The 230686-nt window shown below is 35.2% G+C and carries 239 protein-coding genes, 5 tRNA genes, 2 rRNA genes and 30 pseudogenes; 168 read left to right on the forward strand and 108 right to left on the reverse strand.

Going from position 1 to position 230686, the window contains the following annotated elements; genetic code table 11:
* The first annotated feature begins 65 nt into the window (after positions 1-65).
* Positions 66-1310, forward strand: a complete 1245-nt coding sequence (locus tag ACWHVF_RS00865) for an ankyrin repeat domain-containing protein (RefSeq protein ID WP_447933295.1) — start codon at positions 66-68, stop codon at positions 1308-1310.
* Positions 1311-1383: 73 nt separating this feature from the next.
* Here ACWHVF_RS00865 and ACWHVF_RS00870 read toward each other — a convergent pair whose 3' ends face one another.
* The 6 genes from ACWHVF_RS00870 to ACWHVF_RS00895 form a co-directional block, all read right to left on the reverse strand.
* The gene (locus tag ACWHVF_RS00870) at positions 1384-1698 is read right to left on the reverse strand and encodes a GIY-YIG nuclease family protein (RefSeq protein ID WP_064085789.1); all 315 of its coding nucleotides are present in this window, start codon (positions 1696-1698) and stop codon (positions 1384-1386) included.
* A gap of 121 nt (positions 1699-1819) precedes the next feature.
* A protein-coding gene (locus tag ACWHVF_RS00875) for an IS630 family transposase (protein WP_447933063.1) occupies positions 1820-2831 on the reverse strand; the annotation gives its coding sequence in 2 pieces (ribosomal slippage) (positions 1820-2380 and positions 2382-2831; 1011 coding nt in all).
* 337 nt (positions 2832-3168) lie between these two features.
* Positions 3169-5778: a hypothetical protein gene (locus tag ACWHVF_RS00880; RefSeq protein ID WP_447933064.1), complete on the reverse strand. Its 2610-nt coding sequence runs from the start codon at positions 5776-5778 to the stop codon at positions 3169-3171.
* A 30-nt stretch (positions 5779-5808) separates the two neighbouring features.
* Positions 5809-6033 carry a hypothetical protein gene (locus ACWHVF_RS00885; protein ID WP_064125536.1) on the reverse strand — a complete coding sequence of 75 codons (225 nt, stop codon included), beginning with the start codon at positions 6031-6033 and terminating at the stop codon, positions 5809-5811.
* Positions 6034-6202: 169 nt separating this feature from the next.
* Positions 6203-7639 carry a hypothetical protein gene (locus ACWHVF_RS00890; protein ID WP_447933065.1) on the reverse strand — a complete coding sequence of 479 codons (1437 nt, stop codon included), beginning with the start codon at positions 7637-7639 and terminating at the stop codon, positions 6203-6205.
* Positions 7640-8296: 657 nt separating this feature from the next.
* Positions 8297-8626, reverse strand: a complete 330-nt coding sequence (locus ACWHVF_RS00895; protein ID WP_447933066.1) for a hypothetical protein — start codon at positions 8624-8626, stop codon at positions 8297-8299.
* Positions 8627-8725: 99 nt separating this feature from the next.
* Between ACWHVF_RS00895 and ACWHVF_RS00900 the strand changes: the two are divergent.
* Positions 8726-9700 (forward strand): annotated as a pseudogene (locus ACWHVF_RS00900) (IS481 family transposase).
* On the opposite strand, the pseudogene ACWHVF_RS00905 reads toward ACWHVF_RS00900, so the two are convergent.
* Both ACWHVF_RS00905 and ACWHVF_RS00910 read right to left on the reverse strand, forming a co-directional pair.
* Positions 9686-9847: pseudogene (locus ACWHVF_RS00905) on the reverse strand (ankyrin repeat domain-containing protein); the annotation flags it as partial. The pseudogenes ACWHVF_RS00900 and ACWHVF_RS00905 sit on opposite strands and share 15 nt — an antisense overlap.
* Positions 9848-9995: 148 nt before the next feature.
* Complete coding sequence (locus ACWHVF_RS00910) at positions 9996-10928, reverse strand: Rpn family recombination-promoting nuclease/putative transposase (protein ID WP_447933067.1); 933 nt, start codon at positions 10926-10928, stop codon at positions 9996-9998.
* 397 nt (positions 10929-11325) lie between these two features.
* On the opposite strand from ACWHVF_RS00910, the gene ACWHVF_RS00915 reads away from it, so the two are divergent.
* From ACWHVF_RS00915 to wmk (ACWHVF_RS00930), 4 genes are all read left to right on the forward strand, one after another.
* Complete coding sequence (locus ACWHVF_RS00915) at positions 11326-11514, forward strand: hypothetical protein (RefSeq protein WP_082860892.1); 189 nt, start codon at positions 11326-11328, stop codon at positions 11512-11514.
* Entirely contained in the window at positions 11462-11734 is a 273-nt protein-coding gene (locus ACWHVF_RS00920; protein ID WP_447933068.1) for a hypothetical protein, read from the forward strand. The genes ACWHVF_RS00915 and ACWHVF_RS00920 overlap by 53 nt, the downstream gene beginning before the upstream one ends.
* A gap of 82 nt (positions 11735-11816) precedes the next feature.
* Entirely contained in the window at positions 11817-12092 is a 276-nt protein-coding gene (locus tag ACWHVF_RS00925; RefSeq protein ID WP_082860890.1) for a hypothetical protein, read from the forward strand.
* 9 nt (positions 12093-12101) lie between these two features.
* Positions 12102-13100 carry a WO male-killing family protein Wmk gene (gene wmk / locus ACWHVF_RS00930; RefSeq protein ID WP_447933069.1) on the forward strand — a complete coding sequence of 333 codons (999 nt, stop codon included), beginning with the start codon at positions 12102-12104 and terminating at the stop codon, positions 13098-13100.
* Positions 13101-13180: 80 nt separating this feature from the next.
* On the opposite strand, the gene ACWHVF_RS00935 is transcribed toward wmk (ACWHVF_RS00930), so the two are convergent.
* Entirely contained in the window at positions 13181-13630 is a 450-nt protein-coding gene (locus tag ACWHVF_RS00935) for a hypothetical protein (protein WP_128081717.1), read from the reverse strand.
* 243 nt (positions 13631-13873) lie between these two features.
* Between ACWHVF_RS00935 and ACWHVF_RS00940 the strand changes: the two genes are divergently transcribed.
* The gene (locus ACWHVF_RS00940) at positions 13874-13996 is read left to right on the forward strand and encodes a hypothetical protein (RefSeq protein ID WP_447933308.1); all 123 of its coding nucleotides are present in this window, start codon (positions 13874-13876) and stop codon (positions 13994-13996) included.
* Here ACWHVF_RS00940 and ACWHVF_RS00945 read toward each other — a convergent pair.
* The 16 genes and pseudogenes from ACWHVF_RS00945 to ACWHVF_RS01020 form a co-directional block, all read right to left on the reverse strand.
* Positions 13953-14964 (reverse strand): IS630 family transposase gene (locus tag ACWHVF_RS00945; protein WP_447933070.1). Its coding sequence is split into 2 segments (ribosomal slippage): positions 13953-14513 and positions 14515-14964, totalling 1011 coding nucleotides; the frame shifts between segments, so codons are not numbered across the junction. The genes ACWHVF_RS00940 and ACWHVF_RS00945 overlap by 44 nt on opposite strands.
* A gap of 20 nt (positions 14965-14984) precedes the next feature.
* The gene (locus tag ACWHVF_RS00950; protein ID WP_447933071.1) at positions 14985-16103 is read right to left on the reverse strand and encodes a phage tail protein; all 1119 of its coding nucleotides are present in this window, start codon (positions 16101-16103) and stop codon (positions 14985-14987) included.
* Positions 16103-16885 carry a baseplate assembly protein gene (locus ACWHVF_RS00955; protein WP_447933072.1) on the reverse strand — a complete coding sequence of 261 codons (783 nt, stop codon included), beginning with the start codon at positions 16883-16885 and terminating at the stop codon, positions 16103-16105. Before ACWHVF_RS00955 ends, ACWHVF_RS00950 begins: the two co-directional genes overlap by 1 nt.
* Before the next feature lie 2 nt (positions 16886-16887).
* Positions 16888-17223, reverse strand: coding sequence for a GPW/gp25 family protein (locus tag ACWHVF_RS00960; protein WP_447933073.1), 336 nt, complete (start codon positions 17221-17223; stop codon positions 16888-16890).
* Complete coding sequence (locus ACWHVF_RS00965) at positions 17220-17474, reverse strand: PAAR domain-containing protein (protein ID WP_447933074.1); 255 nt, start codon at positions 17472-17474, stop codon at positions 17220-17222. The genes ACWHVF_RS00960 and ACWHVF_RS00965 overlap by 4 nt, the downstream gene beginning before the upstream one ends.
* A 5-nt stretch (positions 17475-17479) precedes the next feature.
* Positions 17480-17943 (reverse strand): annotated as a pseudogene (locus ACWHVF_RS00970) (phage baseplate assembly protein V).
* Entirely contained in the window at positions 17930-18400 is a 471-nt protein-coding gene (locus ACWHVF_RS00975) for a hypothetical protein (RefSeq protein ID WP_447933075.1), read from the reverse strand. The pseudogene ACWHVF_RS00970 and the gene ACWHVF_RS00975 overlap by 14 nt, the downstream one beginning before the upstream one ends.
* On the reverse strand, positions 18400-18891 hold the full coding sequence (locus ACWHVF_RS00980) for a phage tail protein (RefSeq protein WP_447933076.1): 492 nt from the start codon (positions 18889-18891) through the stop codon (positions 18400-18402). Before ACWHVF_RS00980 ends, ACWHVF_RS00975 begins: the two co-directional genes overlap by 1 nt.
* Complete coding sequence (locus ACWHVF_RS00985) at positions 18881-19189, reverse strand: head-tail joining protein (protein ID WP_447933077.1); 309 nt, start codon at positions 19187-19189, stop codon at positions 18881-18883. The genes ACWHVF_RS00980 and ACWHVF_RS00985 overlap by 11 nt, the downstream gene beginning before the upstream one ends.
* A 93-nt stretch (positions 19190-19282) precedes the next feature.
* Entirely contained in the window at positions 19283-20287 is a 1005-nt protein-coding gene (locus tag ACWHVF_RS00990; protein ID WP_447933078.1) for a major capsid protein, read from the reverse strand.
* A 29-nt stretch (positions 20288-20316) separates the two neighbouring features.
* On the reverse strand, positions 20317-20688 hold the full coding sequence (locus ACWHVF_RS00995; protein ID WP_447933079.1) for a head decoration protein: 372 nt from the start codon (positions 20686-20688) through the stop codon (positions 20317-20319).
* A 30-nt stretch (positions 20689-20718) separates the two neighbouring features.
* Positions 20719-21792, reverse strand: coding sequence for a S49 family peptidase (locus tag ACWHVF_RS01000; RefSeq protein ID WP_447933080.1), 1074 nt, complete (start codon positions 21790-21792; stop codon positions 20719-20721).
* A gap of 72 nt (positions 21793-21864) precedes the next feature.
* A complete protein-coding gene (locus tag ACWHVF_RS01005; RefSeq protein WP_064124816.1) occupies positions 21865-22617 on the reverse strand; it encodes an IS5 family transposase in 753 nt (250 codons plus the stop codon).
* 37 nt (positions 22618-22654) lie between these two features.
* Positions 22655-23962, reverse strand: coding sequence for an alpha/beta hydrolase family protein (locus ACWHVF_RS01010; protein ID WP_447933081.1), 1308 nt, complete (start codon positions 23960-23962; stop codon positions 22655-22657).
* An 89-nt stretch (positions 23963-24051) separates the two neighbouring features.
* On the reverse strand, positions 24052-24642 hold the full coding sequence (locus ACWHVF_RS01015) for a COQ9 family protein (RefSeq protein ID WP_064125504.1): 591 nt from the start codon (positions 24640-24642) through the stop codon (positions 24052-24054).
* A 6-nt stretch (positions 24643-24648) separates the two neighbouring features.
* Positions 24649-26202 (reverse strand): Mur ligase family protein, encoded by a 1554-nt coding sequence (locus tag ACWHVF_RS01020; RefSeq protein WP_447933082.1) that lies wholly within the window; start codon positions 26200-26202, stop codon positions 24649-24651.
* Between the two features lie 548 nt (positions 26203-26750).
* Here ACWHVF_RS01020 and ACWHVF_RS01025 point away from each other — a divergent pair.
* Positions 26751-27014, forward strand: a complete 264-nt coding sequence (locus ACWHVF_RS01025) for a hypothetical protein (RefSeq protein WP_156488229.1) — start codon at positions 26751-26753, stop codon at positions 27012-27014.
* Positions 26996-27130, forward strand: a complete 135-nt coding sequence (locus ACWHVF_RS01030) for a hypothetical protein (protein WP_447933083.1) — start codon at positions 26996-26998, stop codon at positions 27128-27130. The genes ACWHVF_RS01025 and ACWHVF_RS01030 overlap by 19 nt, the downstream gene beginning before the upstream one ends.
* A gap of 374 nt (positions 27131-27504) precedes the next feature.
* Here ACWHVF_RS01030 and ACWHVF_RS01035 read toward each other — a convergent pair whose 3' ends face one another.
* The gene (locus ACWHVF_RS01035) at positions 27505-28866 is read right to left on the reverse strand and encodes an ankyrin repeat domain-containing protein (RefSeq protein ID WP_064125466.1); all 1362 of its coding nucleotides are present in this window, start codon (positions 28864-28866) and stop codon (positions 27505-27507) included.
* A 123-nt stretch (positions 28867-28989) separates the two neighbouring features.
* On the opposite strand from ACWHVF_RS01035, the gene glpX reads away from it, so the two are divergent.
* The gene (gene glpX / locus ACWHVF_RS01040; RefSeq protein ID WP_064125467.1) at positions 28990-29907 is read left to right on the forward strand and encodes a class II fructose-bisphosphatase; all 918 of its coding nucleotides are present in this window, start codon (positions 28990-28992) and stop codon (positions 29905-29907) included.
* Between the two features lie 181 nt (positions 29908-30088).
* Here glpX and ACWHVF_RS01045 read toward each other — a convergent pair whose 3' ends face one another.
* The gene (locus ACWHVF_RS01045) at positions 30089-30559 is read right to left on the reverse strand and encodes a hypothetical protein (RefSeq protein WP_064125468.1); all 471 of its coding nucleotides are present in this window, start codon (positions 30557-30559) and stop codon (positions 30089-30091) included.
* A 144-nt stretch (positions 30560-30703) separates the two neighbouring features.
* On the opposite strand from ACWHVF_RS01045, the pseudogene ACWHVF_RS01050 reads away from it, so the two are divergent.
* Together ACWHVF_RS01050 and ACWHVF_RS01055 are read left to right on the forward strand one after the other, a co-directional pair.
* Positions 30704-30847 (forward strand): annotated as a pseudogene (locus ACWHVF_RS01050) (MFS transporter); the annotation flags it as partial.
* Positions 30848-30930: 83 nt separating this feature from the next.
* Positions 30931-31942, forward strand: a protein-coding gene (locus tag ACWHVF_RS01055; RefSeq protein WP_447933038.1) for an IS630 family transposase whose coding sequence is annotated in 2 segments (ribosomal slippage) — positions 30931-31392 and positions 31394-31942 — 1011 coding nt in all. Because the reading frame shifts where the segments join, the coding sequence is not laid out codon by codon here.
* On the opposite strand, the gene ACWHVF_RS01060 is transcribed toward ACWHVF_RS01055, so the two are convergent.
* On the reverse strand, positions 31899-32021 hold the full coding sequence (locus ACWHVF_RS01060) for a hypothetical protein (protein ID WP_447933308.1): 123 nt from the start codon (positions 32019-32021) through the stop codon (positions 31899-31901). The two genes, ACWHVF_RS01055 and ACWHVF_RS01060, sit on opposite strands and share 44 nt — an antisense overlap.
* 77 nt (positions 32022-32098) lie before the next feature.
* Between ACWHVF_RS01060 and ACWHVF_RS01065 the strand changes: the two genes are divergently transcribed.
* From ACWHVF_RS01065 to ACWHVF_RS01095, 7 genes are all read left to right on the forward strand, one after another.
* A complete protein-coding gene (locus ACWHVF_RS01065; protein ID WP_156488222.1) occupies positions 32099-33145 on the forward strand; it encodes an MFS transporter in 1047 nt (348 codons plus the stop codon).
* A gap of 60 nt (positions 33146-33205) precedes the next feature.
* On the forward strand, positions 33206-33511 hold the full coding sequence (locus tag ACWHVF_RS01070) for an integration host factor subunit alpha (protein WP_064125414.1): 306 nt from the start codon (positions 33206-33208) through the stop codon (positions 33509-33511).
* Positions 33511-33837, forward strand: coding sequence for a MerR family transcriptional regulator (locus ACWHVF_RS01075; RefSeq protein WP_064125415.1), 327 nt, complete (start codon positions 33511-33513; stop codon positions 33835-33837). Before ACWHVF_RS01070 ends, ACWHVF_RS01075 begins: the two co-directional genes overlap by 1 nt.
* Before the next feature lie 53 nt (positions 33838-33890).
* The gene (locus tag ACWHVF_RS01080) at positions 33891-34487 is read left to right on the forward strand and encodes a murein hydrolase activator EnvC family protein (RefSeq protein ID WP_064125418.1); all 597 of its coding nucleotides are present in this window, start codon (positions 33891-33893) and stop codon (positions 34485-34487) included.
* Between the two features lie 12 nt (positions 34488-34499).
* A complete protein-coding gene (gene leuS / locus ACWHVF_RS01085; RefSeq protein ID WP_064125416.1) occupies positions 34500-36968 on the forward strand; it encodes a leucine--tRNA ligase in 2469 nt (822 codons plus the stop codon).
* 375 nt (positions 36969-37343) lie between these two features.
* Positions 37344-37475, forward strand: coding sequence for a transposase (locus ACWHVF_RS01090; RefSeq protein WP_179945594.1), 132 nt, complete (start codon positions 37344-37346; stop codon positions 37473-37475).
* A 33-nt stretch (positions 37476-37508) separates the two neighbouring features.
* Positions 37509-38966 carry an IS4 family transposase gene (locus ACWHVF_RS01095; RefSeq protein WP_064125417.1) on the forward strand — a complete coding sequence of 486 codons (1458 nt, stop codon included), beginning with the start codon at positions 37509-37511 and terminating at the stop codon, positions 38964-38966.
* Positions 38967-39189: 223 nt separating this feature from the next.
* Here the strand turns inward: ACWHVF_RS01095 and ACWHVF_RS01100 are convergent.
* The 5 genes and pseudogenes from ACWHVF_RS01100 to ACWHVF_RS01120 all read right to left on the reverse strand — a co-directional run bounded on the left by ACWHVF_RS01100 (position 39190) and on the right by ACWHVF_RS01120 (position 43167).
* Positions 39190-40201, reverse strand: a protein-coding gene (locus ACWHVF_RS01100; RefSeq protein WP_447933084.1) for an IS630 family transposase whose coding sequence is annotated in 2 segments (ribosomal slippage) — positions 39190-39738 and positions 39740-40201 — 1011 coding nt in all. Because the reading frame shifts where the segments join, the coding sequence is not laid out codon by codon here.
* A 316-nt stretch (positions 40202-40517) separates the two neighbouring features.
* Positions 40518-41597, reverse strand: a complete 1080-nt coding sequence (gene recF, locus ACWHVF_RS01105; RefSeq protein WP_064124693.1) for a DNA replication/repair protein RecF — start codon at positions 41595-41597, stop codon at positions 40518-40520.
* A gap of 16 nt (positions 41598-41613) precedes the next feature.
* A complete protein-coding gene (gene bcp / locus ACWHVF_RS01110) occupies positions 41614-42081 on the reverse strand; it encodes a thioredoxin-dependent thiol peroxidase (RefSeq protein WP_064124694.1) in 468 nt (155 codons plus the stop codon).
* A 490-nt stretch (positions 42082-42571) separates the two neighbouring features.
* Positions 42572-42816, reverse strand: a pseudogene (locus ACWHVF_RS01115) (IS481 family transposase); the annotation flags it as partial.
* Between the two features lie 84 nt (positions 42817-42900).
* The gene (locus tag ACWHVF_RS01120) at positions 42901-43167 is read right to left on the reverse strand and encodes a hypothetical protein (protein WP_447933085.1); all 267 of its coding nucleotides are present in this window, start codon (positions 43165-43167) and stop codon (positions 42901-42903) included.
* 139 nt (positions 43168-43306) lie between these two features.
* Between ACWHVF_RS01120 and ACWHVF_RS01125 the strand changes: the two genes are divergently transcribed.
* On the forward strand, positions 43307-43906 hold the full coding sequence (locus ACWHVF_RS01125; RefSeq protein WP_064124732.1) for a peroxiredoxin: 600 nt from the start codon (positions 43307-43309) through the stop codon (positions 43904-43906).
* Entirely contained in the window at positions 43893-44831 is a 939-nt protein-coding gene (gene trxB, locus ACWHVF_RS01130; protein ID WP_064124731.1) for a thioredoxin-disulfide reductase, read from the forward strand. The genes ACWHVF_RS01125 and trxB overlap by 14 nt, the downstream gene beginning before the upstream one ends.
* A 378-nt stretch (positions 44832-45209) precedes the next feature.
* Here the strand turns inward: trxB and ACWHVF_RS01135 are convergent.
* Positions 45210-45764: pseudogene (locus tag ACWHVF_RS01135) on the reverse strand (IS66 family transposase); the annotation flags it as partial.
* Positions 45765-45820: 56 nt separating this feature from the next.
* Between ACWHVF_RS01135 and ACWHVF_RS01140 the strand changes: the two are divergent.
* From ACWHVF_RS01140 to ACWHVF_RS01160, 5 genes and pseudogenes are all read left to right on the forward strand, one after another.
* Positions 45821-46051: pseudogene (locus ACWHVF_RS01140) on the forward strand (IS256 family transposase); the annotation flags it as partial.
* The gene (locus tag ACWHVF_RS01145; RefSeq protein WP_064124705.1) at positions 46024-46326 is read left to right on the forward strand and encodes a hypothetical protein; all 303 of its coding nucleotides are present in this window, start codon (positions 46024-46026) and stop codon (positions 46324-46326) included. The pseudogene ACWHVF_RS01140 and the gene ACWHVF_RS01145, both read left to right, overlap by 28 nt.
* Before the next feature lie 109 nt (positions 46327-46435).
* A complete protein-coding gene (locus tag ACWHVF_RS01150) occupies positions 46436-46594 on the forward strand; it encodes a hypothetical protein (RefSeq protein ID WP_156488140.1) in 159 nt (52 codons plus the stop codon).
* A 122-nt stretch (positions 46595-46716) separates the two neighbouring features.
* The gene (locus tag ACWHVF_RS01155; protein WP_064124704.1) at positions 46717-46929 is read left to right on the forward strand and encodes a hypothetical protein; all 213 of its coding nucleotides are present in this window, start codon (positions 46717-46719) and stop codon (positions 46927-46929) included.
* A gap of 25 nt (positions 46930-46954) precedes the next feature.
* Positions 46955-48355, forward strand: a complete 1401-nt coding sequence (locus ACWHVF_RS01160) for a hypothetical protein (protein ID WP_064124703.1) — start codon at positions 46955-46957, stop codon at positions 48353-48355.
* 231 nt (positions 48356-48586) lie between these two features.
* On the opposite strand, the gene ACWHVF_RS01165 is transcribed toward ACWHVF_RS01160, so the two are convergent.
* A protein-coding gene (locus tag ACWHVF_RS01165; protein WP_447933057.1) for an IS630 family transposase occupies positions 48587-49598 on the reverse strand; the annotation gives its coding sequence in 2 pieces (ribosomal slippage) (positions 48587-49135 and positions 49137-49598; 1011 coding nt in all).
* A gap of 70 nt (positions 49599-49668) precedes the next feature.
* On the opposite strand from ACWHVF_RS01165, the gene ACWHVF_RS01170 reads away from it, so the two are divergent.
* On the forward strand, positions 49669-49863 hold the full coding sequence (locus tag ACWHVF_RS01170; protein ID WP_064125281.1) for a hypothetical protein: 195 nt from the start codon (positions 49669-49671) through the stop codon (positions 49861-49863).
* A gap of 4 nt (positions 49864-49867) precedes the next feature.
* Here the strand turns inward: ACWHVF_RS01170 and terL are convergent.
* A pseudogene (terL, locus tag ACWHVF_RS01175) lies at positions 49868-51079 on the reverse strand (phage terminase large subunit); the annotation flags it as partial.
* Positions 51080-51160: 81 nt separating this feature from the next.
* Here terL and ACWHVF_RS01180 point away from each other — a divergent pair.
* Positions 51161-51913, forward strand: a complete 753-nt coding sequence (locus ACWHVF_RS01180) for an IS5 family transposase (protein WP_064124816.1) — start codon at positions 51161-51163, stop codon at positions 51911-51913.
* A gap of 18 nt (positions 51914-51931) precedes the next feature.
* Here the strand turns inward: ACWHVF_RS01180 and ACWHVF_RS01185 are convergent.
* From ACWHVF_RS01185 to ACWHVF_RS01205, 5 genes and pseudogenes are all read right to left on the reverse strand, one after another.
* Positions 51932-52255 (reverse strand): annotated as a pseudogene (locus ACWHVF_RS01185) (hypothetical protein); the annotation flags it as partial.
* Between the two features lie 214 nt (positions 52256-52469).
* On the reverse strand, positions 52470-53948 hold the full coding sequence (locus ACWHVF_RS01190; protein WP_064125283.1) for a DegQ family serine endoprotease: 1479 nt from the start codon (positions 53946-53948) through the stop codon (positions 52470-52472).
* A 3-nt stretch (positions 53949-53951) separates the two neighbouring features.
* Positions 53952-54824 (reverse strand): protease modulator HflC, encoded by an 873-nt coding sequence (hflC, locus tag ACWHVF_RS01195; RefSeq protein ID WP_010962867.1) that lies wholly within the window; start codon positions 54822-54824, stop codon positions 53952-53954.
* 2 nt (positions 54825-54826) lie between these two features.
* Positions 54827-55861 (reverse strand): FtsH protease activity modulator HflK, encoded by a 1035-nt coding sequence (gene hflK, locus ACWHVF_RS01200; RefSeq protein WP_064125284.1) that lies wholly within the window; start codon positions 55859-55861, stop codon positions 54827-54829.
* Positions 55862-55944: 83 nt separating this feature from the next.
* On the reverse strand, positions 55945-56154 hold the full coding sequence (locus tag ACWHVF_RS01205; RefSeq protein WP_064125285.1) for a hypothetical protein: 210 nt from the start codon (positions 56152-56154) through the stop codon (positions 55945-55947).
* 100 nt (positions 56155-56254) lie between these two features.
* Here ACWHVF_RS01205 and ACWHVF_RS01210 point away from each other — a divergent pair.
* The 5 genes and pseudogenes from ACWHVF_RS01210 to ACWHVF_RS01230 form a co-directional block, all read left to right on the forward strand.
* Positions 56255-56372, forward strand: a pseudogene (locus ACWHVF_RS01210) (WPE palindromic element domain-containing protein); the annotation flags it as partial.
* Between the two features lie 214 nt (positions 56373-56586).
* Entirely contained in the window at positions 56587-58020 is a 1434-nt protein-coding gene (locus ACWHVF_RS01215; protein ID WP_064125286.1) for an actin-bundling T4SS effector WalE1 family protein, read from the forward strand.
* 450 nt (positions 58021-58470) lie between these two features.
* Positions 58471-58785, forward strand: a pseudogene (gene cutA, locus ACWHVF_RS01220) (divalent-cation tolerance protein CutA); the annotation flags it as partial.
* Positions 58776-58850: transfer RNA gene (locus ACWHVF_RS01225), tRNA-Gln, on the forward strand. The pseudogene cutA and the gene ACWHVF_RS01225, both read left to right, overlap by 10 nt.
* A 135-nt stretch (positions 58851-58985) precedes the next feature.
* Positions 58986-59444, forward strand: coding sequence for a hypothetical protein (locus ACWHVF_RS01230; RefSeq protein WP_447933086.1), 459 nt, complete (start codon positions 58986-58988; stop codon positions 59442-59444).
* Between the two features lie 7 nt (positions 59445-59451).
* Here the strand turns inward: ACWHVF_RS01230 and ACWHVF_RS01235 are convergent, their stop codons facing one another.
* Positions 59452-59739 (reverse strand): hypothetical protein, encoded by a 288-nt coding sequence (locus tag ACWHVF_RS01235; protein WP_064125289.1) that lies wholly within the window; start codon positions 59737-59739, stop codon positions 59452-59454.
* 694 nt (positions 59740-60433) lie between these two features.
* A complete protein-coding gene (locus ACWHVF_RS01240) occupies positions 60434-61081 on the reverse strand; it encodes a heme exporter protein CcmB (protein ID WP_064124829.1) in 648 nt (215 codons plus the stop codon).
* Between the two features lie 106 nt (positions 61082-61187).
* Here ACWHVF_RS01240 and ACWHVF_RS01245 point away from each other — a divergent pair, with 106 nt between their 5' ends.
* Complete coding sequence (locus ACWHVF_RS01245) at positions 61188-61580, forward strand: TraR/DksA family transcriptional regulator (RefSeq protein ID WP_064124828.1); 393 nt, start codon at positions 61188-61190, stop codon at positions 61578-61580.
* Positions 61581-61759: 179 nt separating this feature from the next.
* Here ACWHVF_RS01245 and ubiB read toward each other — a convergent pair whose 3' ends face one another.
* Positions 61760-63190 (reverse strand): 2-polyprenylphenol 6-hydroxylase, encoded by a 1431-nt coding sequence (ubiB, locus tag ACWHVF_RS01250; RefSeq protein ID WP_064124827.1) that lies wholly within the window; start codon positions 63188-63190, stop codon positions 61760-61762.
* Entirely contained in the window at positions 63187-63927 is a 741-nt protein-coding gene (locus ACWHVF_RS01255; protein WP_064124826.1) for a metal ABC transporter ATP-binding protein, read from the reverse strand. Before ACWHVF_RS01255 ends, ubiB begins: the two co-directional genes overlap by 4 nt.
* Between ACWHVF_RS01255 and ACWHVF_RS01260 the strand changes: the two genes are divergently transcribed.
* Both ACWHVF_RS01260 and ACWHVF_RS01265 read left to right on the forward strand, forming a co-directional pair.
* Positions 63919-64800: a zinc ABC transporter substrate-binding protein gene (locus tag ACWHVF_RS01260; RefSeq protein WP_064124825.1), complete on the forward strand. Its 882-nt coding sequence runs from the start codon at positions 63919-63921 to the stop codon at positions 64798-64800. The genes ACWHVF_RS01255 and ACWHVF_RS01260 overlap by 9 nt on opposite strands.
* Positions 64801-65043: 243 nt before the next feature.
* The gene (locus ACWHVF_RS01265; protein ID WP_156488164.1) at positions 65044-65187 is read left to right on the forward strand and encodes a hypothetical protein; all 144 of its coding nucleotides are present in this window, start codon (positions 65044-65046) and stop codon (positions 65185-65187) included.
* A 12-nt stretch (positions 65188-65199) separates the two neighbouring features.
* On the opposite strand, the gene ACWHVF_RS01270 is transcribed toward ACWHVF_RS01265, so the two are convergent.
* Both ACWHVF_RS01270 and rpmG read right to left on the reverse strand, forming a co-directional pair.
* Positions 65200-65475 (reverse strand): helix-turn-helix domain-containing protein, encoded by a 276-nt coding sequence (locus ACWHVF_RS01270; protein ID WP_064124824.1) that lies wholly within the window; start codon positions 65473-65475, stop codon positions 65200-65202.
* A 25-nt stretch (positions 65476-65500) separates the two neighbouring features.
* A complete protein-coding gene (rpmG, locus tag ACWHVF_RS01275; RefSeq protein ID WP_064124823.1) occupies positions 65501-65701 on the reverse strand; it encodes a 50S ribosomal protein L33 in 201 nt (66 codons plus the stop codon).
* A gap of 149 nt (positions 65702-65850) precedes the next feature.
* On the opposite strand from rpmG, the gene ACWHVF_RS01280 reads away from it, so the two are divergent.
* Together ACWHVF_RS01280 and dnaK are read left to right on the forward strand one after the other, a co-directional pair.
* Positions 65851-67614 (forward strand): Rne/Rng family ribonuclease, encoded by a 1764-nt coding sequence (locus tag ACWHVF_RS01280; RefSeq protein ID WP_064124822.1) that lies wholly within the window; start codon positions 65851-65853, stop codon positions 67612-67614.
* A gap of 87 nt (positions 67615-67701) precedes the next feature.
* Entirely contained in the window at positions 67702-69618 is a 1917-nt protein-coding gene (dnaK, locus tag ACWHVF_RS01285) for a molecular chaperone DnaK (RefSeq protein ID WP_064124821.1), read from the forward strand.
* A 122-nt stretch (positions 69619-69740) separates the two neighbouring features.
* Here dnaK and ACWHVF_RS01290 read toward each other — a convergent pair whose 3' ends face one another.
* Positions 69741-69866 (reverse strand): hypothetical protein, encoded by a 126-nt coding sequence (locus tag ACWHVF_RS01290; protein ID WP_447933087.1) that lies wholly within the window; start codon positions 69864-69866, stop codon positions 69741-69743.
* 86 nt (positions 69867-69952) lie between these two features.
* On the opposite strand from ACWHVF_RS01290, the gene ACWHVF_RS01295 reads away from it, so the two are divergent.
* From ACWHVF_RS01295 to ACWHVF_RS01305, 3 genes are read left to right on the forward strand one after another with little or no spacing between them, the layout of a single operon-like run.
* Positions 69953-70237, forward strand: a complete 285-nt coding sequence (locus ACWHVF_RS01295; RefSeq protein ID WP_064124820.1) for a BolA family protein — start codon at positions 69953-69955, stop codon at positions 70235-70237.
* A 7-nt stretch (positions 70238-70244) separates the two neighbouring features.
* Positions 70245-71486, forward strand: coding sequence for a cystathionine beta-lyase (gene metC / locus ACWHVF_RS01300; RefSeq protein WP_064124819.1), 1242 nt, complete (start codon positions 70245-70247; stop codon positions 71484-71486).
* A complete protein-coding gene (locus ACWHVF_RS01305) occupies positions 71461-73017 on the forward strand; it encodes a Mur ligase family protein (RefSeq protein ID WP_064124818.1) in 1557 nt (518 codons plus the stop codon). Before metC ends, ACWHVF_RS01305 begins: the two co-directional genes overlap by 26 nt.
* Here ACWHVF_RS01305 and ACWHVF_RS01310 read toward each other — a convergent pair.
* Together ACWHVF_RS01310 and ACWHVF_RS01315 are read right to left on the reverse strand one after the other, a co-directional pair.
* Complete coding sequence (locus ACWHVF_RS01310; RefSeq protein WP_447933088.1) at positions 72999-73733, reverse strand: ComF family protein; 735 nt, start codon at positions 73731-73733, stop codon at positions 72999-73001. The genes ACWHVF_RS01305 and ACWHVF_RS01310 overlap by 19 nt on opposite strands.
* Positions 73734-73888: 155 nt before the next feature.
* Positions 73889-74014: a hypothetical protein gene (locus ACWHVF_RS01315; protein WP_447933089.1), complete on the reverse strand. Its 126-nt coding sequence runs from the start codon at positions 74012-74014 to the stop codon at positions 73889-73891.
* A 20-nt stretch (positions 74015-74034) separates the two neighbouring features.
* Here ACWHVF_RS01315 and ACWHVF_RS01320 point away from each other — a divergent pair.
* The 7 genes and pseudogenes from ACWHVF_RS01320 (at position 74035) to ACWHVF_RS01350 (ending at position 84146) form a co-directional block, all read left to right on the forward strand.
* Positions 74035-74787: pseudogene (locus ACWHVF_RS01320) on the forward strand (IS5 family transposase).
* A 7-nt stretch (positions 74788-74794) separates the two neighbouring features.
* Positions 74795-75175: pseudogene (locus ACWHVF_RS01325) on the forward strand (IS630 family transposase); the annotation flags it as partial.
* A complete protein-coding gene (locus ACWHVF_RS01330) occupies positions 75162-75854 on the forward strand; it encodes a hypothetical protein (RefSeq protein WP_156488196.1) in 693 nt (230 codons plus the stop codon). The pseudogene ACWHVF_RS01325 and the gene ACWHVF_RS01330, both read left to right, overlap by 14 nt.
* A gap of 47 nt (positions 75855-75901) precedes the next feature.
* Positions 75902-77623 carry an MBL fold metallo-hydrolase gene (locus tag ACWHVF_RS01335; RefSeq protein ID WP_064125089.1) on the forward strand — a complete coding sequence of 574 codons (1722 nt, stop codon included), beginning with the start codon at positions 75902-75904 and terminating at the stop codon, positions 77621-77623.
* Positions 77624-78073: 450 nt separating this feature from the next.
* Entirely contained in the window at positions 78074-79054 is a 981-nt protein-coding gene (locus tag ACWHVF_RS01340; protein WP_447933090.1) for a hypothetical protein, read from the forward strand.
* 173 nt (positions 79055-79227) lie between these two features.
* On the forward strand, positions 79228-81681 hold the full coding sequence (locus ACWHVF_RS01345) for an ankyrin repeat domain-containing protein (protein WP_447933091.1): 2454 nt from the start codon (positions 79228-79230) through the stop codon (positions 81679-81681).
* 317 nt (positions 81682-81998) lie between these two features.
* On the forward strand, positions 81999-84146 hold the full coding sequence (locus tag ACWHVF_RS01350) for a hypothetical protein (RefSeq protein WP_447933092.1): 2148 nt from the start codon (positions 81999-82001) through the stop codon (positions 84144-84146).
* On the opposite strand, the gene pheT is transcribed toward ACWHVF_RS01350, so the two are convergent.
* The gene (pheT, locus tag ACWHVF_RS01355) at positions 84143-86482 is read right to left on the reverse strand and encodes a phenylalanine--tRNA ligase subunit beta (RefSeq protein WP_064125093.1); all 2340 of its coding nucleotides are present in this window, start codon (positions 86480-86482) and stop codon (positions 84143-84145) included. The two genes, ACWHVF_RS01350 and pheT, sit on opposite strands and share 4 nt — an antisense overlap.
* Positions 86483-86891: 409 nt before the next feature.
* Between pheT and ACWHVF_RS01360 the strand changes: the two genes are divergently transcribed.
* The 6 genes from ACWHVF_RS01360 to ACWHVF_RS01385 are packed head-to-tail and all read left to right on the forward strand — an operon-like array spanning position 86892 to position 91466.
* Positions 86892-87617 carry a F0F1 ATP synthase subunit A gene (locus ACWHVF_RS01360; RefSeq protein WP_064125094.1) on the forward strand — a complete coding sequence of 242 codons (726 nt, stop codon included), beginning with the start codon at positions 86892-86894 and terminating at the stop codon, positions 87615-87617.
* A gap of 60 nt (positions 87618-87677) precedes the next feature.
* On the forward strand, positions 87678-87905 hold the full coding sequence (locus tag ACWHVF_RS01365; RefSeq protein WP_064125095.1) for a F0F1 ATP synthase subunit C: 228 nt from the start codon (positions 87678-87680) through the stop codon (positions 87903-87905).
* 3 nt (positions 87906-87908) lie between these two features.
* Positions 87909-88388 carry a F0F1 ATP synthase subunit B family protein gene (locus ACWHVF_RS01370; RefSeq protein ID WP_064125096.1) on the forward strand — a complete coding sequence of 160 codons (480 nt, stop codon included), beginning with the start codon at positions 87909-87911 and terminating at the stop codon, positions 88386-88388.
* A gap of 8 nt (positions 88389-88396) precedes the next feature.
* Positions 88397-88873 carry a F0F1 ATP synthase subunit B family protein gene (locus ACWHVF_RS01375; RefSeq protein WP_064125097.1) on the forward strand — a complete coding sequence of 159 codons (477 nt, stop codon included), beginning with the start codon at positions 88397-88399 and terminating at the stop codon, positions 88871-88873.
* 5 nt (positions 88874-88878) lie between these two features.
* Positions 88879-90486: a glycosyltransferase family 2 protein gene (locus tag ACWHVF_RS01380; RefSeq protein ID WP_064125098.1), complete on the forward strand. Its 1608-nt coding sequence runs from the start codon at positions 88879-88881 to the stop codon at positions 90484-90486.
* Positions 90435-91466: a COX15/CtaA family protein gene (locus ACWHVF_RS01385; protein WP_064125099.1), complete on the forward strand. Its 1032-nt coding sequence runs from the start codon at positions 90435-90437 to the stop codon at positions 91464-91466. Before ACWHVF_RS01380 ends, ACWHVF_RS01385 begins: the two co-directional genes overlap by 52 nt.
* Here ACWHVF_RS01385 and ACWHVF_RS01390 read toward each other — a convergent pair.
* The 3 genes and pseudogenes from ACWHVF_RS01390 to ACWHVF_RS01400 all read right to left on the reverse strand — a co-directional run.
* Entirely contained in the window at positions 91449-93527 is a 2079-nt protein-coding gene (locus ACWHVF_RS01390; RefSeq protein ID WP_064125100.1) for an acetyl-CoA carboxylase biotin carboxylase subunit, read from the reverse strand. The genes ACWHVF_RS01385 and ACWHVF_RS01390 overlap by 18 nt on opposite strands.
* A gap of 69 nt (positions 93528-93596) precedes the next feature.
* The gene (locus tag ACWHVF_RS01395; RefSeq protein ID WP_447933093.1) at positions 93597-94040 is read right to left on the reverse strand and encodes a hypothetical protein; all 444 of its coding nucleotides are present in this window, start codon (positions 94038-94040) and stop codon (positions 93597-93599) included.
* Positions 94041-94160: 120 nt separating this feature from the next.
* Positions 94161-94361, reverse strand: a pseudogene (locus tag ACWHVF_RS01400) (ankyrin repeat domain-containing protein); the annotation flags it as partial.
* Positions 94362-94606: 245 nt separating this feature from the next.
* Here ACWHVF_RS01400 and gltX point away from each other — a divergent pair.
* Positions 94607-96058, forward strand: coding sequence for a glutamate--tRNA ligase (gene gltX, locus ACWHVF_RS01405; protein WP_447933094.1), 1452 nt, complete (start codon positions 94607-94609; stop codon positions 96056-96058).
* Positions 96059-96919: 861 nt separating this feature from the next.
* Here the strand turns inward: gltX and purH are convergent.
* Positions 96920-98440 carry a bifunctional phosphoribosylaminoimidazolecarboxamide formyltransferase/IMP cyclohydrolase gene (gene purH / locus ACWHVF_RS01410; RefSeq protein ID WP_064125371.1) on the reverse strand — a complete coding sequence of 507 codons (1521 nt, stop codon included), beginning with the start codon at positions 98438-98440 and terminating at the stop codon, positions 96920-96922.
* Positions 98441-98573: 133 nt separating this feature from the next.
* On the opposite strand from purH, the pseudogene ACWHVF_RS01415 reads away from it, so the two are divergent.
* Positions 98574-98729: pseudogene (locus ACWHVF_RS01415) on the forward strand (WPE palindromic element domain-containing protein); the annotation flags it as partial.
* 87 nt (positions 98730-98816) lie between these two features.
* Here ACWHVF_RS01415 and fmt read toward each other — a convergent pair.
* From fmt to ACWHVF_RS01435, 4 genes are all read right to left on the reverse strand, one after another.
* Positions 98817-99716, reverse strand: a complete 900-nt coding sequence (fmt, locus tag ACWHVF_RS01420; RefSeq protein WP_064125370.1) for a methionyl-tRNA formyltransferase — start codon at positions 99714-99716, stop codon at positions 98817-98819.
* 12 nt (positions 99717-99728) lie between these two features.
* Positions 99729-100094 (reverse strand): 50S ribosomal protein L20, encoded by a 366-nt coding sequence (gene rplT, locus ACWHVF_RS01425; RefSeq protein ID WP_064125369.1) that lies wholly within the window; start codon positions 100092-100094, stop codon positions 99729-99731.
* Between the two features lie 20 nt (positions 100095-100114).
* The gene (gene rpmI / locus ACWHVF_RS01430) at positions 100115-100321 is read right to left on the reverse strand and encodes a 50S ribosomal protein L35 (protein WP_064125368.1); all 207 of its coding nucleotides are present in this window, start codon (positions 100319-100321) and stop codon (positions 100115-100117) included.
* A 99-nt stretch (positions 100322-100420) separates the two neighbouring features.
* Entirely contained in the window at positions 100421-100864 is a 444-nt protein-coding gene (locus ACWHVF_RS01435; RefSeq protein ID WP_064125367.1) for a PAS domain-containing protein, read from the reverse strand.
* A 305-nt stretch (positions 100865-101169) separates the two neighbouring features.
* Between ACWHVF_RS01435 and alaS the strand changes: the two genes are divergently transcribed.
* Entirely contained in the window at positions 101170-103779 is a 2610-nt protein-coding gene (gene alaS / locus ACWHVF_RS01440; RefSeq protein WP_064125366.1) for an alanine--tRNA ligase, read from the forward strand.
* A gap of 873 nt (positions 103780-104652) precedes the next feature.
* Here the strand turns inward: alaS and ACWHVF_RS01445 are convergent.
* The gene (locus tag ACWHVF_RS01445) at positions 104653-106437 is read right to left on the reverse strand and encodes a ribonucleoside-diphosphate reductase subunit alpha (protein WP_447933095.1); all 1785 of its coding nucleotides are present in this window, start codon (positions 106435-106437) and stop codon (positions 104653-104655) included.
* A gap of 58 nt (positions 106438-106495) precedes the next feature.
* Positions 106496-107572 (reverse strand): methyltransferase domain-containing protein, encoded by a 1077-nt coding sequence (locus ACWHVF_RS01450; protein ID WP_064125557.1) that lies wholly within the window; start codon positions 107570-107572, stop codon positions 106496-106498.
* A gap of 335 nt (positions 107573-107907) precedes the next feature.
* Between ACWHVF_RS01450 and ACWHVF_RS01455 the strand changes: the two genes are divergently transcribed.
* A 23S ribosomal RNA gene (locus tag ACWHVF_RS01455) occupies positions 107908-110672 on the forward strand.
* Between the two features lie 66 nt (positions 110673-110738).
* Positions 110739-110845, forward strand: a 5S ribosomal RNA gene (rrf, locus tag ACWHVF_RS01460).
* A 16-nt stretch (positions 110846-110861) separates the two neighbouring features.
* On the opposite strand, the gene ACWHVF_RS01465 is transcribed toward rrf, so the two are convergent.
* From ACWHVF_RS01465 to rpmH, 3 genes and pseudogenes are all read right to left on the reverse strand, one after another.
* On the reverse strand, positions 110862-111086 hold the full coding sequence (locus ACWHVF_RS01465) for a hypothetical protein (protein WP_064125319.1): 225 nt from the start codon (positions 111084-111086) through the stop codon (positions 110862-110864).
* Between the two features lie 90 nt (positions 111087-111176).
* A pseudogene (gene rnpA / locus ACWHVF_RS01470) lies at positions 111177-111452 on the reverse strand (ribonuclease P protein component); the annotation flags it as partial.
* A 67-nt stretch (positions 111453-111519) separates the two neighbouring features.
* Positions 111520-111654, reverse strand: a complete 135-nt coding sequence (rpmH, locus tag ACWHVF_RS01475; RefSeq protein WP_011256888.1) for a 50S ribosomal protein L34 — start codon at positions 111652-111654, stop codon at positions 111520-111522.
* 107 nt (positions 111655-111761) lie between these two features.
* On the opposite strand from rpmH, the gene pstC reads away from it, so the two are divergent.
* The 5 genes from pstC to fsa all read left to right on the forward strand — a co-directional run bounded on the left by pstC (position 111762) and on the right by fsa (position 115773).
* Positions 111762-112850, forward strand: a complete 1089-nt coding sequence (gene pstC / locus ACWHVF_RS01480; RefSeq protein ID WP_064125326.1) for a phosphate ABC transporter permease subunit PstC — start codon at positions 111762-111764, stop codon at positions 112848-112850.
* A 101-nt stretch (positions 112851-112951) separates the two neighbouring features.
* On the forward strand, positions 112952-114379 hold the full coding sequence (gene atpD / locus ACWHVF_RS01485; RefSeq protein ID WP_064125327.1) for a F0F1 ATP synthase subunit beta: 1428 nt from the start codon (positions 112952-112954) through the stop codon (positions 114377-114379).
* Positions 114380-114391: 12 nt separating this feature from the next.
* Positions 114392-114736, forward strand: a complete 345-nt coding sequence (locus ACWHVF_RS01490) for a F0F1 ATP synthase subunit epsilon (protein WP_064125321.1) — start codon at positions 114392-114394, stop codon at positions 114734-114736.
* Positions 114717-115130 carry a hypothetical protein gene (locus ACWHVF_RS01495; protein WP_064125322.1) on the forward strand — a complete coding sequence of 138 codons (414 nt, stop codon included), beginning with the start codon at positions 114717-114719 and terminating at the stop codon, positions 115128-115130. Before ACWHVF_RS01490 ends, ACWHVF_RS01495 begins: the two co-directional genes overlap by 20 nt.
* 1 nt (position 115131) lies before the next feature.
* Entirely contained in the window at positions 115132-115773 is a 642-nt protein-coding gene (gene fsa / locus ACWHVF_RS01500; protein ID WP_064125323.1) for a fructose-6-phosphate aldolase, read from the forward strand.
* Positions 115774-115783: 10 nt separating this feature from the next.
* On the opposite strand, the gene guaB is transcribed toward fsa, so the two are convergent.
* The gene (guaB, locus tag ACWHVF_RS01505; RefSeq protein ID WP_064125324.1) at positions 115784-117277 is read right to left on the reverse strand and encodes an IMP dehydrogenase; all 1494 of its coding nucleotides are present in this window, start codon (positions 117275-117277) and stop codon (positions 115784-115786) included.
* Positions 117278-117427: 150 nt separating this feature from the next.
* Between guaB and ACWHVF_RS01510 the strand changes: the two genes are divergently transcribed.
* Positions 117428-117550: a hypothetical protein gene (locus ACWHVF_RS01510; protein ID WP_447933096.1), complete on the forward strand. Its 123-nt coding sequence runs from the start codon at positions 117428-117430 to the stop codon at positions 117548-117550.
* A 226-nt stretch (positions 117551-117776) separates the two neighbouring features.
* On the opposite strand, the gene rsmA is transcribed toward ACWHVF_RS01510, so the two are convergent.
* A complete protein-coding gene (gene rsmA / locus ACWHVF_RS01515; protein ID WP_064125328.1) occupies positions 117777-118589 on the reverse strand; it encodes a 16S rRNA (adenine(1518)-N(6)/adenine(1519)-N(6))-dimethyltransferase RsmA in 813 nt (270 codons plus the stop codon).
* 78 nt (positions 118590-118667) lie between these two features.
* Between rsmA and ACWHVF_RS01520 the strand changes: the two genes are divergently transcribed.
* Positions 118668-118740, forward strand: a tRNA-Thr gene (locus ACWHVF_RS01520).
* A 24-nt stretch (positions 118741-118764) separates the two neighbouring features.
* Entirely contained in the window at positions 118765-119490 is a 726-nt protein-coding gene (locus tag ACWHVF_RS01525; protein WP_447933097.1) for a triosephosphate isomerase, read from the forward strand.
* Between the two features lie 169 nt (positions 119491-119659).
* Here ACWHVF_RS01525 and ACWHVF_RS01530 read toward each other — a convergent pair.
* From ACWHVF_RS01530 to dprA, 3 genes are all read right to left on the reverse strand, one after another.
* Positions 119660-120671 (reverse strand): IS630 family transposase gene (locus tag ACWHVF_RS01530; protein ID WP_447933057.1). Its coding sequence is split into 2 segments (ribosomal slippage): positions 119660-120208 and positions 120210-120671, totalling 1011 coding nucleotides; the frame shifts between segments, so codons are not numbered across the junction.
* Positions 120672-120716: 45 nt separating this feature from the next.
* Positions 120717-120899: a hypothetical protein gene (locus ACWHVF_RS01535; protein ID WP_156488214.1), complete on the reverse strand. Its 183-nt coding sequence runs from the start codon at positions 120897-120899 to the stop codon at positions 120717-120719.
* A gap of 33 nt (positions 120900-120932) precedes the next feature.
* On the reverse strand, positions 120933-122021 hold the full coding sequence (dprA, locus tag ACWHVF_RS01540; protein WP_064125309.1) for a DNA-processing protein DprA: 1089 nt from the start codon (positions 122019-122021) through the stop codon (positions 120933-120935).
* A gap of 61 nt (positions 122022-122082) precedes the next feature.
* Between dprA and ACWHVF_RS01545 the strand changes: the two genes are divergently transcribed.
* Positions 122083-122457 (forward strand): ferredoxin family protein, encoded by a 375-nt coding sequence (locus ACWHVF_RS01545; RefSeq protein ID WP_064125308.1) that lies wholly within the window; start codon positions 122083-122085, stop codon positions 122455-122457.
* A 534-nt stretch (positions 122458-122991) separates the two neighbouring features.
* On the opposite strand, the gene ACWHVF_RS01550 is transcribed toward ACWHVF_RS01545, so the two are convergent.
* A complete protein-coding gene (locus ACWHVF_RS01550) occupies positions 122992-123486 on the reverse strand; it encodes a Smr/MutS family protein (protein ID WP_064125307.1) in 495 nt (164 codons plus the stop codon).
* Positions 123487-123578: 92 nt separating this feature from the next.
* Between ACWHVF_RS01550 and rlmB the strand changes: the two genes are divergently transcribed.
* From rlmB to ACWHVF_RS01565, 3 genes are all read left to right on the forward strand, one after another.
* Positions 123579-124343 (forward strand): 23S rRNA (guanosine(2251)-2'-O)-methyltransferase RlmB, encoded by a 765-nt coding sequence (rlmB, locus tag ACWHVF_RS01555; RefSeq protein WP_064125306.1) that lies wholly within the window; start codon positions 123579-123581, stop codon positions 124341-124343.
* A gap of 79 nt (positions 124344-124422) precedes the next feature.
* The gene (locus tag ACWHVF_RS01560; protein WP_010962942.1) at positions 124423-125145 is read left to right on the forward strand and encodes a Bax inhibitor-1/YccA family protein; all 723 of its coding nucleotides are present in this window, start codon (positions 124423-124425) and stop codon (positions 125143-125145) included.
* On the forward strand, positions 125146-125682 hold the full coding sequence (locus ACWHVF_RS01565; protein WP_064125305.1) for a cytochrome c oxidase assembly protein: 537 nt from the start codon (positions 125146-125148) through the stop codon (positions 125680-125682). It abuts the gene before it with no gap.
* Positions 125683-125955: 273 nt separating this feature from the next.
* Here ACWHVF_RS01565 and ACWHVF_RS01570 read toward each other — a convergent pair whose 3' ends face one another.
* From ACWHVF_RS01570 to rsfS, 6 genes are all read right to left on the reverse strand, one after another.
* On the reverse strand, positions 125956-126144 hold the full coding sequence (locus ACWHVF_RS01570; RefSeq protein ID WP_064125304.1) for a hypothetical protein: 189 nt from the start codon (positions 126142-126144) through the stop codon (positions 125956-125958).
* Positions 126145-126150: 6 nt separating this feature from the next.
* Entirely contained in the window at positions 126151-126432 is a 282-nt protein-coding gene (locus ACWHVF_RS01575) for an SWIM zinc finger family protein (protein WP_064125303.1), read from the reverse strand.
* A gap of 270 nt (positions 126433-126702) precedes the next feature.
* Positions 126703-127278 carry a hypothetical protein gene (locus ACWHVF_RS01580; RefSeq protein WP_082860931.1) on the reverse strand — a complete coding sequence of 192 codons (576 nt, stop codon included), beginning with the start codon at positions 127276-127278 and terminating at the stop codon, positions 126703-126705.
* Positions 127279-127310: 32 nt separating this feature from the next.
* The gene (gene tyrS / locus ACWHVF_RS01585; protein WP_064125302.1) at positions 127311-128561 is read right to left on the reverse strand and encodes a tyrosine--tRNA ligase; all 1251 of its coding nucleotides are present in this window, start codon (positions 128559-128561) and stop codon (positions 127311-127313) included.
* Between the two features lie 7 nt (positions 128562-128568).
* On the reverse strand, positions 128569-128790 hold the full coding sequence (locus ACWHVF_RS01590; RefSeq protein ID WP_156488213.1) for a hypothetical protein: 222 nt from the start codon (positions 128788-128790) through the stop codon (positions 128569-128571).
* Positions 128781-129098 (reverse strand): ribosome silencing factor, encoded by a 318-nt coding sequence (gene rsfS, locus ACWHVF_RS01595; RefSeq protein WP_064125301.1) that lies wholly within the window; start codon positions 129096-129098, stop codon positions 128781-128783. Before rsfS ends, ACWHVF_RS01590 begins: the two co-directional genes overlap by 10 nt.
* 179 nt (positions 129099-129277) lie before the next feature.
* Here rsfS and ACWHVF_RS01600 point away from each other — a divergent pair, with 179 nt between their 5' ends.
* The 3 genes from ACWHVF_RS01600 to ACWHVF_RS01610 are packed head-to-tail and all read left to right on the forward strand — an operon-like array spanning position 129278 to position 131182.
* Positions 129278-129895 carry an AAA family ATPase gene (locus ACWHVF_RS01600; RefSeq protein ID WP_064125300.1) on the forward strand — a complete coding sequence of 206 codons (618 nt, stop codon included), beginning with the start codon at positions 129278-129280 and terminating at the stop codon, positions 129893-129895.
* Complete coding sequence (locus tag ACWHVF_RS01605) at positions 129888-130376, forward strand: RNA pyrophosphohydrolase (protein WP_064125299.1); 489 nt, start codon at positions 129888-129890, stop codon at positions 130374-130376. Before ACWHVF_RS01600 ends, ACWHVF_RS01605 begins: the two co-directional genes overlap by 8 nt.
* Positions 130373-131182: a TatD family hydrolase gene (locus ACWHVF_RS01610; protein ID WP_064125298.1), complete on the forward strand. Its 810-nt coding sequence runs from the start codon at positions 130373-130375 to the stop codon at positions 131180-131182. Before ACWHVF_RS01605 ends, ACWHVF_RS01610 begins: the two co-directional genes overlap by 4 nt.
* Here the strand turns inward: ACWHVF_RS01610 and mdh are convergent.
* The 6 genes from mdh to ACWHVF_RS01640 are packed head-to-tail and all read right to left on the reverse strand — an operon-like array spanning position 131177 to position 134909.
* A complete protein-coding gene (gene mdh, locus ACWHVF_RS01615) occupies positions 131177-132127 on the reverse strand; it encodes a malate dehydrogenase (protein ID WP_064125297.1) in 951 nt (316 codons plus the stop codon). The two genes, ACWHVF_RS01610 and mdh, sit on opposite strands and share 6 nt — an antisense overlap.
* Before the next feature lie 3 nt (positions 132128-132130).
* The gene (locus tag ACWHVF_RS01620; protein WP_064125296.1) at positions 132131-132703 is read right to left on the reverse strand and encodes an NADH-quinone oxidoreductase subunit C; all 573 of its coding nucleotides are present in this window, start codon (positions 132701-132703) and stop codon (positions 132131-132133) included.
* On the reverse strand, positions 132696-133202 hold the full coding sequence (locus ACWHVF_RS01625) for a NuoB/complex I 20 kDa subunit family protein (RefSeq protein ID WP_006279574.1): 507 nt from the start codon (positions 133200-133202) through the stop codon (positions 132696-132698). Before ACWHVF_RS01625 ends, ACWHVF_RS01620 begins: the two co-directional genes overlap by 8 nt.
* Positions 133203-133205: 3 nt before the next feature.
* A complete protein-coding gene (locus tag ACWHVF_RS01630) occupies positions 133206-133559 on the reverse strand; it encodes an NADH-quinone oxidoreductase subunit A (protein WP_006279576.1) in 354 nt (117 codons plus the stop codon).
* Positions 133560-133577: 18 nt separating this feature from the next.
* Positions 133578-133946, reverse strand: coding sequence for an HIT domain-containing protein (locus ACWHVF_RS01635; protein ID WP_064125295.1), 369 nt, complete (start codon positions 133944-133946; stop codon positions 133578-133580).
* 3 nt (positions 133947-133949) lie between these two features.
* A complete protein-coding gene (locus tag ACWHVF_RS01640; RefSeq protein ID WP_447933098.1) occupies positions 133950-134909 on the reverse strand; it encodes a hypothetical protein in 960 nt (319 codons plus the stop codon).
* Between the two features lie 183 nt (positions 134910-135092).
* Here ACWHVF_RS01640 and ACWHVF_RS01645 point away from each other — a divergent pair, with 183 nt between their 5' ends.
* Together ACWHVF_RS01645 and ACWHVF_RS01650 are read left to right on the forward strand one after the other, a co-directional pair.
* Positions 135093-136622: a UDP-N-acetylmuramoyl-tripeptide--D-alanyl-D-alanine ligase gene (locus ACWHVF_RS01645; RefSeq protein ID WP_064125294.1), complete on the forward strand. Its 1530-nt coding sequence runs from the start codon at positions 135093-135095 to the stop codon at positions 136620-136622.
* A gap of 50 nt (positions 136623-136672) precedes the next feature.
* Positions 136673-137623 (forward strand): complex I NDUFA9 subunit family protein, encoded by a 951-nt coding sequence (locus ACWHVF_RS01650; protein ID WP_064125293.1) that lies wholly within the window; start codon positions 136673-136675, stop codon positions 137621-137623.
* Positions 137624-137631: 8 nt separating this feature from the next.
* Here ACWHVF_RS01650 and ACWHVF_RS01655 read toward each other — a convergent pair.
* Positions 137632-137705, reverse strand: a tRNA-Arg gene (locus tag ACWHVF_RS01655).
* Positions 137706-138436: 731 nt separating this feature from the next.
* Positions 138437-139519 (reverse strand): WD_0033/WD_0034 family tandem repeat-containing protein, encoded by a 1083-nt coding sequence (locus tag ACWHVF_RS01660; RefSeq protein WP_447933296.1) that lies wholly within the window; start codon positions 139517-139519, stop codon positions 138437-138439.
* 99 nt (positions 139520-139618) lie between these two features.
* On the opposite strand from ACWHVF_RS01660, the gene ACWHVF_RS01665 reads away from it, so the two are divergent.
* The 11 genes and pseudogenes from ACWHVF_RS01665 to ACWHVF_RS01715 all read left to right on the forward strand — a co-directional run.
* Positions 139619-140371: an IS5 family transposase gene (locus ACWHVF_RS01665; protein WP_064124816.1), complete on the forward strand. Its 753-nt coding sequence runs from the start codon at positions 139619-139621 to the stop codon at positions 140369-140371.
* Positions 140372-140898: 527 nt separating this feature from the next.
* Positions 140899-141582 (forward strand): hypothetical protein, encoded by a 684-nt coding sequence (locus ACWHVF_RS01670; protein WP_064124959.1) that lies wholly within the window; start codon positions 140899-140901, stop codon positions 141580-141582.
* Between the two features lie 13 nt (positions 141583-141595).
* Entirely contained in the window at positions 141596-143530 is a 1935-nt protein-coding gene (locus ACWHVF_RS01675) for a DUF4815 domain-containing protein (protein WP_064124958.1), read from the forward strand.
* Positions 143531-143541: 11 nt separating this feature from the next.
* On the forward strand, positions 143542-144723 hold the full coding sequence (locus ACWHVF_RS01680) for a hypothetical protein (protein ID WP_447933024.1): 1182 nt from the start codon (positions 143542-143544) through the stop codon (positions 144721-144723).
* Between the two features lie 4 nt (positions 144724-144727).
* The gene (locus tag ACWHVF_RS01685) at positions 144728-144922 is read left to right on the forward strand and encodes a hypothetical protein (RefSeq protein WP_007301885.1); all 195 of its coding nucleotides are present in this window, start codon (positions 144728-144730) and stop codon (positions 144920-144922) included.
* On the forward strand, positions 144919-146385 hold the full coding sequence (locus ACWHVF_RS01690; RefSeq protein WP_447933023.1) for a hypothetical protein: 1467 nt from the start codon (positions 144919-144921) through the stop codon (positions 146383-146385). Before ACWHVF_RS01685 ends, ACWHVF_RS01690 begins: the two co-directional genes overlap by 4 nt.
* Positions 146386-146395: 10 nt before the next feature.
* The gene (locus tag ACWHVF_RS01695) at positions 146396-146953 is read left to right on the forward strand and encodes a hypothetical protein (protein ID WP_064124955.1); all 558 of its coding nucleotides are present in this window, start codon (positions 146396-146398) and stop codon (positions 146951-146953) included.
* Positions 146954-146962: 9 nt separating this feature from the next.
* Positions 146963-148144, forward strand: a complete 1182-nt coding sequence (locus tag ACWHVF_RS01700; protein ID WP_064124954.1) for a phage tail sheath subtilisin-like domain-containing protein — start codon at positions 146963-146965, stop codon at positions 148142-148144.
* 15 nt (positions 148145-148159) lie between these two features.
* Entirely contained in the window at positions 148160-148672 is a 513-nt protein-coding gene (locus tag ACWHVF_RS01705; RefSeq protein ID WP_064124953.1) for a phage major tail tube protein, read from the forward strand.
* A 34-nt stretch (positions 148673-148706) separates the two neighbouring features.
* A complete protein-coding gene (locus ACWHVF_RS01710; RefSeq protein WP_064124952.1) occupies positions 148707-148964 on the forward strand; it encodes a phage tail assembly protein in 258 nt (85 codons plus the stop codon).
* 109 nt (positions 148965-149073) lie between these two features.
* A pseudogene (locus ACWHVF_RS01715) lies at positions 149074-151107 on the forward strand (phage tail tape measure protein); the annotation flags it as partial.
* Here ACWHVF_RS01715 and ACWHVF_RS01720 read toward each other — a convergent pair.
* Positions 151085-152096 (reverse strand): IS630 family transposase gene (locus tag ACWHVF_RS01720; protein ID WP_447933022.1). Its coding sequence is split into 2 segments (ribosomal slippage): positions 151085-151645 and positions 151647-152096, totalling 1011 coding nucleotides; the frame shifts between segments, so codons are not numbered across the junction. The pseudogene ACWHVF_RS01715 and the gene ACWHVF_RS01720 overlap by 23 nt on opposite strands.
* A 76-nt stretch (positions 152097-152172) precedes the next feature.
* On the opposite strand from ACWHVF_RS01720, the pseudogene ACWHVF_RS01725 reads away from it, so the two are divergent.
* From ACWHVF_RS01725 to ACWHVF_RS01775, 11 genes and pseudogenes are all read left to right on the forward strand, one after another.
* Positions 152173-152604: pseudogene (locus ACWHVF_RS01725) on the forward strand (terminase gpA endonuclease subunit); the annotation flags it as partial.
* 3 nt (positions 152605-152607) lie between these two features.
* A complete protein-coding gene (locus tag ACWHVF_RS01730; RefSeq protein WP_064124769.1) occupies positions 152608-152832 on the forward strand; it encodes a gpW family head-tail joining protein in 225 nt (74 codons plus the stop codon).
* Between the two features lie 19 nt (positions 152833-152851).
* Entirely contained in the window at positions 152852-153883 is a 1032-nt protein-coding gene (locus ACWHVF_RS01735; protein WP_447933099.1) for a PDDEXK nuclease domain-containing protein, read from the forward strand.
* A complete protein-coding gene (locus ACWHVF_RS01740; RefSeq protein ID WP_447933100.1) occupies positions 153883-155286 on the forward strand; it encodes a phage portal protein in 1404 nt (467 codons plus the stop codon). The genes ACWHVF_RS01735 and ACWHVF_RS01740 overlap by 1 nt, the downstream gene beginning before the upstream one ends.
* A gap of 13 nt (positions 155287-155299) precedes the next feature.
* A pseudogene (locus ACWHVF_RS01745) lies at positions 155300-156058 on the forward strand (S49 family peptidase); the annotation flags it as partial.
* Between the two features lie 93 nt (positions 156059-156151).
* Positions 156152-157163, forward strand: a protein-coding gene (locus ACWHVF_RS01750) for an IS630 family transposase (protein ID WP_447933063.1) whose coding sequence is annotated in 2 segments (ribosomal slippage) — positions 156152-156601 and positions 156603-157163 — 1011 coding nt in all. Because the reading frame shifts where the segments join, the coding sequence is not laid out codon by codon here.
* Positions 157164-157210: 47 nt separating this feature from the next.
* Positions 157211-157429, forward strand: a pseudogene (locus ACWHVF_RS01755) (S49 family peptidase); the annotation flags it as partial.
* Positions 157430-157491: 62 nt separating this feature from the next.
* Entirely contained in the window at positions 157492-157866 is a 375-nt protein-coding gene (locus tag ACWHVF_RS01760; protein WP_447933101.1) for a head decoration protein, read from the forward strand.
* 16 nt (positions 157867-157882) lie between these two features.
* Positions 157883-158887, forward strand: coding sequence for a major capsid protein (locus ACWHVF_RS01765; RefSeq protein WP_447933102.1), 1005 nt, complete (start codon positions 157883-157885; stop codon positions 158885-158887).
* A gap of 97 nt (positions 158888-158984) precedes the next feature.
* Positions 158985-159278, forward strand: coding sequence for a head-tail joining protein (locus ACWHVF_RS01770; protein WP_064124688.1), 294 nt, complete (start codon positions 158985-158987; stop codon positions 159276-159278).
* Positions 159275-159601: a head-tail joining protein gene (locus tag ACWHVF_RS01775; RefSeq protein WP_064124689.1), complete on the forward strand. Its 327-nt coding sequence runs from the start codon at positions 159275-159277 to the stop codon at positions 159599-159601. Before ACWHVF_RS01770 ends, ACWHVF_RS01775 begins: the two co-directional genes overlap by 4 nt.
* Before the next feature lie 218 nt (positions 159602-159819).
* Here ACWHVF_RS01775 and ACWHVF_RS01780 read toward each other — a convergent pair whose 3' ends face one another.
* Complete coding sequence (locus tag ACWHVF_RS01780; RefSeq protein ID WP_064124690.1) at positions 159820-160842, reverse strand: IS110 family transposase; 1023 nt, start codon at positions 160840-160842, stop codon at positions 159820-159822.
* 203 nt (positions 160843-161045) lie between these two features.
* On the opposite strand from ACWHVF_RS01780, the gene ACWHVF_RS01785 reads away from it, so the two are divergent.
* From ACWHVF_RS01785 to ACWHVF_RS01815, 7 genes are read left to right on the forward strand one after another with little or no spacing between them, the layout of a single operon-like run.
* On the forward strand, positions 161046-161192 hold the full coding sequence (locus ACWHVF_RS01785; protein ID WP_156488139.1) for a head-tail joining protein: 147 nt from the start codon (positions 161046-161048) through the stop codon (positions 161190-161192).
* Positions 161185-161697: a phage tail protein gene (locus ACWHVF_RS01790; protein ID WP_447933103.1), complete on the forward strand. Its 513-nt coding sequence runs from the start codon at positions 161185-161187 to the stop codon at positions 161695-161697. Before ACWHVF_RS01785 ends, ACWHVF_RS01790 begins: the two co-directional genes overlap by 8 nt.
* Positions 161694-162170 (forward strand): hypothetical protein, encoded by a 477-nt coding sequence (locus ACWHVF_RS01795; protein ID WP_064124758.1) that lies wholly within the window; start codon positions 161694-161696, stop codon positions 162168-162170. The genes ACWHVF_RS01790 and ACWHVF_RS01795 overlap by 4 nt, the downstream gene beginning before the upstream one ends.
* The gene (locus tag ACWHVF_RS01800; RefSeq protein ID WP_064124757.1) at positions 162157-162621 is read left to right on the forward strand and encodes a phage baseplate assembly protein V; all 465 of its coding nucleotides are present in this window, start codon (positions 162157-162159) and stop codon (positions 162619-162621) included. The genes ACWHVF_RS01795 and ACWHVF_RS01800 overlap by 14 nt, the downstream gene beginning before the upstream one ends.
* Positions 162622-162876 (forward strand): PAAR domain-containing protein, encoded by a 255-nt coding sequence (locus ACWHVF_RS01805; protein ID WP_064124756.1) that lies wholly within the window; start codon positions 162622-162624, stop codon positions 162874-162876.
* Positions 162877-162878: 2 nt separating this feature from the next.
* Positions 162879-163214 (forward strand): GPW/gp25 family protein, encoded by a 336-nt coding sequence (locus ACWHVF_RS01810; RefSeq protein ID WP_064124755.1) that lies wholly within the window; start codon positions 162879-162881, stop codon positions 163212-163214.
* A 2-nt stretch (positions 163215-163216) separates the two neighbouring features.
* The gene (locus tag ACWHVF_RS01815; RefSeq protein ID WP_447933104.1) at positions 163217-164017 is read left to right on the forward strand and encodes a baseplate assembly protein; all 801 of its coding nucleotides are present in this window, start codon (positions 163217-163219) and stop codon (positions 164015-164017) included.
* Here ACWHVF_RS01815 and ACWHVF_RS01820 read toward each other — a convergent pair.
* A complete protein-coding gene (locus ACWHVF_RS01820) occupies positions 163998-164177 on the reverse strand; it encodes an HU family DNA-binding protein (RefSeq protein ID WP_064085971.1) in 180 nt (59 codons plus the stop codon). The two genes, ACWHVF_RS01815 and ACWHVF_RS01820, sit on opposite strands and share 20 nt — an antisense overlap.
* A 118-nt stretch (positions 164178-164295) precedes the next feature.
* Between ACWHVF_RS01820 and ACWHVF_RS01825 the strand changes: the two genes are divergently transcribed.
* The 7 genes from ACWHVF_RS01825 (at position 164296) to ACWHVF_RS01855 (ending at position 172917) form a co-directional block, all read left to right on the forward strand.
* Complete coding sequence (locus ACWHVF_RS01825) at positions 164296-165465, forward strand: phage tail protein (RefSeq protein ID WP_064085970.1); 1170 nt, start codon at positions 164296-164298, stop codon at positions 165463-165465.
* 168 nt (positions 165466-165633) lie between these two features.
* Positions 165634-166353 carry an ankyrin repeat domain-containing protein gene (locus ACWHVF_RS01830; protein WP_447933105.1) on the forward strand — a complete coding sequence of 240 codons (720 nt, stop codon included), beginning with the start codon at positions 165634-165636 and terminating at the stop codon, positions 166351-166353.
* A gap of 38 nt (positions 166354-166391) precedes the next feature.
* On the forward strand, positions 166392-166865 hold the full coding sequence (locus tag ACWHVF_RS01835; protein ID WP_064085972.1) for an ankyrin repeat domain-containing protein: 474 nt from the start codon (positions 166392-166394) through the stop codon (positions 166863-166865).
* Between the two features lie 4 nt (positions 166866-166869).
* Positions 166870-167301: a DUF2924 domain-containing protein gene (locus tag ACWHVF_RS01840; RefSeq protein ID WP_064085968.1), complete on the forward strand. Its 432-nt coding sequence runs from the start codon at positions 166870-166872 to the stop codon at positions 167299-167301.
* 9 nt (positions 167302-167310) lie between these two features.
* On the forward strand, positions 167311-168801 hold the full coding sequence (locus tag ACWHVF_RS01845) for a recombinase family protein (RefSeq protein WP_064085967.1): 1491 nt from the start codon (positions 167311-167313) through the stop codon (positions 168799-168801).
* Positions 168802-169045: 244 nt separating this feature from the next.
* A complete protein-coding gene (locus ACWHVF_RS01850) occupies positions 169046-170836 on the forward strand; it encodes a hypothetical protein (RefSeq protein ID WP_064085966.1) in 1791 nt (596 codons plus the stop codon).
* A complete protein-coding gene (locus tag ACWHVF_RS01855) occupies positions 170836-172917 on the forward strand; it encodes a hypothetical protein (protein ID WP_064085965.1) in 2082 nt (693 codons plus the stop codon). Before ACWHVF_RS01850 ends, ACWHVF_RS01855 begins: the two co-directional genes overlap by 1 nt.
* 61 nt (positions 172918-172978) lie before the next feature.
* On the opposite strand, the pseudogene ACWHVF_RS01860 reads toward ACWHVF_RS01855, so the two are convergent.
* A pseudogene (locus tag ACWHVF_RS01860) lies at positions 172979-173731 on the reverse strand (IS5 family transposase).
* 657 nt (positions 173732-174388) lie between these two features.
* On the opposite strand from ACWHVF_RS01860, the gene ACWHVF_RS01865 reads away from it, so the two are divergent.
* Positions 174389-176326: a DUF1601 domain-containing protein gene (locus ACWHVF_RS01865; RefSeq protein WP_064085796.1), complete on the forward strand. Its 1938-nt coding sequence runs from the start codon at positions 174389-174391 to the stop codon at positions 176324-176326.
* Here ACWHVF_RS01865 and ACWHVF_RS01870 read toward each other — a convergent pair.
* Complete coding sequence (locus ACWHVF_RS01870; RefSeq protein WP_447933106.1) at positions 176234-177178, reverse strand: Rpn family recombination-promoting nuclease/putative transposase; 945 nt, start codon at positions 177176-177178, stop codon at positions 176234-176236. The two genes, ACWHVF_RS01865 and ACWHVF_RS01870, sit on opposite strands and share 93 nt — an antisense overlap.
* Positions 177179-177580: 402 nt before the next feature.
* On the opposite strand from ACWHVF_RS01870, the gene ACWHVF_RS01875 reads away from it, so the two are divergent.
* The 5 genes from ACWHVF_RS01875 to ACWHVF_RS01895 all read left to right on the forward strand — a co-directional run bounded on the left by ACWHVF_RS01875 (position 177581) and on the right by ACWHVF_RS01895 (position 180098).
* Entirely contained in the window at positions 177581-177769 is a 189-nt protein-coding gene (locus tag ACWHVF_RS01875) for a hypothetical protein (RefSeq protein ID WP_082860892.1), read from the forward strand.
* A complete protein-coding gene (locus ACWHVF_RS01880) occupies positions 177717-177989 on the forward strand; it encodes a hypothetical protein (protein ID WP_447933068.1) in 273 nt (90 codons plus the stop codon). The genes ACWHVF_RS01875 and ACWHVF_RS01880 overlap by 53 nt, the downstream gene beginning before the upstream one ends.
* 82 nt (positions 177990-178071) lie before the next feature.
* Positions 178072-178347, forward strand: a complete 276-nt coding sequence (locus ACWHVF_RS01885; protein ID WP_082860890.1) for a hypothetical protein — start codon at positions 178072-178074, stop codon at positions 178345-178347.
* A gap of 9 nt (positions 178348-178356) precedes the next feature.
* Complete coding sequence (gene wmk, locus ACWHVF_RS01890; RefSeq protein ID WP_447933107.1) at positions 178357-179259, forward strand: WO male-killing family protein Wmk; 903 nt, start codon at positions 178357-178359, stop codon at positions 179257-179259.
* Between the two features lie 170 nt (positions 179260-179429).
* Positions 179430-180098, forward strand: coding sequence for a JAB domain-containing protein (locus ACWHVF_RS01895; protein ID WP_447933108.1), 669 nt, complete (start codon positions 179430-179432; stop codon positions 180096-180098).
* On the opposite strand, the pseudogene ACWHVF_RS01900 reads toward ACWHVF_RS01895, so the two are convergent.
* Positions 180061-180821 (reverse strand): annotated as a pseudogene (locus ACWHVF_RS01900) (IS5 family transposase). The gene ACWHVF_RS01895 and the pseudogene ACWHVF_RS01900 overlap by 38 nt on opposite strands.
* 243 nt (positions 180822-181064) lie before the next feature.
* Between ACWHVF_RS01900 and ACWHVF_RS01905 the strand changes: the two are divergent.
* Together ACWHVF_RS01905 and ACWHVF_RS01910 are read left to right on the forward strand one after the other, a co-directional pair.
* Positions 181065-182025 (forward strand): annotated as a pseudogene (locus ACWHVF_RS01905) (IS110 family transposase).
* Between the two features lie 382 nt (positions 182026-182407).
* The gene (locus ACWHVF_RS01910; RefSeq protein ID WP_128081721.1) at positions 182408-182632 is read left to right on the forward strand and encodes a hypothetical protein; all 225 of its coding nucleotides are present in this window, start codon (positions 182408-182410) and stop codon (positions 182630-182632) included.
* Here the strand turns inward: ACWHVF_RS01910 and ACWHVF_RS01915 are convergent.
* The 5 genes and pseudogenes from ACWHVF_RS01915 to ACWHVF_RS01935 all read right to left on the reverse strand — a co-directional run bounded on the left by ACWHVF_RS01915 (position 182614) and on the right by ACWHVF_RS01935 (position 185972).
* Complete coding sequence (locus ACWHVF_RS01915) at positions 182614-183534, reverse strand: Rpn family recombination-promoting nuclease/putative transposase (protein ID WP_447933109.1); 921 nt, start codon at positions 183532-183534, stop codon at positions 182614-182616. The genes ACWHVF_RS01910 and ACWHVF_RS01915 overlap by 19 nt on opposite strands.
* A 201-nt stretch (positions 183535-183735) precedes the next feature.
* Positions 183736-183837, reverse strand: a pseudogene (locus tag ACWHVF_RS01920) (IS982 family transposase); the annotation flags it as partial.
* Positions 183816-184250: an OTU domain-containing protein gene (locus tag ACWHVF_RS01925; RefSeq protein WP_064124734.1), complete on the reverse strand. Its 435-nt coding sequence runs from the start codon at positions 184248-184250 to the stop codon at positions 183816-183818. The gene ACWHVF_RS01925 and the pseudogene ACWHVF_RS01920, both read right to left, overlap by 22 nt.
* 24 nt (positions 184251-184274) lie before the next feature.
* Positions 184275-185297 (reverse strand): hypothetical protein, encoded by a 1023-nt coding sequence (locus ACWHVF_RS01930; protein WP_447933110.1) that lies wholly within the window; start codon positions 185295-185297, stop codon positions 184275-184277.
* 345 nt (positions 185298-185642) lie between these two features.
* Entirely contained in the window at positions 185643-185972 is a 330-nt protein-coding gene (locus ACWHVF_RS01935; protein ID WP_447933066.1) for a hypothetical protein, read from the reverse strand.
* Positions 185973-186071: 99 nt separating this feature from the next.
* Between ACWHVF_RS01935 and ACWHVF_RS01940 the strand changes: the two are divergent.
* Positions 186072-186524, forward strand: a pseudogene (locus tag ACWHVF_RS01940) (IS481 family transposase); the annotation flags it as partial.
* A 10-nt stretch (positions 186525-186534) separates the two neighbouring features.
* On the opposite strand, the pseudogene ACWHVF_RS01945 reads toward ACWHVF_RS01940, so the two are convergent.
* Positions 186535-187538: pseudogene (locus tag ACWHVF_RS01945) on the reverse strand (IS630 family transposase).
* A gap of 82 nt (positions 187539-187620) precedes the next feature.
* Here ACWHVF_RS01945 and ACWHVF_RS01950 point away from each other — a divergent pair.
* Positions 187621-188145, forward strand: a pseudogene (locus ACWHVF_RS01950) (integrase core domain-containing protein); the annotation flags it as partial.
* Here the strand turns inward: ACWHVF_RS01950 and ACWHVF_RS01955 are convergent.
* A pseudogene (locus ACWHVF_RS01955) lies at positions 188131-188292 on the reverse strand (ankyrin repeat domain-containing protein); the annotation flags it as partial. The pseudogenes ACWHVF_RS01950 and ACWHVF_RS01955 overlap by 15 nt on opposite strands.
* A 275-nt stretch (positions 188293-188567) precedes the next feature.
* On the opposite strand from ACWHVF_RS01955, the pseudogene ACWHVF_RS01960 reads away from it, so the two are divergent.
* Positions 188568-188799 (forward strand): annotated as a pseudogene (locus ACWHVF_RS01960) (winged helix-turn-helix domain-containing protein); the annotation flags it as partial.
* A 23-nt stretch (positions 188800-188822) separates the two neighbouring features.
* On the opposite strand, the pseudogene ACWHVF_RS01965 reads toward ACWHVF_RS01960, so the two are convergent.
* Positions 188823-189008, reverse strand: a pseudogene (locus ACWHVF_RS01965) (hypothetical protein); the annotation flags it as partial.
* A 207-nt stretch (positions 189009-189215) separates the two neighbouring features.
* Between ACWHVF_RS01965 and carA the strand changes: the two are divergent.
* From carA to ACWHVF_RS02145, 36 genes are all read left to right on the forward strand, one after another.
* Entirely contained in the window at positions 189216-190307 is a 1092-nt protein-coding gene (carA, locus tag ACWHVF_RS01970; RefSeq protein ID WP_064085567.1) for a glutamine-hydrolyzing carbamoyl-phosphate synthase small subunit, read from the forward strand.
* Between the two features lie 114 nt (positions 190308-190421).
* A tRNA-Tyr gene (locus tag ACWHVF_RS01975) sits at positions 190422-190504 on the forward strand.
* A 4-nt stretch (positions 190505-190508) separates the two neighbouring features.
* Positions 190509-190579: transfer RNA gene (locus ACWHVF_RS01980), tRNA-Gly, on the forward strand.
* 78 nt (positions 190580-190657) lie between these two features.
* Positions 190658-191830 carry an elongation factor Tu gene (gene tuf, locus ACWHVF_RS01985; protein WP_447933111.1) on the forward strand — a complete coding sequence of 391 codons (1173 nt, stop codon included), beginning with the start codon at positions 190658-190660 and terminating at the stop codon, positions 191828-191830.
* Positions 191831-191844: 14 nt separating this feature from the next.
* Positions 191845-192165 carry a 30S ribosomal protein S10 gene (rpsJ, locus tag ACWHVF_RS01990; RefSeq protein WP_012673184.1) on the forward strand — a complete coding sequence of 107 codons (321 nt, stop codon included), beginning with the start codon at positions 191845-191847 and terminating at the stop codon, positions 192163-192165.
* A gap of 9 nt (positions 192166-192174) precedes the next feature.
* Complete coding sequence (gene rplC, locus ACWHVF_RS01995; protein WP_064124640.1) at positions 192175-192897, forward strand: 50S ribosomal protein L3; 723 nt, start codon at positions 192175-192177, stop codon at positions 192895-192897.
* Positions 192898-192899: 2 nt separating this feature from the next.
* The gene (rplD, locus tag ACWHVF_RS02000; RefSeq protein WP_064124641.1) at positions 192900-193514 is read left to right on the forward strand and encodes a 50S ribosomal protein L4; all 615 of its coding nucleotides are present in this window, start codon (positions 192900-192902) and stop codon (positions 193512-193514) included.
* Entirely contained in the window at positions 193511-193798 is a 288-nt protein-coding gene (locus ACWHVF_RS02005; protein WP_064124642.1) for a 50S ribosomal protein L23, read from the forward strand. Before rplD ends, ACWHVF_RS02005 begins: the two co-directional genes overlap by 4 nt.
* A 1-nt stretch (position 193799) precedes the next feature.
* Positions 193800-194624 carry a 50S ribosomal protein L2 gene (rplB, locus tag ACWHVF_RS02010; RefSeq protein ID WP_064124643.1) on the forward strand — a complete coding sequence of 275 codons (825 nt, stop codon included), beginning with the start codon at positions 193800-193802 and terminating at the stop codon, positions 194622-194624.
* A 3-nt stretch (positions 194625-194627) separates the two neighbouring features.
* Complete coding sequence (gene rpsS, locus ACWHVF_RS02015) at positions 194628-194912, forward strand: 30S ribosomal protein S19 (RefSeq protein ID WP_064124644.1); 285 nt, start codon at positions 194628-194630, stop codon at positions 194910-194912.
* Between the two features lie 5 nt (positions 194913-194917).
* The gene (rplV, locus tag ACWHVF_RS02020; protein ID WP_064124645.1) at positions 194918-195268 is read left to right on the forward strand and encodes a 50S ribosomal protein L22; all 351 of its coding nucleotides are present in this window, start codon (positions 194918-194920) and stop codon (positions 195266-195268) included.
* Positions 195269-195307: 39 nt separating this feature from the next.
* Positions 195308-195922, forward strand: a complete 615-nt coding sequence (gene rpsC, locus ACWHVF_RS02025; protein ID WP_064124646.1) for a 30S ribosomal protein S3 — start codon at positions 195308-195310, stop codon at positions 195920-195922.
* 11 nt (positions 195923-195933) lie between these two features.
* On the forward strand, positions 195934-196347 hold the full coding sequence (gene rplP / locus ACWHVF_RS02030) for a 50S ribosomal protein L16 (RefSeq protein ID WP_064124647.1): 414 nt from the start codon (positions 195934-195936) through the stop codon (positions 196345-196347).
* Positions 196348-196358: 11 nt separating this feature from the next.
* Positions 196359-196562, forward strand: a complete 204-nt coding sequence (gene rpmC / locus ACWHVF_RS02035) for a 50S ribosomal protein L29 (RefSeq protein WP_064124648.1) — start codon at positions 196359-196361, stop codon at positions 196560-196562.
* The gene (gene rpsQ, locus ACWHVF_RS02040; protein WP_064124649.1) at positions 196555-196791 is read left to right on the forward strand and encodes a 30S ribosomal protein S17; all 237 of its coding nucleotides are present in this window, start codon (positions 196555-196557) and stop codon (positions 196789-196791) included. Before rpmC ends, rpsQ begins: the two co-directional genes overlap by 8 nt.
* A 13-nt stretch (positions 196792-196804) precedes the next feature.
* Entirely contained in the window at positions 196805-197164 is a 360-nt protein-coding gene (rplN, locus tag ACWHVF_RS02045; protein ID WP_064124650.1) for a 50S ribosomal protein L14, read from the forward strand.
* Positions 197164-197481, forward strand: a complete 318-nt coding sequence (rplX, locus tag ACWHVF_RS02050; RefSeq protein WP_064124651.1) for a 50S ribosomal protein L24 — start codon at positions 197164-197166, stop codon at positions 197479-197481. The genes rplN and rplX overlap by 1 nt, the downstream gene beginning before the upstream one ends.
* Before the next feature lie 6 nt (positions 197482-197487).
* Positions 197488-198021 (forward strand): 50S ribosomal protein L5, encoded by a 534-nt coding sequence (gene rplE / locus ACWHVF_RS02055; RefSeq protein ID WP_064124652.1) that lies wholly within the window; start codon positions 197488-197490, stop codon positions 198019-198021.
* 16 nt (positions 198022-198037) lie between these two features.
* Positions 198038-198346 carry a 30S ribosomal protein S14 gene (gene rpsN, locus ACWHVF_RS02060; RefSeq protein WP_064124653.1) on the forward strand — a complete coding sequence of 103 codons (309 nt, stop codon included), beginning with the start codon at positions 198038-198040 and terminating at the stop codon, positions 198344-198346.
* Between the two features lie 21 nt (positions 198347-198367).
* A complete protein-coding gene (rpsH, locus tag ACWHVF_RS02065; RefSeq protein WP_064124654.1) occupies positions 198368-198763 on the forward strand; it encodes a 30S ribosomal protein S8 in 396 nt (131 codons plus the stop codon).
* 16 nt (positions 198764-198779) lie between these two features.
* Positions 198780-199325, forward strand: a complete 546-nt coding sequence (gene rplF, locus ACWHVF_RS02070) for a 50S ribosomal protein L6 (RefSeq protein ID WP_064124655.1) — start codon at positions 198780-198782, stop codon at positions 199323-199325.
* Positions 199326-199330: 5 nt separating this feature from the next.
* On the forward strand, positions 199331-199702 hold the full coding sequence (rplR, locus tag ACWHVF_RS02075; RefSeq protein WP_064124656.1) for a 50S ribosomal protein L18: 372 nt from the start codon (positions 199331-199333) through the stop codon (positions 199700-199702).
* Positions 199703-199714: 12 nt separating this feature from the next.
* Positions 199715-200227 (forward strand): 30S ribosomal protein S5, encoded by a 513-nt coding sequence (gene rpsE, locus ACWHVF_RS02080; RefSeq protein WP_064124657.1) that lies wholly within the window; start codon positions 199715-199717, stop codon positions 200225-200227.
* A 3-nt stretch (positions 200228-200230) separates the two neighbouring features.
* Positions 200231-200701 carry a 50S ribosomal protein L15 gene (rplO, locus tag ACWHVF_RS02085; RefSeq protein WP_064124658.1) on the forward strand — a complete coding sequence of 157 codons (471 nt, stop codon included), beginning with the start codon at positions 200231-200233 and terminating at the stop codon, positions 200699-200701.
* Positions 200702-200704: 3 nt separating this feature from the next.
* Positions 200705-202033 carry a preprotein translocase subunit SecY gene (secY, locus tag ACWHVF_RS02090; RefSeq protein ID WP_064124659.1) on the forward strand — a complete coding sequence of 443 codons (1329 nt, stop codon included), beginning with the start codon at positions 200705-200707 and terminating at the stop codon, positions 202031-202033.
* Positions 202030-202671 (forward strand): adenylate kinase family protein, encoded by a 642-nt coding sequence (locus ACWHVF_RS02095; protein ID WP_064124660.1) that lies wholly within the window; start codon positions 202030-202032, stop codon positions 202669-202671. The genes secY and ACWHVF_RS02095 overlap by 4 nt, the downstream gene beginning before the upstream one ends.
* 59 nt (positions 202672-202730) lie before the next feature.
* A complete protein-coding gene (gene rpsM, locus ACWHVF_RS02100) occupies positions 202731-203099 on the forward strand; it encodes a 30S ribosomal protein S13 (RefSeq protein WP_007550179.1) in 369 nt (122 codons plus the stop codon).
* A 24-nt stretch (positions 203100-203123) separates the two neighbouring features.
* Complete coding sequence (gene rpsK, locus ACWHVF_RS02105) at positions 203124-203510, forward strand: 30S ribosomal protein S11 (RefSeq protein ID WP_064124661.1); 387 nt, start codon at positions 203124-203126, stop codon at positions 203508-203510.
* A gap of 21 nt (positions 203511-203531) precedes the next feature.
* Complete coding sequence (locus ACWHVF_RS02110; RefSeq protein ID WP_064124662.1) at positions 203532-204599, forward strand: DNA-directed RNA polymerase subunit alpha; 1068 nt, start codon at positions 203532-203534, stop codon at positions 204597-204599.
* 7 nt (positions 204600-204606) lie between these two features.
* Positions 204607-205035, forward strand: a complete 429-nt coding sequence (gene rplQ, locus ACWHVF_RS02115) for a 50S ribosomal protein L17 (protein ID WP_007550873.1) — start codon at positions 204607-204609, stop codon at positions 205033-205035.
* 23 nt (positions 205036-205058) lie between these two features.
* Positions 205059-205409 carry a YraN family protein gene (locus ACWHVF_RS02120; RefSeq protein WP_064124663.1) on the forward strand — a complete coding sequence of 117 codons (351 nt, stop codon included), beginning with the start codon at positions 205059-205061 and terminating at the stop codon, positions 205407-205409.
* Between the two features lie 41 nt (positions 205410-205450).
* Entirely contained in the window at positions 205451-206011 is a 561-nt protein-coding gene (gene atpH, locus ACWHVF_RS02125; protein WP_064124664.1) for an ATP synthase F1 subunit delta, read from the forward strand.
* Positions 206008-207549 carry a F0F1 ATP synthase subunit alpha gene (atpA, locus tag ACWHVF_RS02130; protein ID WP_064124665.1) on the forward strand — a complete coding sequence of 514 codons (1542 nt, stop codon included), beginning with the start codon at positions 206008-206010 and terminating at the stop codon, positions 207547-207549. Before atpH ends, atpA begins: the two co-directional genes overlap by 4 nt.
* 9 nt (positions 207550-207558) lie before the next feature.
* Positions 207559-208053: a transcription elongation factor GreA gene (gene greA, locus ACWHVF_RS02135; protein WP_064124666.1), complete on the forward strand. Its 495-nt coding sequence runs from the start codon at positions 207559-207561 to the stop codon at positions 208051-208053.
* A 6-nt stretch (positions 208054-208059) separates the two neighbouring features.
* Positions 208060-208713 carry a 3,4-dihydroxy-2-butanone-4-phosphate synthase gene (ribB, locus tag ACWHVF_RS02140; protein ID WP_064124667.1) on the forward strand — a complete coding sequence of 218 codons (654 nt, stop codon included), beginning with the start codon at positions 208060-208062 and terminating at the stop codon, positions 208711-208713.
* 71 nt (positions 208714-208784) lie between these two features.
* Positions 208785-210065: a M48 family metalloprotease gene (locus tag ACWHVF_RS02145; protein WP_064124668.1), complete on the forward strand. Its 1281-nt coding sequence runs from the start codon at positions 208785-208787 to the stop codon at positions 210063-210065.
* Between the two features lie 21 nt (positions 210066-210086).
* Here the strand turns inward: ACWHVF_RS02145 and ACWHVF_RS02150 are convergent, their stop codons facing one another.
* Positions 210087-210428, reverse strand: coding sequence for a TrbC/VirB2 family protein (locus ACWHVF_RS02150; RefSeq protein ID WP_064124669.1), 342 nt, complete (start codon positions 210426-210428; stop codon positions 210087-210089).
* A gap of 95 nt (positions 210429-210523) precedes the next feature.
* Complete coding sequence (gene fabG, locus ACWHVF_RS02155) at positions 210524-211258, reverse strand: 3-oxoacyl-[acyl-carrier-protein] reductase (protein ID WP_064124670.1); 735 nt, start codon at positions 211256-211258, stop codon at positions 210524-210526.
* Positions 211259-211524: 266 nt separating this feature from the next.
* Between fabG and ACWHVF_RS02160 the strand changes: the two genes are divergently transcribed.
* The 7 genes from ACWHVF_RS02160 to ACWHVF_RS02190 all read left to right on the forward strand — a co-directional run bounded on the left by ACWHVF_RS02160 (position 211525) and on the right by ACWHVF_RS02190 (position 221474).
* Entirely contained in the window at positions 211525-213045 is a 1521-nt protein-coding gene (locus ACWHVF_RS02160; protein ID WP_179945538.1) for an HlyD family type I secretion periplasmic adaptor subunit, read from the forward strand.
* Between the two features lie 537 nt (positions 213046-213582).
* The gene (locus ACWHVF_RS02165) at positions 213583-213777 is read left to right on the forward strand and encodes a hypothetical protein (RefSeq protein ID WP_447933112.1); all 195 of its coding nucleotides are present in this window, start codon (positions 213583-213585) and stop codon (positions 213775-213777) included.
* A 788-nt stretch (positions 213778-214565) separates the two neighbouring features.
* The gene (coxB, locus tag ACWHVF_RS02170; protein WP_064124672.1) at positions 214566-215330 is read left to right on the forward strand and encodes a cytochrome c oxidase subunit II; all 765 of its coding nucleotides are present in this window, start codon (positions 214566-214568) and stop codon (positions 215328-215330) included.
* Positions 215331-215345: 15 nt separating this feature from the next.
* Positions 215346-216896: a cytochrome c oxidase subunit I gene (ctaD, locus tag ACWHVF_RS02175; protein ID WP_064124673.1), complete on the forward strand. Its 1551-nt coding sequence runs from the start codon at positions 215346-215348 to the stop codon at positions 216894-216896.
* 1 nt (position 216897) lies between these two features.
* Positions 216898-217785, forward strand: coding sequence for a heme o synthase (locus ACWHVF_RS02180; RefSeq protein WP_064124674.1), 888 nt, complete (start codon positions 216898-216900; stop codon positions 217783-217785).
* A gap of 175 nt (positions 217786-217960) precedes the next feature.
* Positions 217961-218398, forward strand: a complete 438-nt coding sequence (gene rnhA / locus ACWHVF_RS02185; RefSeq protein WP_064124675.1) for a ribonuclease HI — start codon at positions 217961-217963, stop codon at positions 218396-218398.
* Positions 218391-221474, forward strand: coding sequence for a YhdP family protein (locus ACWHVF_RS02190; protein ID WP_447933113.1), 3084 nt, complete (start codon positions 218391-218393; stop codon positions 221472-221474). Before rnhA ends, ACWHVF_RS02190 begins: the two co-directional genes overlap by 8 nt.
* A gap of 304 nt (positions 221475-221778) precedes the next feature.
* Here ACWHVF_RS02190 and ACWHVF_RS02195 read toward each other — a convergent pair whose 3' ends face one another.
* The 6 genes from ACWHVF_RS02195 to ACWHVF_RS02220 form a co-directional block, all read right to left on the reverse strand.
* Complete coding sequence (locus tag ACWHVF_RS02195) at positions 221779-222213, reverse strand: hypothetical protein (RefSeq protein ID WP_064124676.1); 435 nt, start codon at positions 222211-222213, stop codon at positions 221779-221781.
* Complete coding sequence (locus ACWHVF_RS02200; RefSeq protein WP_064085756.1) at positions 222201-222953, reverse strand: IS5 family transposase; 753 nt, start codon at positions 222951-222953, stop codon at positions 222201-222203. Before ACWHVF_RS02200 ends, ACWHVF_RS02195 begins: the two co-directional genes overlap by 13 nt.
* Positions 222954-222990: 37 nt before the next feature.
* Complete coding sequence (locus ACWHVF_RS02205; protein WP_064124998.1) at positions 222991-224418, reverse strand: hypothetical protein; 1428 nt, start codon at positions 224416-224418, stop codon at positions 222991-222993.
* Between the two features lie 257 nt (positions 224419-224675).
* Complete coding sequence (locus ACWHVF_RS02210) at positions 224676-225308, reverse strand: amino acid ABC transporter ATP-binding protein (RefSeq protein ID WP_447933114.1); 633 nt, start codon at positions 225306-225308, stop codon at positions 224676-224678.
* A complete protein-coding gene (locus ACWHVF_RS02215) occupies positions 225301-225948 on the reverse strand; it encodes an amino acid ABC transporter permease (RefSeq protein WP_022626279.1) in 648 nt (215 codons plus the stop codon). Before ACWHVF_RS02215 ends, ACWHVF_RS02210 begins: the two co-directional genes overlap by 8 nt.
* Entirely contained in the window at positions 225948-226682 is a 735-nt protein-coding gene (locus tag ACWHVF_RS02220) for a substrate-binding periplasmic protein (protein WP_064125000.1), read from the reverse strand. The genes ACWHVF_RS02215 and ACWHVF_RS02220 overlap by 1 nt, the downstream gene beginning before the upstream one ends.
* Positions 226683-226807: 125 nt before the next feature.
* Here ACWHVF_RS02220 and ACWHVF_RS02225 point away from each other — a divergent pair, with 125 nt between their 5' ends.
* Positions 226808-227263 carry an arginine repressor gene (locus ACWHVF_RS02225; RefSeq protein ID WP_064125001.1) on the forward strand — a complete coding sequence of 152 codons (456 nt, stop codon included), beginning with the start codon at positions 226808-226810 and terminating at the stop codon, positions 227261-227263.
* Positions 227264-227316: 53 nt separating this feature from the next.
* Here the strand turns inward: ACWHVF_RS02225 and tatC are convergent, their stop codons facing one another.
* Positions 227317-228078 (reverse strand): twin-arginine translocase subunit TatC, encoded by a 762-nt coding sequence (gene tatC / locus ACWHVF_RS02230; protein WP_064125002.1) that lies wholly within the window; start codon positions 228076-228078, stop codon positions 227317-227319.
* Positions 228075-229172: a type I glyceraldehyde-3-phosphate dehydrogenase gene (locus tag ACWHVF_RS02235; RefSeq protein WP_064125003.1), complete on the reverse strand. Its 1098-nt coding sequence runs from the start codon at positions 229170-229172 to the stop codon at positions 228075-228077. The genes tatC and ACWHVF_RS02235 overlap by 4 nt, the downstream gene beginning before the upstream one ends.
* Before the next feature lie 969 nt (positions 229173-230141).
* On the opposite strand from ACWHVF_RS02235, the gene ACWHVF_RS02240 reads away from it, so the two are divergent.
* Positions 230142-230675, forward strand: a complete 534-nt coding sequence (locus ACWHVF_RS02240) for an HK97 family phage prohead protease (RefSeq protein ID WP_064124900.1) — start codon at positions 230142-230144, stop codon at positions 230673-230675.
* Positions 230676-230686: the final 11 nt, after the last annotated feature.

Genomic DNA, 230686 nt, shown 5'->3' on the forward strand with positions numbered 1-230686 from the left:
AGGAATTAAATGAAAGTTCACTTAACATTTTAGGTCAGCCAGAAAACGATAGTAATATTTAAAATATAACGTCTCTTTCAGGAGCAGAAGCTGATCGAGATACACAAAACCGAGAAGATGGAAAAACTCTGTTACATTACGTTGCTGAATGTAACGATACTGGCGGTATAAGGTTTCTTTTAGAAGTAATAAAAGCTAATCCAAATGTGCGAGATCAAAGTGGAAAAACTCCGTTACATTATGCTGCTAAAAATAACTGCCTTCAAGCTAGAGAACTTCTTTTAGGAGCGGGTGCTAATCCAAATGTGCAAGATCAAAGTGGAAAGACTCCATCTGAATATGCTACTGAAGATGAGTGCCGTCAAGCTATTGAGGATTCGAGCCATAGTTCAGATGATTCTCATGAAAATAAAGGGAATCCGGCAACACCTGATAGTTCGGTAGGTGAAAGAAACGATTGTTCAAATAGCTCTGGTGATGATAGTCAGGCAAAGCCTGCTGAAGTGATTGTAACGCAAAAATTGAAGGATCAGGGCTATGGTTCAGATGGTTCTTGTGAAAATGAAGAGAATCCGGCAAAGAGCCCTAACAACGAAAACTGGACTCCTACAGATCAACAGACAAGCTCAGAATCGCTAGAAGTTAGTAATTCGTCAGAGAGTGAGGACTCAGAAGACAGTTCGGACTGTGATAATAGGGATAACAATATTTCAAGACTTAATAATTTAGCGTATGAAAGTATTGTAAACAAAAATAATAAGCAAACTCATGAGTATGACTTTAAAGCAAAAATAAATGACGGACACTTTTGTATAGAATATCCACAAAATAATATTATTGAACCTGTGAAAATCTTAAACAATGAAAAAGCTAAAGAGTTAAAATTAAAAGTCGGCATACTTCAAATTGGGGAGAATATAGTAAGAGTTAAAGGTACAAAAGATGGAAAAAGAAATTATACAGATATCTTAGGTAGCATTGAAATGTCTTTTACCACTGAGGCAGGAGAGATTAGTATTTATCTAAGTCCTAGTAAGAAAGATGGTAATAAAATAAAAATAGAGATTGATGAGGAAAACAAAGCAAAGTTTAACAAATTAAAAGACAAATCAAGTTTAGGAGAAAACTGTCTTTTGGGAGGAAAAAATGTTCTGAAAGCTATAGAAGATAAAGGTTTTGAGAAAAATGGTAGTGTGCCTACAGAGTCAACTGAGACTCTTAAGGATGCTCTATCTACTAATCTTACGCAAGTTCGTTTGCAGCAGAATAGAGAAGTAGCTTTAGGGGTATCTGTTCAGGGAAGTGGCTAATGTGCAAATAAAGTACATGACACACAGCTGTACGAACATTTGTTTGCAAAGGTAATTTGTACAACAAATGGTGTCATTCCAGTGCTTGACACTGGAATCCAGATACGATTTCATCATATAAATCTTTCCATTCTTGGTTTGTTTTTTCAATTAAGTTTATTTTCCATTTTCTCTGCCAGCTTTTTAGGAGCTTTTCTTTACTAATTGCTAAATTTATGTCTTGAAACTCCTCAAAGTAGACCAATTTACTAACATTGTACTTTGACGTAAAACCGGAAATGGCTTTGCTTTTATGCTCCCAAATTCGTTTAATTAAATTTGATGTTATACCTATATACAAGGTTCCATTTCGTTCACTTGCAAGTATATAAACATAATAACTTTTCATATATAGTAACCTGGATCCCAGTGTCAAGCACTGGGATGACACCATTTGTTGTAAACTCACTTTTACTCTATGGTCTTGCCGCTATCCTGAACGGATACCTTTAGGGGGTTAATACCAATTCTCATTGTTGGTCATTCAAATAGGATACATAGCAGAGTTGTTTAATTGTGGAGTAGGTAAGAGAAGTAATAAATTTACACAAAGCACTCTCAAGCAAAGCAATAGTATCGTATATTTTATTGCGCAAAATGTTCTGTTTTACATACAACCAAAGCCTCTCAACTGGATTGAGTTCAGGTGAGTATGGTGGTAGGTATATAATCTCAATATTTTTAGGTACCTTTAAACTTTTCGACTTATGCCAACTAGCACAATCCATAACAAGAAAGGCTTCTCGTGGTCCCAAATATTGAGACATTTGCTCAAGAAATATATTCATACAATCAGTGTTGACATTCGGTGCAAACAAGCTAGAATTCTCCCCATTTCTAGGATTAACTGCACTGTAGAGATAAAAATTTTCCCTACCTAATTTTACCTTAACTTTTGTTCTGACGCCTTTTTTAAACCATCCATGCCCGGTCTTTGAATGTGTGCCAAACCGCGATTCATCGAAGAAAAACAGCTCTTTTTCAGGATACTTGCCAATAACTTCGTTGAGATTTTTTTTTGAATTCCTCTTATTTTCTTTTATCTTGTACATTGTGTACTGGTCTTGGTGTAATATAAGAGAATTTCATCTTTTGCATATAGCGGTGTACTGTAGATTTGCTAATATTTAAGCCGAACTTTTCCTGGATTCTTATTCTCATTTCTTTAATGGTAATATTAGGATTTTCTCCTACCCATGCTTCAACTTGCTGTAGTTGAGCCTGATTTAATTTAGTTTTTCTACGCCGTTGTGGAGGAGCAAACAATTTTTCTTCTCTGCCTAATTTCAAGAGTTTTATCCACGAAGTTAGTGCGCTTCTTGAAATGCAATATATTTTTGCTACAGCCGTTATACTATGCTTTTTTGCTGCAATTACAGCATTTAGTTTTTTTGCAACATATGCATTGTTCCTTACTTTCTTCAGCATTTTTTTTGCTGATTTTACTACTTCTTCATCCAATAATTTTGATCTTAGTGCCATTTATACCTCGACTATTTCACTTATTTCATTATGGCTTGTCTTCTATTATTGTCTATCTGTTTGCCGTGTAATGGGAATTGGTATAAGTTATTCAGGTAAGATTTTAAGAAATTAGTTATAGCGATATGGCTCAATGATTTTGAGTATGAGATTTTAATGTTTCCGGAAGCCCGTTATGATGATCAGGTGGACAGTACGGTGCAATATCTGCAATGGATGAGAAAAATTAACACCAGTGCTTTCAGGGTCAGAGACTTTGGTCCCAACCCTACTTGGGTGGCTGAGAGCAGTGAAATTAATAAATCTAAATTACTTTCAAGAAGAGCTCTTTTTCAATTCATATCCATCCCCCAATTCCTTTCGAGGAGCATTGCTCTAACTTAAGAGAATCCACTTTAGTTCTAACAGTGGAAGTACTGGAGTTCGATGAGACTGACGACCTACCACTCTGCGAAAACCTACCACTAGCTTCTAGTTCATCTTTATCATCACTAGTCGATCCTTGTGAAGACGATCCTGAAAAAATACCACTCTCTTCAGAACTTGTAGAATTAAATCCTCGTCCTCTAAGGACCTCCCAAAATAAGACCACCTGCTCCTTTGCGCCAGGAGAAAGATCTACATATGTTTCATTTTTCCTATCAGGAAAAAAAAGAAGTGAGCATATTTCCCGCTCTTCAGGAAGAAGAGATAAGAGTAGTTGCTCGATCTCTTCAGGACTTGAGTGTGATTTTTTCACTTTTTCAGAACGAGCTAATAATATTAGCTTCTCCCGTTTCCCAATAGGGAAATGTGGGAATAGATTGCGTATCATATCAAGAGAAAGAGATAAAGATAGTACCTTCTGCATTCCAGAAGAAAAAGATGAGAATGTTTCCTTATCGAACTGCAGAATATCTTTTGTTGTTTTACCATTAGACTTACTACGCCTTATCGACAAGTTTCTAAAAAACTGCTGAATTTTATTTTGTTTCTTCGGAGATTCAATAACTTGCTGTTTTTTAAGTTCCTCATTACAAATGTTCTCCGTATCTTTTGGAGAATCTTCTACTGTTTTATCACTAGCACAAGTAGAAAAACTCGTAAACGACAGTGACTGTGGCCGCTTATTGTCTACGGGCACCGTAGCAACATTTGAACCTTCCCCTGATTCAGATATCCCTGGAACAGCACTAGTAGTGATAGAAGAATTCGGCTGTGGCCGTTCAAGCGATCCTGAATAACCACTATCTGCAGAGTATACAGAAGCAGGTCTTTTTGATGATGAAGGTTCACTAGGTGTCGGTGGCTGGGATCCTGAAACATTACTACTACTTGAAATAAGAGGAGGCGGTAATGAACAACGGTTCTGAGGCTGAGCTGCTGGCATACTTTTAAATGATGAAGGTCCACTAGGTGTCGGTGGCTGAGATCCTGAAACATTACTACTACTTGGAGTAAAAGGAGGCGGAGGCGAGAATGACCAAAGGTCCTGAGACAAAGCTGCCGACACATTTTGAACAGCAACTTCCCATGATGAAGGTCCACTAGAACTCAACGGTGTCGGTGGCTGGAATCGTAGAACACTAATATCACTACTTTGTGCATAAAAAACCGCGAATGACAAAGGGTTCGGTTGCTGAGTCCAAAGATTAGTACTTGCTGGCACATTTTCAGCAGCAACTACACATTTCTTTGGCTCAATCACCCTATTAACTGCAATAGAATTCACCTGCGACGATGGAGAACATCTTCCACCCGTTCCAGGAACATCTACATGATTATACAGCGGCCCTTCTTTTTCTGATCCTTGCCTGGTAAACCCTTCTAATTTCTTACGGCTACACGTGGGAGACTCCAATTTCGTATCTGACAGTTCAGTCGATGGTGATCGCGACAATGCTTGCAAACGAAGCTCAGGGTCAATTGACAGTTCATGGTCTTTGTTGATTACAGAGTTTTCTATTATTTTGGTTATCACACAGTGAGAAATGTATGGATTAGAAAAGTCTATGCCATATGTCTCACTGCTTCCATTCACTGATAATTTTGCTTGAGTTCTACCACTAATATCATCAAGTACAGCATTATTAAATGCACGATTTATAGCACGTACCTCTTCTTTTGTTAACAATTTAATCTCCTTACCATTTTGTGTAATAGGTGTAAGAATTGAAACTACTCTCCCATTTAAAGGAGGAGCAAGTATAAAACCATCTATCATCACTTTTGTCACCGAATAAGTAGATCTTATTATCATATTTTTAAATGACTTCACACTATGATCAACATCATTGCCAACTCCAAGGTCCATACCTGTAAGCCATGCCTTATACCGTGTTACACTATCAATAAAACGAGCGTCATCAAAAACGTCCCTGATATATACATCATTACCTTCAACCTTCAGAGGGTTCTTAGGAACATTTTCATATCTTGCTTTCATCCTTGATAAAAATTCACGCTCAAATTCCTTACGTGATTTTTTATCAGGAAATTTAGAACAACACAAATATTTTCCCTTGTTAAATGGTACAGTTGTGCTACTAATTCGCATATCTTCTAGAACATCCTTTTCAAGTGAAGAAGCTAAGTGAGACTTTAGATTAAAAATTACACCTTCATCTACAGGTGTCACAAACTTAAACCCATGCTGTTCATCCCAAGACCAGTCTCTATCACTGATATAAAACGGGAAAGAATTAACATCAAAAATTAGCTTAGCTGTATCCAATATTTCTGCACCATTACTTTCTTCAATGCCGTAGAATTCACGTATTATCTTCCTTTTTATACTGTCCAGATATCTTCCACACTGATACGTATCCATACTCTTATCAAATGAGACTACGATACAGTCCTTCTCATCCCTGCTTTGCAGCGTAAAATTAGTTTTAACTGTATTACGAGCATAATTATGTACATTAAAAGCACTAACCAATGCTCTTACTTTTTCTCTATTATACATACCAACCTCCCCATTTTTAAATTACAACAACTACTTTTTGTTACTGCTACCAACTCCACTAGAGCTTGATCCGCTCATAGAACTGCTAGGCTGATTAGACTGACGTAGCTTCTCTCGCACGTCCTTAAGTGCATCACGATGATCATCAATCCTTGCTCCTTTAACATGCGTCACTATTCCACCACCTGGCCCCTTGTTCCGGAGATCCCACTCTTTTTCTCCCTTAAAACTTTCCTTACCATTATCATTCGGCATATTACCCTCCAGTAAAAATATTATGTAACTAATATACTAAAAATAAAATTAAGTGCAAGCACTTTTTTATATTTTTTTTTAAAAAATTTTATTCACTCTTTTTTTCATAAAACTCTAGTTTCTGGATTCCAGCGTCACGCGCTGGAATGACAAAAAAGGACACAGGGATCTAGCTTATCGATGGTGTGCCGACATTTTTTCCTACCGATTGACCTTTTACATGTTCCTCAAATACATCAGTAACTTTTGATCTAGGATTTTCTTGAGCATCATTTACAGAACTTTCATTCTCAGGACCATTCCAAAAACCAACTGTAAGATCATATTCACAATCAGCAACAGGATTTTTAACAAATTGCTCTGAAGCCTTTCTGTCAGACATAGATTTTGGGATAGGTTGATTCGAAGCTTTTTCGTTAGGAACAGAGCCTTGAGTAGGTTGGTTTGGAGCTTGCTTATTATTATTTTCATCGTGGTTTCTCCTTCTTCCCCAATCACTATCGCATCCATAAACCTTTTTTCTCCCCTGCTCCATCCCCGTCGTATTCGTTGCAGTCTTTGGAGCAATTGGACACACAGCTACCTTCGGTTCCGCTTTTTTCTCTTCTTTGTTCACTTTTTCTGGTTTTTGTGAATTTTTATGATATTCCCTTTCAAGCTCAGCAAAACGCAATAGATGTTTCAAAGGATCTGACACAATTTCAAGTTCTGGTTTGCTCAGAGGAATTGGTCTTACAAATCCGGGTAAAACTTCAAAAAGGGAAACTGGCACTTTAGGCTTTTCTCTTTCGTCTACCTTGATTTCTACGTCTTTACGAACTTCTTTATTTGCTTCTTCCTTTAATGATGTTTTTTCTGCTTTTTTATCTTCTGCTTTAGTTGTTTCTTCTGTAGATGTCTCTACTATAGCTGCTAGCTCAACTCCAAACATCTCTGCGAACATTGTAATAATCCATCCGACAACGGCGAGCTGTAACCTAAATTTGAGATTTTGTAGAGCTTCGAGCCTCTCTAACATCCTTGCAAACTCTTCTTCTGATAACTCACCACTGCCTAATTTCTCCTGCAATTCTTTTATCTCTTTGTCCAACCTCTTGTCCCAACTCAAATCTAAATTACTTGTGAAGATCTTCTTGATTAACTCCTTAAGCTTGTCACACAAGAACTTCATTATCGCAGCAATCAGGTTCTTTTCTTTCTTCTCCTTGAACATTTGGTAGATTTTTGGATCATCTACATTTACTTCAAAGAGGTTGAAGAGAGATTCAAAGAAATTCCAGAAACCTTCGAGCACTCTTTCTCTTTCACCATTGAAGTAATCCTCATCACCATCTTCGATATGTAGTTCTGCTTGAGATGATATTTCATCGATACAACTAGAAGCCTGATGCTCACACTCGAGCCTTCTGAGCAAATCTTGTCTGTCAAGCTCCTCTATGGCTGCTTTCAGTTCATTTAACTTCTGCTCCGCAGAGAAATCTTCCTCTCTGATTTTTCCTTGGAAGATTGAGCTACCGTTTCCGTTATTATCTGAAAAATTTTCCATTATTTTTGTCCCCTCAACAAAATTACTATCTTTATTGTGACCTGAAAAGCTTTCCACCATTTTTACTCTCTTTATAAAATTTAATTCTATAGTACTAAATATTTAAGAAGTATTAACGTAAAGATGTCAATAAAGTTATTTACATCTTTACACTATACATATTATATCATACGCCATTTAACCTTTCAATAATATTTCTTATTCTTGCTGCTTTTTCAAGCTCTAGCATGAGCTTTCCTCCTTATTAATGTTCACTTTTGCCTCTACTACCACTTTTTCTTGTAAAGTGTTTGTTTATTATACTCTTTTGCATAACATTGCACAATATATTGTATTCAGAGTTTAATGATATAAAATTACCATCATCAAAGAGCAGCTATCAGAGCAACAGAGGCAGAGCAATACAAATAGTAAAAAACTCTCTAAACCTCGATCCGGAAACTTGAAAATGGAGGAAATGCTTATTCACTAAAGATGCTCTAGACCATGCCATCCCAAGAAAAATTCTTCTCACGGGCGTTGGTTTTAGTTGCTGGAAATGGTTGCATTGTTTAAGTTATTGGTGGTGTATATTGCTAAGTTAATAATAATTCATTTGGAAGTAACAGAGAAATTTACGATAATTTTATATTTTAAATGGAATGAAATCCTTTTTATTGATATTGTCCTTTTTGTGAAAAATATCCTTAACTTTCTCTCTACTTTTCCTGGGTAAGGTCACCTATTTGGGCTATAGGTTTTGGTTGTTAGTTCATGTCTTATTTGCTGAAGATACTTTTCTAAGCTTTCTGCCTCTATCGATTTGAATGTCACCCCATCAATTCCTGGTGCCCCATTACTTTTCTTTGTTAGCTTATATGCTTCTTCTAGTGTCTCCATCTTGCAAACGTGAACATAGATTCCCCAGAATCGCCATTCCGGTTCTGCCTTTGCTTTGGTATATATCTTCCTTCTCAGGTCTTGTAATTTTATTGGCATTTTTATCATTTTTACCTTTACCTTCCTTTTGTTAAAAAGATTTCTACTAGCAGGGTGCCTTTGCTCCATGAGAGTTACCTCACTTCTTCACTACTACGCACCCATCCGCCACCCTTTCATCTTCGGTTCATTTCCTGTTTTTGTGCAGTCTCACTATATAATGGTATAATATTATATGAGAAATTACCATCGAAGGAGGAATTATGGTTACATGGGTGCGCCAGAACAACAGAGGCAATTCGTAGAGCAATACAAGATAGTAAAGAGAGCATAGCAAAGCTCGCTGAGCACTATAGCCTCAACCCAAAGACCATTGTGAAATGGAAAAAGCGCTCATTCACCCAAGACATAAAAATGGGTCCAAAGCAGCCAAAGTCAACGGTTTTAACTCAAGAGGAGGAGGCTATAATCATTGCTTTTCGTAAACATACGCTTCTTCCATTGGACGACTGTCTTTATTCTTTGCAGTCTACAATTCCTCACTTAACTCGGTCTAGTTTGCATCGTTGTTTGCAGAGACATGGCATTAGCAGGCTGCCAGATGTTGAAGGAGAGGTGAAAGCCAAAAAGAAGTTCAAACAATACCCTATAGGCTATTTTCACATTGATATTGCAGAGGTTAGAACAGAAGAGGGAAAGTTATGCTTATTTGTTGCTATAGATAGAACATCCAAATTTGCTTATGTTGAGCTGCACAACAGTGCTACAAAGACCATAGCTGCTGAGTTTTTGCGCAACTTAATCAAAATTTTACCATATAAGATCCATACTATTTTGACAGATAATGGTATACAATTAGGTGCGTCATAAGCATAACATATATTTGATCGAGTTTGTGAAGAAAATAGCATTGAACATCGTCTGACGAAAGTTAGTCATCCTTGGACAAATGGCCAGGTTGAGCGTATGAATAGGACCATTAAAGATGCCACAGTGAAAAAATATTACTACAAATCACATAAGCAGCTTAAAGAGCACCTTTACAGCTTCGTTATGGCCTATAACTATGCGAAAAGACTTAAAACTCTCAAGGGTCTGACTCCTTATGAATTTATATGTACACAGTGGATAAATCTTCCTGAATTGTTTATACTTAATCCATGCCATCATACTTTGGGACCATACATGTTTGACTATATCTGAGTGACCGTTTTCTATAGCAAGGTGCAAAAGAGTCATTCCATGATTGTCTGTAGTATTGAGATCAGTTCCATTGTCAGTAAGTTCTTTTGTCTTATGAAGATTACCTTGCCTTACAGCATCAATTAACTGTTGATTACAGATGATCATTTTCTTCACTCTTTTGGGTGTATTATAACTCTCTTTTCTAAAAACGCCAGCAAAAACCAACGCCAACCATGGGTATGTCAGGAGAAGCAGATGCTTACTTCACCGATATTATTATCCTTAATGTCATTAAGCACTCAATCATATATCATTATAAAGTATCATTAGCAATCTCTGAACAAAGTTTCTCGATTTCACTAATATGCAGTCCAGTAAATTTGGCAATAGTGTTGATATCCATTTTATCAGCAAGCATTTTCTTTGCCACAGCTATTTTAGCCTGTTTTTCACCCTCTTCTCTGCCTTTTTCATGGCCGATTTGGATGCCTTCTTGTCTACCTTCTTGTTTAGCATCATCAAGTTTTTGAGCGAGGACAGCCTGTTCATCAAGAATACGTTTTATTTCCTGTTCATAAGCAATAAATTCTTTTTCTGACCAGTTGAATCTATTTAGCTCTTCATATGCTTTTTTGATTATTAAATCACTTCCTATTATCTTTTCTAGCTCTTCTTCACTAGTCTCATCTGCATATTTAAAGAAGTAGATCCATTTCTCGACTATACTTGAAAGCTGATCTTCTTTGGTTTTCAGAAATTTTGGCAATTCAATAAATATAAAATAGAAATCTTTTAAATCATGCTCATTAGTATCTTCATCCCGAATAGTATGCTTTGATTTATACTCAGACTTATTTGGAAATAGGATACAATCTGCTATAGCAATAAAGATAATTTCCTTAAGGTCATGGTATTGATCACCCTTGTCAGCTTGTCTTGAATAAGCTTTAGCTGCGTAGTATTGAGCACGTTTTTCAAAGCCCTTAGTTTTAGCAACCTGCATCTCAATTATCCATTGCACTCCTGTGGAATCTCTACATAGTACATCAACAATGCTTTGCTTTTTAGAGGCAATATCAGGGTCTTGAATAGTACTTAAAAACTCTATATCCTGTATTGCATTTTTGCCAGCAAAACCCAGAATATCATTGAGGAAGTGAATGAGGATATCTTTATTCTTTTCTGTACCAAATATACGGCGAAAGGCGACATCATTTTTGGGATCCAAAAACTTCGAGAGAGCCATAAAATTAACCTAAAAAGCATTAATAATTATACACAATTCTGAAGAAATATTCAACGTTTTATTTTTAGGAAGATTCAAGAGTGTTGATGAAAAAATGACCTTCACAGGTAACCTTAGAATGGCATTTCAGACTTTGGATGAATTGATCATCTTTTTATAACTACCTCTGTAAATAGCCTTAAAAGCCCAGCAAATGGGTTCATGGTTTAGCAATCTCAAAGATACCTATTTTAAGTGTGAACTTCTCATTTTAGCTTGTCACATCATAGGCATTTAATATACTAGTTTTCAACAAAGGTAACAATATGCTAGCAAAATTTCTATCTCAAGCAGCTAAAGGAGCATTGTACATTGTTAAGTAGTGAGGAAAAACAAAGTCTTTATAGCAAGGTACTAAATGAAGTTACCTAGGGATTCAAGAGAAGGCATAGACCAGCTAAAGAAGTTGAGTAAAGTGGCTGTTGCAATAGAAGAAACTATTGATAGTAAGTTACTAGAACAGTTTAATCCATTAAGAGAAGTTAATATTGCCTATGCTTCTGAAGAAGCTACAAACTATTTATTTAGCCTTAGTAGAACTGTATGATTTGGAAGAGAATAGAGAAAAAGCAATTTATCAGGCAATTAAATCAAATGATAGAGAGTTAGTAAAACATCTGATGATGATTCTTACGTCAGGTGATATTAAGATTGAATTTTTTAAGGAATTAGAGATGTTACTGTCTAGAACATATGAAGAGTTAAAAGAAAACTTATCGCAGAAATTATCTAGAAAAAAATATGAGTTTAAAACGTTTTGTGTGTAATAATGTTGACGTATTAATAGCAAAGCCTGTTGATATAAGAGCAATCTATTTATAGTTCAATCTGGTGTAAATTATAAAATAGATGAGTTATAAAATAGCAGAAGGCTTAGAAGAAGGAGAATTACTATCACAAATAAATCAGATGATAGAATTGCTAATGAGGCAAGAAAGGTTTATGGAATTGGAGTATAAAGTAAGAAGATTAAAATCAGAACTTGCAAGTGGGAAGAGCAAATATTCAGATGAGGTTATGAAGTTTATTATAGAGGAACGAGAAAGAGAGATGAGAGGGGTTGAGGACAAAAGCGACCAAATAATAAGCGAAAGGGAGATCAAGATTGGGCAACAACGCAAATAGAAGACATTAGTGAGCAGACAATCTGGTTCTTTAGACTACAAAGTAGGACAAAAAGTAAAAAGGTGGAGGTTGGAGCGAGGGTATACTCAGGAGGATTTAGCAAATAAAATCGGTATAACACGTCAGGTAATGCTACAATATGAAAAAGGAACACGTAGAATTTCGATTGAAAAACTATATGCCATAACAGAGGCATTATCAGTTAGTATTACGGATCTAATTCCTATAAGAGTATCAAAAAGTTGTCTTGAAGGCGAGAGAGGAGAAATATTAAATCTAGCAAGAAATTATAAAAAGATTAATGATCAAGAATTACGCAAGATATTTTATTTATTAACTAAGTCTGCCCAGCTTAGTGAAAAAAGCAGTAGAAAAGCAGAGAGAGTAGAAATAGCAAAGAATCTGGTCAAAGCAGGAATTTCTGTTGATATTGTTTCAAAAACAATCGGCTTATCTGCTAATGAATGTATCAAGGAAAAAACAGGCTCTATATACTACAAAATAGGAAAAAAGATAAAAGAATGGAGACTGGTAAGAGAGTACACTCAAAAGGATTTAGCAGAGAAAATGAGTACAACACGTGACGAAATAAGCAACTATGAACAAGGAAGGACTGCTGTTCCACTTGATAAATTATATGGAATAGCAGAGGTGTTATCAGTTAACATTAAAGTTTTGCTACCTGAAACGAGAGAAAGTAAAGAAGAGAATAAGCTATTGAGTTTAATAAAAGCTCTGTTGCCTAAAATAACAAAATGTGAAAATGAGGATAGCAAAAAGTTATTGAGTTTAATGGATGAGTACAGAGAAGATGAGAATCAAGAACCATTAGATGCATTAGTCAAATCTCTATCTGAAGATATGAAAAGTAGCAAGGAAAAAGTTAAAAAAGCAGAGAAAATCAAGGTTGCAAAGGATCTAGTTAAGGCAGGTATTGCGATTGAGATTATTGTGCGAGCAAGTGGTCTAACCGTTGATGAGTTGAGTGAGTGTCCAAAAATGAATTGACTTGAATTCTGGATTAAAAACAGGGTACTCAGAGATATTATATTAAGATATAAGCAAAAGTAGTTGTTTATTTAATAAATCTATTTACCATCTCTGAAAATTTGCTTAGATTTCGCTTGTTCAACAAATACCTCTTCTAGTTTTTCTGGCTCAGCTTCTGATCTTGCCGCCAATTTGCGTTGTTTGATAAACTTCTTCAATGTTTTGACTGCAATAAAATTAATACTGAAAACACATGCAGAAGTTACTGCTAACGCTGCAAAAGGGGCTAAATTGAATGTCGGCAAAATTGCTATAATCGTGCCAGATGTCAGTAAAAATGCTAACTTCTTGCTCCCGATTATCTTGTTTTTCTTAACCTTTATTGGGTTTAATTTTTTTATTTTCCCTTTTAGCTTTTTGAAGCCTTTTTTGAACGTATTGCCTCTTTTCAGCTCTTTTTCTACGGGTTTTGTTTTCTTTGTTTTTAAGCTTTTTATTTTTTCTTTTATTCCTTTTTTATCTTTTTTTACTTTAGAGGTTACTTTCAAGCATAGGTTAGGTTTCACCACAATTTCAGAGAGCGGTTTTGGCTTATCGTTTGAAATTTTAGCTTCTTGCCCCTTAGTATGCTTTTTGAGCGAAACTATGTTTTTTAAACCTTTCTTTGCTTTATTTTTTTAGTTTGCTCGGCATTTTTATGTAAATTAATACCAATTCCCATTACACGGCAAACAGATGGACAACAATGGAAGAAAAGCCATAATGAAGTAAGTAAAATAGTTGAGGTATAAATGGCATTAAGATCAAAATTATTGGATGAAAAAGTAGTAGAATCAGCAAAAGAAATGCTGAAGAAAGTAATACCAATTCTCATTGTTGGTCATTCAAATAGGATACATAGCAGAGTTGTTTAATTGTGGAGTAGGTAAGAGAAGTAATAAATTTACACAAAGCACTCTCAAGCAAAGCAATAGTATCGTATATTTTATTGCGCAAAATGTTCTGTTTTACATACAACCAAAGCCTCTCAACTGGATTGAGTTCAGGTGAGTATGGTGGTAGGTATATAATCTCAATATTTTTAGGTACCTTTAAACTTTTCGACTTATGCCAACTAGCACAATCCATAACAAGAAAGGCTTCTCGTGGTCCCAAATATTGAGACATTTGCTCAAGAAATATATTCATACAATCAGTGTTGACATTCGGTGCAAACAAGCTAGAATTCTCCCCATTTCTAGGATTAACTGCACTGTAGAGATAAAAATTTTCCCTACCTAATTTTACCTTAACTTTTGTTCTGACGCCTTTTTTAAACCATCCATGCCCGGTCTTTGAATGTGTGCCAAACCGCGATTCATCGAAGAAAAACAGCTCTTTTTCAGGATACTTGCCAATAACTTCGTTGAGATTTTTTTTTGAATTCCTCTTATTTTCTTTTATCTTGTACATTGTGTACTGGTCTTGGTGTAATATAAGAGAATTTCATCTTTTGCATATAGCGGTGTACTGTAGATTTGCTAATATTTAAGCCGAACTTTTCCTGGATTCTTATTTTCATTTCTTTAATGGTAATATTAGGATTTTCTCCTACCCATGCTTCAACTTGCTGTAGTTGAGCCTGATTTAATTTAGTTTTTCTACGCCGTTGTGGAGGAGCAAACAATTTTTCTTCTCTGCCTAATTTCAAGAGTTTTATCCACGAAGTTAGTGCGCTTCTTGAAATGCAATATATTTTTGCTGCAGCCGTTATACTATGCTTTTTTGCTGCAATTACAGCATTTAGTTTTTTTGCAACATATGCATTGTTCCTTACTTTCTTCAGCATTTTTTTTGCTGATTTTACTACTTCTTCATCCAATAATTTTGATCTTAGTGCCATTTATACCTCGACTATTTCACTTATTTCATTATGGCTTGTCTTCTATTATTGTCTATCTGTTTGCCGTGTAATGGGAATTGGTATAACTCCTGTATTGAATCCTTTTGCTTTGAATCTAATTCGCTTTCAAAATGAATGTAGTGTTCTGCTACGCTAAATCTTATTATTTTGGGGGTAGAGAAATTCTTTACTTGATAGTGGTGAACGGCAAAAAATCTTTCTAAAATTGGCTGGTATTTTAAATTCCACAGTTGTTCAGATAGTTTGCTACTTCCCAATACAAATTTATTTCCTTCTTCTTCTACACTACCAACCGGAAAGCACGCATTTATTTCTCCCAAATTCCAACTGTCCGATAATATAACTTGCGCTTTCGCAAACTTTATTGCCGGTAATAAGCTCTGTGGTAAAGGGTATAGCGTTTTTAAATTATTCCACTGATGACTTCTTTCATATATACCGTTATAATTCTTTGTGTGAGGCTCGGTTTCTCCAAGTATTGCTACATCTAGCCTATACAGATCATTACTTAATGCTTGCTCATAATGAACTCGAAAAGTACCAAATTTAAAAGTTGGATTTAAGATTTTTAGCTCAAATGTGTTCTTCCGACCAAATGATAACACTGGGCCATCTTCTTCTATTTTTACCCCTGAATAATCTGATAATAAGCTGCCAAAAAAACTCTCATCTAAAATGAACCTACCAATATTGTAGTGATCGTTAAAAATTCTCATTAGCCTCGATCTTGCTGGCAATGATAGTTTTGCAAGCTCTACTACTGCATCTACAAAAAAGTCATTTGGAACATCCTTTATCCCTATCTGCAATTCAAAAAAATGTTTTCCTGGTGGTTCTTCGATAATTGTAATTTCTTCTATATTTGCCCATTTCAGAGCTATTTTTAATGACGCTGGTGTTCCTCTTAAACGCTGAAATTTTATTCCTTCTTTTATCGCCTTTCTTTTGTCTGTTACCCAACGCAGAATCTCTTCTAGACCATATTCCTCTACTATCCATGGTAATATCTTTTCTTCTAGGCTGAATTTAAACCCTCTTATGCTGCTTGGATCAACTTTGTAGTCGATTGCTTCTACTAGCGCTTGCTCTTGCTTTGTTGCTTTTGGTGGCAGTAACATTAATTCAACTCAATCTTTAAATTTCTCAAATTTGCACATTCATTTCCCAGAACCACAACATCCTCTTTTGGTTCTATTAATTCTACATTCTCTACACCCTCTACAAATAGATTCGCTATTATCCATGATCTTGTTACACTCCTTCCTAATCTTTTCGTTGTTTCAAATTTTTCTATAAATTTCTTCTTCACCGTTTCAATAATATCTGGTCTTTTAATGCTAATTCTACTGTGGATATCTATTTCTATAATATTGCAACTTACCACTTCAATTGTATCTGTTAAAATCCTCACATCCTCCCTGTTTAGCTGATTTTTGACAATTTCTAATAATTCTTCTGGGGGTATGCCAGTTTGTGTTGATAAGATTGAAATTTGTACTTTCCCTGGTATAGGTGATTCTACTAATGCATCTTTTACTCTACTATCTGCTGACAGTGCATGATACCTATAATACTCCTTGCTTCCTCCTGTGCTCCAACCTACTATTTTTGCTTTTACCCTCTTTCTAAATCTTTCATCATCTTCTTCTTTTTGTCTTTCTACTCCATAAAACTCAGCTAAATTATCAAGATCTTCTCCTGTCGAAAATTTTAGTAAATTACTTTTTACTGCTTCGTTTATTCTTTCTCTCAGCAAAAGTTCTCGCCATGCTGCTATTTCTAAAATCTTTATCGCTGGGTCACTTTCTACTAATGCTGTAAAACTTGCGTCACGCTTCACTAACTCTTCCTTCATCCGAGAAAAAATCTCTTCAAAGTTCAGTGGTTCAGGCTGCTGCATTTTTAAACAACTACTCCATTAATATTTATGAACTTACCTTCTGAAAGATAGACACCTTCTAAATTCAATGTTACTCTCCCTTCTTTTACTTCTGTTATTTTTACTTTTTCTAATTTAAATCTTGTTTCCCATTTTTGTAGTGCTTCCGCTGTTGCCGCATAAATTTCTAGCGTAAAATCCCTATTGATTGGCTTGTCAACTAATTCAAATAGTCGTGACCCATAATTTCTACGCATAATACGTGATCCAATTGGAGTGGTCAGTATATCAATTATTGATTGCTTTAAATGTTCTATTCCTTCCAATTCCTTTCCCGTGCTAGCATTCATGCCTCTCATTCTACAAATACATTTTTGCTAACACCTATCACTTTAAAACCACACGATACCAAGTCTCCTGTTCTTGTTACCCCAATACCATTCACAAATACGCTGTTTGACCCTTGCGTTAGTGTCTCCCCTATAGTCAAGATATCACCCCTACGACAGACAGATCTACTATTTACAAACACATCTTCACTCCCGCTCACACAGACATGAATCGGCATGCCTGTACAATGATCCCCTATGCAAACAACTGCTTTATTCATATATATCAATTTAAGTCTATTCTTCTTGCTTTTAATTTAATACTATCTTTTGTCATTTCTATTTCTGATCTTCCAACTTTTAAAGTAATTTTATCAGCTACGAAAATTTCTAAGTGATGTTTATTTTTATCGTACGATAACTTTGTCCCATCTTGAAATTTTACACTATTTATTTCCTTTTTATTCTCCGGAGGCGGATATTTCTCCTGATATATTGCTGGTAATACTACCCCCAAAGATAATTCCCCAAATGGCGATAATACTATTACTTGCTCATCAACATTCGGCGCAAACCAACTTCTATCTTCTCCTGCCTTCATCGTTATCCATGGCAACCAATCGGTTAAAATTCACCTACTTGAACTCTTACTCTTGCCTTTTCATAATCTACTTCTTTAATAAGCCCAATACGGATAATATTCGCTAACTTCCTATTTAGCTCTGCAATCGCAAAATTATGCTCTAACATGTACTTCACCTATCTCTATAATATGCGGCTTAATTCCAGTTTCTGACCACACTGACTTCCCTATATGGATTTCATTCACCCATTCAACCATCCACACTAGATATGCATCGAGCTCCGGCTTAAAATCGTCTACTTCCGCTGATAAGAACTCTCCCGGCGAAATGTTTTCTACGCCCCAAGTGTTTCTATTTACAACTCTTGCAATTTCGGCTGCTAATTCTCTCACAACTACCGAGGAATTCCTCCCATCAACTACCACTCTTGCCTCAAATCTTGCCCTCAACGCTAATTCTTCAGTCCCCGGATCTTTTCCTGGCTCTAAACTCACAAGCTCTACAAACACTGCTGGCGCTACTATTTCCCGATGTACCGCTCCATACACTTCACATGTCTGTATCGCTGGGATTTCTTCCTTTAGCGTTTTACAAATTGCCTGATGTAAATCTCTCCACAACATTACTTTATATATTCTAACTGTTGGTGAAAATATTTCTCAAATACTCTTTCTGCTTCATTTTCAGCTAACTCTTTCATTATTTCCCGAGCTTGCGTGTTTACTTTTATTTCATCTATTGGTAACGGTGTCATATACCTTCTTCTGAATATTCCTATATGACCATTTTTCATTGTTGCTATGAATGCTCCTTCATACATACGGCTTCCTACTTTTGCTCCCATCTTTGTCTGCTTTATACTTCCAAGTTTTGCTACTCCTATCCACTGTGAACTGAGCTTTATTGTAGACCACAAACGCTTTCTGTTTGCTTTATCCACACTTAACTTTTTTCTCATCGCTTTTTTTGGTATTTGTTTTTCTTCGCTAACTTGTTTGACAGTTTGCGATCTTACCCACTGCGCTGTTTTGTTTAATGCCCTCACCGTCGCTTTTTCCACTTTTTTCCTTTCAGCATCCATACTTTGTATGGTGACCTCGATGTTAATACGCATTTGACGCTCGAATTTTCCAGATTATTCCAGAGTTATCTCTGAGTGGCGGTGAATATACTTTGTACTTACGCTTACCAATAATAAAGATATCTCCCACCATTGGCTTTAATACATCAAACACACTCACCTCCAAAATCAACATCTCACCTACAAATTGGCCTTCACCTATCTCGTATAATTTATCCGGTTGTTGTTTCAGTATCTGTACCTTGTATGACTTATCCTTTGACTCATACAACGCTTGCTCTCCTAAATGTGCAAAACAATCTTTCAATAATCTTTTTATTTTTTCTTGCATACTTTACTTTTATGCACTAATCTCTACATACACGCTAAGAAGGGGCATACTGGTAGAGCAGTCTCATACTTTGTAAGTGCTCTACCAGTATTGTTATGCTGCGACAATTTTTACTAATATGCCCGGACGGTGGCACATTGGCAGAGGATTTGACTGCGTATGTAAATCGGTCCCTCTATCAAATCTTCTTGGCTCTTGTTTTGCATAGAGCGGCTGTCCTAGTGTATTTACTGTTTCATTGAAGTCCGCTGGCGCAAAGTAAGTAGTAAATGTGTTTGCTGTACCAAGTGGAAAACAGTGTCCTGTATCTCTTTCTATAAATCTTCTTACGGTTCCTTCAGGGTCGGTTGCTTGCCCTCTATATTCCTCAAACGTTATTCCACAGAACGTAAATCCTGATCTCATATCGTTCCTTAGCGCTGCTCCTTCTTGCCATCTCTCGTATGCTTCTTTTACTTTAGCATGAGAAGTGAGTGCATCAAAAAACTCAGGACTTACCAGCGCATGAATCCCGGTCATATATTCACCACTTAAGTTGTCCTCAACATGCCTCAATACTTCCAGACACTTACGCTTGACATCGGTTGTTGCTGTTCCTAGTGCAAAATTTACTACTTTTGGTGTAATTTCAAATTCGTTATACAGATTTAATAACTCACTGCCATCAGCGTCCAAAATTATTCCTTTCAGCGCCCCCATTCGCAAATGTTCTAACGTTATTGCGTGTTTGTTTCTCATCAATTGCAAATGATCGGTTATTACATCTGCCAGCGCTTTAAGTTCACTCTCTGATCCAAATGCTCTTATTCCCTGTACTTCCTCTGGCAGCACTACATCATCATGAGGAATATGTGGTATCGTAAACGTCCTTATTTTCCTTTTTCCTCTTTTCCCTACTGTTGCTGGTGCTCCGGGTACTTGCGTTGGTAGTAAACTCAATACTCCGTTTTGCTCTTCTATCGTAATATGTCGAAATCTTACCGATCTACTTGGAAATAAATTTAAGTTTTCGACGCGACCATAATTTATCGGCAATATGTTTATTGCATTTGTTAGTGCCGTCATGCTAAATGCTGTATTTGTAAATGGATTTTGCATTTTTCCCCCTTTATGTTTTTTATTATTTACTAGACCCCTTTGCGGATGATAACGCCTCGTGCTTCAAGTTGTTTTATTGCTGCAGCTTTTTGCTCTTCTGTTATATTTGCTGGCCACACAACCGCATGATCTGCTAGCATCGCTATACGTGTAATGATTACTGCTTTGGTGGTTTCCGTTGCGTTTACATCACTTGTTATTACACCTATTGCTGTTTGCGTGCCGTCTGTAGCTGTTGGATTTAAGGACTTAATTAGACCGTCTTTAGTATCACAACCAACAACTGTACCAAGCTTAAGGTTTTGCCCCTTTGCCACTGTTATTTGATCTCTTGAATATAGATTAGAAACTTCGTATTTCAGAAGATCACCAAGGTTATTTTGTTCTGTTATAGTACTCATTTTGCTTTTCTCCTTTATTTTCTACTTTTGTTATACTGCACGACTCCTTGCTACTTCCATCATCAAGTCTTCCGGTGCACTTTGTGGTATTGTGCTTAAAATTTCTGTCTTCATTGTTCTCTCCGCCAGTATCGACATTAATATTTCTTGGGCTTGCTTTGCATTTACATCCTGTTCAATAAATTCTCCTATTTTCTCTGGCATCTTTGATAAATTACATAATCGTATTACCTCTAATACTTCCTTGCGGCAGCTCTCGTACCCTAAACATCTTCCTTGCTCATCAATATCTATTGCTTGTTCTTTTATCTCAGTTTTAGTCATATTTCTCCTATAATTATCTATAAATTCTGAAAATGTCGTAATTCCATCAGCAAGGCCTATCTCTATTGCTTTTTCCCCAAAATATAGCCCTGCTTCCGTTGATTTGATTCTTTCCGTGGACAAATTTCTGTTTCGTGCTATAAGCTGAACAAACATCTCATATAGGCGGCCTACTTCCTCTTGTAAGCTTTCCAGACTTTCAGACGTTATTGGCTCATGCGGATTTAAATCGTTCTTTCGATTTCCAGCAAATACTGTCGTATATTTTATTCCCTGTTTTTCATCAAACCCACTTTGATCGATATGGCTTGCTATTACTCCTATGCTGCCAACTCCGGATGTTCTGCTTACAAATACTTTTTCAGCACTTGATGCAATTGCATACGCTGCGGAATACGCATCATCATTTGCTATCGCTATTATCTTTCTTTCACCCCTCGCTTTGTAAATAAAGTCAGAAAGGTCAAATAAACCGTTTACTTCCCCTCCGGGGCTGTCTATGTCCAAAATTATTGTTTCTACTTCTTTATCTATTAAAGCTTCTTCTATCTCTTCACGTATCTTCTCATATGATGTCATTCCTAAAATATCGTCAAAAACCTCTGACTTTTTCGTCAAGATTCCATGTATTGGTATTACTTTTATTCCCCTTTCACTATTTCTTACTGCATGTTTTATGTTTTTAAAAATCGGCTGCTTTCCTGCTTGTAATGACAGTAACTCAAAACTTCTTGGCTCTACCATCATCGGCTTACTCAGCCATATCGCTTGGTTTTTCATATTATCTCTTGATTGGTAGTAACGTCAGAATCAAAACTTAATCCCAAGGAACTAGGCTCTGTGGACAAAATTTTAGAGAAGCCATATGAGAGCTCCAACAAAATTTAGAAATCCCATGTAAACCTCTGCGGTCTTGTCAAATCTGGAAAAAATGCGCCTAAAATTTTTAATTTTACCGAAAAAGCACTCAATCAAATGACGTTCTTTATAAATATGCTCATCATAGTATCTTTGCACTTTTCGATTCCTTTTTGATGGAATTACGATTTCACATTTCCTGTTTTCAAGGCTGACCACAAAAGCATTGCTGTCATAACCCTTATCAGCTACTACAATGGAGTTATAGACATTTTTTGTTAATACTTCAGCTTGTGTAATTTCATTCCTCTGGCCAGGAGTAAGTATAAATTTTAAAGGATTTCCCAATGCATCAACAAGTGCATGAATTTTAGTCGTAAAGCCACCTTTACTTCGCCCTAAAGCCTCTTGATCCTTCGAATCTTTTGTATATCCAGCCGAACATGGATGGGCTCTAATGATCGTACCGTCGATTATGACGGCTTCTAAATCTGGCTCTTGTTTTGTGTACTCCAATAAATTTTTCCAAATACCCCTTTCGCACCATCTCTTAAATCGTTTGTGTATACTTCTGTAATTGCCATAGATTTTCGGCAAAAGTCGCCATTGGCAACCACTTCGCGCCATATACCACACTGCTTCTATGAATATTCTTAAACGTTTTTCGTCTTTACTATGCATTCCTTTTATGCCTTTTATGAATTCTAAAATTTGTTTCCAATTTCTTTCTTTTATATAATATTCCATTCGGTAGTTTCTCCATTTTTATGTTCATTTGGTTAAACTACCACTTTTTTTCTCCCTCTTCATATTTTTTGTCCACAGAGCCTAGATCAAAATTTTTATTAAATTCAGAGTCTATTAAATATTCATGTGCTTCTTCAATAAATTTATTTTCTTTTTCTTCATACTTTTTTATACTACCGTTATCTTCATGATAAACTAAATGTTCTTTATGATCAGTATGAATATTTTTGCTCTTACACTCCGTGTTTTGAGGATCGTGTTCAAGTACTATATTCCATCTAAACCGTTCAGATGTGGATGAATCTGGAAGTTTACCAACGAGTTGTGCTTCCTGTGGAATTACAGTATCACCTTTTCTACCAACAATCAATACAGGACATTTTGTATTCTCTATAATCTCTCGTGAATTAAATTCTAATCCGCAACGATTAAACCAAAAATTCAAGAATTTTGCAGGAAGCCGTCTCATGAAAAAATTCCCTACCCCATGAGGAAAGTTATTAGTTGCATCCTTAAGCGAGCTATAAGAATTACTATGAATTAGCGTTAAATAAATCCCTTGCTTTTCAAACCTTTTCAAAACTTCTGCTGCAATTCCTCCTCCAAGAGAGTTAGTATCCAAAATTATATCGTTTGGATGCACACCTTGTATAAGTAACATGTCTACCATTGCCATTCCAGCTTGAACTAACTTTTCACCGTTTGTTAGAAATTCATATAGCGCTACAATTTTCTTTCTTTCCAAGAGGAACTCCACAATATCTTCTATATCTTTATTTTCTCCTAACTCTTGATCGTGAGCTTCTGCATCCACTTCCTTATCATCACCTACAAGTTCTTTTTTGTAACGCTTTATCCACTCAGGGCTGACTTCATTTTCCAAAAAGTTTTTAATTCTATGTGCAACAAACCTTTTCTTAACAAAGTCAAAAAACATCCATAAGCAAAGTACGACAAAACATATAGTAGCCAAAATTGATAGCACTACTGATGCAAAAGCTAACCCTGTAAGTACCTTTTTTGATTTTTGATTCTGGTATGCCAAGTATAACAATACAATAGAAGCAGTGGACAATATAGCAAAACATAACCATAGTGATACTATTCTCCTATTGAATTTTTTTTCTTCAGCATTTAATTCTTTTTGAAAGGATTCTGAATTAACAATTCTAGAGAAATAGGGATAGTCAAAATAATGCTTAACTAACTTACTTTCTTGCCCCTTAGGTGCATCTTTACCAAGAGCATTAACCTTAATACACCCAAGTACTCCAAAAAAGTTTATCACGTGTTTTGCATTTTCTTCTGGCTTGATATTACCATTGGTGTAATAAATAACTTTCATTTTATTGTTAATAAATATTAAGCTATTTTAACATAAAGATCAAAAAAAACAAGAGAATATAAATATGAATAACCAGTATGATGAAAAGCTTATAAGAAATTTCCTATGATTCCTTTTAAGCGAGTTTTGAATTTTTGAAATGTCATGACATTGTTGATACGGTTATCAAGAAACGATAAAGTATCCACAAAATCTTCTGAATAATCATTGATAAAAAAAAGTATCGTACTTAAGTACACTCCAGCTAATATTGCTCTTTTTGTATAGTAGTTAAAATCTGTTGATTGGTCATAAATGCCATACCAAATCGCACTAACAGTTCTGTATAAAAGTTTACTAGAAAAATATGTATTTTTTGGTGATACAGAGAATAATAAAACATTTTTTAAAAGTTCTCTATAATTTGGTAGCTTAGCGTAATTTGAAAGGCGTATTTGAATGGCTAACTTTACTCGCTCTCGCACTTTCATATCTTCTAAATTAGAATTCCTTAGTTCAGCTTCCATTGAGCTATTTAAGTCCTCTGCTATGTGCTCCAAAGCGCTATATATTCCATTCTGAAATTTGCAAAAGCTATTAGCTAGATTAAGGTCAGTACACACCTTTAATAGGGTTTCATCGCTTATCCCTTCAAATGGAATAACCCTAATTAGCTTATCTATTATTAACTTTTGTTCCACGCAACATTATACTAAACAGCATGTGTGATTGTACCTGAGATTTTCAAACATTCTACAAAATGCTTCACCACGTTCCTCGAAATTTTTCCATTGATCAAAAGAAGCACACGCGGGAGAAAGTAATATAGTTACTTCTTCTGCGCTATCTAAGGCCCCTTCAAAAGCCAATCTGAATGCACCTTCTAGATTGCAACATCTAACATAATCTACTTTATTCTCCATAACATTTGCAAAAGCTTCGGTTGATTCTCCAATAAGAAAAGCTTTTCTAACCCTTGTAAAATGCTTGCTTAATGATTCTATTCCACCTTTTTTGCTTCTTCCACCAACGATCCAATTTATGTTTTCATAAGATAAGATCGCCTTTTCGCTCGATTTTGCATTAGTTGCTTTGCTATCGTTCACGAAAAACACATTTCTTATTTTGCCAAGCAGTTCATTCCTATGCCTCAGTCCTGAAAAGGACTTGATTCCATTGATAATAGTGTTGCTATCTACTCCAAGTACCTTACATACGGCATATGTGGCTGCTATGTTTTCTGCGTTGGATATTAGGTTTATTTTCACGTCGCTTACTGATAAGCTATGATTCTCTAGTTTTAACGAGATCTTCTGGATCCCAGTGCCCCTTTTGTCATCCAAGTAGCTGACACTGGGATCCAGATAATTTCGATCTATACCAGTAATCTGTTCACTATAATCAAGCAAATTGTTACCTGCCAATGATATTAGATCTCTTGCACCACCCTCTGTCATCTGAGTAGTTGGCAATGGTTTTTCTTTTCTGGATTCCAGCATCACGCGCTGGAATGACATCGGGGAATATGTTACTGAGATTGGAATTTTGTCTCCAGTGAATTTGTTGAATATATCAGCAGTAATCTCATTGTCACATCCTATTACGGCAACCTCACTACCGTTTATCAGTTTTAATTTAGTTGCTATGTAGTTCTCCATACTTCCATGCCTATCTATGTGATCTGGTGTAATATTGAGCAGTGCTGAAATGTCCACGTTAATTTCATTCATCAACTCCAATTGAAAAGAGGAGAGTTCGATTACATAAATTTCTGCATCTCTTTCTAGATCCAAAACAGGAACGCCTAAATTTCCACCAATAGCTACTTTTTTCCCTGCAGATTTTAATATGTGCCCTATTAGTGATGTAGTGGTTGATTTACCATTTGTTCCTGTGATGCCTATTACCTTCTGGTTCGTAGTTTTAGCTTCAAGAAATAGCTCAATGTCTGATTTTATTTTGCAATCAAATCTCCTTGCAAGTTTTACTATCCAATGTGGCTCTGTTGGCACCCCAGGGCTTAAAACCAATGCACTGATCTCATGCCAATTGTATTCCTTGGGATGAATAAAATTACATTTTTTATACATCATTTTTGCATTTGCTATTTGCTCTTCATGATCATCCCATGCATATATTCTTGCACCACTCTTTGTTAGAGCGTTAATGGCGGATAAACCAGTTTTACCAAGACCAAAAACCGCGACGTTTTGATTTTTGTATTTGTTTAGTTGCACTGCTAGATAACTTATGCGAACCATTTTATAAAGATATCGTACAAATTACAACAGACTTCTTTCGTAGGTTACAACTGTCATTCAATAGAAACAAAAAACTTGCTTGACAAACCCCGCCAGCCCCCTTATCATGAAAGTGAAGCTATTTTATTTAACTTCGCAATCTCTGCAGCAGATTAAAATGACAAGAAAACTTGTATTTGGCGTCTTATTTTTAATTTTTTGCACTATGTGTACCTTATGTCTTCACAACATTTCTGGGTTTTTACCTATATAAGCTGAAACGCGCTTATAAAGCGTTCAAGACATCACCCAACGTCAAATTTTAAAATAGAGAGTGTAATAACTAGCTACCACGGGTTTTCTATGCCTTTTTTTTCTGCCTAGTAAATTTCTTAAATATTAAAGCTAAGGTTAGTTGCCGTTTAAAAGCAGCTAAATTGCAGCGTTTAAGACTTAAAAAACGCCAATACTGAAAATAGACAATGACTAGGGCTTCTTTTGCCTTTTTTTCATTTGGTAAATTTCTTAATGTTTATAGCTAAAGCAACTTAAGAGACCGAAAATGGTCAGTGCTCCTTTTTTTGTCATCCCAGTGCTCCTATGATGTCACTCCAGTCCGTGATGCACAACTGTACAAACGTTGTAGTTTGGGAGCAATTCCCACTAGTGGGGTGTCATCCCAGTGCCCAGACACTGGGATCCAGGTTCTATGCAACTTAATTAAAAACGTTTGTTTTAGCGTAAGACAAATACCTTTAGCTCATCAGCTCAGTTATAAGCAAAATTTCTGGATTCCAGACTGGAATGACACCATTTGCTGTCTTCAAAAATGAATGTTCGTACAGTTGTGCGCGTGACGCTGGAATCTAGTTCTTATTGTACATTTACTTGGTGTAGAGTTAAGTTTCCTGGATCCCAGTGTCTGGGCACTGGGATGACACCCCACTAGTGGGAATTGCTCCCAAACTACAACGTTTGTACAGTTGTGCATCACGGACTGGAATGACATCATAGGGGCTACTTTCATGACATCATTCTTTTTCCTGGATCCCAGTGTCTGGGCACTGGGATGACAAGAAAAAGAGGCACTGGGATGACAAAAAAAAGAGGTACTGGGATGACATTCAAGAGTAGGGATTGATGGCAAAGAGAAATACAGGTGTCATTCCAGTGCGTGACACTGGAATCCAGGTGTGCATTGGGTTTGATAAGTGTAGGGTTTTATGTTAAAAGGGAGCGTTCTTGATGAAATTGCAAAAAAGACTGGATCCAAGTAGTCTGGGCACTGGGATGACACCTTTCCTAGTGGAGATTTTTCTCAAATCACAATGTTTGTGCAGTTTTTGAACTTACGTGTTCAATTTTATTTTCTTCCATTTCTCTATAGCCTGGTAATGTAGAATTTTTTATATGCAATCCGGTACATACTGCAACCAAAGCAGCTATAACACCACAAATTACCGCACCAGCTACAAATGGAACCATCACAGCAGCAGTAATGAATAATCCTGTAATAACAACTCCAACAACATCTTTTGTCAATGAGGTGTAAAAATCCTTTTTGCTCTCTTTATATTTAGTTTCTTGTTCATTTGGCATAGAAAATTGAGAATTTGTGAAGACATTTTTATTATTATCACAATCTGATATAGTAGTTTTGCCGGTATTTGTTTCTATTGTTAATACAGGCGTTTCATTTTCGTTACGATGACCTGGCTGATCATTAACACTACTTGACACAGGTTGGTTAGCATTTGCTCCTGTTACTATAGGAGGTGCTGGTACTATATTTTCTTCTGCATTGGGTGTTTCTGATGTAATAAAGTTTAAAAGCACCTGAGTAATTTCTTCTTGTGTACTATTCATAGCCAACCATAAAGCTGCTCGTCTGCTTTCATCATTTACATAACCTAAAAATGCCTCAACTTCTTGGACATTACCTTGAACAATAGCAGAACGCAAAGCGTTAAATTTTTCTTCTTCATTAAATTTGCCACTATCCAAGAGCATTCTTACAACGTCAGCTTGTTTATTTACTGCAGCCATACCCAACACAGTTCTGGAAGCAGTATCTTTAAAATCGATTCCAATATTTAAACTTGTGAACAACTCAACAACCTTTAGAAATATGCTGCGATCGTCGGTAATGTAAGGTCCTTCTGAACGGACAGCATAATAAGGCAAAGTCCAACCATCCTGGTTTGTTATTTTTGTATCTATTTTTTCTTTTTTTAGCTCTTCATTAAACTTCCCAGCAGTTATATCAGGGTTTTTAGTTACAATTTCCTTTATCTTGTCATATGACGTAGAAAATTGAGCAGCTTTAGAGTTACCAGGATTTACTTCATTACTGTCTGATTTATTTTCTTCTACATTAGGTGCCTCTTCTTCCTCGTTTATCGCTGTAGCTACTTGTTCTTGTTGAGGGAAGTTGAATCCCTTTTCAATGAGAAAATCCTTAACGCGTGGGTAACCATTTTCAGTTGCATGCTTTAGAAGTAAGTCTCCCAACGAGTTATCTCCTTCACACTTACTTTGAAAATCAATTTCTTTAAATTTAGCTTTTCTTTTTAACCTATTTTGCAAGTCTTCAAGGCTGGTAACTTTATTGTCCTTATTATCATACATTAAACCCTTATCTGCATCTAAACATAACTCTCTAATATCATCATTACTATACAACATAATTAAACCTACTACTATATGTTAGTTTATTATAGCAACTTTCCCACAACCAGTCAAGACATATTGCAGTCTCAAATAGCATGATATATATTGGATTCTTTATTTATGATTCTCAAGCAAATGATGGAAGATTTAGCCTATAAATTAGTTAAAGTGACCGAAGCTGCAGCACTTGCTGCGTATAAATTGGCAGGCTTTGGTGATGAAAAAAGGGCTGATCAGGTTGCAGTTGATGCAATGCGAACAGTGTTGAATTCTATGGAAATAAATGGTACTACCGTAATTGGTGAAGGTGAGAGAGATGAAGCACCGATGCTATATATTGGCGAGAAGGTTGGCACTGGAAATGGTCCTGAAATCGACATTGCTGTTGACCCACTTGAAGGCACTACAATCTGCGCTCACCATAAACAAGGGGCAATGTCCGTTCTTGCTGCAACGAAAAAAGGTGATTTTTTACACGCACCTGATGTTTATATGGAAAAGATAGCAATAGGAAAAAATCTCCCAGAGGGTGTAGTCTCACTAAAAAATAGCATTGAAAAGAATCTAGACAATTTAGCCAAGGCAAAAGGATGTAAAGTGAATGATCTTACAGTAACTATACTTAACCGTGAAAGGCATGATGAATTAATATTAAAAATCAGGAAGTTAGGAGTAAAAGTTAAACTAATAGATGATGGTGATGTTGCGGCCGTAGTTTCACTAGTAAATGGCAATCACGATATGTATATCGGAATAGGAGGGGCACCAGAAGGGGTGCTTGCGGCTGCAGCGCTGAGTTCAATCGGTGGGCAGATGGAGGGAAGATTAATATTTGACACAGATCAGTTAAGAGAAAGAGCAAAGAATTTAAATATTGATGACCCAGAAAAAATCTACACCATAAAAGATATGGCAAAAGGTGAATCAGTGTTTATTGCAACTGGAATAACAAACGGAGAACTTGTGGATGGAGTTAAATTGAATCATAATACCTATTCAACTAATTCTTTAATAATTCTGCCTAACAAGCTGATAAAGCTGCAAGTTATAAGTTAGGTTAATTATTTTTCAATATATTATGTAAGAGTTAAAGGGAGTGTTAAAATGTTAGATTCATTTTCTCAAGAGAAACTAATTGTACAAGAAGTTCCTCAAGACGGACATAAAAAGAAGGCTGAACCCTTTTCAAAACCTTCTATCTATTGTTTCTTAAACCACTCTGCTGAACGGAGACAGTTTAGGCTGTTATGCCTGGCGGCTTTGTTGGAATAAGTTTTTCAACACTGCTCACAATAAAGTCAGTGATACCGTCAGCTACTTTATCGAATTTATTGTTTATATCTTTTCCTATTTCTTTATTTTTAACATATTCGTGTAGAGCTAAAGCAGTTATAGCTGCACATGCTGCAATCAAGCCAGTTTGTGCTATAATGAATAGTGATAATCCTCCTACAAGTATAGATGTTAATCCAATAGCTAGGTTTATAATTTTACTTTGTGTTGTTTGTTGTGCTACCTCTGCTTCCTTCTCTTCAAGAACGTTTGATGTTGTTTTTAAGGCAACTTTTATCGCTATTGCTGCAACTGAAACCATAATTAGCCCTATAGCTATTTTTGCTAAAAGAAGAATCGACGGCAGCATCATTGCAAATAACAGCGAGCCAGCTACTATAGTTAACCACTTCTCATTTATTTTTTTAGTGTTCATTGTTACCCTCCACTTTTAGAATAAAATTATTTAATTGTACAATAAAGCTAAAGGAAGTCAAGTCCAGCACTTATTCAGGAAACAATAGCTTAAAAAGAGACTTAGTGTTAAATTTCTAATAGATTACTTATAAAAATAAATCTTATGGAAAGTAGAGCTTGGTTCATTTGGCTGATTAGTAACTTGGTTGTTATATTCAGCAATATGCAGATAATTTATGCCTTTATAAGTGTGAATCTTGAAAAGGAACTTGGACTGACAATCGCGCAAGTTGCACTGGCTAACTCATACCAATTCCCATTACACGGCAAACAGATAGACAATAATAGAAGACAAGCCATAATGAAATAAGTGAAATAGTCGAGGTATAAATGGCACTAAGATCAAAATTATTGGATGAAGAAGTAGTAAAATCAGCAAAAAAAATGCTGAAGAAAGTAAGGAACAATGCATATGTTGCAAAAAAACTAAATGCTGTAATTGCAGCAAAAAAGCATAGTATAACGGCTGTAGCAAAAATATATTGCATTTCAAGAAGCGCACTAACTTCGTGGATAAAACTCTTGAAATTAGGCAGAGAAGAAAAATTGTTTGCTCCTCCACAACGGCGTAGAAAAACTAAATTAAATCAGGCTCAACTACAGCAAGTTGAAGCATGGGTAGGAGAAAATCCTAATATTACCATTAAAGAAATGAGAATAAGAATCCAGGAAAAGTTCGGCTTAAATATTAGCAAATCTACAGTACACCGCTATATGCAAAAGATGAAATTCTCTTATATTACACCAAGACCAGTACACAATGTACAAGATAAAAGAAAACAAGAGGAATTCAAAAAAAAATCTCAACGAAGTTATTGGCAAGTATCCTGAAAAAGAGCTGTTTTTCTTCGATGAATCGCGGTTTGGCACACATTCAAAGACCGGGCATGGATGGTTTAAAAAAGGCGTCAGAACAAAAGTTAAGGTAAAATTAGGTAGGGAAAATTTTTATCTCTACAGTGCAGTTAATCCTAGAAATGGGGAGAATTCTAGCTTGTTTGCACCGAATGTCAACACTGATTGTATGAATATATTTCTTGAGCAAATGTCTCAATATTTGGGACCACGAGAAGCCTTTCTTGTTATGGATTGTGCTAGTTGGCATAAGTCGAAAAGTTTAAAGGTACCTAAAAATATTGAGATTATATACCTACCACCATACTCACCTGAACTCAATCCAGTTGAGAGGCTTTGGTTGTATGTAAAACAGAACATTTTGCGCAATAAAATATACGATACTATTGCTTTGCTTGAGAGTGCTTTGTGTAAATTTATTACTTCTCTTACCTACTCCACAATTAAACAACTCTGCTATGTATCCTATTTGAATGACCAACAATGAGAATTGGTATTACTTTCTTCAGCATTTCTTTTGCTGATTCTACTACTTTTTCATCCAATAATTTTGATCTTAATGCCATTTATACCTCAACTATTTTACTTACTTCATTATGGCTTTTCTTCCATTGTTGTCCATCTGTTTGCCGTGTAATGGGAATTGGTATCAGTATATACTTGGACTTTTGCCATCTTACAATTTTTTAGTGGGGCAACGTTTAATGTTTTTTCCAGTAAAAAAATTTATTTTTTCTCGTTATCAACTATAATCCTCGGGTTTCTTGTTCTTGTTAACGGTAACAATTTTGCCCATTTAATTTTATCTCAAGTATTGATTGCAACTGGAGCATCATTTGGTTTTATTGGTGCTGCTCATATAAGTAGCATCTGTTTTCCCGTTGCCCAATTTGGATTAATGTTTTCACTAGTGCAAACAATTTCAAGTCTTTCCGCTTTGGTGATTCAAATGTTGTTCTCTAGCTTGCTTGCCGAAGGTGCAGATTGGAAGAATCTGATTGTATGCATAATACTATTTGGTGTGTTGATATTTGTACTGATGTTTTTTTATCCAAGCATACTTTCAGAAAGCAGCTCAGAAAAGTGCACAATAAAAAGCTCTATAAGAACAGTAATGTACTCTGTACTCACAGTGCTGAAATTAAGAGATATCTGGATAACTTCAATAGTGGGTGCTATTACTTTTGGAACATTTTTAGCACTGAATACCTTGTGGGCTCCAAGGTTACTGAGCAACTCAGAACTTGATGCAGTGGAGTCAGGTGTAGCAACCGCAATATTATGGCTTGGTCTTGCAGTTGGTGCTCCAATTGCAGATCGAATCTCAAATCTATTTAAAAATAGAAGGCATGTAATCTCTGCTTTTGCTCTTTTACAAGGTGTTTCAATGATTATTTTGTTGTGCAGCCACTTAACAGTCCACGTTGTATACTTTTATATGTTAATGTTCGGGTTTTTTGCGGGAGGACATATGCTTAATTTTACTGTCGGCAGCGAGATTGTGAAACGAAAATACATTAGCACATCATCATCTATTATCAATGGGTTTATGTTTATTGTCAGCGGAATTATAGTGTCAATGCTAGCACTTTTTACAGATCATCAAATGGCGCTTTTTGCAATATTTGTAATGTTGGCAGTTGCTAGTATTTTAAATTATGCTACAGAAGAGACATACCCTAAAAAATAAAGTAGCTGAATCTCGAGTCGATTGCTATATTATATTTACGTATTGTAATATTTATCAATAATGGATCACGTTACAACAAAAGACACGACAGTAACTAAGGCAACGATAGCTGAAAATATAAACCAAGAAATAGGATTATCAAAGGAAGACTCTGCTTCGATAATAGATGATATATTGAACGAAATAAAGACAAGCTTGGCAAAGGATGGAATAGTAAAAATATCGTCATTTGGAACATTCTTGGTTAAGAAAAAGAAGGAAAGACCAGGAAATGTACCAAATACATCGGAGAAAGTGATGATTCAGGCAAGAAGTTCAATTTCTTTTAGGCCTTCAAAAATTATAAAAAAATTAATCAATAATTAATGAATAAGGAAAAATTATTTTATACGATTGGGGAAGTAGCTGAAGAGCTACATTTGGAACAGCATGTTTTAAGATTTTGGGAAGGTCAATTTCATCAAATTAAGCCTACAAAGCGTAAAGGAAGAAGGCTATATGATCTTAAGTGTATAGAGGCCATAAAGAAAGTAAAATACATGCTATATGATAAAGGATATACAATAAAAGGAGTGCAAAAAGAATTTGGTAATGATATAAGAGTCACAAAGAATTTGTTGCAAGAACTTACCGATTTGAGGGATTATTTAACTAGTAAAATAAATAACGAGGAAAGTAACGAACAGGTGTGAAACACTACGTCTCGCTAAAATTTTGGAGTTTTGTGAGAGTTGATATATCTAAAATGTGGCATATAGCTTCATTTCTTATATTATTAGCAATATTAATAGGCTGTGGCCTGCAAAAACCTGCACCTGTGCTGCTTAAAGGCGAAGAATTTTACGGAAAAAGAGAGCTGGAATATACAAGAGAGTACCATTTAATTAGGGAGCCTTTAATAAAAAAAGAAAATAGAAAAGCCATCATAAACAGGATATACAAAGATAACAATAATGCACAAAACGTGGGGGTAAATTGCAAATTTGTAATGCCAGTTAAAGGTACAGCTACCTCTTCTGATGAAACGTGTAAGGATGGCATAAAAATTGCTGCTCAAAATGGAACGAATGTAGTTGCTTCTGCACCCGGCAAAGTGGTATATGTAGGCAAAGGGCTGAGATGGTATGGAAATTTAATTATAGTAGAACACAAAGATAATTACATGACTGTGTACTCCTATTTAAAAAACATACATGTTGAAATTGGTGATAAAGTAAAGCAAGGTCAAGTGATTGGATCTGCAGGTAAATCAAGCACACAAGATAAGGATCCACAGATGTGTTTCACAATACGGCATAATGGCCAAGCGGTTGATCCTTTGATGCATGTGAACTGTAATTGAATTTGGATTTATATGAAATATGATTTTAAAAGTGTTGAAAAATTTTATCAAGATAAAAGGGATTTTTCTGTAAGCAAGAATAGTGAACAAGAGAAATGTTACGTATTGGAGATGTTTCCATATCCATCCGGTAAAATTCATATGGGGCACTTACGTAACTATGCAATAGGGGATGTGATAGCGCGTTACAAGAGAGCTCGTAGATTTGAGGTTTTGCATCCAATTGGCTGGGATGCGTTTGGATTACCAGCTGAAAATGCAGCAAGGGACAATAATATTAGCCCTGAAACATGGACAAAAGAGAATATAGATAATATGCGTACACAGTTGAAATCTATAGGTCTTTCTTATAATTGGGAGCGTGAACTTTCCACATGTGAGCCTGATTACTACAAACACGAACAAAAATTTTTCCTGGATTTTTTAAAGCATGGGCTTGCCTATCGAAAAGAGTCATGGGTTAACTGGGACCCGGTAGACCAAACAGTGCTTGCAAATGAACAAGTAGTCGACGGAAAAGGATGGCGGTCAGGCGCCATTGTTGAAAAACGTAAGTTATCCCAATGGTTTTTAAAGATTACTGATTTTGCTGAAGATTTACTCAAGTGCTTGCAAAGTTTAAAAAATTGGCCAGAAAAAGTCAAAACAATGCAGGAGCGCTGGGTGGGGAAATCTGAAGGGGCAACTATAGAGTTTGAAATCGTTGGCTTAAATAAGAAATTGAAGGTTTTTACAACTTATCCTCATACTTTGTTTGGGGCTTCTTTTTGTGCAGTGGCAGCAGAGCATCCTATTGTGCAGGATTTAAAGAATGGTTCTTCTGTTGTCATCCCAGTGCTTGACACTGGGATCCAGGAAATAAAATCGAAAAGAGAGAACGATGAAAAAATAGGAGTTTACACCGGATTAAACGTCAAACATCCATTTCTTGATAAGGAATTGCCACTTTACATAGCGAATTTTGTGTTGATGGAATATGGAGAAGGCGCGATTTTTGGTTGCCCTGCACATGATCAGCGTGATTTTGAATTTGCGCAGAAATACGATTTGCCGGTTATTCCTGTAGTTCGTGAAGAGGGTGCACAAGCCATAGAGACCTTAAAAGAAGTATACACCGGCGATGGGGTAATGTTCAATTCTGAATTCTTAAACGGATTAACTGTCAGCAAAGCAAAGGAAGTAGCCATTAAAAAGCTTGAAGAAAAAGGAATAGGCAAGAAAACGATAAACTATCGTTTACATGATTGGGGAATTTCAAGGCAACGTTATTGGGGATGCCCTATACCTATAATATATTGTAAAGATTGCGGAACTGTTCCAGTGCCAGAAAAAGACCTTCCTGTGGTTCTACCTGTAGATGTAGAATTTACAAGTGGTGGCAATCCGCTGGATAAGCACCCAACTTGGAAGTTCGTTGATTGCCCAAAATGTGAAAAGCAAGCAGAGCGTGAAACTGATACATTCGACACCTTTTTTGAGTCTTCCTGGTATTTTGCTGCATTCTGTAGTGAAGATAAATCAATAGACAAAAATGCATGTAATCGTTTTATGCCTGTTGATTATTATATAGGTGGGATAGAACATGCAATTCTGCATTTGCTTTACTCACGATTTTTCTGCCGTGCTTTAACCAAATGTGGCTATTTTGATATTAAAGAGCCTTTCTCTACTTTAATCACCCAAGGAATGGTCTGCCATGCAACTTATAAAGACGAAAATGGTAAGTGGCTATTTCCCGCAGAAGCAAAAGAGTTGATTGCACAAGGAGCTAAGGTTCAAGTGGGCAAAGTTGAAAAAATGAGCAAGTCGAAAAAGAACACAGTTGATCCAAATTTTATCATAGAAAAATATGGTGCTGATACTGCTCGCTTGTTTGTGTTGTCCGACACTCCTCCAGAGAAAGATATGGAATGGTCCGATGATGGCGTGGAAGGTTGTTCTCGTTATATAAACAAGTTGTGGCGTATGGTAATGCAGCTGAGACCTGTAAATATACACTATGATAATGAGAGTGTTACGGGTGGACTTCTAGAGTACAGAAAAAAAATTCATAAACTCTTACACGGACTTACAGATGACTTGGAAAACTGCAGATTAAACTGTGTAGTGGCAAAATTTCGTGAGATGACGAATTTAATAGCTGAAATAGATGTAAAAACTGGAAAATCTCTTATTGATGAAGGTATATGTATATTAATCAGAGTAATCGAACCATTCATACCACATCTAGCTGAAAGCCTATGGCAAGAAATAGGAGGTCAACCTTGGCCAAAAGCTGATGAATCATTATTAGTTGACGATACGGTAACTATAGCAGTGCAAATCAATGGAAAATTACGCACAACAATAAAGGTAGCAATTAACTTACCTCAAGAAGAATTGAAGAAAATAGCGATAGACTCTGTGTCCAGTAAGATCGGTCAAAGCAAAGTTCGCACTGTATATGCTGTACCAAATAAGATAGTAAATATAGTTATATAAAAAATCCGAGTGTATCTGTTCAGGCAATGGCGTCAACTTAAGGGAGAATATCAGTGATAGTGTATAAAATTTCTCTCTAAAATTTTTACTATTAAATTACCCAAAAGCTGCAATAAACAACACTTTTGTTTCTGTTTTATAGTATTTTCAAAAGCGAATGATAAAGGTATAATATATTCTATACCGAGAATATGCATGAGCTCCAAGAGGAGAAAAAATATATGCTGATGTTCCAGGAAAAAAGTGGGAAAGAGTGAGTATAATAGGTGGATGGATTGAAAAGAAGTTTATTGCACCAATGACCTTCACAGGAGGGTGTAATAAAGATGTATTTAATGTATGGTTAAAGCGAACCACAATTGCAGCGGCATAGTTATGGATAATGCTGCATTCCATAAAACTCCCAAAACAAAGTCATTAATAGAGTCTTTTGGCTGTCATTTGCTTTATCTTCCAACATATTCACCTGATTTAAATCCTCACTTTTACCCACAAATAAAAAAGTGAGTAAAATGGATACCAAATAAATTTGGGATTAAAATGAGTGAAGTAAGTACAAATGTGCAATATACTGATGGCTTAGGGGATAAATGGCTGGAAAGAGAGTTAAAACACGTTAATTTAGGAGATACAAGACTTAATAAGAGACTTATTAAAACAGGATATTGTATAGAGGGTAAGGCGTCTGGATCAATTAATCAAAGCTGTAGTAGATGGAAAGAAGCTAAGGGTGCATACAGATTATTTAGCAATGAAAAGCTTAAGGATAAGGAAATTTATTCTTCCCATTACAAAGAAACTATGGAGAGAATGAAAGGAAATCAGTTTGTTTTTTCAGTTCAAGATACAAGTTATTTGGATTTTGACTCTCATATAAAAACCAAGAGGCTAGGTAGTATTTCTAAAGCTTATACGAAGCATAAAATGGGTTTACTGTTGCACAGTGCCTTAATAGTCAGCAAAGACGGATTGCCTTTAGGTCTATCTTCTCAACAATGTTGGGCACGTTCTATTAGGGAAAAAGAAACGGCACAAGAAAAAGCAAACAGGAAATACCGTACCTCCATAGAAGAAAAAGAAAGTTATAAGTGGATAACAGCTCTCAAAAAAAGCATAAACAACCTTCCTGCAAATGTACAACTTGTTACCCTTGGTGATAGAGAGGCAGATATCTTCAAATTTTTATGGATCACTGAGACATTAGGTAGTTTTTATGTAATCCGTAATCGAACTAATAGAAGATTTATCTGTACTGAAATTGGAAAAACAGATTTGCAAACACGCATCACTCAACTGCCAGTAAAGAAGAAAATTTCTCTAGAAGTTAATAAAGATAGAAACCAAAGATCAAGGAAAGCTAATATTGAAGTTAAGTATATGAAAGGCTATATACCTATCAGATCTTCTTCAATTTATGGATCAAAAGACACAGTGCATAAAATAAGTGATAAAATCCCTGTATATGTGGTAAGTGCAAAAGAAACAAATCCTCCTGAAGGATTGGAAGCTATTGATTGGACTTTGCTGACTAATGTACCAGTTAATAGCACTTTAGATGCTATAGAAAGGATAAATTGGTATAAGCTAAGATGGAAAATTGAGGAGTATTTCAGGGTTTTAAAATCAGGATGTAAAATAGAAAGCTCTCGTTTAACTACAAAGGAAAGGCTACAGAAATTAATTGCTATAAAGAGCATTATTGCATTTAAAATTTTATATTTAACAAAAGTCGCTTTATCAAATCCCATGGAAACCTGTACTAAAATTTTAAGCAATGAAGAGTGGAAGGCCCTTTTCATACGTGAGCATAAAGTAGCTACATTGCCAGAAGAACCTCCAAAAATAAAACAAGCTATTATTTGGTTAGGAAAATTAGGTGGATTTATGAATAGAAAAAGTGATAATTTACCAGGGGCTATGACTCTATGGCGGGGCTATGAAAATCTTAAGGAGAGCATAGTTATGCTTCACATCATGACCTCTCAAAATTGTGGGTAAAAGTGAGATTTAAATCCGATAGAGCATTGTTGGCACACCATCAAAAGTCGCCTCAGACCTCTAATGCATCAATGTACTATTATCTTCTCTTGCTTTCAACCAAGCAATACTTATTCATATCATCTGGGTAAGGTCCACAACTGTACGAACGTTGTGATTTTGGCCCATCAGGAGGGTGTCATTCCAGTCTGGGATCCAGGAATTTTAATTGTAATACCAATTCTCATTGTTGGTCATTCAAATAGGATACATAGCAGAGTTGTTTAATTGTGGAGTAGGTAAGAGAAGTAATAAATTTACACAAAGCACTCTCAAGCAAAGCAATAGTATCGTATATTTTATTGCGCAAAATGTTCTGTTTTACATACAACCAAAGCCTCTCAACTGGATTGAGTTCAGGTGAGTATGGTGGTAGGTATATAATCTTAATATTTTTAGGTACCTTTAAACTTTTCGACTTATGCCAACTAGCACAATCCATAACAAGAAAGGCTTCTCGTGGTCCCAAATATTGAGACATTTGCTCAAGAAATATATTCATACAATCAGTGTTGACATTCGGTGCAAACAAGCTAGAATTCTTCCCATTTCTAGGATTAACTGCACTGTAGAGATAAAAATTTTCCCTACCTAATTTTACCTTAACTTTTGTTCTGACGCCTTTTTTAAACCATCCATGCCCGGTCTTTGAATGTGTGCCAAACCGCGATTCATCGAAGAAAAACAGCTCTTTTTCAGGATACTTGCCAATAACTTCGTTGAGATTTTTTTTTGAATTCCTCTTGTTTTCTTTTATCTTGTACATTGTGTACTGGTCTTGGTGTAATATAAGAGAATTTCATCTTTTGCATATAGCGGTGTACTGTAGATTTGCTAATATTTAAGCCGAACTTTTCCTGGATTCTTATTCTCATTTCTTTAATGGTAATATTAGGATTTTCTCCTACCCATGCTTCAACTTGCTGTAGTTGAGCCTGATTTAATTTAGTTTTTCTACGCCGTTGTGGAGGAGCAAACAATTTTTCTTCTCTGCCTAATTTCAAGAGTTTTATCCACGAAGTTAGTGCGCTTCTTGAAATGCAATATATTTTTGCTACAGCCGTTATACTATGCTTTTTTGCTGCAATTACAGCATTTAGTTTTTTTGCAACATATGCATTGTTCCTTACTTTCTTCAGCATTTTTTTTGCTGATTTTACTACTTCTTCATCCAATAATTTTGATCTTAGTGCCATTTATACCTCGACTATTTCACTTATTTCATTATGGCTTGTCTTCTATTATTGTCTATCTGTTTGCCGTGTAATGGGAATTGGTATAAGTAAGCATACTGAGTTGATAAGTATAAAAGTAGCTAGAAAATAAACATTTTTGATGAGATTATATGGAAAACTGGATCCCAGACTGGAATGACAAGAAGAGGGTACTTGGATAAGAGGCATTGCCCTTCTGGTAGCACAATGTTCGTACAGTTATGGGTAAGGTCACAGTCATATAATAAAAGACCAAGGACGTAAGTATTTCTTTCCTTTTGCAGAAGAATATTGTCACTTATTTACTTAACAATTCAAAAAACTTGAAAGAATAAAGATAGCTATTGAAATTATCTTGATTTACATCAGTTATCCAAGTTTGACATTGAATACTTAACACTTCCTCCATTAACGCCTTTCTGTAATGTTTATCCAGATGAGACATTATATCATCAAGTAGAAGAAGTGGTGCCTTATTGTAATGAATACACCTTGCTTTTACACTGGATAAAATAATAGAAAGCAGTAATAACTTTTGTTCTCCAGTGGAGCACAGATTTATTGGTACGTTTCTTTTTTGACAAAAAACCCGAAGATTATCGTTATGCACACCAAAGGTTACTCTACCAGTCAATGAATCTTTTTCTCTGTTTTCCTTTAGACGATTCTGAAAATATTCTGCAGTATCGTCCAAAGTTAGCTGGCTGCTGAATTTCAAACTTGCCTTCGGAAAAAACTCACTGGAATGGTTATCAATTGTGTCTTGTAGTGTCTTTAAAACAGACGATCGCATACGTAAAATACTAACTGCATTAACGGCCATTATGTTTTCAAGACTAGAGAGCCAATTTTCGTCCAAGGTGTTCTCTCTCAACAGTTTACTTCGCTCACGTTTAGCTTTTCTGTGTTTCATGTAGCAGCAAGTGTAATTTTCCTCAAACAGTGAGACTATACGGTCTAAAAATTTTAATCTGTCACTTGGAGAATTAAGAAGAACATAGTCCATTTGTGGAATCAGCCATATTACATTGGATATCTTATACAAAGATGAATAACTCGATTGCGTTTTTCCATCAATTTGTATTAGTTTCTTATCAAAACTCTTTTCGATACCAATTGAATTAAAATCCATTCCATTAAAAAAATCATAGTGCACTACCCAATCTTCATTACTGAATCTATTTTGTATCTCACTGGCTTTTGCTTTTTTCATTCCATTGCTTTTAGCAAGCAACGAGATTGCTTCAAGTATATTAGTTTTACCAATACCGTTTTTGCCAGTTATTACAACTGAGCTATCATCTGAATCCAGTTCAAAGTTTGAGTGGCTACGAAAATTATGTAATTTCAGCTTTTTTATGTAGCAATGGGTAGCCATTAACCTATTCTTTAGTTTACGTTCTCCTTACTTCTTCCAGAACCTCATCAACATGCCCACTAACTTTTACATTTTTCCAGATCTTCACTACTTTACCTTTTTTATCTATTAAAAAAGTAGTGCGCTCTATTCCCATATACTTTTTGCCAAACATACTTTTCTCTACCCAAACACCATATTTTTCCAACATTTCAGCATTCTCATCAGAAACTAAAGAAAATGGCAGAGAATATTTTGCTTTGAAGTTAGCATGGCGCTTAACACTATCTTTTGATACACCAATTATCACTGTGTCAAAGGAAGAAAAATCATCTACTTTATCTCTAAAGCCTTTTGCCTCCATCCTACAACCCGGAGTATCGTCTTTAGGATAAAAATAAAGAACTACATTTTTTTTATCAAAAAATTCACTTAATGATAAATTTTCACCAGAATCTGTTGGTAAGCTAAAATCAGGTGCATTATTTCCTATTGCTAATTCCATACCTTGCTCCATTAATACCACTTTTACGGTATTATAGTAATATGGTGCATTATTTCCTACTGCTAATTCCATACCTTGCTCCATTAATACCACTTCTGTGGTATTATAGTAGTATGGCACATTATTTCCTACTGTTAATTCCATACTTTGCTCCATTGATAACACTTTTATCTATAGTAGTATATTGTAGTCAGAGTATCAAATTTTATATATAGCTAACAGATAAGATTCTTGATGGGGGCTTATTGATAAGTTTCTGTCTTGTATCTTGTAAAAAGCATCTAATGCTTTAAGCTTAAGCATTGTAAGTCATGCTCATTAGTTTCCTCATCTCTTATAGTATGGCTGGATATATAATTGGATTCCTTAGATGTACAGTTCCAGAGTGTGATGGTAAGGATTTAGTATAAACAATTCAGGAGCACTGAGAACATATAAATTCAAAAGGAGTAAGACCATTAAGAGTTTTGAGTCTCTTTGCATAATTGTAGGCCATATATAGATATAGTTTTCCCTCCTCTGTTCTGACTTCTGCAATATCAATATGCTATAGGATATTTCTTAAATTTCTTTTTTGGTTTAATCAACATCTGGCAGTTTGCTAATGTTATAACAGCGATGCAGGCTAGAAGTGCGGAATTGTAGACTGCAAGGCAATCATCTAGTGGTAGAAGTGTATGCTTCCGAAATGCGACCTTCTTCTTCTAAAGTTAGAACAGTTGATCTTGGATGTTTTGAGCGTCTTTAGTGAATGAGCGTTTTCGACAATAGTTTTTGGATTAAGGTTTGGAAAGCTTTGCTATACTATTTTGTATTGCTCTACGCTGTTGTCCGGGCGCACCCATGTAACCACAATTCCTCCTTCGATGGTATCTTTTTCTTACATTTTATCATACCATCACACTCTGGGACTGTACATCTAAGGGATACCGCGGCGGTATGACGTAGGGTTTGCCGAGATTCCAGTGCTTGACACTGGAATCTAGTTCTTATTGTACATTTACTTGATGTAGAGTTAAGTTTCCTGGATCCAAGTAGTCTGGGCACTGGGATGACATCATAGGGGCGCTGGGACGACGCCGTCATAAAGTGAAACTAGATTGTATCTTATCGGTAAAAAAGAAGAGCTATTTTAGGAAGTTTTTATAGGGCTAAAACTAAAGAAAACTTGCATATAAGTTTATCAAGTGTAAAATTAGAGTTGTTTTAAAAGAATAGGTCAATTATGAATCTTGTAACAAAATCTGCTATCGATTTTACTGCTTCAGCTGTTCTCTCTGACGGAGAAATTGTTGATGATTTCTGTCTGAGTAAGCACATAAAAAATAAGTATGCTATCCTTTTTTTCTATCCACATGATTTTACTTTTGTTTGCCCAACTGAATTGATATCGCTCAATAATAGAATAAATGAGTTTGCAAAGCGTGGTATTGAAGTGATAGGAATAAGTGTAGATTCAAAATTTTCACATTATAAATGGCGAAACACTCCAGTTAATGATGGTGGTATTGGAGAGGTTAGCTACACTTTAGTGTCTGATATCAAAAAGTCTATATCAAGAGACTATGGAGTATTGCATGATGATTCAGTTGCACTGAGGGCAACTTTCGTTATTGATGATAAATTTATTGTGCGCCATCAATCGATAAATGATTTGCCTTTAGGGCGTAATATTGATGAGTTTATTAGAATTGTAGATGCAATAAACCATAACAAAGAGCATGGTGAGGTATGTCCAGCTGGATGGAAGAGGGGCAAGCCGGCAATGCAGGCGAGTAATGAAGGAGTAGCTGATTATCTAAACTCATACAGTGAAGAATTATAGATTTAGTACAAAAGTTCTTATTATTGGATCTGGAGCAGCGGGTTATGCTGCTGCTATATATGCAGCACGTGCAAACTTAGAGCCAATTGTAGTAACAGGAATGCAGCCTGGTGGTCAGCTTACGATTACTACGGATGTTGAAAATTATCCCGGGTTTATTTCAATACAAGGGCCAGAGCTCATGGCCCAAAAGAAGTTGCATGCAGAGAAGGTTGGAGCAAAAATAATAGATGATGAGATAAAAAGCGTTGAACAACTTGAGGATTCTAATGAGTATAGGTTTAGATCTTCTGGTAATACTAATGACTACTATTCAGATGCAATTATAATTGCATCTGGTGCGCAAGCGAAGTGGCTTGGTCTCAAGAGTGAAAAGGAATTTCAAGGTTACGGAGTTTCAGCTTGTGCAACTTGTGATGGTGCATTTTTTAGGAATAAAGTTGTAGCTGTGGTTGGTGGTGGAAACACTGCTGTTGAAGAAGCAATATTTTTAACTCGATTTGCCAAAAAAGTGATATTAATACACAGGCGTGATAAATTGAGAGCGGAAAAAGTAATGCAAGATAGGCTCTTTAAAAATGATAAAATAAAAGTAATGTGGAACCATACTGTAGAGCAGATTCTTGGAGAAGAAAATCCAAAAAAAGTTACTGGTATTATAGTTAAATCAACGGAAGCTCAAGAATTAGAAGTGGATGGAGTGTTCATTGCAATTGGGCATGCACCAAATACAGGTGTTTTTAAAGGCTTTGTTGAAATGGATCAGCAGGGTTATATAATTACAAAACCTGGAACAACTTTAACTAGTAAAGCAGGAGTGTTTGCTGCAGGTGATGTTCAAGATAAGGTATATCGTCAGGCAGTAGTTGCAGCAGGAACAGGGTGCATGGCTGCACTTGATGCAGAAAAGTTTTTAGAGTCGTAGTTAATTCTAGGATTTTAGATAAATTACTTGCAATTTTCCTTTTCTTTTACATAATTATATTAGTAAATTATTAGGTAGGTTTAATATGCTTTATGAAAGGAAAGGAATGGGATAAATACTAATGGTTACAGATATCAGAGAACTCTAGATGCACCGACACAAAAGTTATTTGATGCTATTGATGGCGAAAACCTAGAAGCTTTTAAACAAGCTCTGGCAGAGGGTGCGGATGTTAATGCGTTTGATAAAGAAGGCATGACACCTTTGATGTCTATTGTCAACGTCTGCACTGTCAGCGGTGATGGACAGGCTAAGTTAGAGAAAATGGCTAAATTGCTTATACAAAACAGAAGTATCGTATCCGTTCAGGGGTGTGGCTTAAGAGACAATAGATAGGAGATTTTGAGAAGGGTTGAGCTTCTTTTGCCTCCAGGTTAGGTACAATGAGATCACCCGTTCAAGAAACATGTTTCCTCGTACCGACTGTGTAAAATACGAATTCTTACGATAGACTACATAATGCCGTATCTGTCGCTCAACATGGTTATTCGTTAATGCCTGGGTCATCCAAAAATGTCCACATCATTGGCTCGGATTTTATAATACCCTTTACCGTTCGTGAAGCTCCTTTTGCTTCAAGTATATAAGATATTTTTATCATGCAGTACTGTTCGTAATTCTTTGGCTTAACTTTGAAATACTAATTTCATTTTCTGATAAAGCGTTTTTTAATGCAAACAATCCATTAGCTGCATCTTTTAAACAATGGCCAAGTCTCATTACTTCACTATTCCAACTATGAGATAACCTCTCGAAATTTCTCAATAAGTGAGCCCAACAAATTTGTCGTTTTTCATCACTGAAGTGGTTGTAAACTGCATATCTGTCGGTAATTACCAGGTTTTTGTAATCACAAAAGGGAGTGTTAAATAAACTGTGTCAAACCGAAAAAAAAGCAATAAATTGATATAAAAAAATGGAGGTTTGACATGAGTCAAAAAATAGCAAACAGAACTACCGGATTGGTAGATTATAAAGAATTAGAAACAAATATCTTATCGTCTATACGAGAAGGAAGACCGTTGACAGGAAGGTTAACACCATTTATAAAAAAGCTGCTGGAGGCAAGTCTAGAAGGTGAAATAGAAAACCACTTGTTGGCTGAAAGCGAAGAGAGTAACCGAAGAAAGAGGTGTGTCCACCGAAAGCTCCGGAGCAGCCTGCAGAAAAGACAAATCAACCAAAAGAAAGTAAACAGTTTAAAGCTAGTAAAAGGGATGCAAGAAGACAAGCACGGGATAAACCTCCTACACACAATTATCCAATTGATCATTTTCAAGTTCCATCAGGAACTACTGATAAGTCTAATGCTAGTGCTGATCAGCGTAGTTCTGCAAGTAGTGTTCAACCACCAAAAGAATTGACTAATGATGTAAAAGTTGAGAAATGTGTGGAAGGTCAGTCAGCAGAAGCAGGAAAGACACCGTTGCGCTAGTTTTTGTCATTCCAGTGTCCTTTTCTTGTTATTCCAGCGCGTGACGCTGGAATCCAGGATGTGCATTGGGTTTGATAAGTGTAGGGTTTTATGTTAAGAAGGAGTGTTTTTGATGGAAAAAACTGGATCCCAGTGTCTGGGCACTGGGATGACACCCTCTTGGATGGAACCAGCATCAGCTACTTGGATGACGCCTCACCATGTCATTCCAGTGCGTGACACTGGAATCCAGGAGCCAGTGCTCCCTTTTTGTCATTCCAGTGCGTGACACTGGAATCTAGGAGTATAAAAATGACGAATAAAATTTATACTAAAAAATATAAAAAAAGTGCTTGCACTATAATTTATTTTTAGTATATTAGTTACATAATATTTTTACTGGAGAGCAGTATGCATGGTAATAACGGTGATCAAAAAAAATCTGATCGTGTTGTAAAAGGGGGAGGAAGAGTTGATCTAAGCAAAATAGATCCAAAGTACATTGATGACTATCGTGATAGGTTTAAAGAAAGAGATGAAGAGAGAGCAAGAAGGAATGATCCTAGCAGTTCTATGAGTAGTTGTAATAGTCAGAGTAGTAGTAAAGGTAGTTCAAGGTCATAAGTATATTTAAAATAGGGGGGGTGTTATGCCTAATATAAGTGAAGTAAATCGAGAATTAGTAAAGGCATTTAATATTAGTCTTCGTTTTAATGGTATTGCAGTTACTAACCTTACCGTGCAAAATTTGCATGGTAAGGATCATATTGTTATCTCATTTGATAAAAATATGAATTCCAAACAATGTATGAAGTATTTGAATAACATGAAGGAGAAAATAATTAAAAGATCTTATAGAGATGAAAAAGCTGCTGGTGTATCTTATAACTTGAAGTTTTTTCCGTTCGCTTTTAACACGAAACATTTACCTAGAGATAATAAAGGAAGAAAGAAATTTTCAGTAGAAATAGATGAAGGAGTGTTTTTTAATTTAAAATGCTATCTAGCTCAAGCACTTGCCGGAGATGTAACAGAGGGCATGGGAAAGAAACATAATCCAGAGTATTTAAGAAAACATATATATGATACAAGTTTCGATAGGAACTCCTATTTATATTGTATGCTTTTTCATGATAAAGAACTACAAAAAGACTTTGTTGATTCATTTTTAGCAGAAATCGCAGGTTACGAAAATGCTCCAAGCGATTACTTGGAAGTTAGGGGTAATTACGTGTACATTAAAAGAGACATTTTTGATAATGTTGAGTTCATTAAGGACATAGCAGCATATAATACATCTTTAGAATGTCGTTACCTTCAGACTCCTAGTAATAAGAACAAAGCTGTTGATAAACTGAAATATACAATAATCGATTTTATGGATAAGACTGCAGATATCCCAGTGCGTACTATTATTCGCACTTCTCATAATAGGAATAATGAGAATTCAGTTCTTATCCCTATTGTTGCTAAAAATCGGAAAGATAATAGATTTCTCGATAATAATGATGCATATGAGATTAATAGTGCATTTGGTATGGAAATATTAAGTGATGTTGGTAGAGATATTTCAATGAAGCTATCGAAGTCTAACAGCTCTGACAGTACAGTGTATGGTATAGATTTTTCTGAAGTGGACATTGCCTGTTGTGTGCTGAATAAAATCATAGAAAGCTCTGTAATCAACAAAGATCATGAACTGGCCATTGACCCTGAGCTGCGTTTGCAAGCATTGTCGCGATCACCATCGACTGAACTGTCAGATACGAAATTGGAGTCTCCCACGTGGGATCGGAGTCAGGATGGAGTGTTAAAGGATTCTTCCAAGGAAGGAGCAGGGAGGGTGTCTCAGTTGGTGCTGGGGGAAGATGATGATTCAATATCCTTAAATCTTGGGGTTTCTGAAGATTCTCCAAAAGATACGGAGAACATTTGTAATGAGGAACTGAAAAACAGCAAGTTACTGATAAAAGTGAATCTCCGGAGAAGAAACATGGGGGTGGTGTTTTCTGTAAAAAAAGAATATCACCTTTTAAGCGACGTAGCGTAGAGCGTGATACAACGCGAAGTACTCCTGAAACTCCTGTAACTGAAAAATCATCTGTGTTTAAGTCATTTTTTTCATTCCCAACTAAAATAAAAGTAAAAAGTAATCCACCCTCAGGGGTGACTTCTCCTACGCATGAAGGTGCGTCAGGTGGACTAAAACCTCTTACTAGTGACGAGGAACTACTATATTTGACGCATACTCTTTTGGAGAAAAGGGAGCTAATACCAATTCTCATTGTTGGTCATTCAAATAGGATACATAGCAGAGTTGTTTAATTGTGGAGTAGGTAAGAGAAGTAATAAATTTACACAAAGCACTCTCAAGCAAAGCAATAGTATCGTATATTTTATTGCGCAAAATGTTCTGTTTTACATACAACCAAAGCCTCTCAACTGGATTGAGTTCAGGTGAGTATGGTGGTAGGTATATAATCTCAATATTTTTAGGTACCTTTAAACTTTTCGACTTATGCCAACTAGCACAATCCATAACAAGAAAGGCTTCTCGTGGTCCCAAATATTGAGACATTTGCTCAAGAAATATATTCATACAATCAGTGTTGACATTCGGTGCAAACAAGCTAGAATTCTCCCCATTTCTAGGATTAACTGCACTGTAGAGATAAAAATTTTCCCTACCTAATTTTACCTTAACTTTTGTTCTGACGCCTTTTTTAAACCATCCATGCCCGGTCTTTGAATGTGTGCCAAACCGCGATTCATCGAAGAAAAACAGCTCTTTTTCAGAATACTTGCCAATAACTTCGTTGAGATTTTTTTTTGAATTCCTCTTGTTTTCTTTTATCTTGTACATTGTGTACTGGTCTTGGTGTAATATAAGAGAATTTCATCTTTTGCATATAGCGGTGTACTGTAGATTTGCTAATATTTAAGCCGAACTTTTCCTGGATTCTTATTCTCATTTCTTTAATGGTAATATTAGGATTTTCTCCTACCCATGCTTCAACTTGCTGTAGTTGAGCCTGATTTAATTTAGTTTTTCTACGCCGTTGTGGAGGAGCAAACAATTTTTCTTCTCTGCCTAATTTCAAGAGTTTTATCCACGAAGTTAGTGCGCTTCTTGAAATGCAATATATTTTTGCTACAGCCGTTATACTATGCTTTTTTGCTGCAATTACAGCATTTAGTTTTTTTGCAACATATGCATTGTTCCTTACTTTCTTCAGCATTTTTTTTGCTGATTTTACTACTTCTTCATCCAATAATTTTGATCTTAGTGCCATTTATACCTCGACTATTTCACTTATTTCATTATGGCTTGTCTTCTATTATTGTCTATCTGTTTGCCGTGTAATGGGAATTGGTATAAGCAGATTTCAATATGATAAAGCACAATTATCTGATAACTCTAGTTCTAAAAGAGATAGTGGCTATTCTTCAGGATTACCTGCTTCTCCTGCTGTGCCACATAAGGAAAGTGTCTCTTCAGAGGTTAAAGAGTGTCGTACTGTAGAGCATACGCGAGAAACTTGGGGGAAACGAATTTAGGTTTTTAGATATATCTTAACCACCTAAATGGTTTATTAGGGTTGGAGCCAAAATCCCTGACCCTGAAAGCACTGGTGTTAATTTTTCTCATCCATTGTAAATATTGTACCGTACTGTCCACCTGATCATCATAACGGGCTTCTGGGAACATTAAAATTTCATATTCGAAATCGCTGAGCCATACTGCTTGATGCGGCAGAAAAACCCTGCCAGACTCTATAATTGGAACAATTTGGTAAAATCGAGTGAGTTTGTCATTGTGTGGCACTATTTCAATAATGGGTAGATCGCTATTTGCCTTTAGCTCTTGTATTAATTGTTGACCACTTGTTTTTGCTTCAATCAAAATTGCATGTGGTGCCCATCTTGCAGCTAGTGACAGGACTTGTTCTTTAAGCTTTGGGTACTCAAGCTTTGCTCGATATACATCAAGTAGATAGAATTTATTATCTATTTTTGCCCAGGTGGTGCAGACGCTAAAGTCACTGGAATCGTTTGTTGAAACTGCAGTGTCCCAGCTTTGAGTTACATGTGAGGGATTATCAGGGGAATTTTTATAGCGCTTTAGCCACTCTTGTTTAATTATACCGCTTGAAAGCGGCAGGGGGTTTTGTTGATATTGAGCAGCAAAAGCGTAACTCCCAAGTTCAACTTTTATCATCTCAACTTCTTCTCTTCCTCCCTCCAGGGGATATAATAACTCATTCTCTTCTCTTGAGTATAATACTCTTGCAGGTAGTGTCATTCCAGCACTTGATGCTGGAATCCAGTCTTTTGCGGTTGAATTTTCTGGATCCCAGTGTCTGGGCACTGGGATGACAGGAGGGGGGGTTGGAATGACACCAGTATGGTTATTAATTGAATAAATAACCTCCTTATTTTCAGAAATCATTGGCAAACAAATGTGATGCCATATGTTTTTTGGCTTGGATAAGAGGTACCCAGTTAAGTCTTCCAGGTGGAGCCTGTGCATAACAAGCACAATTACTCCTTTTTTTCTATCGTTGAGCCTGGTTACCAAAGTCTGATCGAACCAGTTTGTGGCACGTTTTCTAAACGTTTCACTCAAAGCTTGAGCAGGGTTAAGCGGATCATCCACGATGATGAAATCTCCACCTTCACCGGTTAATGTTCCTCCAACTGATGTTGCGATTCTGTATCCTCTCTGCACTGTTTGGAATTTATATTTAGTGTTCTGGTCTTTGGATAGTTCTAGGCTCTGTGGACAAAAAATATGAAGAGGGAGAAAAAAAGTGGTAGTTTAACCAAATGAACATAAAAATGGAGAAACTACCGAATGGAATATTATATAAAAGAAAGAAATTGGAAACAAATTTTAGAATTCATAAAAGGCATAAAAGGAATGCATAGTAAAGACGAAAAACGTTTAAGAATATTCATAGAAGCAGTGTGGTATATGGCGCGAAGTGGTTGCCAATGGCGACTTTTGCCGAAAATCTATGGCAATTACAGAAGTATACACAAACGATTTAAGAGATGGTGCGAAAGGGGTATTTGGAAAAATTTATTGGAGTACACAAAACAAGAGCCAGATTTAGAAGCCGTCATAATCGACGGTACGATCATTAGAGCCCATCCATGTTCGGCTGGATATACAAAAGATTCGAAGGATCAAGAGGCTTTAGGGCGAAGTAAAGGTGGCTTTACGACTAAAATTCATGCACTTGTTGATGCATTGGGAAATCCTTTAAAATTTATACTTACTCCTGGCCAGAGGAATGAAATTACACAAGCTGAAGTATTAACAAAAAATGTCTATAACTCCATTGTAGTAGCTGATAAGGGTTATGACAGCAATGCTTTTGTGGTCAGCCTTGAAAACAGGAAATGTGAAATCGTAATTCCATCAAAAAGGAATCGAAAAGTGCAAAGATACTATGATGAGCATATTTATAAAGAACGTCATTTGATTGAGTGCTTTTTCGGTAAAATTAAAAATTTTAGGCGCATTTTTTCCAGATTTGACAAGACCGCAGAGGTTTACATGGGATTTCTAAATTTTGTTGGAGCTCTCATATGGCTTCTCTAAAATTTTGTCCACAGAGCCTACCTCTGGAAATAGCTTTTTATACCAATCAGATTGCATTATGCACCTCGTATCGAGCGAATGTTTTTCACTAAGCAACTTAGAATAACTTGCAACTATTATTCTTGCAGTTGGCTGATTTCCCAGTATCCATGCGGGCCACGCAACACTTACACATATGGACTTCATTGAACGCGGAGGCATATTAAATATTATGCGCCTTACTTCACCAACGCTCGCTGTTTCCAACCTATCTGCTATGACTTTTATGTACTGATAATCATTATACTCACATCCTGGCACCACCGTTTGAAAGCATAACTCAATGAATTTTTGAAAGTTCATGTTAGACCTCCTATAGTATCACCCAAGTAACCCCTATGGTGTTATCCAAGTGGCCGACACTGGTTCCTTTATGACGGCGTCATGCAAGTAGCTGACACTGGAATGACATCCTTTGATTTTTTATATGGTTATGTAAGAAATCTAGTGTAGATTTTGATTTGTCTTATAAGATTAAAGCGGTGAGCTTGCTGTTTTGCAGATTTAGTAAGTAAGATTACTTCTTTAACTTTATTGAAGTAAAAAACTGATTTCCATTGCGGTAAATGAGCAACATTATTGAATCTTTACCGTTTTTCTTTACTGCTGAATCAACTTGTTTTTGAAAATCATTAGTATTTTCTATATCGGTTCCATCTAGTTGGATAATAATGTCTCCTTTTTTAATACCACGCAGCGTGGCATTACTGTTACTATCTACATTAGTAACTATCACACCTTTTGTAGGATTACTTTCTTTTGATTCTTTTGGCAGGTTTGAAACAGTTAAACCAGTTATGTAATCGGATGTTGATTTGTTTTCTTCTTGATTATTACCTTGACCATCATTTGCAGATTCTTCAATCACAACCTTAATATTGACCTCTTTGCCCTTTCTAAGTAACTTAATTTGTACTTTTTTTCCAGGTTCAGTTCTTGAAACCATTTGAGGCAGTTGTGTCATTCTATCAATTTTTTTATCATCAAATTCTAATAATATGTCACCCACCTTAACTCCACCTTTTTCTGCAGGGCTATCCTTTACTATACTTGCAACCAGTGCACCTTTTGTATCTTTTAAACCCAAGGACTTAGCGAATTCTTTCGTTATAGGCTGAACTTGCACACCAAGCCAACCATGTTTTATTTTTTTGCCATTTTTTAATGTGTCAATAATTGACATAGCTAAATTAGATGGTATAGCAAAGCCTATACCCACGTTACCGCCAGACTCAGATGGGGAATAGATAGCGGTGTTAATGCCTATAACTTTTCCATTTAAATCAAATAATGGCCCTCCAGAGTTGCCTCTATTAATTGCAGCGTCGGTTTGAATAAATTCATTCATAGTGCCGATACTAATGTCTCTGGACCTTGCAGATATAATTCCTGTGCTTACAGAGCCACCCAAACCAAATGGGTTACCTATTGCCATAACCGTATCACCAACCCTTGCTTTGTCAGAATCACCAAATGCAACAAAAGAAAGGTCTTTGTCAGCTTTAATCTTAAGCACAGCAAGATCAGTTTTTGCATCATAGCCTGAAACTTCTGCTTTGAAATAAGTATTATCATTCATAGTAACTGTGATATCTTGGGCGTTTTTAATAACGTGGTAATTGGTTACTATGGTTCCACTTTTATCTATAATAAATCCAGACCCAAGCAATACCACCTCTCTGTTAATACTAGGGCCCCTATCCATAAAAAACTGATCAAAGTGCTCAAAAAACTCTCTAAAATCATCAAAAAAATTATTTCTTGGCATAACTCTAGTTCTGCTGTTATTTTCTTGTTTGACGATTTGTTCGCTTGAAATATTTACAACCGCAGGAATGAGTTCTTCCACTAAATCGGCAAGTCCTTGATTACAGTTACATGCAGTAGTGCTAGCATCAACGACCTTTTTTGCATTCCAATCAAACATATTAGCGTATGAAGAAAACGCAATTAGAAAATATGCAAATATAGATAAAATAAATGCCTTACTTTTCATAAATTATTTCCATCCTTTGTTTAAAATATCTAAAAAGTTATTGTTTGGTGAAAGTACAAATTTAGTATTATTTTCGGCAAATGATTTACTGTAAGCGCTCATAGAGCGATAAAAGTTAAAAAACTCTTCATCAACCTTAAATGCCTCATTATAAATTCTAGTTGCTTCAGCATAACCACGGCCCCTTATTTCATATGATTCTTTTACTGCACTAGAGATAATTTCCCTTTTTAATTTATCAGCTTTTGATCTAACTTCCTGCCCAGCTTGCTCTCCTTCTGCTCTAATTTCTTTTGCTTCTTTTTCCCTTTCAGTTTGCATACGGCGAAATATTGCAGAACTATTTTCTTCTGGTAAATCTGCTCTCTTAATTCTTACGTCTATTATTTCTATGCCAAATTTTTCAGCTTCAGAATAAACTCCACGCTGAATCAATTGCATAACCTCTGATCTTTTTTCGTTCAACAAACTAATCAACGAAAATCTGCCTATATTTTCTCTTATGTGTGCTTCTATAACCGGATACAATCTTCTAACCAGCCCTGATTCATTCCTCACAGCCTGGTAAAAAGTAACAGGATTTGTTATTTTATATTTTGCATACGCATCTACTATAATACGTTTTTGATCCGCTGTTATCACTTCCCTTGGGATCTTATCAGGACTTAAATCTAAAACTCTTTTATCAAGAAACTCTACACTATTTATGAATGGTAACTTAAAATATAAGCCACTTTCCCTAACATCTCTTACAACTTTACCGAGTTGTATAACTATCGCTTGCTTTGTTTCTTGCACAACAAATATTGAATTAAATAAAACAATCAGTAAAACAACAAATACAGAAACAAAAACAATTTTAATATTACTACTCATGGTTATTTCCCTAAATTTGTAAGAGGTAAATAAGAAAACATACCTTTCAGATCATCAGTTACAACAACTTTGTCTACCTTACTGAAAATATTTTCCATAGTTTCAAGATAAATACGATTCTTAACGAGAGAAGGATTCTGTCTATATTCCTCGTAAAGAGATAAAAAGCGATTTGCATTACCTTTTGCTTCATTTATTACTTCATTCTCATATGCCTCTGCATCTAATTTTATCTTTATCGCTTCACCCTTTGCTCGAGGTATAATATCATTATTATAAGCATATGCTTCGTTTATAGTACGCTCTTTGTCTGCACGAGCACTTTGTACATCTCTAAACGAACTGATTACTTTTTCTGGTGGATCAATTTTTTTCATTTGAACAGATAAAATCTCTATGCCCATTTGGTATCCATCAAGAATCTGCTGCAATAGAATTCTAGTATCTCTAGAAATTTCTGGTCTGCCTTGACCAAGTGCAAAAGAGATCGTGTTTTTACCTATTATTTCTCTCATGGCACTTTCAGCAGCATTTTTAACACTGAAACCGGGTTTGTAATCCCGCACTTTGAATAAATAGTCCTTAGCATCTCTAACGCGCCACTGAACCTCGAAGTTAACGTTGACTATATTTTCATCTCCAGTTAGCATCACACCTTCACCGCGATCTGTGTCTCGCCCATAAGAACTACTTACCCCAATTTCTTCACGATTTACTTCCTTAACATTCACTTTAAAAACCTTGCCAATAGGGTAGGGGAAGTGATAACGCAAACCAGGTGTTTCTGTATTAGAATATTTACCAAAAGTAAGTTCTATACTTTCCTCACTAGGATGGACAATATAAAAGCCAGTGCAAGCATAGAACAGTAAAATAATGAAAATGATGAAATAAGGTTTTTTGCCCCTGTTTCTGGTTAATCCATTAAGAAAGAACCTTACATCAGATACAGCTTTACTTAAAATATCTTCACTATTGGGAGTTTTGCTCCCTACCGGTTTCTTTCCCAAGTTCCAAGGATTATTATCATCAAACATAATGATTGATTCTATAATTAATACGCTAATATTACTTATTTAAATAAGAAAATGCAAATATAAATTACTATTTCATTTACAAATTAATTGTCAGAGTGAAAAACATGATCATACACTTCCTTTTCTCTATGTAGTATGGTCGACTCTATAGAATTTTCTGGCTTTTTTTTGAATTCTTTATTGTCACTCTTTAAGTGCACTACGTCTTCGTGAAAACCACTATAGTTTTTTAATAATAAAATTGCTAAAATTACAGCAGCTAGTAAGATAAATACTCTTTTTCTATGCCTCATACGATTCTAGCGTTATTGCCTCTCTCATTTTAGCGCCTTCTTTCTGTCATCTCAGTGTCACACACACATCTGTACGAGCATTATGACTCGAGCCTAGTAGGAGGGTGTCATCCCAGTGCCTAGACACTGGGATCCAGAAAACTTAACTTTACGCCAGGTAGTTGTATAGTAATAAAAACTGGATTCCAGTGTCAAGCACTGGAATGACATCGTTTACTCTGTAACATCGTGTCATATCACAATGTTCGTACATTTGTGTGTCAGCGACTTGCCTGCTGGTGACAGCATCCATACAGTTTAATTTTCCACGTCACTGAAAAACACGTCAAGCAAAATTATTTGAAGACAAATAAATACTGGCAATCAATTTAACACTAACTTAAGAATCTAGGATGTACAATATAATATATTTAATTAATAGTGAGGTTTAAAATGTTACCTGAACAACAAACAAGTTCAATTTCTAAACAAAGTTCCACTTTCATGGAAACTGTGCAGGATAAACTAAAAGATATAAAAAATTTCTCTAATTGGTCTGCAAAAGAGCAAATGATTGCAGTAGGTGCAGTAGGTGTGATGGTTGGTGCATTACTTCCATTTGTGGCAGTTGCTTTACCGGTTGCTGCAACAGGTGCAATAGTTGCCCTTACTCTATTTTTTGCTGTGAAAGCAGTTGAATACACATTCAAAGGGCTCAAATGGTCAGCAGAAAAGACAGTTGAAGGGGCGAAATATACTGCCGGGAAAGTTAAGGATGCGTCAGTATATACTGCAGAAAAAGCAAGAGAAGGTTATTATTCAGTAAAAGGAGCTATAAGTTCTGTGGGACGAGCAGCAAGGGAGGGAACTGGTGCTAAGTTAGGAAAAATGGGGCGCAGTTTAAGTAATTTAAGTGAAAGTATGTCTAGTTTAGACGCCATTCCATATTCAATAGGTAACGAAGGTCAGACTGTTGTTTTGAAAACAGAAGAAGAAACAAGGAATTTCAATAGTGTAAAGGAGATGCTTATTAAGGAAGTTCTTGGAGACAAAGCCGTGAATAGCTCTGCTTTAACTAAGGAAATATTTTCTAAGCTGGGAGAAAAAATATTAGAGAAAGCTTATTCTGTTGATGGTCAATCAGGTTTCCAAAAGGACCAGTTGATCAACCGGTTGAAACAGCAAGTAGATTTTGTCAATAAATTAGACGCTAAGAAGTTGCAAAATTTGTTATCTAAAGATAATAACAGTCTTTATGAAATTTTCTCTGAACATCACGATAAAATTAAGAGGATTGTTGGAGAATGTAAAAGAGAATACGAATTTGATCAATCTGTGAGGCGTAACAACGCAAAAGACGCAGAAGAAAGAAAAGCTAGTAAGTCTTTTTCATTCTCATCAGTCTTTTCACTAGGAAGAAAAGACTCTACACAATCAACTAGCAGCTTGTCAAAAAGCAGTTCACTAGATTCTGTAAGGACTGAAAGTACTGCTAAAACTGCAACAGTCAATCCTAATCGTCTTAGAAGAAGCAATTCATCTAGTAGCTTAAGTGATGGTTCTCCTCAGCTTACTCCATCTGCTCCACCAAAGGTGCCTGAAAGTCCAACTCGCAGTGGTTCTCCTGATAGTGGCATAAGTTCTGGTCCTTCTACGCCAACAAAAGAACAAAGTCCCTCTATTAATTTGGACCCCTTCGGCAGTATTGATAGTAGAGGTTTATCTGATCCTCTTATACCAAAGGAGCTGAATCCTTCTGTAGAAGACTTAAGTAAAGTTCGTGCAGAACTGAAAAAAACAAGTTATCTGGACAAATGGGTGGGACAGCCTTCTACGAAAGTGAATGAAGTTAAGCCAGAATCTACGCAGGTGAAAACAGTAGGATAAACAAAACCACTCACTTTCTCCAAAGGATGTTACTCAACGAGTAACATCCTTTTTTGTTTTTAAACTATAGAAAAATCCTAGATCCCAGCGGTATGCGTACAACCGTATGAACATTGTGATTTCTCTGCTAGGAAAGGTGTCATCCCAGTGCTTGACACTGGGATCCAGGAAAGTTTGCTTGTTTACAAGCAAACTAGCATAGAAAGTGGTTACAACGTTTTCGATGAGATTATATGGAAAACTGGATTCCAGTGTCAAGCACTGGAATGACATCACAGGGGCACTGGGATGACACCTTTACGTTTGAGGCAAACTAGCTATAACACTTAACATACTACCTTTGCAAACAAATGTTCATACAGTACGCGCTGGCGTTATTTTCTCTTGATGAATAAATCTCGGTAGAGTATAGTAGCAATGCATTTATGTAGATTCTAATGAATAATTTAGTTTTCAACTTTTTCAAGTTTTGAAGAGGCTAAAACTGTTTCTGAGGAATTGATAAACGAGAAATTAATTGTATGTGTAAATATATTTCCCGAAGTGAATTCTCTGTATTTATGGAAGGATGAAATTGATAGTAGTTGTGAAGTAGTAGCAATTATGAAAAGCAGGAATGATCAAGTTGATGAAATTGTAGAAAAAATCGAAGCAATGCATTCTTATGATCAGCCAGCAATTGCTGTGATGCCCATAGAAAAAGCAAATAAATCTTTTACTAATTGGGCTAATAGTGTTATTGATGTAAGTAGTATTGGGGTGTAGCCAAGTGGTAAGGCAGCGGTTTTTGATACCGCCACGCGAAGGTTCGAATCCTTCCACCCCAGCCATATTGAAGTGGGTGTGAAATGATATCGCTTTTCTATAGATTAAGATTATTTAATTATATACTAGGCAGCTTGAAAGATATAGTTGTAAAGCTGTTTCTCTGCACAATGTATCTTTACACGTTCAGCATTGTGCTCATGTTTCTCAGCAATGGTTTTTGGTATGCTGTAGAATTTGGCTCTTTCAAAAATGCGTTTTACCATTTATTTCAATATTGCAAGTGGTATTATGAAAATAGGGAAGACCTCGGTTACGGAATTTCTATTCGAATATTAGTAGCATTCCTTACTCCGCATTTTCTCTATAAGTTGTTCCTTAGCACAGGTTGGAAGTCTTTTTTAAAGGAAAAGATAGTGCAGATACTCAAGTTCATAATAACAAGAAGAAAAAAGGGTAATGAATCCAGTAACAGTAGTAAACCAAGTGGCAGTAGTTATAGTGATAAGAATAATTACAGCAATAACAGTGAGCATCACGCTCAAGATGCAAAGCGGAAAGTAGACATGATAAAGCAGCTATTAATCAAAGATATAGAGGCAACTATAGATAGGAGATTGAATGATATTTTTTTCGGTAAAAGGAGTAAACCTCATTAAAAAGGCTTTATCTAGTAAGGCTTTTTAAAATTGGCTGTATTTTGTTTTTTACGTATACCGGATCACAGTCAGCCAATATACATGTGTGCACAAAATCTTGACTGAAGTCTGACAACCAAGAAATCGCCTTACGTTTTTCTACCAAGCTTTCTGTTTTTTTGCAGTGACTTGCTGCATCAATCATTGCCTGCGCTATTACTGATTTCCACAGCAAATAATACCTTTGTATATCATCTGACGTACTATTTGTTTCATAGTGGTTAAAAAATTCTTTAAAATTGAAATTGTTTGACATAATGATACCTCTTTGGATTGAAATTTGAAATGATTTGAGTTTATGTCGCCACAGCAGATCCTGTTAACAAGTAGCGGAATGACGATTGTCAGGGTGTCATCCCAGTGCCTCTCTATAATGTCACCCCAGTGCCTCTCTATAATGTCATCCCAGTAGCCCCTATAATGTCATCCCAGTGCGTGACACTGGGATCTCATTTCACTCTATAATAGCAGTGCTCCTTTCTTGTCATCCCAGTACTGATTAGCTATAAAATTTAAGAAATTTACCAAATGGAAAAAAAAGGCAAAAGAAGCCCCTTGGTGCGAGTTTTGACCCTATAATAATTTAAACTGACGCTGTAATAATGTGCTAACGCTTAAAATAAGTGCGATTTGGCTGAATGTAGAAAAAATAAAAAAGACATGCAGCCGCTATAATTTTATGTAATCCGCCAAAAAATACCCTGAGTTTTTTACTAAATTTTGTCATTGAGCCTGCAGGTCAAAAACAAGTTTTGAGTCATAAACACCCTTACTGCCATAATAAGGGGGCTGGCGGAGTTTGTCAAGTAGGTTTTTTCGTTTCTATGTTGTCAGCTACTTGCATGACACCATTTGTTGTAAACTCACTTTTTCTTGATTTTTTGGTTTATCTTGTCTACCTATTTTGCCACTCTGCTAAACGGATATCTACTGAATAACAGTAAGATTTTTCAATCCTGTTCCACAGCAAATTTTAATGCCATGTGAGTAGTTATAGTGCTGTTAACAATCAAAATGACAAAAATTAACATGGTGATTAGTAGTGTATAAATATTCAAGGACAAATTTTCAAATTGAGTTAGCATTTTAAAATACACAAAGGTTGGCATTATCATTGGCAAAACAAGAATTTGCGATACTCCTGATGCTAAGTTGTTTCGACCAATCATCAATGCATTTCCAGTAGCTGAAATATTAATGATTATCAGCGTATTAAATAATAAAGACACTCCAACTGCTATTGAGTGTTCAACACTATTGCCTAGAATTGCAAAGCTGAATATGGAAGAAATTACTGAAATCGGTAACCCAAATAATAACCAGTGAGCGAAAATTTTATAAGCAACTGTAAGCCTAGAAGAGAGTGGCTGTACAAAGATTTGCTCTAATATTCCATCATGATAATCAGATGTAAACAAATTATTTGTAGAGATCTGCAAAACAAATGTAGCACATATCCATGTTAATGTTAACATAACTTCTTGTTTATTGTTGTTTTCAAGTGTAAATGAAGATAAACTTAACATTATGATAAAAATACATACTATATAGGTAAAGTTCTTATCATCTGTTACTAATTTTTTTACTGAGTCGATCATACTAGGCTTTTAAATGTTTATTATAAATTATAGTGTTTACTTTGAGGTAGTATAATTTTTTGTTCATAAGTTATATAGGTTTTATTATTTTTTTGATAATGCAATTATGGAAAAGTTACCAAAAATAAAGTCACCAGAAGATTACACTCCTTCAGAAGATGAAGAATATATGAGCGTAAAACAACTGGAATACTTCAGCTTAAAGTTACAGTCAATACTTGCTGAGTTGGAGAAACAAGAACTAGAAGAGAATAGTATTGATACATACTATTCTGATGGAGATAGTGGAAACGAGGAATTAATCAAGCGTCGAAAAGATAGAAAAGAAAAAATTAAGGAGGCGTTAGAAAAAATAAAATTAGGCACTTATGGTTACTGCGATGGAACAGGAGAAGAAATAGGAGTCGAAAGACTTAAAGCTAATCCGCTTGCTATATATTGTATTGAAGAGCAAGAGAGAGTAGAAAAAGAAAAGAACGTGTACAACATTAACGATTAATTTACACATAAGTGGTGAGCCATGATTTATTAGACTTCAGGGTATTCTTAAGGAGCAAGAGGCGCTGAAGTATGTTATGCTATGAAGAAAGTGGAAAATTGGACATTCTCAACTCGACTCCTGCAGATTAAAAATTAAGTTGAATAAAAATTGGGTTTGACGAGTTTTTTTTCCATAGTTTAAGAAATTAAAAATTTAATGATTAGAATTATAATTACAAACCACAATAAAAAATAGACTTTTCCATTTGATTTATTTTTAATTTGGATGTTTTCTAATTTTTTATCAGCTATTAGGTTTAATTTTTCTATAAGGCTAAATATCCCTTGGATTGTTTTTACAGGATAAGAACTTCTAATTTTTTCCCTATACCCTATTTTACTTTCATGTTGATTGCTTATCCACGCTTCAACTACTTTCCACATATTGATTTCTGGGTAGATCTTTCTACATGTCCCTTCCAGTAAAATCATAGTTTTCTGCAGCAATAACAATTGTGTTTGAACTTTCATATCAAAATCACCAGTTATTTTTAATAGCTGAGCAAGTAAACTAGCAAATGAAATCTTCTGTATAGGCTGCCCAATAATGGGTTCACCTATTGCCCTGCAAGCTGTGACAAAATTTCTATGCTGTGATGAAACGTAACCAGCTCTAAAGTGCATTTTTGCAACGTGATCATAATCCCGATTTAAAAAGCCTTTGAGTATCTCTATAACGTAATAGCATGTCTCACGATCTATTCTACCCATGATTCCACAATCCAGGGCAATAATATTGTTATTACTATCAACCATTAGATTTCCAGGATGCATATCAGCATGAAAAAAACAATCCCTGTATACCTGATGACAAAACGATTCTATAAGGTTGATAGCTATTTGCTTATGATTATTCAGTTTTTCAACTTCGTATATTGGAGTTGCTTCTATCCATTCTAATGTTAAAACCTTTTTTGCAGTTCTATTCCAATCTATTTCAGGTACATAAAAACCTCTGTCATTTTTTGTGTTTTCCTTTAGTTCTGAAGAGTGAGCAGCTTCAAAACGTAGATCTAACTCTAATCGGCAAATTTCAGCAAAAGTTTTGACTAATTCAATTGGCCTCAGCCTTTTTGATTGTTCGCTAAATTTTTCTGCAATTTCTGCAAGCCAAGAAAGCATTTTTATATCCCTTGAGAATGTTTTCTCAATATTTGGCCTTAAAACCTTCACAGCAACTTCCTTACCCTCAGTTGTAACCGCTCTATGCACCTGAGAAATCGATGCTGCTGCAATTGGCTTTTCAGAAAAGCTTGAAAAAATGTCGCTCAATTTACAATTAAACTCACTTTCTATAGTTTTAACTGCTATTTTATGTGAAAATGATGGCAATCTATCACATATCAATAACAAGTTATTTGTTATATCCTCATTTAAAACATCAGTACGTGATGAGATAGACTGCCCAAACTTAATGAACACCGGACCTAATTTTTCAAGAGCACACTTTAGCTTATGGCCTTGTATTTTATTTATTGATTTCTTTGATGGTGGAAGTAAATAAGGTAATATATTGTAACGTGTCAGCACTGTAGTTATGTGCAGAAGACGCAAAATATTTTGAATCATTTTGCTGCGTAACTGCTAAATATTTCATTTAGGGTTCTATTTTTCATAATCTCATCGGGCTTGCCTTGGCAATAGATAGTATTATTTATACAAATTACGTAATCTGAGGATGGTAGAGCAGAGTTAAGATCATGAGAAGTCATAAGAATCGATACCAATCGTTTTTTTGCTATTTTATTTATAATATCATAAAATTTAGCCCGCGCGTTAATATCCATTGCACTGACTGGTTCATCTAAAATGATCAAGTCAGGCTCTGCAATTAAACAACGTGCAAGCAGTAGTAGTTGTGTTTGCCCTGCAGAAATTTCTAACACTTGATTCTTCAAAATGTTACCGATACCAACCAACTCTATCGCTTCTGTAATAATGGATTGATTTTTCTTTAGTCTTTTCAAGGAGCTATTTAAAAGGAAATATTCAACTGTTATTGGCATCAAATTACTAATACTAAAATTTTGCGGCATATAGCCAATTTTTATGTTGTCAGCAAATACGATACTACCGGTACAGCTTTTATTTATGCCAGCAATTGCTTTCACTAAAGAGGTTTTACCTCCACCATTTGGACCAAGTATTGTAATTACGTCTCCTCTTTCCATGAACATATTGATATTGTCAAGAATTCTTTTACCATCATATGTGAGAGCAAGATTTTCTATTTTTAGAACACGATTATTGACATTATTTAACTTTTTGGCAAAATTTAACTTCTTCTCAACGTTTATATGAGACATTTACTGGCTTTTTTTCTATTACTTTCATTTACACTATACTATAATATTGCCTTTTCATCCAATTTAAAAGTTGTAGCTACAATTAAACCTATCCACTCACTTGTAGCTTCTGTGACAGAAGGGATTTTAGAACCGGAATTGCTTGGCTATGCAACATCTGCGCATAATTATATATTAAAGCCGTCTGATGCGAGTAATTTGGAATCAAGTGATGTCATATTTTACACTGACGATAACTTAGAGACGTTTGTTCAAACTTTCGCCAAAAATAATAAAGAACTAGTGCAATTGTCACAGGTAATCAACCTACTTCCTGCTCGGCCACATTCATTTTCTAGAAAAATTACCAATACTCAAGATGAAAAAGACCTACACATTTGGCTGAGTCCCGAAAATGCAAAGAGCATGATACTTTTTATAAGTGCAACGTTGTCTAACATAGATAAAGAAAATTCCCATCGATACAACTCTAATGCAACAAAAGCTATAAAAAAAATAGACCAAGAAGTAAAAGAAATCGTGAAAGAACTGAATGATTTTAAAAATCAAAAATACATCGTCACTCACGATGCTTATCAATATTTTGAAAAATATTTCGGTTTAAATCACCCAAGTGCCATTCTTTCTATAGAAGAGGATTCTTACATAGGTATGAAGAGTTTTATGAAGCTAAAAAAGATAATGAAGGAAGAAAACGTTAAATGTATATTTGCTCATTCACAGGAAGATAGCATAAAGCCTAATGCTCTTTCTAATGACGCAAAAATGGTAGTTCTTGATCCTATTGGATCAGACATAGAGCCTGGAAAAGATGCATATCTAGCCATAATCAATAGCATTGCACAAAATTTTAAGTCTTGTTTTGTTGAGTAATAAGCTCCCTTTTAGCTTACTGTTTTATTGTTCTGCAAATCAAGAAGAAGTGAGTTTACAACAAATGGTGTCATTCCAGTGCTTGACACTGGAATCCAGCTTTTTCATAATCATCAAAACGTTGTATTTTAACATAAAACGGCTACTTTTATGCTTACTAACTTAATAAACTTCCTGGATCCCAGTGTCAAGCACTGGGATGACATCGTAGGGGTGCTGGCCTGATAACCGTCATCCCGCTACTTGTTAGCGGGATCTAGAGATACTGCGAATGAATCGCGGTATGACGTTTCGCGGCGGCATGACGATAAGGTTTATACCTTGTCATCCCAGTGCTTGACACCGGGATTGATTTATCTTGTCTACCTTATTTTGCCACTCCGCTGAACGGATACCATATTATGCAGGTTTAGAATTATGCTTTATTCTTACGTTTATGTCTTGGCCCAATGCAATCAATAAGTTAAGCAAGTATTCTAAGGAGACCCCTTCGATTTTTGACCTATTGATTTGAGATACTTTAGGTTGATCAATCTTTAGAGCGTTTGCTGCTTTTTTCTGTGTTTTGTACCTCTTACTTATTAATTGTGCAATGACCTTTATTAATTTCAGTTTTGTATCTTTTACATCCCCCAACTCTACTATTATAGGATAACTTAATTGTAAATTTTGCATAATAATAAAATTCCTTATAAAAAAACTACTTTAATTTTTCTTCTTTAAATAATACGTGCCTTCTGACTACTGGGTCATACTTCCTAAACTCCAGTTTTCTGGTGAGCTTTTTTGGATTACGCTTTTTTACATAAAAATAGCCAGTTGATTTTTCTTCACCAGTTTTTGTTATCTTGATTGCAGTGCTGACTAACTTAACGAGCAAAGAAGCATTTTTTTTCGCCATACTTATAATGATATAATAAATTCTATGCGAGTTTATTACGCAAAACACTAAAAGTCAACCGAATAATGCAGATCGTAAAATTCTTGACAATCAACAGTGCATTAAGTAGCATGAAGTTAACTTCAGAATGAAAAGCAAACGGTAAATAAGTGGCAAATAGTGGCAAAAGGTTATTATTGATAGAAAATTCTGCCTGTTCTAATGAGGTAAGAGTTGCCTTATCAGTTAATAATAAGGTTGTAGAATTTGAACAAGAATTCAAGGAAAAAAAACAATTAAGAGGTAATATATACGTTGCTTATGTAAAGCGTATAGAGCCTTCTTTGCAAGCCGTATTTATTGAATATGGAAAAAACAAGCAAGGTTTTTTATCTTTTTCCGAGATATCTCTAGATTACTTCAATATTCCAGAAAAAGAAAAGGAAACTATCTTTGAGGGCTACTCAAATGACGATTTTACAGAAGAAGCTTCAGCAAATGTTTCTTCAGATTCTGTAGCTAGTAAGAATGTCAACGAGTTAGGTAGTGGTTTTGTAAGAGAGGTACCTTTATATAAAAAATACAAATTACAAGATGTTATTTCAGTAAATCAAAAAGTATTGGTCCAGCTAACTAAAGAGGAACGAGGCAATAAAGGAGCTTCATTTACAACATACATAACTTTAGTGGGTAGATACTGTGTTTTCATGCCAAATTCCATGAGTAAAGGTGGAGTGTCTCGCAGAATTGAAGATGCTAATGTCAGAAAGCAGTTAAAGGATATACTGAGTTCAATAAACTTGCCAAAAAGATCAGGTTTAATAGTAAGAACTGTTGGTTCAGGAAAAGATAAGAAAGAAATTGAGCAGGATTACAATTACTTATCCTCATTATGGCAGAGCATTCAAAAAAATGCCTTCTCTGTAAATGCTCCATCATTAATTTACAACGAAGCAGATGTAATTATGAGATCTGTTCGTGATTTTTGTAGCGATGGTATAGAAGTCATAGTATCTGGGAAGGAAGCTTTTGAAGCAGTGAGACAATATACTAAAAATGCATTAAAAGGTAGTAAGTTGCGTTATAGATTGTATAGAGGTTCTATCCCAATCTTTACTTACTATGGAATCGAAGATCAAATTTCTGAGTTATATAGCAATAGGGTAGAGTTGCCATCTGGTGGGTCTTTGGTAATAACTTTAACTGAGGCGTTTGTTTCAATAGACGTAAATTCAGGAAAGATGACAGGAGAAGATGGTATAGAAGAAACAGCTTATAGAACCAATATGGAAGCAGTACCTGAAATATCAAGACAGGTGAATCTTAGGGGCCTATCAGGATTAATAGTAGTAGATTTTATTGACATGTTGAAATATCAGTATTGCAGAGCTGTTGAGTCTGCTATAAAGCAAGCGTTTAAAGACGATAAAGCTAAAGTTCAATTTAGCTACATAAATGACTTTGGTTTAATGGTATTTTCAAGACAAAGAATTAAACCAAACATACAAGAAATTAATACTACAGAGTGTTTACACTGCAAGGGTATTGGAAGAGTAAAATCAAACGAAGTAATTGTTGCATCGATACTAAGGGATTTACAACACATTGCTCATAGGAAGCAAAATAAGTCTTTTGATTTAGTAGCGCATAGTGCGGTTATAGCGCATATTTTTAATAATAAACGGAATACAGTTTCTACAATCGAAAAAGAGTTTAATATTGCATTGAACATTAGTATTGATAACAGTTTAGATGTAAATACATTTGTTTTAAAACAAGGAGATGATGTTAATTCAAACGGTTATAAGCCATTACAGAACTCTGGATACCAAATTGAGGATAGCAGCAATGAAGAAGTTGATAATTCAAATAAACTACGAGGCAATTTTTGGCTGACTAAATGGCTTTCGCGCTTTTTAAGTTCTAATAACTAATTAGAAACCCTAAATTGGGCTTGTAATTAATAAGTCCTATACTTATATATTCTTATATCAGATAATATTTACAATGGGGTACTCATTATGGGAAGAGCAATAGGCATAGATCTCGGAACAACAAATTCTTGTGTTGCAATAATGCAGGGCAAGGATACAAAGGTAATAGAAAATAAAGAAGGGGCAAGAACTACTCCATCTATAGTTGCATTTACTTCGTCAGGAGAAAGGTTGATTGGCCCTCCTGCAAAAAGACAAGCAACCACCAATGCAAGTAATACTTTTTTTGCTACTAAGAGATTAATAGGTCGTCAATACGGTGATTCTGAAATGAAAAATTTAAACGTGCCGTATAAAGTGTTTGCAGCAAAAAATGGTGATGCATGGGTTAAAACCACTGATAATAAAGAATACTCTCCTAGCCAAATTGGTGCATTTATACTACAAAACATGAAAGAAGCAGCAGAAGCTTATCTTGGAGAGGAAGTAAAAGATGCTGTGATAACAGTGCCAGCATACTTCAACGACTCTCAACGTCAAGCAACAAAAGATGCAGGAAAAATCGCCGGATTAAATGTGCTCAGAATAGTAAATGAACCGACTGCTGCAGCGCTTGCTTATGGTCTTGATAAGAAACATGGGCACACAATAGTGGTATATGACCTTGGTGGTGGTACATTTGATGTTTCAGTCCTTGAAATAGGTGATGGAGTTTTTGAAGTAAAAGCTACAAACGGTGACACTCACCTGGGTGGTGAAGATTTTGACAACGCAATAGTGAGTTATTTACTAGATGAATTCAAGAAAAGTAATGGCATTGATTTAAAAAATGATCCAATGGCTATGCAGAGAGTCAAAGAAGCTGCTGAAAAAGCGAAAATTGAATTATCAAGCGCAATGGAAACGGAAATAAATTTACCGTTTATTACAGCTGATGCAAGTGGTCCAAAACACTTAAATATGAAATTAACGAGAGCAAAACTTGAAAGCTTAGTGAATGGTTTAATCGAAAGAACTATGGCTCCTTGTAAAAAAGCTCTTGAGGATGCTGGTTTGTCTGCTAGTCAAATTGGCGAAGTGGTTCTCGTTGGTGGCATGACTCGTATGCCAAAAGTCATAGAGAAAGTTAAAGAATTCTTCGGTAAAGACCCACATAGAGGGGTCAATCCTGATGAAGTTGTAGCAATTGGAGCTGCAATACAGGCGGGAATCATTCAAGGTGATGTAAGAGATGTGTTACTACTTGACGTGACTCCACTTTCTCTTGGTATTGAGACTCTAGGAGGAGTATTCACTCCACTTATTGAACGTAATACTACTATTCCCACTAAAAAATCTCAGGTGTTTTCAACTGCAGAAGATAACCAAACAGCCGTTACAATTAAGGTACATCAAGGTGAAAGAAAATTGGCGGTTGATAACAAGCTACTTGGTCAGTTTAGTTTGGAAGGGATACCTCCTGCTCCTCGTGGAGTTCCTCAGATCGAAGTAACATTTGACATAGATGCAAATGGAATAGCGCACGTTTCTGCAAAAGATAAAGCTACTGGAAAAGAGCAAAAAATACGCATTCAATCTTCAGGTGGTCTATCTGATGATGAAATAAATCGCATGGTAAAAGAAGCTGAAGAAAAAGCACAAGAAGATGAAAAGCGTAAGAAATTTATTGAAGTGAAAAATCAGGCGGATAGTTTAGTTCATTCTACAGAAAAGTCTCTGACAGAGTATGGTGATAAAGTCTCATCTCAGGATAAATCTGCTATTGAAAGTGCACTGAATGAACTGAAAGAGGCTAGTAAATCTGATAACATTGATGACGCTGATTCAATACAGCAGAAAGTCACTAATCTTTCTCAATTATCTATGAAACTTGGAGAAGCTATGTATCAAGCATCTCAGCAGCAACAAAGTGATAGTTCTGCTGATTCATCCACAACAAATGAGGGAGAAAAAGTAGTAGATTCTGATTATCAAGACATAGATAATAAGGAAGAGAATAAATAAGGGTGTATTTGAGTTATGCCAGCATGTTATACATAATTGCATGGACGTTGTAATTTGAGGCCTCTAGGAAGGGTGTCATTCCAGTGCCCTGACTACTTGGATCCAGGTTGCTCACAAGCAAATTAGCATAGAAAGTGGTTGTTAAAACACAACGTTTTCGATGAGATTGCAGGAAGGCTGGATTCCAGTGTCAAGCACTGGAATGACAAGAAGGGGCTACTTGGGTGACATCTTTGTGTTTTAGGCAAAACCTGCTATAACATTTAGCACACTGCCTTCGCAAACAAATGTTCGCACAGTTATGTGTCAAGTACTGGAGTGACAGTAGCTATATATGGATATTATTAAAACGATAGAAAAAAAGATACGCGATTCGATAGATGTAATTGATATCAACATTATCGATGAATCAGCAAAGCATGCTGATCATTATTTTGCTTCATCTTCAACATTACCTTCGCACATTAAATTAGTATTAATATCTGACGGCTTTATTGGAATGAGCATTCTAAAAAGACACAAGTTGATTTATGAGTTATTGAAGGATGAGATAGAGCTAATACATGCAATTTCTCTTCACTTGTATACGCAAAATGAGTACAATTTAAAAAATAAATAATAAAAATGTGAAGGAAGAGTCTTTATTAGTTAAAGCAGGAAGAAAGTTTAAGGACTATAAAGGTTCTATGAACCCGCCAGTTTATCATTCTTCTACCATATTATTTCCTACTTACAAAAACTACTTAAATGCTGCAAATGGAGAAAGTATATACGATGTAATCAACGATGGTGTTGCAAGAGATTACAGCTATAGTAATGTTGGTACTCCTACTGTTCATTATCTTTCAAATGCGCTTGCTGAAGTTGAGGGTAAGGGGCAAGCATTAATCTATCCTTCCGGATTGTTTGCACTTACTTTTGCTATTTTGACTTTCACTAAAACGGGTTCGCATGTCTTGATACAAGATAATAGTTATTACCGACTTAAGAGATTTGCCGAAAATGAACTACCAAAAAGAGGAATAGAGGTAACTTTTTATGATCCAACACAGGATATAACTAGTTTAATTCAGAATAACACTTCGTTGATAATGATCGAGACTCCTGGTTCTGTAACGTTTGAGATTTCAAATATAGAGCATATAGTAAAAATTGCTAAGGAACACAGAATCGTAACCGTTTGTGACAATTCATGGGCCACTCCTTTATTATTTAAGCCGCTCGATTATGGAGTTGATGTTGCACTATATGCAGTGACAAAGTATCTAGCCGGTCACTCAGATTTAGTTATGGGAGCTATTATTGCTGAAGGTGAAATTTTTAAATTGCTTTATGAGAGCTATAAAAATTATGGAGTAACCATTCAATCGCACGACTGCTACCTTGCACACAGGGGACTAAGAACACTGCACACACGTATGAAAAGGCACCAAAATACAGCAATGGAAGTGGCAAAGTGGCTAGAAGCACAGCAAAAAGTTAGAAAGGTTTTATATCCAGCACTTCCCTCCCATCCTCAACACGAATTATGGAAAAGTTACTTCAAAGGAGCAAGCGGCACATTCAGTATAGCACTGGATAGAGAATATTCATGTGAAGAACTAAGCTGCATGGTTGATCATATGAAAATTTTTAGTATTGGTGCTTCTTGGGGAGGGTGCGACAGTTTGATATTACCAATAGATCGTAGATCTATGTCAAGATCCGTAATGAGTTCAGACTATGGTGGAAGTTTTATACGGATATTTTGTGGACTGGAAGATCCTGAAGATTTAATCTTTGACCTTAATGACGCACTAAAAAGGTTACCATGTTTAGACTTTCAAAACGATGAAGTAGGACATGAAACTGAGAGAATTACTGCATGATATTGTTGATGTTAACTTTGACGTTGAAATCAAGGGCGTTACATGTAATCCCAAGAGAGTCAGGGAAGGTTATCTTTTCGTTTGTGTGTCAGAAAGGAGTAAAGAATACGCAACATGCGATACTGGAATCCATATCCTTCCTACTGAATCACAGTGCTACGTACACAACTATGTAGACGTTGTGATACAAGGGGCCAAGAAAGATGTCATCCCAGTGCTTGACTACTTGGATCCAGAAAATTTAATTGCAAATGAGCACACTAGGCAATTGTATAATAAAAACTGGATTCCAGTGTCACGCACTGGAATGACAGATACTTCGAGCTTTGCAGTGCTTGAACACCCAAACCCTCAAGAAATATACAGCGAAATAGTCAGCAGGTTTTATCAATTCAAACAGCCCAAATATGTTGCTGCTGTAACGGGTACGAATGGTAAAACTTCAGTAGTAGAATTTTGCCGCCAGATCTGGCAAAACGCTGGCTATAATGCAGCATCTATAGGAACACTTGGAACATGCATCAATAATGGTAGAAAAGGTAATAGCAACAGTCTTACCACTCCAGATGCAGATGACCTTTACGCAACATTGCGTGGTATAAATGTAGAACACTTAGTGTTAGAAGCATCAAGTCATGGGATTGATCAATATAGAATCCATGGACTTAGGCTCACTGCTGCAGCTTTTACTAATTTCTCGCAAGATCATTTGGACTATCATAAGAGTATCGATGAGTATTTTGAGGCTAAGAAAAGGTTATTTTATGAGGTACTACCAGAGGGAGAAACAGTAATTTTAAATGCGGATATAAATGAGTACCATGCATTGCTTAAAATAGCTGAAAAACGCAGCAACAAAATTATCACCTATGGAAAAACAGGCTCTGATATTACTTTATTGGAGCAAACACCAACCCCTAATGGTCAACACCTTACAATAAAAATTGGTGGTGAAATTTATGATACGTTTTTTCCGGTTCTGGGGCAATTTCAAGCATATAATCTGTTGTGTGCAATGGGTATAGTTACCTCGTCTGGACTGAATTACAGAGAAATATGCATAGAAAAACTCGTTTCTCCACCAGGAAGAATGGAAAAAGTGAAACCTTTTGCATTTGTGGATTACGCTCATACTCCAAGTGCACTTAAACAAGCCCTATTGTCTTTAAAATGGCACTTCAATAAAAAAATAATTCTAGTTTTTGGTTGTGGTGGCAATCGTGATCAAATAAAACGCGCAGAAATGGGTAAAGTAGCACAAATATATGCAGACAAAGTGATAATCACGGATGACAATCCGCGTGATGAGAATCCTGCAGAAATTCGTCGTGGTATTTTACTACATTGCCCTAATGCGCTAGAGATAGAAGGTAGAAGAGAAGCTATAGAGAAAGGAGTAGATATTGCCTATAACGAGGGTATGATTCTGCTAGTTGCAGGAAAGGGGCACGAAAGATTTCAAATCATAGGGAATCAAACTTTTGAATTTAGTGATGTTGAGGTTATTAAAAATCACGTTTTAACATGCTGATTTTTACAATCATTCACCGTTCTTGCAAGCGATAGCACTCTCACTTCTTTTGCACCGGAGTTTAAAATTTCTTGAGAGCAAGATCTTACAGTTGCTCCAGTTGTTACCACATCATCAACTAATATCACGATTTTATTTTCGATAATTTCTTTGTTGCTTATTTTAAAAGCCTTCTTTAAATTTTTTTCACGCTGTTTAAGTGAAAGACCAGCTTGAGGCGCAGTATGGCGAAGACGTTTTATTGCAAATGGTGTATAGGATAAATTGGACAACTTACTCAACTCTTTTGCAAGCAGTGCTGCTTGATTATATTTACGTTTAAACAAACGCATTTTATGTAACGGTATAGGAATTATGACCTCTGCATTCTGAAACACGTCCTGATTAGCTTGGTACATCCACTTCGCATAGATTTTTACGTAATTCAAATTATCAAAAAATTTGAAATTTATAATCATGTTTTTACTATGTTGATCATAAGCAAAAACTGATCTTAATACTTTAAACGGTGGAGGATTGATGATGCACTTACCACACGTATGAATATTGTCTGAGATTACTACGCCACAAACATTGCAGTAATGCTTAGTTAGAAAATTGATTTTTTTGTTGCATTCACTACACAGATTAAGATTTTCATCAATGATACATTCGCAACTTACGCATACGCTTGGAAATATAAGATTTGTAGCTTTTTTTAGTAAGAGAAGGTTCACAATTCATTAAATATATTATAAAATTTATATAGTATAGCTAAAGTAACTTAAGCTTACACCCTTTCACTTTTTATTTCATTTCAATATAGTTCATACTGCTGAGTGCTGTAGCTAGTGCAAGTCAGGTTTTCCTACGTCATACCGCCGCGGTATCTCTAGATCCCGCTAACAAGCAGCGGGATGACGAATTTGTCGTTTATCAAATCGTCGGTAAACCTAGGCTCTGTGGACAAAAAATATGAAGAGGGAGAAAAAAAGTGGCAGTTTAACCAAATGAACATAAAAATGGAGAAACTACCGAATGGAATATTATATAAAAGAAAGAAATTGGAAACAAATTTTAGAATTCATAAAAGGCATAAAAGGAATGCATAGTAAAGACGAAAAACGTTTAAGAATATTCATAGAAGCAGTGTGGTATATGGCGCAAAGTGGTTGCCAATAGCGACTTTTGCCGAAAATCTATGGCAATTACAGAAGTATACACAAACGATTTAAGAGATGGTGCGAAAGGGGTATTTGGAAAAATTTATTGGAGTACACAAAACAAGAGCCAGATTTAGAAGCCGTCATAATCGACGGTACGATCATTAGAGCCCATCCATGTTCGGCTGGATATACAAAAGATTCGAAGGATCAAGAGGCTTTAGGGCGAAGTAAAGGTGGCTTTACGACTAAAATTCATGCACTTGTTGATGCATTGGGAAATCCTTTAAAATTTATACTTACTCCTGGCCAGAGGAATGAAATTACACAAGCTGAAGTATTAACAAAAAATGTCTATAACTCCATTGTAGTAGCTGATAAGGGTTATGACAGCAATGCTTTTGTGGTCAGCCTTGAAAACAGGAAATGTGAAATCGTAATTCCATCAAAAAGGAATCGAAAAGTGCAAAGATACTATGATGAGCATATTTATAAAGAACGTCATTTGATTGAGTGCTTTTTCGGTAAAATTAAAAATTTTAGGCGCATTTTTTCCAGATTTGACAAGACCGCAGAGGTTTACATGGGATTTCTAAATTTTGTTGGAGCTCTCATATGGCTTCTCTAAAATTTTGTCCACAGAGCCTAGAAATGGGGAGAATTCTAGCTTGTTTGCACCGAATGTCAACACTGATTGTATGAATATATTTCTTGAGCAAATGTCTCAATATTTGGGACCACGAGAAGCCTTTCTTGTTATGGATTGTGCTAGTTGGCATAAGTCGAAAAGTTTAAAGGTACCTAAAAATATTGAGATTATATACCTACCACCATACTCACCTGAACTCAATCCAGTTGAGAGGCTTTGGTTGTATGTAAAACAGAACATTTTGCGCAATAAAATATACGATACTATTGCTTTGCTTGAGAGTGCTTTGTGTAAATTTATTACTTCTCTTACCTACTCCACAATTAAACAACTCTGCTATGTATCCTATTTGAATGACCAACAATGAGAATTGGTATAAGGTCATTTGGTATGGATGTTTTAGTTATTGTTTGACAAATCACCACAGAGAAAGACTAACAAATCGTTCAGGTATATATAAAAGTCAGGTTAGCAACATACTTGAAGAACTTAATAAAAACTTAAGTACATGGAGCACCTCATTAGCAGACTTTGAAGCAAAAAGAGATGAGGATATAAAGAATGAAATACATAGTAACAAGACAAAAAGCGTACTATATGACTACTTGTCATGGTTTATAGATATAAATGGCAAATCTTTTATCAAAATTAGTGAGCTAGCACGTGCAGCAAGGGGTAAATATTCATTATATCCCAAAGACTTTAAATTTCTTCTTGAGTGTTTTAAAGGGAGAAGAGAAGCTATAGCAGCCGGTAGCATCAAAGCGATAAGCAGTCTATTAAATCAATTGGCAAGTAAGGAGTTTGATCAACTGAAGAGAATTTGTGCTAGAGAAGATCTTCCAGATGAAGAAAAAATGAAGTTAATTGGTGATGCAGTAAATAGTAAGCTAAAGCGTAAAAGGGGGGATAGTAGTGATGCAAACGTTAGTTCAAACTTTATTTTAGCCCTCATTAGAAATGAACTTCAAGGACTTTCTTCTGAACCTAACCCAACGTTAGATAATGCAAGCCCCGAGCCTGTTGCTGTTTGTATAAGTAGGTAAATTTTTGTGCAAGTAACAGCAGTAAAATGAAAGAAAAAGGTTTTTAGATGTCTAAAGAGAATAATAAAAAGTTTATATTAATAGTACTACTTGGTGCCACATCAGCAACAATACTTTTTATGACAGGTGTAGTTAAACCTAAAACTTTACACATAATAGTTGCAGGAACAATACTTATAGCAGTAACTTTTGCAGCTTGGTATGTTACACATAAATCCAGTAATGAAACGGAGAGAAAAATGTATCAGGTTAATGATGGTTATATCAATGAATTGCAAAAAGAGTTCAATGACATAAGTTTCAAGCGTCTTGAAGAAGTTAAAGGCACGTATGTTACAAATCCTGAAAACATAAGTACGTATAATGACTCAAGGATTTTTAAAGAGACGCAAGTCAAGAGAATACTGAGTAGTGGTTGTGCCCCATTTGTATCAGAGGCTGTAAAGAGTAAGCTATCTTATTTTTCTCAGAAGGAAGATAAGGATCAAATTTACAAACTTGACAACGCACAAGATTTACAGCCGGGAGAAAGATATGCTATTCAAAATATAGGTCATGCGACTCAGTTAATTCAAGTTCCTGGCTTTAATATTTTGACAGATCCAGTATTTAACAACTTAAGCAGATTACTTTATCCAGAAAAAACAGAATCTCATCCCAGCATTGAGAAGCTACCTAAAATCGACGTTATCATAATTTCACACAATCATCGTGATCACGTAGATAGAAGATCATTACAAAAACTATTAGAACACTATGAAACAAAACACTGGCCTCAACCAAAAGTATTTGTACCGATGGGAGATAAAAAATTATTTGAGAATTTTGGATTTAATCAAATAGAAGAAGTGGAATGGTATACAAAAATCTCTGTTACTAAAGATATTGATGGAACAAACAAAACAGTAAATTTTGTGAGTATTCCAGCAGATCATCGTTCTGGTAGACATGGTATTGATCATCACAAATCCTTGGTTACTGGCTGGGTAATAAATCCTGAACAGGAAGATGTAATATTTAAATTTTCAGGAGATACAAGATCTTTAACTGATGAAAATCAGCAAGCAACAGATGCAGTACTATGGAATGAAATCAGGCATAAAAAAGTTAATCAAGGGAAAAACGATGAGAATATAGAAGTACCAGATATTATTTGTTTAGAGCCAAGCGGTCCAAATTACACACGTTGTGACATGGATATAACGCATCAATCTACTTCATATAGCGCTCTTTTGAAATTTATAGAAGCTAAGAATCTTGCTAAACTAAGTGAAAAAAGCCCTCAAGAGTTTCTAGAGAAAATGCAAACTGTAATGATGCATCACAATAAATTTGAACTTGGACCTGATAGATTTAATGAAGGTTTATTTGTGTTGAAAAAGTTACTCAAGTATTTGGATCTAAACGAGAAAGATTTAAATAGAGAACTGGCAAGGCAGAAGGAAAAGTTAGAACAGAACCTTGACAAGAAAAGATTAAAGGAAAACACTCCTTTTACATCAAGGCCTATTATTGCTACTTTACCTAGACAGACATCACTACTGGTTCGTGCAAAAGACTTCATAATTAAAGAACTCAAAGAGGTAACTGAAAAATTGGAGGGTATAGATAAAGAACAAATGAAAGGATATCTTATAGAGAATACCATATTTCCAAAAATTGGAGAAAGATTAAATGATGAACAAGTTGTGAATTCAAAGTTTGATGTAGAAAGTGTGCAAAAGTATAGTGGAAAAAGTTCAGGTCATTCTCAAATAAATTGTTATTAATTTAACAATTTATATTACTAAAAACTTAAACTATATACCCATTTCCAGCAACCAAAACCAGCAAGCGTGAGAGCTTTTTTTCTTGGGATGGGTTGGTCTACCGCTCGTTCCTTGCGAACTTTTCTTAATAATTTTACTATACGCTAAAACTACCTATATTGGCTTACTTTTGCTAAATTTACATATGAACCAATTCGTCTAAATTCGTTGCAATAATTTTATGTTTTTATTTTCACAACGCCGCTTTTATTTAAATTGTTCTCACAAATATACGATCTATTTTTGTGTTTTTGGAAAAAGTAAAGAAGTAAATAAATGAATTTTTTGTGAGGCTACAGAATCCAGTATTTTTTAAAAATTCTCATGTGGCTTGTTAAAAACATATATAAAGTAATTGACAGTTACCGGAACTTCAGCTAGATATTCATATATTAATAATGAGGATAATAAATGAATTTTAGCAAATATGTGAAAAATAATGCTTTACGGATTTTCGCTACTAAAGTCGATATAAACGAATTGATAGCCTTTTTGCAAAGTAACACATGCATTACAAAGCTTTCTTTACAGTGTTTCGTGATTGGTAAAGAAGGTGCAAAGGCTTTGGCTAGTCTCACACACCTTACTGAACTTAATTTAAGTGGTAACGGTTTTGGTAATGAAGGTGCGAAGGTTTTGGCTAATAGTGGTCTCAAGAATCTTACTAAACTTGATTTAAGTTGTAGCAGGATAGGTGACGAAGGTGCAAAGGCATTAGCTGAAGGTAACCTTAAAAATCTTACTGAACTTGATTTAGGGTACAACAGAATTGGTGACGAAGTTGTAAATACTTTAGCTAATGGTGATCTCAAAAATCTTACTAAACTTGATTTAGGGTACAACAGAATTGGCAATAAAGGCGCAAGAGAATTAGCTAAATTTTCAAATCTTACTTCCCTTGATTTACATTACAACAGAATTGGTGACGAAGGTGCAAAGGCTTTGGCTAGTCTCACACACCTTACTGAACTTAATTTTAGAGTTAATAATATTGGTGACGAAGGTGCAAAGGCTTTGGCTAATGGTAATCTCAAAAATCTTACTAAACTCAATTTAAGTTGTAACAGGATAGGTGACAAAGGTGCAAAGGCATTAGCTGAAGGTAACCTTAAAAATCTTACTAGACTTGATTTAAGTGGTAACGATTTTGGTGAAGATGGTAAAGAAGCCTTGAGCCATAATTTCAAAGATTCTACATTCATCAATTTATCCTATGTAATTTCGATAGACATACAAAGCAAATTTATGAATGCTTTAGCAGATCTGCAAGAAGTGATTGATAGTGGTCAACCAAGCAGTGAGTTAAGTGAAGTGCAGCAAATATCGCCTAGTCATTCACTCAGTTCTTTACATTCTAACGATAGTGATATCAGCAGTTCACAATGTCGTTAGTCTAGCAGGCATAGCTAATTAAGAAGAGAAGCATAGTAGGCTCAGAGGTCAATGTCAGTGAAGTTTGTGGGAGTGTCAAGCTAAAGAATACAAAAGTTAGAAAAATTATTCTTGCATTAGCTTTTATTCGTGCTATGTATTGTACATAATATTTTGATAGATTAGGGGGAAGTATGTCAAATGAAGACATTGAGTCTAAGCAGGTTTTTGAAACAAATCCAGGGGACGAAAAATGGTTAGAACAGGAAAAAGGGGAAGAACAGGAAAAATGTTTAAAATGGGAAACACAGTCAAGAATGGAGAAATGGCTAAAACGGCTAAAACAGGAAGAACAGCTAGAATGGGAAGAATTCAAAAAACAGCTAACATGGGAAAATTTGGACGTGTCGAAAAAATTGAGCAAATGGAAAGAATTTAAAAGACGCCTAGAGCTGAAAGGATTCGAAGAACAGCTAGAACGGGAAGAATTGAAGAACCAGCTAGAATGGGAAGAATTCAAAGAACAGCCACTAGAATTTGAAGAATACCTAGGGATGAAAAGATGGGAAAAACGGCTAGAACTTCAGGGAGGAGAGGAACAGCTAGAATGGGAAGGATTCAAAAAACAGCTAACGTGGGAAGATTTGGACGTGTCGATGAAATTGAGAGAATGGCAAGATTGGCTAGAAGAAAAGAAGTGGTCCCTAGAGGATAATGAGCATAAATTGATCAGAGAATGTTTCTCCACACGTGGTATTGATACTTTGATAGATTCTGCTAAAGGTTTATGTACTACTAATTTAATGCATGCATGGTTTTGTGATGAATCTGATTTAACAGAAAATCAAAAGAAGTTAAATAAAAAATTATTAAATATTCTTAGTGGACATCCAGATACTGGTGGTAGGGGTAGTTATAGCTATAGTTCAAAAGTTCAGAGATTTTTAGAAAGAAATAAGGACGATCTGAAAACTGTTCTTAACCTTAAAAGAGGAGAATCTGGATTGACAGTATTGCATGCAGTAGTAAGTATGGCTGCAGAATATGGAGGGAGGTTAGCCGAAGAATATGTATCTGCTGCATGTTTACTCATAGAAGCAGGAGCTAATCCTAATATAAAGAATGATAGAGGACAGACACTCTTACATTATGCTGCTATTGGGTCTAGCGGTTATGGTATAGGTTACCTTATAGAAGCAGGAGCTAATCCTAATGCACAGGATATTGAAGGGAAAACACCTTTGCATTATGCTGCTGGCCTTGGTTATAGCAGCAGTATAGAATCGTTCCTATGGAATGGAGCTAAGTGCGATGTACTTGATGAAACAAGGAAAACCCCACTACAAATTGCAATTGATAATCATCAATACCATATTAAAAAATACTTTCCAACTGATAATCAAAAGAGGTTGAATGAAGAATTACATGGTATAATGCGCGAATGTTCCCATGCTAAAACAGTTAAAAATCTAAAAGAGTTTTTGGATAAACATGAGGGTGACCAAGATCTAAAAGTGGTTTTAAATTTTCATGATGAAAAAGGAAAGTCAATAGTGTTGCAACATGCCAGAAATATTTTTTTTGCTTCTAAAGCTGCTGCTGAAGTAGAAGGCTTACTTTTGAAAGCAGGAGCAACTGACCAAAAAGACTATAGCAGGGAAAAATGTTTGCCCAAATCCAGGACCCTATGGGATAATTTAATATTAAACCAGCAGCAGAAGTTGAAGATGTTTTTAGACGCAGTAGGTAAAGCTCAAGACATGAATCAACTAGAACAAATTGTAAATAAAGCTATAGAGTGTGGAGTAAGATTTAATTTTCTTATTTATTCAGGTGAAATGATGTACCAAGATACATATAATTTTACAGATTATGTAATAAAAAAGATTAGTAAATTAAAAAAGAATCCTAAAGTTGCTAGTGATATAATATGTAAATTAGTATCAAAAGGAGCAGTGTTGCATAACTTCAGTAGTATAAATGTAATCGATACACTGGAATCAGAATTTAAAGACCACAAAACTAATGTGAAAAAAGCTAATGAAAAATATGTCAATGATACTTTAGAGTTTATGAAAATTGTTAAAAGTGCAGCTAATGGTAGAGTAAAAAATGCAAAAATGGATAACTCTACTTTTTACTTGGAATACTCAGAGAACAGCAAAATAGATATTACGAAGATTACAGATGGAGCAAGGGATTTAGGGCTAACTCAAGGAGAAATAGAATACGGAAGAGATATAATAAAGATCGGTAAAAGTGAGGTAGAAATTATAACGGAAAATGGTATAAGGAATTACACAGACCTTGCGGATAATAGTGATATAGCATTGACTTTCTACACCAGTAAGGGAGAGCTAGAGGTTAGGTTGCGTCCTGACGTGAAAGATAAAAACCATATAAAGGTGGAAGTACACAATCAAGATCTGCTGGAGCGATTAAAAAATTGTGAAGAAGAAATAGGCAAGAATTGCTTATTAGGAGGGTCATCGGTTAATGAAGCCATAAAGCAAGGTTTTTTTACTACCAGATTTGGAAAACTTCGTCAATCTTCTGAAACAATCAGCGTGAACTCTTCATTAAGCGATATATCTCCTCCAGAAGAGGTTATACAGAAAAGTCAAGTAAGAGAATCAGGACGAGGGTAGGCTTTGTTGCATAGCAAATTAAGCGGAAATGGCAGAAGTGTGAAAGTGGGTAAGGTTAATGATTTAAGGATTTTTCTAAATAAATTATCCCGTCTTGACGATTATGCTTTTTTGAATATACCCTTTTACGTTGGATTCAAAAAAGAAGACTCAACAATTGGCTGCTCCACACTTTCTACTTTCTCGAGCTTGGTATTGGGATTTAGAGCACTGTACAACGCAAAACCTTGCTTATTCCTGCAACAGTTGCTTTGGCTACTTTTTATCTTTTAAATAGAGATTTATCTCACTCTTTAGTTACTGCTCTTAAAATAAGTATGGGGCGGTATTCTAATAAGCATCAAAATATTGAGGTGTCTTTTCATGAAAAGGAAGTTCCTGGACCAAATATTGCATACGATATGGAAATGAAATTTCCACCACAATTTGAACGATTACTTAGAGATTTGTATGAAAATGAAAATAACAAGTGGTTTGATGTGACACGGGATTCAGAGCATAGCATCGTACTGAAATTGTCAACTAACATCAATTTAAAAAATGGTCTTAAGCTCTTACGCAATGAAATCAAGGATGTGCTTGCAACTTCTATTCAAGAATTTGCGAAGACTATGGAAGAACTGATAAAGCTAGAAAAGAAAGAGATTACATATGATAAATTGAAGGAATTGTTGGACGAATTCAGGTTAAAAGTGGTAAGTAGCATAGATTTTAAGTTGACAACTCACTTAATATACAACGCCTATCAAGTTGCCTTTATACAAGCAGTTAAATTTCAGCAGGATAGACGGGGAAAAGATTTTTCACTGGAAGATGAGCTAAAAAATATTTTAGTAAAACAGGAGTTAGAAAGCCAAGGTAAAGAATTACCAAGTAAAAGAGATATTATAAAACAAACTTTAAAAAATTTAGGAAAAGAAGATAAGAGAGAAATATCCAAAGTTGTTGGTGTTTGTAAGAGCACGTATCCTAAAGAAACAGAGAAAGCTCTAGATGATGCTAAAAAAGAGATCGGACGTTTAAGAGAAATAGGGCAAAAAAGATATGATGAGATATGTGAAAAATTAAAAGAAATACATAAAAGTAGAGGAGCCAGTAATTCAACAGATGGTGCCTTAAAAAGAAAATTAGAGGATCTCTTTAAATTCGAGTGTGATGATCAAGAGGTTAAGAAGAAGTTAATAGAATCAAGAATAAGAAAAGCTAAAGTTATGTTAAGTCAATCAGGTGTACTGTATGAAAAGCAAGGCCAAATAGGACGATTAAAACAATCTATGTGGAACCTATTAGGTACATCAAGTCAGGATAAGGAGGAGCAGAATCTAATGAAACAGCTTGAAGATTTAGAAAAAGAGGTAGAGGGTCTTTTAAATGAGGAAGCTTCAGATAAAATAAATGGCTTTATGGAAGAGGCATATCCAGAAATAGTAAAACATAAAGTGCAAAATTTGTTTAAGCAACAAAAGAAGATGTTATTAGAGAATATTGAAGATTTAGTGTCTTCACTCAACAAACCGAAAGAAATGTACGATGGTGAGGATAATGAAGTTACTTTGTTATTTGACAGGAGACTTGAGGATATATTGCATCTAGAAAAAATGATCAAAGAGTGTTTAGAACAAAAAGAGTACGATTTATTGAAAGAAAAAATTGAAAAGCAAAGTGAAGATATTAGGAAGTCCATGAGAGATGACAAAGATCTTTTGTATTTTCTAGATAAATATTTAATGGATATACACTTAGACAGTAATGGGAAGTTTATAAAATTGCTAGAGCAATTAGAACCAGGAAAAGGGGGATTATTGATAAATGAAAAAACAATAAATGATTACAGAGAAGAACTAGAATCTCGCGAAAAAATAAAGTTTGCAATAATAGAGGATGATTTACTGAAGGAGTTCGAGCGTGAAACTTTTAACGAAGAAGCAGTTAAGAAGTTGTTAGAGGAAACGGAACTTGAATACTATTTGGCAGAAAAATGCATAAAAAGTCCTGTAATTAAAACAAAAGATAATATCAAGCATTTTTGCCAGGATTTATTATCTCCTTTGATAGACAATTTGACAAAAGATATAATAAATAGTATACCAGGAAATAGTGAAGGTTATATACAGAAAGTTAAGAACTGGAGTAAAGTTACGTTTGGTACAATAAAGATTGGAGTACTAAATGCTTATAAAGAGAATACAGAGAGAAAAGCGTTAAATGTGGCACATAATACTTATAAGCAAGGAGGGACATTTCTTCAATGTTTTCAGTCAAATTATGAAGGTGTTGGAGCCTTTTTAGGTAATTTATTTTCTGATGATGGGGTAACATTTAAAAATGATGTGTGGCCTAAAATAGAAGAGCATTTGCATGGAATGTGGGATAGATTTTTCAAGGATATTGAATTCAATATTGGAAATAAATTGGATGAAGTAAGTGTGACACAGCAACGGCAGGAAACTGTGATTACGGCTTAATGACTAGTTCTCAAGGTTCCTCCGGTATTTTCATATATTAAATTGACTATAGCACTTGATTCTTTTTGGATCTCTTTTTCAGTTAAAGTGTGGATTGGAGAGCAGAAAGTAACTGATAATGCGATAGACATCTTATTTGGTTCTATATTATTTCCATGGTATACGTCAAATACTAAAACTTCTGTGATGAGCTCTGAGCTTTTTTTTACCACATTGATTATGTTACCTACCTCCACATCCTTATTTACAATAAATGCAAAATCGCGTTTTACACTTTGATATTTATAATCGATAAATTTTTTCTTACTTACAGGTAAATTTTCAATATTTTCTAATATCAACTCAAAGCCTACAACTTTTTGTTTGATGTTAAAAAAATTCAGTATATTTGGATGCAATTCCCCAAAATAACCAACTATTTTACTTCTAAAAGATAAGGTACCTGACTTTCCTGGGTGATAATATTCTTTTTCTGCTCTTTCTATCATTAAATTATCACAATTGACGTTAAAAAACTCCAAAGCTGCTATGCAATCAGCCTTTGCGTCAAAGACATCTACTTTCCTATCAGTATTATAATGGTTTCGCGGTAAATTATTTCCTGTTCTTATTCCACTTAAGACATGTTTAGACTGAGCTTCACCATCGTAAATCGGCCCAATTTCGAAGATTGCAAGATCAGATACTCCATGGGCAATATTATCAGCAGTGACTTGCAATAAATTTGGCATAATACTTGGTCTCATCATATTAAAGTTATTGTTAAACGGATTATCGATGATAAATAACTTATTCGAGTAACCAAATTTTTCAGCTGTTGATTCACTCATAAACGACCAGGTTAGCACTTCATGAAACCCTCTGTTTGTCATCAAAATACGCAAATTGTCGTATGTACTATCTACTTCTTCAACATTATTTGGTAGTGGTTCTTCTTTTATTTTGTCATAGCCGTATATCCTTGTTACTTCTTCAATTAGGTCAGCAGGTATTGTCACGTCCGGTCTCCAGCTTGGTACTTGTACATTCCAATTGCCTTCGGTTTTTTTATCAATATTAAACCCTAGTTTCGTTAAGATATCGAACACTTCATCAGGCGATACAGACACACTTCCAAACTTGTTCACATCCTGATAATCAAAGTTCACCTTGGTGTCAGCCTTATCTAAGCTGCCAGCAGACACTACGCTTGAGACTTCTCCACCACATAAATCCAAAATCATTTTAGCTGCAAGATTGAGTCCCTCAAGAGTCAATTCAGGATCAACTGAACGTGCAAATCTGTAACTAGATTCTGTGGAGATGTTCATCTGCCTTGCAGATTTAGCGATAGATATAGGGTCAAACCAAGCAGACTCTAAAAAGATATCAGTAGTTTCAAGAGTACATTCACTGCACTTTCCACCTATAATTCCAGCAACTCCATGAATATTTTTATCATCAGAAATAACGCTTGTGTCCGTGTTTAATAAGTATTCTTTACCGTTCAAACCAGCAAATTTTTCTCCGTCGTTTGCTTTGCGTACTGTGAGCTCTCCTTCTATTTTTTTTGTATCATATGCGTGCATTGGACGATTAAAAGATATCATAATATAGTTAGTAATGTCAACTATTGTAGAAATGGAGCGCATTCCTATCGATTCCAATTTATCTTTTAGCCACTTTGGGCTTTCTTGATTTTTTACATTGGTGATGTGTATTCCACTAATAAAACTTTCTCCGTCAGTCACTTCAACATCGATTGGTGAATTTATGGAGCTGGTAAGTTGTGGAATGCTTAAAGTCTTTAATGTCCCAATTCCAGTTGCAGCAAGGTCGCGAGCTATTCCATAAATGCCTAAGCAATCTCCACGATTTGGAGTAACATTTATATCAATTACAGGGTCACAATTGAAAAATTTATCCCCTGCTTTATAATCATCAGAAAGCTCGATTATTCCTTCACTTTCCTCTTGAACCAGCGCAAGTTCAGAAGCAGAGCAAAGCATCCCTTCACTTAGCACTCCTCGTATTTTTGTGGGCTTGATTGTGAAATCACTTTCTGGCAATGTGCTACCAAGAGATGCAAGCACAGTTTTCATACCTTCTCTAACATTGTTTGCTCCGCAAACTATTTGTAGAATTTTACTTCCGTCATCTACTTTACATAATTTTAATTTATCGGCATTTGGATGAGGTGCAACTTCTAATACTTTTGCAACAATAAAACCAGCTAATTTGGTATTGTCGATCACATCTTCTACTTCTAACCCTATGTGAGTTAATTTATCGGTAATTTCTTCTAAACTAGCATTGGTTTCTAAGTGTTCTAATAACCAAGATAATGTGAATTTCATGAACCTTTAAAGAAATAAAAGAGTTATTGTAATATAAAATGTAGTGCTTTTAAAGCTTGTTGTAGTGGAATACTTCTACATCATAAACAATGATGTGGAAGCTTTTGTAACTTTATATCTTCTTGCGAAGAGAAAGAATTTTTTCTATGTCACCTTCTAGGGTTATCAGCCTGGACTGATGAAAATTAAACCTATGGTCATTTTCATAAACTGAACCGATGTGATCATTAATAGTGAAGTTTCCTAATTAAGATTAGTAAGTTTTAAAATACAGAGCTGACTGTAATTAACACTCTAATTACATATTTTGTTAATGTATCAATGTTATAATGATACAGGGCTTTGTTTTAATTCTTGACTTTGTCCTATAAAATTCATACTTTATTTACTGTTTATAGTTCAGATTAAAATGGCATTAAATCCACTGGAACAGTTTAAAGTATATACAATAATAGAGTTACCTAGGTTATTTGGGTATGACGTAAGCTTTACCAATTCATCTCTTTTCATGATGATTTCGGTGATATTGGTGATACTCTTTTTGCTTTTTGGAATAAAGAAGGGGGCAGTAATACCAGGGTATTTACAAGCTGCAGTTGAGTATGTATATGATTTTGTTATTTCAATAATAGAAAGTAACACTGGAAGCAAAGGTTTGGAGCACATTCCTTTGATATTTACAGTATTTATTTTCATTTTATCGTGTAATTTAGTTGGTATTCTTCCTTATAGCTTTACGGTTACAAGTCATGTGATAGTCACTTTTGCTTTGTCGATGGTGGTTTTTATTTATATAACAATTGTTGGATTTAACAAAAAGGGAGTAGGATTTTTACGCATATTGCTACCAAAAGGAACTCCTTGGTGGCTTGCACCTATAATAATTATTATTAAGCTGCTTACTTATTTAGTAAGGCCGATTAGCCTATCAATAAGGCTTGCAGCAAATATGATTGCTGGTCATACAGTCATTAAAGTGATAGCAGGATTGATTGTGAATATGAACGTACTTTTCATTCCTGCACCTTTTTTGTTTATAATTGCACTAATAGGATTTGAAGTATTTGTTGCAATTTTGCAAGCTTATATATTTACTATATTAACATGCGTATACTTGTCGGATACAGTAAAGTAAGTACTTGACTTACCTGTAGAACATTTTATAATATTATTAAGGAATAGTTAAGGGTAATATATGGATTTAGTAGCTTTAAAGTTTATAGCAATTGGTTTGATGGTGTTTGCTATGTTAGGTGTTACTTTAGGCGTAGCTCATATCTTCTCTAGTATACTAAATGGGATTGCAAGAAATCCTGGCACGGAAGAGAAGATGAGACCTTATGTTTATGTTGGTGCTGGCATGATTGAAGTCATGGGTTTTCTTGCGTTTGTAATTGCAATGATATTGATATTTCGTACTTAACACATGCCACAGCTTGATGTTTCAACCTTCTTTTCTCAAGTTTTTTGGTTTTTAATTTTTTTCTCTTCACTTTTTTTCGTAGTAAGTTGTTTATTTTTACCAAAGTTAGATGAAATAATAAGCACTAGAAGTAAAGAAGTATTGGGTTCTTTTAATAGTTCTGTTCATCTTTTAAGACTTACGGAAGATCAGATTGCCAAGTATAATGCCGCTTTAAACCAAGCTAGAATACAGGCAAAAAAAATCATAGATGATGCACTTGCTCAGGTAGAAGAAATGAGAGCTAATGTTAAGAATATATTAGAAGAGGAAGACAAAAAAAAGAGCAAGCTTATTGAAGAAAAAGTGGCAGAATTTAAATCTGAATATACTGATCAGTTAAAACAAATGGCTACTAGTATTGCTTTAATTTATTATACTAAATTGACCAATTCTGAAATTGAAGAGGAGTTTGTTGCTGACTTGGTGTCCAAAGAATTTTAGGGGTTTTTATGTCTACATCACTGATTATCGGTCTTGCTTTCTTGGTAAGTTTTGTCCTTTCGTATAAATTGCTGAAGAAAGTGATAAAAAATGCGCTTAACAATAAGCGTAACAAAAGCAAATTTTCAAGTGAAGAAACTGAAAAATTCAGAAAAGATATGTTGGAGTATTACAAAAAATCTTCTGAAAAATACAAAGAATTAGATGCAGAAGTTAATAAAATGATGAATGAAGCACTTGATAAAGCTAATAGTATCATTAAGCACAATAGACAGCAGCTAGATCAGACATTAGATGACAATGCCCATTCTAACTTGAAGAAAGTCACTGACCAAGTTGAAAAAGCTCTTGGAGATTTACAGGCTAACACAGCGAATATCGCTGCTGATGCTGTAAAAAAAATAATGCATGAACGTAAAGATGATAAGCGTAGTAGCGAGGTCATATCTTCATTTTCACGTGACTTAAATAAAAAATTGCATTAGGTTTAATGCAACAATTACCTATACTTCAAGCTGATAATGTAGAAAAAATTAAGTTTGATTCTAGTTTGTGCAAAGAGCCAGAGAAACTTTTTTACTATAAATTTAATATGATTCCTTGGCAAAAATTAAATGATACTACTTTTTTTATGGTTGAAGACACAAGCCGAGATATCAACCGTTGGGTCGAAGCTCATTACGGTATTGACTATGTATTAATAAAAGTGGATAGCGAACAGATTTTAAATCTTCTTAACTCGCACTTTGGTATTTCAGAATTTGCAAGCAACTACTTATATTACAAGAATGCTAATTTTTCAGCTAAAAGCATTAAACTAAGCTCAATATTTTTTGCTTCTTTCTTTATTGTAACTTCAATTTTAACACTAACAGAGAAATATACATATTTTGCTTTGATGTTGATATTTATAATCGGATGTTCTAATTATTTATTCAAGTTTATAGCTACAATTTTTAACTTATGTGAAACCTCCAACCAAAAAGTGGATTATAGTAAGCTGAATGAACCTATATATACTATTTTACTGCCTGTATTTGAAGAAAGTGCAGTAATAGGGCAATTAATTGAAAGCGTTAAAAGTTTGGATTATCCAAAGTCGAAATTAGATGTAAAGCTTCTGGTAGAAAGTGAAGACCAGGAAACGCTAGCAGCTATAGAAAAGTACACTTTACCACAGTATTTTGAAGTAATAAAAGTGCCTCATTCTTTGCCTAGAACAAAAGCCAAGTCATGCAATTATGCTATGAGCTTTGCTAGAGGAAAGTATGCAGTAATATATGATGCGGACGATAAACCAGACCCATTGCAGTTAAAAAAAGCACTGATTGAATTTAATAAGGGCGACGATAAGCTTGCCTGTGTACAGGCGAAATTAAATTACTATAATTGTGATTATAATTTTCTCACAAAATCCTTTTCTCTGGAGTATATGAACTGGTTTCAATACTTATTGCCTGGATTCCAAAAAATGAACATGCCAATGCCTTTGGGTGGTAGCAGTAATCATTTTTCAGTAAAAATTCTAAAAAAATTGTTTTTCTGGGATGCTTATAATGTCACTGAAGACGCTGACCTCGGTTTGAGACTTGCGCAAATGGGATATAAAACCAGGATGATTGACTCAGAAACGTTGGAAGAATCGCCAATTACTGTGTTTGCTTGGATTAAGCAAAGAGTGCGTTGGATCAAAGGCTATATGCAAACTTATATTGTCCATTTAAAAAATATAAAGTCTCTTTATAAACACACTGGATTTAAGGGAATTTTGCTATTGAATCTTTTTGTTGGCTCTGCAGCTTTTATATTTTTTACTACTCCATTTTTACTGCTTTCATTGATATTAACTAAAGTTTTAAATGAATTATTTTTGTACTACTTTGTAGTGGTATACGTTACTAACCTGATTCTTTTGGTAATAGCTGTCAAACAGCAAAAGATGCCTTTTTATTTTTATATAGTATCGATATTTTTTCCGGTCTATAGTCTGCTACATAGTGTTGCAGCTTTTCTTGCCTTGTGGGAATTTATTCTTTACCCTGAGCGATGGAACAAAACTCAGCATGGTTTATGGAACAAAGGCAATCAAAACCTGTAGCTATTTGGCTTTTTCTCTGCTGTATTATGGTAATTCTCATGGTGGGGATTGGTGGATTTACCAGACTTTCAAAAGCAGGATTGTCAATCACGGAGTGGAAACCCATCACTGGAACATTGCCACCACTGAGTGGACAAGATTGGTTACAAGAAAAATTAAAATATGAAACTACACCTGAGTATAAAGCATTTAACTATGGTATGAGTATGGAGGAATTTCAGGCTATATACTTAATAGAATATGTACACAGATTGGTTGCAAGACTAACAGGTTTAGTTTTTGTCCTGCCATTTATATATTTTACATTAAGAAGAAAAATATCTAAAAAGGTAGTAATAAGGCTATTTGTAGCATTGTTATTTGGAGCTTTACAAGCTTTTGCTGGTTGGTATATGGTTAAAAGTGGTTTAGTAACTGAACCTCATGTTAGCCACTATAGGCTTGCACTTCACTTATTATTAGCATTAATTGTCTTTGCATTATTGTCATATCAATTTTTTGATTACCAAATCAGGCCAAAGCAAACTAAACTTAAGATTAGTAGTGACACTATATACTACACAGGGATGATTTTGGCCCTAATTGTAGTGCAAATAATTTTCGGTGCGTTTGTTGCGGGATTAAATGCTGGTTTGATTTACAATACCTTTCCACTAATGGACGGACACATTATTCCAGAAGATTTATTTTTCTTACACCCTATATGGCTGAATATCTTTGAGAACAGAGCGACAGTGCAATTTATACATCGAGCACTGGCATTGCTAATACTAGCTTTGGTAGTAATACTCACAGTAAAAAATGCTAGCGTAAAACCGGTATATATTATGCTGCTCTCCGTTATCATTCAGATCATTTTAGGGGTGGTTACTCTATTATTACACATACCAATAGCCATTGCCATAGCTCATCAAGTGTTTTCATTTATCTTGTTTGGGACAAGTTTATACTTCTTGTGTTATTTAAGAAAGCAGAGCTAATACTACATCACCAATCTGCACATTTTTTCCTTCTTGAACGAGAATATTTTTTATCACTATTGCTGCTTCAGCACATATGATATTTTCCATTTTCATTGCCTCCACCACAAATAAAGGTTGTCCTATTTCCACCTGATCTCCTATATTTACCTGCAACTTAACTAATAAGCCAGATATTGGGGATTTTACAGCATCTACTAAAATCCCTTCTGTTTCATTATTTAGCATTAACCTACTTAATTCAGCTACATGAGGCTTAAATATACAACACTCAGCTTTCATGCCTGCATGTCTTATGAAGTATTTGCTGCCTTGTTTTTCTACTTTAAGTGTTATATCGGTATCATCGTTAATCGTGATGTTTAGCAACCTATAACTTGATTTCCACTTGCCTACTACAGAGTATGTATTGTGGTTATATACTGTTGTTAATATATTATCTTGATATCTTGTACTTACGGAGTACTCATTGTCATTTATATTCACTATGAATAAATCTCTTGCACGTTCACCTGCCATCCGAGTAGCTGATACTGGTGCCCCTTCTTTTTTACTAGATTCCAGTGTCACGCACTGGAATGACACCTGAGGTGTTTCATTCACTGCTTTATGATGGTACCTTTCTTCATTTTCCAAATGAACATATAACGCAGTGAAAATAAATATTTTAATATACTCCTCTGTAACAAAATCGCCGTGAAACCCACTAGAGTAATGGTCTGGAATGAATCTCGTGTGGAGCTTTGCTGCAATAAAATTTGGGTGATGGAAGATAGATTCTAGAAATTCTATATTATTTGTTACTCCTTCTATATAGCATTCAGACAATGCTTTTTGCATTCTGCTGATCGCTTCTACTCTATCTTTTCCATATGTTATAACTTTTGCAATCATTGAGTCATAGAACGTGCTAATTTCTGAACCTGCAGCAACTCCATCATCTATTCTTACATAATCATTTCCACCTGGTTTATCGTAATATTTTATTCTTCCGCTGGAAGGGAAAAATTTCTTCGATGGGTCTTCAGCGCAAATTCTACTTTCTATTGCAGAACCAGTAAGTTTAATATCATCCTGATTGAATCTCAATTTTTCTCCACAGGAAGTTCTAATCATTTCTTCTACTATGTCTATTCCAGTTATAAATTCTGTTACTGGATGCTCAACTTGTAATCTCGTATTTACCTCAAGAAAATAGAAGTTTTGGTCTTTATCTACAACAAACTCAACAGTGCCTGCTGAAAAATAACCAACCTGCTTTGCTAGAGAAACACATTGGACATACATTTTTTGTCTTACTTCTTCACTAATGAATGGACTTGGCGTTTCTTCTATTATTTTCTGGTTATTCCTTTGTATCGAGCATTCTCTTTCTCCAAGACACACTATATTGCCATATTTATCTGCTATGATTTGTATTTCAATATGTCTTGGTAGTTCTATATATTTCTCTATAAAGATACTGCCATCCTTAAAACTTTTCTCTGCTTCATTTGTTGCTGATGTGAACGCTAGTTCAATTTCTTTTTTGGAATTTACAATTCGCATTCCTTTGCCACCACCGCCTGATGCAGCTTTGAGCATAACGGGAAAACTGACCTCTTCAGCAACTTGAGCTGCGTGGGCAGCATCGCTGATCTTACCCATATATCCTGGCACTACATTCACTCCAGCTTTTCTTGCCGCTTCTTTTGCTGTTATTTTGTTGGCTGTAACTTCTATTGTTTCTGCACTGGGACCTATGAAATCTATATTGTGTTTTTGCAAAGCACGTGGAAAATCTGGATTTTCTGCTAAAAAACCATAGCCAGGATGAACTGCCTGCGCACCTGTTTCAACTGCTACTTCACATATTTTTTCAATGTTTAAATAACTGAGGCAAGATGGCGAAGGGCCGATATATCTTGACTCATCTGCTTGTCTTACATGCACAGAATGAGTATCTGCATCCGAATACACACACACACAAGATATACCCATCCTACGAGCAGTCCTGATAATCCTGCAGGCAATCTCCCCTCTGTTTGCTATTAAAATCTTACTGTACTTCTTTTTCGTCATCGTATCAGTATACTTTCTTCAGTTAAGAAAGTAAATTTCTATATCACTGCCTGCAAGTGATTTCTATCTTCATAAAACAGAACCCCCTATTTCCTTGTTGCTGAAAAGGCTATCAGTACTAACAACCTCCATTGGAGTGCTTACGTCATGTAAATCGTGTATCTCACCAAATACTTTAGCTGACAGATACGCAGCCCCACCAGAAATTATTCCAGCCATCGAAGCCAATGCAAGAGACTGAGAAACTAAAAATAAAAAGTATAAAGAAAGGCACAAAGCAGCAATACACGCTATAGCTCCTACTATATATAAGCACAGGCGAAACTTCTGATTACATATGAAGCTGTCTTTTATACCTGCAGTTTCTTTTATCTTCTTTCTAACTGTTTTACTAACCCAATCAAGAGGAGTTCTTTTAGATTTATCTAGCGCACATCTATTGCACAATGCCTCTTTAACATAGCTTTTGAAATCTTCTAATTTTTCTTTTGTTACTTTTTCCGAAGAATCCAAATGCTCAAATATTCCTTTTACTACACTTGGTAAGATCCCCGTCTTCGCTGCTAGATGAAGTGGATTTTCATGATCTTCATTGTACTCTAAAAGATAAACATCACTCTCAATACTTTTTTTATAGACAAATAAAAAAGCATCAATGCTTCTTGCCTTCGCAGCTATATGAAGATAATTGCTTCCTTGTACCGAGGTATATTCAATATCTAAGTCTTTACCTAAGTGTTCTAATAATAATTTAATGATATTAGAATCAAGTCCTGGCTGTTCTAAAGCAATATGAAGAGGAGTTCTTCCATCTTCGTCTTTTAAGTTAACTATTGAGGGTTTCGTGCCTGGGACTCAGAGCGGCTTCCACTTCCTTATAATTGCCTCCTTTAATTGCACTGACCAGATTTTTAAAATTTTCACACATAATATACACCTACTACTTAACTAATAATAAATTATACAGCATAATTTGTGAAAAACAAGTATAATTTTATCTCTTAGAATAAATAAATTCTACATTGTTACAAACGTGGATTTTGGGTATCATAGCCTATACTTTACTGTAACAGACAAATATGCCAGGTATAGTCACGAGATTTGCTCCATCACCAACAGGATTTTTGCACATTGGAGGAGCTCGTACTGCGTTATTTAATTGGCTCTATGCGAAACGTCATGGCGGAAAATTTTTGCTAAGGATTGAGGACACCGATAGAAAACGTTCAACACAGGAAGCAATTGATGCAATTATAGAAGGGCTAAAATGGCTCGGTGTGAGCTATGATGGAGAAATAGTATATCAGTCAAAAAGAATAGAGCGGCATAAAGAAGTAGCAAACCTTTTAGTTGAAAAGGGTAGGGCGTATCACTGTTACTGCCCTGAAGATGAAGTTGCAGAAAAGAAGGCAAAAGCAAGAGAAGAGGGCAAGATATACAAGCATAAATGTACTACAAAACCTCCTTCTTGTCATCCCAGTGCTCTTTCTTGTCATCCCAGTGCTCGACACTGGGATCCAGAAAAAAATATGTGGTCACGCGCTGGAATGACATCGGGTGTGAGGTCAGTTATCCGTTTCAAAGTGCCAGACTCGCAAGAGATCGTTGTTGATGATAAAATATATGGCCAAATCAAAGTAAGTAGCGAGCAGCTTGATGATATAGTGATCTTACGCTCTGATAACACTCCAACATATATTTTTGCCGTAGTGGTTGACGATCATGATGCTGGAATAACTGATGTAGTACGTGGCTCTGACCATCTTACTAATACTTTTAAGCAATTGCTAATATACCAGGCTCTTGATTTTGACATTCCACGCTTTGCGCATGTGCCGCTTATCCATGGAGAAGATGGAAATAAGCTGTCTAAAAGGCATGGTGCCACAAGCGTTTGCGATTATGAAAAGATGGGAATATTGCCGAAAGCGATGCGTAATTACTTGCTGAGACTTGGCTGGAGTCACGGTAACGATGAGATTATTAGCGATGAACAAGCAATAGAGTGGTTTAATTTAGAAAGTATTGGTCGTTCACCTGCACGGCTCGATTTCAAAAAACTGGAGCATTTGAATAACCACTATATTAGTAATATGAGCAATGAAGATATTCTGACTCTAATGCTTAGAGAAAATACTCTAACTGACAAAAAAAAAGACTATTTACTGCAGGGACTGACAGAACTGAAAAAAAGAGCAAACTACCTGACCGAATTGTTGGATTTAGCAAAATTTTATATTCAAGATCCGCCACTTGATTTAAGTGAAGAGGCTGAGCAAATCGTTAAATCTAACCTCGATATAATCAAGTTACTTGCGTCATTTCTCTCGAATATCGGTGATGAAAATTGGAATAAGGGTTTTTTATCTTCTCAGATCAAGGAATGTGCAAAATCACATGATATGAAAATAAGCGGTGTATATCACTCATTACGCGCCCCTATAACTGGAGTAATGGATGCACCTGGAATCATCGATATCATGGTGATTCTTGGTAAGGACGAGTGTATAAGAAGGTTACAAGCAATTTAAATGAAATAAGAAAATTCCTTGACAAACTCCACCAGCCCCCTTATCATGAAAGTGAAGCTATTTATTTACCTTCGCAATCTCTGCAGTGGATTAATGACAAAAAAACTTAATGTATTTGGCGTAAATCATGCTTAATTTTTTGCACTATGTGCACCTCATGTCTTTATAAAACTTCTAGGTTTCTACCTATATAAGCTGAAACGCGCTTATAAAGCGTTTAAGACATCACCCAACGTCAAATTTTAAAATAGAGAGTGTAATAACTAGCTACCACGGGTTTTCTTTGCCTTTTTTTCCGCTCAGTAAATTTCTTAACGTTTATAATTTAGGTTAGTTGCATTTAAAAGCGGCTGAATCGTAGCGTTTAGAATAAAAAACGCCAATATTTTGAAGTACATATAAATAACTAGTCACCAACGGGGCTTCTTTTGCCTTTTTTTCGTTTGGTAAATTTCTTAATGTTTATAGCTAACATGAACAAACATTTGAGAGTAACTTCTGCTAGTAGGGTGTCATCCGAGTAGCTGACACTGGGATCCAGCTTTCTTTATAAATTCACCAAAAGTGCTTCATTCTATAACGCAAAACCCATACTCACCAAACCCAATGCATTACTTGCAACTAAGTTTCCTGGATCCAAGTAGTCAGGGCACTGGGATGACAAAAAAGGGGCTACTCGGATGACACCATTCTTTTTCCTGGATCCAAGTAGTCAGCTACTTGGATGACATCATAGGGGCACTGGGATGACAGGGGAAGGAGGCTACTTGAATGACATCCTCCCTTGTGGACTCAAATCACAATGTCCGTACAGTTATGGTGGTATGATATGGAAAAATCTCTAGCCATAAGACACAAAGCCTAATGGAAAAAACTGCGAACGCCAGTGAAAAACATAGCAATTTTATTTTCATTTGCAGCTTTTATCACATCTTGATCTTTCAGCGAGCCGCCGGGCTGAATTATAGCTGTAATCCCATGTTTTGTGCTTTCTACTATGCTATCTGGGAATGGGAAAAATGCATCTGAAGCAAGCACCGCACCTTTGCACTCTTCACCTGCTTTTTTCACTGCAATGTTCACACTATCTATTCTGCTTGTTTGCCCTGCACCGATGCCAATAGCACAACCATCTTTTGCTATAACTATTGCGTTGGATTTCACATGTTTACATATTTTCCAGGCAAAAATAAGATCTTCCTTTTCTTTTTCTGTTGTAGTACATTCTGTTACTCGGCTCATTTCTTCTGCTTTTATTGTATGGTTATTATTTTCTTGCACCAAAAACCCACCAACAACATTTTTAATTTGGTATTTCACATTTTGTTGAAAAGATTTATGAATAATCACTCTTAAATTTTTCTTTCTTTGTAAAATTTTTAGTGCCTCATTGTTTACCGATGGTGCTATCACAACTTCTAAAAATATCTCGTTTAATTTTTCTGCTAGCTTTAAATCTATCTCCCGATTTAAGGCAACTATACCACCAAAACTGCTTATTTCATCACACGATAGAGCCTTTTCATATGCCTCCAAAGCATTATCACCAACAGCAGCGCCACACGGGTTATTGTGCTTTATTATCACTGCTGCAGGTTCTTCAAATTCAGAAATTATGTTAAGTGCAGATTCTATATCTACTATATTATTATAACTCAGCTCTTTTCCATGTATTTTTTCCAACGGATATTTGGTAAATTGATTGCTATAAAATGCAGCTTTTTGATGGGGATTTTCACCATACCTGAGTTCTTGTGCTTTATGTCCATATAGTGCAAAAAACTCTGGCAACTCATTATTTTTACTCTGGGATAAAAACCAACTGTGAATATTAGAATCGTAGTGTGCAGTAAGAGCAAATGCTTTGGTTGCTAAATATTTTCTGTATTCCAATGTTGTTTCATTGTTATTTTTTATCATCTCAGCTTTTAGTGCTTCGTAGTCTTGAATGCTAGAAATAACTGAAGTAAAACGAAAGTTTTTTGCTGCAGCTCTAATTAACGCCACTCCGCCGATATCAATTTGTTCTATAATTTGCTCTTCATTTGAGCCGCTATTTACTGTCTCCCAAAATGGGTATAGGTTAGTTATAAGCAGGTCTATTGGCTCAACACCTAGATTTTGCATTTCCGTTTTGTGCTTTTCTCTATTGCAAAGTATTCCTCCATGAATTTTAGGGTGTAAAGTTTTCACTCTACCACCTAGTATCTCTGGAAATTGTGTGTAATCTGAGACCTCTTGTGTTTTTATTCCGGCATCAGATAGTGCTTTATAAGTATTTCCCGTTGAGAGAATTTCTGTTTGTTGCTGCATTAAAAACGATGCAAGATCAGTTATATTCGTTTTATCATATACCGATATTAAAGCTCTTTTTATTTTCATTTTTATATGGAAAGTTTTTTAAGATTATATCTAAGAAAAAGGAATTTGTCTATATATAGCTACTACGTCATACCGCTGCGGTATCCACAACTGTACGAACATTGTGATACAAGAGACCAAGAAAGATGTCATCCCAGTGCCCAGACACTGGGATCCAGAAAACTTCACTTTAAATGAGCACACCAGGTGGCTGTACAATAGAAACTGGATTCCAGTGTCAAGCACTGGAATGACACCATCTACTACTCAAATTACCTGCAAATTGCAATGTTCGTACACCAAAACGCGGTATCTTGTTGTAGGTTCTGCTAACAAGCAGCGGAATACCAAATTGTAGAAGTTGCTTTAGCCCTCCTAACCTTCCCTTCAAAGCAGTTTATTCTATAAATTTTTTTACCATACTTGATTTTAAGCCACGAATAAAATCTTCAATACTGCAAGGATTTCTCCCTTCCATTTGTACAACTTTAGGAATTAAAATGCCACCTTTTAAACTCATGTGCATGTTATCATTAATGATCTTACCTTGTTCTGAAGCGAGAGCTTCAAAGTCAGCATCAAGTATCCTGATACGTTTATTCTCTATCTTGATGAACGCTTTTGGGTAAAACGCTTTAACCTTTCTATAAGCAACCTCACAAGCATCACTTGCATAAATTTTATAATCTTCCACTTTGTCAGCGTAAAATGCATCATTATCGTTCTGTTTTAAGGGAACCTGTTTTTCAATTTCGTTTAGCACTTTCAGCAGTAAATCACTGCCTAGCTTAGATAATTTATCATGCAATGTCTTGTAATTATCGTTCTTTTCGATAAGAAATTTTTCCTGTTTTAAAATAGGGCCGGAATCTAATCCCTCATCCAATTGCATAATGCTAACCCCGGTTTCTTGATCTCCTGCTAAAATTGTGTGCTGTATCGGAGCTGCACCACGCCACCTTGGTAGTAATGAAGGGTGAATATTAATACAACCATATTTGGGAATATTCAAAATTTCTCTTGGAAGTATCAATCCATACGCAGCAACAACTGCAACGTCTGGTTTGAAATTTCTAAATTTTTCTTGCTCTGCCGAAGACTTTAGAGAGATAGGAGTACATACCTCTATGTTACTTTCTTCAGCGATAACATGTACTGGAGATTTCGTTGGCTTCTGTCCACGTCCTGAAGGTTTTGGAGCCTTAGTGTATACTGCTACCACTTCGCTCTTTGATTTCAGTAACAAGCTCAGAGAATTAACAGCAAATCCTGGTGATCCCATGAAAATAATTCTCATGGTGTTTTTGCTTTAAGAATTCTCCGCTAGTTTACCACTTACAGCTTCTACTAATTTGGCAAAATCATCCTTATAATTAACGGCCATCTCAGCAAGAATTTTTCTATTTAAATCAATGCCGGCAAGTGTAAGACCATGCATAAACCTACCATAAGTAAGCCCATGCTCTCTTGCTGCTGCATTAATACGTATTATCCATAAGCTACGGAAATCACGTTTACGGGTTCTTCTGTCTCTGTAAGCATATTGCAGTGCTTTTTCAACTCTTTGTAATGCAATTCTATAACAGCTTTTTGCACGTCCTCTATAACCCTTTGCCAGTTTTAATATTTTTTTATGACGAGCGTGAGTAGTGACTCCACGTTTTACCCGAGCCATTTTATTTTACCTCCATTTTGTTAAATACCATAAGGCATATAAAGCTTAACTATACGCGAGTCAGATTTACCAAGAATCGTTGTACCGCGCTGATTACGAATATTAGATTTACTTCTCTTTACCATTCCATGCCTTTTGCCTGACTGAGTAGAAATGACTTTACCCTTAGCTGTAAGGTGAAAGCGCTTTTTAACAGAAGATTTGGTTTTTAATTTTATTCTCTTCATATTCCAAATAAATTTACAAACACTACTATTGAGTTCTTTAAATAGTAATTAAGCATTAGTATAAATAATTTTATTAAAGAATCAAGTTAAAATTGTATATTAAAGGAGTTTAAAAGTAATTACGCCCAATATGTGTGTTATACCTTCTTTATTCCCAAGTGGCAACAATACTTGCCTCATTTTAACACCTTCACTTTCTTCCTCTTCATTGATTGGGCATTTACTTTCTATTACAGTATCAAGTTTATCAATGACTGCATCTATTTTATATAGTCGCAAAAATGGTGCATCAATTGCATACTTATTATCAATGCGCGTCTTTTTCTCAAAACCATAGAATTCAACAGCCTTTTCTCCTGCATTTTCACAAATATAACCTTGATCCTTGACTTCAATGATAAAACAATGCTGCCATGACTCCATTATTTCTGCAGTGTCTATTTCGTGCCTTTCTGGCCAATCTCTGTCTGGTCCTTTTATGTCACTCCAGTGCTCAGTTACCACATTTGCTATTCTTTTTTCTTTGCCTACATAAATTTCCATTCTAATTTCCACATATAAAACACAGATGTGAGGTAAATTTATCGTGAATATATTGATTTTTTCTTACCACAAGGTGCATGTCACTAGAAGTTCTGAGATCTATAGCTAAAGTGGCTTAGGTTTACCTACAATTTGAAAAACAACAAATTCGTCATTCCGCTAGTCGTTAGCGGAATCTATGCTGAGATACCGTGGCGGTATGACGTAGGGAAACCTTTCTTGAGTTAGCTATAGAGAGTGGTGGTATTGTAATTGATTTTATTTCCATTGCAGCTTATTATTCATGAATAATCTCAATAAAAATAATGAAGTTAAGTGAAATCAGAGAAAGATTTATAAAATTTTTTATAAGTAATGGCCACGAACAGGTTTCTTCTTCTCCTTTGATTCCAGAACATGACCCAACACTTATGTTTACAAATGCTGGTATGGTGCAGTTTAAAAATATTTTTACTGGTGCTCAAAAAACTGAAATGAAACGTGCTGTCTCAAGTCAAAAGTGCCTAAGAGCAGGCGGTAAACACAACGATCTTGAAAATGTTGGCTATACAACTCGGCATCACACATTTTTTGAAATGCTCGGAAATTTTAGCTTTGGTGATTACTTTAAGGAAACTGCGATAGAATTTGCGTGGAAATTTATCACTAAGGAGTTATCTCTTGATAAAAACAGACTATCCATAACCGTCTACCATACTGATGATGAGGCGTACGAGATTTGGCGTAAGATAAGTGGCTTTTCAAGTGATAAAATCATAAGAATTACAACGGACGATAACTTTTGGAGTATGGGAAGCACTGGTCCGTGCGGTCCATGTTCTGAAATTTTTTATGACCATGGGAGTCCTAATTTACAAGAGGGCGATAGAATTGTTGAAATCTGGAATCTGGTATTCATGGAGTTTAACAAAGATGAAGAAGGTAATTTGCACAAATTGCCAAAAAAATGCATCGATACTGGAATGGGTCTTGAGAGAATAGCTACTGTAATGCAAAATGTCCATGATAACTATGATATTGATCTATTTTCTGCTCTGATCAATAAATCTCAAGAGTACTGTGGAAGAACGGAAAATAAAATAGCGCATAAGATCGTAGCAGATCATCTTCGCGCGGCTGCATTTCTCATTGCAGAAGGAGTGCTTCCTGGAAATGAGGGCAGGAATTACGTATTACGCAGATTAATTAGGAGAGCCGCGCGTTATATCCACCTGCTTGGATATAATGATTCTCTACTCCATCGCATTTTTCCTGCGCTGATAGATAGCACGAGTTCGGCTTATATGGGAGATGTTTATCCTGAATTAGTCAGAGCCAAAAGCTTGATAGAAACGACGTTAAAATCAGAGGAAGAAAACTTTAAAGACACTTTGATGAAAGGTATCAATCTTCTGGAGAAATTCACTACAGATTTAAAATCGGGCGATACTTTGCCTGGAGAATCAGCATTTAAGCTATATGACACCTATGGGTTTCCTTTGGATATTACACTTGATGTTTTAAAAGAGAAAAAAATAAATTTTGACCAGAAGGGTTTTGATAATGCAATGGGAGAACAAAAAGAGAGAGCACGTGCTAAATGGGCTGGATCTGGTGAAAAATCTGTTGAGCAAGTATGGTTTGATTTGATCAATAAATTTGGCAAAACAAAATTTGTTGGTTATGAGTTCAATGAAATAAGTGATGCGAAAATACTAGCTATAGTTTCCTCTAAAAATGAAGTAATTGATTCTGCAAAGGAGGGAGAAAAGATAATCATTATACTTGATAAAACACCTTTTTATGGCGAGTCAGGTGGACAGGTGGGGGATACTGGCAGTCTGATCAAACCTGGTAGAAGTATTATTATAGTCGAGAATACCCATAAGGTTAATGACCTATATTTGCACAGATGCATAGTTAAATTCGGCTCAATTTGTAAAGGTGATGTAGTTACAGCAAGCATCGACAAGGAAAGAAGGCAAACCTTAAGAAGAAATCATTCGGCTACGCATCTTCTGCACTTTGCATTGAGGAAAATCTTGGGTGATCATGTCACTCAAAAAGGTTCCCTAGTTGCACCAGATAGACTGAGATTCGACTTCAGCCATAACACTCAAGTGACTCAAGATCAGTTATTCTGGGTAGAGGATATGGTAAACTCTCTAATCAGAGAAAATCTTTCTGCATCTACAAAAATTCAAAGCATGAATCAGGCAATAGACGAAGGAGCCATGGCGTTGTTTGGTGAAAAATATGGTGATCAGGTTAGAGTTGTAAATATTGGAGATTCGAAAGAGCTATGTGGTGGCACGCACGTTGAACATACTGGAGAAATTGGTTTGTTTAAGATAGTAACAGAGAGTTCTGTTGCTTTTGGAGTGAGGAGAATTGAAGCTTTAACTGGTCAGGAAGCAATCAATTATGTACGTGATAATGAAATTAACTTAAAAAAAGTTGCAGAATTCGTAAAAGTGCCAGTAAGTGAAATAACAAGCAGATTAAGTGTTTTAAGTCAAGAATACAAAAAATCCGAAACCAAAATAAGAAACCTATATAAAAAGCTTGTGAGTGCAGAGAATATAAAAAGCACTGAAATAAATGGGATAAATTTTATAAGCCACACTTTCACTGATATTCCAGCAAATGTAATAAGAGAGTTTATTTTGCAGCAACAAAAACCAAAAATGGTAATAGCTTTCACGGCAACAGAAAAAGATAAAACAGTTTTGATTATTAAAGTAAGTAAAGACTTAATCAATAAGATTAGCGCAAAAGAACTAATATCAATAGCAGTTGAAAAGAACTGTGGTGGGAATGCTGAACTTGCACAAACAGGCTGTGATAGCAATAAAATAGATGATGCCATTACAGCTATTTATAGCAAAATAACTGCTTCTAAGCACTCTACGTCATACCGCCGCGGTATCTCTTAGCCGTTAACAAGTAGCAACTGTTCTCCCTCGTCATACCCTTACTATTACCCATAAATAAAAACATAGTATTGTATTTACTCAAATAATTTAATTTTATTAACCTGAAAGCTTATTGGATTAAAATTATTAAACTAAGAGTTATAATTTTAGCAACTAAAAGCTGTAAATTGCACCATATAAACAGTTATTTCAAGCAAAAGTTATGCCATTAAGAGCTATGCAACAAACATTTATATTTGTGGGTAATAGTAAGCGTCATACCGTAACGGTATCTCTAGATCCCGCTAACACGTAGCGGGATGACGGTTGTCGGTAGGCCTAAATTACTTTAGCCATAAATATTTAAGAAATTTACCAAACGAAAAAAAGGCAAAAGAAGCCCTAGTCATTGTCTATTTTCAGTATTGGCGTTTTTTAAGTCTTAAACGCTGCAATTTAGCTGCTTTTAAACGGCAACTAACCTTAGCTTTAATATTTAAGAAATTTACTAGGCAGAAAAAAAAGGCATAGAAAACCCGTGGTAGCTAGTTATTACACTCTCTATTTTAAAATTTGACGTTGGGTGATGTCTTGAACGCTTTATAAGCGCGTTTCAGCTTATGTAGGTAAAAACCTAGAAATTTTATAAAGACATACGGTGCACATAGTGCAAAAAATTAAACAATAGTACGCCAAATACAAGTTTTCTTGTCATTTTAATCTGCTGCAGAGATTGCGAAGTTAAATAAAATAGCTTCACTTTCATGATAAGGAGGCTGGTGGAGTTTGTCAAGTAAGTTTTTGTTTCTATTCTATTTGCCATATTTTGAAAAAACGTTTTATTTTACTCCAAAAACGTCTTAACTTTCTCTCCACTTTTTCTGGGTAAGGTCACTATTGACATGACAAACATTCATCGTAGTCAATATCTGTTTTTTGTTGCAATATTTCACTTTTTTTGAATATGTCATGCGAGACCTTATCGGCTCTCTGCATTGATTGTGATCTGCAGTAATATAAGCTCTTCAATCCTTTTTTCCAAGCAAGCATGTGTATTTTGTGCAAGTAACGTTTATGTACGTTGGCAGGTAAGAACAGATTTACTGATTGAGACTGACAAATATACGAAGTTCTATCGCTTGCATGTTCTATAATCCATCTTTGGTCAAGCTCGTACGCTGTTTTAAATGTCAGTTTTTCATACTCACTAAGAAAATTTAAATGCTGAACGGAACCCTCGTTTGTTGAAATTGAAGACCATATTTTATCATTGTCTTGATTTTTTTCTGCTAATAGTTTTTGCAAGAATTTATTTCGCACTACAAATGAGCCTGTAAGTGTCTTTTGTATGAATACGTTTGCTGCATATGGTTCTATTCCAGGAGAGGTATTACCTGCAATAATGGAGATCGAAGCAGTAGGAGCAATAGCGAGCTTGTGTGTAAACCTTTCCATTAGATCAACTTCTTTGGCATCAGGACATGCTCCCTTTTCTTCTGCTAATTTTTTAGAAACTATATCTGCTTGCTCGCGTAAATACTTAAATATTTTTTTATTCCATTGTTGTGCTGTTACTGATTCAAAAGGAACCATTTTGCTTTGTAAAAATGAATGAAAGCCCATCACACCAAGACCAATACTGCGTTCTCTTATTGCAGAATATTTTGCTCGCTGCATTTCATTCGGTGCTTTATTTATGAAATCTTCCAATACATTATCAAGAAAGCGCATTATATCTTCTATGAAGAGTTTATTGTCTTGCCATTCTTCGTAGTACTCAAGGTTTACGGATGATAGACAACACACAGCAGTGCGTGACTTATTCAGGTGATCATAACCTGTGGTTAAAGTTATTTCACTGCATAGATTTGACATCTTGATGTCTAAGTTGAGCTTTTTGTAAGATTCTGGCTTATTGTTATTTGTTGCATCAAGGAAAATAATGTAAGGTTCTCCAGTTTCAACTCTTGCTGTTAATATTTTGATCCATATATCCCGCGCTTTTACAGTTGAAATAACCTTGTTGTTGTGAGGGCTTATTAAATTCCATTCTTGATCATTCTCAACAGCCTGCATAAATTTATCTGTTACTATTACAGCATGATGTATATTTAACGCTTTACGATTTGGGTCACCGCCTGTTGGCTTACGCAAATCCAGAAACTCTTCTATCTCCGGATGAGATACAGGAAGATAAACTGCTGAACTTCCTCGCCTTAAGGATCCCTGACTAATTGCAAGCGTTAGAGCATTTTGTACCACAATAAATGGTACAATTCCTGATGTTTTACCACTACCTTTTACACTTTCACCAATTGAACGTAAATTTCCCCAATAACTACCTATGCCTCCTCCACGTGCAGCAAGCCAAACATTTTCATTCCATAAGTCAACTATTCCCTGCAAGCTGTCTTCGGTTTCATTAAGAAAGCAAGAGATAGGCAAACCTCTCTTGGTGCCACCATTGCTGAGTATTGGTGTTGAAGGCATGAACCATAAGTTGCTCATGTAGTCATAAAGACGCTGCGCATGTTCTTTGTTATCAGAATAGTAATTAGCAATACGTGCAAAGAGGTCTTGGTAACTTTCATTTTCTATTAAATACCTGTCTGATAGAACTGCTTTTCCAAAACCGGTTAATTTGCTATCCTTTGCGTAATTAATAGTAATGTTATTCATAAAATTCCTTTTATTCTTTTATTATATATAGATACTTAAAAGCCACTTTGAGCGATTTTTAAGTTAGTTTTTTCGGATTTTCTTGTTGATGCTGTAGTGCAAACAAGATACCGTCAACCTGACTGCCATATATTTTACAGTAACTCATATAACTTATCTGCATATTTATTTTTTTTGCAACATGTTGAACATAACTTTCTGAGTGACGAAAATAGTCTCCTTTGTTTACAAAGTCAATACCTTCACCTTCCTTTCTTCTTATTAAACATACAATAACCCCTTTTTTGCTCGTAGATCTTTTTGCTAATTCCAATTCTTCTTGAAAGTCATGTAGATAATGTAGCACTTCAGCAAAGATAATTACATCATACTGCTGGTTTTTCTCTTGTTTAAGAAACTCTTTCATTTCCATATGTATTAATTCATTGTAAACAGGATTACCTTTTATAAAGCATCCTCTTGCGATATTTAGCATTCTACTTGAAATGTCAATTCCTGTTATGTGGCTTCCAGTACTATTTATTTTCAAGAAATGACCACATATTCCAGTCCCACAACCAAGGTCAAGTATATTGAGCTCAGAAGTGGAGTTGTCGAAGATTTTTGTAATTATCATGTGTACAAGTTCATGCCCTCTATACTGTTTAGCAATCAACCAATGCTCAACAAAATATTCACCTGTGTAATCAAAATATTGTCTTATGAGGTTTTTTGGCAATTCTGTAATAGGCGCTGAGTTTGTCATTTTTTTTATATAGTAAGATGCCTCTTCGTGATCACTATCTAATTTTAGTGTCTGTGTTAAATAATTATAAGCTTTGTTAGTATTCCCTACCGCAAAATGACACCTTCCAATGTTATACCAGACTATGGGTAAATGGGGGTAAAATATGCTAATTAACCAAAATCGTAACTTTGCATCTGATATGCTACCTTTATAAAAGTGATATAAACCGATTTCAATGTTGGTATTTAACAGGTTCTTAGATTTTTTAAGAAGCACTGTCATTTCTTTATGAAGAGTATTATATTTATTCACAATGAAGTGTTTTACTTTCTTAATATTTAATACGCCAATGAGCTTAGACATACAATTTAAAGCAACGTTTTTTATAAAAGAGAGATTACTTTTCATACATTAGAAATACTCCGAATGTTCATTATCATTTTTAGGCAATTGATTTTAACATATTTTATCTTACAAAATATCTTTTTCATTAATTTTTACTGTATATATAAGTTTACCGCATATTTCTCAGATTGTACTGTTTAGGATTGCTAGTATATTGTTGTTGATAATATAAGTAAATGTTTTGTGCAAAAAGGCGTTGACATATTATTTGTTAGGTTATAATATATAAAAGATTAATTTAGTTTTTAGATGTTTGACAAGTTTTATGGTAGAGATTAATTTAATCTCAATTCAATTTTAATAATATTTAACTCTGCATATTCTGCATATAGTCGGATAAATAAATTATTAAGAGCACTTGATGGATGCCTTGGCGTTAAGAGGCGATGAAGGACGTGGCAGGCTGCGATAAGCTGTGGGGAATTGTCAACAAATTTTGATCCGCAGATTTCCGAATGGGGAAACCCAGCTAGCTTAGCTAGTTATTACATACTAAGTATGTAAAGCAAACTTGGTGAACTGAAATATCTAAGTAGCCAAAGGAAAAGAAATCAACCGAGATTCTGTTAGTAGTGACGAGCGAAAGCGGAAAAGGCTAGTGATTTAAGAATAAGAATTAGAATACTCTGGAAATAGTAACCATAGAAGGTGATAGTCCTGTATAAGTAGAAAGTTTTTAAATCCTTGAGTAGAGCGGGGCACGTGAAATCCTGTTTGAATATGGGGGGACCATCCTCCAAGCCTAAATACTCCTTAACGACCGATAGTGAACAAGTACCGTGAGGGAAAGGTGAAAAGAACCCCGGGAGGGGAGTGAAATAGAATCTGAAATCAAGTGCTTACAAACAGTTGGAGCTCTATATCAATTTATTGATGTTTAGGGTGACAGCGTACCTTTTGCATAATGGGTCAGCGAGTTAATCTATGAAGCAAGCTTAAGCCGTTAGGTGTAGGCGTAGCGAAAGCAAGTCTGAATAGGGCGTTTAGTTTTATGGATTAGACCCGAAACCAAGTGATCTAGTCATGACCAGATTGAAGGTGTGGTAAAACACACTGGAGGATCGAACCAGTTAATGTTGCAACATTATTGGATGAGTTGTGATTAGGGGTGAAAGGCCAATCAAACTTGGAAATAGCTGGTTCTCCGCGAAATCTATTTAGGTAGAGCGTTGTATGTATGTTGTTGGGGGTAGAGCACTGGATAGACTAGGGGGATTCACCGTCTTACCAAATCTAACTAAACTCCGAATACCAGCAATTAATTATACAGCAGGCACACTACGGGTGCTAAGTCCGTGGTGGAAAGGGAAACAACCCAGATCACTATCTAAGGTCCCAAAATTACAGCTAAGTGGGGAAGGAAGTAGAAAAACCATTACAGCTAGGAGGTTGGCTTGGAAGCAGCCATCCTTTAAAGAAAGCGTAACAGCTCACTTGTCTAAATAAGTTTTTCTGCGCCGAAAATGTACCGGGGCTAAAGTTGTATACCGAAGATGTGAGTGCTTATTGATTTCGATCAATAGGCGCGGTAGCGGAGCGTTCCGTAAGTCTGTGAAGGTGGTTTGTGAAAACTGCTGGAGATATCGGAAGTGAGAATGCTGACATAAGTAGCGTAAAAGAGTGTGAAAAACACTCTCACCAAAAATCTAAGGGTTCCTACGTTAAGTTAATCTGCGTAGGGTTAGTCGGTTCCTAAGGCGAGTCCGTAAAGGAGTAGTCGATGGCAATTAGGTTAATATTCCTAAACCTCTTAAGTGTGACGGGTTTCGTATTTGTATAGATCTTATTGGATTGATCTATGCTTAAAAGAAGCTCCAGGAAATAGCACTTATATTTATGAGGCCGTACCGCAAACCGACACTGGTGGATGAGTAGAGTATACTAAGGTGTTGAAAGAATGATGTTGAAGGAACTCGGCAAATTATACCTGTAACTTCGGAAGAAGGGTAACCTGCTTTTAGGCAACTATGAGTAGGTGGCACAAAATAGGGAGTAGCGACTGTTTACTAAAAACACAGGACTCTGCAAACACGTAAGTGGAAGTATAGGGTCTGACGCCTGCCCGGTGCTGGAAGGTTAATAGGAGGGGTGCAAGCTCTAAATTGAAGCCCCAGTAAACGGCGGCCGTAACACTGACGGTCCTAAGGTAGCGAAATTCCTTGTCGGGTAAGTTCCGACCCGCACGAATGGCGTAACGATTTCTCCACTGTCTCCAACATCACTTCAGCGAAATTGAATTCCCCGTGCAGATGCGGGGTACCCGCGGTTAGACGAAGAGACCCCGTGCACCTTTACTATAGCTTTACATTGCTATTAAAAGTGTGATATGCAGGATAGGTGGGAGACTTTGAAGTTATGGCGCTAGCTATAATGGAGTCAACCTTGAGATACCACCCTTTACACTTTTGATATCTAACTATGTTTCATTATCTGGAACTAGGACATTGTATGGTGGGTAGTTTGACTGGGGCGGTCGCCTCCTAAAAAGTAACGGAGGCGTGCGAAGGTAAGCTAGAGCTGGTCGGAAATCAGCTTGATAGTATAATGGCATAAGCTTGCCTGACTGCGAGGCTGACAAGCCAAGCAGAGACGAAAGTCGGTCATAGTGATCCGGTGATTCTGTATGGAAGGGTCATCGCTCAACGGATAAAAGGTACGCCGGGGATAACAGGCTGATGGTGTTCGAGCGTTCATAGCGACGACACCGTTTGGCACCTCGATGTCGACTCATCACATCCTGGGGCTGAAGAAGGTCCCAAGGGTTCGGCTGTTCGCCGATTAAAGTGATACGTGAGTTGGGTTTAGAACGTCGTGAGACAGTTCGGTTTCTATCTGCCGTGGGTGAAGGAAATTTGAGAAGATCTGACTCTAGTACGAGAGGACCGAGATGGATATACCTCTGGTGTACCAGCTGTTATGCCAATAGCATCGCTGGGTGGCTATGTATAGATGGGATAATTGCTGAAAGCATATAAGCAAGAAACCCTCTTCAAAAAGATTTCCCAATTAAGGCCGTGGAAGACTACTACGTTGATAGGCTAGGTGTGGAAGCATGGTAACATGTGAAGCTAACTAGTACTAATAGCCTGATTGATTTATTTGCTTTCTATATGTGTATATGCAGTGTTAAATATTAAGTTAAAATTGTTAAGTTAGAAATTTTTATTGACTTGGTGGCTATAGCAAAAATGAACCACCCGATCTCATCTCGAACTCGGAAGTGAAACTTTTTAGCGCTGATGGTACTTGAAAAGGGAGAGTAGGTCGCCGCCAAGTTTATAAAAATTTCTTTTTATCGTCTTTTAATAATTCTTTTATTACGAGAAGTCGCTTCTATATTCAAATCTAATAATTGCGGTCTAGGCTTATTCTTATTCTGCTCTAAGTATTGACTTTGCTCAAATGCTAATTCCCATTGTGTACGATAACTAGATTCTTTATATTCATAAAAATCTTCTTTAACATTATTTGTATTTATATTGAGATTTTTATCTTGTTCTTTTCTACTCTCTACCATTAAACACCCACACCCGTTAATTTATTTTAAAAATTTTACTTATGTTATCATAAAAAATATAGTTGTAAATACCTTAATTGAGATTTTTTTTTATTTTATCTTTTTTAAGCAAATAGTTAGATCTTTTTGTAAGTTTTTATAACTTGCTTGCATAATGTTTCTATGAGTTAGTATTATGTAGTAGTGCCCTATATTGCTTATATTTAAAATGTTAATTTTAGCAAGCATTCGTAATTGCCTTTTTATTTTATTTCTTTTTGCTGCTTTTCCGGCTTTTTTACTGATAGCCAGACCTACTCTAATAGCATGAATGTACTTTTCAGGTTCTCTTTCTTTTATAGCGTACAATGATATATAAAGCCCACGATAAAAAAGACTGCTGAGTGCTAACTTATTTTTGAAAGCAAAGGAAAAATCTTTTTTTTTATACTTACTATGCGCATAATTTTTTACACCCTAATGAACGGCGCCTATTAAGGATTTTTCTTCCAGCTCTTGTTGCCATACGTGAACGAAATCCATGTCTGCGCTTTCTTATCAAATTTTTTGGTTGAAATGTTCTCTTCATTGTTTTTATATTAGTATAATTATTTATTTTAAATTGTTTTACTTTATTGTCAAATGATGGTGAACTTGTATGACATTTTCGTAGAATAAAATTTGATGCATGGGAAAATGAATTCGGTGATAGTCATACCTGTCCTATTAATCTTTTTATTTTGTTTTAGTAGGTTTCAAGAAGTAAATAAGGTTAAACCTTATCTATATCTTAGTTGTATATGGATGCTAACTTGGTTGTTAATGCTCTATAATAATTGTTTTGTAACTTTTATTTCTATAGCGTTACTTTTTTTCATGCTTGCTTTTATCTTTAAAAATAAAAGAAATAAGATAATAAAACTTTCGTTATTTGTGGCTTTAGCCATATCATTTTTTATCACTTTATTTATAATGCTATCTATTTTTATTCAATCTATTGATTTTTTTAATAAAGTAACTATTTCAGAATTCTTGTTTTGCTTGAAATGGGGCCACAATGTAGTCACTGTCAATAAAGAGAAGGTAGGATGTTTTGGTATAGCGCCGCTTTTAGTGGGTACATTACTTATAACTATTATAGCAATGTTAGTTGTCGTTCCGCTTGGTTTATTTTCTGCAATATATATTAGTGAATATGCGAGTGAGAAAGTGCGTTATATTGTTAATACAACTTTGCAAGTTTTATCTGCTATTCCTACGGTTGTATATGGATATTTCGCGGTTGTATTTTTGTCTTTCTTTATAAAGCAGGTAGCAAATTTTTTTGGTTTAAGTATACACTCAGAAAGTGCCTTAGTTGCCGGTTTATCGATTGGGATAATGATTCTTCCTTTTATTATTTCTTTACTCGAAGATGCCATAAGATCTGTTCCAAAAAGCTTGCGTTATGGCTTCATGGCACTTGGCGCAACTCCAGCGGAAACTATATGGCATATAACAATACCTTATGCAATGCCTACAATTTTAAGTGCAATTTTATTGTCAATTTCAAGAGTGATAGGTGAAACAATGATTGTGCTAATGGCTGTGGGAATCAACGCAAATTTGACTTTTAACCCTCTTAATTCAGTTACTACCATTACCGTGCAGATCGCTACATTACTTACCGGAGATCAGGATTTCAATAGTGTACAAACTCTTGCTGCTTATGCGCTTAGTTTAGTATTGTTTATTATTACTTGGCTATTAAATGCATTTGCATTGTTTGTAATGAAGCGTAACTAGTAAGCGTTTTAATGTTGCAAAATTTCTATTAATAATATAAGATTTATTTTCTTTAGAAGTTCTTTTATGGAATTATAGTGTTAGGTGATAAAAATAAAGAGATGAATATAGGTAGAGCGATTAAGGTAACTCAAGCAGTTGTTGATATAAAATTTGAAGGTGAATTGCCTAAAATATTTAATGCTTTAAAAAGCAAACTAAAATATAAGGGTAAGGAGCTGGTTTTAGAAGTTTCGCAACATATAGGTGACAATATAGTTCGTTGTATTGCTATGGATAGCACAGATGGCATGTCAAGGGGGGATGAATTTGTTGATACAGGTGCACCAATATCGGTGCCAATTGGGCGTTCAACTTTAGGAAGGATTTTTAATGTTGTTGGAGAGCTTATAGATGAGTGTGGTCCACTGAAGGGAAAATATAACTTAGAGCCTATACACAGAGCACCTCCAAGTTTTACTGAACAGAGAATACAGGAAGAAGTTTTAGTTACGGGAATAAAAGTTATAGATCTTCTTGCACCTTATCTTAAAGGAGGAAAAATCGGCTTATTTGGTGGAGCCGGTGTTGGTAAAACAGTCCTGATAATGGAATTAATTAATAATATAGCAAAAGCTCATAAAGGGTTTTCTGTGTTTGCTGGGGTAGGGGAGAGAACGCGTGAAGGTAACGATCTTTATCACGAGATGATCACTTCAAATGTAATAAATATAAATGAGCATGAAAAGTCTCAAGCTGTTTTGGTTTATGGTCAGATGAATGAGCCTCCTGGAGCAAGGGCTAGAGTTGCTTTAACAGCACTTACTATGGCAGAGTATTTTCGTGACCGTGAAAACCAAGATGTTCTATTTTTTGTGGATAATATCTTTAGATTTACACAAGCTGGTTCTGAAATTTCTGCTTTACTTGGAAGAATACCGTCAGCTGTTGGTTATCAGCCAACCCTTGCAACTGATATGGGTGCAATGCAAGAAAGAATAGCTTCAACAACTTCTGGCTCTATTACTTCTGTGCAAGCTATATATGTTCCTGCAGATGATTTAACTGATCCAGCTCCAGCAACTACATTCTCTCACCTTGATGCAACCACAGTATTGTCAAGGCAAATAGCTGAAATGGGAATATACCCTGCTGTTGATCCACTTGATTCAACTTCTCAGTCTTTATCTGCTGAAATCATTGGTGAAGAACATTATAAGGTAGCTTCTGAGGTGAAACGTATATTGCAAACTTATAAATCACTGCAAGATATTATTGCAATACTTGGTATGGATGAGCTATCTGATGAAGATAAAATTATTGTTGATAGGGCTCGTAAGATTCAGAAATTTCTTTCTCAACCTTTTCACGTTGCAGAAATATTTACTGGTATGCCTGGTAAATTTGTTTCACTTTCTGATACTGTTTCCAGTTTTAAAGAGATTGTTGAAGGTAAATATGATCACTTACCAGAGGCTGCTTTTTATATGGTGGGGAATATAGATGAAGCAATAAAAAAGGCTGAATTAATACAAGCTGAAGCTAAATAAAAGTTAAAGATTATGAATACTTTTAGAGTGCAATTTTTCTCTCCTGATGATCAAATTTCATTCAGTGGAGTGATTTCTCTTTCAGTAACTGGGCTCGAAGGGGAGCTTATGATTTTAGCTCACCATGCTCCTTACTTAATTTATTTATTGCCTGGTATAATTACCATTAAAATGGGTAATCAAAAAAAAGAAAAAGTTGTAGTTGATAATGGTGTGTTGGAAGTTGCAGATAACAATTGTAGCATTATGGCGAACCAAGTTCAGATTTTTGATCATGTAATTCATGATGAGGAATCGTTGAAGAGCAAAAGAATTAGTATATGTTTAAGGTATCTTAATGAGAAACATCTTTCTTAGCTGCTTTAGGCAAAAAATCAATTATCATTCAAATGGCTGTAAGATCGTTGCTCCAAATGCTCTTTTTTCGTTATCCCAGAAACTCCAAGGTGTCATCCCAGTGCTCCGACACTGGGATCTATTTTGCAAACCAATAGGTTTCTTGCACTACCTCCTATCATTCCAGTGCATGACACTGGAACCTGTTTTCTTTTTTTTCTGGATTCCAGTATCACGCACTGGAATGACAATGTCTGCTACGCAAATTACCTACAAATCACAATGTTCGTACAGTTGTGCGTCACGCGCTGGAATGATACTAAAGGGTGGGCTACTGGTTTTTCATGTAAACAATGGTTATGCAAGGAGTTTAATGACAAGATTTTGCAAGGGTATTTTTTTTATAGGAGATTAATATGGAAATTTTTCTTGATAGCGTTGATTTAAATGAAATTAAAGAACTAAAGGAGTTCATTGACGGCATAACAACTAATCCTTCTTTAATAGCAAAGTCCGGGCGTAAAGATAAATACGAGGATTTAGTGCGTGAAATATGCTCTATTATCAAGGGGCCTGTTAGTGTTGAAGTTGTTGCAAATAACCATGCAGATATGGTTAAAGAAGGCCTTAAGTTAGCGAAAATCGCTGATAATGTTGTGGTAAAATTGCCCCTTACATATGAAGGATTAATTTCTTGTAAAAAGTTGTGGACAGAGCATAAAATACCTGTTAACATCACATTATGTTTTTCTCCTGGACAAGCACTGCTTGCCGCTAAGGCCGGTGCTTGTTTTATTTCTCCCTTTGTTGGTCGCCTTGATGATATAAGCTATGATGGCTTATCGCTAATAGAAGATATATGTACTATATATTCTAATTACGGTTTTGATACTAAAGTTCTTGTTGCATCAGTGAGAAGCCCAGCACATGTAATAGAAGCTACAAGGCTTGGTGCTGATTCAATTACTGTGCCAGCAAAAGTACTTAGACAGTTAATTAATCACCCACTTACTGACCAGGGGTTAGCAATATTTGAAAAAGACTGGGGTGCAAAATAATAAACGGTCACTACTCTGAATCGGTTGACAAATTGGACGCTTGATAAGCGTAATTTGGAGCTTCTTGTGTAATGACTATATCATGAGCGTGACTCTCTCTTAATCCTGATGCAGTAATAGTAACAAATTTACAATTTTTTTTCATCTCTTCTATATTCCTATTACCAGTATACCCCATTGCAGCTTGCAATCCGCCAATCAATTGATGGATTACTCCTGAAGCTGGACCTTTGAATGGAACTCTTCCTTCCACTCCTTGTGGAACTAATTTGAGTTTTGAATCTTTATCTTGAAAATAACGGCTAGCTGAACCTCGTTTCATTGCACTAATAGATCCCATTCCTCGATAGCCTTTATATGCTCTGCCCTTATACATGATAATCTCACCTGGGCTTTCGTCAGTGCCAGCAAAAATCGAACCAATCATCACAGAGTCAGCACCAGCTGCAATAGCTTTTGCAACATCTCCTGAGTATTTTACCCCACCATCAGCAATTAGTCTGACGTTTCTTGCTCTACACGCCTCTGCAACATTCTTGATTGCAGAGAATTGTGGCACACCAACACCTGTAACTATTCTGGTTGTACAGATTGATCCTGGCCCTATTCCGACCTTCACTGCATCAACACCCGCATCAATCAACACTTCAGCAGCCTCCTTTGTTGCAATGTTTCCGCCAATTAATTGCGTATTAGGATACATCTTTTTTATTTCCCTAATGGTATTGATAACGTTTTCGGAATGACCGTGAGCAGTATCCACAACAACTACATCAACTTCTTCTCCGATCAAAGCTTCACATCTTTCTATACCATCTTTTTTACCAGTGCCAATTGCAGCGGCAACTCTGAGACGCCCTTTACTGTCTTTACATGAATTTGGGTATCTATTGTATTTTTCAATGTCTTTAACCGTAATTAAACCTATACAACAAGAATTTTCATCTACGACCAAAAGCTTTTCTATTCTATTTTCATGCAACAATTTCATTGCTGAGGCACTATTCACTCCCTGCTCCCGCACTGTCACTAACTTATCTTTTGTCATCACTTCGGAAACTTTTACATTCATGTTCTGGTCTTCAATAAACCTCACATCTCGGTTAGTTAAAATTCCAACTAACTTGCGTTGATCGACTACAGGAATGCCAGAATAATTGTGCTCTCTCATTAATGAAATTGCTTCCGCAACTGTTTTATCCGGTGAAATCGTAATTGGGTTATACACGATCCAACTTTCATATTTTTTCACCCTTCTTACTTCTAAAACTTGTTCATCTATTGATAAATTCTTATGTATGCAACCTATCCCTCCATGTTGGGCAATAGCTATTGCAAAGCCCGATTCAGTAACAGTATCCATTGCAGAGGATATGAGAGGGATATTTAGTTCTATACTATTTGTTAAATAAGTTTTTGTATCTGCATCGCAAGGTAATATATCAGAATAGGCTGGCAAAAGAAGTATATCGTCAAACGAATAACAAGCTTCCATTTTTTTCATAGGCTTTATTTAAAGCTTATACGCCAATTAATTAAATTGCAATAGGGCTTTTGCAAAATGAGCTATAGCTAAAGCAATTTAGGTTTACCAAAATATATTTATAGTTAGACTAGTAACTATAGGTGATGCCTTAAGTTGTCATTCCAGCACGTGACGCTGGAATCCAGCTTTTATAAGCTGGATCCTATGGTCAAGCCCACAACTGTACGAATATTGTCTAGCAGGAGGGTGTCATCCCAGTGCCTAGACACTGGGATCCAGGAATTTTATTAAGTTGGTAAACATAAAAGTAGCCGTTTTATGTTAAAATACAACGTTTTGATGATTATGAAAAAGCTGGATTCCAGTGTCAAGCACTGGAATGACATCGTTTACTATGTGCCATATTGCAATGTTCGTACAGTAAGCCATAGGATGACAGAAGCGGAGCTATAGAAGCCGGTGTGGCTCTGTCGTATAGCTCTAACTGTTTTTAGGGGATAGAAAGGCTATATGGTTGCTAATATATTTTATTGCAAAATAAGCATTCTACATTATTTGCCAGCAAACAAAACTGCTCAATGGTTAAGTTTTCTGGACGCTGGTTTCCACTCAATTTAGCGTTTTCAAGGACAGTTTCAGCGTGGTTCGTTATATTTTGCAAGCTATTTCTCAGCATCTTTCTTCTTTGAGCGAAAACGGCACGTGTTAATCTTGTTAAGGTTTCCAAATTTACTGCAAACTTTGGGGTAGGCAAAGGATTTACTGTAATTACTGAAGAATGTATTTTTGGTCTTGGAAAAAACTCTTTAGGTTCAATATCAAATTCCTTTTTTATATCACATAGTAACTGGCTTAGCACTGATAAGGAACCATAATCTTTAGAATTGGGTCTTGCCGTAATGCGATCTGCTACCTCTTTTTGAAACATTAATGTCAAGTTCGTAAAAAATTTTATATTATTTAACCACTTTAAAAATAACACTACCGAGGTATTGTAAGGCAAGTTAGCAATAACTTTAACTGGGCGCTCTATCAGCTCTTCTTCTGTAACATGCAGTGCATCCGCTTCTATAATTCTATACTTTCCTTGATGCTCATTTAGCAGTTGGTCATGGTGTTTTACTAAATCTCTATCTTTTTCTATAGAAAGTAGAGACTTTGGATTATGCACCAATATTTCTCTTGTTAATGCACCATATCCAGGACCAATTTCAATGACATTAAAATTTTCCAGACTACCAGCTAAAGCGACGATTTTTTTTGTTATCTCACTCGATAAAATAAAATTTTGCCCTAGACTCTTTTTTGGCTTCAGTAAAAATTTTTTCATATTATTTTCATTATACAGTATTTTAAAAATTAGTTGACTAAAATTCATTGATAATTGTATATTATTAATGTGTTTAACGCCGGCTTAGCTCAATTGGTAGAGCAACTGACTTGTAATCAGTAGGTTGTCAGTTCAAGTCCGACAGTCGGCACTCTCGCCCATATAAGTAAAGTTGATGTCCTTTTTAATAGTAGCAAATTGGAAAATGAATGGAATGCGTTCTTCATTTGTTGACTTTATAGGCAAACTTAACAACAAGAGCAACGAAATTACCTCTAAATTAGTAATTTGCCCTCCTTTTACATCATTTCCAAGCAGTATAGAGTTGAACAATAATATTAATATAGGAGCACAGAATTGCCATCATAAAAAGTCTGGTTCTTACACAGGTGAAATCAGCGCAGAAATGTTAAAAGAACTAGGGTGTACTTACGTAATACTTGGGCATTCTGAAAGGGCCAATGAAAAAGATAGTGAAATAAAACTTAAGTCGGAAATAGCAATAGAATCAGGCTTACACCCAATTATCTGTGTAGGTGAAAATTCAGAAGATTATAAGAATGAAAAAACAAAAGAAGTAATAGAATATCAATGCAAAAACCGCTTGCCAACACACGGTGAATATACCGTAGCATATGAGCCAATATGGGCAATAGGCACAGGTCATGTGCCAAATAATGATGCAATTGCTGAGGTGATAGAGGTAATAAAATTGTGTACTAGTAAAAAACACATTATATATGGTGGTTCAGTCAGTTCAGAAAATATAGAAAATTTGCTCAGTATCTCAAATTTATCAGGAGTTTTAATTGGCAGTGCAAGCTTAGATTTCGATCACTTTTATAAAATCATACAACAAGTTGAAAAAAAGTTTGCTCTTATTAATTCTAAAAGTAGATAAGAGGGAATGACTCACTATAGAAATAGGGCTATTACGGGCGTCTCAGTAGATTCCGCTAATGCGTACTCCCTAGTCATACCGTCACGGTATCCGCTAACACGTAGCGAGATGAAGGTTGTCATAGTGACACTGGTTTCCATACAAAAGTGGTGTCATCTAATACCAATTCTCATTGTTGGTCATTCAAATAGGATACATAGCAGAGTTGTTTAATTGTGGAGTAGGTAAGAGAAGTAATAAATTTACACAAAGCACTCTCAAGCAAAGCAATAGTATCGTATATTTTATTGCGCAAAATGTTCTGTTTTACATACAACCAAAGCCTCTCAACTGGATTGAGTTCAGGTGAGTATGGTGGTAGGTATATAATCTCAATATTTTTAGGTACCTTTAAACTTTTCGACTTATGCCAACTAGCACAATCCATAACAAGAAAGGCTTCTCGTGGTCCCAAATATTGAGACATTTGCTCAAGAAATATATTCATACAATCAGTGTTGACATTCGGTGCAAACAAGCTAGAATTCTCCCCATTTCTAGGATTAACTGCACTGTAGAGATAAAAATTTTCCCTACCTAATTTTACCTTAACTTTTGTTCTGACGCCTTTTTTAAACCATCCATGCCCGGTCTTTGAATGTGTGCCAAACCGCGATTCATCGAAGAAAAACAGCTCTTTTTCAGAATACTTGCCAATAACTTCGTTGAGATTTTTTTTTGAATTCCTCTTGTTTTCTTTTATCTTGTACATTGTGTACTGGTCTTGGTGTAATATAAGAGAATTTCATCTTTTGCATATAGCGGTGTACTGTAGATTTGCTAATATTTAAGCCGAACTTTTCCTGGATTCTTATTCTCATTTCTTTAATGGTAATATTAGGATTTTCTCCTACCCATGCTTCAACTTGCTGTAGTTGAGCCTGATTTAATTTAGTTTTTCTACGCCGTTGTGGAGGAGCAAACAATTTTTCTTCTCTGCCTAATTTCAAGAGTTTTATCCACGAAGTTAGTGCGCTTCTTGAAATGCAATATATTTTTGCTACAGCCGTTATACTATGCTTTTTTGCTGCAATTACAGCATTTAGTTTTTTTGCAACATATGCATTGTTCCTTACTTTCTTCAGCATTTTTTTTGCTGATTTTACTACTTCTTCATCCAATAATTTTGATCTTAGTGCCATTTATACCTCGACTATTTCACTTATTTCATTATGGCTTGTCTTCTATTATTGTCTATCTGTTTGCCGTGTAATGGGAATTGGTATAAGTAGCTGATACTGATTTCTATCCAAGACGCCAGTGCCCAGACTACTTGGATCCAGAAGACTTAATTTCAACCAATTGGCTGCATAATAAAGTCTAGATTCCAGCGTCACGCGCTGGAATGACATCTTTCTTGGTGAACTCAAATCATAATGTTCGTACGGTTGTGGGCTTATAGCTTAGAAAATTAACGATATTTTATTCCCCGGTGAACGCTCTATTTTGTTTTCCAACTCTAGTTCTAAAAGAGCCATTAGAGCTATGTTGGTAGAAAGTCCGCTTGCTAATATAAGTTCATCTATATCAATAGGTACAGAGTTAATATGATCAACTATAACAGATTTTGCCTGTTGTAATTTTTCTTGTTTTTGGTTAACAGCATAGTGCTCAACATCAAATAGGTTTTTTTGCTGCGGAGGTAAATTAAACCTAACACTCTCTATTATGTCATCAGCGGATTCGATAAGTTTAGCACCGTTTTTAATTAAATAATTACTACCACTACAGCGTGAATCTAAAGGGAAACCAGAAACTGCAAACACCTCTCTCCCTTGATTTAAAGCAAAATCTGCTGTTATTAGAGAGCCAGAACGTTTCGATGCTTCAATCACTGCAACACCCAGCGATAAACCAGATATAATTCGATTCCTCTGAGGAAAATATTGAGGCTTTGGTTTAGTAGCAAATGGAAGCTCAGTAATTACTAAACCACCGTTCCCAGTGATTTTTTTGTATAGATCAAAATTCTCTTTTGGATACACCACATCAATTCCGCTTGCTGTAACAGCAATAGTGGGATGATTTTTGTATATTACACTGTTTGCTGCAGTATCGATTCCTTTTGCAAGTCTAGAAACAATAACAAAACCAGCTTCGCTTAAATCAAGTGCCAACTTATTGGCAAAATTTCTTCCATTCATTGAAGAGTTACGCCCACCGATTATTGCAATTATCTCACGGCTTAATAATGATATATCACCAAGCGCAGTTATTACAGGAGGACAACTAGAGATATTTCTTAAAAGATCAGGGTAATCTGGGTCACATGCGGGTATAATTTTAGCTCCAATTCTTTCTGCATTATTGATTTCTTCTCGTGCATCTTGAATGCCATACACCTTATTATTAGCCACCCTATTGAGATATTTCAACACCTCATCTAGCGATCCATGTGTTCTTAGTATACTAAAAAACTTTATTGGTCCTATAGTTCTAGCCAAGCTTAACCATACTTCTAATTCTTTGTTGTTCAATTTATTTATCTTCATAAAAGGCTTGAATTTCTTATCAATTTAGTGTACCCAAGATAATGCAAATATACAGTGTTTTATGACGCATTTTGTTACAGATAAATGCATAAAATGTAAATATACGGACTGTGTGGAAGTATGTCCCGTTGACTGCTTCTATGAAGGTAAAAACATGCTCGTGATTAACCCAGATGAATGTATTGATTGCGGAGTGTGCATACCTGAGTGTCCGGTGGATGCAATTGTAACTGATGATTCCATAAAAGATATTTTAGAACTAGATGAAGAGTTGCTGAGCAGCGAACAAAAAACTTTCAAGTCATTTTACAACATAAACGTAGAATACTCACAAAAATGGCCAAATATCACAGCTAAGAAGCAACCTCTCTATACTGCAGAAGAGTATAAGGAAAAAAAGGATAAAACAGCTTATTTTGATGAAAATTTAGAATAATGCTACTGAAGGAAAAGAAACTTTTGTATTTCAGGGTTGTTGTTTTTGGTTGCTGAAAGTGGCTGTATTATTTAAGTTATTAATAATACTTACTGCTAAATTACAACTTCTTTATCACTACCGTGTTCCGTGTTGTTGTATTATTCTTAACATTTATATGTATATACATACACGTACCAATATTTGAGAGGAAGAAATGGTGCGCCAAGAAGTGCTTGGAGAACAGTTGGTGAAAATCCAACATAAACAAAGTCATTTGATAAAGACATAAGGTACACATAGTGCAAAAAATTAAACATGGGACGCCAAATACGTTGAGTTTTTTTGTCATTTAATCTGTACAGAGAAGATAAATAAATAGCTTCAGTTTCATGATAAGGGGGCTGGAGGAGTTTGTCAAGGAAGTTTTTCGCTTCTGCGGACTACTTGAATGACGGCTACAATGTTTGTACAATTGTGCGTAACGCGCTGCCGAACACTGGTTTTTATATGGCTATACAAGAAAAATTAAGGCTTAAAAGGAAACTTAAGCAGCTAATAGGGCCTAAGCCTTCTTAATAAAACATAAAAAGCCCCTTTACCACCATGTTTTTTCTTAGCTTGCTGGTAGTATAGAACCATATGCTGGATTTTAGTATCATTTAACCACTTATTTAAGTTATTCTTTATAGTGTCTGTTTTATTTGTTGCACTGCCGTATCCCGTAATTACCAATAAACATCTATTTCCTGCTCGATAATTTTTGATAATAAAATCTATCAATTTACAGTAAGCATCCTCTATATTATAGCCATGCAAATCGAGCTTATCGCTTATAAAATATTTACCCCTATCAACTTTTGATTTTGTGTTTTGATCAAGACAAAATGATGAGTTACTATTATTGGTATTAAGAAAATTCCTTTGTAAGTTGGAGGTACCTTTATCAACCATAGACTTTATATTTACTTTATGATCAACTTTCAAAGTAACTTTTCCACATTCTATTGGCTTAACATTTTTTTGCCAATCCAACTCATCGTCCGACATAAACGCATTAATCGAATTGTATAATTTTACAACAATATCCAAACATAGTAAAATGTTGCTTATTCTATAAAAACCCGATTTTCAATAATACGATGAAATCGTCAAAAACTAATGAGAATTTTTGGCTGTATGGAAAGCACACCTGCATGTCAGCACTGAAGAATAAAAATAGGCGGTGTATAGAACTGTTAGCAACAGAAAATTTCTATAGAGAACACGAAAAAGAAATTAGGCAATGTGCAAATAGTAAGGGCATTAAAGTTCGATTAGTAGAAAACAAAATACTTAATGACGTTTTATCTAAAGGTGCTAATCATCAAGGAATTGCTTTAAAAGTTGCTCCTATTCTTCATAATTTAAGTATCGAAGAAATAGCTGAAAGCTCAAACGAAAGCTCTACTATAGTCATTTTAGATCAAGTCACTGACACGCACAATATTGGGTCAATTTTAAGAACTTCAGCTTGTTTTAATGTCAACGCATTGGTTTTACCACATAACCACTCACCGAGTGAAAATGCATCTATTGCAAAAGCAGCAAGTGGAGCTTTAGATATTGTCCCGCTAATATACGTTACAAATATAGTAAAAACTATGCAGTATTTAAAAAAGTTCGGCTACTGGTGTTATGGGTTTGATTGTAACGCTGGCGAGGATATAGATGAAATAAAGAGCTTTGGCCAAAAAAGAGTAATTATTTTTGGTTCTGAAGAGAAAGGAATGCGGAGGTTAGTTAAAGAAAATTGTGATTATCTTTTAAAAATCCCAATGTCAAATGCAATTAACAGTTTAAATGTTTCAAATGCAGCAGCAATAGGCCTATATTCTATTTATATTAAAACAAATGCCAGCGCATAGCTGTTTATAATAAAAACACTTGATAAAAATGTGGTTTTATATTATAATGTGTTAAATAATGGATAAAAGGAGTTATATTATGTCTTATATGAGAAATGAACAGGATATTCGCTCTCAAGGCGTTTACTATAGCGCTGGGCTTAGAAGTTACCTAACTAAAGTATACAATTACATGGCTTTAGCTTTGGGCGTCACAGGGCTTGTTGCATTTTTAACAGTATTTTCTGGTCTTTTTCAAGTAATTTATTCTAATCCCGTTCTATCGCTTGTGGTAATGTTATCTCCGGTTGCATTGGTGTTCTACATGTCTTATAGAATTCAACACCTAAGTGCTCAGTCTGCCGTTACTATATTTTTCTCGTTCTCAGTGTTAATGGGGCTTTCCTTATCTTATGTTTTTATAGTTTATACTGCAGAAAATATAGCAAGGGCGTTTTTCATTACATCAATCATGTTTGGCTCTATGGCTTTATATGGCAATACTACAAAAAGAGATCTTACAAGTATGGGCTCTTTCTTGATTATGGGAGTTTGGGGGTTAATCATTGCGTCTATAGTAAATTTATTTCTTGGAAGTAGTCCTCTCCACTTTGCAATATCGTTCATATCAGTAATAGTCTTTACCTTAATGACTGCGTATGATGCTCAAAGAATCAAGGACGTTTATTATAAACATAATGACGGATCAGAAGTTGCTACTACTAAATTGGCAATACTCGGTGCAACTAATCTTTATTTTGACTTTATTAATATATTTCTCAATCTACTCAGGTTACTTAACTTGTTCAACAATAGGGATTAGATGTTTTCCTTTTTAAGGAAAGGCAGTAAGAGTTCTATAGTTTTCTTTTTAATATCTTTAGTTTTTTTGATGTTATGTCTTGCATATGCATCGGTGCCTCTATATAGCATCTTCTGTAAAGCTACTGGATATGGTGGCACAACAAGAAAAGTAATTAATGCAACAATAAGTGCAACTGACCAAAAAATCAGGGTCTACTTCAATGCTGATATAATGTCCGATCTACCTTGGGAATTTAAATCAGAAACTAACTACGTTGATGTAAACATAGGAGAACAAAGTTTAGCATTTTATTACGCAAAAAATCTATCTGATCAGCCTTCATTTGGAATGGCAGTATATAACGTTACGCCTTTCAAAGCAGGTAAGTATTTCAATAAAGTTGCATGCTTTTGTTTTGAAGAGCAAATGTTGCTACCAAAACAAAAAGCAGCTATGCCCGTATCTTTCTATATAGATCCTGAGATAATGCTTGATAGTAATACAAAAGATTTAAGTGAAATAACGCTATCATACACGTTTTTTAAGCTTAAGTAACGAACTTTTTGTATCCGTTCAGGCAATGGCGTCAACTTAAGGACACATTTTAGACTTCTTTGTTGAAATAAAACAGAAACAAAAGTGCTGTTTATTGCACTCTTTGGATAATTTAATGATAAAAAATTTAGAGAGAAATTTTATACACTATCGCTGATATTTTTCCTTAAGTTGACGCCATTGGCTGAACGGATACGTGTTAGCGCCGCGGCGGTATGATGCCTTCCTTGGATCAGCTATAGATTACCTGATCTCACCATCTTTCCAATCACTTTATACATAATTCTCGGATTTTGAAAACTTACTTTGAGTGAATTGCTCGTATTCTTCATCCTCTAGTTCTTCAAAAATTTCTGGATGTTGGTCACCTAGACGAACAATTATTGAAATGAGCTCTTTGTTTGTTTTTTTAAGTAAAAACCTTTCAAGGAGAGTTTGTTCATCAACATATCCCGGGCACATAGATGATCAATACTCCTTTCTGTCAAGATCAATCAAAGCAAAACCCGTTGCAGCCATATGCTTGCACGGACCATAATACACAAATGCAGGACAGGAACACTTTCCACTAAGGAATGGACCATCGTATTCTAGTTTTACCCGATATACACTTGATCCAACCACCTCTGATTTAGCGTGAGATTTGTTGATAGATACGTTCCGTACTTTTCCTTTGTTGAAATAATCTCTTCCGCTAGAGAGGTAAGATTCTTTAAGAAGATTTTTGATATCTTTATAATATAATCTCATTTTTGCCTCCTTATTTCATATATAAAGCCCTCAATTTTCTAATATATCCTTTCTTCCATAAAAATTTATTAATCCACCACGACTTTTATATGGCCCTGCGGACAATTTTATAGTGCTATAGCTAACTCAAGAAAGGTTTCCCTACGTCATACCGCCGCGGTATCTCAGCATAGATTCCGCTAACGAGCAGCGGAATGACGAATTTTTGTTTTTCAAATTGTAGGTAAACCTAAGCCACTTTAGCTATATATAATAGAATTTCGCTTTCTACTATCTTTCCAATCGCTTTATACATAATTCTCGAATTTTGAAAATTTGCTCCATGTTATACGGTATGGTTGGGTTACTGATCAGCCAGCTCTCAATAAATTGTTTATGCTTTTCTATTTTATAGTTTCCAAGGTGTTCTGGCTCAATTTTCTCTTCCTCCGTCAGTTCTAGTGAGGCACTATTTTCTGGAAAAGTTATATCAATAATTCGATTTTTATAACGAAGGTAGCAGTGCATTTCCGGAATTTGCAACAAGTTATACTCATTTAGAACTGCAGAGATTTTTGGAGTGTTTACTTTACTCATCATAAAAACTGCTATGTGTAACGTCATAGCAACTTCGCACTCAAAACTTAACTCATATATAAGTGCATGCTTTGTGCTGCATGTACCACATTTCTCACTAATTACCGATAAATAATCTGTACGATTGTTATTACGTCCGTAAGGCAGTTCATGTACATACTTTAATGCTTCACGGAATGTAGTAATACCCAAAGTTAAAAAAAGATTTGATATAGGCTTATGCTGAGATAAATATATTTGACTTAAGTCATTCGTATCATAATTTCTCACTTGTACAAAATTTGTTTTCTTACCTTCGAGACCTAATCTGCCACAACTTTAACATGACGCTTCTTTCCTGCAGATAATTTTATAAATGACTGACCTTTAAAGCTCTCGGAATTTATTATATAGTTAACATCGTTTATGATATTATCATTAACTTTGCATCCATTGCCCTGTATTAAACGCTTTGCAGCGCCTTTTGATGGTTCAAAACCGATGTTATGCAGTAGGTTTACTAAGGATATGCCACTTGCAACTTGTTCTTTTTTTATGATGTAATCAGGAAGTAGTGAGCTATCTTCATTCTCAAAAGCAGAGACTGCAGCAGATAGTGCAAGTTCCGCTTCTTTGTTACCATGACATATTTTTGTCACCTCTGTTGCTAAAACTTTTTTTGCTTCATTTATTTCCTGGTCTTTTAAGGATTCTAACTTTTTGATCTCATCAATTGACACATCAGTGAGCAATCTCAAAAAACGTCCAACATCTTGATCATCAACGTTGCGAAAATATTGCCAGTAGTCGTAAGGCTTTAGCATATTATCATCAAGCCACACTGCTCCACTTTCAGTTTTGCCCATTTTTACTCCTTGAGCATTCAATAAAAGAGGGGCAGTAAGGCCAAACAGCTCAGGTAAATTCAACTTTTTTCCAAGCTCAATTCCGTTTACTATATTTCCCCACTGGTCTGACCCTCCAATCTGCAGACGACAGCCATGCTTTTTATTCAACTCAACAAAATCATAAGCCTGCAATAGCATGTAATTAAATTCCAGAAAGCTTAAGGTTTGCTCTCTATCCAGCCTGATTTTCACACTATCAAAACTTAGCATACGATTTACAGAAAAATAAGCTCCTATATCACGCAAAAAATCTATGTATTTTATGTTATCCAACCAATCTGCGTTATTTACTATCATTGCACCAGTCTTGCTGTCATTAAAAGACACCATTTTCTCTAATATTCTCCTTATGCTGGATGTATTTTGATTGATGTTCTCTACGGGCAAGATGCTTCTTGCTTTATCTTTGAAGGATGGGTCACCAATTTTTGTTGTGCCACCTCCAAGTAAGACTATCGGCTTATAACCAAATTTCTGCAGGTGACGGAGCATCATAATCTGAATTAGGTGACCAGCATGAAGACTTGGTGCTGTGCAATCAAACCCAATGTATGCGACTATATGATTATTTTCGGATAATAGCTGATCTAACCCTTCAATATTTGTACATTGGTATAGGTACCCTCTTTCTTGGATAAAATTTAAAAATTCAGATGCGTGTTTCATAATCTTTTTAGCATGTTATTTTATATGTGAACATTGTCATTGAAGATATCGATGATGATGTCATTCCAGCGCGTGACGCTGGAATCCAGTTTTTCATATCAAAAGCGTTATAATTAAGTTTTCTGGATCCCAGTGTCAAGCACTGGGATGACACCTTTTCTTGGGGAGCTATCCTAAAGGTGCGATACTTATACAGTTGTACTTGAATGGCCCAGGCAATCAGTTCCACAATTCTTCTATTTTATAATACTCCCTTACTTCTGACCTGAATATGTGAACCATTATGCCTTGAAAATTCAAAATTACCCAATTGCCTTCATCCATACCTTCTACATCTATTTTATCATGTCGCTTGAGGCTTTTTATTACGTGCTCAGCTAACGCTTTCACATGGCGACTTGAATCACCAGATGCAATAATCATATATTTTGCAATAACGGTTTTATTCTGCACATCAAAAGTTACTATATCATGACCTTTATTTTGATCTATTATCTCTTCAATTGTACTTCTTATCGATTCCATATTGCTAAGCATTGTTTACAGGTTATATGATTCATTTATAATTATATACTCAAAATTTCTAAATATGAACTATTTTCAACGCAACTACTTGTTAAAGGTATTACCTGCATCTATTTTATCATCATGTTTTTAGCATGTACAATGTATATACTTTTTATATAATTGAAAATAGCTTTTTACTAGTATTCATTATGGGCAAGACTCTCATCTACTTAATCGGCTTTCCAGGCAGTGGTAAGTTTACTACTGCAAAGGAACTGTGTAAAATCATTGGTGCAGTAATAGTAAGCAATAATCTATTCAATAATATTATATTTGATATTGTTAAATTACAAAACGCTGAAGTTCCAGATGACCTATGGGAAAAAATTTTTGCAGTTAGGGAAAATGTATTAGCAATACTGGAAAAACACTACGTAAAATCAAAACATTATATATTTACAAATGAATTGATAGAGGGTGATCCCTATGACCAAAGATTATATAACTCAGTGGTAAATTTAAGTAAAAAAATGGATATGGAAATTTTTTCTGTAGTATTACATTGTAATAATGAAAAACTAGTAAGACGTGTCCAATCAGAAGAGAGATATCAGGAAAATAAAATTACTGATCCGGATTTTGCTATAAAGAAAATTGAAGGGAAAAGGCTATTTATACCTGAGGGTTCGCTTGAAATTGATAACTCGAACTTGAGTGCAAAGGAAGTTGCAAAGAAAATTGTTGAAGAGATGAAGAAAGAAGAAAATGGAAAATTAATTAAAACTTCTGTAACAAATCATTTAAAAACAGAGCGTACTCGTGGTTGAGCAGAAAGATAAGTACCGTCCTTGTGTTGGCATAATGCTATTTAACAGACAAGGACATGCCTTTATTGGAAAACGCTTTGATAGCGATTCTTACTGGCAGATGCCACAAGGAGGTGTTGATGATGGTGAGGAACTGGAACAAGCAGCGTTACGTGAGTTGCTAGAGGAGGTTGGTACTAATAAAGTAAAGGTTATAACTAAAAGCAAGGATTGGATATACTACAACTTGCCTGAAGAAGTTATACCAATATGCTGGAATGGAAAATATTCTGGTCAAAAGCAAAGGTGGTTCTTAATGAAGTTTTGCGGAGAGGATGAGGACATTGATATTAATTATACTGATCATCCAGAGTTCAAAGAGTGGCGTTGGCAAAGTATAGATGATTTAGTAGCCAATGCTATATCATTTAAAAAAGAAGTTTATAAGACAGTGATAGAAGAGTTTTCTTCTATAATAAAAGCCTCAACAATAAGCTCATGATAGTAGATTCTCATTGCCACTTGATTTATTTTTCTGATGATGAAATACCAAAAGTAATTTCAAGGGCAGAGCAAAATGGTGTAAAAATTTTGCATAACATATGCGTAAGCATTGATGATATCCCTAAATTATTAAAAATTTCTTCATCCTACGATCAAGTCTACTTCTCTGTTGGTATACATCCACTTGATGCTGCTATAGAAAACGGTGAGTGTATACATGCTGATGAATTAGTTGAATTTACTAAGAGTCAAAAGGTAATTAGTATCGGTGAAACCGGGTTAGATTTTTATAAATCTGACAACAAAGACAATCAGAAAAAAAGTTTTGCATCACACATAGAAGCAGCAAGAATAACTGGGTTGCCCTTAGTTATTCACACTAGAAATGCTGATGATGAGATGATTGATATATTAAAATCAGAAATGAAAACTGGCACTTTTGGTGGAGTAATGCACTGCTTTGCTTCCTCTAAAGAGCTTGCTTATCAATCTATAGATTTAGGGTTATATATTTCATTTTCTGGAATTATTACTTTTAAAAATGCGAGCTTACTCAGAGAAATTGCACAAAATGTACCACGCGAGCGTGTTTTAGTCGAAACTGATGCACCATATCTATCACCTGAGCCTTATAGGGGAAAAAAGAATGAACCAGCAATGGTGAAATACGTTGTTGATTGTTTGGCAGAGTTGTGGAATGAGTCACCAGAACAAGTAGCGAAGGTAACCACAAGCAACTTTTTTAGGTTGTTTACGAAACTTGAGCTACAAGGAAATTCTATAAAACCATTAATTTGCTTATGAACCTAAAGATTTCACCAGCTCTCTCACCGAGTTTACAGACTTATTAAACATTTCTTGTTCACTATCATTCATTTTAACTTCTAGGATCTTTTCAATTCCGTTTTTTCCAATAATTACAGGAACACCAATAAACAAATCTTCTACACCATATTCACCATTAAGGTAAGCAGCACATGGTAATATACGCCTTTTATCTTTTAAATATGATTCTAACATGCATATAGCTGAAGATGCAGGAGCGTAGTATGCAGATCCAGACTTAAGCAGATCAACTATTTCTTTACCGCCATTGCGAGTGCGCTTCACTATTTCATCAACTTTTTTCTGCGTAATGAGACCCATATTGATAACTTGGGTAAGTGGAATGCCAGCGATAGAAGTGCAATTAATGAGTGGTACCATAGTGTCACCATGTCCTCCAAGCACAAAGGCAGACACATCCTCAACTGAGATATTTAGCTCTCTTGCAAGAAAATAACGAAAACGGGAAGAATCAAGCACTCCTGCCATTCCAACAACCATATTAGCTGGAAGGTTTGAAAATTTATGCACCACTGAAACCATGGCATCCAGAGGGTTGGTAACCACTATTACAAACGCGTTTGGAGAATATTTTTTAATATTTTCGCCAACCTCCTTCATTACTTTAGCATTGGTTTGCAGGAGGTCATCCCTGCTCATTCCTGGTTTTCTGGCAATGCCAGCGGTTATTATAATTGCATCGGAGTTTTTTATATCTTCATACCTATTTGTGCCAGTAATATTGACATTAAATCCATCAATAGGGGATGATTCTGCTATGTCAAGTGCTTTACCTTGTGGTATTCCATCACTAATATCAAGTAAAACAACATCACCGAGTTCCCTTAGTGCAATCATATGGGTGAGAGTTCCACCGATATTTCCTGCACCGATTAAAGATATTTTTTTTCTTTGTACTGTCATTTTCTACTCCTTTGTATTTACTTTTATGGTTTTACCTTCCCAAGGCGATAAGCTATCAAACATACGAAAATCTTGCGGTAAATCTATAGGATTATACACAACCTTTTTTGCCTCTATATCGTATCTTACTTCCTCATAACCAGTGAGAGGGAAATCTTTTAACATTGGATGACCTTTGAATCCGTAGTCTGTTAGAATCCTACGCAAATCAGGGTGATCAGAAAACTCTATTCCATACATATCAAACACTTCACGCTCAAACCACAAAGCCGTACTAAATATCTTCGCTACACTTGGAGGCATGTCGCTTTCACATAACTGAAGCTTTATGTGTACTCTAATATTATGCACAATGCTGAGCAGATTGTATATTAGCTCGAAACGCTTCTCTCTATTTGGATAGTCAACCCCAAAAATATCAACTAATAGTTCAAACCTACACTTTTCATCATCACGTAGAAAGAATAGGTGCTTTTCAATTTCATCTAAAGTTGAATATATTATAATAATGCCATCATCTTTTTGAATGCACTCGCATTTGGTCTTTTTTTGTATATACTTTGCAGTTTTATCCATTCCGAGTCCGTTTTATTTTGTTTTGTAGGCATAGCATTCCATATAGCAACGCCTCAGCGGTTGGTGGGCATCCAGGGACATACACGTCAACTGGCACAATTCTATCACAGCCTCGGACTACTGAATAAGAGTAATGGTAATAACCACCACCATTTGCACAACTTCCCATAGAAATAACATACTTCGGGTCTGCCATTTGATCATAAACCTTGCGCAATGCTGCTGCCATTTTATTAGTTAGTGTGCCAGCAACAATCATCACATCTGATTGACGTGGGCTTGCACGAAACATTATACCATATCTATCAAGATCATAACGGCTGGATGCAGTATGCATCATCTCAACTGCGCAACATGCAAGACCAAATGTCATTGGCCACAATGAACCAGACCTTGCCCAATTCATTACATAATCTGTTAAATCACCAAATTTAGTGACAAGAAACCCTTCTTTTTTATAACGACCCCAGTCATCATTAGATAGAATTTGATTTGTCATAAACTACTCCCACTCTAATGCACCTTTACACCATTCATAGATAAAACCTATAGTGAGTATTGCAAGAAATACCATCATAGACCAAAATCCACCATAGCTTATCTTAGATAAAGAAACAGCCCAAGGAAAAAGAAAAGCAATTTCTAAGTCAAATATTATAAATAATATTGAAACTAGATAAAATTTAATGTCAAAATTTTTTCTTGCACTGGATAGTGGATTGAAGCCACACTCATATGTGGAAAGCTTTTCACCATCTGGCTTACTCACTGCAAGAAACATAGGCAATATACCTAAAGCAAAAGATACTACAATTGATACGCAGATAAAGATTACTATGGTTAAATATTCGCTCATTTAACAAAACATATAACACTATGAGTTTACATGCTTTCCTAACTTTTTACCACCTAAAATATGCACGTGAAAGTGTGGTACAACCTGCTCTCCATTTTCACCGTAGTTAGTGACTAATCTATATCCTGTTTTTTCTAGATTATATTTGTGTGCTATCTCTCTTACAGTTTTGAAGAAATCCGCTATTTCCTCTTCAGGAGCTTTTAGAATAAAATCATCGTATGAAATATATTGATTTTTTGGTATAACTAAAATGTGAACTGGTGCGTCAGGATACTTATCACGAAAAGCTAGTACATTTTCATTTTCATGTACCTTCTCACAAGGTAACTCACCTCTTAATATTTGAGCAAAGATGTTATCGCTATCATAAACTTCATTGCTCATATTTTAAAAGCGACCTTTTCCTCTTTCTTCGTTTTTCTCTACATTAGGTGTAGATAGTGGTTTTATTGTTTCACCAGAAACATCTTCAAAATTCAAAAAAGTACTTTCCAATCCTTCTACTTGCTTTTTGATATCTTGTTCTGATAACTGCATATTTTTTATAGGAGAAATAGCTTCTTTACTTTTACCAAAAGGAAACTCGCTAGGATTAGTGATGTTAAAAGATTTTACTAATTCATCTGTACTTGTAACAGTTTCTGAAGACTGCCCTGGTGACTTTCCAGTTTGTGCTGACCTTAGAGTTTCTGATGGTTTGTTCTGATTATCGTATTCTCGATACAATTTTTCTGCAATACCATACAGCAATTTTAAGTCTGTGTGAACTTTAAATTCTCCATCAGTCATTTCTGCAAACTTCTTGAGGTCGTCTTCAACTTTATTAGCAATTCCTTTAAGAACAAGCTCTTTTATTTCTTTCTCGCTCTTGCCTTTATTATCAGGATTAGTTTTAATAGTGTTAGCTATTTCCTTAACGTTAATTTCAATTACAATTTTGTTTTCTTCTCTGAAAATAGTTACATTCGGTAAACCTACTTTACCCAATTGTTCATCGTTCAAATAAGGTATATCTCCCGTCAGAGTCCTTGACGCTAAAAAAGCTACCTTTCCTGTCCCTTTCTTTTGCTCTATTATTTGTATACCAAGATCTTCACTAGCCTGTGTGGTTTTTATGGGTGGGTCGTATTCTTCAAGTGGGTTGCCAATAATAGAACGCCCGCCATTTTTTATGTCGTGCCGCATTTCATCCCAAGACTTAAACCAATTCTTTGGCCATATAGGGTATACTGCACCCTTGGCTAGGACTTTTACACCTCTACCCAGAAAACTTCCTACTCCCGAAGCTGCATTACCAACTTTAGCTAGTATAGAAGTAGATTCTTCATTTTGGTCGTTTTTTGGCATACATACCTCCAAGTTACTTTCTACAACTAAATACATTTTAATTATAGACGAAAAAATTTAAACTTCTATATCCATTATAAGATAGAATTATAGGGATTGCAACCATTATTTATACATTGTCTAAAACATGTAGTATTTTCGCTACTTTTATTGTTCAATTTATTATAAAGAATACTCTAAATTATGTGTAAATGGAACACAAATAATATCATTGATGCAACTGGCGGAAGAGACGTAAATGGTTGTAATTGGATACATAGCTCAAATATTTCAACGGACACAAGAAGCATAAAAAAAGGTGATTTATTTATTGCACTCAAGGGAAAGAATTTTGATGGCCATAATTTTTTGCATGAAGCGTTTTTAAAAGGGGCTGCCGCTGCAATAGTAAGTGAGGGTAAATATAAAAATTTCCCTCTCATTATTGTACAAGATACCCTGAAAGCTTTGCACGATATGGCATCATACTATATTAGAAATATTCTTGTTGATGCTAAAGTTATTGCAATTACAGGCAGTGTCGGGAAAACCACTACAAAGGATATGCTGCACACTGTTTTATCGCAATATGGAGTGTCCCATGCAAACGAAGGTAACTTAAATAATAATATAGGATTGCCTTTGACAATTCTAAAAGCTCCAAAAAACTGCCAGTACTTAATCCTTGAAATGGGAATGAATAAAGCTGGTGAAATAAAAGAATTATCAAAGATTAGTAATCCAAATATTGCAGTTATTACCAACATCGAACCTGCACATACTGAAAATTTTTCATCACTATTTGACGTTGCACAAGCGAAGTTAGAAATTCTATATGGTATGAAAAGTAATGGTACTTTGGTCTTAAACAGAGATAATAAATATTATGATTATCTCTCATCACATGCCAATAGAAATGTAATAAGCTTCGGTAAAGATAAAAATGCTGAAGTTTGTTTACTAAACTTAATAAGAAACGATGAATCTTCTGTCATTTCAGCACTATCTTCTGTCATCCCAGTGCCCAGACACTGGGATCCAGGAAGTTCAATTGCAAATGAGCATATCAGACGGTTGTATAATAAAGACTGGATTCCAGCGTCACGCGCTGGAATGACATCAAACCGAGTTGCTAATAGATTAAGTTTAAAAATCAGGCTGAGTGATAATCAAATTATAAACTGTAATTTACGTGTGCAAGGTGAGCATTTTGCTTATTCGCTACTTGCTGTTGCAGCAGTTGTGCAGAGCCTCGGACTTGATTTATCAAAATTACCACTTGCACTTAAGAATTTTAGTGTAACGAAAGGTAGAGGCAATATTCATAAGGTCAAATACAATAAAAAATATATACATTTAATTGATGACTCCTATAACGCCAGCCCTGCTTCGATGAAAACTGCAATAAAAACTTTGAGTACATATTCTAATCAGAGAAAAGTAGCTTTGCTTGGTGATATGTTGGAGCTTGGTGATAAAAGCATAGAATTTCATACAGATTTGGTTAAGATTGTCACAGAAAATAATATAGATAAAATTTATACAGTTGGTAAATTTATGTCAGAATTGCATGAGCTTTTGCCAGATAATATAAAAGGCGCGCATTTTAATGATTCTAATCAATTGAAAAGTGATTTAGCTAACATTATTCAGAATAATGACGCAATTCTAGTTAAAGGCTCACGAAGAATGAAAATGGATCTTATTGTACGGGAATTCATAATAGAATATTAAGCAAAATCATTGTATTAATTTACAGTAACAAATTATTAGGAACTTTAATCGTGACAAAACGTGTAATTATTTTTGGTGGAACGGGGTTTATAGGGAAACACATCGTAAGACGCTTGGCAGCAGAAGGATATTTAATAAAGATATTCACTCGTAATCAGGAAAAAGCTGCTTGTTTAAAATTGTGTGGCAATTTGGGACGAATATCAATATTTAAAGGCGATTTTTTTGATGAAAAATCAGTTCTAGAGGGTATGGAAGAATGTGATGTAGCCATAAACTTAGTGGGAATATTATATGAAGCAAAAAAGCACGATTTTTACGCTGTTCACGTTAAAATAGCTGAAAGGATAGCAAAAGCTGCAAAAATGAAAAATGTACCCATGATGATACATTTTTCCGCTATGGGAATAGAAAATAGCAAGTTGTCAAAATATGCCAAAAGTAAATTGGAAGGTGAAAAAGCTGTAACTTCAGCATTTCAAGAAGCAATAATAATTAGGCCAAGCCTTGTATTTGGTAAAGAAGATAACTTCTTTAATAAATTTGCAAGATTAGCAACTGTTCTTCCTTTTTTGCCGCTAATTGGCAATGGAACGACTAAATTTCAGCCAATATGTGTAACAGACTTAGCTGAAGTGGTATATCGTATTATCAGTTTTAATAAGCAAGACAAGAAAATTTATAACATGGGTGGACCAAAGGTTTACTCTTTCAAAAGCTTATTAAAGTTTATTCTGAACGTTACTAACAGAAAGTGTTTGTTGATCAATGTATCTTTTCCAATGGCAAAGTTAATAGCTTTCTTTTTAGAAAATAAAATTATTTCTATGCTGCTAAAACCAATAACCAGAGATACGAACCCTGTGCTTACTCAAGATCAGGTGAAAGTTATGATGAATAGCTCAATCGAAAAGTCGGCTGACCTTGAAACAATGAAGGTTCGACCATTAGCAATTGAAAATGTGGTGCCAGAGTACTTGAAGATTTATAGAAAGTATTGATAGAAGAGTGTGCCCGGTAGGATTCGAACCTACGACCCACAGCTTAGAAGGCTGTTGCTCTATCCAGCTGAGCTACGGGCACACAACATATATAAAATGCTTCTTAGTACAAATGAAGTCAAGTATTTCGTGTGAATATGATGTTTGTGGTAATATCTTACAACACCTTGTCATTGCAGTTGTGTGTCACGCGCTGCCGAAATTGGATGCGAGAAGTCCATTTATTTTAGAAAATATTATATAGAAAGTTGCTTGACAAACTCCACCAGCGCCCTTATCATGACAGTGAAGCTATATTATTTAACTTCCCAATCTGTGCAGATTAAAACGACAAGAAGACTTGTATTTGGCGTACTATTGTTTAATTTTTGCACTATGTGCATACTATGTCTTTATAAAAATTTTGGGTTTTTACCCACATAAGCTGAAAAGCGCTTATAAAGCGTTCAAGACATCACCCAACGTCAAATTTTAAAATAAAGAGTGGAATAACTAGCTACTCCGGGGATTCTTTGTCTTTTTTTTCTGCTGGTAAATTTCTTAAACATTTATAGCTTAAGTTAGTTGCACTTAAAAGCAGCTAAATTGCAGTGTTTAAGACTTAAAGAACGCCGATACTGAAAATAGACAATGACCAGGGCTTCTTTTGCCTTTTTTTTGTTTGATAAATTTCTTAATGTTTATAGCTAAAGTAACTTAGGTTCACCGACAACCGTCATCCCGCTACGTGTTAGCGCCGCGGCGGTATGACGTAGGGAAACCTTTCTTGGGTTATCTATAAAACTAATCAGCATCTTGTTCAGCACATACAAATTAAGTTTCACAAATATAGGTAAGATCTTGAAAACATGTTATAGCTACTCCTTTCAATTTAGTGGTGGGTTTTGACAGTACACATGCCCTTTCACTAGCTATCAACTTAAATACCACAGAAGTTACAATCGTTTTAAGTATCACAGAAGTTGCAATCATTGCATTTATATTCTGTGCTTTAACATTTACTCTACTTTCTATTGGAAGCTTTACCACCCCTACATCATTACGTACAGCAGTATGATTTATTTCATTTTCAGTTCCACTACTATTCTGCAACAAGATATCCCTATTAACTTTTATTTCAACATTTTTGTCACTACTACCATTGTTAAAATTTAATCCCTCATCTCTTCTACTTTGTCTTTTTTCTTTTAATTTTAATTCAGTTTCTCTTTTATCAAGGGTAGGAAATGGGATGTGAGTTTTTTCCTGACCATCTTGATTTATAGCTCTTGTTATATTGAAAACTTCGTTGCTTTGACATGATATTGTATAAGTAAGTGGTGCGTAGATTTTTTCTTCACTATCTTGATATTTTATGGTTATTGTTGCGTTAAGAATGTCTTTCAGAATATCGTTTTCTCTAGCTATGTCTAAAATTTTTTGAATAACTTTGCGATCATGTAATACGGCAAGTACTTTATCAGTTACTTCTTGATTATTTTGATGTTTTATAGTTATTGTTGCGTTAAGAATATCTTTCAGAATACCGTTTTCTTTAGAGACTTTTAAAATTTCTTCAATAGCCTTGCTATTTTTATATAATATGGCATAAGTAAGTGGTATGTAAGTTACCTCCTGACCATCTGGATATTTTATAGTTGTTGTTGCGTCAAGAATGTCTTTCAGAATACCGTTTTCTTTAGCTACTCTTAACATTTTCTCAACAGCTATACTATCTTTACGTAGTATAGCATAAGTAAGCGGTGCGCAAGTTTCTTCATGACCATCTGGACATTTTATAGTTGTTGTTGCATCAAGAATATCTTTCAGAATACCGTTTTCTTTAGAGATTTTTAAAATTTCTTCAATAGTTTTGCTATTTTTACATGATATAGCGTAAGTAAGCGGTGTGTAAATTTCTTTCTGACCATCTAGGCTCTGTGGACAAAAAATATGAAGAGGGAGAAAAAAAGTGGCAGTTTAACCAAATGAACATAAAAATGGAGAAACTACCGAATGGAATATTATATAAAAGAAAGAAATTGGAAACAAATTTTAGAATTCATAAAAGGCATAAAAGGAATGCATAGTAAAGACGAAAAACGTTTAAGAATATTCATAGAAGCAGTGTGGTATATGGCGCGAAGTGGTTGCCAATGGCGACTTTTGCCGAAAATCTATGGCAATTACAGAAGTATACACAAACGATTTAAGAGATGGTGCGAAAGGGGTATTTGGAAAAATTTATTGGAGTACACAAAACAAGAGCCAGATTTAGAAGCCGTCATAATCGACGGTACGATCATTAGAGCCCATCCATGTTCGGCTGGATATACAAAAGATTCGAAGGATCAAGAGGCTTTAGGGCGAAGTAAAGGTGGCTTTACGACTAAAATTCATGCACTTGTTGATGCATTGGGAAATCCTTTAAAATTTATACTTACTCCTGGCCAGAGGAATGAAATTACACAAGCTGAAGTATTAACAAAAAATGTCTATAACTCCATTGTAGTAGCTGATAAGGGTTATGACAGCAATGCTTTTGTGGTCAGCCTTGAAAACAGGAAATGTGAAATCGTAATTCCATCAAAAAGGAATCGAAAAGTGCAAAGATACTATGATGAGCATATTTATAAAGAACGTCATTTGATTGAGTGCTTTTTCGGTAAAATTAAAAATTTTAGGCGCATTTTTTCCAGATTTGACAAGACCGCAGAGGTTTACATGGGATTTCTAAATTTTGTTGGAGCTCTCATATGGCTTCTCTAAAATTTTGTCCACAGAGCCTAGCATAGTACTTTATATATTTAACAATTATTGGATCAATGCCTGAAAAAGAATTTTTAGATTTCATAAAAACCTCGAATAATCAAAGATTTATTACTAATTCTTCTTTCGAGACTCTGCAGAATTTAAATAAGAATAGTTTATCTATTATGAAAAATAGAATAAGACAATAATTATTTTATTAATAGATCAAATAAGACTTCTCTAAAATTAAATAAGACAGATGAAAATCGGATGAGAGAGAGTTTGATTTTCAGTGAATTGCTGAAATTTAAAATATATTCACCTTGGTCTTCCCAATAACGAAATTTGATATAAGCTAGTTAGAAAGACTGGCTAATTTCCAAAAATCTTATTTAAACAGTGGAATATTGTATTGGTGCACTACTTTTCTATGATTTAGTTGATTTTCAAAAGCTGCCTTAAAATTATTTAAACTTTTTTTTATATTGTTTGGACGAATTGTTGAGCAACCGTGTATATATATAATACAGGGGTCAAACTTTCAAATGTCAATTCTTACACAATCAGGTCGAGCAGCGATAGCAGCAAGTATAAAAGAGCAATCTCTACATCTTGCCTGGGGCATTGGTAATACAAGCTGGGAAAGTAGCCATCAGGTCGCAAAGGTTTTTATTGAGGGTGAAATAGCTCTAGATCACCACACTATTAAAGATGTAAGGGTTTTTATAGGACAAACAGTGTATCAATCCAGTATTGACTATATAGTTGAGAGCAGTAGTGGTATAATAAAACGTACGAAAAACAGCTCTATTGTAGAGAATAGTACAGTAACTATAGAATACATTCAAGACACACCACCAAAGTCCATTACATCTCAAAAACTGCTCAATGAGCTTGGCAGACGTACTGCAGATGAAGTGCTATTCTGCACAGGTGATGAAAACGGCGAACTTATAACTCCTTCTGGAAGGTTTAGGCCCTCAAATGTACCAACTAATAATCTTTTTCTCAAATTCACTTTCGATTTCACGGACGCAGCAAATCAAGTTATCAGGGAACTCGGGGTTATGGTTGGTACAAAGGTAAAGGAGAAAGCACCTCCTGGACAGAGATATTTTGAGCCAAAAGACGTGGAAAATCCTGGAATTTTGTTAGTTTTAGAACACACGGTACCACTGATCAGAACCGCAGCAACCCGGGAAACTTTTGCCTTTGTCGTTACATTCTGAAGAGGGGAAAAGAATGACTTTGAATAGCTATTATAATCGCTTTAATCCTGATAAAGAATATGAAAAAAGCTTATTTCTTGCAGGAAGAGGTCTACAGTCTGCAGAACTAAACGAGACTCAGGAATATGCTCTCTCTAAGCTTAAAGGTATAGGCGATGCAATATTTCGTGATGGTGATGTTATAACAGGAAGCAATTGTATTATAGATAGAGAAACTGGTAAAGTTACGCTTGAATCAGGAAAAATCTATCTTCGTGGAGCAGTTAGAAAAGTCGAAAAAGAAGAATTTATTATTCCACTGAGTACCACAGTTCGTATAGGTGTTTATTATCTAGAATCTACTATTACAGAGCTTGAGGATGAAAATCTTCGTGATCCTGCAGTTGGTACACGTAATTATCAAGAAATAGGCGCTGCAAGGCTTAAAGTTTCCACCATTTGGGGGTATCAAGCAGAAGGTCTTTCTCCACGTTTTTCTGAAGGAGAGTTTTATCCAATCTATAACATAGAAAATGGAGTATTAATAGAACATTCACCACCTCCACAAGCAAACATAGTAACTACCGCTCTTGCTCGTTATGACAAAGAGGCAAATGGTTCCTATGTCGTAAATGGCCTTGAAGTAATGTTCCTGCAAAAGGAAGAGGGGGAAGGAGGAAAAAAAATATTTGTGATTAATGAGGGAAAAGCTCATGTTGACGGCTATGAGATTGAACTTCCTCACAGTATTCGTGTTTCTTTTGATGAAGATCCAGATATAAAATCAGTTGAATCAGAACCACATACTTTTCAGCCAAATAGCCAAAGAGTAATGGAACTTAAAGTTAATGATTTTCCAATAAGTGAAATCAAAAAAGTAGATATAACTGTTCAAAAAACCATTACTGTTACTCATGGTTCATACTCTGGAGCTGTTGACCCGATACCTGACTCTGCAGTACTTGAGATTATTCAAGTTAAACAAGGCAATGTTATTTATGAAAATAGTGTAGACTATAAGTTAAATGCAGGAAATGTTGATTGGTCGTTACCTGGCAAAGAACCTGCACCTGGAAGTAGTTATCAAATAACTTACCGCTGTCGCACTCATATAAGTCCTGAAGATATAAGCGAAGAGGGATGTAAAGTAAAAGGAGCAGTTGATAACAGCTTGGTTTTGATAGATTATACCTGGAAAATGCCCCGTTATGATTTAATTACTATCGATAGCAAAGGAGTGGTAAGAAGAATAAAAGGAATTTCCCACTCTTGGAGACCATCAATGCCTAAAGCACCTTCTGGACAACTTTTGCTCTGCTACATTCACCAAACATGGAAAAACGGAGAAAAAGAAGGGGTGAAAATAGTGAATAGTGCTATTCATGCTGTACCGATGAATGAACTTGAAGCAATGAAAAAAGGAATAAATGATCTTTATGCGCTGGTTGCACAGGAACGTCTACGCAGTGATGCAAATTCAAGAGAACCTACAACAAAAAAAGGAGTATTTGTTGATTCGTTCTTCGATGATGATATGCGTGATCAAGGAATTTCGCAGTCTGCAGCAATAGTAAACAAGGAACTAATTTTACCAATAGATGTAACTATTGCTGATATTGATGGAGGAGAAAAAACTTATTTGTTGCCGTATGAACTTGAACCGGTACTGGAGAAGCTTTTACAGACCAAAGGAGAAAAGATCAATCCATATCAAGCTTTTGATCCAGTCCCGGCACAAATTACTCTAAATAAAAATATTGATCACTGGACGGAGGTAAAAACAAATTGGAAAAGTCTAGTAACCAGAGTATTTAATGTTAAAGAAACAACAGAGCTGCTGTCAAGTACTTCATATGAAACTGAATTTATGAGAGAAGCAGTACAGAATTTTGAGATCGAAGGTTTTGAGCCAAATGAAAAACTTAAAGAAGTAAAATTTGATGGCATTTCTATTACACCTATGGCATAGAGGAAAAAAAAGTGGAAGCTAACAATCAGGGAAAATTAAAAGGAAGGGTGAAAGTGCCGGCAAATATTCCAGCAGGTACTAAATTAGTGCAATTTTATGGAGATAAAGGAAGCTATGGAGAAGCAACTTATACTGGTAAAAAAACAATTACCATAGAAGAAAGAAGAAGAGTTATCGCAGCAAGACGAGTTGATCCTTTAGCGCAAACATTTACTTTAAATGAGAGCAGACACATAGGAGGTCTAGACTTATGGTTTATAAATAGCGGCAAAAAACGTGTTGTTGTGCAGATTAGAGAAACAGCAGTGGGAATGCCCTCGCAGACTGTCATTGCTGAAAGTTATGTTGAGCCAAAAGATATAAAGATAGATGGCACAGCAACACGTATAGAGTGGTCACCAGTGTTTTGCCATGCAGGACAAGAGTATGCAATAGTGCTACTCACTGATGATGCAGATACTGCAGTAAAAATAGCAGAACTTGGCAAATATGATGCAGTAAATAGCCGTTGGGTAACAAGTCAACCATATCAAGTAGGAGTATTACTCTCATCAAGCAATGCAAGTACCTGGACACCGCATCAAAATTTAGATTTAACGTTTCGACTACTAGCTGCAAAATTTAGTGAAAATTCTCATGTTATTGATCTGGGCAAAGTTACTGCAAACAATACTTCAGATTTAATAGCTTTGACGAACGTCGAAAAAGTAGCATTTGATACTAATGTGGAATTTATCTTAACAGATGAAGAGGGAAAAGAAAATTTTCTATCTGATAACTTGCCGCTCGCGCTGCGTGAAAGACTATCTGGAGAGTTAACAGTAAAGGCAAATTTAAAAGGGTCAAAAGAAAAAAGTCCGGTTCTTTATCCTGGGTTACAGTTAGTTATGGGTAATATAGGGGAAAAAGGAGATTATGTTACAAGAAGTATTACAGCAGGAGCTAACACTAAGATAACAATTACCTATGATGCGCTAATACCTGGCACTGCAGATGTTAAAGCATATGTACAAAAAAACGTGGATTGGCAATTAGTAAATTTAACATCAGGAAAACCAATTGGAGAAAATTGGGTAGAGAGAACTCATGTGCTATCAAATTTTAATGGCAATGAGACAAGGATAAAATTAGTTTTAAGTGGAACAGTTGTCTATCGTCCTAAAGTCAAAAATCTACGAATCATTATCACTTAGCAGAATGTCAGATGATAAAACAAGTAGAGGATATTCACTACCGCATCCAGAGAATATTGCTGTGCAAGATGTTGTTCGTATTCGTACCACAATTGAGAAAATAGATGAAGATATTACCGAAAGAGAAGATGAGCATAATCAACTAAAAAATAATTTTAAACGATTTAGATTTGAAACTTTTTTGAATTTTTGGGAATGAAAGAAGCAATATACCAAAGGATAAAGGATTTAGCAGCAAACAGCACACCTGATCAACTGGCATATCTTGCAAAATCGCTGGAGTTGATAGCAGATAAAAAAGCTATTGCTGACATTGTGCAGATGACTGAGGTAAAAGAGATAATTGATGCACTACAAAAGAGGCTTAAGGATTTAGCAGTAAACAGTACTCCAGATCAATTAGCATATCTTGCTAAAGCATTGGAATCAATAGTCGACAAAAGTGCAGTTTCTGAAATTGTACAGATGACAGATGGTAAGTTAAAAGAACTTCTTGATAGTGCAAAAAAACACTTAAATGACATAAACAGCAACAAAACAAACTCAATATCGTCAATAACTGCAGCAAAAACAGATTCCGTCAATGAAATCAACAAGCTTAGGGATAATGCCTTAAACACCTTAAAAGCATCATCAGATTCGCATATATCTCTACTTGATACGAGAAAGAATGCCAATATTGCAGCAATAAATAGCATTAGTAACAGTCATAAAGATGGCCTTAAAGGTTTAGTAGAAGATTTTCGTGCTGTTAATAATGTACCATCTGGCTCATCAATTATTAGGGAAATAGAAACTCGTGATAACCAATTAAAAATATCCCTGATAAACGAGATAAAAACTAGAGATGATGAGTTGAAAGCGTCGCTTACACAAGAAATAAGAAAGCGCAATATGGTTGAACCAGGGTCATTACCTTTCTTATTTGGTGTACTTGGAAGAAAAAATAATTACTTTGGCCACGGAACTTTTATGACAGAGCTTGGAAAGTGGAGTAGTGATATAACAAAAACTGACTATATGTTACAACTACTAGCAGGTAGCCATACATACGATACAGATTACGTTAGTTTTTATCGGCCAAGACAACTAAGTTTTATAGAGGGAAGTAAAGGAACCTTTATTTACGGAGAGTTATGCACAAAAAGCTTTTCGGGTAGTTATGATGAGATATACTATTACCCATATGCTGCACTTGGAGTAGTATTTATAAAAAATACAACCAATGTGAACATAAGTAAAACAATAGAATTTGTTGGATCATCATACTCTAGTACGGAGTATGGGGGTGCAGGATTATTTGTGGGGACACCAGATAATACTAACTCTAACAAATCAAGTATTTCAAGAATAATATGGAAAAATGTTTACCAATACACAAGTTCTGATACCAAATTAGCTGGATCTGGTAATGTGGAGATTCCAGCAGGAAAAACAGTTGCAATATTACTTTACACATCATCTTACCTGTATTCCAGAACACAAGTTAGTCAAGGTATGCTTGCATCAAATTATGTACACAACTATGTTCAATTTATTCAGTGGGGAATTTATAACATACGTAGCAATTTTCTGACTACAGGGCTTGAAGTAGATGTGGAAAGGACGCTCAGGGCTTGGCAATGTCCAGGGTTAGAACGAACTGATCAAATATGGCAATGAGGAGGAATTTGTGACTATTTATATACGTTTCAAAAATCATAAGCAGATTGAAACAACAACACTTGAAAACAAGCCAACTGGAAATGATTGGCGTGAAGCACCAGAAGATTTTGATTGGCAAAAAAGCTATTGTTTAACTGAAGGAGAGAAAATTGTTGAAAGGAATAAGGAAGATATTCAGTTGGAGTTACTCGAAAATGCAAAACTTTCTGTACTTTCTAATCTTCGTGCTCATTATGATAACTATACTCACCAATACACAGGAGTATCTCATCAAAAGTCTAAATCGTATCAAATACAAGAAAAAGCCGCAAAAAGCATTCTAGCATCACCAGAATCTATAGATGAAAAAGATGCAGAAATTATAGAGCCTTTAGCAAAAGTCCGTGGTATTACAGTTATTGAAATGGCAAGAATAATTGAGGAAAAAGTGAAAAAAGCAGTAAAAGCAATAATTAAATGTGAAGAGTTGGAAGACATTACCAAGAAGAAAATTGAAGAAGCTAAAAGTGAAGTAGAGCTACAGACTTTGCTCAATGATTTTAAACAAAAAATGCAAGAAAGTTAAAAAGAAAAAATGCCAGAAGAATTTTTACACGGAGTAAATGTTATTGAGGTAACCTCAGGGACAAGATCAGTACGTACAGCTAAATCATCAGTGATAGGTGTAATTGGTACTGCATCTGAAGCCGATGAGCAAAAGTTTCCACTGAATAAACCAGTGTTAATTGCAGGAAGCTTAAAGGAAGCAGCAAAGCTTGGAAAGAGTGGCAGTTTACCTTCTGCAATAAATGGAATATTTTCCCAAATTGGTGCAACAGTAGTAGTTATTCGAGTTGAAGAAAGTGAGAACAGCGATCCAAAATTAAAAAAAGAAGAAACGCTGAGAAATGTAATTGGAGGAGTTGATAAAGAAACCGGGGAATATCAGGGAATTGAGGCATTTCTCAGCAGTGAAAGTATAGTTCATGTTGCTCCAAGAATATTAATTGCACCTCAGTTTACTCACCAACTACCAGAAGATGGCAAAAATCCAGTAGTTTCAGCATTAATTCCTATAGTAGAAAAGCTGAGAAGCATAATAGTAGCAGATGGACCAAATACCAATGATGAAGAAGCAATCAAGTGGAGAAAAAGTGTAGGCAGCTCAAGAGTTTACGTGGTTGACCCATGGATTAAGGTATTTATTGAAGGAAAAGAAGAAATCTTGCCATCAAGCCCATTTGTAGCTGGTTTAATAGCGAAAGTAGATAGCGAACAAGGATTCTGGCATTCACCTTCAAATAAAGAGATAAATGGTATTGTTGGAACAAGCAGGCCTATTGATTTTACGCTTGGTGATACAAATTGTAGAGCAAATCACTTGAATGAAAATGAAGTAACAACAATAATTCATCAAAATGGCTACAGGCTTTGGGGAAATAGAACATGTTCAAATGATTCGAAATGGGCTTTTCTGTCAGTGAGGCGTACTGCAGATTTAATCAATGATAGTTTACTTCGAGCTCATCTATGGGCAGTTGATCGCAATATTACCAAAACTTATATAGATGATGTGATTGAGGGGGTGAATTCTTATTTGGCTAATTTAAAAGCGCAAGGAGCAATTATCAGCGGAAAATGTTATGCAACCCCAGAACTCAATACACCAACAAATATTGCAAGTGGAAAAGTATATTTTGATTTTGAGTTTACACCGCCATATCCAGCAGAACAGATTACTTTCAGGTCACATCTTGTGAGTGGTACAATATTATAAAAATGGGAGAAAGAGATGTTACCGAAGATTTTAAAGAATTTTAATGTATTCGTAGATGGTCGGGGTTATGCAGGAAAAATTGATGAGATAACCTTGCCGAAGCTCACCATTAAAACTGAGGAATATAGAGCTGGTGGTATGGATATTCCAGTAAATATAGATATGGGGATGGGGATGGAGAAACTTGAAGCAGATTTCACTTTTTCTGAATACGATACAGAGCTCTTTCGGCTATTTGGGTTGATAAATGGAAATTCGGTATCTTTGACGCTAAGAGGAGGATTACAAGGCAGCGGAAACAATGATATTGAAGGAGTAATTATCAACCTTAGGGGAATATTTAAAGAGTTTGATTTTGGTGGCTGGAAACCGGCTGAAAAAGCAACGCTAAAGTGTACTGTAGCTGCCCATTACTACAAACTTACCATAGGTGGTAATGAATTAATAGAAATCGATGCTGAAAATATGATTAGAAAGATAAATGGTGTTGATCAAATGGCCTTGCTGCAAACGGTTTTAGGCATATGAAAAGATTTCGAAATTTTATTTTAAGGAGGCAATAATGCACACTATAACACTAAACAACCCAATTACAGTTGATGGAATTTCTGTCTCAGAACTTACTGTTAGACGTCCAAAAGTTAGAGACTATCTTGCAATTGAACGCTTAAATGGTAGTGACCTTAGTAAAGAAGTAACTTTGACTGCTAATTTGACATCAGTTGCAAAAGAAGCAATTGAAGAGTTAGATATTGCTGATTATGTGAAAATTCAAGAGGTATTAAAGGATTTTTTTTCACCGATTATCCAAAAAACTTGAGATTAGAAGTATTAATGTTCAGCTCTGTTGTAGGAGGCGGGGTTGAACAAATACTTGATATGGAGATTAATGAATTTATCTTATGGCATAAAGCAGCGAGGAAGGTACAATGTCAACATTATCTATAAAAATCGGAGCAGTTTTAGATGGCAGTTTTAATACTGTAATAAAGGGAAGTAGTAGTCAACTCTCTAATCTTGGTGAGAATATAAGAAAGCTTGATTCATCTTTCAAGTCAGTATCAAAGTTTAAACAGTTAGGTCATGATGTTTTGACCAGCAGGAGGTCGTGGAAGGGCTTTGAAGATCAAGTAAAATCTTTAGCTAAACAAATGAAAGCGGTGGAGAAACCAAGCAAAACTTTAAAAGCAGAGTTTGACAAGGCCAAAACCTCCGCAACAAAAGCAAAAGAAGCATATTTGAAAAAGAGAGATGCTTTACATTCATTTAATGAAGAAGTAAGAAAAAGTGGAAGAAATATTAAGTCATTAGTAAGTGACCAATATAAACTTGGCTCGTCCATTGAAGCGCTGAAAGGCAAGTATGGTAAGCTTGGGTCTGCAATACGTAGTCGCCAAAGTTTTTTAGCAAGTAAGGCACATTTTAAGTCACAAATAATAGAAACAATTGGGCTTGGATTAACGCTTGCAGCTCCAGTTAAAGTTGCAATTGATTTTGAATCGGCTATGGCTGATGTAAAAAAAGTTGTCAATTTCAATAATGAAGCAAAGGAAGCTGATAAATTTGCCAAGAAGTTAAAAGAGATGTCACGTACTATACCATTATCGGCCGCAGAATTAGCACAAATAGCTGCAAGCGGTGGACAGCTTGGTATCAAGAAAGAAGATCTTTTTAAGTTTACAGAAACAGTGGCAAAAATGTCTACAGCATTTGATATGTCCGCAGAGCAAGCAGGTGATTCCATAGCTAAACTCTCTAACATTTACGGAATTGATGTTAGTGAAATGGAGCATGTTGGTAATGTAATCAACCACTTATCAGATAACACTGCTGCTAAAGCAAAAGACATGATTGAAGCTCTAGCAATAGTTGGTGGTACTGCAAAGCAGTTTGGATTAAAGTTTGAACAAACAGGCAGTTTAGTAAATGCTTTCATTAGTTTAGGCAAACAACCAGCAAAAGCAGGAACTGCCATAAATGCTTTACTTTCTAAGCTGCAAACTGCTGAAGGTCAAGGAAAAGAGTTTAAGGCAGCACTAGAAGAAATGGGTATAACCACAGAAGAAATGGTACAAAGGATCAGTGAAAATGGGGAAGAAGCACTACTTCACTTTTTCCAAACTCTAAAGAAAATGGACAACCAGGAACGCTCTACAACCCTGATGAAACTTTTCGGTCAAGAATATCAAGATGACATTGCATTATTAGCTGGAAGTTTCAGTAAGTACAAGGATGCAATAAAGTTACTGGCTGAAACAGAAGAGTATAAAAGATCTCTGCAGAAAGAATTCAAAAATCGTGCAGACACCACAGCTAATAAATTACAATTACTTAAAAATGCAATAGTTGAAGCTGGCATGAATCTAGGGTCAGTAATGTTACCTACCTTGAATTATGTAGCTGGAAGTGTGAAAACAATAACAGAGCATATAGCTTCTTTTGCAGAAAAACATCCAACTTTAACTACGGCAATCATGAGTACTTTAGCAGCTTTGATAAGTTTAAAAGTCTTAGTAGTGGGAGTAGGCTATGGAATTACTTTATTAGGAAGTACAATTTTTGGTCTTAAAGCAACGATACTGGCAACATTTTCATTTTTATCAGCTACAGTTTTTCCTGCAGTAATAACAGGGCTAAGAGCAATATCACTAGCTGTAATAACTAACCCTATAGGACTTTTAATTGCTGGACTTGTCACTGGTGCGGCTTTTGTTATCACTAATTGGCAAAAGGTGAAAGACTTTTTCTCTAGCTTTTGGAAATTGATAATAAAACCCATAGAAGAAGCTTTTTCATGGATAGGGGAAAGTGTATTTGGAAAAGTATTAGGGAATAGCCCACTGAAAGAGTTTGAAAAAAGAAAAACTGAAGTAAAAGCAGTACATAGTCCCCTAAAGAGTAATATTCTCAACAGTGGAAATCCTTTGCTAATACCAATTCTCATTGTTGGTCATTCAAATAGGATACATAGCAGAGTTGTTTAATTGTGGAGTAGGTAAGAGAAGTAATAAATTTACACAAAGCACTCTCAAGCAAAGCAATAGTATCGTATATTTTATTGCGCAAAATGTTCTGTTTTACATACAACCAAAGCCTCTCAACTGGATTGAGTTCAGGTGAGTATGGTGGTAGGTATATAATCTCAATATTTTTAGGTACCTTTAAACTTTTCGACTTATGCCAACTAGCACAATCCATAACAAGAAAGGCTTCTCGTGGTCCCAAATATTGAGACATTTGCTCAAGAAATATATTCATACAATCAGTGTTGACATTCGGTGCAAACAAGCTAGAATTCTCCCCATTTCTAGGATTAACTGCACTGTAGAGATAAAAATTTTCCCTACCTAATTTTACCTTAACTTTTGTTCTGACGCCTTTTTTAAACCATCCATGCCCGGTCTTTGAATGTGTGCCAAACCGCGATTCATCGAAGAAAAACAGCTCTTTTTCAGGATACTTGCCAATAACTTCGTTGAGATTTTTTTTTGAATTCCTCTTATTTTCTTTTATCTTGTACATTGTGTACTGGTCTTGGTGTAATATAAGAGAATTTCATCTTTTGCATATAGCGGTGTACTGTAGATTTGCTAATATTTAAGCCGAACTTTTCCTGGATTCTTATTCTCATTTCTTTAATGGTAATATTAGGATTTTCTCCTACCCATGCTTCAACTTGCTGTAGTTGAGCCTGATTTAATTTAGTTTTTCTACGCCGTTGTGGAGGAGCAAACAATTTTTCTTCTCTGCCTAATTTCAAGAGTTTTATCCACGAAGTTAGTGCGCTTCTTGAAATGCAATATATTTTTGCTGCAGCCGTTATACTATGCTTTTTTGCTGCAATTACAGCATTTAGTTTTTTTGCAACATATGCATTGTTCCTTACTTTCTTCAGCATTTTTTTTGCTGATTTTACTACTTCTTCATCCAATAATTTTGATCTTAGTGCCATTTATACCTCGACTATTTCACTTATTTCATTATGGCTTGTCTTCTATTATTGTCTATCTGTTTGCCGTGTAATGGGAATTGGTATTAGCAGTCCAAGCAGAGTAGATATAACAGTTGGTGGTCAAAAGCTGAAAAGAGGAATAAAGCTCTGGCCAGTAGGAGTATCAACATTAAAGTCAGAGCTTTTTCAATTACTTAATATTTTAAAAAACGGGGAAAAAGAAAAAGTGCCAGCAGGATATTGTCATTTTCCAGAGTATGCACCTGAATATTTTAAGCAGTTAACGGCAGAGCAATTAGTCAGCAAGGTAGTAAAAGGATACACCAAACAAGAGTGGCAAAAGGTAAGAGAAAGAAATGAAGTACTAGATTGCCGGATTTATGCGAGAGCAGCATCGATAGCACTGGGAATAGATAGATGGCCAGAGAGTAAATGGAATAGTTTAAGTGAAAAACCAGAAAGTAAAAAATCAAAGAAAATAGTCAAAAGCAAATGGATCAGCGAGTAGTAAATGTATAACGAAGAATATTTAATTCAAGTCGAAGAAGCGATAAAGAAACTGCAAAATGGAGAGCGAGTGGTATCAATTGCTTATGGTGACCATGTGGTGAGATATGCTGAAGTTCAGATAAATGACCTGCTAAGCTTAAGACAACGTATTAAGGCTGAACTGAAAGTTGCAGGTGTGAAGCCAAAGAGGAAAATTGTTTTTTCAACGAGTAAGGGGATCATATAATATCGTTGAAAGGAACCATATGACAAAAATTATAGCAAAAGAATATACAGAATTTTTAGAGCAGCTCAAAGAACAGATTGCTACTAGTCGTTATAAAGCAGCAAGAACAGTAAATAAAGAGCTACTACTACTTTATCATTATATTGGAACACAGATTCTAGAAAAACAAAAGAGCCAAGATTGGGGATCCAAAGTAATTGAGCAGTTAAGTAGAGATTTAAAGGCTGAGTTTCCAGAAATGAAAGGTTTTAGCACAAGGAATCTAAAATATATGAGGCAGTTTGCAGGGGAATATCAAGATATTGAATTTGTGCAACAACTTGTTGCCCAATTGCCATGGGGACATAATGTATTTCTGATGGACTTAGTTCGAGACAAAGAAACGAGGCTATTCTACATAAAAGAAGCTATAGAACATGGCTGGTCAAGAAACATTATGGTAATGCAGATTGAACTTGGGTTACATAAACGTCAGGGAAAAGCTATCACTAATTTTAAAGAGAAGTTACCTTCACCTCAATCAGATTTAGCGCATTATACATTAAAAGATCCATATATTTTTGATTTTTTGAGTATAGGAGACGATGCTCACGAAAGAGAAGTAGAAAAAGGACTTGTAGGCCATGTAGAGAAGTTTTTGCTTGAGCTAGGGGAAGGATTTGCGTTTGTTGGTAGACAATTTCATTTAGATGTTGGCGATGACGATTTCTACATAGATTTATTGTTTTACCACTTGAAGCTACGTTGTTTTGTGGTGATTGAATTAAAAGATAAAAAATTTAAACCTGAATATGCAGGAAAAATGAATTTTTATCTTTCAGCAGTTGATGATTTACTGAAGCATGAGACAGATCAACCATCTATAGGATTAATTTTATGTAAATCTAAAAATGATGTACTAGCAAAATACACGCTAAAGGATATGACCAAACCGATAGGCCTTGCTGAATATCGAATAACTGAAAACCTACCAGAAGAGATAAAAACAGCGCTACCAACAATAGAAGAGCTAGAGGCTGAATTATTGAAAATTTCAGATAAGGAAAAGTAATGCTATTAAAATCGTTCAAACAACTATTTAGTAAGCCAAAAATAAAAAATTCTGCATGGGATGCATCAGGCTCAGGAAAAAGAGTAATGTATTGGCAAGGAGAAACAGGAAGCATAAATAATTTGCTTTCTCAAAGCCTTGAGCACTTGCGTAGCCGCTCTCGTGATATGGTAAGAAAAAATCCATATGCGGCAAATATCATTGATACAATAGTAAGTAACTCTATTGGAACAGGAATAAAACCACAATCAAAAGCAAGGAATGCAGAATTTCGAAAGAAGATGCAAGAATTATGGCTAAGATGGACAGATGAAGCAGACAGTAGCGGAGTAAGTGATTTTTATGGATTACAAGCTCTGGTATGTAGGAGCATGATAGAAGGAGGGGAATGCTTTGTGAGACTCCGAACAAGAAAACGAGAAGATGGTCTTTGTGTACCATTACAATTGCAAGTACTTGAGTCTGAACATTTAGACAATAAAACAAATCAAACTTTAGGAAATGGTAATGTAATAAGAAACGGGATTGAGTTTAACAGGCTTGGGCAAAGAGAAGCATACTACCTATTTAAAGAACACCCTGGTGAAAGTACGTTTGGAGAGTCAGTGAGAGTACCAGCAAACGATGTTTTACATATTTATAAACCACTAAGACCTGGGCAGATAAGAGGAGAACCATGGCTTTCTAATATACTGCTAAAGCTTTATGAGCTTGATCAATACGACGATGCAGAATTAGTGAGAAAAAAGACAGCAGCGATGTTTGCAGGGTTTATTACGAGACTCGATCCAGAAGCAAATATCATGGGAGAAGGTGAAAGTAATGAGCAAGGAGTAGCACTATCAGGTTTAGAGCCAGGAACAATGCAGCTTTTAGACCCAGGAGAAGACATAAAATTTTCAGAGCCGTCTGATGTTGGGGGAAGTTATGAAGCATTTATGAGACAGCAACTGAGGGCAATAGCAATAGGCACAGGGATAACATATGAGCAACTAACAGGAGATTTAACAGGCGTTAATTATTCATCCATTCGAGCGGGATTAATAGAGTTTCGTCGTCGATGCGCTATGCTGCAACACAACATTATAGTATTTCAGTTTTGCAGGCCAGTATGGAGTAGATGGCTAGAGTTAGCAGTACTTTGTGGAGAACTGAGTATAGATGAAAAAGTAGTGAAAGAAGAAGTAAAATGGATACCACAGGGATTTGATTGGGTGGATCCACTGAAAGATCAGCAAGCACAGCAAATGGCAGTAAGGAATGGCTTCAAAAGTCGAGCAGAAGTAGTATCAGAAATGGGTTACGATGTAGAAGAAATTGACCAAGAAATAGCAGAAGATCAAAAGCGTGCTAATTCTTTTGGACTTTGTTTCGATTCTGACGTTAACCATAAAGTAGAATAAGGAAAGGAAGGTGATGTGGATAAATAAGCCAATAATGGTAGAGAGAAGAAGCTTTGAACTACTATCATTATATAACAGCAAACAACCTATCTTTAAGAACTCAAAGTATTTTCATATAAACCCAAAAGGAATAGCAATAATACGTATTTATGGAGTTTTGACTAAAAAAACAGAAGCTTTTGATCATATTTTAGACATGACTTCGTATGAAAATATTCATGAAGAGATAGAGAGTGCTTTAGAAGATAAAAGCATAGAGACAATTATACTGGAAATAGATAGCCCAGGAGGAGAAGTAAACGGTATTTTCGACTTGGCTGATTTTATCTATAGTGCAAGAGGAAAAAAGAGGATAATAGCGATAGCAAATGATGATGCATACTCTGCTGCATATGCTATAGTTTCAAGCGCTGAAAAGGTATTTTTGAGTAGAACTTCAGGAGTAGGAAGTATAGGAGTAATAGCAAGTCATATAGATCAAAGTGGATTTGATGAAAAATGTGGAATAAAATATACCACAGTATTTGCAGGAAGTAGAAAAAATGATTTAAATCCGCATGAGCCAGTGACGTCTGAAAGTCTGGAAAGCTTACAAAAAGAAGTAGACCGACTATATGAAATGTTTGTGCAGCTAATAGCAAGGAACAGAGGTCTTTCAATTGAAAAGATTCGATCAACAGAGGCAGGGCTATATTTTGGGGAGAAAGCAGTAGAAATAGGCCTTGCAGATCGAGTTACAACATTTTTTGAATTTATCAATAATCATAAAAGTAGGAGTGTTATACCAATTCCCATTACACGGCAAACAGATAGACAATAATAGAAGACAAGCCATAATGAAATAAGTGAAATAGTCGAGGTATAAATGGCACTAAGATCAAAATTATTGGATGAAGAAGTAGTAAAATCAGCAAAAAAAATGCTGAAGAAAGTAAGGAACAATGCATATGTTGCAAAAAAACTAAATGCTGTAATTGCAGCAAAAAAGCATAGTATAACGGCTGTAGCAAAAATATATTGCATTTCAAGAAGCGCACTAACTTCGTGGATAAAACTCTTGAAATTAGGCAGAGAAGAAAAATTGTTTGCTCCTCCACAACGGCGTAGAAAAACTAAATTAAATCAGGCTCAACTACAGCAAGTTGAAGCATGGGTAGGAGAAAATCCTAATATTACCATTAAAGAAATGAGAATAAGAATCCAGGAAAAGTTCGGCTTAAATATTAGCAAATCTACAGTACACCGCTATATGCAAAAGATGAAATTCTCTTATATTACACCAAGACCAGTACACAATGTACAAGATAAAAGAAAATAAGAGGAATTCAAAAAAAAATCTCAACGAAGTTATTGGCAAGTATCCTGAAAAAGAGCTGTTTTTCTTCGATGAATCGCGGTTTGGCACACATTCAAAGACCGGGCATGGATGGTTTAAAAAAGGCGTCAGAACAAAAGTTAAGGTAAAATTAGGTAGGGAAAATTTTTATCTCTACAGTGCAGTTAATCCTAGAAATGGGGAGAATTCTAGCTTGTTTGCACCGAATGTCAACACTGATTGTATGAATATATTTCTTGAGCAAATGTCTCAATATTTGGGACCACGAGAAGCCTTTCTTGTTATGGATTGTGCTAGTTGGCATAAGTCGAAAAGTTTAAAGGTACCTAAAAATATTGAGATTATATACCTACCACCATACTCACCTGAACTCAATCCAGTTGAGAGGCTTTGGTTGTATGTAAAACAGAACATTTTGCGCAATAAAATATACGATACTATTGCTTTGCTTGAGAGTGCTTTGTGTAAATTTATTACTTCTCTTACCTACTCCACAATTAAACAACTCTGCTATGTATCCTATTTGAATGACCAACAATGAGAATTGGTATTAGTATGACAACTAATGAGTTAACTGAGGAGAACTGTCGTAGAGAAATTTTAGAGATAATAAGATTATGTAATATATCAAAGATGCCAGAAAAGATAGAAGAATTTATTAAGGAAAGCGTAAGTGTTGAGCAAGCCAGGGAAGTTTTAATGGAGTTACTTGCAGAGAGAACGAAGAAGACAGAGATACTGAGTGCAATACCACAGAATTCAGGAGAAGAGTTGATGATGCAGGTAGCGAAAAGTCGGTGTATTTAATTTTATAACCGCCGTATATAGCATTGATAAAAGCGGCGGTAAGCAATTAAGGAGAAAAATTTATGAGTTGTATAACTGAGCAAAATAATCTAGGTGACATATTAAAGTATGAGGCATCAAGTCTATATTCAAGAGAGCAAATAACAGTAGCTAAAGGTCAAAATATCAAACTTGGTGCAGTAGTTGCTAAAAAAACTGAAGATGGTTTTATTAGGGTCTTAAATCCAACAGCAACCGATGGCACACAAACCGCAATAGGAGTAATTTTAAATGATGTAAACAGCAAAGATTCAGACATAAAAGCAGTAATAATTACTCGAATAGCTTTACTTGCTGATAACGCTGTTGTATGGCCAGCAAATATAACTGAAGAGCAAAAAATAGCAGCAATAAAACAACTAGAAACACGTGGAATTATCATTCGCAAAACAGTCTAATTTAAGGAGAAATTCAATGCAAAATCCATTTACAAATACAGCATTTAGTATGACGGCACTAACAAATGCGATGAATATATTGCCGGTAAATTATGGACGAGTTGAAAATTTAAATTTGTTTCCAAGTAGGTCAGTAAGATTTAGACATATTACCATAGAAGAACACAATGGAGTATTGAGTTTACTGCCAACACAAGTTCCAGGAGCACCAGCAACAGTAGGAAAACGAGGAAAACGGAAAATAAGAACGTTTACCATTCCACATATTCCTCATGATGATGTAGTGCTGCCAGAGGAAGTACAGGGGATAAGAGCATTTGGGTCAGAAAGTGAACTTAAAGCGCTGGCAGATGTAATAACTGATCATTTGCAGCTAATGAGAAATAAACATGCAATAACGTTGGAGCATTTGCGAATGGGAGCGCTGAAAGGAATAATTTTAGATGCTGATGGGTCAGAGTTATTAAACCTTTACAACGAATTTGAAATTACACCGAAAGTAGTAAATTTTGCCCTTGGAACAGCGACAACTGATGTAAAGCGTAAGTGTCTGGAAGTATTGCGGCATATAGAAGATAATCTAAGTGGTGAATATATGACAGGAGTTCATGCCTTGGTAAGCCCTGAGTTTTTTGATGCATTAACTTCGCATAGTAAAGTGAAAGAAGCATATGAAAGATGGCAAGAAGGAGCAGCACTTCGAAATGATATGAGGTCAGGATTTACGTTTTGTGGAATAACATTTGAGGAATATAGAGGACAAGCAACAGATCCTGAAGGAACCGTGAGAAGATTTATTGAGAAAGATACGGGGCACTGTTTTCCAGTAGGAACAGCAAGCACATTTACAACATATTTTGCACCAGCAGATTTTAATGAAACAGTAAACACTCTTGGACAGCCACTATACGCAAAACAAGAGCCAAGGAGGTTTGATAGAGGGACCGATTTACATACACAGTCAAATCCATTACCAATGTGCCACAGACCAGGAATACTAGCAAAAATTGTTGCAGCATAACAATACTGGTAGAGTAACTACAAGGTGGTGAGGCACAGAACGACTCTACCGGTATGCGCTTTTTTAGCATGTAAAGGTTAGTATATCAAAAAGAAATATGCAAGAGAATATTAAGCAATTATTGGAGGATTGTTTTAAGCATCTAGGAGTGGAAGCCATATATTGTAATCGAAATAAGGAGGGTATTCGCAGAATAAAAGTGCTAATTAAACGTCCTGAGACTACTTACTCTCTAGGTGCAGATGGAGCATTAACTCAGCAAATTGCTTCTATAGAAATACGTGATCAGATACCGTCTTGCCAGTCAATAAAAAAATTACTCAAGCTGTATCATAAAATCAAAAAATGCTTCCAACGCCCTGGGCTATTAATCAAAGTTACTGCAGCATGAGTGTGAGGCAGCTATTTGCAGACTGTTTTCTACACCTTGGGCAAAAAGTATTATACCAATCTAAGAATAAAGAGCAATCGTATTTCGTGCGTGTGCTGAAAACACAGCCGGATAAGCTTCATGAAGTTGGTGATGGAAAATTTATCGGAGAAATGCTTTTTCTTGAGGTGAGTGTTTTTGATGTATTACAACCAATGGTAGGAGATATTTTTGTTATTAATGATCGTAAATATAAAGTACATTCCCCGCCACTTCGGGATAATTCTGGAATAGTGTGGAATATAGAATGCACAGTGTTCGGAAAAAAAGATGTTCAAGGTTGAAGTTAGCAATAGTATTGATAAAATTATTCAAAAAATACTTCCAATCCTGTATAGCAGTATACAGATTATAGTTAGTGGATATGTTGATAAGTAAATTTCTACTGTCTTATTTGTATAGAACTAATTTACTTATCAACATATCCACTAACCAACAACATTCAATAAATTTGTGTAAAATACTATTTTACATAAGAATCTGATTGGAGCATTTTTTGATTTTAAAGCACTAAACCTTCAGCCAATTTCCTAGCTCTATAGTTTTTGATATGATCTGGATCAAAAGCCTTTCTTGAACTTAAAACACCGAAAATTATATGAAGTAACTTACGCATAGCAGCTCCAACAATAGCCATATTATGCTTACCTTTCTCCTTTAATCTCTGGCAGAAAGTTATAACAATTGGGTTGTAATTCTTAGCTGTTATAGCAGGAAAAAAAAGAGCCTTACATAATGTTCGAGAACCTGATTTACTTAATCTGGGTTTGGCATGCACAGATGAACCTGACGTTACATTTCGTGGTATAGTTCCAGCATATGCTGCCAATTGCCTGGCATTGATAAAAGCCTTTATATCAGGAACTTCAGCTAAAATAGCTATTGCTGATTCTTCTCCTATGCCTGGAATAGTTAATAGGAGTTGAAAATCTTTCAGCAATTCTTTGTGTTGTTTTAGTAGTTCACGTATGGAGTTTTTTATTATTTCTATTGATTGTTCTATGTTCATTGCAAGATTTTCCCAAACATTTACAACTTCTTCAGGCAGTCTCTCTTTCTTTTCTAAATGATTGTTTACTAATGTTAGCTCATCCTTTAACGCATTTGAGCAACGATAAAGATGTTTTAATTTTTTCTTTTCAGAAGAAGGTGGTGTCCAGCGAGTTGGTTCCTGTCTTTGACAATAATCTGCAATAATCTCCGCATCAGTCTGGTCATTCTTTTGTCGTGCAAGCTTACTTTTTGCATAAAACCTTATGCAAGCTGGGTTTACAACACTAACAAAATGTCCAGCGTTGTGGAGGAATTCAGCTAAAGCTTCACTATAACAACCAGTAGCTTCCATGCAGGCTTTTACTTCTTCTACGTTATGTTTTTGTAGAAAGTTCATCATGCCTTGAAACCCAGTATCATCGTTTTTAAATTTCCTTTTTTTAGTTTCACGTTTTCCTTTTTTGCTTATGAATGAGAGAAAAACATCAAAGTGTTCTTTTGAAACATCGATACCTAAAAAGTTGTTGATCATATATAACCCCATACGTTACTATTTAAAATGAAAAGTAAGGCTAACCTTGTGAATACAGAATTAGAACCATTTAGGTCTTTCTAAGATACCGTCCAGCCTATACTTTTGAGGAAGGAGCTCTTGTCTGAGCAACAGATTTAATATCTAAGGACGTTACCAAAGTTCTTCCCTCCTCCATCTAATGCTTAAGCTTAAAACATTAGATGCTTTTTTCAAGATACAAGGACGTTACTTCCTTTAGCACAGGTGATTATATCAAGATTGAAAAAAGGTTCTACAAGATTTTTGAACCACCGTTAAAAGATTCTTCAGGTAAAATATGGAAAATTGAGGCAATAGAAAGTGTTTGATATAAAAACTAATAACAATATTAATGAAATAATCTCCAATATTGAAAGAAAAGAGCAGAAAATAAGACTGGCAGCTATAAAAGCGCTGAACAAAACAGCAATATGGCTAAAATCACAAGCAGCTAAGGAAATCAGTGAGGAAAAGAGAATAAAATTAAGTTTGATAAGAAAGAGATTAAGAATTTTTAAGGTGAAAACTAGCAGATTAGAAGTGTTAATTAGAGCAAATCTCTATGACATTAGAGCATCGACAATTGGCAAAATACAAAAAATAAGAAGAGGATCGAAAGCAGGAAAGCATGAGTTTATAGGAGGATTTGCAGCAGTTATGCCAAAAGGAAATAGCGGTATTTTTAAACGTGAAGGAAGAGCAGCATTGCCAATAAAGGAAGTTAAGTTGCCATTGAAACCAGAAGCATCAAAAGTAATAAGAGATCTTGTTAATTATGAGATTGAGAAAGTCTTTACAAAATTTTTTGAACGTGATATTGCAGAAAGTGTATGAATTTCAAAGATTTGCATAACGCAATCTGCACTATGCTGAAGAGAGAAATACCAGCAATTCAAACTTGTGAAATTTATCCATCAATAAGAAAAGAATTATTAGCGCCAGCCTTATTTGTAGAGCTTGTGAGTTTAGAATCGGGAAAAGATCCTGGAACAGAAGAATTAGCGCTGAAAGCAAGATTTGAAGCACGAATAGTAATTGATAGCACGGTAGAAAATGCACCTATTCTTGTCAGAACATTAGCTGCTGAGGTTGCGAGAGTAGTAAATAAAAATACTTGGAACGTGAAAAATGTTTCGCCAGGAGAATTTATCTCTGCGGAAATTGACGGATTTAGACCCGAATTAGATGCATATTTGGTGTGGATGGTTGATTGGAGTCATCAGCTTCATTTAGGTAAATCAGTATGGGAAGAGGGGAAAATTAAGCCACATAAAATAGCAGTGGGAGAAATGCATGTTGGAAAATAATTTTGCCATTGCAGAGTTACAGAGAAAAGTAGCGAATATCATTCGTATAGGAGTTGTAAAAGAAGTAGATTATGAAAAAGCAAAAGTAAGAGTGAAAATAGGAGAATTTTTAACAGATTATTTACCGTGGATAACGAGTAAAGCAGGAAAAGATAGAGATTGGTCTCCGCCAGATATCGATGAACAGGTATTAGTATTGTCACCATTGGGAGAGTTATCATTAGGAATAGTACTACCAGGAATATATCAGGAAAAGTACCCTGCACTAGAAAATAAAAAAGAAATAAATAGTGTGAAGTTTCAAGATGGAACAAAGTTTACATATGATAAAGAGAAGCATCATTTAGAGATTGAAGTAGTAGACAAAATAACACTGAAAGCTGGGGGATCGAGAATAGAAATGACAAAAAGTGGAATAAAATTGAAGGCAGATAAAATAAACCTTAATTAAATGAATAAATCGGTTGTGCGAGTAGGAGATTATTGTGTAGAAGTAACACCGCATTTTTGCATTAGTGGGAGTAACAATGTTTTTGTAAATGGTAAGCCAATTTGCCGAAAAGGAGATAATTTTACAGAAAGTAGAGTATTAACTGAAGGATCAAAAACAGTGTTTGCAAATGGCTATAGTATAGGAAGAGTAGGAGATATAGTTTCATGTGGGTTTAAAGTAATAAAAGGCAGTGAAGACGTGTTTGCAGACTAAAAATGAAAGGAATGGATACTAAAACAGGAAAAGCGTTAGAAGGAATAGAGCACTTAAAGCAATCAATAATTGATATACTGACCACTCCTGTTAACAGTAGGATCATGAGAAGGGATTATGGGTCGAGATTATTTGAGTTAGTGGATAAGCCAATAAATAGAGATTTAACACTTGAGATATATGCAGCAACTGCAGAAGCTTTGGAAAAATGGGAAAAGAGGTTTAAGTTAGAAAAAGTAAAAGTTGAAGGAGTAAAAGAAGGGAGAGTAACATTGAATTTAGAAGGTGTCTATCTTTCAGAAGGTAAGTTCATAAATATTAATGGAGTAGTTGTTTAAAAATGCAGCAGCCAAATATTATCGAACCACTGAACTTTGAAGAGATTTTTTCTCGGATGAAGGAAGAGTTAGTGAAGCGTGATGCAAGCTTTACAGGATTGGTGGAAAGTGATCCAGCAATGAAGATATTAGAAGTAGCAGCATGGAGAGAACTTTTGCTCAGACAAAGGATAAACGAAGCAGTAAAGAGTAATTTACTTAAATTTGCAACGGAAGAAGATCTTGATAATTTGGCTGAATTTTATGGAGTAGAGAGGCAGAAAGAAGAAGATGACGAACGATTTAGAAAGAGGGTAAAAGCAAAAATAGCAGGTTGGTCAACAGGAGGAAGCAAGGAACATTATAGGTATTATGCACTTTCAGCAGATAGTAGAGTAAAAGATGCACTAGTAGAATCACCTATACCAGGGAAAGTACAAATTTCAATCTTATCAACACAATTATCCACAACTGGCATAGTGTCAGAAGAACTACTTGAAATTGTAAAAAAGCAGGTTACTAGAGATGATATAAGGGTTTTAACAGATACGATAACAGTAATTGGTTGCAATATTACGGAAATAGATATTCACAGCAGAATGAGCATAAATTCTGTAATATCAAAGGAGGAAATTAAGGAACAGTTCATTAAGAAGTTTGAAGCAAGTAGAAGGCTGGGATGGAGTGTTACAAGATCATGGATAATAGCAAATTTATTTGTAGATGGTGTAGAAAACGTAGAATTAATAGAACCAAAAGAGGATGTTGTGGTACTGGGGAATGAGTGTGCGGTGCTTAGCTACGTCAAGTTAGATAGGATTTAAAACGTATTTTTTGCTTTGTGCCAGTGAGAGGATTACGTGCAATAAGTGGTTTAAGGTTTACTGGATAAAAATGACCAATGTTATGCAGACGAAAAGATTCTCCTTCCCCTAGCTGTTGCAACTTATTTTTTAAGGTATTAACAATATAGTCAAATATCAAAGAAAGTATTTTTAATACCGAGAATATCTTTGTTTTTTATCAGTTCTGCAATGATCTCTTGCTTACTCATATGTTAACTAAATAAAAGAAAGTTAAAGCAACTTGAAAGAAAAGACAAATGAAAAGTTTATTACCGCCAAATGCAACAAAGCAAGAAAAAGCGCTGGTTAATGCAATAGATTATAAAGTAGATCCTGGTTGTATAAGAGGGTTTAAATTTAACCTAAAAGAAGAAGTATTGCCGTGGTTGGTTGAAGAATACGGGTTAGAAGAAATTCTACACTGGGTAAAAGATAAAAGAAAGGCGATAAAAGAAGGAATAAAATTTCAAAGACTGAGAGGAACTCCAGCATCACTAAAAATAGCATTAAAATGGGCAAATATAGAAGATATTACAATTATTGAAGAGCCACCCGGTAAACACTTTTTTGAGTTGCAAGTAGGGATAAAAGAGGTACCAAATGACTTCTTCGTAGATGCAGTAGTAGAGCTGGCAAAACTATCACTGCCTGTAAGATCCAGATTGATGAGGATTTTTAACGATTATTATAATGCGCAGAGATTTATATTGGATGAGAGTTTATTTGGAGATCTTCTTTCTGATTATTCAGGGGTAAAAATAGAAAAAGATGGACCAGTGTTATCATTTGGAAGAGTAAATTTTTTCAGGTCTAGTGGTCCAGTTATTAGGATTATAGAAAACTATCTACGCGATCATTATGAACGAGCTTTAAGCAATGATATATATCGCCTAGATGTAGCAATCCTTGGAGAAACCGAGCCTCACACAAGGGATTATAAAGGCATCTATGAAAGAGATCATTTGTGGTACAACTTAAAGGCACTATATCCATTACCGCAGAGTTTATTACCATCGATTAAATTTGCAAAAGCGCAGATAGTATTATCAGACAACAGTTGGAGCTTAGGAGAAATAAACGCATGTTTTCCAGTAAGTAGTGTAGAGGAAAGAGGAAATAAATTTGTATTGGGAAGCGATAAACTTTCAGGGCAGCATTGGAGTTCAAAACACAAGCCAATTTTAGAAAGGTTTAGCGTTACTCGCCACTACAAAGTAGAAAACTATACAGATCAGAAGATTACAAAATATGGTTTAGCAGAACACAATATTAAGTATGAAAACGATTTAGATTCAGACCAAAAAGATTCGATACATGAACCGGAAAATTACATTTTAGTGTTTTACCCGGGAGTATTGAAGTGGCACGAACATAGACATTTGAACAGAAATTGGAAAAATAGCCAAGTAATATCTATAATAAGTTAAGCACTTATGTTTAAATCCTCATATATTATATTAATAACAGGTTAAAGTGTATGAAATAAAAAGAAAAGGACTTGCTTTCTCATGCTAAAACGGACATGACTTGAATAGCAGCAGGTAAATATAAGAAATTTGTCTGGCGCTAGAAAAGCTAATTTTGTGAGGTATGAAATGAGTTTTAGCAAGAGTAAGTTTTTTAAAGAAGTATCAAGTAACGGATTTAAAGACATTAATAAAAGAAATAAAGAAGGAGAGACGATATTGCATCAAGCAGTAGAAATCTCCGATTACAAAACAGTGAGATTATTAATAAAAAAAGGGGCAGAGGTTAATGCAAGAGATAAAAATGGTTATACACCTCTGCACTGTGCAGTATTCGCAAAAAGTTTAGAAAATGTAAAAGTGCTGCTAAGGGAAGGAGCAGAAGTAAATGCCACTCAATATGTCACTGGATGTACGCCACTGCACTCTGCATGCAAAATAGGAGGAGCAGGAGTTGAAATAATAAAAGAGCTGGTAAAGGCAGGGGCTGAGGTTAATCAACTGAATAAATATGGCGCAACACCAATGTATTACATCTGGGAAAGTGAAAAGTATCATCTATGTGATAGCAAAGAGAGTGAAAAGGCGAGTAAGTTTCTGAGAGAACAAGGAGGAGTAACAAAAAGTAGAGAACTGACGTGCTATGGAATAGAGGGGCTAGTGGGAGAAATAGCAGACATGTTGAATGGAAGCTACATGCCGGAGCTAAAAATAATAGAGATAGGAGAAATAAGGAAGAGAGACAAATCGCTAATAAAGAAAGAATGTCGAAATTTAGCAAACAAAATAATGAACCAAGTGAACGAAATGATAGATGAGGTAGAAAATATAGTAGGAAGAAAGGCTTAAAAAGGGGACTTGATTTTAAAGAAAAGGTGAGGTGGATTATGTTAAAGATTGGCAAATTTAATAAATCAGCAAAAGAATTATTAGAGAACTCATTTAAAAGTATTTATGCAAGAAACGAAAAGGAAAGAACAGTTCTACATTACGCAGTAGACGCAAAAACAGTGAAGTTATTAGTCGAAAAAGGAGCGGATGTGAATGCAGCAGATGTGAAAGGATATACAGCGCTGCACCTAACGGTAACGGAGAAACGTCTAGAAATCGTGAGGGAATTGATAAAATCAGGAGCAGACGTAAATGCTGAGGAATATGGAAATAAATGCACACCGCTGCACCTTGCATGTATAATGGGAAAAGTGGAAATAGTAAAAGAGTTAGTGGAAGCAGGAGCAGAAATAGAGCAAGAAGATAAGTTCGGAATGACAGCAATGGATTATGCGAAAAATAGTAAAGAGATAATCGAGGTATTAAAGAAAGAAACAGACAGAATTGAGAAGTTATTTATAAGAGGCTGAAAACATGGAGGAAGAAACAGAAAAGAAGGTAATGAATTTAGAGAGAAAACCTTTGAGTGAGCTGAGAAAAATGTGGAAGAAGGTATATGGGGAAGAAGCGCCTAGATATTCAAAGAAATATCTGATACCGAGATTAGCTTATAGAATGCAGGAAAAAGCGTATGGAGAAATGTCAAGAAAAGGAGCAAAAAGACTAGAGTATCTGGCAGATCGGCTAGAGAAGGGAAAAAGAATAAGTAGCGATAAATTACCAGTAGAAGGGACAGAATTAATACTAGAGAGAGGGGAAGAGACGCATGCAGTAATGGTAACAGATAAGGGTTTAATCTACAGAGAAGAATTTTACACATCATTATCAGCGGTAGCCGGAAAAATAATGGGAATGAGTTACAACGGACCTTTATTATTTGGAATGCGTGATAAAAGTGGAAATTGAGGAGAGAGAATGCTAAAAGAGGTAAGGTGTGCGATATATACAAGAAAATCAAATGAAGATGGTCTCGAGCAGAAGTTTAATAGTTTAGATGCGCAACGAGTAGCATGTGAAAAGTACATCAAGAGTAAAGAAGGCTGGGTAGCATTGGCCAAAAGGTACGATGATGGAGGCTATTCAGGAAAGAATTTAGAAAGACCAGCAATAAAGGAATTATTTGCAGATGTTAAAGGAGGAGAGATAGACTGTGTAGTGGTATATACGCTCGATAGGCTCTCAAGAGAAACAAAAGATAGCATAGAGGTAACATCATTTTTTAGAAGGCATCGAGTAAATTTTGTAGCAGTAACGCAGATATTTGACAATAATACGCCAATGGGAAAATTTGTACAAACGGTATTGTCAGGAGCAGCACAACTAGAAAGAGAAATGATCGTAGAAAGGGTAAAAAATAAAATAGCAACATCAAAGGAGCAGGGATTGTGGATGGGGGGAACTTTGCCGCTTGGATATGATGTAAAAGATAAAGAATTAATAATAAATGAAAAAGAAGCAAAAATAGTAAGGCACATATTTGAAAGATATTTGGAGCTGAAGTCAATGGCAGAGTTGGCAAGGGAGCTAAATAGTCAAGGTTACAGAACAAAATCAGATATCTTTAAAAAAGCGACGGTAAGGAGAATAATAACAAATCCAATATATGTGGGAAAAATCAGACATTATGACAAACATTATGAGGGAAAGCATGAGGCAATAATAGAAGAAGAAAAATGGCAAAAAGCACAAGAATTGATAAAGAATCAACCATATAGAAAAGCAAAATATGAGGAAGCGCTACTTAGGGGAATAATTAAGTGCAAGAGCTGTAATGCAAATATGACGCTAACGTACTCAAAAAAAGAGAATAAAAGGTATCGATACTACATATGTAATAATCACTTAAGGGGAAAGAATTGTAAATCAATAAATCGAACAATAGTAGCCGGAGAAGTGGAAAAAGAAGTGATGAGGAAGACAGAGCAGCTATATGAAAATTGGAAAGAAAAGAGGGAAGAAAAATGGAAAAATTTAAGTTTTGGAAAGCAGAAAGAAGTAGTGAAAAAGTTAATAAAGGGAGTAATGGTGAGAGAGGATGGAATAGAGGTACGTTCTGAATCAGAGGAAATATTTATATCAATGAAGAAGAAGGGAAATAAATGCAAAGTAGTAGAACCTGAAGGGAAAACAAATAATGCGCTACTGAAAGCTGTGGTGAGAGCCCATTCCTGGAAACGGCAACTAGAAGAGGGAAAGTATAGAAGTGTGAAGGAGCTGAGCGTTAAAATTAATATAGGTACAAGACGTATACAACAAATTTTAAGATTAAATTATTTAGCTCCGAAGATTAAAGAAGACATAGTAAATGGGAGACAGCCAAGGGGTTTGAAGTTAGTTGATTTGAGAGAAATACCAATGCTGTGGAGTGAGCAATTGGAGAAATTCTATAATTTTATTATTATGTAAAAGGTATTGACTGATAACCCCATAATAGTTAAGGTATGCTATATTGTATAGCTAGAGAGGTAGTATGCCTAATTTTTTTGACAAGCAATTTAGTGAACAGGTAAAAGAAGCGATAGATAGAAATGATTCTAAGTTACTGCAGATATTATTGAGCACTAAATATTGTCAATTATGGTAAGATTGGCTTACTCACTCCATACTTTCTTATAAAGTTATTGGAATAACTCAAACTTTAAAATATCAATTGCCTATTAATATAATTGCTGCACAAAAGCAAGTTTTAGACAAAAACTTCGGCCGTCTTATACATGGCAGGTTACCTAACAGAAGTAATGTTGCACAACCTGATGAACTTTTAGACGTAAGAGCAAGTAATTATGATGTAGAAAAAGTAAATAAAGAATTAGAAAATGTGGAGCGGGAAATACTAGAAAGATATAAGGGTTTTAAGCATGAGACTGTAGAAAATAAATATCAAGTATTCAACGTGCAAGACATGTTTGATCCAGCAGGAAGATTTGTTTACTCTTATGATGGCGATGATTATACAGAAGGAAATGAGTGTTTAAAGGAAATTACTGAAGCGTTTAAGAGTAACCTTGCTTTGCAGCCAGTATTAAAGTTAGATGTATCTGACCATTATAATAAAGTATATGGTGATATGTATACAAAGATTACTCAAGAATATCAGTTGAGAATTAGAAATGGTCAGGCAATTCGTCTTTTGTATGAAGGTAATGAATCACTAGTAAAGAAGCTTGATGGTTTAAGGGGTGGTGATAATAAATTAAGGTCGATATTAACCAGTATTAGTAAAGAAGTAGTGAATGGAATACGTAATGGTGAATTTATTGAGGAAGTTTATGATAAACTAATTGATAACGTACTCAATGCTGCAATTGAGGAAGGACATCATCCTTTATATCAAGAATTCAACAACATAGAGGGAGATAAGGAGCAAAAGATTGGAATAATAAAAGAAAAAATAAAGGAAGAGGTAAAGAAAAACAATAGGCATGAACTTTTGAAAGAGTATATGGAATATGCTGCTGATAAAGATCAACCTAGTATGAATATTATAAGTGTGTTGATAGTCAATGGTGCATCTCTATTAGCAAGTTGTGTTATAGATCCGAGCACAAATCAATCAATTACAATAAAGGAGAGGTTGCAAGGATTAGGGGGAGAATATAAAGCTCTAATAGATAAATCGATTTTTACAGTAATGAGAAAGGTCCACAAATTGCTATTTGATTTTTCGATTGTAGGAAAGGAAGAAGTAGATTTACTTAAACTAGTATCAGAAACTCCTTCTGAGGACGGTTCTTTTGTAAAAAGTGGGGAGAAGATGCCATTGCTAAATGAGATAGGTGGTCAGGGTGAAAGAGAGTTTATGAGTCTATTGAAAAGTTGCATAGAAAATATTAATACTCGTAATACTTCATTTTTCGGTTCAATTGTAGAATTCTTTGTCGGTAAAGCTGAGCCATCTGAAAAAGATCGTGAGGAGGCATATACCAAACTTTATGAGTGTATTGAGGTTGGTTACTTAGCAATAAGAACAGGATGTGATAGAGTAATAGTGGATTATATAAGTGAGATAGAAGAGGAAGCAAGAAAATCTAACAATCCATATCTAAAGAAGTTGTATAAGAACTTTCTCACGCTTTTATATGATTATAATGACCTGCCTAAATCAATGTATATTGCTAGGTTTTGTAGATATATTTCCCGTACAATAACCTGGAGTCCAGCATGGGAGGGAATATTAACAGGACCTGATTACCGTACAGATGTAGGAGAATGGTCAAAAAACAAGTTTGAAGAGGTAGAAAAAGCAGAGAGGCATGAAGAGAGTGTAAGACTAGCAGAGTCAGGAGCTAGGGAGAGAGCATCAGAGCAAAGGGCAGAACAAAATGCCCAAAGAGTAGCAAAACTTGAAGAGATGTTAAGAAGAATGGGAGTAGATCCAGATACTGCTTTGGATGATGTGAATGTAAGCCAAGGTGCAAGCACAGAAGTTGAGAGAGGTTAATGGAACCAATTTTTCCTGAATATACATTTGGTAGTGTTAGTTTACCTTTATGGCAAAACAATATAATTAGACGTTTTTCTGAACATAGAAAATATCGGGTATTTTTGTGGGAGTTTGGTCCTACTTTATTTGAGCATTTGTGCAAACAAAAGGGTTTTGATTCTAAGGTGCTACTACAAAAGAATAAAGATGGTGAAGTATCAAAAAACGAATGCCTGATGTTACTTGAAGCATTTGGTGAAATGAAAGTGTATTGGTGGTGGCCATGGAGTAAGAAAATCAAAGATGTTGAGCTTACTAAAGAACAGTGGGAAAGAGCAATAAATTACGATAGCTACTCTTTTTTGCAGAGGTTAGTGCTTAGTGTATTTACAAATGTGATAGTACATCAATGGCATATTGTTCAATATGGATATATTTATAATTATCAACAGCTAACAAAGGAGGGATGCGTGCTAGATGCTGGGAAAGATATAGGAAAAAGAGTATTAGGAGCAGGAGCTACGGCATTAGGTGCAGGAGTAACAATAGGTGTGGCAGGAATTATAGCTGCAGGTTCTTATCTTGCTAGTAGAAATACTGCAGAAGTAGGGACGCTAGCAATAGCAGATAAGTTTAGTAATCTGATTAGGGCAGTTATTTTAAGTAATGACATTGATAATGATTCTAATACCACTTTAAATGAAGCACTGGAATCATTTGAATTAAAATGGTTACTAATGAATCTTGATATAAGCCTGAAAGATGTAGAAGCAGGTAAAAAGAGTAAAGAAGAACACAATAGGTATGCTAAAGATAAAATTAATGATGTTAAGAGACTGTCGTTAAAGTATCATCCAGATGTGCAAGCAGGTATACAAAATGCAAATAGTATGCAACAGAGAATTAATGCAGTACTGAAAGCACTAAATAATGTACATGATTATGTAATGAAAGAAAAGCAAGGGTATGGTTACATATATAGATTATTTGGAGAAATTTCAGTCAATTTAATTAATAGTGGTCAAGATTTATTTAAGATAATCAATATAGCTGCATGTAATAAGTTGCATTATATAGCGTATTGGGAAGAAGGAAGGTTAATGGAAGCAAGGAACCACTATTTGGAAGAAGTAAGAGAACACTATATAAAGCCATTAAAAAATAACTTAGGTTTTGTGAAAAAGATACTTAATGAGGAAATGTCTATAAAAGAAGGAAGAAATATTCTTGACTCAACAAAAGAAATAAGAAAGAAATTTGAACAACGTAATGAAGAGTATCAAAAATTCTATGAAGAGATTTGGGTAGAAAATCTAAAATCGCTAAGTAAGGAATGTAAAAATTCTAAAGAGTTGGAGATAATAAAATTGGAAGTGGGTAAGTTATTAAGAGAGGGTGAAGCACAATACAAAATATTGAAGAGTTATAAGAAAGATAAAGTACAACCTGATGAAATATTTGTAGAGCCAACATTGGAGTATGCTGATTTGGTAAATTCATACTACAAATTGATAATTAAATTATGTGAGAATATAGAAAGTTGTTTCCGTTGGGATAATAGTGATTTTTTTGAGCAACAGAAATTTGTGTTAGGAGCAGATGAAACTGAATTTACTGAAATAAGTAAGAAGCATATAAAAGAGCTCTCGTGTCAAGAATTATTCAAATTTGCAAACCTTATGGTAAATTATTATTACAATAAGGAAAATGGCAAAGGGTTACAAAAGGTAGTAGGTCAGTATTACAACGGAGGCAATCCAAAAAGGAGAGAAATAGGGAATATATCAGTTTTTGTGCTAAATCAGTTAACAGATTTGCTTGAAGGGAAGTTTGAGAAAAAAGAAACCTTTTTTGAAAGAGAGAAGAAAAGAACAAAAAAAGCAATAGAGGAATCAAATGATATAAGGAGGCGCATAGAAGAAATAGAAGTTAGAATTAGATCATCAGAACAAAGGGCAGAACAAGAGGCTCAAAGGGCAGCAAAACTTGAAGAAATGTTAAAAAGAATGGGAGTAGATCCAGAAACTGCTTTAGATGATGTGAATGTAAGCCAAGGTGCAAGCGTAGGAATTGGGAGAGGCAGTGAGGCTAGTGTATAAGTTTTTTGAGTAGTTTTTTTCAAGTATGCAAGGGAGAACACTAGGCTCTGTGGACAAAATTTTAGAGAAGCCATATGAGAGCTCCAACAAAATTTAGAAATCCCATGTAAACCTCTGCGGTCTTGTCAAATCTGGAAAAAATGCGCCTAAAATTTTTAATTTTACCGAAAAAGCACTCAATCAAATGACGTTCTTTATAAATATGCTCATCATAGTATCTTTGCACTTTTCGATTCCTTTTTGATGGAATTACGATTTCACATTTCCTGTTTTCAAGGCTGACCACAAAAGCATTGCTGTCATAACCCTTATCAGCTACTACAATGGAGTTATAGACATTTTTTGTTAATACTTCAGCTTGTGTAATTTCATTCCTCTGGCCAGGAGTAAGTATAAATTTTAAAGGATTTCCCAATGCATCAACAAGTGCATGAATTTTAGTCGTAAAGCCACCTTTACTTCGCCCTAAAGCCTCTTGATCCTTCGAATCTTTTGTATATCCAGCCGAACATGGATGGGCTCTAATGATCGTACCGTCGATTATGACGGCTTCTAAATCTGGCTCTTGTTTTGTGTACTCCAATAAATTTTTCCAAATACCCCTTTCGCACCATCTCTTAAATCGTTTGTGTATACTTCTGTAATTGCCATAGATTTTCGGCAAAAGTCGCTATTGGCAACCACTTTGCGCCATATACCACACTGCTTCTATGAATATTCTTAAACGTTTTTCGTCTTTACTATGCATTCCTTTTATGCCTTTTATGAATTCTAAAATTTGTTTCCAATTTCTTTCTTTTATATAATATTCCATTCGGTAGTTTCTCCATTTTTATGTTCATTTGGTTAAACTACCACTTTTTTTCTCCCTCTTCATATTTTTTGTCCACAGAGCCTAGGTAGGAGATACAAGCTTTTTTATTGGTAGAATGTTTTCAAAAAGTTCTCTCATTTAGCATCACAAAAAATTCAATTATTGACTCTTTCTAAAATTGCAAAAAAGATCGTATATTTGTGAGAACAAGCAGCGTAAAAATAAGGTTATAAAAATAGAAGATTTAAATTATTTCCATAAGCTTAGGCAAAACAGTTCGTATGTAGATATGGATGAAATGGGCTAATATGGCTAGTTTTGATGTATAATAAAGTTGGAATATTAAAAAGTTCGTATGTATCGAGTGGTAGACCAACCCATCCCAAAAAAACTTCTTCTCACGCTAACTGGTTTTGGTTGCTGGAAATGAGTGTATCATTTAAATTTTTAGTATTATATATTGCTAAGTTAGTAGAAATTCGCTAAAAATTTTCATCAAAATTTATTCCATAAAAAATTTCTAAATAGGGATTGACAAGATTCAAGAGTGGAATATATTATAGAGTTGGGTTTGTTGTAAGATAGAAATGGGTACAAAGTTCTCCGTTGATAGAGAGCTTTAGCACCTTTTTCTTAGTTATAAAATTTGGGGAAAATATGCAAAGTGTCAGTGGTTTTTCTAAATTTGAAACACATGAAAATTTTTCAAAACAGTTAAAAGATTTTAGTGATACTTTTTTGCAAAAAAATCTGCAGGATAGGCAGGAGATTAGGAAGAAGATAAAGAATTTAGTAGGGAAATGGATACAGCGCTTTAACTCTCCAGGTGCGATAGAGGCTGTTAATGTTTCTGGTACTTTCAATACTTTGTCAAAGTTAGGAATCTTTGATAAGATATGGCAAGAAAAAGATCAAAGCAACCTCCTCAAGAATCTCATTGTTAAACTAGCAGAAAAAGGAAATGAAATATCTAAAAAATTTAATTCTCAGTATATTGCCAATACCTTAAATGCTTTATCTAAGTGGGATGTTTTTGGTAATAAGTGGAACGGTGATCAACAGGAGTTAAAAGATCTCATCATTAAGCTGGTAGATCAAGGAATTCAATCATCTACACAATTCAATTCTCAGGCTATTGCAAATACCTTAAATGCTTTATCTAAGTGGGATGTCCTTGATGAGAAGGAGTGGGAAGGAAGTGTGAAAGTAAAGAGGGAAGATGGGACAGAAGAGGAGGTTAGTAAAGTTGAACTATTCAAGCAACTCATCGTTAAGCTGATAGAACAAGGAAGTGAAAAAGACTTTAATTCTCAGGAGATTGCAAATACCTTAAATGCCTTATCTAAGTGGGATGTCCTTGATAAGGAAATAGAGGCAGGTAGTAAAGAGAAGTGCAGGGCTCTTATTGTTAAGCTGGTAGATCAAGGAATTCAATCATCTACACAATTCAATTCTCAGGAGATTGCTAATACCTTTGATGCCTTATATAAGTTTAATATCCTTGATGATAAAAAATGGGCAAAAGATAAGCAGAATAAGATTAAGTTACTAATTGTTCAGTTAGCAAAGAAAGGGCAAGAACAAGAAGTGCTTGAAAATTTTAATTCTCAGGAGATTGCCAATATCCTTAACGCCTTCTCGGAGCTAAATATTCTTGGTGACAAGTGGACAGATAATGAGCAGGAGGAATTAAAGTCTCTCATTTCTCAATTAGCAAAGAGAGGAAGTGGCATAGAGGGCTATAATCTTAAGGGCATCGCTAAGATCTATAGTGCTTTATTGAAATGGAGTAATGATGATGATGAATTCAAATCTCTCACGTACAAACTAGAAAAACAAGTTCAAGCTATTGCTCAGAAGCAAAATGAAGAAGGTAATATTTTAGATAATATAAGATTCACTTCTCAAATTATTACTGATTTACCAAATCTGAAGTCAAAAGAATTAATAACATCTGACAAACGACTGCTGATTGATTTAATGCAATGTTTGGGTAGTAGCATAGATAAAAGTAAGGTTAGTGACTTGAAGGGGGTTTTGCCGAAAAAAAATATCTTATCTGGACTAGAAGATTTTGTTAATATTGTAGATGGATTAGAGGATAAATTTGACTTAGTAGGAAAGTTTGATCAGAGTCTTATTATAATATTTAAAAAGTTATCTGATATGGCACTAGGTAGTGAATATAAAAACAAAGAGATAATAAATAAGTTGATTGGGTTGGAAGTAATAAAGGATAAAGATGCTCTTCAAAAACTCCTTGTTGGTCAACCAGAGAAAGTACCAGAGAGGAAAGAAGAAAATAAACCTGGAAGTGGTGCAACATTACTAGTACAGCCTTTCTCCGGTAAGGATGGAAGTATATCTGGATCCAGTCAATTACCCAAAAAGCAGGAGAGAGAAGAGGAAGAAAAGCTTACGATTGCTAGAAGACAATCAACCTGGAACTGCTTTAAGTGGTGCAACAATAAGCGATCAATCACCAAAAGCAAAGACGCAAGGCTAAGCTATTTCCTTCTGAAGTTGTTTTATTTCAGCTTGAGGAAGACCAGTAGATTCAGCTATCAAGTCGATAGATACGCCAGCTTTAAGTAGGTTTTTAGCCACAGCTATTTTAGCCTGTTTTTCGCCCTTCTCTTCACCGATTTGAATGCCCTCTTCCCTGCCTTCCTTTTTGCCTTTTTCATGACCGATTTGGATGCCTTTTGCAGTAGCATCATCAAGTTTTTGAGCGAGGACAGCCTGTTCATCAAGAATACGTTTTATTTCCTGTTCATAGGCAATAAATTCTTTTTCTGACCAGTTAAATCTATTTAGCTCTTCATATGCTTTTTTGATTATTAAATCACTTCCTATTATCTTTTCTAGCTCTTCTTCACTAGTCTCATCTGCATATTTAAAGAAGTAGATCCATTTCTCGACTATACTTGAAAGCTGATCTTCTTTCGTTTTTGGAAACTTTGGCAATTCAATAAATATAAAATAGAAATCTTTTAAATCATGCTCATTAGTATCTTCATCCCGAATAGTATGCTTTGATTTATACTCAGACTTATTTGGAAATAGGATACAATCTGCTATAGCAATAAAGATAATTTCCTTAAGGTCATGGTATTGATCACCCTTGTCAGCTTGTCTTGAATAAGCTTTAGCTGCGTAGTATTGAGCACGTTTTTCAAAGCCCTTAGTTTTAGCAACCTGCATCTCAATTATCCATTGCACTCCTGTGGAATCTCTACATAGTACATCAACAATGCTTTGCTTTTTAGAGGCAATATCAGGGTCTTGAATAGTACTTAAAAACTCTATATCCTGTATTGCATTTTTGCTAGTAAAGCCGAGAATATCATTGAGGAAGTGAATGAGGATATCTTTATTCTTTTCAGTGCCAAAGATACGGCGAAAGGCGACATCATTCTTGGGATCGAGAAACTTCGAGAGAGCCATAGCAAGAGTACCTAAAAAGCATTAATAATTATACACAATTGTGAAGAAATGTTCAAGTTTTTTATTTTTCTAAGTTTTGAATGCGTTGATGAAAAAAATGACTGTCAGAGATCATCTTAGAATAGCATCCTCTACTTTAGACGTCCTTTTGTACATTTTTTATCCACTCTTCTATAAAGCACTTCAAAAGCCCAGCAAATGGGTTCATGGTTTAGCAATCTCAAAGATACCTATTTTAAGTGTGAACTTCTCATTTTAGCTTGTCACATCATAGGCATTTAATATACTAGTTTTCAACAAAGGTAACAATATGCTAGCAAAATTTCTATCTCAAGCAGCTAAAGGAGCATTGTACATTGTTAAGTAGTGAGGAAAAACAAAGTCTTTATAGCAAGGTACTAAATGAAGTTACCTAGGGATTCAAGAGAAGGCATAGACCAGCTAAAGAAGTTGAGTAAAGTGGCTGTTGCAATAGAAGAAACTATTGATAGTAAGTTACTAGAACAGTTTAATCCATTAAGAGAAGTTAATATTGCCTATGCTTCTGAAGAAGCTACAAACTATTTATTTAGCCTTAGTAGAACTGTATGATTTGGAAGAGAATAGAGAAAAAGCAATTTATCAGGCAATTAAATCAAATGATAGAGAGTTAGTAAAACATCTGATGATGATTCTTACGTCAGGTGATATTAAGATTGAATTTTTTAAGGAATTAGAGATGTTACTGTCTAGAACATATGAAGAGTTAAAAGAAAACTTATCGCAGAAATTATCTAGAAAAAAATATGAGTTTAAAACGTTTTGTGTGTAATAATGTTGACGTATTAATAGCAAAGCCTGTTGATATAAGAGCAATCTATTTATAGTTCAATCTGGTGTAAATTATAAAATAGATGAGTTATAAAATAGCAGAAGGCTTAGAAGAAGGAGAATTACTATCACAAATAAATCAGATGATAGAATTGCTAATGAGGCAAGAAAGGTTTATGGAATTGGAGTATAAAGTAAGAAGATTAAAATCAGAACTTGCAAGTGGGAAGAGCAAATATTCAGATGAGGTTATGAAGTTTATTATAGAGGAACGAGAAAGAGAGATGAGAGGGGTTGAGGACAAAAGCGACCAAATAATAAGCGAAAGGGAGATCAAGATTGGGCAACAACGCAAATAGAAGACATTAGTGAGCAGACAATCTGGTTCTTTAGACTACAAAGTAGGACAAAAAGTAAAAAGGTGGAGGTTGGAGCGAGGGTATACTCAGGAGGATTTAGCAAATAAAATCGGTATAACACGTCAGGTAATGCTACAATATGAAAAAGGAACACGTAGAATTTCGATTGAAAAACTATATGCCATAACAGAGGCATTATCAGTTAGTATTACGGATCTAATTCCTATAAGAGTATCAAAAAGTTGTCTTGAAGGCGAGAGAGGAGAAATATTAAATCTAGCAAGAAATTATAAAAAGATTAATGATCAAGAATTACGCAAGATATTTTATTTATTAACTAAGTCTGCCCAGCTTAGTGAAAAAAGCAGTAGAAAAGCAGAGAGAGTAGAAATAGCAAAGAATCTGGTCAAAGCAGGAATTTCTGTTGATATTGTTTCAAAAACAATCGGCTTATCTGCTAATGAATGTATCAAGGAAAAAACAGGCTCTATATACTACAAAATAGGAAAAAAGATAAAAGAGAGGAGGCTAGTACCTCAAGAGGATTTAGCGAAGAAAATCGGCATAACGCGTCACAAAATAAGCAAATATGAGCAAGGACGAACTGCTATTCCACTTGACAAATTATATGACATAGCAGAAGCATTATCAATTAGTATTATAGATCTACTACCTGAATCAACGGAGAATGAGGTGGAAAATGAGCTACCGAGTTTGATTGAAGAATACAAAAAAATTGAGAATCAAGAATTACGCTATGCACTAATAAAAACTTTGTTTGAAGGCATACGGATTTGCGAGGAAAAAGTGAGAAAAGCAGAGAGGATCAAAGTTGCAAAGGATCTAGTGAAAGAAGGAATTTCAATCGATATTATTGTACAAACAATAGGCCTTTCTTTCGGTGAGTTTTAAATAAGAAATCAGCAACTATTAACATTTTTCATTTTTCTATAAAGAAATAAACAAAAAAAAATCGAAAAATTGACTTGACTTCCGCCAAAATGGATGGCTTTATGCCAATATTGCTAAAAAACAGCAGTAAACATTAAAAAAAAATTTATTATTAGTGAAGGGTATATTATATGAAAAATAAGAATAAAAGTAAAGATCGCAGAAAAGAAATAGAATTCAGAGCATTGGAAAGTAAAGGCCATGCTTTGTTAAATCATGAAATAATAGAAACATTTCTAAGTGCAGTGCATGATAGAGACGAAGCTCGCATTATTGCTGAAAGACTAATAGATAGTTTTGGAATAAGAGGAATTTTAGGTCAGGAAGTGGATGATCTGAAAACTATAGAAGGGATAACCGACTCCACAGTAGCAGTAATTTTATGCCTTAGGGAAGCGTCGAAGAGGGCACCAAGAGAAGAGTTAAAGAAAGGTCCTGTAATGGGTAACATGGAAACCATTGTAAAATATTTAAGGGTGAGTATTGGCTGTTCAGAGGAGGAAAAGGTAAAAATACTATATTTGGATCAAAAGTACTGCTTAAAAGGGGAGGAAGTGTTTACTGGTACAGTGGATAAGGCACCAGTGTACATAAAGGAAATAACAAGAAAAGCATTAATAAAAAATGCAACATTAATAGTAATGTCGCACAACCACACAGAAGGGAGTGCAGAGCCATCTGATGAAGATCAAGCAGCAACTAAAAAATTAACTTCAGCATGTAGTACTGTAGGCATTAGAGCTTGTCCGCAAACTACTAAATTTAGGCATATTCCCTCTTTAACATCAATCTATTCATAGCCAGATATATAAAATTTTCAGTAGATGTTGTCAGCAAATCATATTCTTTCAATAGCCTCCTATTCCTATTTATCCAAGCAAAAGTCCTTTCTACAACCCACCTTCTCGGCTGCACTTTAAATCCTGGCTCCACTTTTGGTAATAGCTCTGGTGGTGTATCTTTATGCACCCAAAATCTGCACGGAGGCCTTTTGACAATTTCAATTTCTATGTCATATTCTCTCTTTATGTGATCCTTTAAATCTTTTCCTTGGTATCCCATATCAGCCCACATCTTCCTAACATTAGTGTGTTTTTTCCTCATATTATCCAGCGCTATTTTCACACCATCTCTGTCATTTTCATTCGCAGCTCCGACATAGCAACCAAGCTTGAGTATCGGTGACTATATGCCTCTTTCTACCTTTTACTTTTTTACTCCCATCATAACCTTTAACCCCCCTTTTTCTGTCGTTTTTACCGATTACTATACACGCACTTGGCTCCTCATTCCTTCCCTTTTTTGACCTGCTATATTTAGTGATATCATAATTCACTTTCTCAAAAATTCCCTGCTTCTTCCATCTCCTAAATTGTTCATATACTGTCTTCCATGGCGTGCGGTAAATAGCGCCATTGACATCCTGTGCGTAGTACATAAAAAATTGCAGATAATACCTCTCTTTTGCTATGTTTCAGCGGCCTTCCTCCTTTCTTGTATGATACTCTAAAGTGTTTCTCTATTAGCTACCACTCTCTTTCACTTAGATCTGTTGGATACTTGTATCTTCAAGAAGTAAGATGTTAGAGCTAAAGTATCTTACAGGAAGGGTGAAGCTGTGTGGGTACTAATAGCCAGTAAGGCCGTAAAAAAGATTTGCTCCCCTTCCAGTAGAGTTAAAAGACCGAACAGTATCTTTGGAATTATATCCCGTATTACAAGGTTGGTCTAAACTCTCAATTCGTTATAGTCCTGGAGGAAATTTTATGCAAGTCAATGCTATTTTAGGTGTAGACATTTCTAAAAAGAAATTTGATGCTTGTTTATTGATAAACAACAAAGAACGACATAAAGTTTTTCACAATAATCAAGAGGGTTTTGAAAAGCTTGTAGCCTGATCATGGAGCAGACCTTATTCATCTTTGTCTCGAAGCAACTGGTTGTTATGGTGAAGATTTAGTTAACTTTATGTACGACCTGGGACATAATGTAAGTGTAATAAATCCAGCCCAAATCAAAGCTTTTGGCAAAAGTGAGCTACTTAGAAACAAAACAGATAAGTCAGATGCTGCTATGATTGCTAGATTTTGTATTGCTAACAAACCTAACCTTTGGAAACCTGCCCCTCCTGAAGTTAGGCGTTTAAGAGACTTTTATCGTTGTTTGCAAGCACTTAAAGATGACAAGTTGCAACAGATGAATCGTTTGGAAAATAAAAATATGTATTCCAGTTGCAAACAAGCCATACTTGAGGTAGTTACTACAATAGACACACAAACTGCTGCCATAGAGAAAGAAATTAACGAGCATATCAATAACTACCCACACCTAAAAAATATGATAGAAAATCTTAAGACCGTGAAAGGTGTAGGACATCTTACTGCTATTGCTGTTATTGCAGAAATGCCATTAGTTGATAATTTTGATCATGCTAGGAAATTCACAGCCTTTGCTGGCCTAAATCCAGAACATTATCAATCAGGATCTTCCGTAAGCAAAAAAAGTCGAATATGCAAAATAGGATCTGAGCGCATTCGCAAAGCTCTTTATATGCCAGCTATAGTAGTCAAAAATTTCAACCCTTACTTTCAAAAATTTTGCCAGCGTTTAACAAGCAAAGGAAAGTGTCCAATGGTTATAATTGTCGCATTAATGAGAAAACTAATGCACGTATTTTTTGGAATTCTTAAAAACAATCAACCATTTAATGGTGATTTAGTGAAATAACGTTAACGGTACGTGAGATTGTGTAACGGTTTTGAGTATTCAATATAAAGCACCGTGCTCGGAGTTTTGGTAATATAGTAGATTGTGTATTGTATCGTTTTATTTTGGTTTTAGCAGAGTGCTCGGTAGTGTAACTGTGCTTCTACACAAACTAAAAGCACAGTTACACTAATTTATAGAAGATGTAAGCCTAAATTAAATTTTCTTGTTATTTTTTATTCTTTTTTATCAAATAATTTGTTGACAGCAAGGACAGTATCTTTTTTCTCATTTCTAACCCCATTCTAAAACTCATATACTATCCCTTTTCTTGTTTGCGGACAAGCTCTTAGTAGGAAAGTTTGATCAGAGTCTTATTATAATATTTAAAAAGTTATCTGATATGGCACTAGGTAGTGAATATAAAAACGAAGAGATAATAAATAAGTTGATTGAGTTGGAAGTAATAAAGGATAAAGATGCTCTGAAGAAATCTCTAATCATTGACGGTATTGGTCAGCCAGAGGAAGTATCAGGGAGGAAAGAAGAAAATAAACCTGGAACCTGTTTTAATGATCCAACAGTAGACAAGCAGCTACAAAGGTCATGTCAGACAATTTCTTCCTGAAGTTGTTTTATTTCAGCTTGAGGAAGAGCAGTAGATTCAGCTATTAAATCGATAGATACGCCAGCTTTAAGTAAGTTTTTAGCCACAGCAATCTTAGCCTGTTTTTCGCCCTCTCCTCTGCCTTTTTCATGACCGATTAGGATGCCTTCTAGTCTACCTTTTTGAGTAGCATCATCGAGTTTTTGTTCCAAGATAGCAGCTTCTTTCTGTAAATCCATGACCCTTTCTTCATAAGCTAGGAGATCCTTCTCATTCCAATGAAACTTATCTAACTCATCATATGCTAATTTTATTATTGGTGATTTTTCTGCTATTTTCCTTAAATCTTCATCAGTTGTTTCTTCTGCATATTTAAAGAAAAATAGCCAACGGTCTACTACATTTTCTAGCTGCTCTTCCCTGCTCTTAGGAAACTTTGGCAGCTCAATGAAGATAAATTGAAAATCTTTTAAGTCATGCTCGTTAGTTTTTTCATCTCTTATGGTATGGCTAGATATATAATCAAGCTTATCAGGAAATAAATTACAATTGGAAATAGCAATAAAGAAAACCTTCTTTAAATCAATGTACTTACCACCTTTATCAGCCTGCCTTGAGTAAGCCTTAGCAGCATATAATTGAGCCCGTTTTTCGAAGCCTTTATCACGAGCGAGTTGCATTTCCGCAATATACCTATTTCCGTATGAATCCTTACAAAGAACATCAACAATGCTTTGTTTATCAGAAGCAATTTCAGGATTCATGATAGTGCTAAGAAACTCAACATCTTGAATAGTGTTAACCCCAGTAAAGCCTAAGATGTCATTTAAGAAGTGAATAAGGATATTCTTATTTTTTTCAGTGCCGAATATTTTTTTGAATGTCAAATCTAGCTTAGGATCTAAAAATTTCGAAAGAGCCATGAGAAAAAAACCTAAAAAGGATTAATAATTATACACAATTGTGAAGAAATGTTCAAGTTTTTTATTTTTTAAGTTTTGAATGCGTTGATGAAAAAATGTCTCCCATAGATGACCTTAAAATAGCATTCTCTACTTTAGATGGAGAATCTACTATTTTTTATAACCACCTCTAAAAATAGCTTTAAAAACCCCAGTTATGGATTAGCCGATAAAGAAAGACATAGAAATAGAGGGCTTTTTCGACTGCATGGAGTAGGAAATCAGAACAGAAAAAACATGAATTAAGAAATGCGTTGGTGATTGTCTGCACCAAGCATCGTACTCATTGCTCTTATTTCGGGTTCACCTCCCCAAGTATTAGGGTTTTTCATATCTTGTAAGTAATCGTCGAAACTGCGTCCACTTTCACCTTCAACAAAAGCTCTGAACTCGTTCTCATGGGAGCGTATATGATCAACCACCCGGCTACGAAATGTATTTCTCACTAAGTCTACAAATGTATCGTCGTACGTGTTATAATTCTGAACCAAATTTTTAATATGATCCAAGCCTTGTGTTACAGTTTCTCCGTTCCCAAACAAAGCTTCATATCTTTGTCGAAATAAAGCATCATTGTTTTTAACAGGTGTTAAATAAGCCAGAGCGACAGCCCAAAATAAGCAACTACCATCTGCTGGTACGTCAATTTTTGTAAATGATTCTCCTAGATTTGGCATGAACCCTCCTTTATGATATACGATTTATTTATTTAGCCCCACAGCCTTACTTAACTTGATATTAGTTAAGTCAGTACTTAAACCCAGCTCTTCAACTCCATATGATAAAAATTTATCTAACGCGTCTTTATTTCCTCTCTCCTTTAATACAGAACAAATGTGATTTGCATGCCTAGAATCCATAAATTCTTTAACTTGATTAGGACTAGCTTCATTCAATATTGCCCACACTGGTTCCATACAACCCCTATTAATTAGAGGCACTAATAACCTCCCTTGCAACACAGGATTACTCGTCATTTCTTTCTTTAATAATAAGGCACGATGACTATCAAATCCCTCCTTCATCCACATATGCATAAAAAGCTTTACTCCTGCGTCTACATAACATTCTGAGTAATTTCCCACTTCTTTTATATACTTTAACCAAACACAATAATAATTTTCTGAAATATCACATGGCTTTAAGCAGTCAAATAATTCCCGGAATTGATCAAAGCGAAGTGCATCCTGTAGCGTATTTAAACTCCCATAATAACGATTTTCAGCTAAGTCTCTTTTTAGAAGATCTGGATATTTATCAGGGCTCGTCTGACTAAAACAAAACTCAAATATCTCAGGATAACTATTACAACGACTTCCTGCTGCACGCACTGCAGTCTTCATAAAGATCTCACCTTTCTGCTGAGCACTTAACTCATCTTCAGGTAGAGACTTTATTTTATTCCAGAAAAATTCCACTGCCTCTGCTTGTTTTAAACCCATAGCACAGTCAAGACCATACTCATATGGATGAAGGCCATTTAAATCTAATTTAGAGATGTAACCACTAACAAAATGTGACCAAAACTTCCTTAAAGGACTTACTCCAAGACATCTAACCAAATGGGGATATTCTAGCAAACTAGCCTTGCCCTGGGCTGACAACCTTTTTTTTCTTTCCTCAAATAAAGCAATGATATCTTCTTCCAAGCAACACCGACAGGCAATGTTATACTTGTCAAAAAGGTTACCTGAATCCGGTGCAATCAGTTTTTTACCTACCACGTATCTATCAGAGCAACAGAGGCAGAGCAATACAAATAGTAAAAAACTCTCTAAACCTCGATCCGGAAACTTGAAAATGGAGGAAATGCTTATTCACTAAAGATGCTCTAGACCATGCCATCCCAAGAAAAATTCTTCTCACGGGCGTTGGTTTTAGTTGCTGGAAATGGTTGCATTGTTTAAGTTATTGGTGGTGTATATTGCTAAGTTAATAATAATTCATTTGGAAGTAACAGAGAAATTTACGATAATTTTATATTTTAAATGGAATGAAATCCTTTTTATTGATATTGTCCTTTTTGTGAAAAATATCCTTAACTTTCTCTCTACTTTTCCTGGGTAAGGTCACCTATTTGGGCTATAGGTTTTGGTTGTTAGTTCATGTCTTATTTGCTGAAGATACTTTTCTAAGCTTTCTGCCTCTATCGATTTGAATGTCACCCCATCAATTCCTGGTGCCCCATTACTTTTCTTTGTTAGCTTATATGCTTCTTCTAGTGTCTCCATCTTGCAAACGTGAACATAGATTCCCCAGAATCGCCATTCCGGTTCTGCCTTTGCTTTGGTATATATCTTCCTTCTCAGGTCTTGTAATTTTATTGGCATTTTTATCATTTTTACCTTTACCTTCCTTTTGTTAAAAAGATTTCTACTAGCAGGGTGCCTTTGCTCCATGAGAGTTACCTCACTTCTTCACTACTACGCACCCATCCGCCACCCTTTCATCTTCGGTTCATTTCCTGTTTTTGTGCAGTCTCACTATATAATGGTATAATATTATATGAGAAATTACCATCGAAGGAGGAATTATGGTTACATGGGTGCGCCAGAACAACAGAGGCAATTCGTAGAGCAATACAAGATAGTAAAGAGAGCATAGCAAAGCTCGCTGAGCACTATAGCCTCAACCCAAAGACCATTGTGAAATGGAAAAAGCGCTCATTCACCCAAGACATAAAAATGGGTCCAAAGCAGCCAAAGTCAACGGTTTTAACTCAAGAGGAGGAGGCTATAATCATTGCTTTTCGTAAACATACGCTTCTTCCATTGGACGACTGTCTTTATTCTTTGCAGTCTACAATTCCTCACTTAACTCGGTCTAGTTTGCATCGTTGTTTGCAGAGACATGGCATTAGCAGGCTGCCAGATGTTGAAGGAGAGGTGAAAGCCAAAAAGAAGTTCAAACAATACCCTATAGGCTATTTTCACATTGATATTGCAGAGGTTATACCAATTCTCATTGTTGGTCATTCAAATAGGATACATAGCAGAGTTGTTTAATTGTGGAGTAGGTAAGAGAAGTAATAAATTTACACAAAGCACTCTCAAGCAAAGCAATAGTATCGTATATTTTATTGCGCAAAATGTTCTGTTTTACATACAACCAAAGCCTCTCAACTGGATTGAGTTCAGGTGAGTATGGTGGTAGGTATATAATCTCAATATTTTTAGGTACCTTTAAACTTTTCGACTTATGCCAACTAGCACAATCCATAACAAGAAAGGCTTCTCGTGGTCCCAAATATTGAGACATTTGCTCAAGAAATATATTCATACAATCAGTGTTGACATTCGGTGCAAACAAGCTAGAATTCTCCCCATTTCTAGGATTAACTGCACTGTAGAGATAAAAATTTTCCCTACCTAATTTTACCTTAACTTTTGTTCTGACGCCTTTTTTAAACCATCCATGCCCGGTCTTTGAATGTGTGCCAAACCTGGATTCATCAAAGAAAAATAGCTCTTTTTCTGGATACTTACTAATAGCTCCATTGAGATTTTTTTTTGAATTCCTCTTGTTTACCTCTATCTTGTACATTATGAACCGGTCTTGGTGTAATATATGAGAATTTCATCTTTTGCATATGGCGGTGTACTGTTGATTTGCTGATATTTAAGCCGAACTTTTCCTGGATTCTTATTCTCATTTCTTTAATGGTAACATTAGGATTTTCTCCTACCCATGCTTCAATTTGCTGTAGTTGAGCATGATTTAATTTAGTTTTTCTACGCCGTTGTGGAGGAGCAAACAGTTTTTCTTCTCTGCCAAATTTCAAGAGTTTTACCCACGAAGTTAGTGCACTTCTTGAAATGCAATATATTTTTGCTACAGCCGTTATACTGTACTTTTTTGCTGCAATTACAGCATTTAATTTTTTCGAAACATATGCATTATTCCTTACTTTCTTCAGCATTTCTTTTGCTCACTTTTTCATCCAATAATTTTGATCTTAATGCCATTTATACCTCAACTATTTTACTTACTTCATTATGGCTTTTCTTCCATTGTTGTCCATCTGTTTGCCCTGTAATGGGAATTGGTATTAGAACAGAAGAGGGAAAGTTATGCTTATTTGTTGCTATAGATAGAACATCCAAATTTGCTTATGTTGAGCTGCACAACAGTGCTACAAAGACCATAGCTGCTGAGTTTTTGCGCAACTTAATCAAAATTTTACCATATAAGATCCATACTATTTTGACAGATAATGGTATACAATTAGGTGCGTCATAAGCATAACATATATTTGATCGAGTTTGTGAAGAAAATAGCATTGAACATCGTCTGACGAAAGTTAGTCATCCTTGGACAAATGGCCAGGTTGAGCGTATGAATAGGACCATTAAAGATGCCACAGTGAAAAAATATTACTACAAATCACATAAGCAGCTTAAAGAGCACCTTTACAGCTTCGTTATGGCCTATAACTATGCGAAAAGACTTAAAACTCTCAAGGGTCTGACTCCTTATGAATTTATATGTACACAGTGGATAAATCTTCCTGAATTGTTTATACTTAATCCATGCCATCATACTTTGGGACCATACATGTTTGACTATATCTGAGTGACCGTTTTCTATAGCAAGGTGCAAAAGAGTCATTCCATGATTGTCTGTAGTATTGAGATCAGTTCCATTGTCAGTAAGTTCTTTTGTCTTATGAAGATTACCTTGCCTTACAGCATCAATTAACTGTTGATTACAGATGATCATTTTCTTCACTCTTTTGGGTGTATTATAACTCTCTTTTCTAAAAACGCCAGCAAAAACCAACGCCAACCATGGGTATGTCAGGAGAAGCAGATGCTTACTTCACCGATATTATTATCCTTAATGTCATTAAGCACTCAATCATATATCATTATAAAGTATCATTAGCAATCTCTGAACAAAGTTTCTCGATTTCACTAATATGCAGTCCAGTAAATTTGGCAATAGTGTTGATATCCATTTTATCAGCAAGCATTTCCTTTGCCACAGCTATTTTAGTACACCGTAATATGCAAAGAATGAAATTCTCATATATCACACCAAGACCAGTGCATAACGGACAAGATAAAAGTAAACAAGAGGAGTTTAAAAAAAAATCTTAATGAAACTATTGTCGTGTATTCTGAAAAAGAGCTGTTTTTCTTCGATGAATCGCGGTTTGGCACACATTCAAAGATTGGACACGGGTGGTTTAAAAAAGGCATTAGGACACAGGTTAAGGTAAAACTACTATAAGGACTATCTTGTACGTTGGGATCAGCTCCCTGATTTAACAAGCATTGGACTAGTGGTGCACATGCAGCACTTTTCCTGCATTGAATGGCAATGTGCAGTAGCGTTGTTTCTACTTCATAACCATCATCTAATTTGAATCTGAAGTTTGGATTAAATTCACTACTTTTCCATTCTTCATATACATTATTAAGTTCTTCTCTCAGCTAATTTTTTATTTCATCATAAATCTCAATAGAATCACCCTTACCAGAAATATGAAGGTAGTCAACTATATATTTATATGAAAGATTGTATTAAAAGTTTTTCATGTTATTTTTTGCTGCTTCATAGTTAAATTTGGAGTTTTAGAAAGAGTTACGTATTATTTGAAATTCTTATATAATACTTTAAATGAGTTAAGAGAGAGTTAAGTGCAGAGTGCGGTTTTAGTTTTACAAGATGGCAAGTGCTTTTGGGGAAAATCAGTAGGTAAAAAAGGCAAATGTATAGGTGAGGTTTGTTTTACCACTGGTATGACAGGTTATCAGCATACTATAACTGATCCTTCTTTTGCTGATCAAATTATAACGTTCACTTTTCCTCATATTGGTAACGTTGGAATAAACCATAAGGATAATGAAGGAAAGAAAATTTTTGCAAGTGGTGTGGTTATGCGTGAACTTTCTTCTATGTCCCACCCTTCTTCATATATCAGTTTAAATGATTGGTTAGAGAAAAATAACGTGATTGGGATATCAGGAGTTGATACTAGAGCTTTAACGAGACATTTGAGAGAACATGGATCTCAAAATGGAATGATATGCCCGTCAAGCGAGACGCATGTGTTGGATGAATTGAAGAAATACAAACCTGTAAATGGGATAGAAATAACCAATAAAGTCAGCTTGCATAGTAATTTTAAAAGTGACCTTAATGCAAAATATAGGGTTGTAATCGTTGATTTTGGTGTAAAAATCAGTATAGTTTCACGCTTAATAGAACTTGGTTGTACAGTTGAATTAATCAGACCAAGCACAGGTTTTGCTCAAAAAGTGTTGAGTATGAATCCAGATGGTATAGTGCTTTCAAATGGTCCTGGTGATCCGCAAGAAATAGGAGAAAGTGTAGTTTCAGAAATAGACATTATTATAAAATCTAAAATACCAATTTTTGGCATATGCATGGGTCATCAATTACTTGCGATTACTTTGGGGGCAAAGACCATCAAGATGGATATTGGTCACCGAGGGAGTAACCATCCAGTTTATGATGTAAGTAGTGGAAAAGTTGAGATCACTAGCCAAAACCATGGTTTCGTTGTTGATTCAGCTTCTCTTCCAAGTAATGTTGAAATTACTCACATTTCTCTATTTGATAATAGTGTAGAGGGAATAATGATGAAGGATTACTCAGCCTTTTCTGTGCAATACCATCCAGAAGAAGCGCCAGGTACGCATGATTCGCATTATTTGTTTAGACGTTTTATTGGCAATATTGTGTTATATAAAATGAAATCTGCATGATTTTAATCAGGATGGGTTTTATTGCTTGATTTTTTAATTTTAGGCGTTTAGTATTAAATACAATAAGAGCTTGAGTTAAGGTACTAAAATAGCTTTCTCTTAACAAATTTTTGCGGAGGAGTGACCGAGTGGTTAAAGGTAACAGACTGTAAATCTGTCCGCGTGAGCGTACGTAGGTTCGAATCCTACCTCCTCCATTGTGCGGGTATAGCTCAATGGTAGAGCTCTAGCCTTCCAAGCTAGTGACGTGGGTTCGATTCCCACTATCCGCTCTTTTTTTTGTTGTATTTTTATAAAATCAACATATTATTTATTGATGTATTTGTATTTTAGGTAGAAAAGTTTAAATTATGACAGCAGTAGTAGAAGCATTTGGAAAGCCGCATGTAAATGTGGGAACAATAGGACATGTGGATCATGGGAAGACAACGTTAACAGCGGCAATAACAAAGCATTATGGGAATTTTGTAGCGTATGATCAGATAGATAAGGCGCCAGAAGAAAGGAAGAGGGGGATAACGATAGCAACGGCGCATGTTGAGTATCAGACAGAGAAAAGGCATTATGCACACGTTGATTGTCCTGGACATGCTGATTATGTAAAGAACATGATAGTAGGTGCAGCACAGATGGATGCGGCGATATTGGTAGTGTCGGGGGTTGATGGGCCAATGCCACAAACGAGAGAGCATATATTGCTAGCGAAGCAGGTAGGTGTTGGATATATCGTGGTGTATATAAATAAAGCTGATGTTGCTGATGCTGATATGATAGATTTGGTGGAAATGGAAGTGAGGGAATTACTGAATAAATACGGATTTCCAGGGGATGAAGTGCCTGTGGTAGTGGGGTCTGCATTGAAAGCGCTGGAGGATGATAGTAGCGAATATGGAAAGAAATCAATAGATAAATTGATGGAGAAGTTAGATGAGTATGTGGAGGTTCCACCAAGGCCTGTGGATTTACCATTTTTATTGCCAATCGAGGATGTGTTTTCGATATCGGGGCGAGGAACGGTGGTAACAGGAAGGATAGAGAAGGGAGAGATAAAGACGGGAGAAGAGATAGAGATAATAGGTCTGAAAGCGACGCAAAAGACGATATGCACAGGTGTAGAAATGTTTAAGAAGTTGCTGGATAAGGGGAGTGCAGGACTCAATGTAGGAATATTGCTCAGAGGAACAAAAAGAGAAGAAGTGGAGAGAGGGCAAGTATTAGCAAAACCGGGGACGATAACGCCGCATAGAAAGTTTAGGGCGGAGGTTTATATATTAAAGAAAGAGGAAGGAGGAAGGCATACACCATTTTTTGCGAATTACCAGCCACAGTTTTATTTAAGGACAACGGATGTAACTGGGAGCATAAAATTACTAGATGGGAAGGAGATGGTAATGCCAGGAGATAATGTGAGTGTAGAAGTAGAATTGCAAGTACCGATAGCAATGGATAAGGGATTGCGTTTTGCGATAAGAGAAGGCGGTAGAACTGTTGGTTCTGGTGTTGTTTCTGAAATTTTGGAGTGAGTGTAGTAACTAAGATGAAGCAAGATATATATATTAACATTAAGGCTTTCGATTGTTCTTTATTGGAGGAGTGTGTTCGAAAATTTGTTGATGAATTAAAGCGGTCCAGTGCAAAATTATCTGGTCCGATTGCGTTGCCAAGAAAAGATTCTAAATTTATTGTTAATAGATCTCCTCACGTTGATAAAAAATCTCGTGAACAGTTTGAAATGAGAACTTCTAGGCGTTTGATTGTTTTACATGATCTTACTCCTACTATGATGCAGATGCTTACAGGTTTATCTTTTTCTGCTGGCGTAGAAGTGGATTTAAAAGTCAAGGAAGTTAAGGTTTAGGAGAAGGAAATGAAGAGAATAAATTCACTGAGGAGAATTGGTTTATTAATGACGAATATTGGTCATACTGCTATATACTCTGACAATAGTCGCATGGCTGTAACTTTATTGCATCTCAGCGAAACTCATATTGTTGATATAAAAGGACAAGATAAATGTGGCTATAATTCAGTCATTTTAGGCACAGGAGATTTTAAAAATATAGCAAAACCTCAGTTGGAATATTTAAAGAAAAAGGGTATAAATAATAAATGTAAGTTATACGAAAGTAGATTAAATGACCTGTCGGGAATAGAATGTGGTAAAAAAGTGGGAATCAATCATTTTGTGGTTGGTCAATATCTTGATATTACAGGTTATTCTATAGGTAAGGGATTTGCTGGTGTGATGAAGCGGCATAACTTCAGTGGGCTTAGGGCATCTCATGGTGTTTCTATTGCTCACAGATCACAAGGTTCCACTGGTCAATGTCAGGATCCTGGTAGAGTATTCAAAGGAAAGAAAATGGCTGGTCATTTAGGTAACAGCAGAATAACTGCACAAAATATGAAGATATTATCCATTGATCATGAAAATAGTATAATTGCTGTGAAGGGTAATAATGTTCCTGGGTTTAAAAACTCCTATGTTTTTGTAAGAGATGCAGTTAAAAAATCTTTACATAAAGATGTTCCTTTTCCGGTAGGTTTACTGTTAGATGTAAATGATGATGCTAGTAATTTGGTAAGTTAGTTATGGAATGTAATTTAGTTAATCTATCTAATAATAATGTAGGTACTGCTCAGCTCAATCCTTTGATATTTTCTGCTAAGCAAAAATTGAGTATTTTGCATGATATAGTGAGATGGCAATTAGCGAAGAGAAGAGCTGGTACTCATAAAACAAAAGGTATCAGTGATGTCTCTGGTACAACAGCTAAACCTTATGGTCAAAAACGTACCGGTAGGGCAAGACAAGGGAGCTTGCGATCTCCTCAATTTAGAGGTGGTGGGATTATTTTCGGCCCTGTTGTGAGGAGTCATACTTATTCTCTTAATAAGAAGGTACGCAAATTTGGTTTAAAAATTGCTTTATCTCTAAAGTATTTAAATAATCAAGTGATTATTCTGGATAATTTAAATATTGATGTGAAGAAAACGTCTGAAATGTGTAAATGTATTAAAAATTTTAAATTTTCTTCCTTTTTGATAGTTGGTGATTATGGAGATGATTTGTTGCGTGCTGTTAGAAACTTGCATTATGTAGACTTAATCAAACCTATTGGGTTAAATGTCTTTGATATATTGAATCACGAATGCGTGATGTTGACAAAGGATACTTTAAAGCATCTTGAAGGTAGATTGTTATGATCAAATATAATAATATAATAAAATCTCCTATAATTACAGAAAAGGCCTCTTTTTTGAGGGAGAAGTTTAATAAATATTCTTTGTATGTTTTTGTAAATGTAAATAAGCGTCAAATAAAGTTGGCAATAGAGTCTCTATTTGATGTTAAAATTTCTTCTATAAATGTTGTTAGAATTAAGCCTAAATATAGGCGTTTCAGGGGTGTGATTGGTTGTGAAAAACAGAAAAAGAAAGTTTATTTTTCTTTGATAGATGGTCAAAAATTAGATATAATGAGCGTTTAATATGGGTATGAAATTTTTTAATCCTGTTACTCCGTCTTCTCGTGGGACTGTGTTGGTAAGTAAAGTTGGTTTATCAAAAGATGAGCCAGAAAAGTCTCTTACATCCGGTAAAAAGTCCAGTGGTGGAAGAAATAATTATGGTAGAATTACAACTCGTCATAGGGGTGGTGGTCACAAAAAGAAGTATAGAGTGATAGATTTTAAGCGTAATAGAAGTGGTCAAGGTATAGTTGAAAAAATAGAGTATGATCCAAATAGAAGTGGGTTTTTAGCGTTAATATCATATAAGGAAGATGATATTAAGTCTTATATATTAGCTCCTCAAGGTATGAAGCCTGGTGATGTTGTTACAGCTGGAAATGATGCTGATATTTTACCAGGGAATTGTTTGCTACTCAAGCATATACCTGTTGGTTCTTTCGTTCATAATGTTGAGCTGAAGCCAGGTAATGGTGCTGCGATTGCTAGAGCTGCTGGTTGTTATGCACAAATCGTTGGTCGTGATGGCCAATATGTTTTATTACGACTCAGGTCTGGTCAAATTAGGTTGATTTTATCTTCTTGTAAGGCTACTATTGGTGTAGTATCTAACCCTGACCATAAGAATAGAAAGCTGGGTAAAGCTGGGAGAAGTAGGTGGCTTGGAATTAGACCTACTGTGCGTGGGGTTGCAATGAATCCGGTTGACCATCCTCATGGAGGTGGGGAAGGAAAAACCTCTGGTGGTCGTCATCCTGTTACTCCTTGGGGTGTTGCAACAAAAGGAAAGAAAACTCGGAGGAGAAATAAATCTAGTGATAAGTATATAAAACAATTGAAAGGTTAGTTTATGAGTAGATCTGTGTGGAAGCCTCCTTTTTGTCATCCTTCTATATTAAAGTCGGTGAATAATGCTTTAAACAAGGGGTTTGTTAACATGGCTATAAAAGTTCATTCCAGGGCTTCTGTAATTCTTCCTAATTGTTTAGGTTTAAAGTTTGCTGTTTATAATGGTAAGGATTACATTCCTGTTAATGTTAATGATCAGAATATGATAGGTCATAAGTTTGGTGAATTTTCGCCCACTCGTAAATTTACTGGGCATAGTGGTGATAAAAAGGCGACAAGAAGGTAATTGATATGAAAAACAGAGATGTAATAGTTAAAGCTGGTTCTAGGGTTTTAAAATCAACTCCTCGTAAATTGAATTTGGTTGCTGGTTTAGTACGTAATAAAAAAGTTTCTTTTGCCACTGTGCAATTAAGATTTTGTGAAAAGAAAGCTGCAGGTCTTGTAAGGAAGGTATTAAATTCTGCGATTGCTAATGCTCAATATAATTATGGATTGGATATCGATAATTTATATATAAAAGAAATTTCAATAGGTAAGTCTCTTACTTTGCGTAGGGTATGTCCAAAAGCTATGGGTAGAGCTAATAGAGTTAGTAAACGTTATAGTAATATAACTGTAAAATTGGGGGAAATTATATGATTCATAAAAATAGAAAATTAATAAGGAAAGTGCAAAAGTATGGGAAACGTTAATCCTAAAGGATTTAGGTTAAAAATAATTAATACTTGGTCATCTATTTGGTATGCTGAGAAGGGTTATAAACAAGGGTTGCATCAAGATTTATCTATTCGCAGTTATATAAATGAATCTTTTAAGCATGCTGGTGTTTCTAAAGTAATTATAGAGCGTACGATCGATTTGGTATCTGTAATAATACATTCTTCTAGACCTGGAGTGATAATAGGTAAGAAAGGCTCAGATATTGAGAAGATAAAGCAAAAAATAGCTGAAAAAGTAAAAAATAATGTGGAAGTGAATGTAGTAGGAGTTAAAAGGTCTGAAATAGATGCAACTTTAATATCAAACAGCATTGCGCAACAGTTAGAAAAAAGGGGTTCATTTAGAAGAGCGATGAAAAAAGCTATTCAAAGTTGTTTGAGGATGGGTGCTAGAGGTATTAAAGTAAGTTGTTCTGGGCGCCTTGGCGGAGCTGAGATAGCTCGTACTGAATGGTATAAAGAAGGTCGTTTGCCTTTACACACTTTACGTGCTAATATAGATTATGCTTTTTGTGAAGCAAAAACTATATATGGTATTATAGGAGTTAAGGTTTGGGTTTATATTGGTAATTAAGGTATATTGAGATGTTTGTTCCCAAAAAGAGTAAATATAAGAAGGTATTTAAGGGGCGAATTAAGGGTAATACAAAAGGCGGTAGCACATTATCTTTTGGAGATTATGGCTTAAAAGCTGTAGAAGCAGGTAGGATTCAGTCTAAGCATATTGAAACTGCAAGGCGTGTAATATCTAGAACATTAAAACGCTCTGGTAAAGTGTGGATAAGAATTTTTCCTGATACCCCTGTTAGTAAAAAACCGGCAGATGTACGTATGGGTAAGGGAAAAGGTAGTGTTGAATTTTGGGTGTTTAAAGCTAAGCCCGGTAGAATGTTGTTTGAAATTAGCAGTGATGTTTCCATGCATTTAGCAAGATTGGCGCTTGAAAAGGCAACTGCTAAGCTTCCTATGAAGTGTAAATTTGTATCTAATCATAATTAAATGGAGTTGCAATGGATATAGCTGACATTGAATCGAGGTCCTCGCAAGAATTGCATGAAATTCTTGTGAATTTGAGAAAAGAGTTTGTTAATTTAGTTTTTCAAAAAAAGCTGGGCCAGTGCAATAATATTTCGCGTTTTAGCTTAATAAAAAAGAGCATAGCTCGTATTCTAACTACATTGAATAAAAGAAGAAGAGAGGAAAAGAATGCCTAAAAAGGTTTTTTGTGGTACTGTAACTAAGGCTGAGTGTGATAAGACTGTAAAGGTTTCGGTATTACAAGTGTATAAGGATGAGCTGTATAAAAAGGTTATAAAAAAATACAAGAAGTATACAGCACATGATGAGAATAATAGTTGTAAAGAAGGGGACAAGGTTTTAATACAAGAACACAAGCCTATTTCTACTACTAAAAAATGGGTTGTTGTTAATAGCTCACATTGAATAGGATATTTACATGATTCAAAAAAATACATTATTGGAAGTAGCTGATAATTCTGGTGCGCGTGCAGTGCTTTGTATTGGTTTATTGGGTGGTAGAAAATCTGCATCTATAGGTGACACAGTTATTGTATCTACTAAATCTATTACTCCAAGAGGGAAGGTTGAGAAGGGAAAAGTATATAGAGCAGTTGTGGTGAGGGTGAAAAGCTCTATTAGAAAATCTGATGGTTCTGTAATTCGTTTTTCTAGCAATGCTGTAGTTTTGATTAACGATCAAGGTGAGCCACTTGGCACTCGGGTGTTTGGTCCGGTAAAAAAGTTATTGTCTGGTTCTTTTATGAAGATAATGTCATTAGCTGTTGAGGTTTTATAATGAGTGCTAAAATAAAAAGTGGTGACGACGTTATAGTTTTAACTGGTAGAGATAAGGGAAAAATTGGTAAAGTGATTAAAGTTGTGGCATGTGATGCTAAAAAGAAAGTAATTGTTTCTGGAGTGAATGTGCATAAGAGACATACTAAACCAAAAGCTGGTAGTAGTGGTGGTATATTAAATAAAGAGTTAGCTATTGATATATCCAACGTTGCAACATTGGACCCTAAATATAAAACTCCAACTAAAGTGGGATTTAAGGTTATAGACGGTAGAAAAGTGCGTTTTGCAAAAGTTTCTGGAGAAGTGATAGATTAGGTTGATATGTTTAAAGAATTATATAAAGATAGCGTAGTAAAGTCCTTAAAGGATAAGTTTAATTACGGCAATATAATGCAAGTGCCTAAACTTGTCAAGGTGTGTATCAATATGGGCGTTGGAGATGCTGCTACAGATAGTAAAGCAATAAATGAACCACTTGATAGCCTATATTTGATTGCTGGGCAGAAGCCTTTATCAACTTTTGCAAAAAAATCTATTTCTGGCTTCAAGATCAGAAAAGGTGCTACAGTAGGTTGCAAAGTAACTTTGCGTAGAGATAAAATGTATGAGTTTTTAGAAAGATTGATATATATTGCTTTGCCAAGGGAAAAAGATTTTAGAGGATTTAGTGTGAAGCAATTTGACGGTAATGGTAATTTTTCCTTTGGTATAAAGGAACATATCTCGTTTTTAGAAATAGACTATGATAAAATAAGTAAAATTAGAGGTATGGATATTAACATTATAACAAGTGCAGTTAGTGATAAGGAAGCAAAGGAATTATTACTGGCTCTTAAATTTCCTTTTTTTGATTAATTGAGAGGAGAAATATATGGCAAAAAAATCTATGATAGAAAGAAATCTTCGCAGAATAAAGCTGTGCGATCAATATAAAGAAAAAAGAGAGAAATTGAAATCTATAATAAATAATAAGAATTTGTCTATTGTAGAAAGGTTTACAGCTCAAAATAAATTAATTAAAAAATTGCCTAGAAATTCTTCTAAAACCAAAATTAGAAATAGGTGTGCTTTAACTGGGAGACCAAGAGGAGTATATAGAAAATTTGGTTTATGTAGAATTGTTTTGCGTGATTTATGTTCTTTTGGGCAAGTTCCAGGAGTTACAAAGTCTAGTTGGTAAATATAATATAAGGAGTATATTGTGGCGTTATCTGATAGTATTGGTGATTTTTTAACAAGGATACGTAATGCTCAATTGGCAATGCATAGAACAACAAGAGTGTTGTTTTCTAAAGTGAATTCTTCTATACTAAAGATTTTAAAAGATGAAGGGTATATCCTTGATTATGAAAAGCAAGTTGTAGATAATTTACCTTCTTTCATTGTAAAATTGAAGTATTATGAGAAGTCACCTGTAATTAGTGACATAGTTAGGGTGTCAAAGCCTGGTTGTCGTTGTTATTCTAAGTATAAGGACATTTCTAAAGCATATAATGGTCTTGGTATTTTTATTATATCGACACCCAAAGGAGTGATGACTGATTATAATGCACATAAGTTAAAGGTTGGAGGAGAAGTTTTGTGTCGTGTGTTTTAAATAATAGGAGAAATTCATGTCTCGTATAGGTGCTGCTCCTATCAATATTCCTGCTGGTATTTCAGTTGAATATAATAATGGTAGGATGTTAATAAAGAGTGCTAAGGCTGAAAAAGAGCTTAGCTTAATCAGTGATGTTGTGTGCCGGATTGTTGATAATCAGCTACTCCTTTCTGTGGATCAAGATAAAGATGATTATGATGAAATAAAGCCTATTTGGGGCACTTATAGGAGTAATATTAATAGTATCATCAACGGCATGGTTGATGGTTTTTCTGTTAATCTTGAGATTAACGGTGTGGGATATAAGGCAGAGTGTGATGGTAAGTATTTGACTTTGTATCTTGGTTATAGCCATAATGTAAAATATAAAGTGCCTAAAGATATTGAGATTAAGTGTATAAAGCCAACTCACTTAGTAGTTAGTGGTATGGATAAGCAAAAAGTCTATATGGTGGCATCTGATATATGCAGGATTAGGAAGTATGATCCTTATAAAGGTAAGGGTATTGTAATAAAGGGTAAATTTATGTTGCGTAAAGTTGTAAGTAAAAAGAAGTAATTAAGATGAGAAGGTTATATAATTTTTTAAGTAACTATGAAAAAAGGAAGTTGCGTAATAGAGCGAAGCTTGACAAGAGCGCTGAACGTTTGCGTATATCCATATTTAAATCTAATAGGCATTTTTATGTCCAGTTAATTAATGATGTAAAAGGAGTAACTCTCACTTCAGCTTCTACTTTGGATGCTAAAATTAAGGATGTATGTAAAGGAAAAGTCAATGCTGAAACTATAAAACAGGTTTCTTCTTTAGTGATTGAGCGCTTATCTGGTCTGAAATTAGAACAAAAGCTAGTATTTGATCGTGGAGCGTATAAATATACAGGATTAGTTTCTCAATTTGCTGAGGCTTTAAGAAGTTCTGGATTTGAGTTTTAGAAGGTTTTGAATATGGCTATAAAGAATTTACAAAATAATAATGATTTATCAGAGCTTTTAGTTTCGGTACGAAGAGTGACAACGGTTACCAAAGGTGGTAGAAGATTTTCATTTTCAATTTTGGTTGTTGTTGGCGATGAAAAGGGCAGGGTAGGATGTGGAATAGGTAAGCACGCAGAAGTTGCTGAAGCAAGAGTCAAAGCTGTAAATGCTGCAAAGAAATCGATGATTAGAGTGTACTTGCGTGAAGGTAGAACTTTGCATCATGATATTAAAGCTAAATTTTGTTCTGGTGAGATAGTTTTAAGAACCGCAAGAGTCGGAACAGGTATTATTGCTGGTGGAGCGATTAGATCAGTTTTTGAGGTGTTAGGTATAAAGGATGTGGTAGCTAAATCTACTAGATCAAATAATCCTCATAACGTTATATGTGCGGTGTTTAAGGCTTTTGATAGTATGTTATCTCCTCGTCAGGTAGCAAGCAAAAGAGGCAAAAAAATTAGCGAGATAGTTGGAAACAGGTAAAGTATGAATAATGCTGTAAAATTAAACTCTATATTTACTAAGTTATCTAAGAAAAAGAAGCCTAAGTTGCTGGGTAGAGGTATCGGTTGTGGTAAAGGTAAAACATCCGGTAGAGGGCATAAAGGGCAGAAGGCTAGAAGTGGAGTTTCCATAAATGGTTTTGAGGGTGGACAACAGTCTATATATACTCGTTTGCCTAAAAGAGGTTTTAAGCCTATACGTAGGAACATATATTCTATAATTAATGTTGGCGATATACGGCGCTTAATGGAAGCTAAAAAAATAGTGAAAGACTCTGTTATAGATAAGGAGAGGCTGTATAAATTAGGTTTTATAAAGTCTATTAAGGATAAAATTAAACTTCTTAATAAAGGTAAGTTGAGCGAAAAATTTGTGTTTCATGTTGATTTTGCGTCAGAAGCTGCAAAAAAATCTGTAGCTTCAGTTGGTGGTAGTGTGGAAATACTATCGTAAGTCATGGGCAATAAATCAGCATTTAATAGCTTGGATCCTACGTTGTTATATAAAGGCGATTTATTAAAGCGTATATTTTTTACGCTAATAGCTTTAATTTGCTATCGCTTGGGTACTTATGTGCCTATTCCTGGAATTAATCTTGATGTAATTAATGATATATTTCCCAAAGAGGGCTCAGGTGTTTTTGGAGTATTTAATTTATTTTCTGGTGGTGCATTGGCTAGAATGACAATTCTAGCATTGAACGTTATGCCATATATAATGGCTTCTATCATTATTCAGTTGCTTTCTTCTGCGATTAAAGGAATGAAGGAAGTTAAGAATGATGGAGAGTCAGGCCGTAGAAAGATGAATTCTTATATACGCTACCTGACCATAGTAATTTGTGTATTTCAATCAATTCCAATTTTGGTTGGATTGGAAGGGATGAATAGGGAAGGGGTATTGGTTGTAATCGAACCTGGTGTTATGTTTCGTACAATAGGTGTTTTCAGCCTTTTAGGTGGAACTATGCTTTTAATATGGCTTGGTGAACGAATCAGTGCTAGCGGTATAGGCAATGGTATCTCATTAATCATTTTCACGGGTATAATATCAGAGTTATACAGCGCTTTGTCATCTCTGTTAACGTTAAATAAAAACGGTAGCGTATTGTTATTTATTATCCTTTTTGTTTTGGTATTGTTTTTTTTGCTGCTAGTCTTAGTCATTTTTGTAGAGTCTTCTTATAGAAAAGTTATTGTTCAACATCCTAAAAAACAATTTAAAAGATTACATAATGACGATTTTACTTATATTCCATTGAAGATTAATTTATCTGGTGTAGTACCAACCATTTTTGCTAATGCAATTTTATTGACACCTATTTCAATTGCAAATTTCTATAAGGGGCACGCTTTTTCTGATTTTATTTTAAATTACTTTATGGCAAATAAAGTAGTATATATTGTAGCCTATTTGGTGCTGATAGTATTTTTTAATTTTTTCTATACCAATTTTATATTTAATCCAGAGGAAAACGCAGATTTTCTTAAAAAAAATGGTGGTTTTATACCTGGTAGAAGGCCTGGGAAACATACTTCTGATTACCTTCAAGATATAGTTTTTAAGTTGACATTCATTGGCTCTGCGTATTTGGTAGTCATATGTACTGTACCTGAAGTTATGAGATATTATTATGATATACCATTTATTTTTGGTGGGACGAGTTTACTGATTATAGTGAACGTTATTACTGATACTATTATGCAAATACAATCTTATATTTTTTCGAATAGGTACGATAGCTGGATAAAGAAATATGAGTCTAAAACGAGGAAAGTAAGATGATCATTACGATTTTTGGTCCTCCAGGTTCTGGTAAAGGTACTCAGTCAAGCTTGTTAATAGCAAAATATAATTTAAAATTAATTTCAGTGGGGGATTTATTAAGGAATATTATATCTGATGGCAGTGAGTTAGGTGAAAAAATAAAGGGTACCGTGGAATCTGGTAATTTAATTCAAGATGAAATTATATGTGGATTGTTGCATGACCAGCTTGCATTAATGGATGATAATTGCTTATTAGATGGTTTTCCGAGAAATTTAAACCAGGCTCATTTTTTGACTCAAGTTTTGCAAGAAAAATATAATAGGGATGTTGATATTGTAATTGAACTGCAGCTTGACGATAATATTGCAATCGATAGATTAAAAAATCGTCTCGTGTGTTTGGACTGTAAAAGCATATATAGTGTATCTTCTTTTAAGAGTACTACTTGTGCTAAATGTAAAAGTACGAGGTTAGAGAAAAGAATTGATGATGCTGATATGTCTGCAATTAATAAGAGAATAAGTGAATATCACCTTCAAATGAAAGGTTTACGCGAGTATTATAAAGGCAAATTATTAACAATTGACGCTAATTTGAGTGTTGATGAGGTAACGCAAGAGATTGAAAGTAAAATTTCTTGTAATTTGGTTTGACTCTGAGTTGTTTTATGGTATAAATTAAGAGTTGTTATTAATAAAGTATCGAGGTACCAGTGGCACGTATTGCAGGCATAAATATTCCAGTGAGGAAATGTGTTCCTTTTGCATTAACTTATATATATGGTATAGGTATTGCTACTGCGAATGTAATTTGTCACGCTTGTGAAGTTGATAAGCGCAAACGTGTTTCAGAATTACGAGATGAAGATATAGAAAAGATCAGCAGTTTCATTAGACAAAATTATGTTATAGAAGGTGAGCTCAGGAAAGAAGTGGCTATGAACATAAAATCTTTAGTGGAAATGGGATGCTATAGAGGAGTGAGACATAGAAAAGGTTTACCTGTGAGAGGGCAAAGGACTCATACTAATGCTAAGACTCGTAAAGGTAGATCTCGGTTGCCTATTGCTGGGAAAAAATAAAATTTATTATTATTGTGAGTTTTAATGAAAAAAGTCAAAACGGTTGGTAAGAGTACAAAGGAGTTTATTACTGGTGTTGTTCATATTCGTGCAACTTTTAATAATACTTTTGTAAATGTAACTGATGTTCATGGTAATACGCTATGTCAAACTTCTGTGGGTGCATGTGGTTTTTCAGGTTCGAGAAAATCCACACCTTATGCTGCAGGTAAGGCTGCGGAGGCTGCTGCGAAGAATGCAATGGAGAGATTTGGTATGAAGGTTGTCTCTGTAATAATTCGTGGTCCTGGCTTTGGTACCGAAGCTGCGGTTAAAGCATTTCAAAGCTGTGGGTTGACTGTGACTTCAATTGCAGATAAAACCGCAATTCCTCATAATGGGTGCAGGTTAAGAAAAAAAAGAAGAGTATAGGATATTTGAAAAGGTTGTTTTATGTATTATAATAATGATGTTTCTCTCTGTAGCAATTTAGATAAATTGATTAAACCTAGTTCAGTTAAGGTAATATCAGATGATTCAAGTGAAAAAAGTGATATAGTCCTAGAACCGTTGGAAAGTGGTTTTGCTTTAACATTAGGTAATGCATTAAGACGTGTAATGTTATCTTCTCTTAAAGGTAGTGCTGTTTATGGAATAAAAATTGAAGGTGTAACTCATGAATTTACTTCAATTCAAGGGGTAAGAGAAGACGTAACTGATATAGTATTAAATATGGGCATGTTGAGGTGTAAATTAAATGGTGCTTCTAATAAATGCTTAAATTTAAACGCTAAAGGGCCTTGCCAGGTGTTAGCTGGGATGATAGAAACTGATGATCAATGCTCTATTGTTAATAAAGATTTGTTAATATGTACGCTGGGGCAAAATGTAGAGCTTAACATGACCATATATGTGGCTAGCGGAAAAGGTTATCTTCCTGTAACTAAGTATAAAGAAAATGAACTTGTGAAGCTTATGAGTGAACAGGATTTAATTGGTTTTATTCCAGTTAATGCTTTGTATAGCCCTGTCAACAGGGTTTCGTACAGGGTAGAGAATAGTCGTGTTGGCCAAGTGACTGATAAGGATAAGCTGATATTGTCAATTGAGACTGATGGTACAATCTCTCCAAGTCAAGCTGTTGACTCTGCTGCAAGAATATTACAGGAGCAACTTCAGCCCTTTATTAGTTCTGATGTAAGTTATAAAAAATCGCAGGTTTCTTCGTCTAGTGGTGCTAAAGATTTGGGTTATGACCCTGTCTTATTGCGTAAGGTAGATGAAATGGAGTTATCTGTCAGGTCTCATAACTGTCTGAAAAATGAAAACATCACTTATATAGGTGATCTTGTGCAAAAGACAGAAGGTGAAATGTTAAGAACTGCTAATTTTGGCAGGAAGTCTTTGAATGAGATTAAGGCAGTTTTGGCTAATTTTGGCTTGTCTTTGGGTATGAATGTGCTAAACTGGCCACCTAAGGATATAGATGAGTTGGCTAAACAACATACTGATGAAGATTAGGTGATATATGAAACATGGAATAAAAAAACGTAAACTATCTCGTTGCACTGAACATAGATTATCGACATTAAAGAATTTATCTATCTCATTAATTAACCATGAGCAGATTGTAACTACTTTACCAAAAGCTAAGGAACTTCGTCCATATGTCGAAAAGTTTATTACAATTGCTAAGAATAAGAATACTTTACATGGTAGAAGACTTTTGCTTTCACGCCTTCATAATAGTAAGTTAGCAGTTGATAAGTTATTAAACGTCTTAGCCAGCCGTTATCAAGATCGTAAAGGTGGGTATTCTAGAATAATAAAATTTAGCACTCGAAAGGGTGATTGCGCTTCAATGGCAGTGATAGAACTGGTTGATAGGGATATTGCAGCAAGAGGTAAGGTTTATAGTAAAAATAAAGAAGGAGGCAAAGTAGTTACACAAAGTTAATTGTTATCATAATTGTTCTTCTTATGGTAAGTAGGTTACGCTACTTTGTAGGTTACTTTGGCGAATTGTTAGTTTCGGTATATTTAAAGCTGAAATGGTATAATGTTATAAAACGCCGTTACCGTTGTAAGTTCGGTGAAGTTGACTTAATTGTATCTAAAAAAAAGGAGCTGATTTTTATAGAAGTTAAAACAAGTTTACTTGGAAAAGAAATACCGATATCTCATCTTCAATGTCAGTCTATTATAAATTCTTCTAAGTATTTCTTAAGTACAAACCTTAGTTTTTTAGATTATTCAGTCAGATATGATTTATGTTTTCTTTCCTTAAAGAGAAGACCGGTTTATATAAAAAATGCTTGGATTGAAGAATGAAAGATTTGTAGCTGAATTAATTTAGATTTACTGGATTTAATATGAAAAAGACCCAATACAATAATTTAGTTTCATCTTACGCTAGAGTGCTGTTTCATGTCTCAGGAAGCAGGTTAGGTATTATAAGGAAAGAAGTAGAATTTTTATTGGCTTTTTTTAAGGATCAACATGATGTTTTTGTGTACCTATCTCATCCTATGATTTCTTTTGCACACAAAAAAGAAGTGATGCTTTCTATAAATGAGCACTTGAGTGAAAATTTAGTAAAATTTATTATGGTTATATTTGCAAACAAACGCTCTAGTTTATTGATCCTTATATTAAAAAAATTCTTAAGTCTTGCAAAAGAAAATGAAAATGAATTCGAAATTACTATAAAGTCAGCAGAAGCTTTAAAGGAATCTGATATAAAAATAATTACTGAATCTTTGAGCTTTCTTGGTAAAATAATAAAAGTAAGCAATGTGGTTGACTCTTCTATACTAGGTGGCTTCGTAGTTAGGTATGGTTTTAATTTGATCGATGCTTCGCTAAAAAGTTACTTAGATAGGTTAGTTGACTTAAGTAAAATGGAAATATTAAAAGTAAGGAATTTTGTATGAAGAACAGTATGAATTTTTCTGAGATAGCAAGTGTAATAAGGGAAAAAGTTGAGACGTTTGATAATCCTATAAAGCGAGAAAATATAGGTGAAGTAATTTCAGTAACAGATGGTATCGCATTGGTTTATGGGCTGGAAAAAGCAAAATTCGGTGAAAAGGTATTTTTTGCAAGCGGTGTAGAAGGAATAGTTCTTGATTTAGATCATGATACGGCTGGAATAGTTGTGCTTGGTAATGACCGTGATGTGAAAGAAGGGGACGTTGTAAAATGTAGTGGTGATGTTGTGCAGGTGCCTATAGGGCATGAATTGTTAGGGAGAGTTGTAAATGCGTTGGGCCATCCTATAGACGACGGTGGGGAAATTGGAGCCAAAAACAGAATGGATATAGAATCTAAAGCGCCAGGCATTATTGATCGTAAATCTGTGCATGAGCCACTGCAAACAGGAATTAAAATTATAGATTTGCTAATTCCAATAGGTAGAGGGCAGCGTGAATTAATTATTGGCGATAGACAAATTGGTAAAACTACTATTGCGCTTGATACTATTATCAATCAGAAGAAGATTAACGATGAGGTAAACGAAAATCAAAAAATTTACTGTGTTTATGTTGCTATTGGACAAAAAATTTCAACAGTAGCAAAAGTGGTAAATAAGCTGAAAGAAAGCGGAGCATTAGAGTATACAACTGTAGTTGTGGCTAGTGCATCTGACTGCGCGCCTATGCAATTTTTAGCACCTTATGCTGGTTGCACTATTGGGGAATTTTTCCGTGACAATGGAATGCATTGTTTGATTATATATGATGATTTATCTAAGCATGCTGTGGCATATAGGCAGATGTCTTTATTGCTCAGACGTCCTCCTGGTCGTGAAGCTTACCCTGGAGATATATTCTATGTACATTCTCGCTTGCTTGAAAGAGCTGCTAAAATGTCTGATAAAAAAGGGCAGGGGTCTTTAACTGCTTTGCCGATTGTCGAAACTCAAGCTGGTGATGTATCTGCGTATGTGCCAACAAATGTTATTTCAATTACCGATGGGCAGATCTTTCTTGAGTCTGAATTATTTTATAAAGGATTTCGACCTGCAGTAAATATAGGTTTGTCAGTTTCACGGGTTGGTTCTGCTGCACAACTAAAGTCTGTGAAGAAAGTTGCTAGTTCTATAAAGCTAAGCTTAGCTCAGTATAGAGAATTAGAAGATTTTGCAAAATTTGGTTCTGATCTTGATGCTAGTGTTCAATTATCCTTGAATAAGGGTAAATATCTTGTCGAGTTATTAAAGCAAAAACAACATTTACCTATGTCAATAGAAGAGCAGGTAGTGCTGATGTATATTTTTTCTAACCTATATAATCAGTTAAGTAAAATACAAATAAGTTACATTAATAAATTTGAACATGATCTTATTAATTATTTTCATACTGTACACCCTGGGGTTTTAAAAAAGTTGTCAAATGACATGAGTAATGATATAAAAGGTGATATTTTTAACATTGTGAGTAATTTCGTTACTCAATTTAATTGCGTTTAGGTGGTGATTATGGCTTCATCCATTATTAATAAATTTCCTATGACGAGGGAAGGTTTTGAGAATATGCAAGCCGAACTTGAAAAATTAAAGGAAGAAAAACCTTCTGTGATACAGGCTATTTCTGATGCTCGTGATCAAGGTGATTTGTCTGAAAATGCAGAGTATCATACAGCACGGGAAAGGTTAGGTTTTATTGAAGGCCGTATAATGGAGATAGAAAGTAAGCTCTCACATGCGGAAGTAATAGAAGTAAAAAATTTGTCTGGTGATTCAGTAATGTTTGGTGCAACTGTGACATTAAGCATGCTGAGTGATGATGACAGTGAAGTAGAATATACTTATAAAGTTGTTGGTGAATATGAAGCGGATGTTTCAAAGCGGTTAATATCTACTAGTTCACCACTCGGGAGTGCCTTAATCGGCAAAAAAGTCGGTGAGTATGTGGAAGTGACAGTGCCAAATGGAGAGAAATTGTATAAAATAGTTAAGATTGAATTTAAGTAAATTATTATGGTACAGGCCACTTATGCTTCAATGAGTCTACCCGGTATTTCTTCTGTGGAAGATGTATTGGAGGATGCTCGTTCCGGTAAATTATTCATTTTAGTTGATGATGAAAATAGAGAAAATGAAGGTGATTTGCTTGTCTTAGCTGAAAAAGTAAAACCAGAACATATGGCTTTTATGGTTAGGTATGGTACTGGCATTGTATTTTTAGCTATGACAAAGCTTCATATGAATAAACTAAATCTTGAGTTTATGAAGAGAAGTAATGTGGATGAAAAGCTTACTCCTCATACTGCATTTACTACATCAATTGATGCGCGTTATGGCATTACAACAGGTGTTTCTGCTCATGATAGAACACATACGATACTTACCGCCATTGATGAAAAGAGTACTAAAGATGATATTATTACTCCTGGGCATGTTTTTCCTATTATTGCAAATGATGGTGGGGTTTTAGCACGTAATGGTCATACTGAAGCAAGTGTTGAAATAGCAAAGTTAGTTGGCTTTAGTCATGTAGCTGTAGGGTGTGAATTGGTGAATGATGATGGCTCTATGATGCGCTTACCTCAGTTACTTAAATTTGCTGAACAACATAAAATTAAGTTAACTACCATCGACAAACTTATCAGTTACGTTAAAAAATTAAACTAGCATTTATAAATTTGTATAATTTAAGTGTTAAAATATAGAATTCCTATAAATTATACAAGCACAGAATTTCCATGTTTAGAATTGCTAAGTTTTTGACCTTATTGTTCTTTTTTGCATATTATAATAATGCTTACTCTATTAACATTATTAGAGATAGTGAAGTGGAAGCAATAGTGAAAGAGCTAGCGCAACCTTTATTTTTTGCTGCAAACATTGATAGTGACCGAATGAAAGTTTTTATAATTAATGATAATTCGATTAATGCTTTTGTAATTAACAACAACAGTATCTTCGTTCATTTAGGACTTTTACAATACTCGGCTAAACCTTATGTCCTGCTTGGTATATTAGCACATGAGATTGCTCACATATCTGCTGGTCATATATTGCAAATGAGTAGTGCTATGGGTTATTTTCAATCGATAGCAATGATTAGTTATATGGTAGGATTAGTTTCTAGTATTATCATTAACCCTCAGGTTGCTGGTGCAATTTTGCTTAGTGGTGTAGCACTCAGTTCAAGGCTATTTTTTAACTATTCTCAAGAGCAAGAAAGTGTAGCAGATAGCTATGCTTTAAGGTACCTTGATGAATCTGGCTATGATAATTCAGGTATGAAAGAGATTTTTGATTATTTTAAAAGTATTGAGCATGAGAACACCGAGGAATATTTCCGCACTCACCCACTTAGTGAGAAACGCATATTTGCTGTGCAAAATTATAAGGTCAAAAACAACGTAAAACCAATTTTTGCGGATAAGTTACTAAAGTTTGAGCGTGTGGTTGCAAAGCTAGACTCTTTCTTTGCTCCTATTCATGTGTTATCTAATAAATATGAAAATAATTCTGAGTATGTAAATGCTATAGTTTGCCATAGGCAAGGAAAGATAGAAGAGGCTATTGCTAAAGTTAATTCATTGATTCAAGAGTCACGCAATGACCCATACCTATATGAATTAAAAGCAGAAATGCTATACAAGGCCGGAAATTTAAGTGAAGCAATAAAAATGTATGAGGAATCGCTTAGGTATTTATCTGAGAAAAACAGTTATTTAGTGAAACTTGCATTATCTCATACTTTATTATTACACGGTGATGCAAAAAAGGCGATTTTTTACCTGGAGCAGATTTTGAATGTAGAACCAAATAACGCTTTTGTCTGGAAATATTTAAGCATTGCATATAAATGTGAAGCTGATACGGCAATGCATTATTTTGCCTTGACAAAAAAGGCTTGTATTGAAGGTGATTTAAAGCAATTTACAAAATATGCTGAGCTAGCTGTTAAAACTCTACCAAAAGATAGTCCTTATTTGTTGCAAGTTGAAGATATGAAGCGATTTAATGGATAACAAAAAAGCATTTCTGCACTTTTATGGGTTTTTTCCACACTTTTCCAACATAGCTTTTGCTTCATCACTTACGTTGGGCATAATTTTCGTTATGATAGTTTTAGCGCCAAAAAATACACCACAGAACATGCCTAGAGCAAAGAGGGCTGGCCACGGCATCCTGCCAAATATTGCAAGCAAAGCTGCACCAATTATTACTACCGTCATAAGTGGACCGCCTATTCCCCAAACGTAACCAATAATATTGCATATTACTTTAGTTGTGTCATCCATATCAGGACCAGTGGTAGCTGCATAACCTGAGAAAGAGAAAAGTAATACTACACAAAAAACACTAAAAAATCTTTTTATTATAGAGCTCATTTTCTTGCCTTTAAATAATAAATTAACGCAAACGCAAACCTACACATGTTTTTATTTTAAAGTAAAAATTATAATTTGTCCATACATAAGTGTTGCTACATAAATAACCCACCATTAATGTTAAGCACATGCCCTGTTATATATTTTGCTTCATCACTTGCTAAAAATAGGACCCCTGCTGCTATTTCTTCCCCTGTTCCCATTCTTTTCATTGGAATATTATCTAATATTTTTCCCTTTTGTCCTTCATTTAAAACTTCAGTCATTTTAGTATCTATAAACCCAGGAGCAATACAATTTACTGTTATATTACGACTTGCAACTTCTTTTGCTATAGATTTGCTCATAGCTATTATTCCAGCTTTAGACGCTGCATAATTTGCTTGCCCGGCATTTCCTGTCAGCCCTATTATTGAGGAAATATTTATAATTCTTCCCCAATTATTCTTAATTAGTCTCTTACATGCTTCTCTACTCAGCTTAAATGTAGAGCTCAAGTTAATATCAATTACTTTTTGCCATGCTTCATCTGTCATTCTCAATAATAAACTGTCTCGCGTAATGCCCGCATTGCATATAAGCCCGTCAAAGCCCTCCATCAACTCGCTTGCTCTATTTACTAGTTGATTTACTTCCTCAGCATTTGATAAGTCACAAGGGAGTATTTGCATATTTTTTTCATATTGTTTAGCAACTTCTTCGAGCACTTCTTTTTTTGTGCCAGAAATACATAAAGTTGCTCCGGCTTTGTGTATAATTTTTACAATTGCTTGCCCTATTCCGCCTGATGCGCCAGTGATCAGGAACTTTCTGCTTTCCAATCTAAACATAATAACTTTATATTATCTTAATTCCTAACAGAATATTGACTGGTTGGCAATAGATTTCTTACATAATATAAGTAACTCAGATATTCACAAAATAAAGGAAAAGTTATAATAAAGTTAAACGTCAAAAAATTTTAAAAACATAGTTGATGCAGGAATTGTTACTAAATAGTTTATTCTGGTGCTCTGCAGTCTAAATGGAATGCCTAAATTATAGATTCTTTGTTTTTTTGTGTTATCTTGAGTTAACACAAATTCACAGTAGTATTATGATAAGTAAGTTGAAAAAGCTTAGCACTGGATTTTCTTTGACAGGCCTGATTAGCCATAGTGATAATATAAATATGCAAGGAGCAAAAAATAAAAAGAAGAAGTACCCAAAATTTTTGGATAAGACGTTTGCATTGATTGATGCAGTGATAAATTTTATTTTAAAACGCGAAAGTAATAACGTAAATGAAGTTCTGAGAGTAACATGGGGACCACTATTTTTTGGTCTGGTAGTAATACTCATCTTTTTTGGGGTAGGTGGTATTTGGTCGGCTATAGCTCCAATTGACGGTGCGGTGCATGCAAGTGGAGAAGTTATTGTATCTTCAAATAGGAAAATAGTTCAACACTTGGGCGGAGGAATAATAAGCAAAATTTTAGTAAAAGAGAGCCAAGCAGTTAAAAAAGATGAGCCTCTAGTTTTGTTGAGTGATGTTAACGAGAAGGCGAATTTAAGTATTATCAAAGAGAAGCTCTTATCATTTTTAGCAACAGAAGCAAGGCTTATTGCAATCAGAGGAGATTTAGACACGCTCGAGTTTCCTGATGAGGTTAAAAAATTATCTAACGATGAACTTGTAAATAAAGCGATAAAGAATCAAGTAAAGTTGTTCAACTCTCAGAGAAAGAGCATATTGGGAAAAACAGATATACTGCAACAACGTATAAAGCAGTTAAATGATGAATTAGCGGGGCTAAATTTTCAACTAAATGCAGCTCATAAGCAATATGACTTGATAACTGAAGAGTTGGAAACAAAAAGACAATTACTTGATAGTGGCCATATAAGCAAACCACACATTTTAGCTTTAGAAAAACAGTTTGCTGAAATTGAAGGCAGAGTTGGACATTACCGTTCTGCAATATCTCAAGTGCAACAAAAAATTGGAGAGAACGAATTAGAAATTATAAACGTAAAAAATGATTCTCAAGAAAGAGCAAACGCTGAACTTAAGGAAGTTAGTACGTCTATTGCAGACTTGAAAGAGAGGCTGATGGTTGCTGAAGATTCACTGGCACGTACAATAATTAAATCGCCTCAAGATGGGATAGTCACAGATATAAGATACCACACTGAAGGTGGTGTTATACAATCTGGAGTTCCGATCATGAGCGTAGTGCCATCGGATGATGACCTAATAATAGATGCTAAAATTCAAACCAGAAACATAGAAGAGATACTGTCAGCGCAAAAGAAAGATAGCAACATAGTCTCTATTGACGGATTAGAAGGGCTAAAGGTTAAAGTTCGGTTAAGTGCTTACAGTGCACGCCGTTTAAGTTTAATTAGTGGTATAGTAAGCCATATTTCTCCTGATGCTCTTGATGATCCAAGACTAGGGCGTTATTATTCAGTGCGCGTGGTGATACCAAAGTCAGAGCTTGCTCAATTTAAAAATGTATACCTATACCCTGGTATGCCAGCAGAAGTGTACATAGTTACTCAATCCCGTACTCTTTTATCATTCTTGTTTACGCCTATAATTGCAACAGTCGATAGGTCTTTTATAGAAAGGTAGCTCACTCGTTAAAGTAGTAGTGAAAGTGCCGTAATAAAATTTAGGTACATAATTAGACAATAGGCTTCTTGCATCACCTCCCAAGCCACAATTGTTATTCAGTAGAAACGAAAAACTTCCTTGACAAACTCCGCCAGCCCCCTTATCATGAAACTGAAGGTATTCAGTTATCTTCATCTGTGCAGATTAAACAGCAAGAAAACAACGTAGTTGGCGTACTATTGTTTAATTTTTGCACTATGTGCATACTATGTCTTTATAAAAATTTTGGGTTTTTACCCACATAAGCTGAAAAGCGCTTATAAAGCGTTCAAGACATCACCCAACGTCAAATTTTAAAATAAAGAGTGGAATAACTAGCTACTCCGGGGATTCTTTGTCTTTTTTTTCTGCTTAGTAAATTTCTTAAACATTTATGACTAAAGTTTAGTTGCATTAAAAAGCAGCTGAATCGCGGTTATTAAACGTTTAAAACATAAAAAAACGCCAATACTGAAAATAGACAATGACCAGGGCTTCTTTTGCCTTTTTTTTTATTTGGTAGATTTCTTAATGTTTATGGCTAAACGACAACCGTCATCCCGCTACTTGTTAGCGGCTAAGATACCGCGGCGGTATGACGGTTCGTGGCGGTATGACGATAAGGTTTATACCTTGTCATCCCAGTGCTTGACACTGGGATCCAGGAATTTTATTAAGTTGGTGAGCATAAAAATAGCTGTTTTACGTTAAAATACAATGTTTTGATGATTATGGAAAGGCTGGATTCCAGACTGGGATGACACCATAGGGGCACTGCCATCATAAAGGAACCAGTGTCAGCTACTTGAATGACATCATAGGGACACTGCCCTGACAACCGTCATCCCGCTACTTGTTAGCGGGATCTATGCTTTGAGATACTGCGAATGAATCGCGGTATGACGGTTAAGTAAGGGATCTATGCTAAGAGATGCCAAAGACCTTCATGAAACTTTGCCCATTTGGCTTCTCTAAAGATTTCGTTTACAGAATCTAGTAACTCAGCTATGCAGAATGAAAAAAGTTTGTATGGTATACAAATATAGTGTGTTTTTTTATAATTATTTTCTATAATGCGTAAACCTTTGGTCCAAGCTGTAAATGCTACCATAGGCATTAAAAGTTAATTAACAAACTGCAATGTATAATAAAATAAAGAAACTTGTAAGATTTTGATCTTACAGATTATAAACTTGTCATAAAGTTTAATAGTGTCTGTTACTGCTTTTAGGTGTGAGGCTAGAGGGTTATTAGCAGTAACAGACACTATTAAACTTATTATAGAATTTACTTAAAGTAAATACTTAACTTAAAATATTATAATATTTTTACTTACAATAGATTTATGTAAATGCTTTTTTACTCAAGTTAGTATTGTACTATTATACTTGTTGAATGCTAAAAAATTATTAACCATCACTAATCTCTATTTGCATAGTAAGTTTATATATACTATTATACAGTATATCATTTAGTTTTATAGCAAACAAATAAAAGATATGGTGAAGTTATTTGCACTATTGATAATATTTTACTCAAATATATCTGTTGCCTTTGCTCCTACTTCCTGGCAATTTGGATTTCCTGCTCCTGCAACTGAAGTAATGGAGGCTGTAGTTAGGTCACATTCGTTTGTAATGGTTGTGATGATTGCAATAATGCTTTTTGTGTGGGCGCTGCTTGCTTATGTAGTATTTCGCTTTCGTAAAAGCAAAGTGGCAAACGTAAGCCAAACTAACCACAATGTCCTTTTAGAAATTGTTTGGTTTGTTATACCAACGATTATTGTTGGTATATTAGCCTTTGAAAACGCTAAATTACTGAAGCTACAGGAAGAAATACCGAAAGCTGATATAACACTGAAAGTTATTGGCCATCAATGGTATTGGAGTTACCAATATCCAGAATATCAAGGTGTGTCATTTGATAGTTATATTAAGGGAAAAGAAGACTTTATCGAAGGAGATTTAAAGCTATTCTCTGTTGATAACAACATCGTTTTACCCATTAATACTAACGTTCGTTTACAAGTTACAGCAGGAGATGTGATACACAGCTGGGGAGTACCAGCTTTCGGTGTAAAAATTGATGCGATACCAGGTAGGCTGAATGAGGCGTGGTTTAATATCAAAAAGTCTGGTGTTTATTACGGGCAGTGCTATGAATTGTGTGGTCAAGGCCATGGATTTATGCCAATTGTTGTTGAAGCAGTAAGCAAAGAAGATTTTAATAAGTGGATTGAAAATAGAAAATTAGTGAGTTAAATTTGGAGTATAGATATGAGTGACGTACCAAAGGGCATAAAGCGTTGGTTGTTTTCCACTAATCATAAAGACATAGGAACACTGTACATTATTTTTTCCATATTAGCTGGAATTATTGGTGGATTATTATCGGTGATTATTCGCACTCAACTAATGCACATTAATATACTTAACAATAATTATCAATTATATAACGTAATGGTTACAGGGCATGCGTTGATAATGGTGTTTTTTATGATAATGCCAGCCCTCATGGGAGGATTTGGTAACTGGTTTGTACCTCTCATGATTGGCGCACCAGATATGGCATTTCCTCGTATGAATAATTTAAGTTTTTGGTTGTTAGTGTCATCTTTTATTTTGCTCATTCTCTCAGTGTTTATTGGTGAAGGTCCAGGTACAGGTTGGACTTTATATCCACCTTTATCACAGGTAATGTCCCATCCAAGTGCAGGAGTTGACCTTGCTATACTTGCACTCCACGTTGCTGGTATGTCGTCAATTGTTGGGGCGATCAACTTTATAGTTACTATATTTAACATGCGCACAAAAGGAATGTCATTAACTAAGATGCCACTGTTTGTTTGGTCTGTCTTGCTAACAGCATTTATGTTGATTGTTGCCTTACCAGTGCTTGCCGGTGCTATAACTATGCTTCTTACTGATCGCAATGTTGGTACTTCCTTTTTTGATCCTGCAGGTGGTGGTGACCCTGTGTTATTTCAACATTTATTTTGGTTTTTTGGTCATCCAGAAGTTTACGTAATTATTTTTCCTGCATTTGGCATCATAAGTCAGGTTGTATCAACTTTTTCTCACAGACCTGTATTTGGTTACATAGGGATGGTTTATGCAATGATAGGTATAGCAGTATTTGGCTTTATGGTTTGGGCTCATCATATGTTCACTGTTGGGCTTAGTGCTGACGCTGCTGCATTTTTTAGCACTACCACAATTTTTATCGGTGTTATAACTGGTGTAAAAGTCTTTAGCTGGATTGCAACTATGTGGGGTGGAGCAATTGAGTTTAAGACCCCTATGCTATTTGCACTAGGTTTTATTTTCATGTTTGTTGGCGGTGGCATAACGGGAATAATTCTTTCTCATGGTGGAATAGATAAGCTTCTGCATGATACCTACTATGTTGTTGCTCACTTCCATTATGTCATGTCACTTGCTGCATTATTTGGAGCTTTTGCTGGCTTTTATTATTGGATTGGCAAAATGTCGGGTAAACAATATAATGAGCGCTTAGGTCAAATCCACTTTTGGCTTACTTTTATTAGCACCAATATCACTTTTTTACCTCAACATTTCTTAGGATTAGCTGGTATGCCAAGGCGTATACCTGATTATCCTGATGCGTTTATCCCTTGGAATTATATATCCTCAATTGGTTCGTATATGTCCTTTGTTTCAGTTATGTTTTTTGTGTTTATAGTTATACATCTCTTTAAATGGGGCAAGAAAGCTGGAGATAATCCTTGGGAAGGTGACACCTTGGAATGGACGGTATCTTCACCACCTCCTTTTCATACTTTCGAAAAGCCACCAGTGGTAAAATAGAATGTACACAAGTGTTTTGCTAAATGTTGAATCAACAATACTGGATTTTTGGCGTTTGCTGAAGCCAAGGATAATGTATCTTGTGGTATTTACTGCAGTTGCTGGTATGGTTACTGCACCAGGTAGTATGCACCCTTTTCTAGCACTAATATCTCTTATATGTGTTGCTCTTGGCTCAGGATCTGCAGGTGCTATAAATATGTGGTATGACAAAGACATAGATCTGCTCATGGAAAGGACAAAAAACCGCCCTATACCTTCAGGTAGAGTTTCTGCAGAAAGCGCGCTTGAATTTGGTATAACTCTTGGAATATTGTCAGTATTTATCATGGCAATAGCAGTAAATTATATTTCTGCTGCTTTGCTTGCAGTTAGCATATTATTTTACGTTTTCGTATATACAATTTGGCTAAAAAGGCGTACTCCGCAGAATATCGTTATCGGTGGTGCAGCAGGTGCTTTTCCTCCAATGATTGGCTGGGCAGCTGTAACTAATTCTGTCAGTTGGGAAAGTTTCATTTTATTTTTAGTAATTTTTATGTGGACTCCGCCACACTTTTGGGCCCTATCTTTAAATAAGTCTGAAGACTATGCAAAAGCATCGATTCCAATGTTCAATATTGTTTATGGTCCGGAAAAAACAAGAAAATATATATTAATTTATAGTGTCTTGCTGGTGCTAACTAGCTTGCTTCCAGCTCTATTCTTGAAAAAGGCTTTACTTTATCTAAGCATGGCAATTTTTGCAGGTTGCATCTTTATTTGGTACGCTATATCAATTCTCAGATTCAAGAACCACAACTCACAGAAACAAATGTTTTCTTACTCAATTTCTTATCTATTTTCCCTATTCGCCAGTATTATTTTTTGTTCTATTGATTTATTTTAGTTATGAAAGAACGGCAGAAACATAAAAACTATTTTTTCCTTTTCCTTTTGGTAATGCTCGTTGTCACACTTTTTTTTGTTTCTATAATAAAATTTAAAGGTGCAGCTTAAACTACCTTTAGAAATTGTGCTTTCATAAAAGCAACTATATACTTTGTTAACCGATATAAACAAAGATGAGTAAAAAAGAAGTGACAATATATACGGATGGGGCGTGTTCTGGTAATCCTGGAGTGGGAGGATGGGCAGCTATCATATTATTTCAAGATTACAGAAAAGACATTTATGGTAGAGAAGAAAATACCACAAACAATAAAATGGAGTTAACAGCGGTGATCAATGGGCTGAAAGTATTGAAATTTTCTTGTAATATTAATTTATATATGGATAGTCTTTATGTTAAACATGGCATAACAGAGTGGATAAATAAGTGGAAAATGAATGGCTGGAAAACAAGTAATAAAAAATCAGTAAAAAATATGGAATTGTGGAAAGAGCTAGACAACGTTGCTTCACAACACGAAATTGATTGGAAGTGGGTTAAAGCACACAGTGGCGATAAGTATAATGAGGAGGCTGATAGTTTAGCAAGAAAAGCAATAATCGATGCTTAAAAAAATCACTATATCACTTTCCATAGTTCTATTGTTCGTATTCTGCTTATTTGTCTTTTTTAAGGGTGAGAGTCCTTTAGAAATCAATATTAATTATATTAATTTTTATGTTAAACATAAAATATCAAAAATATTTGTTGGCTCAAGCGTTAATATGGAGAATACCTCAGTTGTTTGGCAGAAAGATGCGTATTTAGTCATTACAGATTTGGCAATAGCAAATCCTAATTTTACTATAAAAGTTCCTGAGCTTTTTGTACATTTTAAGTTAAGTTCCTTATTTAAAGCTAGCACAAATCTCTCTCAGGTTTCAGCTGATAATGTGCATGTATGTATCAAGAGAGAAGAAACTAATGTTAATCCGCAAAACTCATTAGGCCTTTTGGATAATCATTATTTAAGTAATAACCGCCTTCCTTCGGTGTCATTCCAGCGCGTGACGCTGGAATCTAGACAAAAAGAAACCTGGATCCCAGTGTCAAGCACTGGGATGACAGGAAAGAAAGATACTGGGATGACAGGGAAGAATTTCAAGATGACAGAAAGCAGTGCAAAAAATCTATTAAAAACAATAAGGGAATTTTTTTTTGACTTAAATGCGGATTCAAAAATTGAATTTACTAACATCGCTATTGATAAAAGCACAGAAGATGAATTTTTTATTGATAAATTATATATAGGGAAGGGGGAAGATTTTAATGTTTTAGATATTCATGTGAATACAAAAGATGGAAAGGGATTTTTGGATGATTTATCAATTACAATAAAAAATCGCAACAATTTGCTAAATGTGTACGGGACATTTTATGATCTAAAATTGGGACTATTGAACAAGTTTTCTACATTAGTTAAAAGCTACAATTTGGACAAAAATATAGGATTCAAAGGAAGCTTCTCAGTGAAAATTAATAAAAAGGATGAAATTGTAGATGGAAATATATACGTATTGAATACAGAAAATTATTTGAACAAAAATTTAGCCTTAACTAATGTAAATATAAATTTAACATATAGTGATGGAATTATTAGTGTAAAAAACTTCCATTTTAAGTTAAATGACACGTATCTCTCTTTGATAGGCAAAATGAACTTTAGTACAAGTCATGCTTTGTTTAGAATTAATATTAGTAAGTTTGCTGCAAAGGATTTATGTACTTATGTACCAGATGGTGTAGTGAACAGTAAATTTAAAAGCTGGTATTGTGATAATATTGATGGGAATGTTTTAAACACAATTGTAAGTTTCAATGGCAAAATTAAAAATTTATTTAATGACGATCTGTCAGATATCGTAGTAGTTGCTGATATAGAAAACGGTAGCGTAAAATTTGATGAAGATTTTGAGCAAGTAAAGGAATTAAAGGGTGATTTGATCATCAAGAATAACGATCTTGAAATTACTGTAAATAGCGCTAAGTTTCAGAATTTCACTATTAATGGTGGTGATATTGAAATGAAATCTCTCGATAAGGAAAATTCAGTTCTAACCATTAATGGCCAAGCTGTAAGTGATGCTTATGGTTTATATGAGCCTATAAAATTTAAGCTGGATGATGTGGTGAAGGTTGAAAGGGATAAAGTAAGTGGAATGGCAAAATCTGTATTTAATTTTCGCATTTTTAATCTAAATGCTGATGACAAAAAAGTAGACTTCTCAGCAAATTTTCATTCTGAAATTGACAATTTGGCCGTCTATAATGCAAGTCTTGGTAAATATGACATTAAGCTTAGTTTTGGCAGTGACTTTATAGATTTAAATGGTAGTGGTATGGTGAATAACACACAGCTATTATTTGACCTGAAAAGTAGCAATAGGAATGAAAGTTTTGCCTGGAATTTGACCGGAGATTTACCCGCTCAAATACTTAATTTTGATAAAAATATAGGTGGCTATGTCAATACAAATATAGAATCGGTGATAAATCAAGATAAGACGGGGCATGTTAATGGTAATATGGATTTATCAGAGCTTGAATCACGTTCAAGTTATTTTGGGTGGAAAAATCGTTTTGAAGATCACAATAAAGTTTTGTTCTCTGTAAAGTTAAAAGGTGCCGATGAATTGTTAGTAGATAAATTAGACATTGTAGGAAGTGATTTAGATGTAAAATTCAGCGGAAGAGTAGAAAATGGAAATTTATATTTAAATTCTAGTAGCTTTAAATTGCCTGATAATGATTTTAGCATAGAAATTGAATCAGGTAAGGAAAAAAATGCCATAACTATTTATGGTGAGAAAATTAATTTGAGTGATATTTTAGGCTTGCTTGGCAAAAACAGTAATGGATTAAACAAAGATATAGAAATTAGTATGAATGTTGACAATGTAATTATGAAAGAAGGCATTGTTATAAAAGATGCTAAGCTGAATGTAACCTGCACTAAAGGAGATTGCGGTGGAAGTCAATTTACAGGACAGTTTCTAGAAGATAGCAGCAACATACTAGCGGAATACAGTGGAATAGGGCTCGAAATATATGCAGATAATGCAGGTATACTTTCGCGTTCCTTAGGCATTAGTAAATCAGTCAAAAATGGTAAATTTTCTCTTTATCTATCTCCTCAGAGAGAAAATGAAGAACATTATGGCATGTTATCTATTAGTAATTTTTATATCAAAGATGCTCCACTACTCACTACTTTATTATCGATGTCTTCGCTTCCTGGTATTGTGAATGCTATAAAGGATGAAGGTGTATACTTTTATAAATGTAATGTACCTTTCTCATACAAAGATGGCTCTGTCGAAATTGAAGAATCTTGGCTTGAAGGGGCGGAATTAGGCATTAGCACTAGCGGTAAGCTCGACATTAGAAATTATAAATTCCAAGTTGAAGGACAGGTAATACCAGCATATTCAATTAATAAATCTTTGTTAAAAATTCCTATAATTGGGAAACTTCTTACTGGCGGGAAAAGTAGGGGAATCATTTCAATAGACTATAAAGCGAGTGGTGATGACAAAAACAATAACGTATCTGTTGATCTTATCTCTTCGCTAACTCCAAACCTATTAAAGAGGTTATTGGGAGTGTTTGACCGCATTATGACAAAAAAACTGACGAAAGTGGCTTAAAAGGTGGTGTGAAAAAGAAATTTGGTTCAATATGACCAAAAGGGAAGTTGTTTAACAAAATTATATAGCTAAAGTGACTTAGATTTACCGACAATTTGAAAAACCGTCATTCCGCTACTAGTTAGCGCCGCGACGGTATGATGTGTTGCTTGGGTCAGCTATAGACAGAAAATGCAAGAATTTCAGAATGATCTGCCTAATTTTTCATCTAATTATTTAAGTGATGCCACTCCCTTTAGCCTCTCTATATTTGCTGAGGCTATACAGTTAGAAAGGGTAGGGGAGTGGCTATAAAACAGTCACACTACATGAACTCATCAGGTGAGTGATAATAATCTGATAAGTGATCTCTAACATCGTGACCTAACTCATCCACATCAGGTTTAAGCAAAGAAAGATTGTCATCGGATTGCTCTTCCTCTTTAGACCCAAATAACCATGAAAAGAGTGATGAGATAGAACCAATAACGAATTTAATTGTTGAAAAAATATTGGATAAGAAATTACTGGGTTGCTGAGTATCTTGCTGGCTACTTTTTTCTTCTTCTACATTACTTTGTTCTACTTCATTTGATTTTTCCACATCTTGTTCAGGTTTACTTCTGCTTATATCCTCTTTGGGTTCTTTTCCTGATTCTGGTTCAGGCTCTTTATCTGTATCATCCACATCTTGTTCAGGCTTACTTCTGCTTATGAGTGTCTTATCTAGGCTCTGTGGACAAAATTTTAGAGAAGCCATATGAGAGCTCCAACAAAATTTAGAAATCCCATGTAAACCTCTGCGGTCTTGTCAAATCTGGAAAAAATGCGCCTAAAATTTTTAATTTTACCGAAAAAGCACTCAATCAAATGACGTTCTTTATAAATATGCTCATCATAGTATCTTTGCACTTTTCGATTCCTTTTTGATGGAATTACGATTTCACATTTCCTGTTTTCAAGGCTGACCACAAAAGCATTGCTGTCATAACCCTTATCAGCTACTACAATGGAGTTATAGACATTTTTTGTTAATACTTCAGCTTGTGTAATTTCATTCCTCTGGCCAGGAGTAAGTATAAATTTTAAAGGATTTCCCAATGCATCAACAAGTGCATGAATTTTAGTCGTAAAGCCACCTTTACTTCGCCCTAAAGCCTCTTGATCCTTCGAATCTTTTGTATATCCAGCCGAACATGGATGGGCTCTAATGATCGTACCGTCGATTATGACGGCTTCTAAATCTGGCTCTTGTTTTGTGTACTCCAATAAATTTTTCCAAATACCCCTTTCGCACCATCTCTTAAATCGTTTGTGTATACTTCTGTAATTGCCATAGATTTTCGGCAAAAGTTGCCATTGGCAACCACTTTGCGCCATATACCACACTGCTTCTATGAATATTCTTAAACGTTTTTCGTCTTTACTATGCATTCCTTTTATGCCTTTTATGAATTCTAAAATTTGTTTCCAATTTCTTTCTTTTATATAATATTCCATTCGGTAGTTTCTCCATTTTTATGTTCATTTGGTTAAACTACCACTTTTTTTCTCCCTCTTCATATTTTTTGTCCACAGAGCCTAGCTGCTTGAATATATTTTTGTCGGAGTTTTGAAAATACATTTGACTTATCTCCTTATTTTCATCAACGTGAATCGATAAAACTGTATTCTCATTCCCCAATCCATCACATTCACTAACGAGCGATTCATGAGAGTTCTTAATGTCTTTGATAAATTGAAATTTTTCTTCTTCTGAAAAGTCCTTGCATCTTACGTTATAAGTGGTGCCTTTGTATTTAAAACTAAATATCCATCCATGGTCTTTATATTCATCTACTAGTTCATGAATATTCTTGACATTTTGTATAGCTTTAAATTTTTCATCTTCTGAAAAGTCCTTGTATCTTACGTTATAAGTGGTGCCTTTGTATTTAAAACTAAATATCCATCCACGGTCTTCATATTCATCTAGTCCAGAATTCTTGACACGTTGTATAATTTGAAATTTCTCTCCTTCTGAAAGATCCTTGAGGTATATACTACTAGTTGTATCTTTATATTTAAATTTAAACATCGATCCACGATCTTCATATTCATCTAGTCCAGAATTCTTGACACGTTGTATAATTTGAAATTTCTCTCCTTCTGAAAGGTCCTTGCGGTATATACTACCAGTTGTACCTTTGTATTTAAATTTAAACATCCATCCACGGTCTTCATATTCATCTACACCCATCTGCTTGCAAATAGCTTTATAATTTTTTTCTTCTACCTCAAGTCCAATTGCATTTGCCATCAGCTGATTATTTATACGGTCTAACTCCTCTACTTTTGCTTCAGAAAGCCTCATTTGAAATACATGACCAAATTCATGGGCTAAAACGTTGTCCGTATAAACATCTTTATAGAGTAATACGCTTTCTCCATTTGTCATCCCACCAGAAATATTGAACGAAGATTGACTCCATGAAAACTTAGGAACCAAAGTGCCATATCCCCTATAATCATCTCTATTATTAAAAACATAGGTATGCACAGTCACTTGAGTATCACTATCCATACAAAACTTTGCTTTATATGCCTCATAGGCATTTTGAATATCAAGCTTCATTTGCTCCTGCTCTTGTTGCGATACATTGTCATAATGTATTACGCAATTCAACTTTCCGTATTCAAAATTAAATTGATTAGGCAGCACATCTTGTAATCTTACGTATTTTGTATTCTCACCAAAGTTTTTTGATTGTGCAGTTTTATATAGATTATTATAGTATGTAATAGAGTTTCCGTTAGGCAACTTAGGTATCTGCGCAATCGCTGTTCCATTACTATCATAGAAGAAAATATCAGAATCACCAATCCTAAAATCCTTTATAGATTGCCCGCAAGTGCCATCATTTGCACAATCGTGATGATTTGGGTCAGTCTTCTTATAAAACCATGCATTAGTGTATTTTCCCATTTTGATACCTCACTACCAAACCTTACTATATTATTATCTTGGTAAAAATCATAATAATTCGTTAACTTGTATTTTAAATCTGTATATCAAATGTACTTTTCTCATAAAGCGCCAATTGTGAAGCTAATGAATTTTATTTGTTTAAAATTTTGCTGAAATAGCTCTTTTTATACTATGTTTTATCGTTTGCTACATTATGTAATTTTATTTTCCATAATATACATTATGTAATTTTCTATGATATGAGAGATTCTCTTTTAATAATTACTTTTTAAATAGTTTGTTGGTTCATCAATTTCTTTAGGATTGATATCTACAATTATTTTTCCATTTTTTAACAGAATAATCCGATCTGATATTTTTGTTAAAAAATCCAAATTGTGAGAAGCGATAATCATAGTAATACCCATATCTCTAACTGATTGTAGTAGTTCCACAACGTCGACTATTGTTGCTACATCTAAACCAGACGTTGGCTCATCGCATAATAGAATCCTTGGATTCATCATTAAGCTTCTGGCAAGCGCAACCCGCTGTTTTTGCCCACCGGATAGATTACTAGGGTAATCATTTTTTTTAGAGGCAATACCCAAAGACTCAAGTAGTGAATCACTTTGATCCTGAGTTTTGTTTTTAAGTTTGGGAGCATATGTAAGATTTTCCCAGACAGTCATATGTGGGAAAAGTTGAAAATCCTGAAATACAAAACCAGTACTATCATTGCATTCAATGCTACCAGAATCTAAAACTTCGAGTTTTTGTATACAACGTAACAATGTTGATTTACCACTACCAGAAGGACCAGCAAGACCAACTATAGATTGTTCTATAATCAGGTTAATATTATTAAGTACTGGAACATTATTAAATAATTTACAAACATTATGCATTTTTATCATATATACCTTTCTGTTCAATCTTTTTGCCTATATATTCAATTAGTAATACAAGAGCGTAATAATAAGCCCCAGCAAGACAAAGTGGTATAAAATAAGTAAATTGTTCTGCTGCAAGCATTTGCGCAGAGCGCATAATATCAACACCACCAATAGTAGAGATTAATGCCGTTTCTTTAAGGAGTGCAATGATCTCATTTATCATTGCAGGAAGAATATTTTTAATAACTTGTGGTAATATAATATCTCTCCACATATAGAAACTAGGTATTTGTAAAGTTTTAGCTGCTTCAAACTGGTTTTTTGATATAGTTTCAATACCAGCTCGTAAAATCTCAGCAATATAAGCACAGCTATTTAGACCAAATGCTATAATGCCAGCACTAAATATGTTTAATTTAATTCCTGCAATGGTTGGAGTCATAAAATAAACAACACTTAACTGTAATATAAGGGGGGTGCCACGTATTACAGATATAATTCCATTAATTAATGGAATACAGATCTTATTATATCTGAGTACTGACAATAACCCTCCTAGACTCACACCTAAAAGCAGCCCTCCAATCAATAATTTTAAAGTAAAGGCAAGGCCTGTTCCAACAAACAAGAAATTAGAAATTAATTCTTGCATCAGTTATCTCCTAGCCATTTTTCTGCTATCTTTTGTATTACACCTTTACTTTCTAAACTTTTTAACGCCTCGTTTATTTTATCCTTTAAATCAGATCCTTTATTCACAGCAATAGAATAACCATTATCTGACTTAGCGATGGCTGACCATGATAGACCAGGATTTTTTTTGCTAAATACTTTACCTTGGAACCCATCGATTAGGACGCCATCAACATGACCAGACTTCAATGCTTCTACAGCTTGATTATTATTGTCTATAGCAATAATTTGAGCTGTTGTAGGAACATGCTCTTTTAGCCAAATTTCCATGACAGTTCCTAGTTGAACGGCTATCTTCTTGTGAGTTAAATTGTTTATACCGGCTATGGGTTTATTTTTGTGATATAGAATACCAAATTCCCCTGTATAATAACTATTTGAAAAATCAAAATTTTTTTCACGCTCTTCTGTGCTACCAATAGTAGATATAGCAGCATCTACAGAATTACTTTGCAATGCTGCAAATATAGCACTAAACTGCATATCTTTAAACATTGCTTCTTTACCTAACTCTTTTGCTACTAATTGAGCAAGCTCAATGTCAAAGCCAGTAAATTTACCATTTTCATAATATTCAAAAGGTGGATAATCTGCAGAAATTGCAAATCTAATGATATTATCGTGTTTATCTTCCTTGCATCCTGTTAATAGAATACTTATCACTATAATAGCATTTAAAATGTATTTTTTCATATTACTAATTTATATTCATATTTTATTCATCTTATGAATATAGACATTAAAAATTGAATAGTCAAGAAATAATGAATATAATTTCAAATATACTTATTACATATTCAATATGAGGAAAATGCATAATGCATGACAACACACTAGGTGAACATATTTTGAATATTATTCAAAATCATGAAATTTTAGAACAGAGCGATTTACAGACCTTACTCAAAAAAAGAGGGTATAACATTTCTCAGGCTACTTTATCAAGAAAATTGAAAGAACTTAAAATTGCCAAAGTTGCTGGTATGTATAAAGTAATTGACATCAACCAATATCGATTACCATTAATACTTAATATGCAAATTTCGGATTTTGGTTTAATAGTACTACACACTCAACCAGGACAAGCTAGCAGCCTAGCTTACTTTCTAGATCAGAAGTATGTTATTTATTCATTAAATAATAGCAAAAACATAGGAATTATAGGAACTATAGCAGGTGATGATACAGTATTATTGATCATCAAAAGTAAGGCTGAACTTAACAAAGTATTACAATCAATTTATGAAACATTTCCATATTTAAGTCCTGAATAAGAATGTTGTAAGTTAAAAATGTGATATAAAGGAGATAAGAGGGATTCCTTTGTTTAAATCTTTGTCTTCTTTTTTTCAATATACCTACATATCAGAATGGACAATTCATATAGAATCAGCATTGGTATTGCAAGCCCTACTTGGCTTAATACATCAGGTGGAGTTAAGATTGCAGCGATAATAAAAATTACCACTATCGCGATTCTGCGTTTATTTGACAAATTTTGTGTAGTGAGTAACCCTACTCTCACCATCAATGTGAGTATTACTGGAATTTGAAATGCAGTGCCAAATGCAAACATAAATTGGAGAACGAGGTCTAAATATTCGCTAACTGATGGCATAAACTCTATCGGTATATCGAAGGATTTACCACTGTGTTCGAAGTTGATAAAAAACTTCCAGGCTAAAGGAAATATATAGTAATAGACTACAGTAGCTCCCGTTACAAATAAAACCGGTGTTGCAATTAAGTATGGCAACAACACTGCCCTTTCACTTTTATATAACCCAGGTGCTAAGAACATATAGAATTGCCATGCAAACACAGGAAAAGAGAGCAAAAGTGCACTCATCATTGCAACTCTAAGATACACAAAAAATGCCTCTGTTAAGTCTGTGTAAATTAAAGAAAAACCTTCGCTACCTTTTGTTGCTTCTATTAAAGGTGCGAGTAAAAAACGGTATATATTTTCCTTAAAGTAATAACAAAAACCAAAAGCAACGCAAAAAAATAGAAAGCAAAAGATAACTCTTTTTCTGAGTTCCGCAAAGTGCTCATAAAAAGAGGCATATTTGTTCGAGTTTTCATTCATACTTTACTATGGCTCAATAATGCTATGTCTAACATTCTCAGCGAAAAAGCCCACTCATTGTCATACCACGCTGCAACCCTGCATATATCACCTGTAACATATGTACCAGTTAAATCCACAATTGCACTATAAGGGTTATGCACAAAATCTATTGAGACTAAAGGTTCCGCGCATATAGAAAGTACATTTGACATTGGAGAACCCTCTGTCATCTTAGTACCCCCTGATGTCATCCGAGTAGCTGACACTGGGATCCAGAAATTAGATTCCAGCGTCACGCGCTGGAATGACGTAGAGGAGAGAGCTGCATCCTTAAACATTTCATTGATTTCTTTAACGGTCGCTTTCTTATCAGTCGTAAATTTAAAATCAACCATAGAAACATTGCTAACTGGAACTCTGACGGCAGTGCCATCTAGCTTTCCTTTTAATTCAGGGATGACAGAACCAATTGTTTTTGCTGCCCCGGTTGTAGTTGGCACCATAGATAATCCGCAAGCCCTTGCTCTACGCAAATCTTTATGATTACCATCAAGAACATTTTGATCATTCGTGTAGGCATGTATAGTAGTCATAAAACCGCTTTTTATACCTAAACTGGAGTGTAGGACTTTCACAATCGGAGCAAGGCAATTTGTAGTGCAAGAACCTGCTGATATCACTTTATGCTCTTTTTCGAGCATATCGTTATTCACACCATAAACTATAGTGACATCAGCGTCTGGTACTGGAGCAGAAACAATAACTTTCTCTGCATTGTGTCTTATTGCTTCTTCACGCTTGTTAAATGCACCAGTACATTCAAGTATTACATCAACATTCCAAGGAATATTTTCAGGGCTCCGTTCTCTATATAAAGAAAATTTTCTGCCATTTATAGATAACCAATTTTGAGACTCATTAAAGTCAATATCACCACTGAATTTGCCATGAACAGAATCATATTTAATCAAATGTGCATGCTGCTCAGCACCGAGCGATCCATTCACTGCTACAACTTCTATTTGTTTGCTATATTCTTCTATTTCGAAAATAGCGCGTAAAACACTTCTGCCTATTCTACCAAGACCATTAATTCCTACACGAATTGTCATCTCTTCATTTAAAAAATTTAATTATAGAGGATATCGCTTGATATTTCATTTTATTCTTTTGCTTTTCTATCGATATGAACATTATAGCAAGGAGACAGGGCTAAAAACTTGCTTGACAAACTCCGCCAGCCCCCTTATCATGAAACTGAAGCTATTTATTTATCTTCGCAATCTCTGCAGTGGATTAATGACAAAAAAACTTAATGTATTTGGCGTAAATCATGCTTAATTTTTGTACTATGTGCACCTCATGTCTTTATAAAATTTCTAGGTTTTTACCTACATAAGCTGAAACGCGCTTATAAAGCGTTCAAGACATCACCCAACGTCAAATTTTAAAATAGAGAGTGTAATAACTAGCTACCACGGGTTTTCTATGCCTTTTTTTTCTGCTTGGTAAATTTCTTAAATATTAAAGCTAAGGTTAGTTGCATTTAAAAGCAGCTAAATTGCAGCGTTTAAGACTTAAAAAACGCCAATACTGAAAATAGACAATGACTAGGGCTTCTTTTGCCTTTTTTTTGTTTGATAAATTTCTTAATGTTTATAGCTAAAGTAACTTAGGTTCACCGACAACCGTCATCCCGCTACGTGTTAGCGGGATCTATGTTAAGAGATACCGCCGCGGTATGACGGTTCGTGGCGGTATGACATGAGATCCCAGTGTCACGCACTGGAATGACATCATAGGGGCTTGCATGACATCATTCTTTTTCTTGGATCCAAGTAGTCAGGGCACTGGAATGACATCATAGAGGCACTAGGATGACACCTTGACAATCGTCATTCCGCTACTTGTTAGCGCCGCGGTGGTATGACGTAGAATTTTATAACCCAGTGTCCAATCTGGATTCTAGTTAGCGTTTTTAGTAACTAAGAAAAGTGCTTCCCCCTTTTAGAACACTGCATATAATAGAATTATATCGCAGTGCATTGCGAAACAAAATTCCCAATACTACAGGAGGCTTTATGAATAAGAAATTTCTCTATTCACCATTATCAATAAAAAGTATAGAAGAAAACGGCGTGTTTTCTGGTTATGCAAGCGTTTTTAATATAGTTGATAAACAAAATGATCTGATATTGCCTGGAGCATTTAAGAAAAATTTAAGTAAAAACAAGATAAAACTTCTTTGGCAGCATAATCCAGGTGAGCCTATAGGTAGTATCATAGATATTTATGAAAATGATGTTGGTCTATATATAATTGCACATTTACTTTTGGGTATCCAGAAAGCAGAAGAAGTGTATTTGATGCTCAAAGCTGGAGCAATTAACGGACTTTCCATCGGCTACATACCTATAGAGTATGATGTTGATCATAAAAACGGAGCTAGAGTGTTAAAACAAGTGGAATTGTGGGAAGTCAGTTTGGTCACTTTTCCTGCGAATTTAGCTGCTCAGGTAATCAATGTGAAAAATCAGAACAATGAACAGGAAGTGTTAGCAAGAGCGATAGGAAAAGCAAATGCTGTACTTACAGACATGTGTATTTCTGCTTAAAGTGTATTAGG

The organism is Wolbachia endosymbiont of Dactylopius coccus (genome assembly GCF_977011065.1).

Excerpts from the sequence above, each read along its gene's own strand:
- ACWHVF_RS01620 (WP_064125296.1), bottom strand. The coding sequence starts at position 132,703 with ATGGATAAAACTGCAAAGTATATACAAAAAAAGACCAAATGCGAGTGC.
- ACWHVF_RS01770 (WP_064124688.1), top strand. The coding sequence starts at position 158,985 with ATGCAAGAGAATATTAAGCAATTATTGGAGGATTGTTTTAAGCATCTA.
- pstC (WP_064125326.1), top strand. The coding sequence starts at position 111,762 with ATGAATTCGGTGATAGTCATACCTGTCCTATTAATCTTTTTATTTTGT.
- ACWHVF_RS02160 (WP_179945538.1), top strand. The coding sequence starts at position 211,525 with ATGATAAGTAAGTTGAAAAAGCTTAGCACTGGATTTTCTTTGACAGGC.
- rpmH (WP_011256888.1), bottom strand. The coding sequence starts at position 111,654 with ATGAAGAGAACATTTCAACCAAAAAATTTGATAAGAAAGCGCAGACAT.
- rpsN (WP_064124653.1), top strand. The coding sequence starts at position 198,038 with ATGGCAAAAAAATCTATGATAGAAAGAAATCTTCGCAGAATAAAGCTG.
- ACWHVF_RS01875 (WP_082860892.1), top strand. The coding sequence starts at position 177,581 with ATGAAGTTACCTAGGGATTCAAGAGAAGGCATAGACCAGCTAAAGAAG.
- ACWHVF_RS02235 (WP_064125003.1), bottom strand. The coding sequence starts at position 229,172 with ATGACAATTCGTGTAGGAATTAATGGTCTTGGTAGAATAGGCAGAAGT.
- ACWHVF_RS01170 (WP_064125281.1), top strand. The coding sequence starts at position 49,669 with ATGGGAATTGGTATAAGCAGATTTCAATATGATAAAGCACAATTATCT.
- ACWHVF_RS01830 (WP_447933105.1), top strand. The coding sequence starts at position 165,634 with ATGAGTTTTAGCAAGAGTAAGTTTTTTAAAGAAGTATCAAGTAACGGA.
- ACWHVF_RS01575 (WP_064125303.1), bottom strand. The coding sequence starts at position 126,432 with ATGAGATTATATTATAAAGATATCAAAAATCTTCTTAAAGAATCTTAC.
- ACWHVF_RS01080 (WP_064125418.1), top strand. The coding sequence starts at position 33,891 with ATGTGGCATATAGCTTCATTTCTTATATTATTAGCAATATTAATAGGC.
- ACWHVF_RS01270 (WP_064124824.1), bottom strand. The coding sequence starts at position 65,475 with ATGCAAAATTTACAATTAAGTTATCCTATAATAGTAGAGTTGGGGGAT.
- ACWHVF_RS01365 (WP_064125095.1), top strand. The coding sequence starts at position 87,678 with ATGGATTTAGTAGCTTTAAAGTTTATAGCAATTGGTTTGATGGTGTTT.
- rpsJ (WP_012673184.1), top strand. The coding sequence starts at position 191,845 with ATGAAGCAAGATATATATATTAACATTAAGGCTTTCGATTGTTCTTTA.
- ACWHVF_RS01390 (WP_064125100.1), bottom strand. The coding sequence starts at position 93,527 with ATGACGAAAAAGAAGTACAGTAAGATTTTAATAGCAAACAGAGGGGAG.
- ACWHVF_RS00880 (WP_447933064.1), bottom strand. The coding sequence starts at position 5,778 with ATGTATAATAGAGAAAAAGTAAGAGCATTGGTTAGTGCTTTTAATGTA.
- ACWHVF_RS01360 (WP_064125094.1), top strand. The coding sequence starts at position 86,892 with ATGGCATTAAATCCACTGGAACAGTTTAAAGTATATACAATAATAGAG.
- ACWHVF_RS01895 (WP_447933108.1), top strand. The coding sequence starts at position 179,430 with ATGAAAAATAAGAATAAAAGTAAAGATCGCAGAAAAGAAATAGAATTC.
- ACWHVF_RS00920 (WP_447933068.1), top strand. The coding sequence starts at position 11,462 with ATGCTTCTGAAGAAGCTACAAACTATTTATTTAGCCTTAGTAGAACTG.
- ACWHVF_RS01780 (WP_064124690.1), bottom strand. The coding sequence starts at position 160,842 with ATGATCAACAACTTTTTAGGTATCGATGTTTCAAAAGAACACTTTGAT.
- ACWHVF_RS02225 (WP_064125001.1), top strand. The coding sequence starts at position 226,808 with ATGCATGACAACACACTAGGTGAACATATTTTGAATATTATTCAAAAT.
- ACWHVF_RS01370 (WP_064125096.1), top strand. The coding sequence starts at position 87,909 with ATGCCACAGCTTGATGTTTCAACCTTCTTTTCTCAAGTTTTTTGGTTT.
- ACWHVF_RS00910 (WP_447933067.1), bottom strand. The coding sequence starts at position 10,928 with ATGGCTCTCTCGAAGTTTTTGGATCCCAAAAATGATGTCGCCTTTCGC.
- ACWHVF_RS00975 (WP_447933075.1), bottom strand. The coding sequence starts at position 18,400 with ATGTTGTGGAGAGATTTACATCAGGCAATTTGTAAAACGCTAAAGGAA.
- ACWHVF_RS02095 (WP_064124660.1), top strand. The coding sequence starts at position 202,030 with ATGATCATTACGATTTTTGGTCCTCCAGGTTCTGGTAAAGGTACTCAG.
- tuf (WP_447933111.1), top strand. The coding sequence starts at position 190,658 with ATGACAGCAGTAGTAGAAGCATTTGGAAAGCCGCATGTAAATGTGGGA.
- ACWHVF_RS01450 (WP_064125557.1), bottom strand. The coding sequence starts at position 107,572 with ATGAAAAGTAATCTCTCTTTTATAAAAAACGTTGCTTTAAATTGTATG.
- ACWHVF_RS02195 (WP_064124676.1), bottom strand. The coding sequence starts at position 222,213 with ATGGCTTCTCTAAAATTTTGTCCACAGAGCCTAGATAAGACACTCATA.
- ACWHVF_RS01465 (WP_064125319.1), bottom strand. The coding sequence starts at position 111,086 with ATGGTAGAGAGTAGAAAAGAACAAGATAAAAATCTCAATATAAATACA.
- ACWHVF_RS00990 (WP_447933078.1), bottom strand. The coding sequence starts at position 20,287 with ATGCAAAATCCATTTACAAATACAGCATTTAGCATGACGGCACTAACA.
- ACWHVF_RS01625 (WP_006279574.1), bottom strand. The coding sequence starts at position 133,202 with ATGACAAATCAAATTCTATCTAATGATGACTGGGGTCGTTATAAAAAA.
- ACWHVF_RS01000 (WP_447933080.1), bottom strand. The coding sequence starts at position 21,792 with ATGAAAAACCAAGCGATATGGCTGAGTAAGCCGATGATGGTAGAGCCA.
- ACWHVF_RS01645 (WP_064125294.1), top strand. The coding sequence starts at position 135,093 with ATGTGTAAATGGAACACAAATAATATCATTGATGCAACTGGCGGAAGA.
- ACWHVF_RS01045 (WP_064125468.1), bottom strand. The coding sequence starts at position 30,559 with ATGAACACTAAAAAAATAAATGAGAAGTGGTTAACTATAGTAGCTGGC.
- ACWHVF_RS01740 (WP_447933100.1), top strand. The coding sequence starts at position 153,883 with ATGCTATTAAAATCGTTCAAACAACTATTTAGTAAGCCAAAAATAAAA.
- ACWHVF_RS00950 (WP_447933071.1), bottom strand. The coding sequence starts at position 16,103 with ATGTTACTGCCACCAAAAGCAACAAAGCAAGAGCAAGCGCTAGTAGAA.
- dnaK (WP_064124821.1), top strand. The coding sequence starts at position 67,702 with ATGGGAAGAGCAATAGGCATAGATCTCGGAACAACAAATTCTTGTGTT.
- ACWHVF_RS01070 (WP_064125414.1), top strand. The coding sequence starts at position 33,206 with ATGGATCACGTTACAACAAAAGACACGACAGTAACTAAGGCAACGATA.
- ACWHVF_RS02240 (WP_064124900.1), top strand. The coding sequence starts at position 230,142 with ATGAATAAGAAATTTCTCTATTCACCATTATCAATAAAAAGTATAGAA.
- ACWHVF_RS01020 (WP_447933082.1), bottom strand. The coding sequence starts at position 26,202 with ATGGTTCGCATAAGTTATCTAGCAGTGCAACTAAACAAATACAAAAAT.
- ACWHVF_RS00965 (WP_447933074.1), bottom strand. The coding sequence starts at position 17,474 with ATGAATAAAGCAGTTGTTTGCATAGGGGATCATTGTACAGGCATGCCG.
- ACWHVF_RS01785 (WP_156488139.1), top strand. The coding sequence starts at position 161,046 with ATGCTTTTTTCAAGATACAAGGACGTTACTTCCTTTAGCACAGGTGAT.
- ACWHVF_RS01120 (WP_447933085.1), bottom strand. The coding sequence starts at position 43,167 with ATGACGGCGTCGTCCCAGCGCCCCTATGATGTCATCCCAGTGCCCAGA.
- ACWHVF_RS01375 (WP_064125097.1), top strand. The coding sequence starts at position 88,397 with ATGTCTACATCACTGATTATCGGTCTTGCTTTCTTGGTAAGTTTTGTC.
- rpsE (WP_064124657.1), top strand. The coding sequence starts at position 199,715 with ATGGCTATAAAGAATTTACAAAATAATAATGATTTATCAGAGCTTTTA.
- ACWHVF_RS01090 (WP_179945594.1), top strand. The coding sequence starts at position 37,344 with ATGGATAATGCTGCATTCCATAAAACTCCCAAAACAAAGTCATTAATA.
- atpD (WP_064125327.1), top strand. The coding sequence starts at position 112,952 with ATGAATATAGGTAGAGCGATTAAGGTAACTCAAGCAGTTGTTGATATA.
- rpsQ (WP_064124649.1), top strand. The coding sequence starts at position 196,555 with ATGCCTAAAAAGGTTTTTTGTGGTACTGTAACTAAGGCTGAGTGTGAT.
- rplC (WP_064124640.1), top strand. The coding sequence starts at position 192,175 with ATGAAGAGAATAAATTCACTGAGGAGAATTGGTTTATTAATGACGAAT.
- ubiB (WP_064124827.1), bottom strand. The coding sequence starts at position 63,190 with ATGATTCAAAATATTTTGCGTCTTCTGCACATAACTACAGTGCTGACA.
- ACWHVF_RS02120 (WP_064124663.1), top strand. The coding sequence starts at position 205,059 with ATGGTAAGTAGGTTACGCTACTTTGTAGGTTACTTTGGCGAATTGTTA.
- ACWHVF_RS00960 (WP_447933073.1), bottom strand. The coding sequence starts at position 17,223 with ATGAGAGGCATGAATGCTAGCACGGGAAAGGAATTGGAAGGAATAGAA.
- ACWHVF_RS01260 (WP_064124825.1), top strand. The coding sequence starts at position 63,919 with ATGAGACATTTACTGGCTTTTTTTCTATTACTTTCATTTACACTATAC.
- ACWHVF_RS01735 (WP_447933099.1), top strand. The coding sequence starts at position 152,852 with ATGACAAAAATTATAGCAAAAGAATATACAGAATTTTTAGAGCAGCTC.
- ACWHVF_RS01180 (WP_064124816.1), top strand. The coding sequence starts at position 51,161 with ATGGAATATTATATAAAAGAAAGAAATTGGAAACAAATTTTAGAATTC.
- ACWHVF_RS01525 (WP_447933097.1), top strand. The coding sequence starts at position 118,765 with ATGTCCTTTTTAATAGTAGCAAATTGGAAAATGAATGGAATGCGTTCT.
- bcp (WP_064124694.1), bottom strand. The coding sequence starts at position 42,081 with ATGGAATTAGCAATAGGAAATAATGCACCTGATTTTAGCTTACCAACA.
- ACWHVF_RS01005 (WP_064124816.1), bottom strand. The coding sequence starts at position 22,617 with ATGGAATATTATATAAAAGAAAGAAATTGGAAACAAATTTTAGAATTC.
- ACWHVF_RS01565 (WP_064125305.1), top strand. The coding sequence starts at position 125,146 with ATGTTTTCCTTTTTAAGGAAAGGCAGTAAGAGTTCTATAGTTTTCTTT.
- ACWHVF_RS02180 (WP_064124674.1), top strand. The coding sequence starts at position 216,898 with ATGTACACAAGTGTTTTGCTAAATGTTGAATCAACAATACTGGATTTT.
- rpsS (WP_064124644.1), top strand. The coding sequence starts at position 194,628 with ATGAGTAGATCTGTGTGGAAGCCTCCTTTTTGTCATCCTTCTATATTA.
- ACWHVF_RS02005 (WP_064124642.1), top strand. The coding sequence starts at position 193,511 with ATGATCAAATATAATAATATAATAAAATCTCCTATAATTACAGAAAAG.
- rpmG (WP_064124823.1), bottom strand. The coding sequence starts at position 65,701 with ATGGCGAAAAAAAATGCTTCTTTGCTCGTTAAGTTAGTCAGCACTGCA.
- ACWHVF_RS01705 (WP_064124953.1), top strand. The coding sequence starts at position 148,160 with ATGTTACCGAAGATTTTAAAGAATTTTAATGTATTCGTAGATGGTCGG.
- ACWHVF_RS01810 (WP_064124755.1), top strand. The coding sequence starts at position 162,879 with ATGAAAGGAATGGATACTAAAACAGGAAAAGCGTTAGAAGGAATAGAG.
- fmt (WP_064125370.1), bottom strand. The coding sequence starts at position 99,716 with ATGAGAATTATTTTCATGGGATCACCAGGATTTGCTGTTAATTCTCTG.
- greA (WP_064124666.1), top strand. The coding sequence starts at position 207,559 with ATGGCTTCATCCATTATTAATAAATTTCCTATGACGAGGGAAGGTTTT.
- ACWHVF_RS01630 (WP_006279576.1), bottom strand. The coding sequence starts at position 133,559 with ATGAGCGAATATTTAACCATAGTAATCTTTATCTGCGTATCAATTGTA.
- rpsC (WP_064124646.1), top strand. The coding sequence starts at position 195,308 with ATGGGAAACGTTAATCCTAAAGGATTTAGGTTAAAAATAATTAATACT.
- rplV (WP_064124645.1), top strand. The coding sequence starts at position 194,918 with ATGAAAAACAGAGATGTAATAGTTAAAGCTGGTTCTAGGGTTTTAAAA.
- rpmI (WP_064125368.1), bottom strand. The coding sequence starts at position 100,321 with ATGAAGAGAATAAAATTAAAAACCAAATCTTCTGTTAAAAAGCGCTTT.
- ACWHVF_RS01295 (WP_064124820.1), top strand. The coding sequence starts at position 69,953 with ATGGATATTATTAAAACGATAGAAAAAAAGATACGCGATTCGATAGAT.
- ACWHVF_RS02210 (WP_447933114.1), bottom strand. The coding sequence starts at position 225,308 with ATGCATAATGTTTGTAAATTATTTAATAATGTTCCAGTACTTAATAAT.
- ACWHVF_RS00890 (WP_447933065.1), bottom strand. The coding sequence starts at position 7,639 with ATGGTGGAAAGCTTTTCAGGTCACAATAAAGATAGTAATTTTGTTGAG.
- atpH (WP_064124664.1), top strand. The coding sequence starts at position 205,451 with ATGAAAAAGACCCAATACAATAATTTAGTTTCATCTTACGCTAGAGTG.
- ACWHVF_RS01060 (WP_447933308.1), bottom strand. The coding sequence starts at position 32,021 with ATGGCATTAAGATCAAAATTATTGGATGAAAAAGTAGTAGAATCAGCA.
- ACWHVF_RS01775 (WP_064124689.1), top strand. The coding sequence starts at position 159,275 with ATGAGTGTGAGGCAGCTATTTGCAGACTGTTTTCTACACCTTGGGCAA.
- glpX (WP_064125467.1), top strand. The coding sequence starts at position 28,990 with ATGGAAGATTTAGCCTATAAATTAGTTAAAGTGACCGAAGCTGCAGCA.
- ACWHVF_RS01350 (WP_447933092.1), top strand. The coding sequence starts at position 81,999 with ATGGGGCGGTATTCTAATAAGCATCAAAATATTGAGGTGTCTTTTCAT.
- fabG (WP_064124670.1), bottom strand. The coding sequence starts at position 211,258 with ATGTTTAGATTGGAAAGCAGAAAGTTCCTGATCACTGGCGCATCAGGC.
- ACWHVF_RS01495 (WP_064125322.1), top strand. The coding sequence starts at position 114,717 with ATGAGAAACATCTTTCTTAGCTGCTTTAGGCAAAAAATCAATTATCAT.
- ACWHVF_RS02150 (WP_064124669.1), bottom strand. The coding sequence starts at position 210,428 with ATGAGCTCTATAATAAAAAGATTTTTTAGTGTTTTTTGTGTAGTATTA.
- alaS (WP_064125366.1), top strand. The coding sequence starts at position 101,170 with ATGAAGTTAAGTGAAATCAGAGAAAGATTTATAAAATTTTTTATAAGT.
- ACWHVF_RS01215 (WP_064125286.1), top strand. The coding sequence starts at position 56,587 with ATGTTACCTGAACAACAAACAAGTTCAATTTCTAAACAAAGTTCCACT.
- rplN (WP_064124650.1), top strand. The coding sequence starts at position 196,805 with ATGATTCAAAAAAATACATTATTGGAAGTAGCTGATAATTCTGGTGCG.
- rplQ (WP_007550873.1), top strand. The coding sequence starts at position 204,607 with ATGAAACATGGAATAAAAAAACGTAAACTATCTCGTTGCACTGAACAT.
- ACWHVF_RS01570 (WP_064125304.1), bottom strand. The coding sequence starts at position 126,144 with ATGTGCCCGGGATATGTTGATGAACAAACTCTCCTTGAAAGGTTTTTA.
- ACWHVF_RS01245 (WP_064124828.1), top strand. The coding sequence starts at position 61,188 with ATGGAAAAGTTACCAAAAATAAAGTCACCAGAAGATTACACTCCTTCA.
- rplF (WP_064124655.1), top strand. The coding sequence starts at position 198,780 with ATGTCTCGTATAGGTGCTGCTCCTATCAATATTCCTGCTGGTATTTCA.
- ACWHVF_RS01545 (WP_064125308.1), top strand. The coding sequence starts at position 122,083 with ATGACGCATTTTGTTACAGATAAATGCATAAAATGTAAATATACGGAC.
- ACWHVF_RS01330 (WP_156488196.1), top strand. The coding sequence starts at position 75,162 with ATGACCAACAATGAGAATTGGTATAAGGTCATTTGGTATGGATGTTTT.
- ACWHVF_RS01760 (WP_447933101.1), top strand. The coding sequence starts at position 157,492 with ATGAGTTGTATAACTGAGCAAAATAATCTAGGTGACATATTAAAGTAT.
- ACWHVF_RS01560 (WP_010962942.1), top strand. The coding sequence starts at position 124,423 with ATGTCTTATATGAGAAATGAACAGGATATTCGCTCTCAAGGCGTTTAC.
- ACWHVF_RS01490 (WP_064125321.1), top strand. The coding sequence starts at position 114,392 with ATGAATACTTTTAGAGTGCAATTTTTCTCTCCTGATGATCAAATTTCA.
- ACWHVF_RS01160 (WP_064124703.1), top strand. The coding sequence starts at position 46,955 with ATGCCTAATATAAGTGAAGTAAATCGAGAATTAGTAAAGGCATTTAAT.
- ACWHVF_RS01835 (WP_064085972.1), top strand. The coding sequence starts at position 166,392 with ATGTTAAAGATTGGCAAATTTAATAAATCAGCAAAAGAATTATTAGAG.
- ACWHVF_RS01665 (WP_064124816.1), top strand. The coding sequence starts at position 139,619 with ATGGAATATTATATAAAAGAAAGAAATTGGAAACAAATTTTAGAATTC.
- ACWHVF_RS00940 (WP_447933308.1), top strand. The coding sequence starts at position 13,874 with ATGGCATTAAGATCAAAATTATTGGATGAAAAAGTAGTAGAATCAGCA.
- ACWHVF_RS01305 (WP_064124818.1), top strand. The coding sequence starts at position 71,461 with ATGAAACTGAGAGAATTACTGCATGATATTGTTGATGTTAACTTTGAC.
- ACWHVF_RS01600 (WP_064125300.1), top strand. The coding sequence starts at position 129,278 with ATGGGCAAGACTCTCATCTACTTAATCGGCTTTCCAGGCAGTGGTAAG.
- rsfS (WP_064125301.1), bottom strand. The coding sequence starts at position 129,098 with ATGCTTAGCAATATGGAATCGATAAGAAGTACAATTGAAGAGATAATA.
- ACWHVF_RS01035 (WP_064125466.1), bottom strand. The coding sequence starts at position 28,866 with ATGTTGTATAGTAATGATGATATTAGAGAGTTATGTTTAGATGCAGAT.
- ACWHVF_RS01550 (WP_064125307.1), bottom strand. The coding sequence starts at position 123,486 with ATGTCGGACGATGAGTTGGATTGGCAAAAAAATGTTAAGCCAATAGAA.
- ACWHVF_RS01125 (WP_064124732.1), top strand. The coding sequence starts at position 43,307 with ATGAATCTTGTAACAAAATCTGCTATCGATTTTACTGCTTCAGCTGTT.
- ACWHVF_RS01155 (WP_064124704.1), top strand. The coding sequence starts at position 46,717 with ATGCATGGTAATAACGGTGATCAAAAAAAATCTGATCGTGTTGTAAAA.
- hflK (WP_064125284.1), bottom strand. The coding sequence starts at position 55,861 with ATGTTTGATGATAATAATCCTTGGAACTTGGGAAAGAAACCGGTAGGG.
- ACWHVF_RS01380 (WP_064125098.1), top strand. The coding sequence starts at position 88,879 with ATGCAACAATTACCTATACTTCAAGCTGATAATGTAGAAAAAATTAAG.
- ACWHVF_RS02110 (WP_064124662.1), top strand. The coding sequence starts at position 203,532 with ATGTATTATAATAATGATGTTTCTCTCTGTAGCAATTTAGATAAATTG.
- ACWHVF_RS01315 (WP_447933089.1), bottom strand. The coding sequence starts at position 74,014 with ATGTTCATTTGGTTAAACTGCCACTTTTTTTCTCCCTCTTCATATTTT.
- ACWHVF_RS01730 (WP_064124769.1), top strand. The coding sequence starts at position 152,608 with ATGTATAACGAAGAATATTTAATTCAAGTCGAAGAAGCGATAAAGAAA.
- ACWHVF_RS01205 (WP_064125285.1), bottom strand. The coding sequence starts at position 56,154 with ATGAGGCATAGAAAAAGAGTATTTATCTTACTAGCTGCTGTAATTTTA.
- ACWHVF_RS00980 (WP_447933076.1), bottom strand. The coding sequence starts at position 18,891 with ATGCGTATTAACATCGAGGTCACCATACAAAGTATGGATGCTGAAAGG.
- ACWHVF_RS00955 (WP_447933072.1), bottom strand. The coding sequence starts at position 16,885 with ATGCAGCAGCCTGAACCACTGAACTTTGAAGAGATTTTTTCTCGGATG.
- ACWHVF_RS01910 (WP_128081721.1), top strand. The coding sequence starts at position 182,408 with ATGGCACTAGGTAGTGAATATAAAAACGAAGAGATAATAAATAAGTTG.
- rlmB (WP_064125306.1), top strand. The coding sequence starts at position 123,579 with ATGAAATCGTCAAAAACTAATGAGAATTTTTGGCTGTATGGAAAGCAC.
- rplX (WP_064124651.1), top strand. The coding sequence starts at position 197,164 with ATGAGTGCTAAAATAAAAAGTGGTGACGACGTTATAGTTTTAACTGGT.
- ACWHVF_RS02200 (WP_064085756.1), bottom strand. The coding sequence starts at position 222,953 with ATGGAATATTATATAAAAGAAAGAAATTGGAAACAAATTTTAGAATTC.
- atpA (WP_064124665.1), top strand. The coding sequence starts at position 206,008 with ATGAAGAACAGTATGAATTTTTCTGAGATAGCAAGTGTAATAAGGGAA.
- ACWHVF_RS02205 (WP_064124998.1), bottom strand. The coding sequence starts at position 224,418 with ATGGGAAAATACACTAATGCATGGTTTTATAAGAAGACTGACCCAAAT.
- ACWHVF_RS01935 (WP_447933066.1), bottom strand. The coding sequence starts at position 185,972 with ATGGAGCAAAGGCACCCTGCTAGTAGAAATCTTTTTAACAAAAGGAAG.
- rplE (WP_064124652.1), top strand. The coding sequence starts at position 197,488 with ATGTTTAAAGAATTATATAAAGATAGCGTAGTAAAGTCCTTAAAGGAT.
- rplB (WP_064124643.1), top strand. The coding sequence starts at position 193,800 with ATGGGTATGAAATTTTTTAATCCTGTTACTCCGTCTTCTCGTGGGACT.
- ACWHVF_RS01795 (WP_064124758.1), top strand. The coding sequence starts at position 161,694 with ATGAATTTCAAAGATTTGCATAACGCAATCTGCACTATGCTGAAGAGA.
- rsmA (WP_064125328.1), bottom strand. The coding sequence starts at position 118,589 with ATGAAAAAATTTTTACTGAAGCCAAAAAAGAGTCTAGGGCAAAATTTT.
- ACWHVF_RS01885 (WP_082860890.1), top strand. The coding sequence starts at position 178,072 with ATGAGTTATAAAATAGCAGAAGGCTTAGAAGAAGGAGAATTACTATCA.
- ACWHVF_RS00925 (WP_082860890.1), top strand. The coding sequence starts at position 11,817 with ATGAGTTATAAAATAGCAGAAGGCTTAGAAGAAGGAGAATTACTATCA.
- ACWHVF_RS01685 (WP_007301885.1), top strand. The coding sequence starts at position 144,728 with ATGTCAGATGATAAAACAAGTAGAGGATATTCACTACCGCATCCAGAG.
- ACWHVF_RS02215 (WP_022626279.1), bottom strand. The coding sequence starts at position 225,948 with ATGCAAGAATTAATTTCTAATTTCTTGTTTGTTGGAACAGGCCTTGCC.
- ACWHVF_RS01240 (WP_064124829.1), bottom strand. The coding sequence starts at position 61,081 with ATGATCGACTCAGTAAAAAAATTAGTAACAGATGATAAGAACTTTACC.
- ACWHVF_RS01765 (WP_447933102.1), top strand. The coding sequence starts at position 157,883 with ATGCAAAATCCATTTACAAATACAGCATTTAGTATGACGGCACTAACA.
- ACWHVF_RS02220 (WP_064125000.1), bottom strand. The coding sequence starts at position 226,682 with ATGAAAAAATACATTTTAAATGCTATTATAGTGATAAGTATTCTATTA.
- rnhA (WP_064124675.1), top strand. The coding sequence starts at position 217,961 with ATGAGTAAAAAAGAAGTGACAATATATACGGATGGGGCGTGTTCTGGT.
- ACWHVF_RS01010 (WP_447933081.1), bottom strand. The coding sequence starts at position 23,962 with ATGAAAGTTATTTATTACACCAATGGTAATATCAAGCCAGAAGAAAAT.
- ribB (WP_064124667.1), top strand. The coding sequence starts at position 208,060 with ATGGTACAGGCCACTTATGCTTCAATGAGTCTACCCGGTATTTCTTCT.
- ACWHVF_RS01815 (WP_447933104.1), top strand. The coding sequence starts at position 163,217 with ATGCAGCAGCCAAATATTATCGAACCACTGAACTTTGAAGAGATTTTT.
- ACWHVF_RS01880 (WP_447933068.1), top strand. The coding sequence starts at position 177,717 with ATGCTTCTGAAGAAGCTACAAACTATTTATTTAGCCTTAGTAGAACTG.
- ACWHVF_RS01915 (WP_447933109.1), bottom strand. The coding sequence starts at position 183,534 with ATGGCTCTTTCGAAATTTTTAGATCCTAAGCTAGATTTGACATTCAAA.
- ACWHVF_RS01825 (WP_064085970.1), top strand. The coding sequence starts at position 164,296 with ATGAAAAGTTTATTACCGCCAAATGCAACAAAGCAAGAAAAAGCGCTG.
- ACWHVF_RS01870 (WP_447933106.1), bottom strand. The coding sequence starts at position 177,178 with ATGGCTCTCTCGAAGTTTCTCGATCCCAAGAATGATGTCGCCTTTCGC.
- purH (WP_064125371.1), bottom strand. The coding sequence starts at position 98,440 with ATGAAAATAAAAAGAGCTTTAATATCGGTATATGATAAAACGAATATA.
- gltX (WP_447933094.1), top strand. The coding sequence starts at position 94,607 with ATGCCAGGTATAGTCACGAGATTTGCTCCATCACCAACAGGATTTTTG.
- leuS (WP_064125416.1), top strand. The coding sequence starts at position 34,500 with ATGAAATATGATTTTAAAAGTGTTGAAAAATTTTATCAAGATAAAAGG.
- ACWHVF_RS01805 (WP_064124756.1), top strand. The coding sequence starts at position 162,622 with ATGAATAAATCGGTTGTGCGAGTAGGAGATTATTGTGTAGAAGTAACA.
- recF (WP_064124693.1), bottom strand. The coding sequence starts at position 41,597 with ATGGCTACCCATTGCTACATAAAAAAGCTGAAATTACATAATTTTCGT.
- ACWHVF_RS00985 (WP_447933077.1), bottom strand. The coding sequence starts at position 19,189 with ATGCAAGAAAAAATAAAAAGATTATTGAAAGATTGTTTTGCACATTTA.
- hflC (WP_010962867.1), bottom strand. The coding sequence starts at position 54,824 with ATGAGTAGTAATATTAAAATTGTTTTTGTTTCTGTATTTGTTGTTTTA.
- ACWHVF_RS01800 (WP_064124757.1), top strand. The coding sequence starts at position 162,157 with ATGTTGGAAAATAATTTTGCCATTGCAGAGTTACAGAGAAAAGTAGCG.
- tatC (WP_064125002.1), bottom strand. The coding sequence starts at position 228,078 with ATGAATGAAAACTCGAACAAATATGCCTCTTTTTATGAGCACTTTGCG.
- secY (WP_064124659.1), top strand. The coding sequence starts at position 200,705 with ATGGGCAATAAATCAGCATTTAATAGCTTGGATCCTACGTTGTTATAT.
- ACWHVF_RS01845 (WP_064085967.1), top strand. The coding sequence starts at position 167,311 with ATGCTAAAAGAGGTAAGGTGTGCGATATATACAAGAAAATCAAATGAA.
- ACWHVF_RS01670 (WP_064124959.1), top strand. The coding sequence starts at position 140,899 with ATGTCAATTCTTACACAATCAGGTCGAGCAGCGATAGCAGCAAGTATA.
- fsa (WP_064125323.1), top strand. The coding sequence starts at position 115,132 with ATGGAAATTTTTCTTGATAGCGTTGATTTAAATGAAATTAAAGAACTA.
- mdh (WP_064125297.1), bottom strand. The coding sequence starts at position 132,127 with ATGACAGTACAAAGAAAAAAAATATCTTTAATCGGTGCAGGAAATATC.
- ACWHVF_RS01640 (WP_447933098.1), bottom strand. The coding sequence starts at position 134,909 with ATGCCAAAAAACGACCAAAATGAAGAATCTACTTCTATACTAGCTAAA.
- ACWHVF_RS01635 (WP_064125295.1), bottom strand. The coding sequence starts at position 133,946 with ATGAGCAATGAAGTTTATGATAGCGATAACATCTTTGCTCAAATATTA.
- ACWHVF_RS01190 (WP_064125283.1), bottom strand. The coding sequence starts at position 53,948 with ATGAAAAGTAAGGCATTTATTTTATCTATATTTGCATATTTTCTAATT.
- ACWHVF_RS01925 (WP_064124734.1), bottom strand. The coding sequence starts at position 184,250 with ATGCCAAATCTAGGAGAATCATTTACAAAAATTGACGTACCAGCAGAT.
- ACWHVF_RS01865 (WP_064085796.1), top strand. The coding sequence starts at position 174,389 with ATGCAAAGTGTCAGTGGTTTTTCTAAATTTGAAACACATGAAAATTTT.
- ACWHVF_RS01435 (WP_064125367.1), bottom strand. The coding sequence starts at position 100,864 with ATGGAAATTTATGTAGGCAAAGAAAAAAGAATAGCAAATGTGGTAACT.
- guaB (WP_064125324.1), bottom strand. The coding sequence starts at position 117,277 with ATGAAAAAAATGGAAGCTTGTTATTCGTTTGACGATATACTTCTTTTG.
- ACWHVF_RS01700 (WP_064124954.1), top strand. The coding sequence starts at position 146,963 with ATGCCAGAAGAATTTTTACACGGAGTAAATGTTATTGAGGTAACCTCA.
- ACWHVF_RS00870 (WP_064085789.1), bottom strand. The coding sequence starts at position 1,698 with ATGAAAAGTTATTATGTTTATATACTTGCAAGTGAACGAAATGGAACC.
- ACWHVF_RS02145 (WP_064124668.1), top strand. The coding sequence starts at position 208,785 with ATGTTTAGAATTGCTAAGTTTTTGACCTTATTGTTCTTTTTTGCATAT.
- ACWHVF_RS01690 (WP_447933023.1), top strand. The coding sequence starts at position 144,919 with ATGAAAGAAGCAATATACCAAAGGATAAAGGATTTAGCAGCAAACAGC.
- ctaD (WP_064124673.1), top strand. The coding sequence starts at position 215,346 with ATGAGTGACGTACCAAAGGGCATAAAGCGTTGGTTGTTTTCCACTAAT.
- ACWHVF_RS00915 (WP_082860892.1), top strand. The coding sequence starts at position 11,326 with ATGAAGTTACCTAGGGATTCAAGAGAAGGCATAGACCAGCTAAAGAAG.
- pheT (WP_064125093.1), bottom strand. The coding sequence starts at position 86,482 with ATGAAATTCACATTATCTTGGTTATTAGAACACTTAGAAACCAATGCT.
- rplP (WP_064124647.1), top strand. The coding sequence starts at position 195,934 with ATGTTTGTTCCCAAAAAGAGTAAATATAAGAAGGTATTTAAGGGGCGA.
- ACWHVF_RS01335 (WP_064125089.1), top strand. The coding sequence starts at position 75,902 with ATGTCTAAAGAGAATAATAAAAAGTTTATATTAATAGTACTACTTGGT.
- tyrS (WP_064125302.1), bottom strand. The coding sequence starts at position 128,561 with ATGAAACACGCATCTGAATTTTTAAATTTTATCCAAGAAAGAGGGTAC.
- ACWHVF_RS01340 (WP_447933090.1), top strand. The coding sequence starts at position 78,074 with ATGAATTTTAGCAAATATGTGAAAAATAATGCTTTACGGATTTTCGCT.
- coxB (WP_064124672.1), top strand. The coding sequence starts at position 214,566 with ATGGTGAAGTTATTTGCACTATTGATAATATTTTACTCAAATATATCT.
- ACWHVF_RS00995 (WP_447933079.1), bottom strand. The coding sequence starts at position 20,688 with ATGAGTACTATAACAGAACAAAATAACCTTGGTGATCTTCTGAAATAC.
- ACWHVF_RS01675 (WP_064124958.1), top strand. The coding sequence starts at position 141,596 with ATGACTTTGAATAGCTATTATAATCGCTTTAATCCTGATAAAGAATAT.
- rplO (WP_064124658.1), top strand. The coding sequence starts at position 200,231 with ATGAATAATGCTGTAAAATTAAACTCTATATTTACTAAGTTATCTAAG.
- rplT (WP_064125369.1), bottom strand. The coding sequence starts at position 100,094 with ATGGCTCGGGTAAAACGTGGAGTCACTACTCACGCTCGTCATAAAAAA.
- ACWHVF_RS01230 (WP_447933086.1), top strand. The coding sequence starts at position 58,986 with ATGTTTCTCAGCAATGGTTTTTGGTATGCTGTAGAATTTGGCTCTTTC.
- ACWHVF_RS01255 (WP_064124826.1), bottom strand. The coding sequence starts at position 63,927 with ATGTCTCATATAAACGTTGAGAAGAAGTTAAATTTTGCCAAAAAGTTA.
- ACWHVF_RS00885 (WP_064125536.1), bottom strand. The coding sequence starts at position 6,033 with ATGCCGAATGATAATGGTAAGGAAAGTTTTAAGGGAGAAAAAGAGTGG.
- ACWHVF_RS01710 (WP_064124952.1), top strand. The coding sequence starts at position 148,707 with ATGCACACTATAACACTAAACAACCCAATTACAGTTGATGGAATTTCT.
- ACWHVF_RS01445 (WP_447933095.1), bottom strand. The coding sequence starts at position 106,437 with ATGAATAACATTACTATTAATTACGCAAAGGATAGCAAATTAACCGGT.
- ACWHVF_RS01840 (WP_064085968.1), top strand. The coding sequence starts at position 166,870 with ATGGAGGAAGAAACAGAAAAGAAGGTAATGAATTTAGAGAGAAAACCT.
- ACWHVF_RS01855 (WP_064085965.1), top strand. The coding sequence starts at position 170,836 with ATGGAACCAATTTTTCCTGAATATACATTTGGTAGTGTTAGTTTACCT.
- rplD (WP_064124641.1), top strand. The coding sequence starts at position 192,900 with ATGGAATGTAATTTAGTTAATCTATCTAATAATAATGTAGGTACTGCT.
- ACWHVF_RS01235 (WP_064125289.1), bottom strand. The coding sequence starts at position 59,739 with ATGTCAAACAATTTCAATTTTAAAGAATTTTTTAACCACTATGAAACA.
- ACWHVF_RS00895 (WP_447933066.1), bottom strand. The coding sequence starts at position 8,626 with ATGGAGCAAAGGCACCCTGCTAGTAGAAATCTTTTTAACAAAAGGAAG.
- ACWHVF_RS01385 (WP_064125099.1), top strand. The coding sequence starts at position 90,435 with ATGGAACAAAACTCAGCATGGTTTATGGAACAAAGGCAATCAAAACCT.
- rpmC (WP_064124648.1), top strand. The coding sequence starts at position 196,359 with ATGGATATAGCTGACATTGAATCGAGGTCCTCGCAAGAATTGCATGAA.
- ACWHVF_RS02190 (WP_447933113.1), top strand. The coding sequence starts at position 218,391 with ATGCTTAAAAAAATCACTATATCACTTTCCATAGTTCTATTGTTCGTA.
- ACWHVF_RS01345 (WP_447933091.1), top strand. The coding sequence starts at position 79,228 with ATGTCAAATGAAGACATTGAGTCTAAGCAGGTTTTTGAAACAAATCCA.
- ACWHVF_RS01075 (WP_064125415.1), top strand. The coding sequence starts at position 33,511 with ATGAATAAGGAAAAATTATTTTATACGATTGGGGAAGTAGCTGAAGAG.
- ACWHVF_RS01610 (WP_064125298.1), top strand. The coding sequence starts at position 130,373 with ATGATAGTAGATTCTCATTGCCACTTGATTTATTTTTCTGATGATGAA.
- rpsK (WP_064124661.1), top strand. The coding sequence starts at position 203,124 with ATGAAAAAAGTCAAAACGGTTGGTAAGAGTACAAAGGAGTTTATTACT.
- ACWHVF_RS01095 (WP_064125417.1), top strand. The coding sequence starts at position 37,509 with ATGAGTGAAGTAAGTACAAATGTGCAATATACTGATGGCTTAGGGGAT.
- rplR (WP_064124656.1), top strand. The coding sequence starts at position 199,331 with ATGAGAAGGTTATATAATTTTTTAAGTAACTATGAAAAAAGGAAGTTG.
- dprA (WP_064125309.1), bottom strand. The coding sequence starts at position 122,021 with ATGAAGATAAATAAATTGAACAACAAAGAATTAGAAGTATGGTTAAGC.